Below are 219,934 nucleotides of genomic sequence, written 5' to 3' on the forward strand. Positions count from 1 at the left end.
TTTTTTCTTACAACCTATAAATAGCATAGTTGCAAGAAATAGGATTAATACATAATTAATTTTCGTGTGTGCCATTGGTTTTTAGTTTTAATTTTTAGGATATATACTCCATCATTCTCTAAGAACTCTATGGTGAAACTATTTGCGGATGGATTGTGATAAAGCTTTAATTTGTCTTGTAATGTGTGTATGTCATCCTTTTCATAACGAAACTTCTGAGAGGAAATATAATATGGCAGACAATGTATTGACATAGTGTAGTATTTTTGAATCAAAAGTTAAGGAAAATTAACCCAAATATTTCAAATCCCAAGATTTTCAACTTAGAATTGTAATTACTAAATATAGGTAAACATCAATTAATTCAAAAATCCTCATTGAAAACCTTTGTTATCGAATCGAAACAATTACTATTCACTCTAAATTTGTATCTTTGCATTTTTAAATATTGAATATTTTAATAATAGCGCAATGGAATTGAATACACTCACTGCAATTTCTCCAATTGATGGGAGATACCGTAAAAAAGTTGAAGAATTAAGTCCTTACTTTTCTGAGTTTGGATTGATAAAATACCGTGTTTTGGTAGAAATCGAATATTTTATCGCAATGGTAAATTCTGGAGTTGCTCCATTAGCTGAGTTTCCGAAAGACAAGTTCGAAGATTTGCGTGCTATTTATAAAAATTTCAAGGAGGAAGATGCACACGTTATTAAGAAAACGGAAAGAACAACCAACCATGATGTCAAAGCCGTTGAGTATTTCGTAAAAGAAAAGTTTGAGGGACTTGGTTTAGAAAAATATTTGGAGTTTGTTCATTTTGGTTTGACATCTCAAGACATTAACAACACTGCAGTTCCTTTATCAATGAAAGACGCAGTGGAAAATGTTTATCTTCCTGCGCTGAACGAGGTATTGGACATGTTGGCAAATTACGCTAAAGAATGGGCTGATATTCCAATGTTGGCAAAAACACATGGTCAGCCGGCTTCTCCTACTCGCTTAGGAAAAGAAATTTTGGTTTTCCATGAAAGACTTTCAATTCAAATTGCACAATTAAAAGCAGTTCCTTACTCAGCTAAGTTTGGTGGAGCAACAGGAAACTTAAACGCACATCATGTAGCATTTCCAAACGATGATTGGAAATCATTTGCAAACCATTTTGTGAGTGAACATTTAGGATTATCAAGAAGTCAAACTACAACACAAATTGAGCACTACGATAATTTAGCATCACTTTTCGATGCAATGAAACGCATCAACAACATTTTGATTGATTTAGACAGAGATATGTGGACTTACATTTCAATGGATTATTTCAAGCAAAAATTGAAAGAAGGAGAAGTTGGATCGAGTGCAATGCCACATAAAGTAAATCCAATTGATTTTGAAAATTCAGAAGGAAACTTAGGGATTTCAACTGCAATTTTGGAGCATTTGGCAAGTAAATTACCGATTTCTAGATTACAACGAGATTTAACAGATTCTACGGTATTGAGAAATGTTGGAGTTCCATTGAGTCATGCACTAATCGGATTCAAATCTACATTTGCTGGACTTGGAAAACTATTGATTAACGAAGCTGCAATTGATGCAGATTTGGAAAACAATTGGGCAGTTGTTGCAGAAGCAATTCAAACAATTTTAAGAAGAGAAGGTTTCCCAAAACCTTACGAAGCTTTGAAAGGATTGACACGTAAGAATGAGAAAGTAACTAAAGATACTGTTCATGCTTTTGTTGATACCTTGGATGTTTCGGATGAAATTAAGAATGAGTTGAAGGTTATTACACCTCAGAATTATACTGGAATATAGTTTTTTTCAGGTGCTTTCGACAGGCTCAATCACCGAAAAATAGCTTCGTTGACTGAGCCCGTCGAAGGCAACAATTTGAGAGATAAACGCCTTTAATTTAAAACTGCGCAAGCCTTGTCTTTGAAAAAAGACAATCAAAACTGAGAAAGATAAGATTGGGCTTAACCATCAAGAGAAGAAAAGTCTTTTCAGGTGCTTTCGACAAGCTCAATCACCGAAAAACTGCTTCGTTGACTGAGCCCGTCGAAGACAACGAAGCCAATCCAAAACTCAAAAATTTTAGAAAAGTGTCTGAACTAAGTTTGGACACTTTTTCGTTTTCTGTACTAAATCATCGCATAAAGTAATTTGAGAATTGTATATTCGTTAACGAGAATAAAATATAGCATCCTTATAATTGATAATGCAAAATTCATTAAAGTATCTCATCCTAATTTGTCTGCTGAGTTTAGTAGGAAAGTTTTCACTTGGACAAGTGATTGCTGATTTTAAAGATATTTCCATTTTTTTGGGTGATAAACAAAAGTCTAAATCCAACGTAGTGGATTTCATAAGAACTAATTCTGGGGAGTTACTTTGCATTCAAAATGAAAATTCAATATCTGGGATTTTCACCAGGTACAATTCAAAATATAAATTTGGTTTCATAAATGGATATAGCCTTCCGAAAACACAAAGCGTCACATTTTATGGCAACGGGAAAAAATCAAGCTTAACGCATTACACCGTTTTAGGAAACAACATTTTAGGATTGACAGCTCAGTCGAATATGTTAAATAAGGAATCTGAAATATTCTATCATTTCATTAATCCAAATGCGCAGGGAAATTCAAATCATGGCTATTCGCTGCATGAAAATTTCTTTTACAACCAAGAAATTGACATTTCTCAATTAACATTAATGAGTAGCGATGATAAAAAAGCGGCTTCATTGATATACGTAAAAGAATCTCTTCCTAATGATTATTCAAGTATAAAATATTTGAATTTTAAGGATGACACATCCCTCCCTCAAGGAGGTGAATTAATCTATCCATTCGTTACCAAAGATTATGAATTTCTAGATTTTTACACACAAAATGAAAATACTCAATTTATTGTTGCTGGACATTTCATTAATAACCAACCCCGCAACAACTTTATGATTCAAGAACCATTCTTCCATAGTTTATCCATTGGGAAAATAGAAAATCAAGAATTGACTTATGAATTAATTGATGGAAAAGGAAATTTCTTCACTGAGGTTGGCTTATATAAAGATGGAGAAGGAATAATTGTGAGTGGACTATATTCACCATTCGTAGATGGCGATATAACCGGAGTATTTACGATCAAAGTAAATAAGAAAGGAGAATTAATAAACGAGAAATTTTCCGCTTTTTCAGATGACTTGGCAACTTCAATTACAGGATTGAATACTTCTTTTATGGACGATCAATACACGATACGCAATGAATATAAAGGATTTGATATTCTACAGTTTGAACCTGCAGAAGACGGTTACATTGGAATAGCAGAGTTTAATGCTTTGGAATATAGGTACAGCGGCACAGATGTTCCTGGGGCAAGCAACTCAATTGATTCCTACTTTTGGAGTAATGATGTTTTAGTTTTCAAACTTGATACTCTAGGAGAGTTAAAATGGAATGTTTTGACTCCAAAGTACCAAAGATCAATTAACGATGGAGGTTACTATTTGTCTACGACGTATTATATTTCTAATGATAAAGTGCACTTATTTTTCAATGACAATCTTTTGAATTATGATGAATTCGGTAATTATAATAAAAATGGAGACGATCCCTTAGCCACTCAGTTCAGTTCAGGTAAAAACACCATTGGTCATGTGAGTATAAATAAGGAAAATGGAGCGTTCGCGAGAAAAAGTACTATTGGAAAAGAGGAATCCGACTTACTATTTACTCCTCAACTTTCAAGTCAGTTCACTGAAACAAAAAAATTAAAGATCTATGCCAGAAGTGGTAAAAGATACAGGCTTGGAAGTATAAATTTTAGGTAAGCAGAAGGGAATAGGGAGCAGGGAGTCACTACCGTCCAATTAAGATAATGTTTACTCCGAAATCAATGTTTTTGCTTTAAAAAATATTTCATTTATTCAGTTTATTTTATAGATTTTAATGCTCTTCATGAGCTCCCTTCGCTGCGGTTCTTGATAAAAAAACGAAGGTATACATTGGAACAATTCGCTAGAATCCATTTAAAGAAGTAGTTCCACAAATTCTGTAAAGTTTTTATCGGACGCCTGAGAGTAGAGTTTTGAGAGAGAGAGATAAGACAAGTTAAATCTTTGACTATTCCAGATCACAGTTAAATCTATTTAAAAAAAATTATGTTTGGCGATAATACAATAGACTCATTTATATATTAGGTTTAACTATAAATAAGACCAACAAAATAAACCTGTATATGATATTTAAAGATTAGCAGCATTACATACACTTATTACTTCTATCTTTATATTTTTGTAAAACAATTTTATGCTATGATTAATAAAATAATTTTTCTCTCGATAATATTTACATCCACCCTTCTATTTACAGATTTGAATCAAGCTCTTGCGCAAAGAGATGTATCTGAATCTATTGGAACACCTTATATCGGAATTCATTATGGAGGAAATTGGACCGGAGGAGATTTAGCCGATCGTTATGGATTCACAAATTCTTTAGGTTCCCACGCAGGTTATAAAACCAAGAAAAATTGGATATATGGAATCGATGGAAATTTCTTTTTTGGCGACAACATATTAATTGATGGATTAGCCCAAAACTTACAAGACAAAAATGGTCAAGTTTTTAACTCATCAGGATCTCCTGCAACTGTCCTTTTGTTTAATAGAGGTTTCAATATAAACGCATCTGTAAGTAAGATTTTCCCAGTATTAAGTCCAAATCCGAACTCTGGAATTATGTTACAGTTGAGTGCTGGGTATTTATGGCATAAGCTTAGAATTGAATCTCAAGAAGACGAAATACCGCAACTTCAAGGAGACTACTTACAAGGCTATGATCGCTTAACGACAGGGGCAAATACATCTCAATTTATAGGATACAACTTCATGGCCAACAGAGGTATTTTTAACTTTTACGCCGGAATCTATTTCCTTCAAGGATTTACAGTAAACCAAAGGGATGTTTTTTGGGACCATCCAGATGAAAAAGTGAGTAAAGACCTTAGAATTGAAAATATGACTGGTTTCCGATTTGGTTGGTTAATTCCAATTTACAAAAGAGAAACAAAAGACTACTATTTCAATTAAAACCTTATGTTCTATACTCTGGGTATATATTTTTATGGCTTTCTGATGCGTGTTGGAGCTTTGTTTCATACAAAAGCAAAAAAATGGAGAATTGGCCGTAAAAACTTTTGGACAAAAATTCCAGACCTCAGTAAAGAAAATGTGATTTGGTTTCACTGTGCTTCTCTAGGTGAATATGATCAAGGTAAGCCTATCATGGAAGCATGGAAAAAAGAAAATCCTTCCGATTACATATTGGTTACATTTTTTAGTCCTTCAGGATATGAAAACATTAAAGATAAGTCTCTAGGAGATTTCACGTGTTATCTTCCTCTTGATACAAAAAGAAATGCCCGAAAATTCATGAAATACTTTAATCCTTCTAAAGTATTTTTTATTAAATATGAAATTTGGGTTAACCATTTAAAAGCAGCTAAAAGACATGGAGCAAAACTCTATTCAATCAGTGCTTCATTCCGAAAAAATCACCGCTTTTTCAAATGGTATGGTGGAACATTTAGAAAAGCTCTATTTTTATTCGATCATATTTTTGTACAATACAAGTTAAGTAAGGAGCTTTTATCCACTATTGGGATAAACCAAGTTACGGTTTCTGGCGATACAAGATACGATCGTGTTGCCCAAAGAGCAGAAGAAGAAAAAGAAAATTCAACCATTTCTCCCTGGGCAAAGGACGAATCAATTTTTGTAATGGGCAGTTCTTGGCCAACAGATGAAGAAATGATTATTCCTTACATCAATGATTACAAAATTAATACGAAAGTTATCATCGCTCCTCATGAAGTAGACAGAGCACATATTCAGCAAATTGAAAACAGGTTAAAAGTCAACTATCAACTGTATACGAATATCCAAAAAGGAGAAGAATTAAAACAACATACACAAGTGCTTATTTTGGATTGTATTGGAGTATTGGCCGACGCCTATCGCTATGGCAACATTGCATACGTTGGTGGTGGATTCGGAACAGGATTGCACAACATCTTAGAACCAGCAGCATTTGGCTTACCAGTAATCTTTGGTCCAATTCACCACAAATTTCCAGAAGCACAAGCATTCATTGATGCAGGAATTGGTAAGAGCTGCGATGAAAATAAAGCATTTTTTGAAGCTTACTTAGCATTTACAAAGAATAACGATATTCAAAAGGAAGTTAAGCGATTTATTGAAGGTCAGCGTGGAGCCACAAGCATTGTAATGGAGGAATTACAATTACATTAAGGAGTAATTGGGTAAGGCAGTATTGAAGCCAATTATAATACCAAACCCAGGCTACCACGAACTACAAGCTTTCGGCAGCCTGGGTTTGTAGCTCTAAGGAGTTTTGAGAAGGGAATTAAGAGACGAGTTCAAAGGAGCGTCTCTTTAGAATTGAAATTACCATTACTTAACATAATTAGAAATTGACTAAAAAAACAAAACCCTCCAAAAATACTTAGCTAATTGCTATGTAATCTTGGAGGGTTTTGATTAAAAGATACCCTCTTTAAATATAATCTTTTAAATACTATTTTAAACTTCGAGATTTACGTTTAAATCTTTGCAGTAGTGCTTTCAATTGAAACGGAGATAATCAATTCTCTAAAAAATCAATTAATCTCTACCGCCTAACAAATGAAGTAAGGACATAAACAAGTTGATAAACAAAATGTAAAGTGTCAAACCACCCATTAAACTCGCTTTCCCTTTATCTTCTGATGAAATAGAAGTATCCATTGCAATTGCTTTTAGTCTTTGCATTTCCCAAGCTGTAAGTCCTGTGAAAACGAATACTCCAACAATTGAAATCAAATAAGCCAACCATTCGCTATTCATAAACATGTTTACGATAGCCGCGATAAAGATCCCGATAAAAGCCATATATAAAAGACTTCCCATTTTCGATAAATCTACAGAAGTTGTGAATCCAAGTATTGCCATAGCACCGAATGCTCCAGCTGTTACGAAGAAAGTGATTGCGATATCTCCCAAACTGTAATATAAGAAAACCGATGCCAAACTTGCTCCGATTAATGCTGAATAAAGAACAAAAAGTCCTACCAAGGCAGGCAAAGAAAAACTTCTAAGTTTTGCTTGAATTAAGAACACCAAACCTAATGGTGAAAAAGCTACAACATAAAACAACATCTTTGGAGACTGTGTCTCTTGGTTTAAAAACCATTCTGAGAATAATCCAGAACTTGCTAAATACCAAGACACAACACCTGATACTACTAGCGCCATAAACATATAGGTGTATACCGCTGTAAAAAATTCTTTAACCTGAGTTTTAGAAGCAGTTTGATTCATTTGAGAATCCATAGGTGAATCAATGTAATTTTCCATTTTTTCTTATAAATTAATTAAATGCAAATATACTAAATTTCGAGATTATTTTATCAAAGATTATAGCATTCTAAAACACTATTTTATACAAATTTAAGATTTTAAAATTTGTTTTACCAGTCTTCATTGAGGCTATCATCATGTAGGAAATTCCCTAATATTCGACGCTCTTTTTTGGTAGGCTTTCCTGTTCCGTGTCCACGGTATGCACTTTGGGCAGCTTGATATGTCTTATACTTTTCGATTTCTTCGATTGGAGTAATATCTATCAAATGATCTTCAACTAATTTAGCTCCTACTCTATTCTTCAATAACGATTTAACCTTGTAAGTGAAAAGTGAAGTATGTTTTACAATTCCAATAACATCACCTTCCTTAACCTCTCTAGAAGGCTTAATACCTTCACCATTCAGTTTTACTTTTCCTTTTTTAACTAGTTCTGTCGCTATTGAGCGTGTTTTGCATAAGCGGGTAAACCAAATAAATTTATCTATTCGAACACTCATTCACTTAACTCTTTTTGAATTTTCTTTGAAAACGATTGAAAAACGAGGTCATAAGAATGGTCAATTAACTCAAAAATTAATTGCTCTGGAACGTCCTCATTAAAAGAAACCGTATTCCAATGCTTTTTACTCATGTGATAACCTGGAATAATTCCTGAGAAATCGGCTCTAAGTTCTAATGCCCTTTCTGGGTCACACTTCAGATTACAAGCGTTTTTTCTTTCATCCTTTAAACTCAACAAGGCAAACATTTTGTTATTTACTTTAAAAACTAAAGTATATTCATCAAAGGGAAGCGTTTCCTCGACATGTTTCTTTTGAAGGCAATAGTCGCGAAATATTTCCAAATTCATAATGAATATTTTATAGTTCGTCTTGTCTACCCAATTTTTTCAACATCATCGCATGACTCTTAATTGCAGATCCGAAAGTCTTTTCTGAATTATAAGGCAAACCAAACTCTTCAGCAGTTTCACGCACGATTTTAGAAATTTTCTTGTAGTGTACGTGACAGATATTTGGAAATAAATGATGCTCAACTTGGAAATTCAAACCACCAACATACCAAGAAAGGATTTTACTATCTGGCGCAAAATTACAAGTATTAATCAATTGACTAACAGCCCAATCCGCTTTAATATTACCAGTTTCATCTGGCAAAGGATAATTCGATGAAGGAACAACATGAGCAGATTGAAAAATTAATCCTAAAATTACTCCGGTGATAAAATGCATTAAAAGGAATCCAATAACCACTATGTACCATGCAACAGGTGCAAATATTAAAGGAAGAACTAAGAATATTGCATGATAAAGAACTTTGTGCACTACAATTTTAGATAAGATTCTAGAAAAACTAGCTCCTTGTGTTTTTGTCAAACCTAATTTCTTATAGCGAATGGCTTGTTTAAAATCTTTAACCGTACACCATAAAATAGTCATCAAACCATAAAGGAACCAAGCATAATAGTGTTGATATTTATGGAAAGGTTTTCTTTCTTCATGAGGACTGAATCTCAGAACAGAACCTGGATCGATATCTTCATCCATCCCAGAAACGTTTGTATATGTGTGATGCAAAACGTTGTGTTGAATTCTCCACATTGAATCACTACCACCAACCACAGAGATTAGGTCTCCCATGAAATTGTTTACGTATTTGTTCTTAGAATAAGCACCATGGTTTGCATCGTGCATAATTGAAAGTCCGATTCCCGACATTCCTAAAGCCATTAAAATCCACATTACAAAAGACAGCCAAACTGAGTCAACAACTGTTAGAATAAGAATAAATGGAACAAGGTATAGTGCAATCATGAAAATCGATTTAAAAACCATCGATCCATTCCCATATTTGGAAGAATTCGTGTCTTTAAAATGCTTTCTAACTTTTTTTTGTAATGTTTTATAGAAATCTACATTTTTAGTATCTCTCTCAAACTTAATATTTGAATAATCCATATTTTTATTTTAAAAATTGCTTTAGCATAAGCGTGCGGCAAAGGTAAACAAATTAATTCTTTTTAACACAAAAAAACCTCACAGCCCGAGCAATAATGATTATAGTCATGCAACAATAAAGCCATTAATGACAAATACATCTTTATAGCAATTTAAATAGAAGTATCAACACTAACGATTAAAGTTCCTTTTTAGTATCAGGTAAACAAATTAAATACTTGCTAGAAATAATAAACGAACACGATCAGACATCAACAAATCTATTCATCCTCTTTTGGTGCATTCTAGATATTAAACGTTTGGCAGCCCAAAGTGTTTACAAGCAAATTGACTTATGTCACATTTGAATAGAAATGTTTCTTTTTAAACCTGAAAAATAGAATAAAACTCTAATTTTGGGGACCAAATAATGATTTATGGAAATTACAAGAGATAGAGTTTTAGAAGCGTTAGGAAATGTTATAGAACCAGACCTCAAAAAAGATATAGTATCACAAAATTTAGTTGAAGAATTAAAGATTGAGGGAAATAAAATTACATTATCAGTTAATGTTGTTAATCCAGCGATGCATGCTAGAAAAAGAATGCAAGAAGCAATTAGTTTTACTTTAAAGCGAATTTTGGGTGATGATATTGAAGTTGAAACAAGCGTTAAAGGGATGTCTACAGAAGCTAAAGGAGCCCGTAGAAAAGTATTACCTGATGTAAAACACATAGTTGCAATAGCTTCCGGAAAAGGAGGTGTTGGTAAATCCACGGTAACAGCAAATTTAGCTGGTGGATTAGCAAAAGCAGGATATAAAGTTGGTATCGTTGATGCAGACATTTATGGTCCTTCAATGCCAACAATGTTTGATGTTGTTGGAGAACGCCCAAATTCTATAGAAGTAAATGGCGAAACGAAAATGACACCTGTTATTTCCTATGGAATTTCAATTATGTCTATTGGTTTTTTCACTGAACAAGATGATGCTGTAGTTTGGAGAGGTCCAATGGCAGCCAAAGCTTTAACGCAAATGTTCACTGATACCCATTGGGGAGAATTAGATTATTTACTCATTGATTTACCACCTGGAACAGGAGACATCCACCTTTCATTGGTTCAAAACATACCATTAGATGGAGCGATTATCGTTTCAACCCCACAAGAGGTTGCATTAGCAGATGCAAGGAAAGGAGTGAATATGTTTCAATTAGATACAATCAAAGTACCGGTTTTAGGATTAATCGAAAACATGGCTTGGTTTACACCAGAAGAATTACCAGAATATAAATATTACATTTTTGGTAGAGATGGGGTAAAGAATTTAGCCAAAGGAATGAATCAACGTTTCTTAGGCCATATTCCATTGGTTCAAAGTGTTCGTGAGTCGGGAGACATAGGTCGTCCAGCAGTTATGCAACAAAACACAGTTGTTTCTGAGGCTTTTGATGAATTAGTTCGTAATTTTGTAGAGATAACCAAGTAATAAAAAAACATGCCAGAAGCATTTCAAACATTAACAGATACAGTGAATAAAGCGCTTGACCAACTGCGTCCATTTTTGGAGCAAGATGGTGGAAACATGGAATTGGTTGAAATCACCGAAGACAAAGTTGTTCGTGTTAGACTTTTAGGAGCATGCCGCGACTGTTCTATGAGTGCAATGACTATGAAAGCAGGATTAGAAGAAGCAATTAAGAAAGCTGCACCTGAAATCTTGAGAGTTGAAGCTGTTGATCCATCAGAGACTTTCGTGAATTAATTCCTTAAAACAGTAGAACATGTTCGGTTTTAAACATGCGATTCGTGGATTATTTTTGATGATAAAAACCGAACGTAATTTTAAAATCCATGTATTTGCCCTTGTATGTGTTCTTTCGCTCGGATTTCTTTTAGATATAACTACTCAAGATTGGATTTCAATTTTAATGGTAAGCGCGCTGGTAATCTCATTAGAGATCATAAACTCAGCAATTGAAAAAATTTGCAACCTTTACTCTACCGACAAAAACGAAAAAATCAAAAACATAAAAGATATAAGCGCTGGGGCAGTTTTAATGGCTGCCCTTGTTGCTTTTATAGTCGGGGTTTTAGTTTTCTATCCCTATATATGAGTTGCAATGCCAGAAAATGTTTTCAGATAAATATTGAAAAGCTGACATTTTCCCACATCCAGCTTTTTGGATAACTTTTAAACTTTCTTTATCTTGTTAAAAATATCAAGATATGAAAAAGATACTTGTTCCTACAGATTTTTCCGAGTTTGCACTAAATGCCGCTAAAATGGCTGCTAGCATAGCAAAAAAGTTCGATGCTCGAATTTATTTCTTGCATGTTGTTAATATGCCACAATATGAAACAGGAATAATGCCTGGTCAATCAAGCCAAGATATAGCAGAAGGGTTATTTATTCTGAAAAAAGTTAAAATGGATTTTGAAAAACTCGTGAGTCAAGACTTTCTTAAAGGAGTAAATTTTGCCACGGCCATTCAATATGATGGAGTTTACGAATCAGTTGTTAGTCAAGCTAAAAAGCATGAGATAGACTTGATTGTCATGGGTACACATGGTTCTTCAGGATATGTCAATGATTTCTTTATAGGAAGTAATACGGATAAAATTGTTCGGTTGTCTGAAACACCCGTTTTAACAATTAGAGATGAAGTAATCAATCCAAAATTTGACAAGATTGTTTTTGCTAGTGATTTTGGAGAAGGAGTTGGAAATTCATTTAGGCGAATAGCTTCTATTGCTGATCAACTTAAGTCAAATGTTGAACTCGTAAGGATAATTACAAGAGACGATTTTTATTTCTCAGGCCCAATGCTAGATGCGATGGATGTTTTTGCCAAAGAACACGGCTTATCAAACTACAATTGCCATGTTTATGCTGCAGAAAGCGTTCAAATAGGAATCAATGAATTCTCTCAACGCAAAAATGCAGATTTAGTAACTACAATTACACATGGTAGAAGAGGATTAGCACGTCTTTTTAATGGTTCAATTACTAGCGACATCATGAAATCTAGTCCACTTCCAGTATTATCTATCCGTGCGGACAAAAAATAATTATCTGATTACATGGGAGTTGCAAAAAAGATTAAAAAAAAGTGATTTTTTTTGAAATAATTTTTGCTTTAAAAGAAATAAAATCTGTATATTTGCACTCGCAGTTAAGGAAATGATTTTTTTATAAACGAATAAAGAAACCTCAACTAAAGATTTTAACCAGAATATAATTACAAAAAATATATTCCTCCTTAGCTCAGTTGGTTAGAGCATCTGACTGTTAATCAGAGGGTCCAAGGTTCGAGTCCTTGAGGAGGAGCAAAAATCCAGAGCACAATGTGTTCTGGATTTTTTGTTTTATAGAAGTTTACTTATGTGGTGTTGAAAGCCAACCTAGAAACTTTCATCGAAAGTGAATGCACTCGACAACTGTTTTGAATTCTAGCTAATACCAAGTTTAAAAATACAAATATTTTCAAATACCAATAACCACAATTCTATTTCAAACATCTTTTCAAGTAATTATCAAGAGCACTATAGTGTATAGAGACCCAAGGCCACGAGAAGCTGCGCTAAATCTCGCGGCAGCTTGAGGGAGTAACACCTCTATTTCTCAGCCCCCTCTAAAATAATAACAAATCTCTCTACCAATGTGGCGTTTACCTCCTCGATCCGCATCAGTACGTACTACAAGAAAACATATCACAGAGTTTTTAGGTATGGTTTTTAAGAATTCTACTTGCTCTTTGGTTAGTGTATCGTTTAAAATTTCTGGATATTCCTTAAGGATCTTTCCATCATGATCAAAAATAGTTAATTGGTAAGATTCTGTCTTAATCCAAGGCTCAGGTATCGCAAATCCAGCGTACATTATAAAGTATGGTTTTTCTATAAAAGCATTTAAATCGTCAATGATTGTGTCTTTAATGCCACCAAAATATGGCCTAATAGGTGGGTGATACTGAATTTTAAACGGTATAGTATTAACTAAATTATTTTGTACATCTTTAATTTGAAAGTAAACTATGAGGTCTGTAACATCATGATCAAAAAAACGAATAAAAAAATTACAGCTATTATCATTACGCACAATTTTCATCCTATCATTTAGTGAATCAGGAATATTAATAGAGTATTTTTTACAACTGCTGGCTAAAGAGTCGTCAGTTACTATTTTTAAGGTTGGACTTTCAAGTATCATTACCTTAATACTATCCTCAACTACATTTGTACTGATGATATCAACTTGAGAAATAGAATCATTGAATTTTATAATTACTGCAATTAAAACTAAGATTTTCCATTTTATAAACATCACCACATTTTTTAATGATTAGATTTTTGGTCTTTAGGGAGTACATTTTTCCTATATGGCTCATCTTTATGTAATGACACTCTTTTTACTATTCTTTCAATTTGATCTTGAGGAATGAACCAATCAGCTTTATAAAGGTCATCTCCACTACCACGAGATTATTCTCGTGGTCGTCTGAATCCTAATTATTCTTGCAGAAAAATACAAATATCCTCAAAAACCAACAACCGCAATACTATTTCAAATATTTTTTTTACGTAATAATCAAGGGCACTATAGTGTATGGAAACCCAAGGCCACGAGAAGCTGCGCTCAATCTCGCGACAGCTTGGGTGAATACGGCGCTGTCGTTTTAGGAATCTCTTTTTCAATCAAAGAGTATAAAAGTCTACTTCTATAAAGATTACCATCAATAAAAATAGCTCTGCTATAATTTAAACAAATTTCTCTTTTTAAATTATTTGAAATATAAAAATCTAATACCATTCTAATATCCGCTTTTTCTTTTTTCATAATCAGTGATATCTCCACTAATGACAATGCTTTTATAAACTTTTTTATAACAACCTTATTCGTTATAACATATTTTGCATTTCGACCTTCATTGAAGTCTTTCACGTCCTCACAAGATAATGCGGCTTGGGTCTTTAGGTTCCAATCAAGGTAGGAGACAACGATACTATCTATCTCATCATAATAAGTTATTTTTTCAAAATCTTTATTACGTGAGAGCATACTACTACATGATAATGATGCAATAATCACTAGTAGCGCTATTGCTAATAAACTTTTTTTATTCATTCTTTTATTTCAGATTCTGTAGGACCTTCTGTAGAAAATGGTGTTTTTGCTTTATATTTTTCTTTATAAGAATGAGCTTTTCTTTTAGCTCCTCCATTCCCTCCTTCAACCTCCTCAATAATCCATTTATCAGAGGGGCTATGATAATCACCCATCTTCTTCACCATATCATCTTCATATTTAATCCCCCCACTACTGCGAGAATATTCTCGTGGTCGTCTGAATCCTAATTATTCTTGCAGAAAAATACAAATATTCTCAAAAACCAACAAGCGCAATACTATTTCAAATATTTTTTTTACGTAATAATCAAGAGCACTATAGTGTATGGAAACCCAAGGCCACGAGAAGCTTCGCTAAATCTCGCGGCAGCTTGGGTCATTCACAAAAATGTCTCGCTCATTTACAGGATTCGTAAAAATTTGGTTGAACTTATTGTTTTTGTTGATAATAGGGATGAACATGGGTTTTAGTAAGGTTGCCTTTATTAATTCAATTTTATTGCCATTCTCTTAAACCACGTAACATCCTGTTTTTCAATAAACTTCGTTACAACGAAGGGTTCTTTTCGCTTTTATCTCGGGAGTAGCCTCCCCAAGGCCACGAGAAGGCTTCGCTTATTCTCGCGGCATCTTGGGGTGAATATAGGAATATTCATGACCGTAACAAATGGTTTGAAACCTCTAGTATATTGCAGAAGGAACCATGCATAAAAACCAGGGTAATGAGATATTATCCAAGTACCATTGTTAAGGTCTCCAGGGACTATCACACTTTTGACACACTACCAGTTTTTTGAATAAATTTAATTGAGATTTTACTTATTCCAACTTTATCATTATCCAAAGGATAATATATCAACGAAAAATTGTCTTTTCCCTTGGACATATTCAAATTTGTATATTCTAAGCCTTCAAAATTAAACAAATCACATTTTTCAAATATAATTTTCCCTCCTCCTTGAGATAATTTATAATTACAAATAGGTTCCAATTTATCATTCAATAATTTACCTTTCCTAAAGTAAACAGTTAATGAATCTTTGTATTCACTACAATCTACATTATCTTTACTAACACAAATTTCAATAATCTCCCAAGTACTACTCTCAAGAAAACTTTCAATTCTGAGTGTTCCTAATTCTAATTTCAATAATTTCTCTTCTATTAGAATAGAATCACTTTCACCTAATTTTACATCTTGATCCCTTCTGATATTATCATTTGTATTTTGTTTAATATCACTATCATTAAAATCACACGAATGTAAAACACAAATCAGTATAAAATAAATTTTTACAATCTTATTTCTTTTCATAAAACTTGAAATCACTTTTTGATAACGTTAACCCTGTCCTTTCTTTAACTTGTTGTTGAACTTTGTCGAAAGTACCAATTTCTACTTCTCCCTGTCTATAATTTGATTGATAAATAAAATTCCCCGATTCATCCTTTCCTATAATACTAATTGCATGTCCGTCTCCATTCCCATCAGACCAAAAGCCAATTGCTCCTACTTTCTCGTTATTTAACAGACGATAATCATCTTTCAATATGTTTTTCAAAAACTGTCCCTGTCATTATACCTTTCAATCCTAGAGCGTCAGCAAAGCAATTAGAATAAAAATCCAAAGATTCTTCAGAAAGCAAAGTCACAACATCTGAAAAAGACGTCATATATTGAGAATCGTATCCTAAAGATGCTAAAGGAAGTGAAAAAGAGTGTTTATTTCCTTTAGAAGATTTATATTCCAAATCTAAAACTATACCCAATTCCTCTGGATCATCTTTTCCACCACCTCCTATAAAATCTGTTGAAACTGGATATGAAGTATGATTTATTTCTCTTGTTTTATTACCTGGATCTAATACAGTTCTATTTTCTTTATGAGTTTTATGAATGTAAATATTCTTTGATTCTGGGCTCATCTTCGCATATCTCTCGTATCCAACCCCAGTAACTCTATATAACTTGTTAGTGAAGTTTTCATTTTCGTTTAAAAATTTAGGTAAATTGATATAATGAAAATTTTTACACTCAGGAGAGAACTCAGCTTGAGCATAAAGCATTGCGTTATAGGCCAACTTTGGCTCTTCTTTCGCTGGCCCTCCAATCAATCCAGTTGGGTCAACAAAATAAATCGGATTATTATTGAAAGCAACATAAGGACTATACCATGGCTGAATCTTCATCAACGGATCTAACGATTTCCATCTCCCTAACCTCGGGTCATACTGTCTAAACTGGGTAGTATAAGAATTCCCATCCCCTGATACTTCCACGTCTGCCTACATTCCGTTGAACAAGTGACGGTAAGAACCCAAATCATCATAAATTATTCTTACCCTCGTAGTAATCATATTTTCTTAACTCTATTACCTTTATAAATTCAGTTGAGATATATTGAAACAAAACATCATCAACTAACATTGTTTCTTCATCATAGAGAACTTGGTATTGAGAAACATACGTTCCGTTTTTAAACTCTTCCTTCTTTAATAGATTTCCTTTTCTATCGTAACCAAAAACAAATGACCTATCTTGGAATCCATAAATATTTGAACGCACAGTTATACTGTCTATTTCACTTTTATGATTATAGTGGAATTGTGTAATTTTAGAACCTGGCATTCTTTCGAATTTTTCAACTTCTTCCGTTACCAATCCTTTCCTGTTAAATTGAGTAAAAATGTTTTTATATGGTAATCCTTCACTATTATAAACTATTCTTTTCTGTCCATTTGCAAAATCCACATAAGATGACTTTTCAGCAGAGACCGTGAATTTTTCATTCAATTCAAAATCTTCATTGTTATTCACATTAGTGGAAAGACTCCTTCGGTACTCTTCATTTACAACCCTTCCTTTTTCGTCATAATCATATATATAAGCATAATTTCCAAATGCATCAAATAATCTAATTGCGGTAATATTCCCTATGGAATCATAGTCATAAAAAGTTACTAAAGTATCAGCTTCTTTAGTTAACTCCACACTTTCAAGCATCTGTACCAACTGACCTTCTTTATTAAAATTATAGGTTCTAAAATATTCAGTTTCTCTAGGTTTATCGCCTAACTTATAATGAATTTCTGTGCCTGAAATAGATTTTATACCTCTCTCACGAATCACCTCCTCATTGAAAAAAGGTTTATCTGTGAAAAACTCGCCGTGTGTGTTATCAATTAACTGAGCAGATGTTGTGAGGGGGTGAAACCCTATTAAAACAGTAGATAAAAACAATGCTAGTACTATCGAAGGAATTTTCATAATCTATTTATTTATTGCAAAAGACCCCTACTTTGAATAAGCAGAGGTCTTTTATATGATAACCGATTTTATATTAACAAGTAATTGGCTATTTATTTAACTCTTCTTTTACGATCGTAGAAATAAGTTTTCCATCCGCTTTCCCAGCTAAAGAACCAGATAATGGGCCCATCACTTTCCCCATGTCTTGAGGACCAGATGCGCCTGATTTGGCAATAGCTTCTTTCACAAGCACTCTTATTTCATCTTCATTCATCATTTTCGGCATATAGTTTTCGATGATTTTTGCTTCGAACATTTCTGCTTCAGCTAAATCCTCTCTTCCTTGATCAACATAAACTTGATGCGAATCCATACGTTGTTTATGCAATTTTATGATGATTTTATTCTCTTTTGCTTCATCCATTTCTCCTTGCCCAGAAGTAGCTTCATTCAAAAGTTTTGCCTTAATATCACGTAAAGCGCCCAATTTCTCTTTGTCTTTAGCGCGCATTGCGTCTTTGATATCTTGGTTTATTTGTTCTGTTAAAGTCATTTTTCTTATATTAATCTACGTTATCGTGTAGAAATGAATTCGTACCACGTAAAGTTGTATTGTTATCGCTGTTTTTTGGATCTGAGACTTCATATCTTGAAGTTGAATCATCAGAAGAATTTACGTTATCACTTAAGTTTATTTTTCTTCTTTTGAATGCTGGTTCACGCTCCAATTCACTTAATCCTTCAGCACTATTCAAGTGAGAAGTATAGTTACGAATACGTTCCAAACGTTCTTGGGTACGACTTTGTTGCTCTTCTTGTGTTAATTCTTGTGAACTCACATTTCCTTCAAATGAAGTCTCTTCATCCATCTCATCATCAAGGAAGTAACGTTTTACTTCTTTTTTCTCCGAAACCTCAGACTCAACAGGCTTTGAAAGCTCTTGAGAAACTTCTTGTTTAGGTTCAGTCTTTTCCGATTTTGGAGTTGGATTTGGAGTTGACTCTGATTCAGGAACAACCGTTTTCACTTCCCAATTCATCGTTGGTGATTTTGTTTCCTCAATTTTATCAACCACTTCATCCTCGTCCTTTGATTTCATGTATGGTTCTTCAACCTTAGGCTCTTTGTACTGATTTTGCGCAATAGCATTAGCCAACGGAGTTGAAATTTCTTTTTTATTCACCTCTTCTAGGATTTGTACTTTTTTTTCGGGAGCTTTTTCGAATCCTGTTACTGGAGTGTGATTAAAACCAGTAGCAATGATCGTTACACTTAAGCTTTCTCCTAAAGTTTCATCATAACCATGACCCCAAATCACATCTGCAGTTGAGCCAGCCTCATCCTGAATATAATCAGTGATTTCAGAAATCTCATCCATCAACACTTCTTTAGAACCATAAGTGATGTTTAGCAACACATATTCCGCTCCAGAAATATCATTATCATTCAACAATGGAGAAGATAAAGCTGCCTGAACAGCTTCTAAAGCCCTGTTGTCTCCTTCAGCAATTGCTGAACCCATAACAGCAACTCCACTGTCCTTCATTACAGTATTCACATCGTTAAAATCGACGTTGATTGCACCTGTTACAGAAATCACATCAGCGATTCCTTTTGCAGCCGTTGATAAAACGTCATCTGCTTGGGCAAATGCATTTCCTAAGGTTAAATTCCCAGAGATTTCACGTAACCTTTCGTTATTAATAACCAATAATGTATCAACCGATTGACGCATTGTTTCCAAACCTTCTTCTGCTTGTTGGCGACGTTTTCTTCCTTCAAAATTGAAAGGAACTGTAACGATACCTACAGTTAAGATTCCTAATTCTCTCGCTACTTTTGCAATCACAGGAGCTGCACCAGTACCGGTACCACCACCCATTCCAGCAGTAACAAAAACCATTTTAGTACTATTTGACAATAAATCTCTAATGTCATCAATATTTTCGATAGCTGCGTTCATTCCAATTTCAGGAATAGAACCTGCTCCACGACCTTCCGTTAAAGATGGTCCAAGCTGGATCTTATATGGTACAGGGGAAATATCGAGTGCCTGACGATCAGTGTTACAAACAATGAAGTCTACTCCATCAAAACCCTGGTTATACATGTGATTCACCGCGTTGCTACCTCCACCTCCAACACCAATTACTTTGATGATTGACGAGTGATCTTTTGGGATATCAAATTCCATATTATTTATTTTTATCGGTTGCTAATTAATTATTCTACATCTTCCTCAAACCAGCTTTTCCCTTTTTCAAGAAGCTTATCAAAGAATGATCCTTTTGTTTTTTTAGAATGGCCTTTTACTGCCGCAACTGAACGTTTATTGCGTTCATTTGACTCAAAACCTTTCAATACAAGACCAACACCAGTGGCATACATCGGACTTGTTAACTCTTCATCTGTCGCAGATTGACCTAAATGCTCATTAGGATAACCAATACGAGAATTCATTCCCGTAACGTATTCAAACAATTGATTGATATTGCTTAATTCTGCTCCACCACCTGTTACTACAATTCCACCAATGAGTTTTTTCTCATATCCAGAATTTTTAATTTCGTAATAAACGTGTTCAATAATTTCCTCCATTCTCGCCTGAATAATTCCAGACAATGCTTTAATAGAGATTTCTTTTGGCTCTCTTCCTCTCAATCCAGGAATACAAACCACTTCATTTATTTGCGTTTCACTTGCCAAAGCACTTCCGAATCTTATTTTCAAAGTTTCAGCTTGACGTTGTAAAATTGTACATCCTTCTTTGATGTCATCTGTAATCACATTTCCTCCAAAAGGAATAACCGCAGTGTGACGAATAATTCCACCATGGAAAATCGCTACATCTGTTGTTCCACCTCCAATGTCCACCAAAACAACACCTGCTTCTCTTTCTTCATCTGAAAGAACAGCTGCCGCACTAGCAAGAGGCTCCAAAATTGTCTCTTCAACTTCTAAATCAGCTTTTTGAATACATTTTTGAATATTCTTAGCAGCTGCAATTCGACCTGTAATGATGTGGAAATTTGCTTCCATTCTGACACCTGACATTCCGATTGGATCAATTATTCCTTGTTCACCATCCACAATGTACTCTTGTGGTAGTACGTGAATAATTTCCTCACCTGGCTCCATCACTAATTTGTACATATCATCAATCAAAGCATCAATATCAGCTTGTGAGATTTCTTCCTGCGTTGAATTTCGTGTATAAATACCACGGTGCTGTAAACTTTTTATGTGCTGACCAGCAATACCTACATTCACCAAACCAATAGTCAATTCACCTTCAACCTTTTCTTGAGCTTGATTTACAGCTTCCCTTATAGATCTAACCGTTTTTTCAATATTGGAAACCATTCCACGGGTTACCCCAAGAGATTCGGTTTTTCCCATAGAAAGAATTTCAATCTTTCCGTGTTCATTTTTACGCCCAACAAAACATGCTATTTTTGTTGTCCCAATATCGATTCCTACAATTATTTCTGACATCCTATTCTTTTTTCTTGGCTACAATTTGATCCTTAAACCTCAAATTGATCGATTCATATTTATCCCATCCTTCGTAAGGAATCACTTCGTCATAAAATGTTGTAAGCTTTTTAAACTTATCTACAACCATTTCATCTGATTCTGCATTTCCAAAAATAATTTTATGATCTCCTACCCTTGGAATCATCACAAAACCTTCTTCAATCGTATAATGAACTTGAACAATTTGTGCATTATAAAATGCATCATTACAAACATACTTCGAAATACGATAGATTTGATCCAACTTACAGATAGTTTTCAAACTATCATTGTTAATTATCTCGTCGTAACCCATCTTACTATTAATGAGTTGCTCTAAACCCGTGAAAGCAAGTATTTTCGGTTTCGCATATGGAGAAAGTCTCATTAGTTGGTAATCCTTATCAATATAAAAATCATCAACTAAGTTTGCTATCACTCTCGCTATTGGCCTTTTGGTTTCAACATCAATATGCCATTTATTATCCAACTGCATATAAACATCCGCATTCAAAACTTCATTCATGCCTTCCAAATAATCTTCAATTTCTTCAATTTTAATTTCAGACTTTGACAAACTATCTCGAAATAAATGCAGAACACGTAATTCATTTAATATTTCTTCTTCCGTTAACAAGGAAATGCCGTCTTGAACATTCAGTTCTATGATTGGACTCTCTAATCGCTGTTCTGATATTTTTTTATTCGCAGCAATCAATAAAAAGACCGTTCCCGCAAAGATCAAAACCAAAAGCGCTATTTTGAGGATTCTGATCATGACAGCATATTTGAAATTGGTTCAACAAGTAAATCAATATTTCCAGCTCCGACAGTTAAAATAACACCCTGATCAACATTCTGCAAGGCCAATAACGCATCATTTGGTGATAAAACTTGAGACTTCACTGATATCATTCCAGATAAGACTTCACTCGTCACGCCTTCAATTGGCTCTTCTCTAGCAGGATAAATTGGTAATAAAATCACATCATCTGCCTTACTTAACGAAGTTGCAAATTCAGCCATAAAATCTTGTGTTCTTGAAAATAAATGTGGCTGAAAAACAACATGAATTGGCAGGTCTTTATAAATTAATCGAACTGAATCAATCAATATTGTAATGGCAGTTGGATGGTGAGCATAATCATCGATATAAATTAATTTATCTTTTTGAGCCACCAATTCAAATCTACGCTTAACACCTTTAAAACTTTCTAAGGCAGGTTGAATTTCTTCCATACCAACACCTATAGACTCGCATAATGCGATAACTGAAAGTGCATTCTCTGCATTATGAATTCCAGGCAAACCAAGAACGACATTCTTAAACAATTGAGTTGGAGTTTCAACATCCATCAAAAATTGTCCATTTTCCATTCTTAAATTAGAACCTTTGTAATCTGTATTAATCTCTGCACTAACTCCATAAGTTAAACTTGGAATATTTTCACAAACTCCTACAGAATGATGCAAAATCAACTTTCCTAGAGGATCAATCAAATTACCATATTCTTCAAAAGCTTGCACCAAAGCTTCTTTACTTTTGTAAATATCCAAATGATCAGCGTCCGTTGAAGTTATGATGGACGAAAAAGGCCTTAACTGATGAAAACTTCTATCGTACTCGTCTGCCTCAACCACCATCCAAGGACTATTAGGAGTAACCAATAAATTAGAATTGAAGTTTGCGCTAATTCCGCCTAAGAATGCATTGCATTTTTCCGTTGTAGATGAGAGTACATGAGCTAACAAGGTAGAAGTTGTGGTTTTCCCATGAGTTCCAGCAACAGCTAGGGTTTTAAAATTTGCAGTAATTATTCCTAAAACCTCTGCTCGTTTCTTAATTGTGAATCCATTTTCTTTCAAAAATTGAAGTTCTTTCATATCTGCAGGAACCGCCGGTGTGATTACAACTAAAGTTGAAGATACATCATTAACAAATTGATTTACATCACTTCCAAAGTCAGAGTAATGAATATTAATTCCTTCGCGCACCAATTGTTTTGTAAGCAGAGTTTCCGTTTTATCGTAACCTGCAACCTGCATTCCTTTTAGATTAAAAAAGCGTGCAAGAGCAGACATTCCAATTCCTCCGATTCCAATAAAATAGATATTTGAATAATTCAATTTCATTATTTCATTATACTTTTTATCACGTTTACAATTCTCTCATCTGCATTATCGATAGCCTTCTTTTGAATATTGGCTGCTAATACTGATTGCTTCTCTTCATTTTTTATTAATTCCAATAATGTAGAAACTAATTTTTCTCTGGCTTCAACATCTTTAACCAATAATGCTGCATCATCTTTAACTAAAGCCATTGCATTTTTCGTTTGATGATCTTCGGCTACATTTGGAGATGGAACCAAAATAATAGGTTTTCCAATTATACATAATTCTGAAATTGCAATAGCTCCTGCTCTTGAAATAATGACATCTGCAGTGGCATAAGCCATTTCCATTTCATTGATGAATTTTGTCAAGACAATTCCTTTCATATCCAGATTGTCTGTTTTGGCTTTCATCTCATTGTATTGATAGCTTCCACATTGCCAGATTACTTGGACATCGTCCTTTTGTAGTAGTTTTAACTTATCTACAAAACTTTCATTTAGTGTTTTCGCACCAAGACTTCCTCCAACAACTAATACCGTTTTTTTATTAGGATCTAATTTATAATGAGCATAACCTTTATCCCTTAAACCATCTATTTTCACCACTTCTGACCTCACTGGATTTCCAGTAATTACAATGTTATCCTTTGGGAAAAATTCTTCCAAACCAGCATATGCTACACATACTTTTGAAGCTTTTTTAGATAGGAACTTATTCGTTTTACCAGGGTAAGAGTTTTGTTCTTGAATAATAGTTGGAATACCCAGCATACTAGCAATTTTCAAAGTTGGTGCGCTTGCATATCCTCCAACGCCAATGACAACATCGGGATTAAAATTCTTAATAATTTTTCTCGCCTTCATTAAAGATGCTAAAATCTTAAAAGGTAAAGATAAATTCTTGAATGTAATTCTGCGTTGAAAACCACTAATCCAAAGTCCCACAATTTTATATCCTGCAGCAGGAACCCTTGTCATTTCCATTCTGCCTTCCGCTCCAATAAATAGAATTTCAGCCTTAGGATATTCCTTCTTGATTCGGTTTGCAATAGCAATTGCTGGAAATATATGTCCACCAGTTCCACCACCCGATATAATCACCTTATTAATGCTCATATTATTCCGATTTAGTATTTGAATTCAAAGATTTACCTTTAGCATCAGTTTTACGAGAAATACTCAACACAATACCCAAAGAAACACAACTCATTACCATCGCCGAACCACCCATTGCGAGAAAGGGCATATTCTGACCTGTAACAGGCATTATTCCAGTACAAACAAACATATTAATCATTGCTTGAGATAATAGCAAAAGCCCTATCCCTACAGAAAGATAAGTTTCAAATAAATTTTTAGAATTCAAGCCCACTTTTAAGATACGGTAGAACAAAATAAGGTACATGAAAATCAATAAAATCGCACTTATGAGTCCAAACTCTTCAACGAATGAGGAATAATAAAAATCGGCATAAGCTTCTGGAGTGTAATGTTTCAAATCACCATCACCTACTCCGACGCCTGTATAACCACCATTGTGAATTGCCAACTTAGCATTGATGGCCTGCATATTTTCAACTGAAGCACCTTCTTCACCATAGGCTTTAAAAAATCGGTTAACCCATGTATCAAAACGAGGTAAAAGATTAGCAGCAGGCAGTGCAATATGAGTCAAAATGAGTCCTCCAGCCAAAACTGCACCACTCCCAATAACCGTAAATATTTTTGTCATAGGAAATTTCCCTACAAACAAAAGCAACAAACTCACCATAAAAATTATGGCAGAAGTAGAAAAATTATCCTTTGCGATCAATAAACAAATCAATAGAATTGGACCTACAATAGAGAGCAAACTGCTTTTCCAAGAGTCAAAACTATCTTGTTTTGTAACTAAGCGACGAGAAAGTAAAATAACCAAAGCCAGCCTCGCAAAATCTGAACTTTGGAAGGTAAGCCCAATAATAGGAACCCTTACCCAACGCGAAGCATCATTAACACGCACCCCAAAAAAGAAGGTGAAAATCAATAGTGCCACTGCAACAATAAAAATAAATTTAGATAATTTCTCAAAGTATTTTGGATCCTGTCGATGAACCCAAAACATAGCTAAAAAACCAATAACAATATAAATCGTATGCTTAAACAAATAGCTAAATGGCCTTCCCCCTTCTGTTTTAACCAAAATAGGCACAAAACTGTAGACACTAACCATCGACAACCCTAAAAATAGAATTGTGACGATCCAAATTACTTTGTCTCCTTTTAGATATTTGAATATATTTTGCACCTAGTAATAATTAAACCTTAAGTTGTTTTTCAAAATGACTTCTCCATTCATTAGAGGAAGGAAGCGTACCTTCATGATAACACAGAACTAAATCATCTTGGTCCGATTCAAACAATTTCATAGCTGTTTTAATATTGTTCTCTAACCAAGTTTTTATTTCGACATTTTCCATGGACTCAATTCCTTCATCGATCCAATCAAAAATCAAAAAATTATGTAGTTCTTTCTTTTCCCATATTTTATCTTCCAAATCTACTTCTTCAGAATTTGAAAAAAACCATATAGAAGGATGTTTTGTAATTAAAAGTTCATTTAATTCATTTGAAAGATTTATCTCTTTGTAATGAAAACAAGGTTTATTACCGTACCACTTTTGCATGAAACGAAGTTTAAAATCCTCCATTGCATTCCCACGAGCTACCCTAATTAAATCTTCTGTCGAACTTTTCATCTAAAAAAAATTAAAGTGAACGAACAGCGTTTTTAAATTGCTGACCACGGTCTTCATAGTTTTCAAACAAATCAAAACTAGCACAAGCTGGCGACAACAATACAGTTTCATCCTTTTTAGCAAATTGATATCCAAAACCAACTGCTTCAACTGGAGATTGTGTTTCGATAATTGTATCCACTATTCCTGAAAATGCTTCAATAATTTTTGAATTATCTTTTCCAAGACATACAATTGCTTTTACTTTTTCTTGAACCAAAGGAATTAATTCTTCGTAGTCATTTCCCTTATCCACACCACCAACTATCCAAACTGTTGGGTTGTGCATACTTTCCAAGGCATACCAAGTAGAATTGATATTTGTTGCTTTTGAATCGTTGATAAATTCAATTCCATTTACTTTTGCTACAAATTCTAAACGGTGTTCTACGTTAGTGAAGTCAGCTAAACTTTCACGGATATTCTCCTTACGTAATTCAACTAATCTTCCAGAAATTCCGGCTACTAAAGAATTTTGAACGTTGTGCTTGCCTTTTAAGGCTAAATCATGAATCGACATAGTTAATATATTATTTATTGTTATTGTTTGATCTTCGTCTCTATAAAACCCTCCTTCAACAGTTTCATCCTTTAATGAAAAAGGAAGGGTTTGCGCATTAATCTTATGCGTTTTTAATTGTTTCTTAATCTCTTTATCATCAGCATTATAGATAAAAACATCATTTGCTGTCTGATTTTGAATAATTCTCATTTTCGCTTTGCCATATTCTGTAATACTCTCATTATAGCGATCTAAATGATCTGGAGTAATATTCAATAGAATTGCGATATCAGCCTTAAATTCGTACATGTCTTCCAATTGGAAAGAACTTAATTCGATTACATAATAATCTGACTCATCTTTTATTACGCTTCTGGCCAAACTCACACCCACATTTCCAGCCATTTCAGATTTTAATCCCCCACCATTAAACACATGGTTAACCAAATATGTGGTTGTCGTTTTTCCGTTACTCCCAGTAATAGCAATTAACTTTGCTTTTGTGTATCTCGCTGCGAATTCAACATCACAAATTGGTCTTAAGCCCGCATCAAGAATCTCCTTTATTAATTTACTACTGTTTGGAATTCCAGGACTTTTGATCACCTCATCCGCAGCCAAAACCTTAGACATTGTATGACCTCCCTCTTCCCAAGCAATGGAATTTTCATTCAGCTCTGATTTAAATTTATCCTTGATTTTACCAGCATCACTAACGAATACATCATAGCCTTTAACTTGCGCCAATAACGCAGCTCCGACTCCACTTTCGCCAGCACCCAAAATCACGATATTTTGTTTATTCGTTTCCACTTATCTTAGTTTCAAGGTAACGATTGTAATTACGGCCAATAAAATTCCAACAATCCAGAAACGCGCTACGATTTTTGCTTCGTGCATTCCTTTTTTCTGGTAATGATGATGCAAAGGTGCCATCAAGAAAATCCTTCTTCCTTCTCCAAATTTTTTCTTTGTGATTTTAAACCATCCAACCTGAAGAATTACAGACAGGTTTTCAACCAAGAAAACTCCGCATAAAACAGGAATTAATAGTTCTTTACGAATCGCTATTGCAAAAACTGCGATAATCCCCCCAATTGCTAAACTTCCTGTATCTCCCATAAATACTTTCGCCGGATAAGCGTTGTACCACAAAAAACCTATACATGCACCTACGAATGCTGAAATAAAAATCACGAGTTCCTCCGCATACGGGATATACATTACGTCCAAATAGTCTGCGAATTGAACGTGAGCACTTACATAAGCTAAAACAGCTAAGGCAATTCCTATAATTGCCGAAGTCCCAGTCGCAAGTCCATCCAATCCATCGGTCATATTAGCTCCATTTGAAACGGCAATAACTATAAAGATTACGATTGGAATGAAAATTAACCAACCCCAAGACCTTGAATCTTCTCCTAAAAACCAATTGTAGTTGATTTCATTGTTTTTCACAAAAGGAATTGTCGTTGTCATATCACGTGTTTCAATCCATTGTGTGGTTTCTCCTGGCGCATTTCTGTGTGATTCTGTTACAAAAGTTTCACCTGTTTTCAACTCATATTGCGCTGAAACTTCTTTGTGAACTTTAACATCAGGATGAAAAAACAGCATAGCCCCCACGATGATTCCAACACCAATTTGACCTACAACCTTGAAACGTCCAGCCAGACCGTCTTTGTTTTTCTTCAGTACTTTCAAGTAGTCATCAAGAAAACCAATAATCCCTAACCAAACGGTTGCAATTATCATTGTTAAAACATAAACATTATGCAGTTTTGCGAAAAGTAAGGTTGGAATTAAAATCGCACCAATGATAATCAATCCACCCATTGTTGGCGTTCCTTCTTTCTCTTTCTGCCCTTTTAAACCTAAATCTCTAACATTTTCTCCCATTTGCATTTTGCGCAAAACGTTAATCAATTTGTTTCCAAAAAGAACAGAAATAATCAATGAAAAGATTAACGCCATTCCCGCTCTAAAGGAAATAAAGTTAAATAATCCAGCCCCTGGAATATCGAATGTATCTAAGTAATTAAATAAATAGTACAGCATTATTTCTCAAATTTGATTAGTAATTCTTTTAATATTTCTAAATCATCGAAGTCATGTTTTACTCCGTTAATTTCTTGATATGTTTCATGGCCTTTTCCAGCGATTAAAATAATATCACCTGATTCTGCCATACTACAAGCCGTTTTAATTGCTTCTTTCCTATTGGTTATGCTGATGGTTTTTTTGAAATGTTCACCACCAACACCCGTCATCATTTCCTCAATGATTGCTTCAGGATCTTCAGTTCTTGGATTGTCAGATGTTAAAATCAACTTATCACTCAATTCACAACCAATCGCAGCCATTGTTGGACGTTTTGTTCTATCACGATCACCGCCACAGCCTATCAAAGAAAAAACTGTTTCGTTTCCAGTACGGATATTTTTTATCGTTTTGAGTACATTCTCCAGGGCATCAGGTGTATGGGCATAATCTACAATTCCAATTACTCCTGTTTCACTTTTGAAGTATTCGAAACGACCTTCTACCGATTTTAGTTCCGACATTACACGCATCACTTCCAATGGATTCTCTACTAATTGATCTGCTATTGCATAAACCAAAAGAAGGTTGTAAGCGTTAAAATCGCCTATCAATTGCGTATATAATTCTGTTCCATTAATAGAAAGCACCAAACCAGAAAAGTTATTTTCCAAAACCTTGGCCTTATATTCTGCGACACCTTTCAAACCATAAGTAACCTTATGAGCCTTAGTATTTTGAAGCATCACATCTCCATTTTTATCGTCAGCATTTGTAATTGCAAAAGCTGAAGAAGGTAATTCATCAAAGAATTTCTTCTTAACGTTAATATATTCCTTAAATGTGTTGTGGTAATCTAAATGCTCATGTGTGATGTTTGTAAAAGCACCACCAGCAAACTGTAAATTACTTGTTCTGTGTTGGTGAATTGCATGAGAACTCACTTCCATAAAGCAATATTCACAACCTGCATTCACCATTTCATCAAGTAACTTATTTAAACTTACCGCATCAGGAGTCGTTCTTTCTGTTGGAATTGATATGTCGTTGATCTTATTTACAACCGTTGAAATCAAACCTACAGGAATACCCATTTTCATAAAAAGGTTATATAACAAAGTGGTTGTTGTTGTTTTCCCGTTCGTCCCAGTAATTCCAATTAGCTTAATCTTCTTAGACGGCTGGTCATAAAAGTTATTTGCTAAAACAGAAAGTGTTTTATGTGCATCGTCAACAACAACATAGTTGATTCCAGCTTTTAAATCGCTTGGCTTATCTTCACAAATTATAGTTGTAGCTCCTTTTTCAATAGCTTTATCAATAAATTTATGACCATCTACCGCAGCTCCTTTTATAGCCACAAACAAATCGTTATCATTGACTTCTCTTGAGTCAAAAACAATTTGTTCGATTTCAGTTGCAGTTGTTCCCACTACTTCTTTTATGGAACTTCCATATAATATGTCGCGTACACTTTTCACTTTCTAATAAGGTTTTAATTTCAATTCAATAACTCCACCTGGAGCCGATTTTGTACCAGCTGCCAAAGATTGCTTTACTACAGTTCCGTATCCTTCCGAATGGACAATCATGCCTTGTTTTTCCAATAAATACATCGCATCAATCAATCCCATTCCCTTAACATCAGGAATTCGATTCTTTTTTAGGGTATAATCAGTAAAGGAAACTGAATTACCTCCTCTCGATTTAGTTGTTACCCAACTTTGACTTCCTTTAAAATCTTTTTTAACCTGAAAACGATTCAAAACAGTATTTATATCATATCTACTCCCGTTTTGAACATAAGGAAGACTAGCTATAGAAGGGTTTTCATTAACGGCCTTATGGTAATTATAACTTGATGCATAAACCTTATTGGCAATTGCAGAAAATACTGTTCCCGACACAGAAGCACCATAAATATCATCTGTTGGAGCAGCTACAACTACTATACATGAGTATATTGGATCATCAGATGGGAAGAATCCTGCAAAAGATGCAATGTATTTCTTCTCCCCTTTAGCACCGTAACCTTGATTTCTATTTGCAATTTGAGCAGTTCCTGTTTTTCCTGAAATTCTGAAGAAATTAGACCCTAACTTCTTACCTGTCCCATTTACCACGACTCCTTCTAATGCTTCTTTCATTAAATCAATTGTCGCTTGGCTACTAATTCTTTCATGCACGACAACCGGTTCAAATTCTTCTATTACTTTTCTATTGTTGATAACCTGTGTCACAAACTGAGGCTTCATATATTTTCCGTCGTTTGCTACAGCGTTATAAAAAGCAAGCAATTCAAGAGGTGTTAATTGAAATTCATACCCTATAGATAACCAAGCCAAAGAACCACCCCACCATTGTGAACTTCCTGGAGTTGAATAAGTAGGGTCAACCTCCCCTTTAATATTAATACCTGTTCTGTCCGTTAAACCAAATTGCTTCATTCTATCGATGTAACGTTGAGGTTCGTTTCTGTAACTATCAAATATTACTTTGGAAATAACGTTTGAAGACTTCTCAAAAGCCTCCTTAATTGTGATTTTACCATAACCCCATGCACGAGAATCACGTAAACTTCTGTCGAAAAACTGGTATTTACCTACCGCATTAACAGTATCCGTCATTTTGATTTTTCCATCCTCCAGTGCAGCCATCAAAGAAGCCAACTTCATAGTTGAACCTGGAACTTCACGCGTTCCGATAGCATGATTATAAACTTCACCATATTGTCTATCTCCTATTTTCTCAAGGTTTACCATTGCTTTAACAAAGCCGGTTTTCACATCCATCACAACCACACAGCCATATCTACCTCCTAGGTTTTTCAATTGATTTTCTAGCTCTGTGTGCGCTACCTCTTGAATATCTTTGTCAATCGAAGTCACTACATCATAACCGTTAATTGCTTCTCGAACAACTGTTCCCGTTGGCTTCCATGAATGAGAAATTTTTTGCTCAACAATTACTCCGTTTTGACCAGATAAATATTTATTATAAGCCCCTTCTAGGCCAACAAGTAAAGTATCATTTTCATTATGCTTTACATAACCTAAAGTACGGGCTAGCAGATCATCATTTGGCCTTTTTCTAATTATTGTTGCGTTGTTATCTATAATCCCACCTTTAAATCTTCCTTTTTCAAAAATTGGTAATTCACGCAATTTTTTCCTCACTTCATTTGTTACTTTCTTTTGGATAAGGACATATCTTCTTTTTCTTGCACGGGCTTCTCGTAAATACTCTTCATATTCCCTAGCTGTTTTATCCTTAAACAACTTAGACAAGCCAACACTTAAACCTCCAATTCCTTTCGTCCATACTTCATCTTTCACAGTTAAAGGATCCATATAAATATCATAAAACGAAACTGAAGTAACCAACGGATTTAAATGAGCATCTAAAATCTCACCTCTTCTAGGCTCTACATTCGCTGAACGCTGCTGAAGTTTATCAGAAGTTGTTGTAAAAATATTGTCGCGACCATCTATAATAATAGAAAAAGTTTTTCCTATTACCACAAGCATAGCAATGACTACTAAAAAGTAGATCAAGTATGTTCTTATTATGACAGCTTTTGGCAATTTCATCTGACTATTAATTCTCTTTCTCGTTTTTAATTCTAATCACCTTTGTTGGATTTATAGTCTCCTTCAATCCTAAAGGCTTTAACTTTTCAATCATTTGGGTTCTTCTTGTCAATTCTTCCAATTTTGCCTTTGTCTCAACATAATCGGCAGTAATATCACCAACAGCCTTCTCCTCTTTGGCAATATCATTTGACAATTGATTCACATAATATCCCTTTGACACCATTAAAATCATTAGGAAAATCACAAAGAAGATGTAAATCAAATTATTCAACACAAAGTCCCTAGTCAAAAAATCGCCATTCATGATTTGCACCAATGATTGCGATTGTTTTCTGCTAGCAGTAGCAAAACGACTCTTTTTCTTTTTTGTCGTTTTTGCGTCCTTTTGCGAATCTGATATATAATTATTCCCCTTCATTTCTCTCTGCTACTCTCAACTTCGCACTTCTTGCTCTAGAATTACGCTCTAATTCCTCTTCATTCGCTATTAAAGGCTTTCTAGAAATTCCTTTGAATGGCTTCAAGATATTTCCAAAAAAGTCCTTTTCAACTTTTCCAGAAAAACTTCCACTTTTTATATAATTCTTAACCAATCGATCTTCTAAAGAATGATAAGACATTACGACCAACCTTCCTCCAGGCTTTAAAACCTCTGATGTTTGCTCTAGCATTCTCTCCAACACATTCATTTCGTCGTTTACCTCGATACGAATTGCTTGAAACACTTGAGCATAAAATTTATTTTCTTTGAACTTAGGAGCTATTGGCTCCAAAACAGCAATCAATTGACCAGTTGTCGCAATTGGTGAACTTTGGCGCTTTAAGCAAATGGCTTGAGCAATACGACGTGGGGACTTAACCTCACCATACTTCCCTACCATCGTCATAATTTGCTCCTCAGAATAATTATTGACAACATCATATGCTGAATCACCACTCCTTTGATTCATTCGCATATCTAACTTTTCGTCAGAACGAATACTAAACCCTCTTTCCGGTTCATTAAATTGATGAGAAGAAACCCCTAAATCAGCCAATATCCCATCAACTTTAGAAATTCCAAGCATGCGCAATTGGTTTTTCAAGAATGAAAAATTTGAAGCTACAAAATGAAAATTTGGAGCTGACCAAGCATTTTTCTTAGCATCAGCATCTTGGTCAAAGACAATTAACTTCCCTTTTTCAGAAAGTAATTTATACATTTCTCTTGCATGTCCACCACCTCCAAAAGTAAGGTCAATATAAATGCCATCTGGATTAATATCCAACCCATCAAGGCACTCTTGAAGCATTACCGGTACGTGATATTCGTATTGATCTTTATTCTCCTCCATCTTCCAAATTACCCATTACTTCATCTGCTAAATCAGCAAAATCGGACATGCTTCCTTCGATCATTTCGAAGTAAGTAGATTTATCCCAAATCTCTATTCGGTCGTTGTATGCAATTAACATTACATCCTTATTCAGACCGACACGCTCCATGTGTGACGTCGGAATCAAAACACGTCCTGTTTTATCAAGCGACACATCTTTTGCACCTTGATGAAACAATCGGTAAAACATTCGATTCTTCGGTTTAAACAAATTGATTTTGGAAAGTGATTCACTCAACTTCTCCCACTCATTCATTGGGTAAAGCGTCAAGCACTCTTCAAAACCTTTGTTCAACATAAAACTTTCTTGGGCAGCAGGAGAAAGTTGCCTTCTCAAATGAGACGGAAATAAGAAACGCCCTTTGGCATCCAATTTCACTTCATATTCTCCTACTAATCCTGCCATGTTCTTTAATAATGCGTAAAAATAATGGAAAATCTACCACTTTTTACCACTTTAAAACAAGTGTTGAAAACTATTTACGATAAAAGACACTAAAAAGTTACATATTCTTTACTCTATCGTTGTAATAGATGCAAACATAAGTAAAATTAAGCTTGTGGTAAAAAGTGGGAGATTTATTCCAATGTTGATAATTTCACTCTTTTAATTTAATTCAAACCAAAAATCAAAAGCGCTAAACATCACATCAAAAGGGTTGATTTATCTATCATTTAACAGAAAAAAATAAAATAAACACTGAGCACTCAACTAATTTTAAATAGCAAATCATGAAAGCAACATTTCGAAAAAACTTCATCAGATTTCGAAAAAATAAAACCGGATAAAAGTCCATATCCCCAATACAGGTTATCTCATTTCTCATTTTGGAGCTCATCCATTCTGTACCAAGAATTGATTGAATCACTTATGAAAATGGATTACTTGAATCTGTAGAGCTAGTAGTGGCAGCATGTAGAATCGTTTATTCTTCAAGTAAACTTGAAATAAATGTTGCTGACGTAAGTAGTGGAGTTTACTTTGTAAATGTTAGATCCGCAATTAGCGCCAAAACATTTAAGATCATTAAATAGTTTCAAATATTTCGAATGATTTAAGGAATTGAAGCTGTCTCAATCGAGGCAGTATTTTTTTTTAAAAAATAAGCTTTTAGAAAAACGCTCGAACTTCAACTCCGCCAGAATGAATTGTCTTACTGTCTTCTGACTGACGTCCATTATACTGAATACTGATCTGCAAATTAGTGGATATATTTCGTTGATAATTTAAGTTCCAGGTATAATTCCTACCAGGCTTTAAAGATTCCAACATTTCGTACGATAATGCACTGTTTTCTACTCCTGAATAATTAATAGAAACAATTTTTACTTCGGCATTAAGACTACCTTTCTCCAGTTGATTCCATTTCAACCCCAAGCCTAAATCACCAATAAAAGCTTTTTCTCCACCAAACTCAGGCTTATTACTCTTTTCTTCATAACGTCCTGATAAGGACAATCGAAAAGTTGTACTCGGTTGGTAAACGAATTCAGGTTTTACATTATGATAATCAATCGTATAATCTCTTCCAGAGGTATAATCCGCCGAAGAAGATTTAAATCCTTGCTCAGCCTCAAATTTCAGGGTAAATTTCCTCAATACATTCCACCTGAAAGAAACCGCATTAAAGCTAACATCTCGTGCATCAAACCCGTTGGCCAACAAAGTTTTTGAACCAATATTGGAGTAAGTATAATCTGCAGCAAATATTGGATTTGTTCTATTGAAGAATACAGTATTCCTTATCGTTGAATTAAAACTAATCAAATTCGTATCTGCTATTTCTTGGTCTAATGGATTATAAGTTCTTGCAGATTGGTTAGACATTTTTCTGTTTACTCGAAATCTCGTTTGGTTGGAAAACCTAGAAAGCGTTCTTAAAAAATTCCCTTTACCTTTCCATATTCGCTCTGGTCTCCAAAATAAAGTCTGGTTAAATTCATTAGAATAAGTCCTTACATATTCATTACTTGGCGTAAAAACACGAATATATTTTGCTTGATCTTGATATTGAGCAATTTCAAATTCATTCAAATCTTTAACGCCATCTCCATTATAATCAATCCAAGTATAAACACCCTGACCTGCATTAACTTCTATGTAAAGAAATTCTTTTTTCAATTCCAGTCCTGATCCCACTTCATAAAATGTACTGGCAGTCAATGCGTTTTTCCATAAATTCAATCTATAATCTATTCTTCCTAAAAATGTATTTTCAGGTTCTTGGTCAATCAATTGTTCATCCTTAATTTCCAACATACGATAACTCATGAGCGTTGTTAAAGTTGAAGTTTCGTTGGTCACCCAATTATAGTTTGCCCCAATACTCCTTCCTTTAGCGGCCTTCGATAAACGAGAAGAATCACTTTTCCAATCGTATCTTTCCTGATAAAAAACAGTAAATTTATTTTCTAAGCTATCTGCATTAGCGATGTAAACCTTCCAATCATACCATTGGTAGGAGTTGGTTTGAAGTAAGGTATCACCTAATTGAAATTGATTCAATTCATGGTCATCTTCGAAACCAATCTTAAACTTACCAATCTCTTTACTCACTTTTGCTTTATGCCTAAGAAAGGTATTTTTCCCTTCAGCATTTGCATTTAGATAACTCCCTTCAATTGATGATTTAAAACCATCCTTAGACCAATCTCCTAGAACTTGAGCTCGATTTCCCTGATAATCATTTCCTAATGTGTAGTTCTGAGCTTGTACTTCTACACCTCCGTAATCATCATGTTTTATTCCTCCTGAAAGGTTAGCTAAAACCTCTTGACCAGAATAATCTTGATTTCTAACATTCCAATCTCTGTCAAATTCGACACCACGATATCTTTCAATTTCGTTAAAATACTTCGTTCGAAATTCAAAATCTAACCCTGTTGACGCCGTCCATTTTGAGGTAGAATCATCTCTCAGTTTAAACAATCCATCTATCGTTGTTTTATTAGCAAAAGCTCTGTTGTCATCGTTATTAATTCTTGAAAAAGTATTCTTATCATTATTGGAGGTACTCAGCTCTGTCATCATTTCCCACTTCTTATTTAATCGATATTTAACTCCGGCTGTAACCATTGAAGTCTTTTTAGGAGTCACAATTAATCTGGAAGGCTCAAAATCTCCTTGCGGAACACCTCCTATTGGAGCTACCCATTGATAAACACGTCCAACTGCAGTAAATCGATCAAAAATATAATTCCCATTTCCAAACCCTACATTTGTAAAACTAGCCCTGTAAAAAGCTGAATCTGGACTAACCGAATAAACCAGAATAGAATCAATTCCCAAAGAATCGACCAACTTATAAGTTACCTGATTATCTACAAACCCTATACTGTCTAAAGAGCTCGTTCTTGCCAACTCGAGGCTGTCCCCAATTTCGGTTAACAAAAGCTTATCACTATTGCTTAATTTTTGTTGAAGCGATTGATTTTTAGCATCTTGCTCACTAAACATGTTCAACCAAAAATCAATATTCTCACTTTCATAATTTATACTGGTTTGAAATAAAGATCTTGCATAATTTTGATCCGTATATTGAAATTCAACTACAATTCTTGAATCCTTTGTGATTTGATTGCGTGGAGTAAAAATTAATTCAGCGCTATTGTAGTTAATGGTATAGTCAAATTCTTGACCTCTTTCCAATAGCCTACCATCTAGGTAAACACTTTCTGTTCCCGACAACACCATAATAAATGGTTCATTTTCGTTTCCCTGCAATCTATATGGCCCTTGGCTTCCCTCCAGCCCCTGAATCACATTTCTTGAAAACTTACCTTTAGAGAGTGCTCCAGCACCTTGTGCTGTCCATTTTGAGTTTTCATCTCCCCAAGAATACTGACCATATAAACCTTGAGCCCGTTTATTGTAATTCATAAAGTAACCTGTTGGTTTTTTTAGCCAGAAATCTCCTGCAATTATTTTATACTCTTTTCCATAAAGTTGAATAAAAACTTGATCAAATTCTTGGATTTGATTTGTGTTTCCGTCTGGTTGAATAGGTAAATTATCATCTGTAACAGTGGCTAAAATGTTTACGTTTTGGGCAATTTCTCCAGATAATTGAAGATTTAAGGTAGAATTTACAGATAAGTCTTGTGAATTACCAAAACTAATACCTCTAGAGATACTACCTGATTTTTTAATCCCTTCATCAGAGAAAAAATTAAGTGGTTTGCTTTCATTCTGATAAAAGAAATCGTTTACCTTCCCAACATTTTGATAAATCATAGAAGTATCTATTGTTTGGAAACGTTTTTGGAAATCAATTGAGAATACACGATATCTTAATTGTAAAGAATCACTACATTCACCTTTAAAGGAAAATTTTCTACTATTCCCATCGAAGAAATAGGTAGATGGACTGACTAGAGAATCACCACAAAACACATTGAAACTACCTTGATAAATGGTCAATGAATCAATAACTAAGGTATCATTTTGAGGCAGGATTTTTTTCCATCTAAAATTAGATGTCTGACTTCTCAACGGCAAAGCCAATACCGTGAAAAGCATAAAAAACAGTATTATTATTCTCAAGCTAGGATTCATTCCATTAGCATAACGTTTTCAAGGAGGGTTTGGTGTTCAAATTCTAAAAAACTTACAACCCTAGCGCTTTTTCTACATTATCGCAAAATTTCTCAGCGTCGTATTCCTTAGCCGCTTCTTTATTCCTATTGGTATCGAAATTTTCATCATTTATCGCTATCAGTATTTTGCTGGCTAAATCATCCGAATTACCAGACTCAAAAAGTTCACCCAATTCACCATGCTTCAAAATCTCAACAGTACCGCCTTTATTACTTCCCACTATTTTGCACCCCGATGCCATTGCTTCTATAGTAACCATTCCAAAAGTCTCAGAATTAGTAGCCATAACAAAAACATCTATTGCCGCATAAAAGGTTTCCACATCATTTCTAAATGGAACAAAGTGAACTCTTTTTTCCATGTTATTTTGACTTACGAAATCTTTCAATTTATTAAAATACGCATCTGATTCTCCATGTGTAGATTCTCCTAAAAAGACAAGATTATGTTCTATTTCACTCTTAATTTTACTAAAAGCTTCTAATAGTAAAAGTTGACGTTTTTGCTCATCAAAGCGTCCTACTAAACCAATGTATTTTTTATTTGCATCTAATGCTAACAACACCTTAGCTTCACTTGCAGAAGGAGCATTAAAAAATTTATTTAAAACTAAACCTGGGGGAATAACTTTAGTTTTTTCTTCTGGAAAACGTGTTAACTCATTAACTTGCTTTTTCAACCACGGAAGAAGACAGGACCAGAGATCTAACTTACTAAATCTCAAGGTATGCAAAAAATCTCGTTTAGCAATCCCTAATTGCATCCCTGTGAAATATGCTAAAAACAACTTGTTAAACATTAAAGTTTTAGCCAAAGCACAAATACTCATATCTTTAGGATCTCTAAAGACCAGATGTGTGATTTGATGTTGCCTTAGTATTTTAACCAGTCTAGAGGCTTTAATAAAATCATAGTACTTTCTATGTTGCTGTACGAAATCCACATCAATATCCAGTAATTCGGACTCTTGATGGATTCTACTGCCATGTTGAGCAATGATCATCACGTTATGACCTTTATTCCTCATCCAACTTGCATTTTTAAGCAGGGTCATTTCTAATCCTCCCCAACTTAATGAGGGGCAGAAATAAGCAATACGATTTCCTTGATTCTTCATAAATACATTATAAAAAATGCCTCAAGCTTGTCACTTGAGGCATTCAATTATTCAAAAATAAGCATTTTTTTACATATGAATTGATCGGTCACCTGTTGCATTCATTGCAGCTTCACGAATTGCTTCAGAATATGTAGGGTGAGGATGGGACATACGTACTAAATCTTCTGCAGAAGCACGATATTCCATTGCTACAACACCTTCCATAATTAAATCCGCTGCACGCGCGCCTATCATATGGAAACCTAGAATTTCATCTGTTTCTTTATTCGTTATGATTTTAACCAACCCTTGAATATCACCAGACGCTCTTGATCTTCCCAAAGCTTTCATAGGGAAAGAACCTGTAGAGTATTCCACTCCTGAATCCTTAACTTCTTGTTCTGTTTTACCCACAGATGCAACTTCTGGCCAAGTGTAAACAACACCAGGAATTAGATCATAATTAATATGAGGAATTTGCCCTGCCATTTTCTCAGCAACAAAAGTCCCTTCTTCTTCAGCTTTGTGTGCTAACATCGCTCCACGAACTACATCTCCAATTGCATAAATATTATCAACTGAAGTTTGTAGATTTTCGTTAACATCAATCTGTCCACGATCAGTAGTTTTAATATCTACATTATCTAATCCTAAACCTTCAGTATAAGGCTTTCTTCCTACTGCTACTAAACAATAATCGGCTTCGAAAGTAACTTCCTTATCTTTTTTATCGAGGGCAGTAACAATTACACCTTTACCAGTATTCTCAACCTTTTGAACCTTGTGCTTCATGTTGAATTTCATTTTCAACTTTTTCAACACACGTGTTAATTCTTTCCCCATAGTTTCATCCATGGTTGGGATAATTGAATCTGCGAATTCAACGACTTCAACTTCAGTACCTAAACGTGCATATACTGAACCTAATTCAAGACCAATTACTCCACCCCCAATAACAATCATTTTTTTAGGAATCTCCTTTAATGAAAGTGCTTCTGTTGAGGTAATAATTCTGTCCTTATCTGGCTCCATTCCTTTGAAGAAATTTGGTTTAGAACCTGTAGCTATAATTGCTTTATCAGTTTTCAATTCAGTTTCTTTACCTTCTGAATCAACCACCTTAATTGTATTTTTATCAACGAAAGATCCAACTCCATGATGAACATCAATTTTATTTTTGTCCATCAAGAAATCAATTCCACTACATGTTTGATCAACAACTTTATTTTTACGCTCAACCATTTTTAAGAAGTCAGGCTTTAAGTCATTCAACATTATCCCGTGATCTTCGAATGAATGCTTGGCATTATGAAAATGCTCACTTGAATCCAATAATGCTTTAGAAGGAATACAACCAACATTTAAACAAGTACCACCTAATGTGTCATACTTTTCAATTATTGCTGTTTTCATACCTAATTGAGCACATCTTATAGCTGCTACATATCCACCAGGTCCTGACCCAATGATTGTTACATCGTATTTACTCATGATAAATGTATATTATATTTTTAATGATTATCTAATTATGCTTCTGTGGGAGGAGTTCCAAAATTAATAGGAGGTAAGTTAGAACCACCAGTATTTATGTTCCCAACATTCTCTTCATACTTGCGTATATTATCTTGCAAAGCATTCAAAAGTCGTTTAGCATTTTCAGGTGTCATAATTACGCGTGATCTCACTTTTGCCTTCGGCATTCCTGGCATCATTTGTACAAAATCACATACAAATTCTGAAGGGGAATGTGTAATTAAAGCTAAGTTGCTGTACACTCCATCCGCAATATCTTCTGATAAATCTATATTGATTTTATTTTCTTTTTCGTTCTGATTTTCCATAATAATAAAGGTAATAAAAAAGGCTATCAATAAAAATTGATAGCCTATAAATTATTTATTTTTTAAAAGATAATTAATTCTCTTCATAATTAGCAGCGGAAGAAACCTTAACACCTTGGAACACTCTAACACCAGTTCCTGCAGGTATTTTATGTCCAACAATAACGTTTTCTTTCAACCCTAATAAGTGATCTTCTTTCCCTGCAATTGCAGCCTCGTTAAGCACCTTAGTTGTTTCTTGGAAAGAAGCAGCTGAGATAAACGATTGTGTTTGTAAAGAAGAACGAGTAATACCTTGTAACATCGGTTTAGATGTTGCAGCAATTGCTTCACGAGCGACCACCAAATTAGCGTCTTCACGTTTCAATTGAGTATTCTCATCACGTAATCTTCTAGAAGAAACGATTTGACCAGCTTTTAATTCTTGTGAATCTCCAGCATCCGTCACAACCATTTGTCCAAATATACGGTCATTTTCCTCCATGAAATCAGCTTTATGAATAGCTTGATTTTCCAAGAATTTAGTATCACCAGCATCAGAAATCTCAACTTTAAGCATCATCTGACGTACGATTACTTCAAAGTGCTTATCATTGATCTTTACACCTTGTAAACGGTATACCTCTTGTACTTCATTAACAATGTATTCTTGAACAGCTGTTGGTCCTTCAATATTCAAAATATCTTTTGGAGTAATCGCTCCATCTGATAAAGATTGACCAGCACGAACGAAATCGTTCTCTTGTACAAGTATGTGCTTAGACAAAGGAACTAAGTATTTCTTAGTTTCTCCAGTTTTAGCTTCAATGATTACCTCACGGTTACCACGTTTGATTTTACCATAACTAGCAATACCATCGATTTCAGAAACTACTGCTGGGTTAGAAGGGTTACGTGCTTCGAAAAGCTCAGTAATACGAGGTAGACCCCCTGTAATATCTCCCCCTTTTCCACCAACACGTGGAATCTTAACTAAACTATACCCTTGTTGCATTTCGTCACCTTCTTTTACAGAAACGTGAGCGTTTACTGGAATAGGGTATGATTTTAAGATTTCTCCTTTTTTATCCTTAATAAGGATAATTGGGTTTTTCTTTTTATCTCTAGTTTCAGTAATTACCTTTTCAGTAAATCCTGTTTGCTCATCGACCTCTTCACGGTAAGTAATACCTTCAATAACGTTATCAAATTCGATAGTACCGTTATATTCAGAAATAATTACTGCGTTGTATGGATCCCACTTACAAATCACATCACCTTTAGAAATTTCCGCACCATTTTCTGCAACCATCTCAGCACCATAAGGAACATTTGATGTCATTGCCGCAAGGCCAGTTTTCTTATCAATAATTTTCATTTCAGCTGAACGACCAACAACGATTTCTCTTTGTGTTCCGTCTTTATCAACTTTCGTGATTGTTCTTAACTCGTCGATTTCCAATCTACCTGTAGCCTTCGCTTTCAAGTCATTCTCATCCGCAATGTTAGAAGCTGTACCCCCAACGTGGAATGTACGAAGTGTTAACTGTGTACCTGGTTCACCAATTGATTGTGCAGCTACTACACCAATGGCATCACCAATTTGAGCTTCTCTGTTAGTTGCTAAGTTACGCCCGTAACATTTAGCACAAACTCCTCTTCTTAACTCACAAGTAAGTACAGAACGGATTTCTACTTCATCGATTCCTGCTTTGTCAATTGCAATAGCAATATCTTCAGTAATCAATTCTCCACCTTCAACAATTAGCTCATCATTGTCATCAAATACATCATGCACAGCACTACGCCCTACAATTCTGTCATATAATGGCTCAACGATATCGTCATTTTTCTTCAATGGAACGGCAACGATACCTCTTAAAGTACCACAATCAAATTCATTAACTACAACATCTTGAGCAACATCCACCAAACGACGAGTTAAATAACCCGCATCAGCTGTTTTCAATGCTGTATCGGCAAGACCTTTACGTGCACCGTGAGTTGAGATAAAGTATTCAAGAATAGATAAACCTTCCTTAAAGTTAGAAAGAATTGGATTTTCAATAATTTCTTGACTTGAAGCTCCAGATTTCTGAGGTTTTGCCATCAGACCACGCATTCCTGAAAGCTGACGAATCTGCTCTTTAGAACCACGTGCACCAGAGTCAAACATCATATAAATTGAGTTGAATCCTTGCTTATCCGTTTTTAACTGCTCCATTAACGTGTTTGTTAATCGAGAATTAGTACGTGTCCAGATATCAATAATCTGGTTGTATCTTTCATTATTAGTAATAAGACCCATGTTGTAGTTGTCCATAACTTCGGCAACACTAACATTCGCTTTATCAACTAAAATTTCTTTTTCTTTTGGTATAATAATATCATCCAAGTTGAAAGATAGTCCACCTTTAAAGGCCATATCGTAACCAACTGTTTTAATATCATCTAAGAATTGTACAGTACGTGAAGTTCCTGAGATTTTCAATACACCTCCAATAATATCTCGAAGCGCTTTTTTAGTCAATACATCATTGATGTAACCAACTTCTCTTGGAACCATTTCATTAAATATTACACGTCCAGCTGTAGATTCAATAATCTTAAGTACTGGTTCACCTTCTTCATTTAAAACTTCAGTTTTAACTTTGATGTGAGCGTGTAAATCTAAACGACCTTCATTCAATGCGATTCTTACCTCTTCAGGAGAATAGAATGTTAATCCTTCACCAAGCATTACTCTATCCTCATCTGTTTTTCTTCCTTTGGTCATGTAATATAGACCCAAGACCATATCCTGTGAAGGTACAGCAATTGGAGCTCCATTCGCAGGATTCAAAATATTATGAGAAGAAAGCATTAACAATTGAGCTTCAAGAATTGCAGCATTACCTAAAGGTAAGTGAACTGCCATCTGGTCACCATCAAAATCGGCGTTGAATGCCGTACATACTAATGGGTGAAGTCTAATCGCTTTTCCTTCAATTAATTTTGGTTGGAAAGATTGAATACCTAGACGGTGAAGCGTAGGAGCACGGTTAAGTAACACAGGATGCGACTTAATAATGTTCTCCAAAATATCCCATACTATTGCTTCTTTCTTATCAACTATTTTCTTTGCAGATTTTACAGTTTTAACAATCCCTCTTTCAATTAGTTTTCTAATGATAAATGGTTTGTATAGCTCTGCAGCCATATCTTTAGGAAGTCCACATTCGTGAAGTTTCAAAGAAGGTCCAACAACAATTACCGAACGTGCTGAATAATCCACACGTTTACCAAGTAAGTTTTGACGGAAACGACCTTGCTTTCCTTTTAATGAATCAGAAAGAGATTTTAAAGGTCTGTTTGATTCAGTTTTAACAGCACTAGATTTTCTAGAATTGTCAAATAATGAATCTACCGATTCTTGAAGCATACGTTTTTCATTACGTAAAATTACTTCAGGAGCTTTAATTTCAATTAATCGCTTCAAACGATTATTTCTGATAATTACTCTTCTATATAAATCATTTAAATCCGATGTTGCAAAACGACCTCCATCTAAAGGAACTAATGGTCTTAATTCTGGTGGAGTTACAGGAACAACTTTGATAATCATCCATTCTGGACGGTTTTCAATTCTATCCTGAGAATCACGCATTGCTTCAACAACTTGAAGACGTTTCAATGCTTCGTTTTTACGTTGCATTGAAGTTTCATGATTCGCTTTGTGTCTTAAATCGTAAGATAACTGGTGAAGATCTAAACCTTTCAGCAAGTCATAAAGTGCTTCCGCACCCATCTTAGCGATAAACTTATTAGGATCTGAGTCATCCAAATATTGGTTATCTTGAGGAATTTCATCAAGGATATCCAAATATTCCTCTTCAGTAATGAATTGCATTTGATCTAAAGGTTCCCCATCAGCATTTTTAGCAAGACCAGACTGAATAACTACATATCTTTCATAATAAATAATTTGATCAAGCTTTTTAGTCGGAAGACCTAAAAGATAACCAATCTTATTTGGCAATGATCTAAAGTACCAGATGTGTGCTACAGGAACAACCAATTGGATGTGCCCCATGCGCTCACGACGTACTTTCTTCTCTGTTACTTCTACACCACAACGGTCACAAACGATTCCTTTGTAACGAATACGTTTGTATTTACCACAGTGACATTCATAGTCCTTAACAGGTCCAAAAATACGTTCACAAAACAAACCATCTCTTTCTGGTTTATATGTTCTGTAGTTTATCGTTTCCGGCTTTAAAACCTCTCCACTTGACTGCTCCAGAATTAATTCTGGAGAAGCCAATGAAATGGTGATTTTATTAAAATCTTTCACCGTATTTTGAGTATCTTTTTTATACGCCATTTTAAACAAGTGTTTTCAATTAAACTTTGACTATTAATCCATCTTGATATTCAATCCTAGTCCTCTCAATTCATGAAGAAGAACGTTAAATGATTCAGGAATACCAGGCGTAGGGAGATTATCTCCTTTTACGATTGCTTCGTAAGCCTTAGCTCTTCCGTTCACATCATCAGATTTAACAGTCAAGATTTCTTGTAGGATGTTAGATGCACCAAATGCCTCAAGTGCCCACACCTCCATCTCTCCAAAACGCTGACCTCCGAAGAGTGCCTTACCACCTAATGGCTGTTGCGTAATTAAAGAGTATGGTCCGATTGAACGAGAATGCATTTTATCATCTACCATGTGAGATAATTTCAACATATAGATTACACCTACTGTTGCAGGTTGGTCAAAACGTACTCCTGTTCCACCATCATACAAGTATGTCTTACCTGCACGTGGAATTCCAGCTTTATCACAGTATTCAGCAACTTCTGAAGGCAAAGCACCATCAAAAATTGGTGTAGCAAACTTAACATTCAATTTCTGACCTGCCCATCCAAGAACAGTTTCATAAATTTGACCTAAGTTCATACGTGAAGGTACCCCTAATGGGTTCAACACGATATCTACCGGAGTACCATCGTCTAAGAAAGGCATATCTTCTTGACGAACAATGTTCGCTACAATACCCTTATTTCCGTGACGACCCGCCATCTTATCACCTACTTTCAATTTACGTTTCTTAGCTAAATAAACTTTTGCCAATTTAACGATTCCAGCAGGTAACTCATCTCCTACAGAGATATGGAATTTTTTACGCTTATAATTTCCTAATAAATCATTGGCCTTAATAGTGAAGTTATGAATAACTCGCTGAATCATTGAGTTAGTTTCTTCTTCTTCAGTCCATTTACTAGGGTTTACTATAACATAGTCAACAATACTTAAAGCTTTCTCAGAGAATTTAGACCCTTTTTTGATTATCTCTTCTCTAAAGTTATTTGTTACACCAGCAGATTTCTTACCTTCTAGAATAACCAATAATTTTTGAACAAGAATACCTTTTAGGTCAGCTAAATCTTTCTCATAATCAGTGTCAAGATTTTCTAAAATAGGTTTATCTTGAGCTTTAGTTTTACGATCTTTTACTGCTCTAGAGAATAGTTTCTTATTAATTACTACACCTCTTAATGAAGGTCCAGCTTTCAAAGAAGCATCTTTTACATCACCAGCTTTATCACCAAAGATTGCACGCAATAATTTTTCTTCTGGAGATGGGTCCGTTTCACCTTTTGGTGTAATCTTACCAATCAAAATATCTCCTTCTTTAACCTCTGCACCAATACGGATTAATCCATGTTCGTCAAGATCTTTAGTTGCTTCTTCACTAACGTTAGGAATATCAGCTGTTAGCTCTTCCATACCACGTTTAGTATCACGCACTTCTAAAGAATATTCATCAATGTGAACAGAAGTGAATACATCCTCGCGCACTACACGCTCAGAAATCACAATTGCATCCTCAAAGTTAAATCCTTTCCAAGGCATGAAGGCAACCTTCATATTTTGTCCTAAAGCAAGTTCACCTTGTTGTGTTGCATAACCTTCACAAAGTACTTGTCCTTCTTCAACGATATCACCTTTTTTAACAATAGGTTTCAAGTTCATTGTTGAACCTTGATTCGTTTTCTTGAATTTAGTTAAAACGTATGTTTTAGTATTTCCGTCGAATGATACAATCTCATCTTCTTCAGAAAGATCATATTTGATTACAATTTCGTTGGCATCAACATATTCAACAATACCATTTCCTTCAGCATTAATCAATACACGAGAGTCACGAGCTACTAAACGTTCGATTCCAGTTCCTACGATTGGAGATTCTGGTTTCAATAACGGAAGAGCTTGACGCTGCATGTTTGATCCCATCAATGCACGGTTGGCATCATCATGTTCCAAGAATGGAATAGAAGAAGCCGCAATCGAAGCAATTTGATTTGCTCCAACGTCCATCAAGTTAATTTGCTTTGGCTCAACTACTGGGAAGTCTCCCTCCTCACGAGCTTTAACAACATCTCCAAGGAATTCACCTTCATCATTTAGAGGAGCATTTGCTTGCGCAATCATCATTGAATCCTCTTCTTCTGCAGATAAATAAATTGGTTCTTCATTCAATTGAACTTTTCCATCGATAACTTTTCTATATGGAGTTTCGATGAAACCAAGCTTATTCACTTTAGCAAATACACATAAAGATGAAATCAAACCAATGTTTGGTCCCTCAGGAGTTTCAATTGTACAAAGACGACCATAGTGAGTGTAGTGAACATCACGTACCTCAAATCCAGCACGCTCTCTAGAAAGACCACCAGGCCCAAGTGCAGAGAAACGTCTTTTGTGTGTTACCTCAGAAAGTGGATTCGTTTGATCCATAAACTGAGACAATTGATTCGTTCCAAAAAATGAGTTAATCACAGACGAAAGTGTTTTCGCGTTGATTAAGTCAATTGGAGTAAATACTTCATTATCTCTAACGTTCATTCTTTCACGAATTGTACGAGCCATACGGGCAAGTCCAACACCAAACTGAGAGAATAATTGTTCACCAACAGTTCTGACACGACGATTAGAAAGGTGGTCAATATCATCAACTTCTGCTTTTGAGTTAATCAACTCAATCAGATACTTAATGATTTTAATTATATCACTTTTAGTTAAAACTCTTGACTCTTCATCGTCAGAAATTTTAAGTTTTTTATTGATTCTAAAACGACCTACCTCACCCAAGTCATAACGCGTATCTGAGAAGAACAATTTATCGAATACACTACGTGCAGTTTCGATATCTGGCGGCTCAGCATTACGTAATTGTCTATAGATTACTTCAACTGCTTCTTTTTCAGAATTTGCAGTATCTTTTTGTAGGGTATTATATATAATAGTAAAATCAGCAGAATTTACATCTTCCTTATGAAGGATGATAGTTTTAGTTCCTGCATCAATTATTTCTTCAATATTGTCCTTATCAAGAACAGTATCACGATCTAAGATTACTTCGTTACGTTCAATAGATACAACTTCTCCTGTATCCTCATCAACGAAATCTTCAATCCAAGATTTAAGAACTCTTGCAGCTAATTTACGACCAATAACCTTCTTAAGATTAGCTTTAGTCGCTTTAATTTCGTCTGCTAGATCAAAAATCTCTAAAATGTCTTTATCACTTTCGTAACCGATAGCTCTGAACAAAGTTGTAACAGGAAGCTTCTTTTTACGATCGATATATGCATACATAACATTATTAATGTCAGTTGCGAACTCTATCCAAGATCCTTTAAAAGGGATAATTCTTGCAGAGTATAATTTTGTACCATTTGCGTGTCTAGATTGACCAAAGAAAACACCAGGTGAACGGTGTAACTGAGAAACTATAACACGTTCAGCACCATTCACTACAAATGACCCTTTAGGTGTCATATAAGGAATTGTACCTAAATAAACATCTTGAACTATCGTTTCAAAATCTTCATGTTCAGGGTCAGTACAATAAAGTTTCAATTTTGCTTTAAGGGGAACACTATACGTTAATCCACGTTCGATACACTCTTCAATAGAGTAGCGAGGCGGATCAATGAAATAGTCCAGAAACTCAAGGACAAATTGATTTCTTGTATCAGTTATAGGAAAGTTTTCAGAAAAAACTTTAAAGAGACCTTCCTTTTCACGGTTCTCAGGAGTTGTTTCAAGTTGAAAAAACTGACGGAACGACTTTAGTTGAACATCCAAAAAGTCAGGATATTCAAAAACACTTTTGCTAGAAGCGAAATTAATTCTTGTAGCGATATTATTTGATGTTGCCAAGACTACGAAATTTTGTTAGAAAAAAGAACCAGATGCGTATAAATGCATAAAAACAGCACAAGGCATCCCGAAAATCGAGGATGCCTGTACTGTATAATAAGTATAGTTATTACTTAACTTCAACCTCAGCTCCTGCTTCTTCTAATGAAGATTTTAAGCTATCAGCTTCGTCTTTAGAAACTCCCTCCTTAACTGGAGCTGGAGCACCATCAACTAATGCTTTTGCTTCTTTCAAACCAAGACCAGTTAATTCTTTAACTAATTTTACGACAGCCAATTTACTACCTCCCGCAGCTTTAAGGATTACGTCAAACTCAGTTTTTTCTTCTGCAGCTTCTGCAGCAGCACCTCCTCCAGCAACTGCAACAGCAGCAGCAGCAGGTTCGATACCGTATTCATCCTTAAGGATAGTTGCTAATTCGTTAACTTCTTTTACTGTAAGGTTAACTAATGTTTCAGCGATGTCTTTTAATTCAGCCATTTTATTTTTGTTTAAAAAAGGTTCTAATAAATAATATTTAATCTATGCTCTTTCTGAGAGCGTTTTAAGAATTCCAACGATTTTACCACCTTGTCCTTTAAGTCCAGAAATAACATTTTTCGCTGGGCTTTGTAACAATGTAATAACTTCTCCGATAAGTTCATCCTTGCTTTTGATTTCAACTAATGCATCAAGATTCTCATCTCCAATGTAAATAGCTTCTTCAACGTAAGCTGCTTTTAAGATTGGTCTTTCGGCCTTCTTACGGAAATCCTTAATAATTTTTGCAGGCGCATTACCTACTTCAGCATACATAATTGCTGTTGGTCCTTTAAGAGCTTTTTTCAACTCACTAAGATCTCTGTCCTCGATACGATCGATAGCTTTAGAAAGAAGAGTATTTTTGATTACTCTTAAACTTACATTAGCCTTAAAACATCTTGCTCTTAAGTCGTTTATTTTCTCTACAGATAACTGCGATGTATCAGCAAGGTAAAAAATACCTGCGTCTTTTAATTCTGCTGTTAAATTGTCAATGTACTGCGCTTTTTCTTCTCTATTCATATTTAAAAATTTTAAGCGACAACAGATTTAGCGTCAATTTGAATACTTGGGCTCATTGTTGAACTCATGTAAATACTTTTGATGTACACTCCTTTAGCTGCAGATGGTTTCATCTTGATTAAAGTGCTTAACAATTCAGCTGCATTGTCCTTAATTTTACTACCATCGAAAGATGATTTTGCAATATTAGAGTGAACAATACCGAATTTATCAACACGGAAATCGATTTTACCAGCTTTAACTTCTTGAACTGCTTTCGCTACATCCATTGTTACAGTACCAGTTTTAGGGTTAGGCATTAAACCTCTAGGTCCTAATATACGACCTAAAGCACCTACTTTCCCCATTACAGATGGCATGGTGATTATCACATCGATATCAGTCCATCCTCCTTTTATTTTCTCAATGTACTCATCTAAACCAACGAAATCAGCACCTGCTTCTTTAGCCTCTTCTTCCTTGTCAGGTGTACAAAGTACAAGTACTTTAATATCCTTTCCAGTTCCGTGAGGTAGAGCAACAGTTCCTCTTACCATTTGATTAGCTTTTCTAGGATCAACTCCTAGACGAACACTGATGTCAACAGAAGCGTCGAATTTTGTATTAGTGATTTCCTTTACTAAATCACATGCTTCAGTCAACGAATACGTCTTGTCAAAGTCATACTTTGAAAGCGCTTCTTTTCTCTTTTTAGAAATACGTCCCATGATTAATGTTTTTTAGTTTTTAGGAAAAGCCCCTTTTACAGTGATTCCCATACTTCTTGCCGTTCCAGCAACCATTTTCATACCTGATTCAATTGTGAAACAGTTAAGGTCAGCCATTTTGTCTTCAGCAATTGCTTTAACTTGATCCCAAGAAACACTAGCCACTTTCAAGCGGTTAGGCTCTGAAGAACCTTTTTTAAGTTTTGCTGCATCCAATAATTGAACTGCTGCTGGTGGAGTTTTGATGATAAAATCGAATGATTTATCTCCATAAACAGTGATTACAACAGGTAATACTTTTCCAGCCTTATCTTGGGTTCTTGAGTTAAACTGCTTACAGAACTCCATGATGTTAACCCCTTTTGCACCAAGTGCGGGACCAACGGGCGGAGAAGGATTTGCTGCACCACCTTTGATCTGTAATTTGATCAAACCTGCTACTTCTTTAGCCATTTATTTATAGTTTGTGTAGTCCTAACGTGATCGTATAGATGGGAAGCTTTAATCATCACCACCACTCCTACTGGTTAAAAAAACTTATTAATTTTCTTTATCTACTTGCATATAGCTCAATTCGACCAAGTTTTTTCGACCGAATATTTTCACCATAACTTTCAATTTCTTTTTCTCTTCGTTAATTTCTTCAATAGTTCCATTAAAGTTATTAAAAGGTCCATCAACAACCTTAACCGACTCTCCGATAACAAATGGAATTTTCATTTCCTCTTCATTTTCAGACATCTCGTCAACTTTACCTAGAATACGATTAACTTCCGTTTTTCTCATTGGTAAAGGATCTCCATGCTTTTCAGCACCCAAGAATCCTATAACATTTGGCACTCCTTTTATAACGTGAGGAACTTCTCCCACAAGTGCAACTTCCACGAGAACATAACCAGGTAAAAAAGTTTTTTCTTTGGTAATTTTCTTACCGTTTCTAATTTGAAAAACTTTTTCTGTAGGAATAAGGATTTGACCAAAAAAATCATTCAATTTTTGACGATTGATTTCCATTTCTAGGTACTCCTTAACCATTCCTTCTTTCCCGCTAATTGCGCGAACAACGTACCATCTTTTTTTAACTTCTTCCACAGTAATTCCGATAAAACGTATTATTAATTATGGATAAATCAATCCAAGAACTCCTTTCCAGAAATATGTAGATGGATTTATTCCGAAAATAAAATCCATTACAAATATAAGTAAGGAAAATATAACAGATCCAACAACTACCATAATAGTATTGTTCTGTAACTCTGTCCATGTTGGCCAGCTCACTTTGTGAACTAGCTCATGATATGTATCCTGAAGATATTCTACAATATTTGCCAATTTCTTTCAATTTTGCACGGGCGGTAGGATTCGAACCCACGACCAATGGTTTTGGAGACCAGTACTCTACCAACTGAGCTACGCCCGTAGTTAAAAAAAGGGAGTCAAAAAACTCCCCTTTTTCAATTATATTTTATGTCTATACGATCTCAGTCACTTGACCAGCTCCTACAGTTCTACCACCCTCACGGATTGCAAAACGAAGACCTTTGTTCATAGCGATTGGAACGATCAATTCAACATTAATTGTAACGTTATCACCAGGCATAACCATGTCACGATCTTCTCCTAAAAGAATCTCTCCAGTTACATCCGTTGTACGGAAGTAGAACTGTGGACGGTAACGGTTATGGAATGGAGTGTGACGTCCACCTTCTTCTTTCTTAAGAACATATATCTCTGCCTTAAATTTAGCGTGTGGTGTTGTAGAACCAGGCTTACAAACAACCATACCTCTACGGATCACTGTTTTGTCAATACCTCTTAAAAGAAGTCCAACGTTATCACCAGCTTCACCTCTATCTAAGATCTTACGGAACATCTCTACCCCTGTAACAACAGATTTAAGTTTCTCATCACCCATACCTAAGATGTCAACCTCTTCTCCAGAGTTAATAACACCAGTTTCGATACGACCAGTTGCAACAGTACCACGACCAGTGATCGAGAATACATCTTCAACAGGCATCAAGAATGGTTTGTCTACTTCACGAGGAGGTAATTCAATCCATGTATCAACTGCTTCCATTAGCTCCATAACGATATCACTCCACTTCTCGTCTCCGTTAAGAGCACCTAAAGCAGAACCTTGAATCACTGGAGAGTTATCACCATCATAATCATAGAAAGATAAAAGCTCTCTAATTTCAAGTTCAACCAATTCTAATAATTCTTCGTCATCTACCAAATCCACTTTGTTCATGAAAACAACGATTCTTGGAATACCAACCTGGCGTCCTAAAAGAATGTGCTCACGTGTTTGAGGCATTGGTCCATCTGTTGCAGCAACAACTAAAATCGCACCATCCATTTGAGCAGCACCAGTTACCATGTTCTTAACATAGTCGGCGTGACCTGGACAATCTACGTGTGCGTAGTGACGATTTTCAGTTTCATACTCAATGTGAGATGTATTGATTGTAATACCACGTTCCTTCTCCTCAGGAGCGTTATCGATTGAGTCAAAACTACGAGCTTCAGATAAGCCTTTTGCAGACAAAACCGCAGCGATAGCAGCAGTTAAAGTTGTCTTTCCGTGATCGACGTGACCGATTGTTCCAATGTTCAAGTGTGGTTTGGAACGATTAAATGTTTCCTTAGCCATTTTTTATTTGTTACTTGTTAATATACTATTTATAAAACTTAATTGCTACATACGGAAAAATTCACTCATAATAATGAGTGACTCTCCATGTGTAATTCGAGCCAATGACGAGAATTGAACTCGTGACCTCTTCCTTACCAAGGAAGCACTCTACCCCTGAGCTACACCGGCAGCGAGCCATTAAAAAGTTATATTGAGCGGGAGACGAGACTCGAACTCGCGACCCTCAGCTTGGAAGGCTGACGCTCTACCAACTGAGCTACTCCCGCTTAAAATATAAAAGTTAAACTAAGTGTGGGGGGAGAAGGATTCGAACCTTCGAAGATAAAATCAGCAGATTTACAGTCTGCCCTCGTTGGCCGCTTGAGTATCCCCCCAACTAAAAAGTTTATGAGCCGATGGAGGGACTCGAACCCCCGACCTGCTGATTACAAATCAGCTGCTCTAGCCAGCTGAGCTACATCGGCACTTTTGTTGGTAAATTATAACCTTTTAAAGAACTCCCTAACATGATATACATCTCGTTCGGGGTTGCAAATGTAGTAAATAAATAAACTCCGACAAGCATTTTTTTAAAATATTTTTAAAATATTTTTGATTCTTTTTTCACCCTCTGTAAAAACCAACATCTAACACATTGTTTTACAATGGTTTTATTAAAAAGTCAAGACCTAAAAAATTTATAAAAAAAATTCGATTTTTTTTTAAATTTCAAAATAAACTTAAGGTTAACCCTGCTGATTATAGATTATAATAACGGAAAATCACTCCTCTTTTCCTCCTCTGGGATGAGATTGTTTATAGATTTTTGAAATCTGATCAAATGAATTATGCGTGTAAATTTGAGTTGCACTTAAATTTGCATGTCCCAATACCTCCTTTAAGGTTTCTAGTCCCGCCCCATTATTTAACATGTGTGTTGCAAAAGTATGCCGCAAAACATGCGGACTTCTTTTTGTAAGGCTAGTTACCATAGAAAGATAATAATTCACTTTTCTATAAACAAACTTAGGATATAACTTTTTCCCTTTATCAGTTATGAATAAATAATTAACATTAGCCTCTACGTAAACCGGAGATCTTAAATAATCCTTTAATTGATTTGATAAATCGGATGTAATAGGAACAATCCTTTCCTTATTACGTTTACCTAAAACTCTTAAACTGTCATTCTCGAAATTAACCTGTTTCAACTCTATAAGTTCGGAGAGACGGATGCCAGTTTGATAAAAAACCTCTAATATTAATCGATCTCGCAATCCCGAAAACCCTTCAGGAAACAATTGTTCAATATTATTTAATTCGATTTCCTCTTCCTTAACAAATTCAGGAAGTCTTTTCTCTTGCTTTGGGCCCCTAATTTTAGACATAGGGTTGATGTCGATTATTTGATTTTTCAAGGCCCATTTAAAAAACGTCCTTAATGAAGACAATTTCCGATTTACTGTCCTGTTAGAATGCTTATTATTAATTAAATCAACTATCCAAGCTCGAATGTTTTGATACGTTAATTCTTTTAAATCATCTTTACTTTCAATTTCAGCGAATTCTAAAAATGATTCAATATCTTTTTGATAAGCTATACTGGTATGATCAGATACTCTTTTCTCAGTATTTAAATATGTAATGAATTGGTCGAGCATATATAAACAAAAAAAGGAGTCCACAATAGACTCCTTAACGTATTCTTGAAAAGAATATTTTATATTTCTTTAGACTGTAAACGTTGTTTGTAAGCCGCTTTAATACGAGCTTGACGTCCTAATATTGAAGGTTTAACAAATTCTTTACGTCTACGGATCTCTCTCATACGTCCAGTTTTTTCAAACTTCTTCTTATATTTCTTGAGAGCTCTTTCTATGTTCTCTCCTTCTTTTACAGGTACTACTAACATATTCTATATTTAATTTCGTTTTCTAATTCTATAAATTGGTTTGCAAAGATAATAAGATAAATCTTATGAACAATACTTATTTCAAAATTTCTCTTGAAATAACTACTTTTTGAATTTCAGATGTTCCTTCACCAATAGTCATTAACTTTGCATCACGTAGAAACTTCTCTGCTGGATACTCCTTTGTATAACCATAACCTCCCATAATTTGTACGGCTTCATTCCCACACATAACAGCAGTTTCACTAGCGAAATATTTAGCATAAGCTCCTTCTTCAGTTAACTTTTTACCAGCATTTTTCAATGCAGCAGCGTTGAAAGTCAATAATTCGGCTGCTTTTACATTTGTAGCCATATCAGCTAACTTAAAGCTAATTCCTTGAAATTGTGCAATTGGTTTACCAAACTGTTCACGTTCTTTAGCATATTTTACTGATGCTTCATATGCTCCACGAGCGACTCCACAACTTAAGGCAGCGATAGAAATTCGACCACCATCAAGAATTTGCATAGCTTGGACAAAGCCCATACCTACTTCACCAATTAAATTAGCATTAGGAACACGAACATTGTCAAAAATTAGCTCTGCAGTTTCACTAGCTCTAACACCTAACTTCCCTTTAATTTGAACTGCAGAAAAACCAGGAGTACCTTTCTCAACGATAAACGCTGATATACCTTTACTATCTAACAATTCACCAGTTCTTACTAAAACTACAGAAACATCTCCTGAAAGCCCATGAGTAATCCAGTTTTTGGCACCATTAATAATCCAATCATCACCATCTTTAACTGCTGTTGTTTTCATTCTCATAGCATCAGAACCTGTATTAGGCTCTGTCAACCCCCATGCACCAATGAATTCTCCAGAAGCCAATTTTGGTAAAAATCTTTTCTTTTGTTCTTCAGAACCATGATAATAAATATGTCCAGTACATAATGAATTATGCGCAGCAACAGAAAGACCAACTCCTCCACAAACTTTACCTAATTCAATAAGTGCAGTTACATATTCATCGTAAGAAAAACCACTACCACCATATTCTTCTGGAATGTAAATACCTAAAAGACCTAAATCTCCTAGTTTTTTCATCACATCAACTGGAAAGTGTTCTTTTTCATCCCATTCTAATAAATTTGGCTTAATTTCCTTTTCAGCAAAGTCTCTTACCATTTGTTGAATCATTATTTGATTCTCGTTAAGATCGAAGTTCATTCTATTTTGTATTTTAAATTATCAAAATTTCAAAAGGCAAATATAGTATATTTTTATTCGTTCGTATAAGAATAAAATTAATCTACCTTCAAGTATGGCGTTAACGCCTTTAATTTATCTCTGTCAATATAAGGAGATAAAAGAATTTCATCTACTCTTTTATAAACCCTATAGTTTTCCCTAAAGTACACAATTGATTTTGCAATATCATAACTAATCAAAGGATGGTTTCTTAATTGCTGCTCCGACGCTTTGTTGATATCCAGCTTTCTTAATTCATTTAAATTGATTACTAAGAATGGTTTTAAAGAATCTAACTTTCCTTGTCTCATCCCATAGATTCCCGATAATTGATCATGTGAAACGAATCCTCCATAAGCCTTTCGTAATTGAATTATTTCTTTTGCGTAAAATTCACCAATTCCAGGTATACTTTTAAGTTCTTCGGCAGATGCCATATTTAAAGAAATCGGGGAAACAACCTTCGTTTTTTCAACACGGGGTTCAATTTCATTTTCTAGTTCTTGACTATTCATTTCTTTATACGAAACCTCAGTGCTATAAAGTTCTTCAATTTCCTCCGGCAAGTCTATTTTAGGTTCCAACAAATCATATAATTCTTGATCTACAACATAAAGTTTTTTAAGATCAGTTTTAACCTTCAATATTGCTCCGCTTGATAAATAATTTATAATAGATCCGGCTTGTTTCTCAGACAATCCAACATTCTTCCATTCCTCAACTGTATAATCATTTGGATCAAACATTGCTTTTGGCTGGGTATATCTACTATACTCTAGACTCTCGACCTTCAGTTTGTTCTTTTCTGCTTCAAATTTAGCTAATGGACGAATTTGAATTTCATATTCTTGCGGAACATGGATATAATTATAATACAACCTTGGACTTACTGCGACTATGACGAACGCAATAAGTAAAACGATTATACCTCGACGGGCTCTTTTTGAAAAATGAATCCAGTCACTATCCCAATTCTTTCTAACCAATATATTTATTTAAATCTTTTAATTGCACCTGATTTTATACGAGAAAAATAATCTTTTAAATCTGCTTTTACTTCTCCTGACATTATCAGAAGTCCTAGAATATTTGGAAAAGCCATACCTAAAATCATAAGATCTGAAAAATCAATTACGGCTCCAAGTCCTACAGAAGCTCCAATAACAATAAACACAAGGAATATAAATTTATAGATTAAATCTGACATTTTAGATTGTCCAAAAACAAAAGTCCAAGCCTTTAAGCCGTAATAAGACCAAGAAATCATTGTAGAGAATGCAAATAATACTACTGCGAATGAAAGAACATACAATGACCAATCACCTAATGAAGATGAAAGTGCCGCAGATGTTAGCGCAGCTCCTTCTAATCCTTCGGGATCTTGTGCATACCCCGTAAATATAATTACTAAAGCAGTCATCGTACATACAACTACAGTATCAATAAACGGCTCTAAAATAGCAACGATTCCTTCACTAACAGGCTCATCAGTCTTGGCAGCAGCGTGAGCAATTGGTGCAGAACCTACTCCTGCTTCATTCGAGAATGCAGCACGTTGGAACCCTAAAATCAGTACTCCAATAAATCCACCATACATTGCATCCGGATTAAAAGCACCAGTAATGATTGTACTGAAACCATGCCCTAAATTATCGTAATTAAAACCAATAATTACCAAAGCCGAAATGACATAAATTCCAACCATCGTTGGTACAATTTTATCTGTAACACTGGCAATTTTCTTAATTCCACCAACAATTACTATTCCTACGAGAATTGCCATTCCAATTCCGAAATACAAACCATAAGAGGAGAATCCTTCCCATCCAGGGATTTCTGAGAGTTGGTTAAACGCTTGATTAACTTGGAACATGTTTCCACCTCCAAGTGAACCACCAACACAAAGAATGGCAAAAAGTATAGCTAAAACCTTTCCTAATTGTTTGAAACCCGGTCCACGTTTCGCCAATCCACGACTTAAATAGTACATTGGACCACCAGAAACTTCACCATCCTCTTTTAAGATACGGTATTTTACACCAAGGGTACATTCAACAAATTTTGAAGCCATCCCTACTAAACCAGCAAGAATCATCCAGAAAGTTGCTCCCGGTCCTCCCATACTAATTGCAATTGCGACCCCTGCAATATTACCCAATCCAACTGTTGCTGAAAGTGCAGTAACTAGGGCTTGAAAATGAGTTACTTCCCCAGCTTCCTTAGACGGATTATCATATCTACCTTTAACTAAATCAATTGCGTGCCTAATACCTTTAAACTGGATGAACCCCATCTTAAATGTAAAGAAAAACGCACCCGCCACAAGCCAAAGTACAATTAATGGAATTCCTTGTGATTTATTAGTAAGATTTTTGAAGTAAAAGGGTTGCGGTGAAGAATAATCAATTTTCCCTAAAATCTTTTCTGATAAGTTACCACGCTTGTTGATGAACGATACCTCATCACCAGCTACTACTTTCTTTCCTTTGTGTTCACCATGCATCAGAGTTCCATCACCCATTGCATAAAACGGAAATTCATTATCACCTTCCTTAAGAATTGCTATTATTTCTAGATGTTTAACCTCTTCACCATCTTTCTTCACCCATTCTTTCAGCACATACTTAGGTGATGCTGTTGATAAAGCAAATGGAGCTTTCAAAACAAACTCCTTAACCTTCACAGTGTCAGACCAAACATTTGCAAATAATATATCTTGTAATAAAGACACTGCTGGTTTCATTCCATTGTTTACATGTTCAGAAAAGCTATTTGGTTTAACGTATCCCGTTACTTTTACAGTATCTAAATTCGCGTCGATTACAGTAACTTTTATTGAATCTCCTTCAGACCAACCGTTAAATTTCTTATTGTAAATCGATATATCCTCATTATTCCACACATATTTATAAGGCTTTTTCCCTCCTTTGACGTCTATTTGTACTGAAACATCGTCAATTGCTTGCGATTTATCTTTGGTTGATAAGTTTGCTGATAAAGGAACATCTTGTCCAAATGCAAAACTTGTAAGCAGAAATAGGGTAGCCAAAACCTTAGCTAATCTCATAAATATTATTTTTTGTGTTCAATTTAATAACCTTATTACTCTTGTAGATGAGCAGGTCGGATTTGCTAATTTATAAATATTATTTTAATTGTTAACGTCTATTAACGATAAGCTTTCTATAAAATCCGTTGACTTATAGGCCAATTCCGATTCTGCTTTGCCAATATCCAGACCAGATGAAAGCGGACGTTTAGCTTTTTGGTTCAATTTTTCAGATGTAATAGAATTCACTTTTTCAGTGCTAACATTGAGGTATTTAGCAACTAATTTAATGTATTCATTCATTGAGAGAAGCTCCTTACCTGCAATATTATACACGCCAAACTCACTTAATTCAATAACTTTAGCACAAGCTTGAACAAGGTCTTCTACATAAGTTGGTGTTCTGAATTGATCATTGACGATGTTCAATTCCTTACCTAACCTCAACTCTGCCAAGGCCCAACTAAAAATATTCCCTTTATTTAACGCTTCACCCACACCATAAAGCAAGGAGGTTCTCAAAATCGTAAAATTATGGTAACCGCTTTCGAAGAGCAATTCTTCGGCATTCCATTTAGATAATCCATAATTACTTATTGGATTTGCAGTGTCTTCTTCGGTGTAAAGTTTCTTTTTACCGTCAAAAATAAAATCCGTAGAAATTTGAATTAAATGAGTATCAGAACAATCAATTTCTTCTATAATATTTGCTACTCCCCTTGTATTAATATTAAAACATTCTGTTTCGAAATCTTCACAAGCATCAACATTTGTCATTGCTGCCGCATTAATTATATGAGTAGGCTTGAAGTTATTAATAACCTCTCCCACTTGAACCATATTTGTAATGTCCAAAATTTCGAAATTCGTTTTGGGAAGAAACGACAGCTTATTATCGGATTTAGCTGTAGCTAGAAATTGAATATTGTTTTTCTGAAAATAGCTAACTAATTTTTGCCCTAGCAAACCGTTACTACCTGTAATTAAAACCTTTGTGCTTGATTCGCTCATAATTCCCAAATTGACTTTCGTTTTTTTCGCAGTTTAAAAATGTGTTTATTCTCCAATACCCAACCCATTGCTAAGTACATGATCAAAGGTGACCCCAATGCTAAAAATGAACTATAGATAAAAAATAGGCGAACTTTAGTTGTTCTCACACCTAATTTCTTCGCCCACCATTCACTGACGCCGAAAGATCGCATCTCAAAAAAGAAAACAATTTTCTGAATAAACTTACGCATTAATACTTTTCTAAATTTTCCATCCCTACTTTACAGGATAAACATTTTTTAAATTTACAAAATTCATTGTTTAATTCTAACAATCCTTGACTTTCTAATGCGTTTTGTGGCAAAAAACCGATGTTTTTCCAATAATTTATAACATTATTGCTTTCTGAAGGCAAGTTTTCCATTATTTCAACAGCCTTATCACTGTATGAAAAGTCGTTATTCAAATGTTTCAAAGCGACAAAATAAGGCACCAAACCATTTATGATTAAATTAAGTTTAAACAATTTTGAAAAGCCTAATTTTCTTTCTTTAGTGATACTCCCAAAAAGATAATGGTCCCTCCAATATCCATGAATAAATGAACCAGCTAAGTTATTTACTTTTTCTATGATTTGTTTTGATTCCAAATGTAAAAAAGTTCTTAAATCAAATTGCAGCAGAAAACCGCAGACTTGTGCCAGTATATAACTAGGAAAACTTGTTGGACGAATCCCTCCAAATTTCCAAGCACTTTTTTTCATTTCCAATAAACCATGTTTGTGCTTTAACAACTTCCAGGAATGTGAGAGCTCTTTATAGTACTTCTCTTCATAATCATTATTTAAGAAACCCGCAGCCCCAAAAATCAACGCTTCTAATCGGGTTTTATCCCATTGTTCTTTCGCCAATAGCTGATATGGCAGAATACACGCTAATTCTTGCATAGGCAATTTATTTACCCTACCACCAACCGCTTTTAATATAGCAGTAAAAAAAATTGAATCTTTATCTATTTGCTCGCGGTTAACAAATTCTAAAAGTGCTAATCCTTTTCTTTCAATTCTATGCAAAAATGAAACATCAATTTGTTGAAGAAGAGATAATTTAAAGTCCATAACCACATTTGAACATGCTACTTTAAATGGATTAGAAAGGATTTTTTGATAGCTGTGATAATGATGAACATCAATTTGATTTTTTAACTCGATAGTTGGCAGCCTACTTCCGTTAACATATACATCCTTATCATGTTCATGAACAACATGGAGAACAACGTTATTGTAAGCTTCATCGAGATGATGTTTGTGAGCATACCAATCAGATGATTTGATATGTAGCTCAATATTTCCGGACCATTTTATTCCGTCAATGATCACAGTTCCATTAAAAAAATCTGGTCCAGCATCCAGATTATACCATCCAATTTCTTTAATTGTAACTGGAACGCCATTTGTGAGATTTAGCTGATTAAAATTTAGACGTTTCATACGCCAGATATAATGCAAATATTCTTCTTGCATAATTAAGTGATTTAAGGGTTGCTAAATTAAGTTAGTGAAATTTAGGAGAATTCACCAAATTAAAATAGACTTTTCTTAAAGTAGATTAGAACTTATTTCCACTCAAACCTATCATGGTAATATCATCAGTTTGTGAATATTCCCCTACCCAATTTGTTAATTGTTCATTTAGGATCTTATTCTGTTCTAGCATAGGAAGATGTGAAATCTCATTAATTAGATTTAGGAATTTTTTGATTGTAAGTTTTTTATTTCGTTCACCACCAAATTGATCTGGGTAACCATCGGAGAAGATGTACATATTTTGATTTTCTTCTAGGGATAATTTTTCTGTTTTATAGGAGAAATTTGCCACCCTAGGAAGATCACCAATATGCTTAGATTGACCTTTAATTACTTCCAGTCTATTTTCAGTTTTATCAATAATAACAAACCTACCACCAGCCAGGGCATATTCAAATTGATTACTCTTGTTATCAAATACACATACAACCACTTCCATTCCATCTTGAACATAATTTCGACCATCTCTTGGAAGTACTTCTGCCAAACGCTCATCAAGTTGGTTAAGGATCTCACCTGGATTAGTATTTTTGGCTTCAATAATTATTTGATTTAAAATATTTATTCCTAAAAGAGTCATAAACGAACCTGGAACACCATGACCAGTGCAATCAGAAAGAATAACAATCGTTTTACCATCAACTTCATGAAGCCAAAAGAAGTCTCCAGAAACAATATCTTTAGGTCTAAACAAGACTAAACTATCTTCAAACAATTCTTCAAAATCTTCGGAACTTGGAAGCATATTGAATTGAATTCTTTGTGCATAATTTATAGATGCTGTAATATCTTTATTTTGATCCTTAATTATAGCATTAGCTTTTCTAGTATCTGTAATATCCCTGGCTAGACCCAAGAAACCAGTCACCATGTTCTCAGATCCAATTCTTTTCATTGTGGTTAAATTCAATCCTAACCATTTCAGATCACTTTGAGGCGTATGAATTGGAAACTCCTTATAACCTCCTTTATTTCGAATTTTCAAACTCTCTTTAAAAAAATTGTTGACCTTTTCATTATAATTTGAATCAATTACATCTAATATAGAAAGTCCAAGTAACTCCTCTTTTGTTCTAGCAAATACTTCACAACATTTTTCATTTGCAAAAGTAAAGTTTCCGCTAGTATCTGTTTGGAAAATTAAATCATCAGCATTCCGAACAATTAATTCATAATAATTTTCAAGATTAATTTTTTCTGTAACATCTTGACCCAAAATTATGCGAACCTCATCAGAAAATTGTTTACACGACCATTGATAGTATACAACTTCACTTTTAATCGTAATTAGTGGTGTAACAAAAATTGCCCCTTCTTTGAATTCATTAATTAAATTATCATTGGTAAAACCTTTTAAACCATTAAACGTAGGTTGATAATCGTTTAAGGTGAGTACATTTTCTCCTTTTAAGGTTTTTTTCATTCCCAAAAGCAATTCTATATTTTCACTTGAATAGGAAACTTTACCTTTCTTATCAAATGCCACCACTAAAGCGTTTCCTTTATTTACAATTCCAGATGTAAAGATTAATTGTTCTAATGAATTGTTTCTTAAATAAGTTTTGTAAATCATTAAGAAACTAGCTAATGCGACTCCCATCAAAAATAAGTATTGATTGAATTGCGCTTGATCTACCAAAAATATAATAATCACACTAAAAATCCCCATAGCCAACCCCACTAAAACAGCTGAACGGAGTTTTTCCAGTGTATAGGGAGCAACAAAGGTCACCAGTAATGTAGCCACGAAATAGAATGGATGAATATCAGACAAATATGTAAAGGCTAAATTATAACCTAATAACAATAGGAAACCAAGGGCTAGGTAAATCCTCGTTTTCGTTAATGTACTATCAATAAATGTTATCATAAAATAAAGCACTAAGATAATTAACCCAAAGGCAATCGCACTTAAATCATGGTTAACAAGGGTAGGATCAATTCTAGGAGCAAATAAATGACCAAGGGTATTTGCAGCCGCACCAAAAACTAAAATACTTTTTGCCATCGATCTATCTGCCACAATATCTCTGGATAGAATAATATTTTTACGGTTAAAATTACTTGATCGATCTAGAATGAGGATGTTTATCAATACAACCAAACCAATGACTATAATAATAAACCATTTATTTTTATAGAATGGAATTTCGACATTAAACCTTAATGAACTCACATCACTCTCATTGTCTCCATCAATTGACGAAATGACCTCGAAAGTGTAAATTCCAGATTTTAAATTATTGTAGATTGCTTCTTGTTCAGCGTCCCAATCAGACCATTCAATATATTTTTTATCACCACCCAATAGTCTATATTTATAAACTACAAAATTCGACTTGGCGTTAACACTTTTGAAGTCTATCAACAAGTTATTGTCTTCCGAATTGAGATTAATGGTATCGCTCACATTTACAAGCTGCTCAATATTCTTGTTTTTAAAAGAATAGATTTTAGGTTTATTCAATCTATTTTTCTTTGTAAAAAGACTAGGCTTAACTAAAATCACTCCACTTAAAGTTCCTAGTAAGATAGAGCCGTCTTCGGTTTGAAATGATGATCGCATATGTGTTTCATGTCCATAAAACCCATTCTCCTTATTGTAGGTCCTGCTAGAAAGAACTTCCCCATTATTTGAAACTTTTATTACTGTAATTCCTTTGTGGCTTCCAACTATCAAATTTCCAAATCGATCAGCATTTAAAGTATAAATTAGCAATGAAGGTAAAATCTTAGCCTCAGTAATAGCAATCCTTTTTCCTTTTGCGGTAATCCCCATTAAACCATCGTCAAAACTAAACCAAATTGTCCCATGGACATCCATTATTGAGTTTCCTACATAAGACCCTAATGATTGTCCATCGACATCTCTTGAAATAGTTTCCAATTCATCCTCTATTCTATCGTATCTAATCACTCCAGAGTTGGTTCCAAAAAACAAAGAAGATGAATCCTTAGACACTATGCCATTATAAAAATAAGATGGAGTAGTAATAAATTCGTCAATTTCACCGGTTTTTAAATCTTTTCTTTTAAGACCTTTACCCTCTATTGAGTACCACAAATATCCAAAAGCATTTTTGACCAAACTTATTTTCTGCCCCTTAATTTGTTCGAGAAATGGATAATTCTTTAATTCATTCCCATCAATTTCGTATACCCCACTTCTTGTAGAAACAATTTGAGTATCACCAATAGTTGTCAATGATGTAACATATATTTCTTTATTGTTTTTAAAACTCTTCTCATTAAATTCTTTTCCAATAAATGTTCCTTTACCAGCAACAGACATTAAATAAGTACTATCAATAGTTTTGGCAACAAAAGTAATATGTGGCTCGTTAAACAATTCAGAATTATTAAGATTGGTAAAAGGCTCTAATGAAATTCTATATGCTCCATTAATGCTAGAAGTTACCCAAATATCATTGTTTCTATCAATTAAAATATCTGTTGCTCCTAGAATCAATTGATCTGCATTACCTGACAGCAATTTAAAATTACAACTTTTAATATCGTATTCAATTACCCTACCTTGATTTGTAATGAAAGCAATAACATTGTCTTTTCTGTCCCATTTTAATATATGTTCATTAGGCAAAAGAATTGTTTTATCGCTTCTAGATATCCTTAAGTTTTCTTTCTTTACATTGTTAAGAGGCATGGACAAAGTCTTGTAAAAGTACTTGTCCATCAAAAACAAAGTGTCTGACTTTTCATAAGCTATTTCATAATCACTTAACGTCTTTTCACTAACACCAAACCATTCATACAATCCTTGTATACTATCGTTTTTGATATGAAAATTCATATCTGAGCTTAAAACTAAAAGCTCATCATCGAGCAAACAATTTCCGAAATGCTGAAAATTTGGATTATAAGGAGAAATAGTTCTTTCTTGAATAAGTACGCTGTCCTTATAAATTCTCAAGCCTTGATCCTGCAGAACAACATAAGTCCCATTATGAAAGGATATTGCATGACTTCCAGAAACCTTATTAATAAATGACAGTTTATTGATTGACTTGTTTTCTAGTGAAAAAACACCTCTATACTTGGTTGAAAACAACACTCCATTATCAATGAAATTGATATCATTAACATGCCGATTGTTTCTTCCTTGCTCTTCTTCAAGTGAATTAAATTCTTTACCATCGTAACGCATCAAACCAGCACCATCAGTTCCAAACCAAATGTATCCATCATCAGACTCCTCTACTGCAAGAATAGATACTAGGTTTAAACCTTCTTGGTAGTCGAAGTTTTTAAACGTATAAATTTGAGCAACTAACCTAAAAGAGCTAGTAACTAGAAAAATAATAAGAATGAGCCAACTTTGAAGTTTCATATCAATTTGTCGAACTCATAAATCTACAAAAAATACTGTAAGATTTGCTATAAACCCATTAATTCGATATCACTTTAATGGATTCCTGAACATTACGTGCTTTCAATTTAACTTCGTCAAGGTGCTTTCCAGTAATTGTAATATGTCCCATCTTACGATTTGGTTTCGTAGTTGGTTTTCCATATAAATGAACATGAACTCCTTGCATACGCATCAAGTTCTCAACACCTTCATATTTTGCTGGTCCTTCATGATTTTCATCACCCAACAAATTAATCATTACCCCAGGCGACTTTATTTCTGTATCACCTAACGGAAGATTTAAAATAGCACGTAAATGCTGTTCAAACTGTGACACATAATTACACTCAATGGTATGATGTCCACTATTATGGGTCCTTGGAGCAACTTCATTAACCAATAATTCTCCTTCTTGAGTCAAAAATAACTCAACTGCTAAAAGTCCAACCATATCCAGTTTTTCTATTACTTCCTTTGCTAAATTTGTTGCTTTTAATTCAATTTCTTGAGAAATATTAGCTGGACTGAATAAAAACTCAACCAAATTTAATTTTTCACTGAATTCGCATTCAACAACAGGGAAAGTTTTCACTTCGCCATTTTCATTTCTTGCCACCAAGACGGATAGCTCCTTTGTAAAGTTAATCTTATCTTCAATTAAAGAAGGCACATCAAAAGCATTTTCAAGATCTGCACTTGATTTAATAATTGCTACTCCTTTACCGTCATAACCACCTTTTCTCATCTTCAAAATAAAGGGTATCTGATTACTGTAATCATGAAGCTCGGAGCGATCATTAATTAGATGAAAAGGTGCAGTAGGAATCCCATTTACTTTATAAAATTCTTTTTGCAATCCCTTATCCTGAATTAATCTTAAAACACGAGGTTGAGGAAAAACTTTAACACCATTTGCTTCTAATTCTTCCAAAGCATCAACATTTATATGCTCAATTTCTACGGTCAAAACATCTTTATCCTTTCCAAATGCCATAACATCAGCATAAGATTGGATGTTTCCTTCAGTAAATTCATAGGCTAATGTTCCACATGGCGCAGTTTTAGAATTGTCCATTGTATAAACATGAACATCATAGTTCATTGCAGACTGAATAAGCATTCTACCTAATTGACCACCTCCTAATACACCTAATTTAAATGCATCTCCGTACCACTGTTTTTCCATTATTTTTAAGTTTTCAAAATCTTTGCGAAGTTAATGAAGCCTTTCGGAGAATAATACTTGAATCATAAAAAAGTTTATGAACAATAAAAATGTTTTAAAAATATTATCTTTGTAGAAAGTACAAATCAAGAAATAAGTGCAAATACAAGATAAGAAATTCGAATTATACCTTTCTGAACAAGAAATTCTAAATTCTATAGAAGAAGTTGCTGAAAGAATAAACACCGATTACAAAGGTGAGGAAGTTGTTTTTGTTGGCGTTTTAAATGGTGCATTTATGTTCGCAGCAGACCTTATGAAAAGTATTAAATTAACATGTGAAATATCATTTGTTAAAGTTACTTCTTACAAAGGAACTTCAAGCACTGGAAAAGTTCACGAACTTATTGGATTGAGCACAGACATCAAAGACAAACATGTTGTTATTTTGGAAGACATCGTAGACACAGGACTCACTTTGAGTAAGCTTTATTCTATGGTTGACCACAATGCTCCTAAGTCCGTTGAAGTTGCTACACTTTTATACAAGCCAGAAGCATTCAAAGGAAAATATCCACCAAAATATTATGGAATAAAAATTCCTAATAAGTTTATTGTTGGATATGGTTTGGACTACTTAGAATTCGGAAGGAATTCAAGAGAAATTTATAAGATAATAGAATAAAAAGCAATATGTTAAATTTAGTATTCTTCGGACCACCTGGAGCTGGAAAAGGTACCCAATCAGCGCAAATCATTAACAGATATGGACTAGTTCATTTATCTACAGGTGATATTTTCAGATACAACATTGGAAATAAAACTGAGTTAGGTAAATTAGCTAAGTCATATATTGACAAAGGACAATTAGTGCCTGATGAAGTAACGATCAACATGCTAAAATCTGAAGTCAACAAAATTGAAAATCCAAAAGGTTTTATTTTTGATGGTTTTCCAAGAACTACATTTCAAGCTGAAGTTTTAGATTCATTTTTAGAAGAAAAAGGAACTAAAGTAGCCGGAATGATATCATTGGAGGTTCCAGAAGCTGAATTAAAAGAAAGATTGCGTAAGCGAGCGATTGATTCAGGAAGAGCGGATGATGCCAATCCAGAAATTATTGCAAACAGAATTTCGGTTTACAACAATGAAACTGCACCGGTGAAAGTTTTCTATGATAAACAAGAAAAACTTCATGCAATAAAAGGAGTTGGAAGTATAGATGAGATCACGAACGATATTATAAAAACAATAGAATCCCTTAAAGATTAATTGAATGGCTTCAGATAACTTTGTAGATTACGTTAAGGTTTACTGCCGATCAGGTAAAGGTGGGTCAGGTTCTCGTCATATGAGAAGAGAACGACATATTCCTAAAGGAGGTCCTGATGGTGGAGATGGTGGTCGTGGTGGACATGTTATCATTAGAGGAAACAAACAAATGTGGACTTTACTTCACTTGAAATTCCAAAAGCATACGAAAGCTGATCACGGTAAAAGTGGAGGTGCACAGCAAAGAACTGGTGCCGAAGGAGATGATGCCTACATTGACGTTCCAGTTGGAACAATAGTTCGAGATTCTGAAACCAACGAAATTCTTTTCGAGATAGATGAAGATGGACAAGAGGTAATCATCAAAAGAGGTGGTAAAGGTGGTAGAGGAAATACTCATTTCAAAAGTTCTACAAACCGCTCACCTGATTATGCGCAACCTGGAGAGGACGAACAAGAAGGATGGACAATTTTAGAATTAAAAATTCTTGCCGATGTTGGTTTAGTAGGTTTCCCAAATGCTGGAAAAAGTACACTTTTATCTGTACTTTCTGCAGCAAAGCCAGAAATTGCGGACTATGCATTTACAACCCTTCGTCCTAATCTAGGAATAGTGAGTTACAGAGGAAATCGTTCCTTTGTGATGGCAGACATTCCTGGAATAATTGAAGGAGCACATGAAGGAAAAGGACTTGGATTAAGATTCTTAAGACATATCGAGCGAAATTCAATCTTATTGTTCCTTATTCCTGCTGACAGTGATGATATCGCTAAGGAATTTGCAGTTCTTGTAAATGAATTGAGGCAATATAATCCACAGTTATTAGACAAGGAAAGAATTCTTGCCATTTCAAAATCAGATATGCTGGACGATGAATTGAAAGATGAAATCAGAGCGGAATTACCTGATAATATTAAATCATTGTTTATTTCTTCTGTTGCAAACCAGAATCTTAATGAATTAAAGGATTTAATCTGGAACACGTTGGATCATGATTGATTGGTTAAAGGAAATTGAACAAACTATTCTTATTTCAATAAATGGAGCGAACACTCCTTTATTGGATTTTTTAATGTGGTGGGTAAGTGACAAGTTTATTTGGTTTCCATTTTACATTTTTCTTTTTGTACTTGTTTATATAAAGTATTCACTTAAACATGCTTTATGGTTTACCGCCTTTGGTTTGGCAGCAGTTGGGCTAGCAGATTTCACGGCTAACTTTGGATTCAAGCATACAATTATGCGTTACAGGCCCTCCCATCATTTAACGCTTGGTGAGCAATTGCGTTATCATGAAATAAAAGCAGATGATTTTTACAGAGGAGGTAAATATGGTTTTATATCTGGACATGCGACCAATTCTTTCGCAATTGCAGTTATGTTTTTACAACAATTGAAAGGAAAAATAAAATTCATTGTTCCAATCCTACTATTTTGGGCGATACTCGTTAGCTATAGCAGAATGTACTTAGGTGTTCATTATCCAACAGACATAATTGGAGGAGCTATTTGGGGTTCTTTAATAGCGCTATTGTTTCACTGGATTTACAGAAAAACAATTTTAAAAGCAGTTTAAGATACAGGAATCAGTCTTTGGATTTCTTTTTCAATTGCATTTCTTTCCTCAACAATTTTAGAGACGTCTTTGTTAGAGACATAGTTCATCTTTTTATTTAAATTGTATGCCTCGAACCATTTATAAGCTATAACTCCAGAAATTGGAAGTACAACCATAAAATATAACACCCCTATAATTGAAGACCAATCGAGTAATTTTACCAGTAAAATTATAATTGGAATATTAAAAAGAGCTATCGCAACAAAGCCTAAGAGCATTTTTACACTTCCCCAAAAGACTTTTCGTTTGAAAGATTTTTCAATAAAATTCTTAATGAATTTATAAGGTAAATAGCAATGAATAACACCCAAAATCATTACAGGTGCCAAGCTGAATAAAAATAAATAATCTTTAAATTTATTTCTTAAATTATTTTCAACTTTATACAAAGGTGTTTCTTCTAATTCCTCTTTTTTTAAGCGCGTGAAATAATCCTCAAGTCTTTGCTTTAATACCATTAACTCTTTATTCTCTTCTACTTTATTCTCATTGAACCAAATCGCTAAATTCCGTGAATACTCCCACCTTTGTAATAAAGGAATTCTAAAGTTAGAATCCACAGCATTCATACCCTTTCTGGTAATGCGCATTACATTTTCATGGAAAGGAGCCATGGCTGCTTTTCTTACATCAGTTATCTGCTTTCGCATATCCTTTTCCATTAATAAGGTCAAATCCAAAATAGTTTTACTAGGATCCTTCTCATAGGCCTCTTTGTAATCATTTAAACATATAGGATCACCATTGGAAACAACACAATCGCTGCCCAGCGTATTGGGTTCAGAATAATTTGCACCAACTGCCTGCAGGTAGATTTTCTTTTTCCAATTAATTCTCTCAAGAGATAAAAATCCTATTCTAACAGCTCCTTTTTTAACAGATTTCAGTCGCCTTATAAAAACATCATCTGTAAAACCCTCCGCAAAAACTATAATACTTCTTCCACCTTTTAAAAGTCTGGCACATTCCTTAAAAACTTCTTCATTTTTCGCCTTGGTATCCTCTCCGTCATGTTTTCTGTATATAGGCAACATGTGAGACGCCCAGAGTATTGGTTTAAGGAAAGGCTTAAATATATCGGACCTTGTCATAAAGAAGACAATAGGACGTTGACTTCCAACCACCGCTAAAGGATCCATAAAAGACGCAGCATGATTACTCATATAAATAGTACGTGCATATCTTTTTTTAGGCTGATTTACATTTCTAAATCTAGGATAATAAACCCATAGAGTGATTTTCAAAATGAATTTCATAAGAAAGTACAATATCCTCATAATTTAATTTTTGCTGTATTTGGAGCTGCAAAATTAAACTTTTTAAAATATGAACAATTAAAAAAAGAGATTAGGAGAATTCCTTAAAATTTATTCTCAAAAAATTTCCGTTATCAAAACCTTGGAACAAATCTCCGTTTAACTGTTCTGTTAACGCAGAAATGAGGATTGAATTTACATCATCGGATTCTATGAAATCCATTTCTGATTCAAATTTCGTTAACTCATCATCTTGGATAACAAAGCTGTAAGCTCCTTTAACACTACCCTTCATGAGCTTAAAATCTAGGTTGACCAGCTTATCATCTTTTAATTGACCAGTCCAGTAAAAGATGATCTCAGTGATCAACAAGCCTAGAGGAACTAAAACATCAATTCCAAAATGTTCTATTTCCAACTTAGGCTGAAAACTAGTATTCAAACTATTAGAAGTACTTTTTAGGTAATTGATTAAATCATTCAAATAAGATATCGGGTTCACCAAATTCATCTCCATAGATTTGTAAATATTTTGATGAATGAAAGCCATTACATGTACCCTATCATGAATTTCCTGCAAAGAATTCTTGTTAATTGTTTTTTCTTTATTGATATATAAATGAAGAATACTTGAAATGATTTGTAAATTATTGGTTACACGGTGATGTACCTCTTGAATTAAAGTTTCTTGTTTTTGGTGTTGCGATTTAAGCGTAAAAAACTGATTAGATAAAGTATCGACAGCACTATCTAAATCGGTGCTTTTTCTCCCCAAAATAGTAACTAGTTCTTCCCTTACATCTTCTAATTCAGAAGCTTTATTAATTTTAACTAAATTACCAATTGCTATAGAAATGACAACTTCTATTATTTTTTGATGGTATTCTTTATAAAAATTTTTATGTGGATGTTTACTTGTTAAAACAGCACAGACTTCATTATCTAATTTAATAGGTACAACTAATTCTGAACGAAATTCTAAAACATTTTTAGGAAAAAAGTTATTGTTTAGTGAAATATCTTCAACCAACAATGATTCCCCTTTCTCTGCAACAATCCTCATATGAAATTGATCATATGAAACCAATGAAGAATCAGATTTTTTTTCCAAATCGAAAGAAGCTAATTTAGAAAACGAGTTGTTTTGTGTATCAATTTTGTAGATCTCACAATCTAGAAAATTAAACTCATTGGACACATCACAAACCAAAATATTAAAAACCTCTTCTACCGTTTTAGCAGATACAATATTCAGGCTAAATTTATTGATTAAATCTAAAAAATCAGAAAGTTTAAATTCATCAACTGAAGTCTTATCAATGATTTTATTTAGCAGAATGTCAGTCATGTCTTGGTAACGTTTGTACCAAATTAATTAAATTAATTATATAACCTTATTCAACAATGCTGAAATCATAATAAAATTCGACCAATTGACGAAAATCATCGTTATATCATAAAAAATCCTAAAATATAAAGAAAAATCGGATAAACAATGGAAAATAAGACAATTTTATCTGATTAAGAATAAATCCTTAAATTCGTAACCTGAAAATCTTTTATCGTTGCACTTTTCGCTTAGATCTCGACAACACAATAATTTCGATAAGTGGTGGAATGAGTAAAAATAATGAACCCCATCTAGTAACTGTAAAAACCCAGTCACCCTGAACTGAAAAAAGCGGCAATGGAATTACTACAGCAATAAGACCTAGATAATATAACCAATTGTACCAAGGCATTTTCTTTTGAAAGTAACGTTTTATTAGTTGTGTTAGAATATATACAATCACAGCAATTAAAAAACCTGTTGGCAAAGTTCTCAAATCTACAATTTGGTCTGCCAACATATAATAAATAAAAACATATAAAGCAGTAGCAATCAATATAATTAATAACAAATACGCAAGCCCTTTATTCAATTTATTCTTCACAATTCCTAAGTTTAAGTCCTTCACAAAGTTAATTGATTCTATGGATATTCAAAACGCTTAAATTCTTGAATATGGATGATGAATCCAAAACGTACGCTTCCACTTTTACCCAAAATCATCATTTTAATATTTATTAGTAATTTCAGCATTTTAACTTATTGTAAAATGCAATTGAGAAAGATCATACTATCACTTGTAATGTTGAGTGTTTACACTTTCCATTATGGACAAGAAAACAATTATACTGAAGACAGCCTGATGCTTAGAAACATCTATTCTGAGGCGCTCGAAAACGGAAAAGCCTATGAAGACTTACGAAGTTTATGTAAAGATGTAGGCGCTAGACTTTCTGGTTCCGTAAGTGCAGAAATGGCAGTTCAATGGGGATATCACAAATTGAAAGAATACGATTTTGACACCGTTTATTTTCAAGAAATCATGGTTCCACATTGGGAAAGAGGAACAAAGGAAAACGGTTATTTTCAATCAAAAGACGGGAAAATAACAAAAGTAAATATGTTAGCACTAGGTGGTTCTATACCTACAAACGGCATAATGTCTGGTGAAATTACAATGTTTAAAAACCGAGATGCATTATTAAAAGCAAAAAAAGAGGAAATCGAAGGAAAAATTGTGTTTATCGCTCAACCAATGGATCAAAAAATGATAACTACTTTTCAAGCTTACGGAGCTTGCTATCCGATTCGAGGTTATGGCGCAATTGACGCAGCAAGACTTGGTGCAAAAGCAGTTATTATTCGTTCGCTAAGCTTGAGTGAACACGAACATGCACACACTGGTACAATGCACTACGAAGAAGGAATAAAGAAAATTCCTGCAGCAGCAATATCCACCAAAGACGCCACCATTTTAGAAAAATTAATTACTGAAAGTAAAGACAAATTTACTTTTCACTTCGAAATGGACTGTAAGGTATTACCAGACATAAAATCTCACAATGTAATTGCAGAATTAAAAGGTTCTGAAAATCCGAACAACATTATTACAATTGGTGGACATATAGATTCATGGGATGTTGGTGAAGGTGCACACGATGATGGCGCTGGAATTGTTCATTCGATGGAAGCATTGAGAATTTTGAAAGAGATGGGATATAAACCAAACAATACTTTACGTGTAGTTTTCTTTATGAATGAAGAAAACGGAAATATGGGAGGGAAAACCTATGCTAAAAAAGTAAAAGCGAGTGGTGAGAATCATATTTTAGCAGTAGAAAGTGACCGTGGCGGATTTTCTCCTCGTGGGTTTTCTGTAGATGGAAATCAAGAACATTTAGATTTAGTGAAATCTTTTGAAAAATTATTTAAACCGTATTTACTTCACCATTTCGAATTTGGTTATGGCGGTGTAGATATCGGACCTTTGAAAGATGAATTTGAAAACATCGGTTTGATTGGCTTTGTTCCAGATAGTCAGCGTTATTTTGACTTCCATCACAATGCGAATGACATATTCGAAAATGTGAATAAAAGAGAATTAGAATTGGGCGCAGGGAGTTTGAGCGCTTTGCTTTATTTATTGGATAGGTACTGGTAGTGGCACCTACGCAAATCATCACCTGCGTAGCTCACCATTCTTGACCTCCAACAAACTCGGCGTATTATTCGTGTACAATGCACCTGTTCCTAATCCTTGAGGTAGTGTAATTTCATAAGTACTTGTAAATTGTGCAATCGCATCTAGTCCAACATTTGATTCTAAAGCACTTGTTATCCACCATGGAATATTTCTTTCTTCTGCAAGTTCAATCCATTCTTTTGTTCCTTTGAATCCGCCAATTAAACTTGGTTTTAGAATAATGTATTGTGGTTGAATGCTGTCTAAAAGTTGCTTTTTTTCGTCGTAATCATGAATTCCAATCAATTCTTCGTCCAACGCAATCGGTAGAATGTTTTTCTCACAAAGTGAATGCATTTCTTCAATCTGACCTTGTTTTATTGGCTGTTCGATTGAATGCAAATCAAATTCGGATAATCTTCTTAATTTTTCTGGGGCGTGTTCTGGAGAAAAAGCTCCGTTTGCATCCACTCTTAATGTAATTTCTTTTGCTGACACTTGTTTTCTTATTCCGGCTAAAATCTCTAATTCATTTTCAAAATCTATAGCACCAATTTTCATTTTAATACAAGAAAACCCTTCGGCTAATTTTTGTTTGATTTGAGATTGCATGAATTCTTCATCACCCATCCAAATGAGTCCATTTATCGGAATTGCTTGTTCTCCTTTTGTAAACGCAGTATCATAAAAAACGCCTTCTCCTCCATTTTTAAGATCTAAAAGCGCCATTTCTAATCCAAAGAAAATCGAAGGGAAATCTTTTAGTTCATCCGGGTTCATGGAGAAATAATCAACATCTTTGATTACCGAACTAACTTTTAATTCGTACTGTTCATCATTTTCATAATCTGGTGATAAGCCTGGAATTATGCTGCACTCTCCTACTCCTTTTACATCAGGATTATGTTTATTCCAAACGGTGATGAACCAAGCTTTTTTCTCTGTTAAAACTCCACGACTTGTTCCACTTGGACGTTTAAATTCGAATATTTTCTTTTCGAAACTGGCTTTTAAACTCATAATACTGTAGAAATTAAAAAGAGAATAGAAATTGCGAAAGTAGATAATGCGACTTTCTTTAATTCAGGATCTAAGGTTTGAGGAATTTTCGTTTTCCAAACTTTAGAAAGATGTTTTATTAGAATAATGTAAGGCAATAATGCGACTAAACTCAACCACCATTCATTCAACAGAATGAAAGTTAGAATGCCAACCAATGAACCGATAATTAATAAGGTGTGATAGATTTTAGCTTTTTCGAAGCCCATTGAGACAACAATCGTGATTTTATTCACTAATTTATCATTCTCGTGATCACGCATGTTATTTAGATTGAGAACTGCAATACTCAACATTCCAATTCCGACAGCCATTCCCAATAAACTCCAATCGAATTGCTTAGCGTACAAACTATAAACTCCTAAAACACTGACCAATCCAAAAAAGATAAAAACCATTACGTCACCCATCCCGTTGTAACCATAGGCTTTCTTTCCAACAGTATAGGTTATTGCAGCTAAGACACAGAGTAAAGCTAAAATCACATAAATCCACAAAACGGATGAAGGCATATCTGAAGTTCCAAAAATAATTAATGGAATTGCTGTAATCAAAGAGCACGCAGCCATAATTACTGTTCCAACAATCATTTGTTTTTGTGAAATCGCCCCAGATTGAATAGCTCTTTCTGGACCAACTCGACCTTCATTATCTGCACCTTTGTAGCTATCTCCTAAATCGTTCGCAAAATTCGATAAAATTTGGAGGAATAATGTAGTTAGCATGGCAAGAGTAAAAATTCGAGTATCCCAAAAACCTTGGTTATAAGCGACAAAACTACCTACGATAATTCCCGAAAGTGAGAGCGGCAATGTTCTTAAACGCGCTGCATGAATCCAACTTTTTAATTTCATGATACAAAAATCATAAAATATCTGGTATTAACACGGGGTTTGGGTTTAAAGTTATCAAGAGGAGTGGTGGTGATTCTTCACATGGAAAAAACAAAAGGGAGAGGGAGCAAAGGTGATAAAAAACGCACCTTACCAATTTATTCGTCGAAGTAAAATCCGATTATTGATTAACTTACGGCATCTCCCCAATGCCTTCGACAGGCTCAGTCATCGGTTTAAACTTCGATTACTGAGCCTGTCGAAGGCATCCATTGGTCGCTTCAAAAAATCATTCCCAATTCGTAATTAAAAATCAACAAACTTCTTCTACATTTGTTAAACAATTCAACAAACAGAATAAAATGACAGAAATTGTAAATAAAATTCAGAAAAGTGGTTTAATTCAGCTTGATTTGGCGGACTACAAACCAAAAGAATCGATCGTTACCATCGACTTGAAAGAGAATTTATGGCAAGGAATCGCTTTGAAAGAAAAAGATTTTCGTGAATTTATTAAAGAGAACGACTGGACACAATACGAAGGAAAGGTTGTTGGTGTTTTTTGTTCCGCGGATGCAATTATTCCTACTTGGGCTTTTATGTTGGTGATTTCAAAATTGCAAGAACACGGAGTTATTGGTTTCGTTGGCGATAAAGCCGAAGTTGAAAAACAATTGATCCTTTCGAATATTACTGCAATTGATTTAGAGAAATTCCAAGATGGAAGAATTATAATTAAAGGTTGTTCTGATGTTGCCCACCCTGCTTTCGCAATGTCGGAATTGGTGAAACATTTACAACCTGTTTCGAAAAGTATAATGTATGGGGAGCCTTGTTCAACGGTGCCAGTATACAAGAAAAAGAAAAAATAACACATTGTAGAGACTCACGGCCGTGAGTCTCTACAATGTGTTAACCAAACCCAAAACCCATTCTCATAAAAAACATATCTTTGTAAGGTGTCAGAAAGGTTAAATAAACTCAACGAGAAGATCAAAACATTGCCAGAAAAACCTGGTATATATCAGTATTTTGATGTTTCTGGAAAAATAATTTACGTTGGAAAGGCGAAAAACCTGAAGAAACGGGTTAATTCATATTTCACCAAGAACCATGATACGGCAAAAACAAGAATTTTAGTTCGCAAGATTCATGATATGCATTATATGGTTGTAGATACGGAACAAGATGCTTTGTTACTGGAAAACAACCTCATCAAAAAGTATCGTCCAAAATATAATATTGCGCTAAAAGACGACAAGACCTATCCTTGGATTTGCATCAAAAATGAAAGATTCCCAAGGGTTTTCTCAACTCGTCGCGTAATCAAAGATGGATCAAAATATTTCGGTCCTTATCCTTCTGTTTATGTTGTGAATACTTTGTTGGATTTAATGCGTGAACTTTATCCTTTGCGCAATTGCAATTACGATTTAAGTCAGGAGAAAATTGATGCTGGAAAATATAAAGTTTGCTTAGAATATCACATCGGAAATTGTAAAGCACCTTGTGTTGGCAAAGAAAAAGAAGCGACTTACAATGAATATATTGAACAAATAGAACACATTGTAAAAGGAAATATCGCTTCTGTGATTCGCATGTTGAAAGATAAAATGCAGGAAGCTGCCGAACGTTTTGCTTTTGAAGAAGCGGAAGAAACGAAGCAGAAAATCTTAGCCTTAGAAAAATATAGAGCAAAATCTACAGTTGTTTCTCCTACCATTCACCAAGTGGATGTGATTACGATTGAAAAAGCGGAGAACAAAGCATTCGTGAATTACTTGGTGATCAATAATGGAACTATTATTCATGGTTTTACGGTTGAAGTTAAAATGAAATTGGATGAATCTGATGAAGAAATCTTGACTTTCGCCCTATTGGAGATGAGAGAAAAATTCAATAGTCAATCCAAAGAAATATTGATCGAAAATGCCGAGAATTTTGAAGTCGAAGGGTTAACATTCTTCACTCCACAAAGAGGAGACAAAAAACATTTGTTAGATCTTTCTCAACGAAATGCGAAATATTTCAAACTTCAACAACAGAAACAAGAATCTTTAAAGAATCCAGAAGTAAAAACAGAACGTATTCTTAAAACTATTCAAAAAGATTTCCGTTTAAAAGAATTGCCTTATCACATGGAATGTTTTGACAACTCAAATATTCAAGGAACGAATCCAGTTTCGGCATGTGTAGTTTTTAGAAATGGTAAACCAAGCAAGAAAGATTATCGTCATTTCAACATTAAAACTGTTGAAGGTCCAGATGATTTCGAATCGATGCGTGAAGCGCTTTACCGTCGCTACAAAAGAATGGTGGAAGAAGGTCAAGATTTACCGCAACTGGTTATTGTCGATGGTGGAAAAGGTCAGTTGAGCGCAGGATTAGATGCTCTGGAGAAACTCGGTTTACGTGGAAAAGTTCCGATCGTGGGTATTGCCAAACGATTAGAAGAGATTTTCTTTCCAGGAGATAGTATTCCTTTATACATCGACAAAAAAAGTGAAAGTTTGAAGGTGATTCAGCACATGCGAAACGAAGCACACAGATTTGGAATTGAACACCACAGAAATCGCCGTAGTAAAGGAGCTTTGGTTTCAGAATTAATCCAAATCAAAGGAATTGGAGATAAAACCCAAGAAGATTTGATGAAACATTTTAAAACGGTTTCAAAGATTAAAGCGGCCAGTGAGAAAGAATTGGTTGAGGTTGTTGGCTTGGCGAAAGCGAAGATTTTACAGGAGCATTTTAAGGGGAATGATAAGAAGAATAACACTATTTAAATTTGATGGGAAGCTTCTACAATAATCCTCCCCCTTTATCCCCCTCCGAAGGGGGAATTGCTCCGAAATCGATATTGAAACTTTAATAAATAACTATTTAAGTCAATAATTAAAGGATTGATTTGATCTATATATGTAATGTTTTTCCCTCCTACTTTGGAGAGGGACCGAGGGAGAGGATTACATCAATGAAGAAAATAAATTTACAAAACACAAAAAATGCAAGTACTATTCATAGACACAGTTCATTCGATTTTAGAAGAACGTTTAACAGAAAAAGGGTTCAATTGTATTGACGGAACTTCATGGTCGCGTGAAAAATGTATTGCAGAAATCCCAAAAATGGATGGTGTGGTGATTCGTTCTCGATTTCCTATGAACGAAGATTTCCTAAAACACGGAACGCAATTAAAATTCATTGCACGAAGTGGAGCGGGAATGGAAAACATCGATTTGGACTACACCGAAAAACAAAACATCCAATGTTTTAATGCACCTGAAGGAAACAGAAATGCTGTTGGAGAACACGCCCTTGGAATGCTACTTTCTTTATTCAATAACTTAAAAAAAGGAGATAACGAAGTTCGTCAGGGAATTTGGGACAGAGAAGGAAACCGTGGAATTGAACTCGATGGAAAAACTGTTGGAATTATCGGTTATGGAAATAACGGTGGAGCATTCGCCAAGAAACTAGCGGGATTTGATGTAAAAGTTTTGGCTTACGATAAATACAAAGAGAATTACGGAAATCAATATGCACAAGCTGCCACAATGGAAAGTATTTTCATGGAAGCAGATGTAATTTCATTTCACATTCCACAAAACGAAGAAACAATGTTCTTGGCTGACGAGGAATTTTTTGATGCGTTTGAAAAGCCAATTTACGTCATCAATTTAGCCAGAGGGAAAATTGTACGCACTTCTGCCCTACTCAAAGGATTAAATTCTAGTAAAATCTTGGGAGCTTGCTTAGATGTTTTAGAATATGAAAGTGCTTCCTTCGAAAAGACAATTTCGGGAGACGAAAATCCTGAGTTCAATGCACTTTTGAAATCTGATAAGGTTTTGTTTTCCCCGCACGTTGGTGGTTGGAGTGTAGAAAGTTACTTTAAATTGAGTGATGTGTTGGCTGATAAAATATTTCAATTTTTCAAATTATAATATTTTATCAGCAGTATTGAGGGAGAGGTTTGAGTTTTGAGGCGATTACACTTGACTAATTCCACAATAATTTCGCCCCAATCTTCATTTATTATTAACCCTGAATAATTAAAATCTCTATATTTGTACTATTCCTAAAAGCACTAAGCTTTTGAAAACCAAATTATATGTTCAAAGCTACTATACTTATCATTTCAATTTTATTCTTATCATTTAACACATTTTCACAATTTTCTACTATTTCTCATAGCACTACAAACTCATTTGAATTCGCTGAAATCAGTGAACCAGATGGTGTAGCCTTAGTCGGAGGAATAAAAGCAATGAAATCTCTTGATGATGGTTTAACTTGGACTGAAATGAGTCTTGGCGGTTTTGGCTTACCCTACGCCTTATATAACTACAAAAAAGCAGCAATAATTTCTCCACAGACATATTGTTTGGTAGGAAAAGACGACAACAATTATAAAGGGATTATTATTCGTACAACAGATGGAGGACTAACTTGGACCAATGTTCTTGAATCTGCAAATTCAAGCTTTTCATTTTATGAGGATATAGCACAAAATGGAAACACTGTAATAGCAACATCCAAAGGTGGGATAAATCGCTCAACTGATGGAGGAGCGACATGGAGTTATATTTCAATTCCTCAAATTAATTACTCCACAACCCCTAATATAATAACATACAATGAATTAACTGGAGCATGGACTGTATCTTATAACGGTAATTTAACCTTAAAATCTTTAGATGGTGGGTTGACATGGAATTCTATAGCCAGTAGTAATTACATAAGTGGTTTACGTCATTTCAGCAATATTAATAATGATTTTTTGATAACTGCAAGCCAAGCACAAACTTCTACTTTAATGCACTTTGACCAAAATTTACAATTAACTAACTCAATTTACATTAATGCCATTAAAACATTTAATTCTCGCATAGATAGATCTCACTTTTTACCAAGCAATGATATTTTAAGTGCTAGTTCTACCGTTTTTATGAAAATTGATACGGCAACAAGTAATGTTTACTACTACAATCACAACTTGGTTGATCCGACAACTGGAGACCTCGTACAAACTACTGATTTTGATTTAGGACAAACCTATGGAATAGCTGTTGGGCAATATGGAGGTTTGAGCAGATTTGACATGAGTCAACCTGAGGATCTTTATATTCCTGCTGATTTTGATTTAGTTGGTAGTGTATGTCCTGGAGACACAATATATGCTACTCCAGCATTTAATTATGCCGATTCCGTTAAATGGTTTTTTGATGGTAATTTAGTATCCACAGACACTAACCTTATTTATGAAACTCCGAATCTATTTGGTACCTTCGATATTGTTCATGAGACATGGTACAAGGGAACTGTTAGAACCGATTCTCAAGAAGTATATTTTCAACCATTAAATCCCGCTCCAACATATTCATTCGGAAATATTGATACAATGCCATGTTTTCAAAGCCATACAGCAATTTCTATAACTCCTACTGGAAATTACATCTATAATTCTGCTTTAGAAATATGGTTAGATGATCAAATGCTTGATTCCCTTTCGCCTCCACCTTCATCAACATATGGTATTTATTCTCCAATAATAGATTCTCAAGATACTGTTTATTTAGTTTCTAAAAGACCTCAACAATGTGGTACAACTATTGACAGTACGCAACTTATACTGTATCCAGGCGACGATCTTAATGACGATTATCAATTGTTGCCTTTACCTGATTCTTTGTGTAGCGGAACGCCCTTAAATCTTCAACTGACCGGAACCAATTTAAACTATTCTTATCAATTTCTTTTTACCGGCAGTGCAAGTTATACTTCTGGTTCTGGTGCAACTTTTCAAGGAACAGGCATAGACACAATGAATCTTTTAAGCCCTTACGTCTCTTACTATGACGATGCAAAATATTATATTCAACTCTTAATAAAAGACAATCAAGAAAATTGTCAATCATCTGTTATATATTTTGATACAGTTACGGTTATTGATCCTAAGTCATTATTTCAAACAGATTCGTATGGATATTATAGAAGTGATACCGTCGGAATATTAAACTCATCAATTAAACCAAATCGAACATGGAGTGCGAACCCTAGTGGGCTAACAATACAAAACATAAGCGATACAGTTCCTATTATTTTTGGAGATACAACAGGTGTTTTTGCTATAGAATTAATCAACACTCCTTTACTTGGTTGCTCAGACACTTCAAAAATTCAAGTAACTTTTGCTGATACAATGCAAATCTTAGGAGATTCACTTTGCGCTGAAGAGTCTGGAGATTCAAGGTACACTATTATGAAACTTCAACTTGATAATCAGGGTAATATTTTTGAACTAGGTGTTTACCATATGAATAATGGCTACTCAGGAGGAACACCGGCTTTTCACCTAACCAAGAAAGATGAAAACGGAGTGTTTTTATGGGAACAAAAAGCTACACCTTACATTTCAGATGACATTAAAGGAGTGGTAATTGAAGATATTGATTTTGATGAAAATGGAGATGTCTATGCTGTATTATGGTTACAGTGTACAATGGCGGGGTATACACACGATGCTATTAATTTCCAGAGTCACTCCGGTCAAAATACTGGCACAGGCTATATTGTCAAATTTGATGGACAAACAGGCACAATGTTATGGGCAAAAGATCTAGCAGACTACCCAATATACACGAGTTATTCAATCTTGAGGGTAATTAGCATAGTTGTGACAGGTACTGAAATCCATATCAGTGCAGGAACTAATCACACCATTTTAATTATATCTGCTGATTTAAACGGAAACTACATTTCAAGATATGCTTTTTCACAAGTCTCAATTCCAGAACACTCTTTAATACACAATGTATATGGATATGCTCAAAAAGAGTCTATACATTCCCCGCAATTAATAGAAATGAGTAATGGAGAAATACTTGGAGTAGGTTATTACAGTAATAAAGTGATGCATGGTAACACTTGGTTAACACACATGGAGACAAATTATACATCTGTTATGATGTTCAAATACAACTCTCAAATTGGTTTGTATGATTTTAAAAAAATTATTACACCTGGCAGCAGCCAAATATTAAACAATCATTTAGATGGTATCCCTATGTTTGGCCTAGATAAAAACGATAATATAACAATGCTCCTAGCTAGCAAAGGATTTGGTGAAACGATATCAATTGCCGATTCCTTGCAAATAGGTTCAAATAGCACGATTGTCTTTCAAATTGATAAAAACTTTCAATTTAATTGGGTTACAACAGGTACTTTTTCAATTGCCAATAGCCTAAATGTCGCAAGCGAAACAGGCGAAATCTTCATATCTGGGACGACCGGAAAAAATATTGCATTTACTGATGCAGTTGGAAATAAAATAATGGGAGAGGACGGAAATTATACACCGAATTCCACTAGTAACATGGTTAGTCCTTTCATAATTCGAATGGATTCCAGCGGAATAATAAATGGAGGATATTTATTCCATCCTCAAAATTCAACACCATTTTGTCAATCCAAAATAAAAAACGAAATAGATGTAACTCCTTGCGGGGACATTGCAGCAGTATTAATTTCACCATGCACAACAAACACTCCTCAAACCTTCACAGAATACAAAACAGGCATGACCTTAAACGTTGACCAAAGTAAAACTTATGTTTTGCGTTCTGATTGTATAGGCGCTGTTTGCAATATATTGAACTTAGGTTACGATACCTTACAGTATTGTTCACTAAATGATTCATTATTTGTTCCTGTTGGCTCAAATAGTTTCAATGTCGACTCTGCGTCTTATGAATTAATAGAGAATGGTATTGTCATAAATACAGAAACTGTTCCCGTTAGTTATGCAGGTTTCAAAGTTCATATCCCGAACACCACTTCTGATTTTTCATTAAAAATATTAAGTCCTGGTCCTGTTTATGATTCGATAACTATTGAAATTTCAAATCAAGTTCAAGCTACTTATAACTTCAATGCTTCAATGTGTTGGGGAGAAAATCAATTGATTTCAGGTTTACCATCTTCAAACGATTTCCTTTGGCAAAATGATTTGACTATAGGGCAAAGTCAATTGTTAGATTCTTCATCATACAGTTTAGGAGTAAACTATATAGATGTAATTTCTACTGATGCTAACGGATGTAAACAATATGATACTTTACAGATCGATATCCATGAAAATACATCAAATTATTTATTTGATTCTACAATTTGTTGGGGCGACAGTCTAACCTTGTCCGGTACGCCAGCCATCAATAATTATGTTTGGAATAGCAATACGAGTTTAGGGCAAGATATTTTATTTGACGAAAATAATTACAGTTCAGGGTTAAACTATTTCGATGTCGTAAGTACAGATACAAATGGATGTCTAGCTTTTGACACTTTAGCAATAACAGTGCATGAATCTATGTCGAACTTCTCTTATAATCCTACAATGTGTTGGGGAGAAAACCAAACTTTAAGCGGCCTTACAAGCAACACCGATTATTTATGGTTGGATTCTATATCGCTTGGGCAATCATTATTGCTTGACACATCCCTTTATTCCAATGGTGAGAACTACTTTAATGTGTTAAGCACAAATTCGTTTGGATGTATAGCTCATGACACCTTGAATGTCACAGTTTTTGAGGAAATTAATCCAAATTTAGACACGTTATATAACATTCCTTGTTATTATGATTTATCTATCCCTATCCAATCTTCTAATTACATAAGTGAAGATTGGATTGCAAATGGGAATGTAACAAGTAATTATTTTTCATCGAACAATCTCAATATGGGAATCAACTATATAACAGTTAATTTGGTAGATACTAATTTCTGTGCGAAATCTTACAATACTATAATCCATCTATGTTACAATTTAGGAACTGAAGATTATGAAAAAAACAATATTCAAATAGTCCCAAATCCAAATAAAGGGAATTTTGAAGTTAGATTTAACGGCTTGAATGGTAAAGGTAAAATAAGTCTCTACTCCTCTGATGGAAGATTAATACATGAGAATAACACAATTTTGAAGGATAGTTTTAAACTTCAAATTGATACCGCTCCAGGAGTATATTGGTTATGGATAGAAACGAAAAATGATTTGATTCAACGGAAGGTGGTAATTCGTTAAGAAGTATTGAGTAAGGAGTTTTGAGGCGAATAATTATGAACGATACATGTTGATTTATGATTCTAAAGAATTCGTAATTTTTAATTCGCAATTCATAATCAACCCAAATTCCGCATCACAATCCTAACCGTCTGCCTCGTTTTTTGTTCCATCAAAATTTCACGACCTTTGGTTACACGATCAATTGTTGCTTGGTCATAATGGCGAATAGTTACCAATTCCAAATTATCGTTGTAGCGCACTTCGTATTCATCGCTCAACATTTCTACTAAATGATTCAATTCATCTTTGTTGATGTCCAAACACACAGAAAAACTTACTGCTGAATTTTGCATGACGTTAATGTGTCCACCTGATAAAGCTAGTTTTTTGAAAATATCGCTTAGATTTTCTTCAACAACAAAGGAAAAATCTTTTGGCGTAATAGAAAGTAAAACTTGGTCAATTTTAAATATGAAAGATGGAACTAAATCATCATTTTCTGTTGAAGCTTGAATAATTGTCCCAGGCGCTTCGGGATCTAAAAATGACTTTATATATAAAGGAATATTCTTATTCTGAAGTGGTTTTATTGTTTTCGGGTGAATTACCGATGCTCCATAATAAGAAAGTTCGATGGCCTCTTTGAAAGAAATCTTATCAAGTTTTACTGTGTTCTCGAACCATTTTGGATCAGCATTCAACATTCCAGGAACGTCCTTCCAGATGGTTACACTTTCCGCCTTCGTACAATAAGCGATAATTCCGGCGGTAAAATCTGATCCTTCTCTACCTAAAGTTGTGGTAAATCCTTCTTTGGTGTGACCAATGAACCCTTGGGTAACAGAAATTCTGCACTCTCCAGACTTCAATTCAGCACTCATTAATTTTTGAGTTCTCTCCCAGTCCACTTCTGCCTTTCTGTAGGCATTGTTTGTTCTGATGAAAGTTCTTGCATCTGTCCAACATACATCATTTTCAAAAAGAGACAAATATGCTGAGATAATTTTTGTTGAAAGCACTTCACCTAATGAAACAATTTGGTCGTATTGGTAATTGTAGTTTTCAACTAATCGCTCGTCTTTTTGAGCAATTAATTCCGTAAAAATCTCTTCTACTTCATCAAAAACAGGATGAGAACTGTCTTCGAAAAGTCCATTCATGATATCTAAATGAAATTCTCTTCGATCTTCTACTAAGGCACAAAAATCATCGGTGTTTTTTTCGTAAAGCGCCTTAACGATATTCTCCATCGCATTGGTCGTTTTTCCCATTGCGGAAACCACAACAAACAATTCGTCGTTTTTAAATTGATCTAAAATCGATTTAACATTCTTCACTGCGTTTGCTGTTTTCACAGAAGCACCACCAAATTTAAACACTTTCATTCTTACAGATTTTCAGTGCGAATTTAATGTTTTTAGTTTTCAATGCAAGAATGCGGTTTAATATGTCGTCCCTTCAGGACTTTGAACACTTCCTCATGATTTAACCCAGGAGGTACCTCCTAGGTTAAATCATTCCGTCCCTTCAGGACTCTAATCACTCAACCCTAAGGTTACTTTCAAGTCAAAATTAAGTGCCTAAAGTACGACATACGATAACCGAGGATGAAAGTCCTCGGCAACTTAATCAAGATCATTATAAAGTCCTGAAGGGACTACATATAGTTTTTTAATTCTCTTTAATTCTCTCGATTATTTTTATCAGAGCTGTAATTGCATAACTTGATAAAAAGTCGTAAATTCATAAAAACAAAAGACCATGCCACAATCATTACCAAATCATTACATACATATTGTATTTAGCACAAAAAATAGAGAGCCATTAATTCATCCCCCTTTTGAAAAAGAACTTCATGCATATATAGCTGGGATTTGCAATAGTTTGGAATGTAAGGTTTTAATAGTTGGTGGTTATACTGATCATATTCACATCCTATGCATGCATTCACCAAAAATAGCTTTTATGGTTTTAATGCAAAAAATCAAAGCCAATTCATCCAAATGGATGAAAACGAAGGATGAGAGTTTGAGAAATTTTTCTTGGCAGAGAGGGTATGGTTCGTTTTCAGTAAATCCATCGGAAACTGATATAGTGATAAAATATATTGAGAATCAACATGAACACCATCGAAAGAAATCTTTTCAAGAAGAATATCGTGCTTTCTTGAAAAAGTATAAGGTGGTTTATGACGAAAATTACGTTTGGGATTGAGATGGGGTGATTTTTTAGTATGTCGTCCCTTCAGGACTTTGAACACTTCCTCATGATTTAACCTAGGAGTTACCTCCTAGGTTAAATCATTTCGTCCCTTCAGGACTCAAATCATTCATTCCTAAGGTTACTTTCAAGTTAAAATTAAGTGCCAAAGGCACGACATACGATAACCGAAGATGAAAGTCCTCGGTTACTATATCAAGATCATTATAAAGTCCTGAAGGCACGACTTGCAATAAATACTCAGTTACCTCCTAGGTTGTATCATTCTATCCCTTCAAGATTCAAATCACTCATTCCTAAGGTTTCTTCCATGTCAAAATTAAGTACCAAAGGCACGACATAGGTTAACCGAGGATGAAAGTCAACAGTAACTATATCACTATAAAGTCCTGAAGGGACGATGTGCAATAAATAAACAATAACAATCTAGATTAACACATTCTGTCCTTTCAGAACTCAATTCACTCATTCCTAAGGTTTCTTCCATGTCAAAATTAAGTACCTATAGTACGACATAGGTTAACCGAGGATGAAAGTCAACAGTAACTATATCCAGATCACTATAAAGTCCTGAAGGGACGATGTGCAATAAATAAACAATAACAATCTAGATTAACACATTCTGTCCTTTCAGAACTCAATTCACTCATTCCTAAGGTTACTTCCATGTCAAAATCAAGTGCCAAAGGTATGACATACAATAACCGAGGATGAAAGTCATCGATAACTATATCCAGATCATTATAAAGTCCTGAAGGCACGACTTGCAATAAATACCCAGTTACCTCCTAGGTTGTATCATTCTGTCCCTTCAAGATTCAAATTACTCATTCTTAAGGCTACTTCCAAGTTAAAATTAAGTACCAAAGGCACGACATAGGTTAACCGAGGATGAAAGTCAACAGTAACTATATCAAGATCATTATAAAGTCCTGAAGGGACGACATTCAAAAGCCTAGGACTAAAGTCCCAGGCTTTTGAATCAAGGTTATAATTAAGTCCTGAAGGGACGACACATTAACTCCATTTCCGAACCAATCCTCAAGCAATTTTTTAGAATATGGAGTCAATAAGCATTTCTTATTATTACATTAGTCAATTCAATGAAATAGAGATAAATTTTGAAAAAGGATAATTTAAATCAAAGATGAAAAATTTAGATAAAGCAGACAATTCAGAATTAATAGAAGCATTTACTGAAAGTGATTTTGCATCGGAAGTATTTTCACAACTCTGCAAAGAATTTGCTAAAGTTGGAGTCCTAATCGAATTTTCTGAAGAAGATTTACTCACTTTTGAAAGATTTCAAAATAGATTATCGGAGGAAATTGAACTCATTATGAGATCATCTTCCAATCGAATTGACCAACTTCTGTATGTTTCTGACTTGCCCGAAGATAAGGTGAAAGCGGTTTTTAGAAATAATAATAATCCTGTAGCAGAATTATCAAAAATGCTTTTAATGCGTTCTGCACAAAAAGTGAAATTTAAAAGACAATATAAATTAGGTTTGATTTAAGTTCAATTCGTCGAAATAATGAACAATTTCGATGATTTTAGCGTTTAAAGTCTAATAATATTGTAAATTTGCTAATCCGGATAATGTTAAAAAATGACATGGACAAAGTATCATATATAGGTAACGCCGACGTTAATGCAATTGACGACTTGTACAACACGTACAAAAATGACCCAAGCAGCGTAGACGAAGGGTGGAGAAAATTTTTCGAAGGATTCGAATTTGGACAAACTAACTATGAAGATAGTGGTGAAGTTCCAGAAAATTTTCAAAAAGAATTTAAAGTTGTAAATCTAATAGAAGGTTATCGCAGAAGAGGTCATCTTTTCACTCACACAAATCCTGTGAGAGAACGAAGACACTATGCACCAAACCTTGGGATCGAAAATTTCGATCTTTCAGAAAGTGATTTAAACACAGTTTTTCAAGCTGGTAGCCAAATTGGATTAGGCCCAGCAACATTGAAAGATATTGTTGCTCACATGGAGAGTGCATACTGTGAAAGTATCGGTTTAGAATTTCATTACATTAGAAATCCAAAGCGCAGGCAATGGTTTTTAGATGAATTGGAATTGGATAAAAGACCGAAATTCACAAGTGATGACAAGAAGAACATATTCCGAAAACTAAGTGAAGCAACTCTTTTCGAACAGTTTTTACAGAAAAAATATGTTGGTCAAAAACGTTTTTCAGTTGAAGGTAGTGAGTCTTTGATTTCAGGACTTGACCAAATGGTGCGTCGAGGTGCAGACCTTAACGTGAAGGAATTCGTTGTTGGGATGGCACACAGAGGTCGTTTAAACACTTTGGTAAATATTTTCGATAAAGACCTTACAGAACTTTTCGGAGAAATCGAAGGAAAAGAATTCGATGATGACGACACTTTTGATGGTGATGTTAAGTATCACTTAGGATTGACCCGAAACATTGAAATTGGAGATAAAAAACTTCAATTGACTTTGGCTCCAAACCCTTCTCACTTAGAAGCTGTTGGACCAGTTGTGGAAGGAATCACAAGAGCAAAAATCGATGATTATTTAGAATCAGAAAAAGAAATAGTTCCAATTATCATTCATGGAGATGCTGCAATTGCTGCTCAAGGAGTAGTTTATGAAGTAATTCAAATGGCTGAATTAGATGGCTATAGAACTGGAGGAACAATTCATATTGTTGTAAATAACCAAGTTGGTTTTACAACGAATTATAAAGACGGTCGTTCAAGTACATACTGTACAGATATTGCGAAAACGACTTTAAGTCCAGTATTCCATGTAAATGGTGATGATGTAGAGGCAGTAGCTCAAACATTTATCATTGCTTTAGAATACAGACAGAAATTCAATAAAGACATTTTTATTGATTTACTTTCATACAGAAAATATGGACATAACGAAGGTGATGAGCCTAAGTTTACTCAACCACAATTGTATGAAAAAATCTCTAAGCACCCGAACCCAAGAGAGATTTATAAAACTCAATTGATCAATGAAGGTGTTATCGATGAAGCACATGACACTTCTATAAAAAATGAATTAGAAGGTAAATTAGACGCAAGATTTGAAGCTTCTAAAAAAGAAAACAAAGTCATTGTTACAAACTTCTTGGATGATATCTGGAAGGACTTCGACTATGCTGAGGAGGCAGATTTCGAAAAAGTAATTGACACTAAATTTCCAAAAGCTAAATTAATCGAACTCGGAAAGAAAATAGCAACTTTACCAGATGGAAAACAAATTTTCAGAAAAGTTTTAAAGCTGTTTAAAGACCGTTTAAAAATGATTGAAAGCGATAAATTGGATTGGGGAATGGCAGAAATGCTTGCTTATGCCACTTTATTGGTTGAAGGCCACCCTGTTCGTGTTTCTGGACAAGATGTTGAACGTGGAACTTTCTCTCACCGTCACGCAGTAGTGAAAACTGAAGATGAAGAAGAAGAGATTATCACTTTAAATTTACTTGAAGAGAATCAAGCTGAAATGACAATTTACAACTCTCTACTTTCAGAGTATGGAGTTTTAGGATATGAATATGGATATTCAATTGCACAACCTAATGGATTAACGATTTGGGAAGCGCAATTTGGAGACTTCATGAATGGTGCACAAATTATCATTGATCAGTTTATTTCAGCTGGAGAAGATAAATGGAATGTACAATCAGGATTGGTGATGTTATTACCTCATGGTTATGAAGGTCAAGGAGCTGAACATTCTTCAGCAAGAATGGAACGTTATTTACAAAGTTGTGCAGATTTGAACATGCAATTGGTCAACACAACAACTCCTGCCAATAACTACCATGCTTTACGTAGACAAATGAAGCGTAATTTCAGAAAACCCTTAATCGTGTTTTCACCTAAAATGTTATTGCGTTACCCTAAAGCTGTTTCAACAATGGAAGAATTGGCAACAGGTAGCTTCCAAGAAGTTATTGACGATCCAAGAAACATTCAAGAAACCGCAACAAACGTTGTTCTATGTTCTGGAAAGGTTTATTACGACTTTATTGCAGAAGCTGAAAAACGTGGAGTTGAAGACATGGCTTTTGTTCGTGTAGAGCAACTCTACCCTCTTCCGCAGAAACAAATTGATGCAATTTTAGCTAAATATAAAAATGCTGAAAACATAATTTGGGGACAAGAAGAACCAGAAAACATGGGGGCATGGGTTTATATGGCCATGAACATGAGACATATTAATTTAAAAGGTGTTTCGCGTAAAGCTTCTGCAGCACCAGCAGCTGGAGCAAAAGAAATCCATTTGAGAAGATTAAAAAGACTATACGACAACTTATTCCAATATGCGGCAGTAGCTGCTAAATAAAATTAGATAGAAAAGATGGCAATGCTAGAAATGAAAGTACCAAGCCCAGGAGAATCGATTTCAGAAGTTGAGATCGCTGAATGGCTTGTTGCAGATGGAGATTACGTTGAGAAAGACCAAACTATTGCAGAAGTTGATTCTGATAAAGCAACCTTGGAATTGCCAGCTGAAGCTGCGGGAATTATTACCCTAAAAGCAGAAGAAGGTGACACCGTAAACGTTGGACAAGTAGTTTGTTTAATTGACACCTCTGCCGAAGCTCCTGAGAAAAAGGAAGCTCCAAAAGAAGAGAAAAAAGAAGCTCCTGCTAAGGAGGTAAAAGAAGAAAAGAAAGAAACCAAGAAGGAAGAAGCTCCTGCTACTGAATCAAAAGATTCTTATGCGAAAGGAACTGCTTCGCCTGCTGCATCAAAAATTATGAAGGAGAACAATGTTTCTTCAAACAAAGTTTCTGGTACAGGTAAAGATGGTCGCATCACAAAACAAGATGTTGTTGACGCAATGGCTGCTGGTTTTAACGCTGAATCTACTTCTGGTTGGGGAGGAACTCGTGATAAGACACCGAAGAAAATGTCTATGTTACGTCGTAAAGTTGCAGAGCGTTTAGTAGCTGTAAAAAGCGAAACAGCAATGTTAACGACTTTCAACGAAGTGGACATGAAGCCAATCATGGACTTAAGAACGAAGTACAAAAAAGCATTTGCTGATCACCACGAAGTGAATTTAGGATTTATGTCGTTCTTCACAAAAGCGGTTACAGAAGCATTGAATTTGTTCCCTTCTGTGAATGCACAAATCGATGGTAAGGAAATGATTATGCACGATTATGCAGATATCGGAATTGCCGTTTCTTCTCCAAAAGGTTTAATGGTTCCTGTTGTGCGTAATGCAGAGCAAATGACCTTAGCTGAAATTGAAGCAGAAATCAAAAGATTAGCGATTAAAGCACGTGATGGTAAAATTACTCCAGACGAAATGACTGGTGGAACATTCACAATCACAAACGGAGGTGTTTTTGGTTCGATGATGTCGACACCAATTATCAACCCACCACAATCTGCAATTCTTGGAATGCACAACATTGTTGAGCGTCCAGTAGCAATTGATGGAAAAGTTGAAATTCGTCCAATGATGTATTTAGCGCTTTCTTATGATCACAGAATTATCGATGGAAAAGAATCTGTAAGTTTCTTAGTGAAAGTTAAGGAAATGTTGGAGAATCCGGAGAGAATGATTTTTGGTGGGAAAGATCCTATCCAAGTTTTGTTGGGGCTATAATTTCCGTTATCGGCGTTACTCAAAGTTTTATAAACAGACATTGACAAAAGTCAACTTACTATTATAAAAAACTATGAGTGCCTTGCTATCGAAAATTCTACTCCACAAAATCAGAATTTAGAATATATTTAATGAAAAGGAATGTCGAAAGGCGTTCCTTTTTTTTGTGGTTTGGTTTTATCAAACCGCCGGAATGGTTATTTGTTCCATGGGGACCCGTTTATATGAAATGCAGAGGCGTGCGTCCGTGCAACTCTACATTGCAAATAAACAATAAAAAAACTGAGCACTTCACTCCTATCAAACGACAATCAACTCTATCATTTTCATGAATAACTCTTTTTATTTTTAAAAAAAACCACACATAACTAAAATAATTCTCGGATTTCTAAAACATCGGCCTTCGATTTAATACAGGTTTAACATACAAATAAAGCAATGATAAATTAACTAGAACCATAAGTGAATTTTTACTGAATAGCTTTGCACAAAATTAATATCAGAAACTATTTACGATGATTTTCAAGAAGTTACTCATTATTTCACTGCTCTTATTTACAAGCTTAACACTAAGTGCACAAACGCACACATTAAGTGGGAAAATATTTGAAAAAGAAACAGAACAGCCTATTACAGGAGCCAAAATTATATTAACAGGGACGAATTACCGTGCAATTTCAGGCTTGGATGGTTCTTACATTATTAAGAATATTCCAAAGGGAGATTATGAATTAACTGCTTCCTTCATTAGCTATGAAAACTACAAGCAAACAATTGAAATTTCTTCAGATACAGAAATCAAAATCTTATTGACTTCTGAAGTCACAGAAATAGAAGGAGTATCAATTATTGCCAATCGATCGATTGATTCAGAAGCTAGTGCGAGAGCAACAGAGAAAAATGCAATGAATGTATTGAACGTGATTTCGGCAAAAGAAATTGAAGTTTCACCAGACATTACCGTTGCAAATGTCGTTCAGCGTGTTTCTGGAGTTTCTTTAGAAAGAAACAACAATGGTGATGGTCAGCACGCAATTGTTCGTGGTATGGACAAACGTTATAATTATACTTTAGTGAATGGTATAAAAATTCCTAGTCCAGATCCAAGAAACCGATATATTCCTTTAGATATTTTCCCTTCTGATTTATTAGATCGTTTGGAGGTAACGAAAGCATTAACTCCAAATATGGAAGGTGATGCTTTGGGAGGTGTGATTGACATGAAAATGAAAAATGCACCCAATCATTTTACAGTAAATGCAAACATTGGTACAGGATACAGCCAAATGTGGTTGAATAATGACTATCGTTCTTTCGACCGTTCAAACACCAACAAATTATCACCTAGAATGGACAACGGCAATGATTACATTGCAACCATTGATGATTTCCAGGTAAACAATGTTGATTTTGAAGATGTAAGACCAGCTTTAAACCAAGTTTACAACTTAACGATTGGAAACAGATTCTTCAATAACAAATTAGGAATTCTTGTGGCAGGAAGTTACCAAAACACATTTCGTGGATCTGAAAGCATGTTTATGGACATGTTTGTAAATCAAGAAGAAAACACACCTTACTATACACGAGTTCAAGTAAGACAATTCTCTTCCCAACAAATTCGAACAGGGGTTCACGCGAAATTAGATTATCAATTCAACAAGAACCATAAATTAGATTTATACATGGCTGCGGTAAATCTTGATGAATTCGAAACAAGAACTAGAACGGATACAATTTTAAGTATAGGAAGAGGTCAAGGTCCTGGAACAGGTAGAATAGAAATGAGAGAACGTTCTAGGCAAACCTATCAAGGAATTTATAATGCAACATTACAAGGGACGCATAAATTCGGATCAAAAATAAAAGCCGATTGGTCTGCAGTGGCATCATTAGCCACAAATGACGATCCTGACATGGCAGAACTACAATGGATAACGGCAATTGTAAAAGATAGTGATGGAAATTTCGTTCAAGACCCAATCATGTATGACACAGATTATACAAGAAGATGGATGAACAATACTGACCAAGATTATGCTGGATATGCCAATGTTTACTATTCACCTAAAATTTTCGGAAAAGATCTAGAGTTAAGTGCGGGAGGAATGTCAAGATTAAAAACAAGAACAAGTAATTTTGATGAATATCTTTTCAGAACGATTCCAATAATGCAAGAATGGTCTGGTAGTCCTTACGATGCCACTTGGGAATTATTTAATACACAAGGAACACCAACAGATCCACTAAACTACGATGTAACTGAAAATGTAATGGCAGGTTATGGAATGTTTAATCTTGATTTGAAGAAATTAAAAATTATGGGGGGAGCAAGAATCGAGTCTACATTCTTTCAATGGGAATCGCAAGCACCACCACAAGTTGAGGGAAGAACAGGGAGAATAGAATATTTTGATGTACTTCCAAGTTTACACTTTAAATATTTACCAAACGAGAAAACAAACGTTAGAGCTTCTTACTTCTCATCTATTAGTCGCCCAAACTTTTTTGAGATCATTCCTTATGAAATCAATGAGGAAAATTTCAGAGAAAGAGGAAATCCGAACTTAAAAAGAACAAAAGCAGACAATTTTGATGTGAGGTATGAACGTTTTTCAAACCGTTTAGACAAAATAATGGTTGGTGCATTTTACAAAAACATTCAAGATCCGATTGAGCGCTCTTTATTCATAGAGAATCAAGCGATATTCTTAAGATCAAACAACTTTGGTACAGCTACAAACTGGGGTGTTGAGTTTGATTACACAAAATATGTACGTGAGTTTGGAATCCGTTTCTTCTATACTTACACAAATTCTGAAATTACAACTTCAAAGATTGTTCGATTCAGAGATGATCAGGGAAATTTAACTTCACGTGAAGAAGACCAAACAAGACCATTACAAGGTCAAAGTGCACATGTTTCTAACTTATCACTGCTTTATAAGAATCAAAAATCGGGAACTGACATTCAACTTTCAACAGTTTATACAGGAAGAAGAATAATTGGAGTATCACCATATTTAGACAATGATATTTGGCAAAGAGGATTTGTACAGATGGACTTTTCTTTCGAACAAAGAATCACACCTGGAATAGTTGCTTATGTGAAAGTCAATAACTTGCTTAACACACCGATGCAAGCAGATATAATGCTCCCAAACACTTTTAACCCAGAGCAAGCACCATACATAGATTCCTCAAAAGATGTTTTGGTATGGGAAGATTATTATTTCCAAACCTATTTAGTAGGATTGAAATTCAGCCTGAACCAATACAGTAAAAGAGACAAGAAAAGAAACTCAAAAAACTAGTCAATAATAGTCACGTAACATTGTACTTTGAAACAAAATATACACTTAATATTTAGTTAAAAAACAAAATAAATTATACCCGCATATTTGCATTAAATAATAAAAAGAAGATGAAAAAATTTATTCAGTATTTAGGAGTTTTTGGTTTTAGCGCCCTAACTCTTATCGCATGTAAGAAAGATGAAATAGTTACAGTTGACGAAGGTGTTTTGGCAGACGTTGTTACAATCGATGAAAACACAACGAATTTAAGCGGTCCTATGAAAGGAGTTTTAAAATCTGGAACAACGTATATTTTAACTGGAGATTTAATTATTCCAGAAGGTGAAGAGATAGTAGCAGAAGAATGTGTTACGATCATTGCACAAGGTGATGGAGGTCCAATCGGTCCAGAAATTACAGTTCATGGTTCATTAATTAGTTTAGGTACTGAGCAATGTCCAAATTTATTTTCAGTTCCTGTTAACCAAAGAACAGAAGCAAACATTTTCGCAGGACTTTGGGGAGGAATTCAATGTTCTGAAGATGCTGATTTAGTATATTTAAAATGGACAAGAATGGAGTATTTAGGTGGTGAAGGTGGACCTGGTACACCAAGAGCTGGTAAGATCCGTTATGGTCTTTGGACATTAAGTTCAGATACGGAAATCGTTTTAGAAGACTGTCATTTCTATGGATCTAAAGATGATGTTTACCGTCCAGTTGGAGGAAAAATCAACTTAGTAAGAAACACTTTTGAATTCTGTGGAGAAACAGGTGGAGATGGACTAAACGTAAAAGCAGGAACAATTGGAAACATCGCATACAATGTATTCTACGGTTCTGCAACAAATGCTTTCAAACCTTCAAATGAAGGAGACGGAACAGTTCAAACAAACATCATGGTTTACAACAATACAATCATTAATGGAGGTTGGAGAAGACCAGGTATGTCAAGAGGTGCTAACATTAACTTTGAAGTTGGTGCACGTGGAGGAGCTTTCAATAACATCATCGTGAACTGTAAGAGAGGAATTAGAGTTCTTGAAGATGCAGATGTTCCAAACATTTCAGTTGATAACAACTTATACTACGCAACACACCAAGAAATGGTTGATGAATTTATTCCTACAGATGCTGAGACTTCTACGCTATCTACGTTGGGTTCAAACAACATCTATGGTCAAATTAACGAAAACAACCCAATGTTTGCTAATTATGATGTTGACCAATTCACATACGCTCAATACGAAGCAGGTGAAGCTCAACCTACAAACATGAATCAAAACTCCGGAGCTAACTTACGTCTACAAGCAGGTTCTCCAGCAGTAGGTGCAGGGACAACATCATTTACTCCAGTATCTGTTAACTGGGTACATGCTACAGGTGATAGAGCTCCTTCAGTAATCCAACCAAGCATGGATTTAGGTGCATACCCAATGAACGGAAGTGGAAACAATCACTACTAATACTATTTAACAACTTAATCAATCCGAGACTAATTTCTATTGGTCTCGGATTTTTCACATCATTATGAAAATATTCAATACATTTATTATCGTATTTCTCCTTATTATAAGTTGCACAAAGGAAGAAAGTCCCAATGCTGACACAAACATTGAAGAGAAAAGTGAATTCGTGGTTATTGATTACGATATGAATTCATTAACTATGAATCAGGAGTTTCAATTAGACGCTACACGTGGTGGAATATTAAACCATCCGACCTTAACAGAAGCGTCTGGACTGGCAGTGAGTAGATCTAATCCTTCTGCTTTATGGTCTCACAATGACAGCGGACATCCCAACCGACTTTATGCGGTTGGCGATAAAGGTCAAAATTTAGGTTACTTTTTTATCACTGGTGCGGGATCAAGAGATTACGAAGATATTTGTATCGGTGCAGGACCAGAAAATGGTACAAACTATATTTATTTAGCCGACATAGGTGACAATGATGCACAATATGGTTACATTGTAGTTTACAGAATCAAAGAACCAGATGCATCACAACTTGACTCTGCAGGTGTTCATTATTTGAACGTAAACGACATTGAAAGAATGGAATTTACTTATCCTGATGGCCCTCGGGACGCTGAAACAATAATGATTGATCCAACTACAAAAGATCTTTATTTTGTCTCAAAAAGAGATTATCGATCTATCGTTTATCGTGCAAGTTATCCTCAAGCAATTGGAGAAAGAACAGAGTTAGAAAAATTAGCACAACTTCCTTTCAATTGGGCCGTTGCAGGAGATATTTCGGCAGATGGTTCTCAAATTGGAATTAAGGTGAAAACTAAAATCTATTATTGGGAAAGAAACCCTCAAGAATCAATAATTGATGCTTTACAGAGACAACCCGAAACCTTACCTTACACTTTGGAGCCACAAGGTGAATCATTCGCTTGGACAGAAGATGGGTCAGGTTACTTCACCTTAAGTGAACAAAGTGGTACACCTCCTAATGTTTATTATTACAGTAAAAATTAAAATACCATGAGATTAAGCCAAGTGTTTGTTTTTATTCTTTCTTTGGTTTTTTGCGCTTGCAGTGAGCGTGAAATCAAAGAGAGTCGGACCACCTTAAAGCCGGTTGAAATTATCAAAGACAAGTCAATTGTTCTTCATTACACAAAAATACCCAGCTTTTCATCTGGTTCAGGAATGGCTTATCATAATGGTTCTTTTTATGCCGTTGGTGATGATGACCCTTATCTAATTCAAGTCAACCCTTTAGGCGAAATATTAAACAAATGGCAAGCTTGGGATGCTTCACAAGTTGAAAATGGTCGTATCAAAAAGAAAGTAAAACCAGATTTTGAATCTATTGCTTGTATTCCATTTGAGAAAGACACCTTATTACTCATTTTTGGATCAGGATCGAAATCGCCAAAACGAGATGTCATTATTTCTTTTTCTACAAGAACTGAAGAATTTAAAACCTTAGAAGGACAAAAATTCTTTCAATGGATAAGAACAAATGCTAATTTAACTGAAGATGAAATAAACCTCGAAGGGGCTGCATTTCACAATCAAGTTCTGTATTTAATGAATCGCCACAACAATGAAATGTATAGTTTACCATTTGATGGATTTAGACATTTTATTACCACGGGTGACACTTCTCAATTTTCAGTTACAATCAACCAATTTGAGTTGCCAACACATCAAAAAGATACCGCTCGTTTTTCTGGAGCTTCTATCTTAGCAGAACAAAATAAGTTATTATTTACTGCAACAATCGAATTAACAAGAGATTGGGTAGATGATGGAGATATTTTAGGGAGTTTTATGGGAGAAATTGACCTTGATAACCTGAACAACAAAAAACTTACCTGCTACCCTATTTACAACAATGATTCTATGAGATTTGAGGGGAAAATTGAAGCACTTCAAGGATTTTATTCTGAAGACGGAATAACAATCCAATTCATAACTGATGACGATAATGGAACAACAGGTTGGGGACAGGTTGAATATTAAGATATAAGAAACTTCTATTCTAGGGAAGAAATCTACATTTCATTCTTAAATTACCCCTTCATCTCATTATTCCCCGGTGAACAATTAAGATATTGAAGTAATTTGATGCCCGATAAGTATTTTAGCGCACATCCACCAATTGCCACAACCAACTAACAATCCAGCATTTAATTCTTTTTAATATTTGTAGAAAAATTGAATTTAGGATAATGAGATATAACTGGATTACCCCACAATTTTATACTAAACATTGGGATTAAGAAGTGAAAAAGTTTAAATATTTAACTATTTTTTTATAATTTTGAAATAAACAACTACTTATGAAAACTACTATTCTTACGCTTTTATTCTCTATTTCTTTATGTGGATTTACTCAAGACTTGGTTGGTGAAGCAGTCTATGGCGAGGTTCAAACGGAAAACTTTGGAGAATATGTTGCGATTTCAGGTGATGGAAAAACCTTTATAGCCAATGCCCCGGGTAACCAACAAAACGACCTCAACAGTGGTAGTGCAGCAGTTTATACAAACATTGGAAACGACTGGGTACAAGTAGGAGCTAGATTTTATGGAACTTCTTATATGGAACAATTAGGAAAACATGTTGACATCTCCAACGATGGTTCTATAATAGCTATTTCTGCGAGTAAATTGGATAATGGCTCCTCACAATCAGAAGGTGTAGTGTATGTATACCAGAATGTTTCAAACAATTGGGTTATGCTCGGTCAACCTATTTTAGGAAAAAGTATGGCCGACCTAGCGGGCACAAGAGTTTCATTATCCGGTGATGGTTCAACTATAGCAATAACATCTCCCGGAAGTGATGAAAATGGTTCAGCATCTGGACAAGTTAGGGTTTTCGAATTCGTTTCAAACGCATGGGTACAACTTGGACAAGATATAAATGGATATGGAATTGATGCAGCATTTGGATATGATGTCTCCATTTCCAACTCAGGGGACAGACTTGCTGCTAGTTCTATTAACAACACTACGGGTGCTACAATGATTGGCTATGTTATGGTGTATGAAAACATCAACGGTGTATGGACTCAAATTGGTCAGACGCTAAATGGAGCAGCAAATGAAGACAGGTTCGGCCGATCAATTGCCTTGTCCGGAAATGGAAATACACTAATTGTTGGTGCAGCTGGTTCTGACATAAATGGGAACAATTCTGGAACGACATCAATTTTTGATTATACTTCTAACAATTGGACCTTGGTTGGTCAGGAAATTCATGGACAACAAGGTGGTGCTAGCGAGGGTTGGCGTGTATCGATTTCAGATGATGGAAACACCATAGGAACAGGTGCTACAAGTATAAATTACTATACTGGCCAAGTTAGAGTGTTCTACAGAACCGGCAGTAATTGGACTCAATTAGGAAATGACATGGTTGGAGATAACACTTATGACAACTTCGCATCTAATATGATTTCCGCTGATGGTACTACAATTGTAACGGGTGCATTTTTTAATGATTCCATAGGCAACAATGCAGGACAAGTTAAGGTATTTGATTTTTCAAGACTTTTAAATACAGAAAACTTGAAAAATTCTCAATCTGTTCATTTATATCCAAATCCTGCTTCTAATGAAATAAACATAAAATTGAGTACTAATGCCAATTTAGAAGAAATTATAATTTACGATGTATTAGGGCAGAAAGTAAAATCATCCAAAGAACAAAAAATAATAGTTTCTGACTTAACAAAAGGATCCTATTTTATAGACATAATAACTGATATAGCTAAAACTTCCAAAAAATTAATTATCAATTAGTTTTTAGTCTTGAGCAATTGAAAATTCTTAGCGATTAAAAATTAAATTTCATACTTCGTTCATCCAAAATTGCGAAACTGATTTTAAAGGAACTTCGTGGTGATATTTGATTCCCATCTGAGAGTGCAACATAAGCTCCAATTCTCAATCTTCTTTTTGAATTTCGCAGGGACAATTTAAAAACACGCTCCAAGCCAGCATAAACTTCATAATGCGTCCAATCATGTTCTGGAACCCATAAATATCCTCCTCCAACCACAGTTGAAATTCTAGTTCTTTTCATTAAAGGTAATTTATTCATTAATGCACCGTTGAAATGGTGAATATAATGTGATTCAAAATACCAATTTGTTGTTGGTAATGTTGAGTCCAAATCTTGATAAGAGTACATTGGATTGGAGAACCAAATTGGATCCGAACGGCGGTGATATTGCATATCTTCCGCTCTAACTTTTTTGTCATTTAAGAATTTACCAGTCGTAATATGATATTTTGAAGTTCCTAAAGTTGAGATTTTAAAAGTTTGCAACACACCAAATCTTAGGTAATCATGATTTACTTCACTCCCAAATAAATCTGGAACTCCCTTTTCATAAAAAGCATATATTGTTGGCCATTTCGAACCTAGAATCACTTTTCTTTTCGGTTCTCTCATGTATTTCTGAAAAGGAGTATAACGCAAAGTAAAATCTGCAATTAAGGCGTTGTATATTTCAAATTTAGGAGGTTCAGTGTTCCCCAATTCTTCATCAAACCAACGAATAAATTTTGTGTCATCGGACAAAGGACGGCGATTGATATAACTGAAATTAGATTCTAAATATAATCCATTAACAATTTCAAAATCATGGTAAAGCGATCCAGAAGTACTTTCAATAAAATTATCACGTAAAAAAACTTGAGTTAGAGCATCATAAGATCTAATAAGGTCATAATTATGGGAAAAGTTGACTCCAACCCTAGCACGTTTAAACGGATTGTAGAGATATCTTATGTTACTAAATCCTTTTACATCAGAATTCAAAAGACCTATGTCTGCTCTTACAAATGCATCCAAAGTCTTTTCACTGTCCCACTTTTTGAAGAAATCAAAGTCGGGGCCTATTCTTGGACCTGCAATATAAATTGGACGCATTGTAGCTGCCAGCGAACTTATTGTCCATTGTGTTTTCTTGGCTCTATTTCTGTGGTCAATGCCGAACCAAAGCACCTTTAAAAAGGTCACCCTATTAAAAACTGAATCAACTGAATCTAAGTAGTTTGATTTTGAAAATAAATTCTCAATGCTATCCCTCTGACGAATGAAAATTTGTTCTTTTCTCGTTAAAGGTGTTAATCTACTACTGGACCAATAGCTTGAATCTCTTTCGTAAGCTTCTTCTGTAGTAACAGCTAATTCATTTCCAAAGAATCCCTTTTTGAACTGGGGATTAAAATCGTAATTCTTATAGTTTACAACTGTGGTTCCTTCAAATTTTTCCTTTTTGTATTCCACATTGTAACTCATGAATTGATTTTTCAATACACTCATAGAATCACCATAGGTTTCAAAATCCTGGAAGATTGAAAATTCATCATATATATAAAGGTTTCCCTTCACAATGGTAAAATCAATTCTTTCGACCAGCCAAGTACCGTCTTGGATATAAATAAAACCTTCTAATGTTGAAATAGAACTACTGCGAGATGAAATCTTGATCTTATTCAAAATGGGCAAAGAATCACGTTCAATCTTCTCAACGAGCTGGTATTTATAAGATAAAATTCCCGCTGTAGAAATAGGTGATTGAATCGGCGATTTACTTAAATCATTGAGATACAATGTATTCTGGAAAAAGTTAAAGTCTGATTTTGCAGTTGTCGTGAAATACAAATTTCTATCATCACCACGTTTGTTATAACCTGTTCTAACTTCCTTAATATTGTTTGGTGGAGCATAGCTTCTCTCCATCTCAACCTCAACCATATTAAGGTTAGTGAGCGATTCCATCTTCTTTCTTTTCAACTCTTCAATATCGTCAAAACCGGCATCCTCTTCATTCTTGTCCTGGTCTTTAAAATAAGACTCCCAACCTTTTAAGGTTAACGACTTTTCATCTTTTGCACGAATGTAAACTTCACTAGTATGCGGGTATTGATTGTAATCGAACTTACTTTTTCTCTCTACCGATTTCATCACTATTTCTCGACCAACATTTCTTCTCTTAGAAGTAAAATCAAACTCCTCAAGATCTTTTACTTCAACAGGAAAAAGTTGGATGTTAAGCATATTTTCCTCCTCTCTAATAATCATGTAATGCTCTCTGGTTTCATAACCTGTAGCGGAGAAAACCATATAGTATTCACCTACTTGGAGCCGCATTAAATAATTCCCTTTTTCATCTGCCCGCGTTCTAAGATCAGCATAATTTTTTACGTAAATATCTGCATAAGGAATACCTAAATTATTCTCATCTAATACCTTTCCCTTCAATACATATTGTCCAAACACATTATTTCCCAATAGAAAACAAGTGAAAATAAGGATGAATTTGATGTATTTAGTCATGTGATATGAAAGCTGCTATTTATTAAATAATGTAAATTCCTCGCCAAATATAAGTGGAAATGAAGGATTCAACAAAAGAAAATGTTCAAAGGGAAAGTTAAGGAATAATTAGTTGAATTTGAAGATGGTCGGTAGAGTATCAATTGACGATTGTAAGAAAATCATATTTAAAATGAAACCTCGATATAAAATCTCGTAGTCACTGAATTTTAATCGCTGTACGTTGAAGCAAGATCTAGGATAAACCCTTCTTCTAGAAAGTTACCTAGAAATACAATGGCAAGATAACCGTTTTAACAATTACTTTTTCTTATTCTGCTCATCTAAAAACTGCTGGTGTTTCACCATTCGTTTCATCATTATTCTTCGAACAAAAAACAATAGAATAGCAAAAACACCAAAGATGTAGTATCCTGACCACCTTTCGAAGCCTTCAGTAAAACCTAAGTAAGTCACGGCAACGATAGTTACAATTCCAACACCTAGCCAGAAAAATTGCATTATTTTATTGTAAGTTTCCATTTATTAATCTTTTAAAAATATTTTTGCTGTTGGTTTGTAAAACTGAGCCGTATCAAACATAGGTGTTGTCCATGCCCCTATTCCCGAAAGAATCATGTCAGGTGATGTAATCACAACGGCCTTATTGGTATAAATTGAATCTCCGCTTTTGTTCCAATAAAGCACTTCAGTTTCTAGCGTCTTTTCTTCAACCAAATTAACCAACTTCACACTATCTCTTACTGTGATATTTCCAGTTTTATCATCAATTTCACCGAACAAAGAAGTTAAAACGGAGCCAACAGTACCATCGTCCTTATAGAAATTAACTTTTAGTCCATCTTTAAACTTCGTTAATTTGCTTGGCTGGGAATAAGTTTCAGCAATAGTTGCAAAGATTTCAATTGTTGCATAACCCGAATCGGTAAAAATCACATGAAACATTTCACTGGTTTCATCGGGATTATTAGGGTGTGTGGTAATCTTCTTTACCTTATCTAAATCATTAACGCATGAAAAAAAGAATCCCGTCATGAAAATCATGACAGGAATCAAATACATATTACGCGTTATGTTACTCAATGTTTAGTATGTTTTAATGGTGAATGTTTTATTGCTCCAACATTCTAAAGTAACTGTTTCTCCTACAGCTTTATCTTCATTAAAGATATCACTTGAAGTTGGACACTGACTTTTCATTGAACTAATCAAAGCTCCATTTCCAGATTTTTCAGCCAATTCAACAGCATAATAATAGTTTGATTTACGCTCGAAAGTTGAAACTCCACAACTATTAGATAATGAACTTACACTTTTAGCAGCAATTTCATATCCTTTACCAGAATTCTTACCAGTCACAGCCAAACCTGCGCTGTGAGCAGCTTTATAACTACCAGATCTAAAATAAGCACTTGCTATTTCATATTCAATATCACTTTTCTGATCAGCACCTTCTGCCATATCTAAGGCATCTTTAAAAGTTGCTATAGCACCGCTAGAGTTTCCTCTACTAATTTGCAATTTAGCCTTTGCTAAAACTGCATCAACTGAAGGATCGATTGCTATAATTGTATCCACTAAAGATGCATAAACTTTAGAGCTAGTACATTCTTGTTTTTCTAACAGGGCCATGAAGTTCTTTACAGTAGATTTTTTTGATTCAATCTCTTGCGGTAATTCTTTCATGAAACTTTCGATTTCAGGAAGAATAGACTCACAATCTGTTACTGCTCTATTCATGTAAACAGAAACAAAGTCGATAATTTCAGCCCCCATATTTCCTTTGTTAGCATAATCAGAAAGTTTGAAGTATTCAGTGATGATTCTTTTCTTATACTTCGCTTTTTCCTTTTCATCTTGTTCTTGAACCCAAAGGTTATAAAGGTTTACATAATATTGTTGCAAAAATCCTTTATTTACTTTTTCAGCTTCATGGTGAATTCCGATTTGATATGCCTCATCAGCCTTTTTCATGTTATCAGGTGCACCTTGCATCATGTAATAATAACCAAGGTAAGATTGCCATGCTTTTTGAACTCCATGAGTTGCTTGAGCAGTTTCGTACACCGAGATTAATGTATCTAAATATGCCGCTTTAACTGTTTCATCTGTTGCATTATTCATTGATTGTTGCACAGAGTAAATAAAAGGATTATAAAAAACCATTTCCAAAGAACCACATTCTTTTTGTGCTCTTATGTATGATCTTGTAACTTTCTCGAATTCTTTTGCTTTATATGCGTTACCTGCAATTGCTTTGTATCTTGTACATTCATCAGCTTCAGTTCCGCCATCTTGTGCATAGTTAACAAGCCCAAGACTCAAAGTAAATAGAGCTCCTAATATTAATTTTCCAATTTTCATTTTTATATTTTATTAATCTAGTTTATATTTTCTAAACCATCTATCATAACCGGGAGCAATATTTATGCCGAAGTTAAATCCATAATAGCTTTCTTTTAACACTCCGGGTCCTGCGTTTCTACCCATCATACCGTAACTCCCTGATATATTAACGGTTGAAACAGCTCTAGCCATTACAACAGGAATTCCTATTCCAGCTGTAAACCCTTCATCCACTAATTGTTCTCCATTTACTTCATAAGGTGTGTTCACACTATAAGCTCCAACCCTGTATTTCAATTTATCGAAGAAATTGATGTATGCAGAACGGTCCACTGAAATTCTATGACGAACAAATTCTACTCCTACTCTTAATGAAGTTGAATTTACATATTGTCCTGAAAGGTTTTCACCATTGAAACTTTCTTTGTAATTTGACCAATCTTGCATAGCATATTCCATAGTCACCATTAAAGAAGGTAATTTAGAACTTCTAGAAGTTGAGTCATTTTTAGGAGTAAATGTATATGTTAGTCCTACACTAGTTTTAGCAGGGAGAAAAACATTTCCGCTTACATCTCCAGTATTAAGAAGGGTGTCATAAGTAGACTGGATTAAATAATTAGAATAATGAACGCGTGTTTGAGATTTTACAAAATTCAAATCCAATTCAGGTCTAAAAACACCAGCAACTCTGAAACTATGCACCGGATTTAAACGAAAGTCATAATTCAACCCGAACTCAAAACCAAAATCCTTAGCACGAAGAGATTGAACATCTAAACCTCCAGATTCAATTGTGTTTTCATTTCTATATGCTCTTCTTTCATTATTTAATTTCCCGAAATAATATTTACCATTAACACCAATAGATAAACTTTGTCTTCTTCCGTCGATTAGATTAGCTGAAAAACCCAATAAGAATTCTTGGATTTCTCCATCACCCGTGTAGTCATAAAAAATACTATCACTATCAATAACTTCAGCATCATTTATTTCATAACCTCTTCTACTGAAAGGCTTGAGACCTGCGGCAATTCCAAATCTTTTTGCAAAAGGTACAACAAGTGCAAAATGTGTTATTCCAGAATACCTAGCATCTGATTCTACTCCATTATTAGCCAATCGTTTTTCGAAATGAGTTACTCCCATCGAAAACAAAGGCAACTGTTTGGCTGTCAAAGAATATGTTGAAGGGTTAAACAAATTTGTTATGCTAGAATCTGATAAAGCAGTAGCTGCTCCTCCTAATCCTGAAGCATAAGCATCACCGTAGAAACTAGGATCTCCAATTCCTCTTGCTGAGTAAGGGCTATTGGTGCTAATTTGTACTAGTGCATTTCCACTTATTACAATAAACAGTGCAACTAATAAACTTTTAAACATTGTGCTTTAGTATTAAATACAAACCTTTAACGGTCAAATAATCATCGGCAAAGATGCTATTTTTTAATTCTTTATCAAATCTTTTAAGGTCTCCACCTGTTAAAAAAATTGTTAACGGTTGATATTGTTGATTATATTGATTGATAAAACCTTCTATCTCTGCCTTAATTCCATTCAAAACACCTGATAACATCGCATTTTTAGTTGAATCTCCCACTAAATTACTTTGTTCTTCTAATGCCAACAATGGTAAAGCACCAGTAAAATGATGCATAGCTTTTAGACGCATTAAATAACCTGGAGATATTGAACCACCAATAAATTGACCATTTTGAACAAAGTCAAACTTAATACATGTTCCAATATCAATCACTAAACTGTTAGGGGTTTTAGAATAGTGATTAGCGGCTACGGCATTCGCTATTCGATCTGCACCTAAGGTTTCTGGAGTTTTATATGTGTTTATTGAAATGGGCAAAGGCGTTTTATTTGTTAAGACAACGTTAGGTTTCAAGATATGTTCTATCCACAAGCGTAGTTTTTCATCTAAAACGGAAGATAAAATGCTAATTGCATCTTTTTTTGAAGAAATTATTAAATTTATTTTTTCGTAATCATTTACGTCGACAAAGGTTTCCTTCATCACTTCACCACCCTCAAAATCAACAACTTTTATCCGGGTATTCCCAGCATCAACAACACAATATTTCGTCTTTTTCTTCACCACTCGGCAAAGATAATAGAAGATTTTTAAAAAAATAATTCAAATTGATGCCATTGGAATAAAATTAGTTTATATCTTTGCACCCACCTAACCAAATATGCTGTTTGAAAAAACAATGGTGATGTAGCTCAGTTGGTAGAGCAAAGGACTGAAAATCCTTGTGTCGGGGGTTCGATTCCCTCCATCACCACCAAGAAAACCCAAAATATTGAATTCAATATTTTGGGTTTTTTGTTTTATTGCCATTTATGCAAAAAAAAAGACGAACATTCCGTTCGCCTTAATTCTATGGTTAAAGAAAGAAATTACATATTATCTATGTAACCTTTAATCGTCTCTTTGGCTTCACCAGTTTTCTGTTGAATTTTACCAATCAACTCATCTTCTTTACCCTCCTCATATTTTAAATCATCATCAGTTAGGTCGGCATACTTTTGTTTAAATTTACCTTTTAACTCATTCCAATTTCCTTTAATTTTGTCTTCTGTTGATCCCATGATTTCTAAATTTTAATTAATAATTGTTTGTTGGAACCAAATTACAAAGAAATCAAAGTCACCCCTATTTTTAGATGTTAAAAAGATTAAAAAAAAAAGCGTCTTAACACCTATTAACACTAGGCTTTGCTCAAACCCACTATTTCTTGACTCATATAAAATCTCAGTATTTGTATTCATTCGAAAAACAAGAAACTTAAGAGAATTAAAAACTATTTCAACTTTGAAAGTTACATTTAAACACCTAACTTAGATTTAAAATCAGGACCGGAAATACGTTGAATAATTCTCTGATGTTTTCGATTTGAATTATTACTAAAATTATCAAAATGAACTTTGTAGATTACTATAAAATTTTAGGCGTAGATAAAAAGGCTACAGAAAAGGAAATTAAGAAAGCTTTCAGGAAATTAGCCCGAAAATATCATCCAGACTTAAATCCGGACGACAAAGAGGCCGAAAAAAAATTTAAAGAGATTAACGAAGCCAACGAAGTGCTGAGTCACCCCGAAAATCGTAAGAAATACGACAAATACGGAAAGGATTGGATGCATGGAGAAGAATTTGAGAAAGCAAGACAACAAGCTTGTCAACGACAACATCAAGGCCAACAAGGATTTTCTGAAAGTGAGTTTTCTGACTTTTTCGAAGCAATGTTTGGAGGAGCAAGTGGGTCATCAAGACAATACAGTACGCAATACAAAGGAAAAAATTTGCATGCAGACTTAGAAATAGATATCCGTGAAATTTATGAAACACATAAAAAAGTTGTTTCACTAAATGGTAAAAAAATAAGACTTACTATTCCGGCAGGAATAGAAAATGGTCAAGTAATCAAAATCAAAGGAAAAGGCGAACCTGGAGTTAACGGTGGTCCGAACGGTGACTTACTTATAAAATTTGTGGTGATCAACAACACTTCATTTAAAAGAGACAAGGAAAACTTGTATTCCACAGTAAATCTTGATTTGTACACCGCTCTTTTAGGTGGTGAAATAACTGTTGAAACCTTTGATGGGAAAATGAAACTAAAAATCAAACCTGAAACAGCGAACGAAACCAAAGTAAAATTAAAAGGAAAAGGATTTCCAATGTATAAAAAAGAAGGACATTTTGGAGATTTAATAATCACTTATCAAATTAGCATTCCCTCAAATCTTTCTCCTAAAGAAAAGGAATTATTTAAAGAACTTCAAAAATTAAGGTAACATGGAAAAGCAAAAATATATTTTGATTAAAACGCTTTGTGTTCAATATAAAGTGGAGATTTCATTCATTAAAGAACTAGATAATATTGGATTAATTGAAATTGAACAAATCGAAGAAGATGAATTTATTCATGAAGAAAGAATTGACGATTTAGAGAAAATGATTCGCCTTTATCATGAACTCAACGTAAACATAGAAGGAATTGACATAGTTTTCAATTTATTACAGAAAGAAATTCAATTAAAAGCGGAAATCAAAGAGTTGCAGAATAGACTGGATTTTTACGAATCTAGATAACTCATCAACCTGAAAAAGAAGGGAGAAACAGAAGTTCAATGATGAAACCTTGTTAAATAATATTTAAATCCAAAGTTCCGAAACGAACAATCCTTAAATTCATCATTTAAAAAATGAAAACCATTCTTAATTACGAGAACTTATGGTTTTCTTTTGATTATTTAAACAATTAATCTCTATGGCTAAACAATTATTGCTGTTACTTCTACTTCTACCCATTTTATCTATCGGTCAAAAAAGCAACTTCGGAAACTGGTATAATTACTTTGGAAACAAGTTGCTTAATAATAATTTCAACTGGCATCACGAGGTTCAATTCAGAAATTATAATGCAATTGGTGATTTAGAGCAACTTCTAATAAGAACAGGTTTAGGTTACAACTTAAGTGAAAGCAACAACAATTTACTTTTAGGTTATGGGTTTATTAAAAGTGAAAACTACATTAATGATTCAGAAATAAAAGAGAACCTTAATGAACATAGAATATTTCAGCAATTTATAACACGTCAGAATTTTGGCAGGGTATCATTTCAACATAGATATCGCTTTGAGCAACGAATTTTGGAAGAAGAGTTCAAATTGCGTTTTAGGTATTTCTTGTCCACAAATATTGCATTGAGTAATAAAACACTTATTGATAATACGATTTATTTAACTGCATACAATGAAATTTTCATTAATACTAAAGAAATTCTCTTCGATAGGAACAGGCTATATGGAGGACTAGGGTACAAACTGGACAGTAATTTAAAATTTGAAGTAGCTTACATGAATCAGTTTTTAAACGCATACAATAGAGATCAATTAAACCTGATGATGTTTCTAACTTTTTAAGTTGTTTTTTTTATAGAAACCTGCGATAATTTAGGATTACCTCAAAACCTTTACAATTCCTTCTTCTACTAACGATTAAGTTAGGGTTTCTAAATAATTTCATAATTAAATACAATTCCTATTGTATGCCATAAAAAGCCACTATCTTTGCAGACTTTTTAAGAAATTACACATTAAAACAGTTGATTATGAACGAGTTTTTTAGTTCTATAAATTTAAACGAAATTTTTAAAGCAACGATGGTTTTGTTCGCGGTTATTGACATAGTCGGGTCCATTCCTATCATTATAAAAATTAAGGAAACTTCTGGAGATATTCATGCCAATCGCATTACCTTAGTTTCTTTGGTGATAATGATTGCATTTCTGATTACCGGTGAGAGCATACTGATGCTCTTTGGGGTAAATGTAGAATCCTTTGCAGTTGCCGGTGCTTTCGTACTATTTGCTATGGCTTTAGAAATGATAATGGGAATTGAATTGTTTAAGGAAACACCAATAAAAGGGAAAAGTGTGGGTATTGTACCTTTGGCTTTCCCTATAATTGCCGGTGCTGGATCTATGACTACATTAATTTCACTACGTGCAGAATATGAAATGATTAATATATTAATTGCAATACTTATCAATATGCTTATAGTATTCGCTACCTTGAAATTAACAAGAAGGATAGAACGTATACTAGGTCCAGGGGGTGTAGCGATATTAAAGAAGGTATTTGGGATTATTCTTTTAGCTATTGCTGTAAAACTCTTCGCATCGAATGTGACACAGTTGTTTCAGTAATTGCGATTTATAACCCCTTCGCAACGGATTGGGGGTGATTTACAAATCGCCCATACCAGTGTTTGGGAAAATTACACAAGCGAAATTTTGATGTAAAAAAAACCCCCAATGGAAAAATCCATTGGGGGTTTAATTTTGTTATGGTTTTTTGACTGTAGGCTTGCCCTAATAGGGCATACCTACGGACAAAAAAACAAAACAACCATTAACCTAAACTATTTCGCTGCGTTGAATCTAGCGTTTACTTCATCCCAGTTAATTACATTAAAGAAGGCATTGATATAATCTGGTCTTCTGTTTTGGTAGTTCAAGTAATATGCATGTTCCCACACATCAATTCCTAAAACAGGTGTTCCTCCACAACCTTCTCCCATTACAGGGTTATCTTGATTAGGTGTAGAACAAACCTCTAATTTTCCGTTAGTCACGCAAAGCCATGCCCAACCTGAACCGAATTGTGTTGCAGCAGCCTTTGAAAATTCATCTTTAAATGAATCAAATGATCCAAAAGCAGAATCAATAGCTTCCTTGATATCTCCCGTTGGATTTCCACCACCATTTGGTGACATTACTTTCCAAAATAAATCGTGATTATAATATCCACCTCCGTTATTTCTAACTGCCGCTTTATCTTTTCCTTGCTTTAAAATCTCTTCGATAGATTTACCTTCTAAATCTGTTCCTTCGATCGCAGCGTTTAACTTATCTGTATATCCTTGATGGTGTTTACCATGATGGATTTCCATTGTTTTCTTATCTATATGCGGTTCTAATGCATCGTAAGCATAAGGTAAATTTGGTAATTCAAATGCCATTGTCTTTTGTTTTATTTTGTTAATAAATCTGTTTACTCAAATATAGAGATTTAAAGCTGATTTAACCAATTTTCAATTTCAAAAAAACATTAAATCTTTAAAATTTCCAACCAAAATCATTCAAGAACAATTCATCAATATTTGTTCGCAATGCTTCGTTTTCAACTTTATCTAAAACATCTCCAATAAATCCTGCAACTAACAATTGTTTTGCACTTGCTGCAGAGATTCCTCTTGCGCGCAAATAGAAAATTGCATCTTCATCTAATTCTCCAATTGTAGAACCATGCGAACAACGAACGTCATCGGCATAAATTTCTAATTCTGGCTTAGAATTAACACTCGCCGTTTTTGAAAGCAAGATGTTTTTATTCGATTGATAAGCTGCGATTTTTTGAGCATCTTGGCGAACAATAACTTTCCCGTTGAAAACACCAACAGATTTACCATCCATCACTCCTTTATACGACTCACTAGAAGTACAATTAGAATACAATTGATCGATAAGCGTATGGTTATCCATGTGTTGTTTCTCTGTTCCAAGGTAAGCTCCATTCATTTCTGTATGGCAATTCTCACCCTCAACAATTACTTCCAATCCATTTCTTGTCATCAAAGCACCTGTTGTAATTGTGTTGATTAAAAAATTACTGGACTCATCCTGAACGAATAATTCATTTGAAATATGAAATACATTCTTTGCTTCAGACTGTAATTTATTAATTGTCAAACTTGCATTAGACTCAACATGCCCTTCCAAAACAACATTCGTAAAACTATTTTCTGAGTTATTTGAATGATAAGTTGCAACAACTTCAGCTTTCGAACCTGTTTCCATGTGAACAAAATGACGTGCGTTTGCAATCACTTCCTCACCTTCTAAAACATGCAAAAAATGAATTGGGAAATTTGCTTTTTTGTTCTTTTTCACTTGAATAAAAACACCTCCCGTTTGATATGCTTTGTTGATCAATGAAAACACATTCTCTGAAGTACCATCTACGATATCAGAATAATATTCTTCATCCAATTCTTCAATTTTATGCACTGAAATAGCGTCGTCCTCCTTAATAGTTGACAAGCTTTCATCATAATATCCATTTACGAACACCAATTGATGTGCATTCAAATCAGCAATAGTATAATCTTCTACATTGGCTGTAGCTTGAACTTGCTTATATTTTTTCTTTACGTATTTTCCAACACGTGTATATTTCCAATCCTCTACTCTTGTCGTTGGGAAATCCATCCCATTTAAAGCATCCAAAGCTTGTTTTCTGACTTTAGAAATCGTTTCCGGTTTCTTAAAATCCGAGACAAACTCGAGTACTTTATTATCCAAAACTAATTCCATATTTACTGTGCAATTTCTTCATTAATCCAATCGTAACCTTTTTCCTCTAACTCTAAGGCCAATTCTTTACCTCCAGTTTTTATGATTTTTCCGGCACTTAAAACATGAACGAAATCAGGCTTGATGTATTCTAATAAACGTTGGTAATGCGTAATTAAAATCACTGCATTATCTTTAGAACGTAATTTATTTACTCCTTCAGAAACGATACGCAATGCATCGATATCCAAACCAGAATCCGTTTCATCAAGAATCGCTAATTTTGGTTCAAGCATCGCCATTTGGAAAATTTCATTTCTTTTCTTTTCCCCTCCTGAGAAGCCTACATTTACTGCTCTACTTGCTAATTTGTTGTCTAATTCAACCAAATTAGAAGCTTCTTTCACCTTCGCTAAGAAATCTTTTGCAGACATTTTATCCTCATTTCGGTATTCACGAATCTCATTCATTGCAGTACGCAAGAAGTTTACATTCGAAACACCTGGAATTTCTACAGGATATTGAAAAGCCAAGAACATTCCTTCTTTAGCTCTATCTTCTGCTTCAAGATCTAATAAATCAACTCCATCAAAATCTACAGAACCTTCAGTTACTTCATAACCATCTTTACCAGCCAAAACAGATGCTAAAGTTGACTTTCCAGAACCGTTTGGTCCCATAATCGCATGAACTTCTCCTGCCTTAACTTCAAGATTTAATCCTTTTAAAATTTCTTGTCCTTCTTCAACTGAAGCGTGAAGATTTTTTATTGTTAACATATACTGTAATTTTCTTTATTAAACTTTTATAAATTGTATTATCCTACTGAATTTTCTAATGAAATTTCCAATAGTTTTTGTGCTTCAACAGCAAATTCCATTGGCATGTGATTCAATACTTCTTTACAGTATCCATTCACGATTAGCCCGATTGCTTTTTCAGAATCGATACCCCTCTGTTGACAGTAAAATATTTGGTCTTCACCAATTTTAGAAGTTGTTGCTTCGTGTTCTATTTTAGCGGTACTATTTTTACATTCTATATATGGGAATGTGTGCGCTCCTGAACGATCAGACAATAACAGTGAATCACATTCAGAACGATTTCTTGCATTATCTGCACTCGCGTGAATCTGAACCAAACCTCTGTATGCATTTTGAGATTGACCAGCAGAAATTCCTTTCGAAATAATTGTACTGCTTGTGTTTTTCCCTAAATGAATCATTTTTGACCCTGTATCTGCTTGTTGGAAATGGTTTGTAACAGCAACTGAATAAAATTCTCCAATTGAGTTATCTCCTTTTAATATACAAGATGGGTATTTCCAAGTTACCGCGGAACCAGTTTCAACTTGTGTCCAAGAAATCTTTGCATTCTTCTCACACAAACCACGCTTAGTTACGAAGTTAAAAACTCCTCCAACTCCATTCTTATCTCCAGGGTACCAGTTTTGAACTGTTGAATATTTAATTTCTGCATTATCTAATGAAACCAACTCAACAACTGCTGCGTGCAATTGATTTTCATCACGCATTGGCGCAGTACAACCTTCCAAGTAAGAAACATAAGAGCCTTCATCAGCAACAACTAACGTACGCTCGAATTGACCAGTTCCACCTTCATTAATTCTAAAATATGTAGAAAGTTCCATTGGACAACGCACTCCTTTTGGAATGTAACAGAATGAACCGTCTGTAAACACAGCACTATTCAAAGCTGCGTAAAAGTTATCTGTATGTGGAACAACTGTCCCCATATATTTCTTCACCAATTCTGGATGATTCTCAACAGCCTCAGAGAATGAACAGAAAATAATTCCTAATTCACCCAATTTCTTCTTAAATGAAGTGGCAACAGAAACAGAATCGACAACGAAATCAACTGCTGTTCCAGTCAAACGCTGTTGCTCTTCCATTGAAATCCCCAATTTTTTCATGGTTTCTTTCATTTCAGGATCAACATCATCCCAACTTTCGTATTTCTTGGTTTGCCCTGGAGCAGAATAATAAGAAATCGCTTGGAAATCTGGCTTTGGATAATTAACATGCGCCCAATCTGGTTCAACCATTGTTGTCCAAGCACGATAAGCCTGCAATCTTTTTTCAAGCAACCAAAGCGGCTCCTCTTTTTTCGATGAAATCAAACGAATAACGTCTTCATTCAATCCTACTGGAATAGTATCTGATTTAAAATCAGAAGTAAATCCATATTTATATTCTTGCTCTTGTAAATTCTTTGCTAAATCTTCTTCTGTATAAGTATTACTCATTACTGAAATTTTTAATTGTTATATAGAGAAACTTTCTCCACAACCACATGTCCTGTCTGCGTTAGGATTAACGAAAATAAAACCTTTACCATTCAAACCACCTGAAAAATCCAATGTTGTTCCTACGAGGTATAAAAAGCTCTTTTTATTCACTACGATTTTCACACCATTGTCCTCAAAAGACTTGTCATCTTCATGCTCTACAGTATCAAAATTAAGTTCATACATTAATCCAGAGCAACCTCCACCTTGCACACCAACACGAATGAAGCTATTCGGTTCTCCCGAATCCTCCATCAACCTAATAGCTTGTTTTTTAGCAGATTCTGTTACTTTTATCATATTTCAAATTTCCTTAAAAAGTTATTTATATTAAATCTAAATAACCCTATTTCTTTTGCAAAAATACCCAATTAATGGTATTTCAACAACTAAAAGGATGTTTATTTTATTGGTTTTTGGAAATGTTACCTTTTAATAAATGACGCAGAGCTTTATCTCTTGCCGAATAGAGAAGAAAAAACTTAACAGAAGAATTAATATAGAATGAAAATTAAGCAAAGTTTTATGTAGGCATAACATCTTGCGGAGTAAACATCCACTCTGTTGCTCACTCATTAACCCATTCTTTCAAAACCAAAATTCGATTTTAACAACTCAGTTGGAATACTTAAAGACCAAACTAATTCCCATCAATAAACTCAATTTATCAAACCCATTTTAATCACTAAGAAAGTTGTAAGTCTTTTCTTATTTATAATCTTTCTAAAAAACCACACCGTTTTACCGAGAATATGTAAAACATGTAATATCTTTGTGAAAAATAATTGAGATGGGAAACGTTGCTTTAGAGAATTCAATAATTGATGTAATTAAGACTATTTATGATCCAGAGATACCTGTGGACGTATATGAATTAGGCCTAATTTATGAGGTGAAAATCAATAGCGACCAATCTGTTGAAGTTGAAATGACATTAACTTCTCCAAATTGCCCAGTTGCAGAATCATTACCTAAAGAAGTTGAAGATAAAATTGCATCAGTTGAAGGTGTGAAATCAGCTAAGGTTAATATTGTTTTTGAACCAACATGGGATCAAACCATGATGAGTGAAGAAGCGAAGTTGGAGTTGGGTTTTTTGTAGGGGAGTTTTTTAATTGGGTGTAGCGACGTTTTGCAAAACGTCCCTACCATTACAAATAAAAAAACTACTACATCCCAAACTGTTTTCTTTCGAAAGCATAAATATCTTTCCAGAAATCACCTATCGTAATATCAGCGCATTTTAGCATTTTTGGAACCAAAGATTCGGAAGAAAACCCTGGTGTTGTGTTTACTTCAATCACATATGGCTGATCTTCTACAATCATAAAATCTACTCTCGCCAATGAACGCATTTGCAACAATTGGTATATTTCAACAGTTAAATCCTGAACTTTTTTTGTTAACTCATCACTAATTCTTGCTGGAGTAATTTCTTGAGATTTCCCTAAGTATTTTGCATCATAATCAAAGAAATCTGACTCTGAAACAATCTCCGTACAAGGCAAAGGAATAACGCCAGTATCATTGCGGTAAACCCCACAAGTAACTTCAGTTCCTTTCAGAAAAGCTTCACAAACAACAGTATTTCCTTCGGCAAAAGCTTCATCAATTGCTTTTTGTAAATCTTCCAATTCGTAAACTTTAGAAATTCCATAACTTGAACCGGAATCTGCTGGCTTTACGAATAAAGGAAAACCTAAACGTTCGCCAATATCTTTTGTAGAGTATGTAGTATTTTTCAATAACAATTTGGAAGCAGCAACTTTAATGTCAAACCCTTTTAAAAACTGATTGCAAAACCATTTATCAAATGAAAGTTCAGAAGAAAGTGCGCTACTGTTAATGAAAGGCATATTTTTCATTTCGAAATAAGCCTGAAGCTTACCATTTTCTCCTGGATCTCCATGAATATAAACGTGCGCCAAATCAATTTTTATCTGCTCTCCGTTTATTAAAGTGAAAGTAAAATCAACAGGAGAAACTTCTGCTGATTCATCGTGATAATCCGCAAACCAGCCTTCTTCAGTTACCCGCACCAAAAATGCGTTATATTCATCTTTCGGAAGGTTATCCAAAATTGTACTTGCGCTTTTTATGGATATTTCAAACTCAGATGAATATCCACCACAAAAGATCCCTACGTTTATCATTTTCAAAAGTTTTCACGAAGAAAGGAAAAACGGCACCAAGATTTACCTTTTAGAATAAGAAGTTATCAGCAATAACATGTTCAATAAAGCATGGCTGGTTTGCTGGTTATAAGCTTGAAGAATTAAGAAATGGAAATCGTTAATACATATATGGTAATTCAAACACAAATTTAAAAAAGCTCAAAAGCCTTAAGGCTTTATTCTACTAACTACAAACGACCAAAAATTTAATAATTCACACTCAAACCCAAAAGGTTAAAAACGGTTAAAATACGGATATAGATAAGCATTTTATCCTATATTAATCGCAACATTAATAAGCAAGGCGTGGAGTTTTGTTTATTAATTAATCTGATCACGAACAATTTTATAACACTAAAAATTTATTCGTCATGAAATTCAAAGTTTACCCGAATGAAAAGTCCCCTAAATTATTTAATAATAGAATGGTTGAAATTTTAACCAAATCGAACATCTACGTTATCAATTCGATGTACATTTTGGTAGCTGTTGCACTGATTTCGACTTACTACTATAAATTAAACCCAAGTTTACTAGCAATTTTGAAATGGTTTACGATAGGTTTTTTCTCATGGACATTGGCAGAATACTTAATGCATCGCTTTTTGTATCATAAAATTAAAGACTCTTCTTACGATAAAGGCATTCAATATTTATTTCATGGAATACATCATCGCTATCCAACAGACAACGATAGAATGATACTTCCCGTAGTACCAAGCTTATTCATTGCCGCACTGTTTTTAGGATTATTTTACTTGATTTTCCATGCTGAGGCATTGGTTTTCGGCGCAGGCTTCCTCATTGGATACCTCGTCTACATGACCATTCATTGGACAATTCATAGCTATTCACCACCGAAAAATAAATTCTTGAGCTGGTGGTGGCTTCATCACAATATTCATCATTATCAACAACACGACAGAGCTTTTGGGGTTTCAACACCTATATGGGACATTATTTTCAGAACGATGCCCAAAAAAAACAGAAGAACTGTTACCATCTTAGTAGACAAAAATGAAGATTAATATAATTAGAGGGTAGCAACAATCGTATTTAAACCATTGCATCTAAACTGAACCACTATGAACCAATTCTCCTAGTTCTAACGCTAACGGAGACCAATAAAAGGAGTTTAGACACTTGATCCAACTCCTTCTTTTATCATAAATAAATGTGTTAACCAAAATGATTCCAGCCTTGCGCTTTCAATTGAATTGCCGCCCCTTGTTTGTCAACCAAATATAATCCTGAATCTTTGGCCGTATAATGACCAATAACTGTCATGTGTGGGTTTCCTTTGATTTTGTCGAAATCCTCTTGTTTGATTGAGAATAGCAATTCGTAATCTTCTCCTCCGTTCAACACACAAGTTGTTGGTGAAATATCAAAATCAATTGCAGTTGTTGAAACAGAAGTGTCGATAGGTAATTTTTCATCATAAATAACCACACCGAGATCAGATTGGTTACATAAATGAAATAATTCAGAAGCTAATCCATCAGAAATATCAATCATTGAAGTTGGGATTACATCCAGTTCTTTTAAGAATTTAATGATGTCTTTTCTTGCTTCTGGTTTCAATTGTCTTTCTAAAATATAATCATAGCCATCTAAATCTGGTTGAATATCTGGATTCGCTTTATAAACTGACTTTTCACGTTCCAAAATCTGAAGTCCCATGTAAGCAGCTCCCAAATCTCCTGTAACAACGATTAATTCATTTTCTTTCCCTCCATTTCTATAAACAACATCTTCTTTCTTGGCAGTTCCAATTGCTGTAACTGAAATCATTAATCCAGAAACCGAAGAAGTTGTATCTCCACCTATTAAATCAACTCCATAAAAGTCACATGCCTTTTCGATTCCTTTATATAACTCTTCTAAAGCTTCTTTAGGAAAACGACTTGATGCAGCGATTGTCACAGTGATCTGCTCAGCCGTTCCGTTCATTGCATAAATATCAGAAAGATTAACTACGACAGCTTTATATCCTAAATGCATAAGCGGTGTGTACATCAAATTAAAGTGAATACCTTCGATAAGCGCATCCGTAGAAACGAGCATAACATTATCACCATCTTTGTCAATCACTGCGGCATCATCTCCTACTCCATAAATTGTAGATGCATTTTTATTTTTAAAGTTCTTCGTTAGGGCTTCAATCAACCCAAATTCTCCAATTGACTCTAATGATGTTTTTTTCTCTTCGCTCATAATTCTATCGTTTCTTTTCTACCAGTGCAAAATTAAACCCTTTCTCGTGAATAATTTGAATAATGGCAGGTATAATTTCTTTTAATCTGTGAATTGATTTTTCATTTTCATGAAATACCAAAATATCACGATCCTTAATCTGTTTTTCTGCTTTTTGAAGTATTTCAGTTGTTGAAATAGCTGAATCAAAATCATAACTCATCCAACTCCACATGACCACCTCTCCGTTTTGCAAAGCATATTTAGCTTGCTTTTGACTCAAATCACCATAAGGAGGCCTATAAATTTTTGAATTAACCAATCCATTTGATCGTTCAAAATTCATTTTAAACTCATTTAATGTGAGTTCTTTCCCTGATTTATGATTATTCCCATGATGACCCACAATATGACCTTCTTTAATTGCTCTTTTCAAAAGCTCAGGATATTTCTGCATATTATTGCCGAGCCAAAAAAATGTTGCTTTGATGTTATTTGACTTCAATTCATCCAACAACCAAGGCGTTATTTCAGGATGTGGACCATCATCGAATGTCAAACACACATTCCCCTTAGTCCCAAACCAAATGCGGCGTGGAAAAATCCACGCCACAATTTTGGGTATTTTATGTAATCTTTTATTGACCTTCTGCGTTTTCACCTTGGAAACCGTTTTCAGTTAGCAAAGCATTATACAGTTTTGCAAATTCCAATGCTTCTTTCTCCATTGTTCTTACACGTGTATTTCCACCACGAATAACTTCTTTGATTTCTCTATTTCTTAGGTCTTCCACTATTCCACCAACAACATCTCTTGTCATTTTTTGATCTAAAGCATTACCCAAAGTTGTTGCCTCACTGTTTGGAGAACCGACATAAACTTGAGCATAAACACGTAAGAAGTTCATAGAGAAAGCAATAAATTCTTGCTTGTTTTGATAAGCTATTAAAGCATCACTATTTTGGAAATAATTCATCATTGTTTCCAATTGTAACATATATTCAATCGCTAATTTTTCAGCAGTTTCAGTTTTATCAACTTGATATAAAATCTGAATAAACTCTGGCATAATACCATCTGTAGAAACTTCATCTCCATTTGAAAGTTGACGTCCAGTAGCTCTTGGCTCACCAAAATCGTAAACTTTATGAAGCGGTAATTTTTCTAGTGAGAAAGTAATTACTTCATCTATTTTATCAGCGTAATATTCTGGAGTTTTCAATCCTGAATCATTTGATGGTGCACGTTTAGCCTTATTGTACTCATCTAAATATTTAGACGATAAATCATAAAAGCTATTTCTATACTGTGAAGTATGGCGACGTGTGTAATAATCAACCAGTACACCTTCACCCGAAAGATTTGCATAATCGTACTTGTTAATAATGTTATCATACATAAGTTCTCTTGCAAAATCTTTGGCAACCTCACCTTTTAACGGAGTTAAACCATGAACCTGACCAAAATTCTGAACCCATCCTTGTCCATAAAGTGCTTTTGAAACATCTGAACCTGCTGGACTAGAGAAGTAAATTCCTCTTTTCCAATCGAAGTTAGCCAAGATATCCAGCATCATTACCTCTTCACGGCTCAGTCCTCTCACATCAGATCTAAACATTCCTCCCCTTCTAAAGTTGAAACGAATTTCAGACTCTGCTTGATCGGCATACTCAGCACTAATGATTTCCGCATTTACTGCATTTTCAATATTAACTGGTAATACAAAACCAGAAGCCGGGAAATAACGCAACTTCCTACCTGGTTGATCCATCATGTTTTTATCGTCTCTTACAAATTCCATTGCATAATCAAGCGGTAAATAATCCCAAGATTGTGTCCAAGTGATCGCCGCTTGTTCTAATTGTTTAAGTAAATTTTCATCAGCTGAAATTTGATTATTCCCAACATCACTAAAGATTTTACGGATGATCAAATTCACTTTTTCATAATCCTCAAAACCAGGATTTTCAATTGGCGTATCTAACTCTTCTTTTACTTTTTGAAGTATATCAGCTGCTTTAGCATTATTAGGAGTCATTCCTTGTGTAGATCCTGACAATCCTCTTCTAATCTGAGTGATTGCAGCTTTGAAAAGTTCAGGATTTCCTTCAATTTTCTTCGTAATAATTTCATTTGCTTTTTCCGTAGAAATACCTGACCTATATCTTTCGAAATCAACAAACAGAACGTAATCTGTATTTCCTGCACCCATTAGAATTTGATCTTCTCTAAATTCAATTGGTAAAGGATCAGACTCATAAGCACGCATTTTCATTTGGTTAGAATACCAATCTGTTTGCATTAAAGATAAATTGGCAACACGCACATCTGTACGAATTCCTTCAACTTCTTGCAAATACCATAATGGGAAGGTATCATTATCACCATTCGTATAAACAATTGCATTTGGTGACAATCCAATTAAATAGTTGTAAGCCAAAGAACGAGCTGGAGATCTATCTCCTCTATCATGTCCTTCCCAACCTTGAACACCTAATAATATTGGAGCTGACAATCCTAACAGAATTGCTATTCCAGCAGCCCCTACTTTAGGCGCTTTAACCTTTCGAAGGGCCGTCATAGCCAACATAGATCCACCGCCAATTGCTCCAATAATCAAAATAGAAACAGTAGTAGGCATTCCTCGGTTTGCCCCCATATCTATTATTAAACCAAGAACCAACAATCCACTAAACGCGACTCCTAATTTCTTATAATCTTCTTTCATGAAAGACCTGAAGGCTTCGTATAATCCATAGACTCCGAGCCCTATCCATATTGCAAAAACATAGAAGGAGGCGGCGTAAGCATAATCACGCTCACGTGGCTCAAATGTTCTTTGATTTAAGTAAACTACAATTGCTAAACCTGTCAACACAAATAAAACACCCACTACAATTGCGTCCTTTGGAGCTTTTAGGAAATGGAAGAACATTCCAATCAAACCTAAAATAAGTGGAATGTAGTAGAACTTTGTATGACTAGGATTATCTTTTGTATAATAAGGAGCATTCTCACCTTGAGCACCTAGCCTTACATCATCCACCATGCTGAAACCTGAAATCCAATTTCCACGGAATTCATCACCGTGACCTTGAATATCATTTTGGCGACCTGAGAAATTCCACATGAAATATCTCCAATACATCCAATCAACCTGATAGTTAACAAAGTAAGAAATGTTATCTCCAAAAGTAGGAATTGGACGCCCATCACTACCTATTTGACCATGAGGGACTTTTCTTGAAGCATCATAGCCCGACCAACTCTTGTATCCATTGACTTTTTGAGCGTTACCACCATCATACATCCTTGGGAAAATTGTGTTTTGAGTGTAAACAGGCACAACGTTTTTAATTTGACCAGTATTAATAATGAAATATTTTTCATTCATTTCATAATTCTGTCCACTATTCTTGATGTAGTTTTCAGCCAGTTCTTTGTCTTTGAAAGAAATAATATCAGCACCTGATCTTGAAGACACAACCCATCTGCGGTCATAGCTAGGGGAACGATCTTCAAATTTATCACCTGTTGCTTGCTTAGAATTAAAATACTGACCATAAAGAATTGGCCAAGAACCATATTGTTCACGTTTCAAGAAAGCATGAAGAGTTACTAAATTCTCTGGATTATTTTCATCCAAAGGCGGGTTTGCATTCGAACGAATCACGATAGTTGCGAAAGAACCATAGCCAATAAACAACATTATCAACCCTAGAATTACTGAATTTCCAATTTTGTACCCTTTTTTTCTTGTGAAATAAAGACCACCCACTAAGATTCCAATTAATAAAATAAAGAAGAATGCAGCACCAAATCCGAAAGGAAGTCCCATTGAATTAACGAAGAAAATCTCCATTTTGGCTGCCAAAGCGATTGTTCCAGGGATGATTCCTGCTTGAACAAACCCAAGAACCATTACTCCAATTATTCCAGTAATAAAGAATGTTTTAACATTGTGTTTTGTTTGCATTTGATGCGAGATAACGTAAGCTATCGCAGGCAAAACAAGTAATCCTAAAAGGTGAACCCCAATTGCTAATCCAAATAAGAACATAATCAAAATCATCCATCTTAATGGACGAACTTCAGGGCTTAATTCACCGCGTTTAATCATGGTCATTTCTTCGTCCCATTTCAATACCGCCCAGAATATTACTGCTGTGAACAGTGAAGACATTGCATAAACCTCTCCCTCAACAGCTGAGAACCAAAAAGATTCAGTAAAAGTATAAGCCATTGCCCCAACGAACCCAGAACCTAAAATGGCAATTTTCTGACCATTGGTCATTATAGCACCGTCGTTTTCGGCAATTTTCTTACCCAGTTTCGTAATAGACCAAAACAAGAAAAGAATAGTTAAGGAACTACTCAACGCTGACATTCTATTGATCCATAAAGCAACATCGGTAACATCTCCTCCTGCAAACAATGAGAATAAACGACCTACGAGCATAAAGAATGGAGCACCTGGTGGGTGACCAACCTCCAATTTATAGGCTGCTGTAATATACTCCCCACAATCCCATAAAGATGCTGTATCTTCAATAGTAAGGAAAAACACGATTGTCGCAATTAAAAACGACAACCATCCGATAGAAATGTCTAACTTTTTATAGTTCATAGTGATAATTTGAATCGCACGAAGTTAATAATTTCAACTTGTCCGCGAAAATATAAATCTAAAAATTACAATTAAATGGAAGTCAAAAAGATTTAATAACTAAAATTTCACAATAAAATTTACTCAACCAATCAGTTAACACAGCATAACATTAAAAACAAAGTAAGTCAAAAGCTAACATAGAGCTGAAATTAATTACAAATGATCAAAAATTACCGCACATATCTAATTGATATTCAATTCAAAAAAATTTTTTTAATTTTTTTTCATCAAAACTCCTTGCTGTTAAACAAAAAGTTTATAAATTTGCACTCGCAGAACGAAAAACACTTTTTTAGATATCGTTCGATATTGTCCCATGGTGTAACTGGCAACACGTCTGTTTTTGGTACAGAAGAGTCTAGGTTCGAGCCCTAGTGGGACAACAAAAAGACCTCCAAATGGAGGTCTTTTTTTGTTATATACCACCAAATAAAATCAAAAAGAGAACATAATACACATTCTCAAACCACCACAAACACAAACAAACATAAGGGAATACATAAATCTCGTGTCCTATGTGGTGACCTATAATAATATTTTTAGGTCACCGGAATCAAAGCTAGAATTGATATTTTACTAGATTTTTTTTAGTCTAACTTTCCCGAAAGCTGTTTCAGAAGAAGATGGTCAAATAGATGGTCAGATGACAAACATTAAACCAGGGGAACAACTGATAAATTTAACCACAAGACAAAAAGAAGTACTAAACTATATTTTAACAGATCAGAAAACAACTCAGAAAGAACTTACTAAGATTCTAAATATCAACGAATCAGTTATCAAAAAACCAACCTAAAAACTTAACTATCAAAAACTTAAAGAAAAACAAGTACTAAGGTTAGCTATTAAGAAATACTTCTAAACTTTTGATGGTCTAATTGCTCAACAAGACTGAATTCTCATTTACGCCACAGCAGTTGAATTGGTTCGAAGGATTTTCAAATAAGCGTTTCAAACAATCCTAATCCACCGCCTTCACAGAATAAATAACCGCACGAATTCGATTAAAATCAAAGCTCGCTGACATTGTAGGTGGAGCATCTAAATAACCGCTAATAGCGACAATTGTCTCTCTTGTTGGATGCTTAAAGTGATAACTCCAAAAACGACCTCCTGAAGGCTCAGATTTCCCGGTGAATTTAAACAATCCTCTAAATTGATACCCAGTTATATCACCGATTTTTAATTTTTCGAATTTTGGAAGAACTGCAGGATGATTTTGAGTCCCCATATAAACTCCCTCCATTTCATGACTCGTGTAATATTTCAATATAGTATCACGCATCATCATTAAATTGTAAGGATTTAACTGCCTTTCATCCGTGTACGGATATTGCCAAACCATAACTCCACTTTGAATAAAATTTGCTCTTGAAGTACTGTAAGCACCAGAAGTTTCCATTTCCATTTGACGTGTTCTATCAGGAAACATAATAATAGCATATTCGTCATCAATTGATTCGTAGCTAAATTTAGATGGCAATGTTAAATCTATTCCAAATTTAGATTTCAATTTATTTCGTGTGGTTGCATTCTTTTTTGAAGGATGTCTGTAATATTCTCTTTTCCATTCTTGTCGATCATAAACTTGAAAAAGGTAATCAACTTCTTTTAATAACAAATCATACAAATCACTTATGTCATGCGCTTGAAGCTTGGTGTAAATTTGCGTTTTAGCATAATAGTTTTCATACACATGCATTGTTGGAGCTCCTTTTTCAATCTTCTCATCAATTTTTAGTTCAACAACATTTCTTAAGCGCGTTGACAAACGTTTAAAATCTTGTGGAGAACGTTGATAGACTTCAAAATATGGAGTTTTTGGATAAAATGGTCGAATTGGCGCTGCAAATATTGAGTCAAAGAGAAAAGCAATTTCGTCAATATATTCTGTTGGCTCAGCAACAACAATCAATCTTCCTGGCTTACCAGTATATTGAGAAACAGAACCTGCATTAATAATTTTCCTACCTCCTTTTTGGGTAGAATCCTGAGCAATTTCAGCTTGAGTAGAAGTTTCATTTTTAGGCTGATTTTCATCTAAACATGAAGAGCAAACGAGTAGTAATGATAGAAAAGCAAAGCAATATTTCATATTCTAAATGTTTTTTTGAATAAAATCAATTACAAAAACTGTGCTAAAACATCACGAATAAAGTAATTGTCGCCTATTTCACACGGATTTTTTGTCCCACTTTTAAATCCCTATGATTTAGTCCAGGATTTAATTTTTCTAATTGTTCAACAGAAATTCCAGTACGATTGGCAATTGCCCATAAGCTTTCACCTTGTTTTATTGTATGCATTTGAGCACCTGAAGGTGGTGTTTTTGTTGAAGTAGAATTACTCGCTTGTTGAACTTGTGGTTTCGGTGCTGCACCTTTACCATAAATCTTTAATTTCTGTCCAATTGCCAAACGCGTAGATCGCAAATTATTCCAATCCATAATTTCTCGAACCTTAACACCATATTGATCAGCTATAACTCCTAAGGATTGCCCTCTTCTTACAGAATGAACCGTCATTTCATTACTTAGCTTCTCTTCTTCTGGAACGCTTTCATAAATTAAGGAGTCCAAGGTGTAAATACTGTCCTCCATACTCACCCATTTCCCTACATATTGAATTGGAATAGAAATACATTGTGGTGGTGTAGTTTTAGGAATGTATGTTGTTTTATAAATAGGGTTTAGCGCTTGAATCTCTTCAACTGGCCACTTAATTAATGAATCAATAACATTCATATGCATCCCTTTATTTAAGCAAACTGTATCAGTTTCGAAGTCAAAAACTTTGGCTTCCCTCGCAACAACGTTATGTTCCGCATGATAAGTTAGCATATATGACATGGCTATAAAATTAGGGACATATCCTTGTGTTTCTCTTGGTAAAAAAGGACGAATTTCCCAATAGGTCATTTTACCTCCAGAACGACGGATAGCTTTATTGACATTTCCTGGGCCAGCATTGTAAGCTGCCAATGCCATATTCCAATCACCATACAAACTATGCAACTTTTTTAAATACAAACATGCTGCTTCAGTGGCTAATTCTGGATCCATTCTTTCATCAATGTAAGAATTTTGATCCAAGCCATAGTATTTTCCTGTACGATACATGAATTGCCAAAGACCTAACGCCCCTGCTCTTGACTTTATTTGTGGACGTAAACCACTTTCAATAACTGATAAATATTTTAACTCAATAGGAAGATTATGCATTGCTAGTTTTTCTTCAAACATTGTAAAATACAATTTCGAACGACCTAAAACAACACTTGTAAACCCTCTTCTATTTTTGGTAAAGAATTTTAAAACGCTTAAAACATCAGAATTACAATCCAGTTGAAATGGACTCATCTCATTCATTTCATTAAGACGCTGGCAATAAACAGAATCTGGAAATTCCGGAACATCTTCTTCATCGTAACCCAAAGATTTGATAATTGAATCTGTTTGGCGATCTGTAGATGAATAATCTCTATAATATCCTTCTAAAGTACTTTCTACAACTCTTAAAAACTGTTCATATTCTACAACTTCAGCAGTATCTTTTGCTATAATAGTATCCGTTTGAGAATAAACAGAAAAGCCAATAAATAGCATTGAAATTTGAACTGTTATATACTTTAAGTGTCTTATCATTTAGCAAAAATCCATTAAGTAAGCTGAAGTATCTAATAATTCCTTTTCACCGAAGTGCTTACCAATTAACTGTAATCCAAATGGCATTCCGTTACTGTGCTTACCAATTGGCAAAGATATAGCAGGATTTCCGGCCAAATTAGCTTGAACAGTATATATATCTTGCAAGTACATTTGAATTGGATCTTTCACAGAATTTAATTCAAATGCTGTTGTAGGCGTAGTAGGAAGTAAAATCACATCATTTTGCTCCAAAATTTCATTTGTACGGTCTTGAATTAATCTTCTAACCTTTTGAGCTTTCGCATAATATGCTTCAAAATAACCTTGTGACAGTACAAACGTTCCTGCCATAATTCTTCGTTTTACTTCATCGCCAAAACCTTCAGTACGAGATTTTACATAAGTTTCTTCAACCCCTTTTGCCTCGTTACTTCTGTAACCAAAGTGAACTCCATCAAAACGAGAAAGATTAGAAGAAGCCTCTGCTGTTGTTAAAACGTAATATGTTGGCACCATTTGCTCTACATAAGCAAAAGAAACAGGAATTAACTCGTGTCCGTCTGCTCGTAAACAGTTTATCAACTGTTCAATTCTTTCTTTTATTTCAGTGTCGATTCCATCACTATCTAACGTCTCTTTGATGTATGCAATCTTAAGCTTATTTTTCAGTGGGTTTGGAGCCAATGCAGGAACTTCCTTTGAAGAAGCTGTTCCGTCATACTCATCTTCTCCAGCCATAATTTCAGTCACCAATGCAATATCGGCAACATCATTTCCAATTGGTCCAATTTGATCAAATGAAGAGGCATAGGCAATTAAACCGTAGCGACTAATTCTACCATAAGTTGGCTTAAGTCCGATTGTACCAGTAAAAGATGCAGGCTGGCGGATTGAACCTCCTGTATCACTACCTAAAGCGACAGTACATAAGTCTCCAGCCACTGCTGATGCTGAACCACCAGAAGATCCTCCAGGAACGTAATCTTCGTTTAATGCATTTCGAACTACTCCATAAGCCGAGTTTTCATTAGAACTTCCCATTGCGAATTCATCACAATTAAGTCGACCAATGATTACAGCGTCTTCAGCCAATAACCTTTCAACAGCAGTTGCCGTATAAATTGACTCAAATCCTTCTAAAATTTTGGATGCAGCGGAAACCTTATGTCCTTTGTAGCATAAATTATCTTTAATTCCGATAACCATTCCTGCTAATCGACCTGCGGTTCCATTTTTGATTTTTTCATCAACAGCTAAAGCTTGTTCTTTTGCTGAAGTTTCAAAAACTTCTAAAAACGCATTTAAATCTTTTCGTTCTTCGATATTATTCAAATAGCATTGAAGAATATCTTGAACAGTCCGTCCTTTTTCAAGGGCAGACTTTATATCTGTAAAAGTTTTATACATGAATAAGGGATTTTATCCTATTTCTTGTTGCTTTCATTTTCTCTACCTGGCTCTTCGTCCTCTTTGGTAGCTTCCTTGAAATCTTTCATTCCTTTTCCTAAACCTTTCATCAGTTCAGGAATTTTTTTACCTCCAAAAAGAAGTAAAATAACTACTACAACTAGAACAATTTGCCAAGTACCAAACATTCCTAAAATCATATCGTTTCAAATTTATTTTCAGCAAAGTTACGCAATACTTTATAAATCTACGACCATAGCGAATAAAGTTTGTGAAGAAATTAAAATGGGAAATTTTGGAGAATGTTGGAGAATGTTGGAGAATGAAAAGTTAAAAGTGAAAAATGTTGGCGAATGGTAAATGAAGAAATAGAAATCCAAAATGATGAATAGTTCGGGAAATAAAGATTAGACAAATTTGACAATTGTGATTGAATTTCGATTACTAACTTTGCGACCAAATAAGTAGAAAATGAAAATTGGAATAATTGGAGGTGGTGCAGCAGGTTTTTTTGCTGCCATTCAAGCAAAAACGAATCATCCTGACAGCACAGTAATTATTCTTGAGAAATCCAAGAAACTTTTAGCGAAGGTTAAAATCTCTGGTGGTGGAAGATGTAATGTTACCAATGCAACTACTTCAATTTCTGAATTAAGTAAAGCTTATCCGCGTGGTGGAAAGCAACTTAAAAAACTATTCCAAGCATTCAACACTTTACATACCCATGAATGGTTTACCTCACGTGGTGTGGAACTTTACGCCCAAGAAGATGGACGCGTATTTCCTGTTTCGGACAACTCCCAATCTATTATTGATTGTTTGATGGATGAAGTGAATAAATTAGGAATTACCATAAAAACGGAAACTTCTGTAAAGAAACTAGAAACCACAGTAGAAGGAATCAACGTCTTTTTGGATGAAAAAAACAGCTTATTTTTCAATAAAGTGATTGTGGCCGCTGGTGGAAGTCCTAAGAAAAGCGGTTTGCAATGGCTAGAGGATTTAGGTCATGAAATTAAGAACCCGGTTCCTAGTTTGTTCACATTTAATATGCCGAAAGAAAAAGTTAATACTTTGATGGGCGTAGCGGTTGAAAATGCTACAACTCGAATTCAAGGTGAGAAATTGGTTGGAAATGGGCCTTTATTGATTACGCATTGGGGAATGAGTGGCCCAGCGGTTTTGGTTCTTTCATCTTTTGGCGCAAGACTATTAGCTGATAAAAACTATCAATTTAATCTTCAAGTGAATTGGACAAATGAGCAAAATCAAGAAATTGTAAGAGAAGAAATTCAAAAAATAATCTCGGAACACGGTCAAAAGCAAGTACAAAATATTCGTCCTTACAATTTACCCTCTAGATTATGGCATTTCTTACTTGAAAAAGCTGAACTTCCACTTGTTCAAAAATGGGATGAGATTGGGAAAAAAGGAGTCCATAAATTAATTGAAGTTCTTGCAAATGATGTTTACGATGTTAGAGGAAAAACAACTTTCAAAGAAGAATTTGTGACTTGTGGTGGCGTGAGCTTGAATAGCGTAAATATGAAAACACTAGAAAGTAAACACATGTCTGGATTATATTTCGCAGGAGAAATTTTAGATATTGATGCGATAACCGGAGGATATAATTTTCAAGCGGCTTGGACTACTGGTTTTGTGGCTGGGAAACTTAAATAGTTAATTACGAATTGTAGGGTGTAGATAAAAAGTAAGATAGACGCAATTCACAATGAACTAATTGGAATAAAAAAATCCAACCTAAAATAGATTGGACTTTGTGATCTTTTAAAAATGTAAGGATTAGAATCTAATCTTTCAGAATCAACCTGCAATGCACAATTCCTTGGTTCAATTCGATGTTAGTGCTTGAGAAATTCTTGTTTGAATTTAATGAAATGATTTTCTGCTTGTCCAAACCTTGAGCAATCAAATAATTTTTCACTACGATAGAACGTTGGTTGATTAGAGCTAAATCTGTTTCAGTTGTATCGCTTTTATCAACTCTGCTAGACAAATGAAGAATGTAATTGCTTTTCTTTGCTTCTTTTACTAATTCAGTTAAGCTTTCCTTGTTGCTTTCATTTAACTCGACAATTGTTGAATCGAAAAATACAGCGTAAAACAAAGTGTCTGATTCAGAAATATTTGCATTTGAATCGACAGCTGCCTCATCTAAAATAATTGGAGAAGTGCTTGCTTTATTTTGCTTAACATCCTCTCTTGATATTGAATCAGAAATCATTTCTAAACTATCGCTTAATGAAATTCCAATTTGTTTATCTTCCTCAATAACAACTTCCGTTGTGTCGATTTGATTAGCATCAAGAGGAGTGGCCTTTAAATTTGATTCACTTGTATTGATAATTATTGGAGTTTTCGATTTAACTCTTCTTTTATTCGTGTCTGTTACAACGATATTGGTCTTGTTTAAGCTATCATTTTGTGCTTTTAATTGAAGAATCTGTTCATTTTGAGTCAAAATCCTTGTAGTATCTGCTTTTTTAGAAATAAGAATAGAATTGGTTTCAACTAAATCATTTTCCTTAATATTCGCTCGATTTATACTATCGTTTCGTTCATTCAACAAGTTAATCTGCTCTTCTTGCGTTAAAATTTTAGTCGTATCCACCATTTTTACGGAAGAAGAATCTAAACTCTCTAAATATTCTTTTTCTTGGGTGGTTTTAATCCTTGGTAAAGTAGGTTTTTCACTAACCACGATTCTCTGTGTAATTGTAGTATCCACAGAAATTCTTTCAATCAAATACAAAGTATCTAAATTGCTTTTCGGAAATCCTATTTCGTTCTTTTTACCTATTGAATTTAGAGTATCTAGAGTGTCCAGAGTATCCAAATTATCATCATTTAGTTTCTCTTCTTTAAAGCGGTCATCATGCTCATCTAAATAATCATCAACATTTGACAAAGACAAATAATCATCAACTGTCAATTCTTTATTCGAACTTGTATCACTTAATGCTTCACTCCCTGAAAAATAGAGAGAACCGTAGCTCCCTTTATTTGAGCACGAAGCTAAAATCAACGTTGCTATAAATATTATTCCTATTTTCTTACTCCAATCCATGCGTCTAATTCTAATGCTACACCAAACGTTGGTATAAACTTTAATTTATTTGTTGAATTACTTAAATTACTCACCATTAAGGTCCCTGCATTAACTCTAATTACCTTAAAAACATTAACTCCTAAAGCTGCATAAACCGGTAACTTTATCGTTGGCGCACCATAACGATCGCCATCAGCATCCTCAATTTTAGAGGTCAACACACCCAAAGAAATACCTAAAGAAGTTATCGATTTCCCTTTGACATTAAATGATCTTTTAAAGGGAATTGTTATTCCAACCCCTGGAGTTAACCCTGTGCTTGATAAATTTACGTTATTAATATTTGAGTTAAGATTCCAAGCATATAGACCTCCATTAATCGGAAGAGTGAATCTAGCTTTTTTAGTTTTCACACTCGAAATATCATACCTTCTATATTGTTCCACTAATTCAGAAGAAACAAATGGCTTTACCTCTGTTAAAATCAACTCTAATAAATAATCGATTTTTTCATTCAACATTGCTGTAGAAATTGAATCTTTTTCAATTCCTTTTTTCTTACGTAGAATTTTCTTCACCTTAAAATTATCCAGTTTATTGATTTCGTTTTCGACTAGTCCAGACAGTTCTTTAAATTCAATTCCGTTTCTAGATCTTTGAAGAACTATTCCTTGATGAACAATTTCATTTAACCCTTTAATTAAATCTTTAGCATTATCCACTTCAATATCTTTCCCATCAACTGTGATTTCGCTTCTAAGTAAATGTTGACTTCTCGTTAATATATTTCCGATAATTCGTTTTTTAGATTCTGTGTCTAAGGATTTAAAAGTTGTCACTGTAAAATCATAAGTTTCACCAGCTTCTAAAGGTTGGGTCACCAAGACTTCGAAATTCCCTGAGTTATTATGCAATGATCGATTCCAGCTGTAAACCACAGGGTCATTTCCTGAATTTTCTTCTTTAATGGTAACTTCCACAAGCTTAATTGAGATATCAACTTCTCCTTCAATCGAAAAAACTTCATTGTCGGGAAGAACAGGAAAGTTTTTAAACGATCCATTCTCACTATCGAGTTTAATGATTTGTGATTGTGCATTTGCGTATGCAATTGAAAAGACCGATAAGGTCACAATAAGTAATTGTTTTAATTTCATTTTCGTATTTATTTATTAGAGTGAAATTACACCTAAAATATAGTATAATTAATGTTTTCCTTTTTCGACAAAAAATAAATGCTAATACTGAAAGATTCACTTAATCATTTCAAAAAAGTCTTTTCCGCATTTATTCGCCGCTCATTAAAAAGTACTCATTATTAAGCTAGGAAGCACCATTGTTGAGGAAGTTTTATATTTTTTTCTGAAATAAATAACAATACGCTCACCCTTTCAGATAACATGACTTAATTTGAAAAAAGAGTCCACGATGGTTATCGGAACCTCAGTTGCTGAAATCATAGATTTTCTCAACTATCGGAATGACAATCGATTGGTTTGAAAGTCAAAAAAGGGAGGAAAAATGAAGCTGCGTGTCATTTTTCCTCCCTTTTTTGATAAGTCCCTCCCTTAGACTGTCATCCTATGTTTGCAAGACGGATCAATTTAATTGATAATTAGACTTAGTTTGGTAACCTAATTTAAGAAATAGTAGGGTCTCATTATTTAATGGTCAATCAAACCTTGATTTAAGTGTGAAAAGTACTGAGATTTAAATGGGTTATCCTAATAATAAACACTAAAAAAAAGCGAACTTGAAAACTCAATTCCGCCCTTTAAACTCTTAAATTAAACCACTTAGCGTTCAAACAACACCAATTTCTTTCCGTCCTTATCCAACATTACTAATTGATTACTTTGAATCTTATAGCTTACGACTTGATCCAAAGCCAATAAAAACTGATTAGACGTCTCCATATCTGGGCACATCATTTTCGTTGAAGCCACTTGACCAATTTCTAAATCAGCGTTTGATAAAGTCTCGATTTGAGCGTTAAAATTGTTGCAACCATCTTTCCCTGAAACCGTCATTTTATCCAAATCGAAAGTTATACTTGGTTTTGATTTCACTTCTAACAAAGCGTTATCGTTAATTTTCATAATATTCCAAACGCCACTCAAATCCGAACTTGCTTTGGACACTTCAACTTTCAAATATGTTAAAACTGTGTTCCCGTCTTGGTCATAGAACTCTAATTTATTATCAGAAATTTCATATTTTTCAACTTTTGAAAGCGCTTTGTGATATTCACTTTCTATATTTTTATTATTGCAGGCCTTCAAAGTACCTAAACCTTGTTTTATTTCTATTTTCTGAGTTGTTAATTCTCCAATTTGAGCAGAATATAAATTACAACCACCATTTCCAGAAATTTTCATTCCTTCAAGATCAAACATCAAAGTTGGAAGAACTACCATTTTATTGATAACACCTTCATTAATTGAAGTTAACACCCAATTTCCTTTCAATTGTGCTCGAGGATCCTCTTTTCTCTCTATTTCATTAATTAAAGTATACTTAATTGTTGAGGCATCGGCTGGAGTATTCTTGGCTTTTCTCTCTTCCTTTTTCACCTCTATTTTCTTCATAACTCCTTCTTCGAATTCGAAACCTTGAATGCCAGCATACATGTTCTTCCAGTTTTCATCTTTAAGGTCCTCCCCTTCAAAAACGTTTAAACATTTTCTCATTCCACTACCGGCATCACATTGAGTTTTGATTCCTCCAACCCACATAATTTCATTTTTAGGCGTTGAGCATGATTGTAAGATTATTAATCCTGCAACAAATGGTAATACACTTTTAAATTTCATATTTACTTTTTTAAATTTTTTCAAAATATGTTAATTGGTTTTGTTAAGCATTTGCAAAGAACGCACCAATTTCCGTAAGGAATTGTTACAAAATGTTAAGCATGCATAATTAAGTTGACTTTAAAAATTAGGCGTGAGCGAATGCGTTTTAAAAAATTCGTCGATATATTTCACTGCTTCCACTTCGTCATCACAAACTTTAAATAAATCTAAATCTCCTTCAGAAATATTCCCTTCCTCTAACATTGTATTTTTGATCCAATCAATCAGTCCTTGCCAATATTTCACGCCAATAAAAACAACTGGTTTACGAGCGATCTTTTTGGTTTGAATTAATGTCAATGCTTCAAAAAGTTCATCCATCGTTCCAAACCCACCAGGTAAAACCACAAATGCTTGAGAATATTTCACGAAAACTACTTTTCTAACAAAAAAGTAATCGAATTTAAGATTAGAATCTAAATCGATATATTTATTTCCGGTCTGTTCGAATGGCAAATCAATATTTAAACCGATAGACTGTCCACCACCTTCTTGGGCTCCTCTATTTCCAGCTTCCATAATACCAGGTCCACCACCAGTGATCACTCCATAGCCTCTTTCGGCAAGCATTCTTGAAATATTTACTGCTTTTTTATAATAATCGTGGTCATTGATTGTTCTAGCAGACCCAAAAACAGATACACTTGGTCCAATTCGCGCCATGCTTTCATATCCTTGAACAAATTCTGCCATAATTTTAAAAATAGCCCAACTGTCGTTTGACTTAATTTCGTTCCAATCTTTTCCAGGTTTGTGACTCATATACTCCATTTATTATCTTTCTAATTCAATTTTCAAATATTTTGCTGTGATAGAATCTTTGGCTTTCTTCACCAATTGTTCTGGTGTTCCTTCTCCGACAATTCTACCCCCTTCTTTTCCTCCTTCTGGTCCAACATCAACAATGTAATCTGCTACTTTTACAATATCCAAATTGTGTTCAATTACTAAGACAGTATTGCCATCATCCACTAAGCGATTCAAAACATCCAACAACATGCGAATATCCTCAAAATGTAAACCTGTTGAAGGTTCATCCAAAATATAAATTGTTTTCCCTGTACTTTTCTTCGATAATTCAGTAGACAATTTTATACGCTGTGCTTCTCCTCCTGAAACTGTAGTTGACGGTTGACCCAATTTTATATAACCTAGCCCAACAGAAAGCAAAGTAGACAATATACGATGAATCTTTGGAATTGGCTCGAAAAAGACCGTTGCCTTTTCGATGGTCATATCTAAAACATCAAAAATTGACTTTCCTTTATAGCGAACTTCTAAAGTTTCTCTATTGTATCTTTTTCCACCACATGTTTCACATTCTACATAAACATCTGGTAAGAAATTCATTTCAATTTGTCTTAAACCTCCTCCTTTACATGTTTCACATCTTCCTCCTTTCACATTAAATGAGAAACGACCTGGTTTGTAACCACGAATTTGCGCTTCTGGAATTGTAGAAAACAAAGTTCTAATTTCATCAAAAACCTTGGTATAAGTTGCAGGGTTGGAACGCGGCGTTCTTCCGATAGGATCTTGATTTATTTCAATCACTTTATCCAAATGCTCCATTCCTTCGATTTTCTTGTAAGCCAAAGGATCTTTAACTCCATTATATATGTGAGCATTCAAAATAGGATAAAGCGTATGATTCACCAATGAAGATTTACCACTTCCCGAAACTCCTGTTACGCACGTGAAAGTACCCAAAGGAATTTTCAAATCAACATTCTTTAAATTATGACCTGTAGCGCCTTTTAAAACCAATTTTTTACCGTTTCCTTTGCGTCGCTTTTTAGGGTTTTCAATTTTCTTTCTATCAGACAAATATTGAGCACTTAAAGAATCACTTTTCATGAGTTCATCCCACGTACAAGCATTGATAATTTCTCCTCCGTGTACACCTGCTCCTGGACCGATATCAACAATAAAATCGGCAGCTTCAATCATTTCTCTATCATGTTCTACCACGATTACCGAATTTCCAGAATCACGTAAATGTTTTAAAGACTCAATCAATCTCGTGTTGTCTCTTTGATGTAAACCGATACTTGGCTCATCTAAAACATACAAAACGTTCATTAATTCAGAACCAATTTGCGTTGCCAAACGAATACGTTGACCTTCTCCACCAGAAAGCGTTCTTGCCGAACGATTTAACGTTAGGTAATTTAAACCAACAGACAAAATAAATGAAAGTCTGTCGTTTATTTCCTTTAATATCTCCTTTCCAATAATCATTTCTGATTTACTCAACTTTTTAGGCAGTTTTTCAAAGAAATGGGCCAATTCATCGATGTCTTTTTCGACCAACTTTCCAATATGCTGACCGTCAATTTCGAAATAATGGGCTTCTTTTTTTAGTCTAGAACCTTCACAAGATGGACAGGTTTTCTTGTTCATAAATGATTGCGCCCAACGTGTAATTTTGGCTGATGTTTTTTCTTCGATGTGGCGCGTCAAAAAATCAATAATTCCTTCAAAAGAAGCTACGTTTTTACCTTGCTTATTTCTTGTCGCCTCACGACCATAAAGAATAGCAGTCATTAAATCATCAGGGATCTCTTCAAGGGAAGTATTCAGAGTAAATCCTTCATCCAATAGGAATTTTTCCAATTCTTCAAAAATCCAAGTTCTTTTGTATGGACCTAAAGGAGCTAAACCACCTTTTTTGATTGATAATTTCTTATCTGGAATAATTTTATCGAGGTCAATTACAGAAACTTCTCCTAACCCATTACAAGTTTGACAAGCACCGTAAGGAGAATTGAACGAAAATAAATTTGGTTCTGGGTCCGGATAACTAATTCCAGAAGAAGGACACATTAAAGTTCTACTAAAATGTCTAATATCAGCAGAATCATGATTTTTTAGCATCATTGATTTTTCACCAATATCCATACTAGTTTCAACGGCCTTTTTTAACCTTTTCCTGTCTTTTTCATCGACTTTTAGTCTATCAACAACCAATTCAATGTCATGAACTTTGTAACGGTCAACTTTCATTCCTGGTGTAATATCCACGATTGCACCATCGATTCTCATTTTCGTAAACCCTTTTTTGAGCATTCTTTCGAAGAGTTCACGGTAATGTCCTTTTCTACCTTTCACTAAAGGTGCTAAAAACAACACTTTTTCTCCAGAAAAATCATCAATAATCAGGGAAACAATTTGATCATCAGAATATTTCACCATTTCTTCACCAGAAACGAAAGAGTAAGCTGTTCCGATCCTAGCAAAAAGCAATCTCATGAAATCATACACTTCAGTAATTGTACCGACTGTAGAACGAGGATTTTTTGAAACCGTTTTTTGTTCGATGGAAATTACTGGAGAAAGACCATCAATTTTATCGACGTTTGGCCTATCCATTCCCGATAAAAACTGTCTTGCGTATGCAGAAAAAGTTTCTATGTATCGGCGCTGACCTTCAGCAAAAATTGTATCAAAAGCCAGGGAGGACTTTCCACTTCCACTGAGTCCTGTAAAAACAACAAGTTTATCCCGAGGTATAACCAAATCTATATTTTTAAGATTGTGTTCTTTCGCACCAAGAATTGTTATTTGATCTTTCATATTTTATGCTCTCTTATTATTGAAATCGCAACTAAAACTTGCGACAAAATCTCGTAGGTTTATCAAATAAAATAACGACAGTTATAGTTTAACCTTTAAACAGTCCAAGTTGTTCATTGTCTTTAGGAATTTTAAAAGTAAAAACTTCACCTTCTTCGACAATAAAATCTCTTCCTTTGATCCAAGGATTTAATTTTCGTAATATTTTGATTGTTATTCCATGTTCGATAGACCACTCATATAAATCTGGAATTGAAGAATCAATAATTACATCTTTGGTTTTATATTCAGGATATAAGCTTTCGTTATTGATATAAAAACCATAATTATTCGGATTTTCAAAGACTAATTTAATGGCCATTAACCTAAAAATATAGCGTGCTGTTTCGGTATTTAATGAAAGGTCGAAATAATTATCTACTTTTTGCCTTTTTAAATTATCTGCCATCCCAAACATACCTAAATTATAGGAAGCAGCGGCTAAAATCCAACTTCCAAATTTCCCATTTGCGGTTTTCAAATATTGACAAGCTGCCCTCGTGCTTTTTTCAACATTGTAGCGCTCATCCATCTGGGAGTTTATAATTAAACCATACTCATCGCCAGTTCCTTCCATGAATTGCCAAAATCCTTTTGCTCCTCTTGGACTCGTAACATTTTGGAGACCACTTTCAATAACAGCGATGTAAACTAGATCTTCAGGAACGTTTTCATCTTTAAAAATAGTTTTCATAACGGGAAGCCACCTGTTTGAACGCTTCATCATCATGATGGTGTTGGAATGCCAAAAATTATTGATCACCAATTCATTATCCATTCGTTCTTTTAAATCTAAATCTTTGAAGGAAATAACTTCTCCGGCAAAATTTATTTCGCTTGGAACTTCGGGAATAACAAAGTGGTTTTCAATGGACGCAACGGTTAACTCTTGTATTTCTTGAGGTTTTTCAACTTCTTGTTCACAAGAAATTAAGGTAAAAACCATCGCAATAAATAATACAAATCCTTTTCTCATTTACTTTAAACTTTTAGAAAAGTAAAAGTAATGAAAGTATAGGGATTTTTGTTTACTGGAGGATAACAAGCGAGCTATTAGCTCCCCACGAGCTAAAAGCTAGCGGTAGCTCGGCAGCTCGTTTAATAAAGTTTAAATGCCTATCGGGATCTTTGCCAGTAGTGAAATCAATTAAGCTCCTTTACCTAGCAAATGGTTTGCGCTGTAATGGAACGCGGATGACACGGATGCAAGCAACGCGGATAATCTCGGATTTTCACCTCAGGTGAGTTCGGATAATCTCGGATTGCTTGCGTCATGAATCCTAAATATTGTCATATCTTGAAATTAATAATATACCATATTTTATAAATCTCTGTTTTTATGGAGGATTGAAGTTTAATTCAAAATTTACTGGTAAAGTATAGGATACGGATTAAAGTTTATTCTGGAGCCTTATATTTTATCGTATTTCTGTACAAAAGAATGAAAACGATTAAAAAGAAAACCAATGCTATAACCGAAGGAAATATATACGTTTGACTTACTAAATAGCTTAATACAATCGCTATAATTGATGACAGCACACTAATCAAAAGAAATATTAACCACACTTTAAAATCTGAATTCCCTTTGTAGACCAAATGGTGTGTAGTGTGGTCTTTCCCTCCTAACATAACGGAAACCCCTCTTTTTGTTCTATTAATTACAACTGTTAAGGTATCTGCAATTGCAGGAGTAAAAGCAGCAAGAATTAACAAAACGCTTGTCCATGAAGGTAATTCATAGCTTGCAGGAAGATTCCAAAGCGCTTTTATACCGAAGAAACTTACGAAAAGTGCAAGAAACTGACTCCCTGTGTCACCCATAAACATTTTTGCAGGGTGAATATTATAGACTAAAAAACCAATCAACGCACCTATTTCAGCTGCAATCAGAATTGTCCAAAGTATATTTCCCGGGTCATTAAAGAATCCAAATACGACCAAACAAGTAAGTAAAATAAATAAGGAAACAGTTCCTGTGATTCCATCCATGTTATCCAACATATTGAGACTATTCATAACAGCCACAACCCACAAAATAGTGATTACTCCATCGATAAAGGGAATATGGAAAACATCCACAGCATTATCGGTAAAGACAAAAATAACACCACATAAAATCTGCCCGAACAATTTCAAAAGTGGATTGGTGTCGTAGGCGTCATCAGCCACTCCGATAGCAAAAGCAATTGTTGCGGCAAGGAGTAATCCTAAGAATTCAATTTGATTGAATATATCTTTGTCTGCAGAAAGTGAGGCATAAAAAAGTACAGCAACAACAAAAGTAAAATATAAACTAATTCCTCCTAAAGATGGTTTCGAGGTATTACTCCAACGCACTACAACGTCGTTCTTATTTCTTATCCCTAAGCTTTTTGCAAACCTTAATACCAGTTTATTAATTATTAAGGATAGCACAAAAGCTCCTAAAAGATAAATTATGTGTTCGATTATGAGGTTAGTCATCATTTTAGATCCTTTTTTTTAGTTAAAAAGGTGAAACAAAATTAATAAAATCTTGATAAAACCTATCTTTTTCTGAAAGAATAGGATGGTCTATACCCCAATCGATGTTTAATTTGGGATCATTCCACATCAAACCACCTTCACTTTCTTGATTATATAAATTAGTACATTTATAACTAAAAATTGTATTGTCTTCTAAGGTCAGAAAACCGTGAGCAAATCCTTCAGGAACATAAAACTGTTGCTTATTTTCACCAGAAAGTATCATTTTATAATGTTGTCCATATGTAGGAGAGTCTTTTCTCAAATCAACTGCAACATCTAAAACACTTCCTTGAATTACACGCACTAACTTTCCTTGTGAATGAGGAGTCTTTTGAAAATGTAATCCACGTAAAACACCTTTATGAGACATAGACTCATTGTCTTGAACAAAATTAGGTAAATCGCCTACGTTTTCTTTCCAAGTTTTCTCATTAAAAGATTCAAAGAAATAGCCTCTTTCATCTCCAAAAACTCTTGTTTCAATTCCTATTAAACCTTCAATTCCTGTTTCAATAATTTTCAAAATATTCCTTTTATTTGGTTGATTGTTATTTATTCTTCTGAGTAGTATGTGCCGTATCCATAACCATATAAACTCTTTTTTGCGTCTACACCATTTAGTATCACATTGACATTCTTTAAATCTTTAATCTCAGCTAATTCATGTAATTTTTCTAAATAATTTCGTTTAGAATAATTTGACCTAAAAACATAGATAGGAACATCAGCCTTTCTCAACATTTGCACACCGTCTGAAACTAATCCAACAGGTGGGTTATCGAATACAATAATGTCATAGGCGTCCTTGAATTCTTCAATTAACTCATCAAATCGTTTCCCCAGCATTAACTCCGAAGGATTTGGTGGAATTGGACCAGCTGGAATAAAGTCCAACCCTTGAATTCTTGTTTTTTGAATCACCTCTTCTTTATCACATAATCCTGCCAACAAATTACTCATCCCGATTGCATTAGAGGCTTCTAAACCAAGGTGAATAACAGGTCTGCGCATGTCTAAATCGACAACCAACACTGTTTTTCCAGACATCGCTAAAATTCCAGCCATATTAAGAACAATGAAAGTTTTTCCTTCACCAGAAACAGTTGAAGTTACTGTAATGGTTCGGGTTTCATTTTTCACAAATGATAAATTGGTACGAATGGTTCTAAAGGATTCACTAATCATAGAACGTGGATTTCTATCTACCACCAACATGGAATGAGAGGCCTTATTTTTAAAAAAAGGTATTGATCCAAGCACTCCAACATTATTTGGCAATAAGTTCTTTAAATCTGAGATTTGATTCACCTCATTAAATGTTAAATAACGCAATAATAAGAAGGCAATAGATAGACTAAAAGCAAAAAACAAGGTTACGCCATAAATCATTCCTTTTTTTGGAGACACCGGCACGCCAGATACGGAAGCATCATTCAATATTTTATTATCTGATGCGTACCCTGCATTTGAGATGGAGTAAACAACTCTTTTATCAGTTAGTAAGGAGAAATATTTCTCATTCAATTCTTTAATATTCATTAAACGAGATAATTCCATTTGCTTTTCTGGCAATTCAAAATACTCTTCTTGATATTGAATTAAATCTTTACCCATAGATTTAATTTTCTCTTTCAATCTTCTCGATAATAATTCAATAACCTCATCAATATTGTTTTTACGAATTTCAATGCGCATATTCAACTTCTTGATATTGTCATTTTCTGGAGTTACTTGATAAAGCAGGTCCTCTTTTTCGTCAATTAATTTATAAAGCTCTTCGATTTGCTGATTTAAACTGGATTCATAAGACCTTCCAATAATAATGGGTATTAATCTATAAACGTCCAAACTATTTGGGTTACTCGCTAATTTTTCTTCAATATTATTTAGGATGCGTAATTCTTCCAACGCTACCTTCTCTTCTTTCCTTAATAATTCAATTTTTTGAGCTGTTGAAGTCGAAAGGTATTCAGGATTAGTAATGTTTTCTTGTCGTTGATAAAACATAATACTGTCCTTAGAAGTAGAAAGTTCATTCGTTAAAGAATCCAATTGAGTGGAAATAAAATCTAATATATTATCAGCGCTTTCTTTCTTTATATTTTCATCGTATTTAAAGAAATTATTAACCAAGGATTGAATAATATCTTTTGCTAAACTTGGACTATGACTTTTAAAACTCACTTGAACTGTTCTTGCGTTCTGATCAATTGGAGTTATTGTAAGTCCAGACCTTAACTGCCTTGAAATTCTTGTAATTTCGTTTATTTCAAAATAAAGCTGATTATTTTTTGAATTCGTTTCAAATTGTTTCCAGTCGGTTACTTTAACCTGTGCATCAAAAAATGGGGTTTTTAATATAGTATTTGGTGAAAATTTATATACAAACGTATCATTTTTATGAGTAAAGCTGATTACAGCTTTTTGTCCACTAGAAGACAGGTAAATTGGAGTACCTCGCATCAAGTCATCCTTAACTTCAACAGGAATTATTTCAATAGGACCTTGTTTATATAATGTTTCAGTTAAGAATTCTCCTTTTGAGAAATATGAAATAGAAAGTGGCAAATCTGCAATTGCTTTTTCAAACAACATTTGAGATCTCAACAATTCAATTTCTTTTGCAATACTTCTATCTTGTCGTGCATCTTGAAAATCTAAGATATCAGCACCTTGATTTTCACTATTGAGTTGAATCAACATATTTGATTCATAAACTGGTTTGGTATAACGTAAGTACAGGAATGCTAATAAAAAAAGTAAAATTGAAATAAGTGCACACCAATACCAATTCCTTTTAATTACAATTTTTAGAACCTTGAGATCAAAGTTAGTATTTACAAATATTTTGCTTTTTTGACTACTCATTATTTTGAAGTTGTAAAGAGTGTTATAATCAATATAGCAGAAGAAAGTAAGGAAATTATCGGGGTTACTTCTTTTAAGAATTCTCTTGACAATTGTTTAGTTGGTTCAACATAAATATAATCATTAGATTGAACAATCATGTCAGCATATTTCAAACCATCCATAGTACTCAAATCAATTTGGTAAACCTTTCTTCCTTGATTTGATTGACGCATCAATTTTATCACTTTCGCTTTTCCTCTTTCAGTAATTCCACCAGCTAGAGCTATGGCTTCCATTAATGTGGTGTTATTGTTAACAATTGGAACCACTTTTGCTCCTCCACCTGAACCTGGAAAGACAATTACTCGACGGTTTGTTACCTCAACTTGTACAAAAGGATCTATATAATCTACTGAATAAAGCATTTTTAGCTTTTCCTGAACTTCAATAATTGATAACCCATCTACTTTTACTACTCCGACCATTGGCAATTCAACATTTCCGTTTGGTCTTACTAGGTAGGAAATATTTCCAACTCCTAACCTTTGGTTACCGGATTCCATTCCAACTCCAGTGGACATATCAATAATCCTCTTTCCATCTTCAACGAATAATGAAAATGAAATTTTATCATCTGGGGCCAAACGAAAATCATCTGTTGGTGAAATAGGTATATTTTCGGTGATCACCTCAGTATCTGTAGATTTAAACATTACATGGCTATTCACACCACAAGATGTAGAAACGATTAAAACGCCAACAAATATTATGAGTGATATAATTAACTTCATTTTTTCAATAGCGATTTATAATAGTTCCTCGTGTCATCTACTAATCTGTGATAACTATACTTATACTTAACATTTTCTTGACCAAAAATAGAAAATTTTTCGCGTAAGGTACGGTCTTCAACTAATAAACGAAGCTTTTCTGTGTAAGTTTCAATATCTTCCCTTTTTATCACAAAACCTGCTTTCCCTTCTTCAAGAATATCTCGAACCCCTCCAACGTCAGTCGAGATAACAGGAATACCAGAAGCCTGCGCTTCAATAATACTCACAGGAGTACCTTCATTTTTAGAGGTTAGACACATAATATCCATTCCTTGATTGAATGAAGCAATGTCTAAAATCCAAGAAGTCATTTCGATGGTATTGGGATATTTTTGATGAATTTCTGCAACTCTTTCTTCAATATGTAATTTTTCACTTCCGTCTCCCACAATGAAAATTCTAATTTTTTGTTTTGTTTGACTCAATAAATCCTCAACAACTTTTAAAAAGTAATCATGATCTTTAACCGGAGCAAGTCGGCCAACAATAGCAATGGCAACTTCATCTGGTTCTAATTTATATTCAAGTCTAATTAAAGCCCGATTGGTTACCTTATCTTGTGAGAATTTCTCTAAATCAAATCCCAAAGGAATAACCTTAAATTTTTCTGCTGGAGCAATTTTATGAACTTCACTTAATTCTTCTTTCTGAAGGTTACTGATTGCTATAATTCCAGTTGATTTCTTGGCTAAATAACGTTCTATTTGCTTAAACAATTGTGTTTTTGCATTTCCGAAATAAGAATGAAAAACATGGCCATGAAATGTGTGAAGAATTACGGGAATATTTAAAGAAATAGCAGCTGCTCTTCCAATAAAACCAGCTTTAGAAGCATGCGTATGCACAATATCTGGTTGAATTTCCTGTAATAATCTTTTGATTTTCTTGTAAGCTTTATAATCAATTTTAGGGTTCAGACTTCTTTGGATTTCAGGAATGATGATTGGGGTAATTCCATATTGTTCCAAAATATGATGTGAGTCTTTTTCACCTTCATCCGGAACTCCACCAATTAAGGTCGTTTCAAATTCATCGCCCAAAAACTTAGTCAAAAAAGTAGCATTGAAAGTTGGTCCTCCAATGTTGAAACGATTAATTATTCTTACAACTTTTATTTTTTTGTCCATCGTTCAAACCAATTTTGAAATACTATATACGCCCACATCGTTACCGTTGCTTCTTCCTCTTCTCCTTTATCAAAATCTACTTTCAATTGCTTTACTCCATTAAAAGAAAATACATTTTGATGTTCAATAAATTCTTTGAAAAACCATGATTTCTTAACCACATCTTTCCACACACTTTGAATCCAATCTTTTAAAGGAATTTCAAATCCTTTTTTGGATCGTGAGAAAACCTCATCAGGTAAGACATCTCTAAAAGCATCACGTAAGATTCTTTTCCCTACACCATTTAAATATTTATATTCATCCGGCAATCCATTCACGAAATCCACAACTTCCTTATCTAAAAAGGGTGTTCTTACTTCAACAGCATGATTCATACTCATCAAGTCTACTTTTTTGAGCATGTCATTTGGCAATACAAATTGCTGATCTGTCATTAAAAAACTCTGTAAACTTTCTTTACCAGGTCCAACTTTAGTTTTGTAAGGTTTACTTTCTAAAAGAAGATGATCACGTCTATTTTTAGAGATAAATTGAGCCAACATCCAATAAGAATTTGGCCATTTTTCCTGCAATAAAACTCCAAACTTTTTCATTTGACGAATGCGATTGGAAATTTTTCCTGTTCTGTTTCCTCCAGACATTTGACCAGCAAATTTTGAAGCTACTTTTAATAGAACACCTGGCTTCTTACTTCGTATATATGCTTTGTGCTTGTTGTAACCTGCAAAAAGTTCATCTGCACCGTCACCCGATAAACAAACAGTTACTTGTTTCTTTGCCTCGCGAGATAAAAAATACATGGCAACAGCGCTTGAATCAGCAAATGGTTCGTCATAGGCATCTAAAACCTTTTGAAAAGACTCTACAATGCTTTCCTTAGCTAATTGCACGGGGTGATGAATTGAACCTATATGTTCCGCAACATTTTTGGCATATTCTGATTCATCAAAAAAGTCATTTCCCACAAAACCTATTGAAAATGTATTCACCGAAGATTTAAAATCGGTGGTAATTTGAGAAACTATTGAGCTGTCTACTCCTCCACTTAAAAATGTACCAATTGGAACATCTGCATTTAACCTTTTGATTACAGCGTTTTCGATTCTCTTCTTTACCTCAAGAACAGCTTCTTCATATGGCATTTCAATTTTTGGAGCATTTCTAACCGAATAATATTCCAAAACATCCACATTTTTACCTTTGATTTTTAAATAGTGGCCCGGCAATAATTTATGTACACCTTCAATCATAGTGTCGGGTGCAGGAACATATGTAAACTGAAAATATGCGTTTAAAGCTGCATTATTTATTTTCGTTTCCTTCAACATATGTTTGAAAGGAGTTAATTCTGAAGCAAAAAGAATTTCATCTTCTTGAATTGAAAACAGCAGTGGGTTTATCCCTAGATGATCTCTAACCAAAAGCATTTCATCTTCTAATTGATCATAGAAAGCAAACGCAAAACAACCTTGTAAATTATTGATTCCAGCAGTTCCATTTTCAATAATATGGTATAAAAGAACCTCCGTATCTGAAGAAGTTTCAAACACATATTCTTTTTTTAACAAATCATTTTTTAATTCTGGATAATTATATATCTCTCCATTAAAAACAATAGAATATCGCTTTGACTTATCATAAAATGGCTGATTAGATCTTTCATTCAAATCAATAATTGCCAAACGGTTATGCCCTAAAATTGAATTCCCAACTACTTCTAAAGAAGTATTATCAGGTCCACGGTGATTTTGACTTAAAAGGGCCTTTTTCAAGCCATTTATATCGTTATCTTTAGGGGTTTCGGAAAATTTTTTCAATCCAACTATGCCACACATAATATTTTATCGATTTTTATAAAAATTTAAAATCTCGCCATGAAGATAATAGTTGTTAGTGTATTCTACTTGTTTTTTCTGAATTTATCATTTGTACAAGCGCAAAACAACGCTGTACAGCAAGCTATTAACAGTTTCAAATCTCTTGAAGCACTTGAAAACGCTGGGATTAGCTTTCTTGCTTATGATATTGACAACGATGAAATTATTGCTGAATACAATTCGAAAACTGCAATTATGCCTGCATCAACTGTAAAACTTTTTACTACAGCCGCAGCTTTTGAAATTTTAGGCAAGGATTATCGTCCGAAAACCACCATTTACAAAACTGGAACTATCGATTCTTCGGGTGTTTTGAATGGTGATATTATTATTAGAGGATTAGGTGACCCAAGTTTAGGAAGTCGCTATTTTAATAAAGATGAAGATGTAAATCTATTTCTCACAGAATGGGTTGATTTTATAAAAGAAAAAGGGATAAAAGAAATCAATGGTAAAGTTTTGGCCGACGGGTCCGCATTTGGATATCATGGTGCGCCTGATGGTTGGTCATGGTCCGACATGGGAAATTATTATGGAGCAGCTGCAAGTGGGTGTGCTGTTTTCGACAACATGACGTATTTACATTTTTCAACTAGTTCGAACTTAAATGGGCCAACCGCATTAGATTCAATGACACCGAGAGTTCCGGGCTATCATTTACACAATCAAGTAACAACTTACGCATCAAGTAGAGACAATGCATATATTTATGGAACACCGTTTTCTTATGAGCGTTTTGCAGTAGGAAATTTACCAATAAGCAAATCAAATTTCGAAGTTAAAGCAAGTGTTCCAGATCCAGAATTATTGTTGGCTCAAGTTTTTGAAGCTGCTTTGGTTCAATCCGGTATCAAGGTTAAAAACCCAGCATTTGGAATGCGATTATTGCTTCAAATTAATTCTGATTCAACAATTAATTACCAAAAACTTGAATCATTATTCACTTTCGAAGGAAAAACAGTTGAGGACATTGCTTATTGGACAAACATGAGAAGTGTGAATTTTTTCGCCGAGCAATTATTGTGTCTTGCCACATACGAAGCAACAGGATTTGGCGGAAGTCAAGAAAGCGAAAAATTTATCAATTCATACTGGGAACCAAAACTGGGAATCAAAATGATGCAAACTGACGGAAGTGGATTGTCGCGAACGAATGCATTTAGCGCTATGCATTATGTGCAGCTATTGAAATATATGCACAAGTCTGGAAATTTCACTGCTTTTGAAGAAACTTTACCCGTTGCAGGAATGAGTGGAACGCTAAGAAGTGTTTGTCGAGGTCAAGCCGCCCAAGGAAGACTAAAAGCGAAAAGTGGAACAATGAATCGCATCAAATCTTATGCTGGATACGTGGACAGTAGAAATGGTAAAAAAATTGCTTTTGCGCTGATGGTAAACAATGATACTTTGAGTAATTATCAGTTGGTACAGAAAATGGAGGTGGTTTTTAATGCTATTGCGAATTATTGAGAGATTGTGGATTTGTTTTTTGTTGATTCGTGAATTTGCTTAGAACGCACAAGCAGGATGAGCAGTTTTTAGATAAATCGTTCAATTGGGAGTGCGTTTTGATATTTCCTCCTATTTACGCTTGTTGGATCATCTCTTTGCTCTTTCACAGCACTCCTACTCAAACAAGGTTTATTACAGAAAGAGGGTCTCATCTTAAAACTTCAATTTTATCCGATACACACGTGATCATCAAGCTCCTTTCTGATGTTTCCGATTGAACTTATTTCACAACTCGTTTAACACTAATATTGTTGTTTATTGTATAGACTTTCAATATATAATTTCCTTTTGGGAGTCCTTTTAATGAAATCTCTGCTTCAGTTAATTTATCCAATTGCATCTGCAGAATTTGATTTCCCATAATATCTAACAGAATCAACAATTCAATTCGCTCACTACTACTGATGTTAATTCTATCTTCTGCTGGAATAGGCCAAACGCTAATTTCAACACCTTTGCTTGTATTCTCTTTTACATTCAAGTTTGACGCGCAATTTTCAGAGTATCTCGGTGAAATTAATCCATTTGCATTTGCCCAACCATCAAAAACAACATTCCCATCTATAGAAAAACACAGCGTTGCACTTGATTGCTCAAACGGAATTTGAATTGGTAAATTAAAACCCATCGTAGAACCTACACCTTCAAGAATAGATACGAATCCAGAATCATTCGAATTGGAACCCAAGGTCCATCTTTCATGATAAAGTCCATCATTCAGCATAACTGAATCGTAGGCCATAACTAAAATTTGGGGATAATTCATGTTGTTGAAAGTTTGAGGATAAGGTTGACCAACTACTAGATTTCCAAAATCATATAATATATGTTCTTGGTTTGTGATGGCGTCCCATTGATAAACAATTTTATTAGCAACATCTTGTCGGAAAACGACCCTCGTTTCATCCGAAATAAAATCAGTTCCTTCTTGATAATTTTGTTGACTTCCCCAACCATCAATCCAATCGGCATAGGCATGACCATGTAAAGTACGATAAACTTCCCCGTTGATCAAAGTATCATTTCCATAACTCAATGGCTGAGTTATAGTTGCATGTTCATGATTATTGTAGGCAGAATATAGAAATTGACCTTGTATCCAAACTGCGTTTGAAACTGGAATAGGAAGATATGACTGAGAATAAATAAAGTTACTCGTCATGAAAAGCGCAATCACATAAAGCAGTTTCATAATGTTATTTTTAACACGAATATAAGCACTTTAAATAAAATAATGATTGTTTGAGAAATTAATTAGAGATTCGCACAAACACCATAAACAACTGAATATAAAGCACTATTCTTCTTCACTTTCATTTAATTTATCTCCACAACATGAACAATAAGGTAAATGAGCAAAGTTTTCTTCACCACATTTATTACATTTTTTAAAAAGTTCGAGTCCACAGAAGCGACAAAAATCAGTTACAATTCCATACGTCGAAGTTTTGTCTTTTTTACCGGCAGATTTATCCCATTTTTTAACAATAAAATCTTTACCACAAGAAGGACACATGTGATCATCAAGCGCTTTTTCAGCTGTCTCAATTTGAACCTTTTTGGCTCTTTCTGTAGTTGAAACCTCAAGTTCTTTCTTTTTATTCTCAATAAATGCCTTAATTCGATTAATGGCATAAATCCCAAATAGGATACTTAAAATTATTCCGACAGTATAACGAATATAACCTCCGTAACTTGGAAGATAAGGAACTAACCCAACGAAGAATGCATAAAATGAGAAAAGTACAAACCCCAAAAACAAAGGCCAGTATTTGTGTTTTCTAAATTTAATTATGAATAGAATTCCCAGCAAAAGAATAGGTAAAATAAATAATAAACGGATTAGGAACACTTTTAAGTCATAGGCTCTGATGGCCTTTTCTCTCTCTTCATAAGCTCGCTCATTCTCTTTATTAATAGATTGTTGAATTGTTCGTCTCTGTTTCGACAATTCTTCTATTTCATTAGAGATTTGATTCAATTCTACTTTCCATTCTTGTTGCGTTTCATAAAACTCATCAAGTTCCTTGGCCCGCGACAGCACTTCTTTATCTTCTTTAGGAGAGCCAACTGTTTTTCTTGCTTCCAACCAATTATCATAGGACTTTTTGGCGTTTGTATAGTTACCATTAACAATCCTAATTGTGTTTTGAACACCTGAACGTTTTTCATCTTTTAGATCAATTAAAATCTCAATTTCTTTAATTTGAGCTTCCTTGGCATTCAGCAATTCGCGGTTTTGAAATTCCTCAACCAAAGGTTGTTCTTCCCACTCATCCACATCATCAATCAATTTTCCGGAGAGTGAAATCAAGAATCCACAAAGCACAATCGCAATGATGTAATTAATGAGTTTTGATGTTTTCTCTAACTTCTTGTTATTAAATTCCATAATATTATAGGCTGTACAAATTATTTTCAAAAGGTCTGATAGTAGCTAACTTCAGAGTTTATCCTTAAATATAGTTTACGAAGTTAAGAAAAGTTATATCATCAAAAAAAGGACAATTTTGCTTTAGAACTTTGATAGTCTAACTTTATTCGCAACACACCAGGTATCGGTTTTATGGCATCCTGGCAAAAACAAAACATAAGTTTTTCCTTCTGATTTAATTCTAATTGAAATATCAGATCGTTTTATTCCAATTTGACTCCTGGACTCTTCAAGTATTTTAACTATTTGAGCCTTTTCCCAATCCAAGTTTAATTCTTCAGAAATCGAGAGAACATGATTGAAATTTTCTTTTGATTGACTACGCAAATGAAATACAGCACCTTTACCCTGCTTTCTAAAAATCTGTTTCGTACTATCTTCTGCATCTAAGTTGTTTAGTATAAATTCGAATTTCGATTCAGACAACAAAAGAGATTCAAACAACTCCAAATCTGCAGTTTGGAAAGAGAAAAATACGGCCTCACCCAATTGATCAATATTTTGTAATTTTAAAGAATCTTGAGCAATCGAGCTTATAGTTGTTAAAACTAATAGGAATGTAAATAGTTGCTTTTTCATATTTTTAGCTTACTTTCTAGACATTTAGAACTCAACTTTCACTCTAAAATTGCACACATAATTTTCGATCCCAAAAGTAATATTTACTTTATAATTAAACCTAAGTTTAAGAGCTAAGTGTAATTGAACCACTATGGATTCAAAGTACCATAGGTTCAGGTGATAATAACAATTCTATAACTAATGAATAAAGTCTAAAATTAGTAATAAAGTTATTATAAAAGATAAAACAAACAGTACGAAAGTGAATAGATTTAACTCTATCTGAGTCCAATAAACAAGCACTATATTTCACGAATTAAAAAAGACTCCCATTCTAAAGCTTGTACTTTATTCAAAACCCTTGGAAACTTATGCTGAGCACCTAGCTTTCCTTTTCTATCCATGAATTCATAAAACCTTTCTACAGGGATCATTTTTACCCTTGGCGACTTCAATAAATACTTTCGAACAGATCTATAATCGTCATTTATTTCTTCAAGCATTTGATTGAGATAAACAGAATATTGTCGAGGGTCTACAATACTATTTGAACCGATATACCAATAATGTCTGTCGTCTTTTTTTGCGGGCAAAACACAATATTCTTCCGCTGTAATACCGAATCTTTCATTCGTCTTCTGAACTGCTTTATTCATATTTTCCAAAGAAAGATGTTCACCAACAACATTTAAAGTATGTTTTACACGACCAACTATTTTGATTTCCAAATTTTCAAGATCGGTGAATTTGATGACATCCCCCATAAAATACCTCCAGAGTCCGGATGATGTCGTGATCACCAAACCATAATTTGCATTTTCCTTTAATTCATTTAAGACATAAGTCGGAAATTGACTTAAATCACCATCAGTTCTCAAAAGATCAAAATACTTTTCGTCAATAAATTCATAATACACTCCGTGATTTGTTAAAAGTGTCATACTATTATTATTCGGATTTTTTTGATATGCGAAGAATCCCTCACTTGCTAAATATGTATTTTTAAAAAACACACTATTGGAACAAAGTGCTTTGATTTTATCTTCATAAGTTTCCAAAAATACTCCTCCGTGTAGAAAAATTCTAAAATTAGGCCATATCTGGTGAATACTATCCACTTTATAAGTTTTTACAATCCTTTCTAAAAGAATTAACACCCAAGAAGGTGCGCCTGCAATAACTCCAATATCCCATTTTTTAGCATTTTTGACTATCTCATCCAATTTAGAATTCCAATCGGTCATTTGAGAAATTTTACTTCCGGGTTTAGAAAACAAACGATACAGAAAACGCTTGTTCTTTTGTAAAATCCCGCTTAAATCTCCTTCAAAATAAGTGTTGATTTCTTTCAGTTTTGTAGAGCCCCCAACAGTTAAAACAGTGGATTGATAAAAACTTGAAGGCAAGTTTAACTCATGCAATTGAAGTAATTGTTCTAAGGTCGTTTTTTGAAATTGTTTAATCATTTGATCAGACACAGGAATTCTTTTCGAAGAATCTGTTGTGGTTCCTGACGAAAGCGCAAAATGATTGATTTTGTTTGGCCAGGCAATATTTGTTCCGCCCTCCAACTGCTCAACTATATATGGGTTGAAAAATGATTCATAGGTAAAAACTGGAACATTCTTTCGAAATGAATCACAAACATCTTCGTCTTGCAACAATCGGCTAAAGTCAAAATCGACACCAAATTTGGTTCTCTTTGCTTTGCTTAAAAGATCAATCAAAACCATAGATTGTTCAGTGTTATTTGCTTTTCTTTTAACACCATAACTATAGCCAACTCGTGTTGTGTTCTTCAAAAATGTTCCTACAAATGCCATATAATTGCTTTAGAATACAATTATAATTGCATAAAACGAAAATTAGATTATTGTAAGATTATCGAATAATTAATGATGTTTTTTTTGTTAAAACAGATTTAATCTATCGATAAAAAACATCAAATCATGTTCAAATTAATAGGAGAAAATTGCTTTAACTCATTTCGAAACTAATTGAAGATCTTAACCAAATGAAATCAATGCGGCTTCATTAGAAATAAAAAATGGAGAGCTAATGAATTATAATTTGCATATGTTGAGACATCGGTAAACAAAAGAAATTTCAAAAACCTGGAATGCAGAAGTTATTTGGAAATAAACTTGTAATAAACTTCACTCCTAACGTCATCATTACAAATCAATTCCGCAAATATAAATTTGAGTGTGCAATTTTTCATAACGGGATCGGGCTACGAAACGTGCAGCTCACTATCCAAGTTATTCTTTCGAAGTTAAGAATAGATTTTTAAACCAAAAACGATTTTCCGAAGCAAAATTCCACATGGTTTGTAGGACGTGTTATACACCTTATTTCAATCTTCGATTACTTAATCAATTCTTTCCATCTGGAAGGGTGATAAGAATTAAGCAGTGTTACTTTTGGTTCTGCATTAAATTTGTCTAAAGTAGGCTGAATTACTTCTGATAAGGGAGTTGTGCTTTCTAAAGGATCGAGACAGTAATCCTTTTCATTCTTTATTTGAAAATCAACAATCCGTTCTCTTTTTTTTGAAGGGCCACCAATTGTGCAAGCGTTAATGAAGTAGAAACTTTCACAGTTCGAATCTTCAAGTTTCGATTGAATTTTCGACTCGAATAAAACTTTACCGCCCAAATCCCACAAAAGCCGAAATAAGACTGTTCTATATTCATCAGTTGTGTGTCCTAAAGATGTTTGGAAGGAAACTGCATTGAGGATATATATTTCGTAAGTCCCATTTGAAAAGCACTTTTTGTTAAGATTAAACAAATCTAAAACGTCCAAAATAGATTTGTTGAAATTACCTCCCGCACTACCCGAAGATGTTCCATTCGCGGGTCTGATACCATTACCGGTCGAATCGTATTCATCCTTGTGCGGACTTTCCAATATGAAGAATATTTTCTTATTCTGTTTAGATTCTGGACTACTCTTAACCTTTGAAAATTTCGTACCGTCAAAAGTGACCAATAACCTTGGTTTTTTGTCGTCTGGACATCTCTTTGAACTGAACCTCTTAAAGGCTTTAAGTTTCTTTCGTTCTGCTAATTCCTTTGGTTCTTTTACTCCTTTTGTCTTATGAGATTTGTCTAGAGCAACTATCTCTTTTGAGAAGTTTTCTTTTTCGGCGCCCACAAAGGACGTTAAGAAACGGGATAAAACCGATTCAATGTTTGTGCTTTCTATCGTATTCAAACTCATCCTGTGTTTATCTTTGATGGCATACGTGTTTGTAAATGGTTTGTTGCGTGGTTTAAGCAACTAATTTAGTAAATAATTACCGACCAAGAAAGTCCGCGAGGACTTTCGTAAGTAGGCTAGAACTAGCAATAAATTATATACGGTGTTGCCAGTAGTGCTTTTTAAAATCCGTATTTTTCTTTTCGTAAAATGAACGCTTTTTCACCACCTTCCATAATAGTTGTTATTTCATTTTTGATTTCGGCATTATCTATTGAACCTTCAAATTTGATTTCTCCTTGAGTTTGCTGACTGGATTCTTTATAATCGCAACAAACAACTAATTCGGCATCTCCATTTACTACAAGGTTAGCATTATGACTAGTAAAAATTAATTGTCGCTTACTTTTAGCTTCCCAAATATTTTTAGTTATATCATTTATTGCTCTATTGTCAATATCATCTTCTGGTTGGTCTATAAGTAATGGAATTCCTTCTTGGTTAAGAAGAACAGATAATAATGCTGTTGCTTGTTGACCTGCTGAAGCCTCTGCAAAAGGAATTGTATCTTCCATTTCGTTTCCAGTTGAATAGAAGAAAGATGGCTCAAATTCTATTTCTTGTGTCATCATAGATAACCAATTTTCAGGCTTGAACAATTCTACTATTTTTTCTCGATTACCATCATTAAGCCCAGCTTCTGTCAAAATTTTTGTCTCTGGCAATTGAATTGGTTTGTCTTCAGTAATTTTATATTCAGCGAGTAACCTTAACTCTTCTAAAAGTGATTTCCAAGTTTCTAATGGATTTTCACTTTGAGTTATTCGCTCACATATCGCATCTATTTTATCTCTATTTATTCGAGAGCCTGTAAAGGAATTTACTAGTTGCTCTCTGATTACTTCTATGCTAATATTTTTAGTTACTTCTGCCTTAATGATACCATTTGATAGTTTGGTGAATTCTGTGGCTTGATTGTCTAATAAATCTACCTTATTTCTATGAAATTCATACCAATTTTCTTTCTGTTCAGAGAAATTAGTTTCTGGATTTCCAAGTTCTTTAATTTTAGTCAATCTTTCATTGACCGAATTAGTGATTTCACGAATTCGATTTTCAAGATTATTTATTTCTTTAATTGTGCTTTCGTTCGATGTAGCCTTTTCCTTTATCTGATTATAGCTAGCGTCATATGTCGTTTTAAGAGTTGTCCAATCCGAAACCAATTTGTTAAACTCAATTAATTTTTCATCTTTAAATTGTTCTAGTAATTCTGATAATTTAGACTTTATTGTGTCAAATTTCGCAATTTTCTCTTTTTCTATTTTGTCGATTAAATCTTTATTTTTAATAGCTGTTGCACTATCAAGTAAATTTGGATAATCCTCTAATGACGATTGGATTTCTTCAAACTTATTCTTGAATAAATTAATTTCGTTTTTAGATTCTTGAATGTATGTTTTTTCGTTTTCGTAAAGCTGTTTCGTTTGTATTACTTTTTTATCCTCCTCACTAATCCCTTTTAAAGACTTCCTTAGGTTCTCAACTTGTTCAGTTATTGATTTTGATTGTAGATTTAATTCCACATTCTCGGTCTGAATCTCTTTTTTTCTAATTAAGTTATTGTAAGCTAATTTGATGTTTTTAGATACCTCTCGCAGATTAAAACGAATATCATTTAGTTCATTAGAAATCGGTTGTTGAATAAACCTTTTGAGTTCATCTGTTCTTACACCAACGCTACTCAATTGTTTTTGACTGTAAGCCTGAATTGGAATCAATCTGCGAATTTCATCTTCTGATACCTTAGAGAATTCACTTGTACCCATTTTTAATTGAATCTCTTTAGTAACTGAATTTCTTTTTACGATGTGCTCAATACCATTTATTATACAACTAATACGAACTTCTCCCGAAAATGGAATTAATGTTTTGTCTATTAAAACTTGTCTTCTTTTTAATATTTCCGACTGATTTTCTAAATTTTGTGAACCAATAATTTGGTCACAAAGTCCCCAACGAATATATTCTAAAACTGTCGATTTTCCAGTTCCTCTACCACCAATGAAGGCATTGTATTGCTGATTTAATTCTAATTCTATTCTTCCTAAAAATTTTGAATTTGTTACGCTTATTTTATTAATGAATACTTGAGGAAGTTCAGGTTCATTAATAGACATTCTTGATTCTTTTGCAAGACTAGCTTGTCTTAAAGCTTCTGCTGTTGGTGTTGCCCATTTTACCCATGTAGTACTTGTTCCTAGGTCTTCAAAAGTTTCTTTTCTGTTATCAGATGTTTGAAATACAGCAACAGATTTAAAACCATAATTTCTATCCTTTCCATTGATTATATTTAAATAACCTTGGTCATTTTCTGGTATTGAACCATCCTTATATCCACTAACACAAGGCATTTTTTTATAATGTTCATAAAAATCACGTCTTAATAGACCTTTATGTCCTTTTGATATATGTGGTAGTACAATGTACTTTCCTTTCAGTATGTCAATTGTATTAAGCTTTATGTGTAAATCAGGAATTCCATTTATAACATCTGATGGAATTGGAATTGTGGGTTGCGTTGAAGGTTCTTCGACTGGGCTTGGTTCTAGAGCAAGTTTAAATAAGATTCTAGTAAATTGGTCTTCTGGAAAATCTGCATCTAAAATTAAGAGTGCTTGACAAGGTGGATTACTCAAAGTCAATTCTATTCCAGGAAAAACAACTAATTTCTTCGCTTCAGGAACAGGTGTTCCACTTGAATCAACTTCATTGTTCGAAGCATTTTTAATATATGTAAAAAAAGTTAAGTCGTGATGGTCTGTTATAGCAACTGCATTAACATTTTTATCTCGGCAAGCTAATACAAATCTTTCTGCATATGCATTTCGGTCTTCATCAGAACTTGGTTTTACTCCAGACCAATTTATATCTCTTGGCGAGTGTACTTGAAAATCACAATTATAGAATTTAGTTCCTTTGTTCATTGGTTAGTTTTTGCATTACTGGCAACAATTGGCTATACGCATTGCGCATAGCCAACATATATTCTTCACCCAAATTTAACATTTCAATTCAACTTTCGCAAGCTATAATGATTTTACCCTACTCCTTTATAAATTTCAACACTTTTACCTCACACCATCGCTCTAAAAGGAAAATTCGCAAACATCCGCCTGCTCCCCCACCCAACATTCTAAAAATAACCCTATTTTCGCTTTAAGAAATGACAGCAATACGAAAGCAAATAGAAGAATGGAGGGATGGTCTTTTGACACCTAATAAAAACGACGTTTTGTTGAATCTTCTTCCTGATGTCAATGCTTTTGCCATTGATGAAGTTTATCAAGAAGAAAAGACTTTTAGCCTGGAAGAGAATCCGTTTCTAAGAAAAATCTATAAACAACATCAAACTTCGATAAAAGAAAGTGGCTCTCCAATTTTTGGAATTGCAAAAGGTAAAATTGCTTTTGAATTTGAAAGTCAGAATTATGAAATGCCGTTTTTACTTGCGGATGCATTCATTCAACGCAATAGATTTAATGGCAACTTTGAAATTAAACAAACCGAAGATTTTTATATCAATCCTTTATTGCTCCACAATTTAGGAATTCAGGAATTACCAGATGAAATTGAAGCAGCCGCAAAAAAATTAGACGAACTAGGATTAAAATCGACTTTTGAAAATGGAATTTGGATTGCTAATTTTCATCCCCATCGTTTTGTTCTTCAGAAAGAATTTGATGCCATTTTAAACGCTCCTAAAATCAGTGAATCTCTAAAAAGTCTATTTGGTGAAAGCAGTGAAAATGTAGAATTGGCAATGGCAAACTACTGTTTATTCCCGTCTGATGTGACTCAACAAGCAGCAATTGAAAAAGTAAAAACCAACAATACGGTTATTCAAGGACCTCCTGGAACAGGAAAATCTCAAGTCATTACCAATTTGATTGGAAAATCTTTGGGTGAAAACAAAAGTACTTTGTTGGTTGCTGAGAAATCCGTAGCCTTACAGGTGATTTATGACAAGATGAAAGAAAAAAAACTTCATCATTATTCCATTTTTTATCACCACGAATTGAAAGCCAAGCAATTTGTTCGCTCTATTCAAAGTACTTGGAATTATATAGAAAGTTTGCAATCCAAACTAATTGTAGTTGGTGAACAATCTAATTTATTGGAAAAAGGTCTTGATTTAACTTTAGACCGATTACGTCAAAAAGATTTAATTGGAGGAATTTCTTTTAGTGCATTTAAATCGGAATATAATGCTCAAAACGTATCGATTTACGTTTACAAAAAGCCAACTATTTCAACATGGAAAAAGGATAGAATTGTGCTTGGAAAATTAGAGAAAGATGGATTTCCTGTTTTTGGAAGTTGGTTAAACATCAATTTTTTGCAGATTTCATTTCCTGACATACAACAGGCCGTTAAAAGAACAATTCAGCAACTAAAATCAATAAAAAATAAAGAAATCTCGATTTCCGATATTGAGCATAAAATCAAATTAAACGGATTGGTTTCTTTGTTTTATCACAACGATCAGGTTTTACCTGTTTCGGTATTCGAAAGTGAAAGCAGACTCCAAAAACAGTTTCTAAAACTTTTCAATTCTTTCATAACATTAACTGAAAAAGAAACCGAGTTAAAAGCCGAAGAAGGTTTATGGGACAAAGCTTTTAGTTTAACAGAGCTGAATGAATATATTTTAGCATTGTCCAACACAAAAAAGTACAGTATTAAATCTTGGATGACGAGAAACAAGCTTTCTAAGTTCACACATTTGAACATGTTGGATACCAAAAAGGCTTTGGAAAACCTCGTAGAATTAAACTCCGTTAAACGAGACCTTATTTCAACAAAAGAAAAGCTACGGAAGCTAAAACTTCCTGATGAAATTGCTGTTTTAAATCATATTAATTATGCGATTAACAGAATCAATTCAGTCGATAAAAATGACTTTCAGAACCTTCTTGAAATGTCAGAGAACGAAAGATTGATATTAAAAAATTCAGGTCAGGATTTAAGTGATATTCAATATTCATTGCGACATTATTTTTCACTAAATGATGGTCCAATTCTAGATCAATTAGAGGCGATCGAAAGTGAAATTCCATTAATGATTGAAAACCTTTCAGAGCTAAAAGAGATTTCAATTGAAACTAAAAGTGTTTTACAAGAAACACAATCAATAGCAGAAGCTAATTCTGCCATTTACAATTCCCATTGGAAAGATTTTAAAGGTCAATTTCCAACATTAGCTGAAATTTCAGGTAAAGAAATAAAGCAAAAAATTGAGAATATTATTGAATCTTTCATTCAAGAATCAATAGATTTTGGGGAATCAATCACACAAGAAATCAAAAGGAAATTTGAGCAATCCCATACCTTATTGCAAACTCCGGCTTCAAAATTATCAGATGAAGAAAAACAATTAAAAAAAGATTTACGAAAAGGGAAATCCATTTTGGTTAAAGCATTTGATAAAAAACGCGTTTTCCCAAGTGTTAGAGAATTATTGAAAAGCGAAGCAAGACTTTGGATCCAGCTTTTACATCCTGTTTTCTTGTGTAGTCCATATAGCGTAGCCAAAAGTTTACCTATTGATTATCAATTTGATTTGGCCATTTTTGATGAAGCAAGTCAAATTCCTTTGAGTCATATTGTGGGAACAGTACAACGCTCAAAACGAATTGTCATTTCGGGAGACCAGCAACAAATGGCACCACAGTTTTATTTTCAAAAGAAAGCGCTTCATCAATCTGACGCATTGCATCATGCAAGCTTCTATTGGCAAAATGTGATTTTAACCCATCATTACCGATCTGTTCACCCCAATTTAATTGAATATAGCAATCAATATTTTTATGAAAATCAATTAAAAACCTTTCCTACTCCATTTTCAAAAAAACCAATTGATTTAATTACCACAGATGGAATTTTCAACGAAAGAACGAATGAAAAAGAAGCGGAAATAGTTTCTAAAATCATTATTGATAAAATCAAAAATGAAGCATTTAATTTTGGACTGGTGGCTTTTAGTCAAACCCAATTGAAAGCTATTTTAGAAAAAATTCCAACGAAATATTTAGAGCAATTGGAAAACAAAGATTCTATTTTTGTTCAATCGCTAGAAAATGTTCAGGGAGATCAATGCGAACATTTGATTATTAGTTTGGGTTACGCCAAAAACGAAAATGGTGATTTTCATAAACGTTTTGGACCTCTGAATCAAGAACAAGGTCACAGAAGGCTGAATGTTTTAATGTCTCGAGCAATTTCAAAAATCACATTTGTTCGAAGTGTGACTTCAGCAGATTTTTCAATTTCTAGTAACGAAGGAGTTGAGAGCTTAAGAAAACTAATGATGTTTTTAGAGCAAGAGGAAAATACAGAAATAGTAACACATTTCAAAAATGGAATTGAGCGTAAAGAGGATATTTTAATAATAAAAGATATTGCTTCAAGTTTTAAAAGTGGAAATGAGGTGGTAGACTTTTATCGGACATCGGTGAGTAGAGGTTGGAAAGTGGAGATTGCTCTGTAATGGAACGCGGTCCCGAAAACTTTCGGGAACACGGATGCATCGACAAGCTCAACAGAACTGCAAGCAGCTTGGATAAACGCGGATTTTTTTTTAATCTTTCACTCTATCATAACTCTCCCAAAAAAGTTTCAAAAACTCTTCCATTTCCTCGAAATTCCAATGCGCAAAGCCTAAGCGAAGTGCTGTTTGTTTTTTGTTTTGATACATGCAAATTCTTGGGAGAAAAATGTCTCTAGATTTCATTTCCTTAGCGAGTTGAGTTAAAGAAATTTGTTCCTTAAATTCAATCCAAAATGCAAACCCATTCACTGGTCTTTCAAATCGGATAGATTTCCCAAAAAAATGCCGTAGCAATTCTTCAAAGTGCAACATTCTTTCTCGGTAGATTTTGATTGCTTTCTTCTGATAACGAAATAAATCTCCCTCTGCAATCATTTCTCCCAAGACTTGTTCCAAAACAAAATTTCCTTGCGGATTGAGCACTGAAACATGCTTTTTAGATTCCGCAATAAAATCTTGTGGAGCCATCATAAAACTCAATTGAAATGTTGGATGAAGATGTTTTCCGATCGATCCCATATGAATAATTCTACCATTCGAATTATTGGTTGCCATTGGTAAACCAACTTGTTTTTGGTAGTTAAATTCGAAATCTTCACTGTCTTCGATAATCACAAAATCATATTCTTCTGCTAAATTGCTCAATTCCCTTCTTTTCTCTTTTGACAAAACTGTAGTCGTTGGATAACTTTGTTGAGGATTCAAATAAATACAACGAATGTCTCCTTTTTTGTAATTGTTTCTGATGTACGAAATATCCATTCCATCTTCTTCTAATGGAACTGGTTTTACCTTCACTTTTTCTTGAGTAAATACCATATTCATCTTGAAGAAACTTAATTCACCAACCAATACAATGTCATTTTCATTGAACAACATTTTTGCAAGTGTATAAAAAATCATTTCTCTGCTTTTAGCAACAAGCAATTGATTTTTTGAAATATGAAATCCACGGGTCAAATTCAAGTAATAACTCAATTGCTCTTTGAAAAACTCATTTTCTTGAACAGCATAATTTCCAATTTTACTTTGGATATTCCTGCGCTTTAAAGCTCCTGTATAAAATCGAGATAATTCTTGTGTTTTTATTATCCTAAAATCCGGTTGACCATCATTACATACCAAACGATTGTTTTCTTTTTCAAATGGAGAAGTCAGGATAAATGACTTGTTAAATGAAAAATTTGCTTTTTCACCTGTTTTTTCAAGATTTAAAGAAAGATCAGCATCTTTTTTAGCCCTTAAATCGGGGTTTTCAACAAAAGCCCCCACTTTAGCGTGAATCCTTATCCAACTTTGCGCTTCCAATTCTTCAAAAGCAGCAACAATTGTTTTTCTATGAACACCCAATTCTTCACTCCAAACTCTTGTTCCAGGCAACTTAACACCAACAGGAATCAGCCCTCTCTGAACAGCATTTATAAATTGGTAAGCTATCTGAAGATAAAGCGAATCTGACTTTCTTCTGTCTATCCTGATAAATTGAGCTATTGAAATCAAATCTGGACTATTTAATATTTAAAAACTGGACTACTTAATAAAATACGAATGTAGCACCTTTGCACCGAAAAATATAGTTCAGAAATAAAAATATGAAAAAGTTTATTGCATTTACATTACTTTCGATAACACAATCTATCTCGTTTTCACAAGAAGATACCACCGTTTTTAAAGAAGTAATTATTCAACAAAATCGATTAGATATTCCAGTGAATCAAGCTACTCGGAATATTGAAATTCTTTCAGCAGAAGAAATTAAGAAACTGCCTGCAAGAACAGTTAATGAATTATTAGCTTATGTTGGTGGAGTCGACATTCGTCAACGTGGACCTTTTGGAAATCAAGCTGACATTAGTATTGACGGGGGTTCATTCGAACAAACACTTGTCTTACTCAATGGTGTAAAATTATTGGATGCGCAAACAGCGCACAACATGATGAATATTCCAATTCCATTAGACGCAATTGAGCGTATCGAAGTTTTGAGAGGTCCTGCTGCTCGGGTTTATGGAATTAATGCATTAACAGGGGCTATTAACATTGTAACTAAGAGTTCTAAGGAATCTTTTGTGGCCCTGAATACTTTCGCAGGATCTTCTTTTGAAGAAAAAGCAGACGGAGATGGCGATGGAATTTATGGTGGTGGTGGAGTTCAAGTTACTGGTAATTTCAACACTAAAAAACAGAATCATCTAATTACAATGAGTCAAGATTCGTACAATGGTCAGCGATTCAATACAGCCCAAAATAACACGCGCTTATTCTATGCTGGAAAGCATAATATAAACAACAAAAACAGCATCCAATGGATGGGTGGTCACACCTACAATGACTTTGGGGCGAATAGTTTTTATGCTGCTCCTGGAGATATAAATTCACATGAAACTGTAAAAACAACACTTTTTAGTCTTTCGTCAACTCATGAAATTGGTCGACTTAAAATTTCACCAAGAATTAGTAATCGCTACAATGAAGATGATTACAGATATTTAGGAAAAGACATCGACGTTGCCCGATCAAAACATTATGCGAACGCTTTGATGGCTGAATTAAACACAAGTGTTGAAACATCAATTGGTGATTTCGGTTTAGGATTTGAATCTAGATTTGATGAAATCAATAGTTCAAATATTGGTCAGCACAAACGAGACAATTATGGAATTTCTTTAGAATACCGCAAAGTATTTTGGAGAAAATTAATTCTTACCGCTGGAACTTACGTGAATTACAATACAGATTATGACTGGCAAGTTTATCCAGGAATAGATTTTGCATATCGTTTTTCTCCAAATTGGAAAATTTATGCGAGTGCTGGGTCAGGACAAAGAATTCCATCTTTCACAGATTTATATCTGAATCAATTACCGGGAAATGTTGGAAATCCGAATATTCAACCGGAAGATGCTTGGGCGTATGAGGCTAACTTTCAATATACGAGGAAAACATTAAAAATTAAAGGTGGATACTTCTATCGTTCTATCAGTAATTACATAGATTGGGTTCGAGATATGCCTTCTCTTCCTTATTCGCCTATTAATATTGGAGAGAATTTAGTTCATGGAATTCATGCGGATATTTCACAACAATTCGAGATTAAGCAAAAACATAAAATCGGATACAAAGTGAATTACACCTTTTTAAATCCAAGCTATAATTCAGAGGAAGAAATTCAATCTAAATATGTTTTAGAGTCTCTAAGAAATCAATTAATTGTCGGGGTAAACTATGCCTATGCCAACTTCTCTATTCAAATCAACAACAGATTTATTGAAAGAGAATTAAATGACCCTTATCATTTATTGAGTGTTCGTGCAAATTATGATATCAACAATTTCTCAATTTACACTGACGTTAGTAACATTTTTAATTCCGAATACATAGAGGCCGGAGCAGTTCCTATGCCACCTCGATGGTTTACATTGGGAGTTAGATATGTCTGGAAGAAAGGAAAATAGTTATTTGCTGTTGTTTTAGAACAAGTTTTAAAACAACTAAAACAGATTGGGCAAAATCAATTTAATATAGCAGGATGGAGACGTCCTGCTATTGATATATAATTTCAACCTAAACGAAACAAAAAGGCTTGATTCTAACAAATTCGTATCTACAATTCTTCTTAATTTCCTTATCTTCACCCCAAAATTTTGAATATGGCAAGTGCAGAATGGAAAACAGTAAAAGAATACGAAGATATAACATATAAGAAGTCAAATGGTGTAGCAAGGATCGCTTTCAACAGACCAGATGTTAGAAACGCTTTTAGACCAAAAACAACATCAGAATTATACGAAGCTTTTTATGACGCTCAAGAAGACACTTCAATTGGAGTTGTATTATTGTCAGCTGAAGGACCAAGTAGTAAAGATGGAGTTTATTCTTTCTGTTCTGGTGGAGATCAAAAAGCAAGAGGACACAAAGGATATGTGGGAGAAGATGGAATGCACCGTTTAAATATTCTTGAAGTTCAAAGATTGATCCGTTTCATGCCAAAAGTTGTTATCGCTGTTGTTCCAGGTTGGGCTGTGGGTGGAGGTCACTCTCTTCATGTTGTTTGTGATATGACTTTAGCGAGTAAAGAGCACGCAATTTTCAAACAGACAGATGCTGATGTTACAAGTTTTGATGGTGGATACGGTTCTGCTTACTTAGCAAAAATGGTTGGTCAGAAAAAAGCACGTGAAATTTTCTTTTTAGGAAGAAACTACTCGGCTCAAGATGCAGTTGATATGGGCATGGTAAATGCAGCAGTTCCTCACGCAGAATTGGAGGACACAGCTTTCGAATGGGCGCAAGAAATTTTGGCTAAATCTCCAACCTCTATTAAAATGTTGAAATTTGCAATGAATTTAACAGATGATGGAATGGTTGGTCAACAAGTATTCGCTGGCGAAGCTACTCGTTTGGCTTACATGACAGATGAAGCAAAAGAAGGGCGTAATGCATTTTTAGAAAAACGCAAACCTGACTTCAAAGACATCAAGTGGATTCCTTAATCAACTTATAGAATAATGATTCCTCCCGAAGTTTTACACTTCGGGATTTTAAATACATCCGAATTTCAGACGGTTAACAAGATAGAATGAGCGATTTAAAAACAGCATTAGAACAACGATTTGGCTCACACCGAGTAAGTGATTACCCGATTAGCGAAGAGGATTATATCGATTTATTAAAAATCGAAGTTGAAAAGAAATTTCCGCTTACCATTATTTGCACGAATGGACTTTCATCTTACGAAATGCCGGTTATAGACAGATATAAAGACAGAAAACATACAGAATTATTTTTCTGTCTACCTGGGTATTGGGATTTAAATGATGTTGAAAATGAAAGCATGATGTGGCCATTGAAAGTTATTCAAAAACTAACAAAAAACGTCATTGAAGGTGAAACTTGGTATGGTCCTGGTCATACAATTTCCAACGGAAACCCTTCCACCAATATTTCAAAAACAATGATGCAAGATAATTTCCTACTTTCAGAACCCATAGAATTGGAAGATTTTTTCTCGCCAATAACCGTAAACAGTACAACAGTTAATTTTTTAGCAATAATTCCAATATTCCACAAAGAATACGAACAAAAAGTACATCAAGGTTACCCTAAATGGATTAAGAAATTTCGCAGTAAAAACGGAAATGAAATTTTGGACGATTACAGACGTTCAATCTATAAGAGTAGATGGTTTAAATAATTTATTTTTAAATGTAGAAGTACAAAGCATAGCGCCTCTAGATAAAAAAAATTACATCGGTTCAAATGCTTCGTTTATTTCAGAAATATAATCCATAACTTCATCTCTTCCTTTTGCAGAAACACTTGAGGTTACAAAATGCGGTGGCATAACCTCCCATTTTTTCAACATTTCTCTTTTATACTTTGCCAGTTTTTTGTCTAGTTCAACCGCAGACAATTTATCCGTTTTAGTGAATACCATAGAAAAAGGCAAACCTTCAGTAGCGCACCACTCCATAAATTCAACATCAATTTTTTGAGGTTCTAAACGACTATCAATCAAAACGAAAGTATTTAACAAATTCTCTCTCGTAAGTAAATATTCTTCAATAAAAGTTTGCCATTTTTCCCTATTGGTTTTGGATGTTTTAGCATATCCATAACCCGGTAAATCAACTAAATACCACTCCTTATTAATAACAAAATGATTAATCAATTGAGTTTTTCCAGGTCTTCCTGAAGTTTTAGCCAACTTTTTATGGTTGGTTAACATATTGATTAAAGAGGACTTACCTACATTTGAACGGCCTATAAAAGCATATTCAGCAAGTTTGGGAGCTGGACACTTTTCCACCTCAGTATTACTAATTACGAACTCCGCAGAATGAATCACCATGACATCAAATTTTCCACAAAGTTATTTTTTTAAAATCAGCAAACATAAATTTGATGTCTAAAATCATTTTTTTTTCTATCTTTAACGCATTACTAAATGTTTTAGTAATAAAAATTATGCCCTAGAAGGCAACCATATTAAGTAAACCTTGGGTAAAAAAAGTTTTGCAAAGTATTATTTCATGTTTTAATTTTGAATTTAAGAACATAACTTATTTCTTTGCAGGCTGAAAATAACCCTTTAAAATAGAAAAAAATGTCTGATATCAAATCAAGAGTTGTATCAATTATCATTGATAAGTTAGGAGTAGAAGAAGCAGAAGTAACTATCGAAGCTTCATTCACAAATGATCTAGGAGCAGATTCTCTAGATACAGTAGAGTTAATTATGGAATTCGAAAAAGAATTTAACATTGCTATTCCTGATGACCAAGCAGAAAACATTCAAACAGTTGGTCAAGCAGTTACTTACATTGAAGAACACGCAAAGTAATCTATAAAGATTATTAAGCAAATTGTTATTATAAATTTAGATTTTATTCATGGAACTTAAACGAGTTGTTGTAACAGGATTAGGTGCATTAACACCTATTGGTAATACAGTAGAAGAGTATTGGAACGGATTAATTTCCGGGAAAAGTGGTGCTGCCCCTATCAAACAATTTGATGCTTCTAAGTTTAAAACCCAATTTGCCTGTGAAATTAAAGACTTCAATGTAGAAGACTTTATTGATAGAAAAGAAGCTAGAAAATTAGATCAATTTTCTCAATATGCCATGGTTTCCTCTTCGGAAGCCATGGCTGATTCTAAACTTATGGAATCAGATCCGAATAAAGACCGCATTGGGGTTATTTGGGGGTCAGGAATTGGTGGTTTAAAATCATTGCAGGATGAACATGAAAACTTTCTAGATGGCGATGGAACTCCTAAATTTAATCCATTCTTTATCCCTAAAATGATTGTTGATATCGCCGCTGGCCACATCGCAATTAAATATGGATTACGCGGACCTAATTTCGCTACAGTTTCAGCTTGCGCTTCTTCTTCTAATGCAATTATAGATGCTTACAATCTAATTCGATTAGGAAAAGCAGATGCAATTGTATCTGGTGGTTCAGAAGCTGCCGTGACAATAATGGGAGTTGGTGGATTTAATGGATTGCGTGCCCTTTCTATGCGTAACGACTCTCCAGAAACTGCTTCTCGCCCATTTGATAAAGACAGAGATGGATTTGTTCTAGGTGAAGGAGCTGGAGCATTGATCCTTGAAGAATATGAACATGCTGTTGCACGTGGTGCAAAAATTTATGCAGAAGTAGCCGGTGGAGGAATGTCATGCGACGCTCACCACATTACAGCACCTCACCCTGAAGGACTTGGAGCAAGAAACGTAATGATAGAAGCATTGAAAGATGCAGAATTAACCCCAGAGGATGTAGATTACATTAATGTACATGGAACTTCAACTCCATTGGGAGACATCTCAGAAACAAAAGCAATTAAAGATGTTTTTGGAGAAAATGCTTACAACTTAAACATATCATCTACTAAATCAATGACAGGTCACCTTTTAGGAGCCGCAGGTGTTATTGAAGCAATCGCTTGTATTCTTTCAATAAAAAATGATATCGTACCTCCTACTATTAATCACTTTACAGATGATCCCGAATTTGATAGCAAGTTAAACTTTACGTTTAACAAGGCTCAAGAGCGCAAAGTCAATGTAGCATTATCTAATACTTTTGGCTTTGGTGGTCATAATACTTCTACCATTTTCAAAAAGTTAAAGTAATAGGATTTGAAACCTTTGTTTTCATTTAGAAGAAGCCCTAAAAGCAAAAATGATCTTAAATTAATACGATTCATAATTAAGCAATTTGGTTATAGACCAAAAAAGTTATTACTTTTTAAAATTGCATTGACCCATAAATCGATTTCTAATTCTTCAGATAAACTCATCTCAAATGAGCGACTTGAATTTCTTGGTGACACCATAATTGATGCTATTGTAGCCGATTTCCTTTACCATAAATTCCCTGAAGAGGACGAAGGGCATTTAACCAAGGTAAAATCCAAAATGGTGAGTCGTAAAACTTTGACAAGTATTGCTCAATCGATGCAAATCTCCGACCACATCGTCTACCAAACAGGAAGAAGTATTAGATTAGCCACTCTCGAAGGGAATGCATTTGAAGCTTTGATTGGTGCTATTTATCTTGATTCAGGCTATGATGCCGCTAAAAAATCAATTAACCATTCTGTTTTAAGAACACATTTAGATTTACCTACGCTTTTAGAAAAAGAAATCGATTTCAAAAGTAGGTTATATATTTGGGCTCAGAAAAACCGTTTAGAAATTGAATTCAAATTATTCAATGAAAAGTTTGCTGACGGAAAATGGAACTATGGCATTGAAGTATTTATTAATTCTAATCCCTACGGAAGAGGTTCGGGAGATTCTAAAAAAAGTGCAGAACAAGCAGCTTCAAGAGAAACTTTACAATTGATGGGTATGATCTAAAACCCAATGCACCATTTCTATAATGGCTTGATTTGATGTAACTTTCCTACCGAACTAGCTTTTATTGTACTTATTAAAACACTTCCAGCATCATCTATTCTAAATATTTGTTAATTTTACAAATTGATAATTTCCAACCCTACTATGATGATTCAAAATCTTAGAAAAATTTTCACTTTGTTATTGCTTACTCCTTATTTGCTGGTAGCACAAGATAGTACATTCAACAACTTTAAGACTACCTTATCCTCAGGAGAACCACCAGCGATATTTGTAACATCTTTTAAAGATAAAATAGCTGCTAAAATTGAAAGCAAGTCCAACTTAGGAGAAGACGATATAGAAAATTTCGCACTCTATACCAATTACGCATTAAATAATTTACTTCAATCTGGCTCTGTTTTATATGGAGATCCAATGACACAATTTGTCCAAAAAATTGCCGACAAGCTTTTAGAGAATGATGCTAAATTGAAAAGCGAGTTACAGTTTTATGTAATAAAAACGAATATCACAAACGCACTTTGTACAGACCCTGGGGTAATATTTATCACTACAGGGTTAATTTCTCAAATTGAGAATGAAGCCCAATTGGCTTACATAATTGCCCATGAGATTGTACATTATCAGGAAAAACACCTTGAAGAATCTTATTCTAAATCTAAGGAGAATGATTTAGATCCAAACTCCTCCTATGAGGATTTGGTTTTACTTTCTAAAGACCATGAATTTGAAGCTGATAAAAATGCTTTAAAAATTTATCATTCAGCGGGTTATTCTCACAAGGAAATCAACACCGTTTTTGATGTACTAATGTATTCCTATTTATCTTTTGATGAAATAAATATTGATCAAAGTTTTTTCGGAAATCCAAACATTTATGTCCCAGAGTCGCTTTTCCCTGAAAACGCAAATCCAATATTGGCTTTTGAAGATTACGATGACAGGAAAAGTACACATCCAAATATTAGAAAAAGGAAAGACGCCATTGCTAAGGAAATAGACAAATATCAAGATTGGAAAAACAACACAAATTACATTTCTTTAGAGGAATTTAATCATGTGCAAAACATTTCTAGACTTGAGTCTGTTCGTGGTAATTTGATTACAGCCAACTATGTTAAAGCATTATATGAAATATATATTTTAGAAAAGATAATTCCAAATAATGAATATCTTCAAACTTCAAAAGCTTTTGCATGGAACGCGATGAGTCAAACGTCCATTTCAGGTAAAAAAAGAACATTCCTTAATAACTTAGACGAAAAAGAAGGAGCTATTTCAATGCTATATGGCTTTTTAAATAACTTGAGCAGGGAGGAAATGGCTTTAATGGCTGTTAGGCAAGCGGAAGATGCTTATCTAAAATTCCCTTCATCTACACAATTAAAATCCATCAGAAATCAAACAATCTCGAACTTAGCACATTTAAGAAATTTTGAAATCAAAACACTTGAAAAAATAAGTTTTAATGCTGCAATTGATTTAAGAGAAAATAATGATAAGGATTCAATCATTTCTGACACTTTAGAAATAGAAGAAGAAACAAAATATGATAGAATCAGAAGAATTCGTGAACAACAAAGTTCTTCGGGAAGCACAGCTGAACTAATAGATGAAAACTTCTCTACTTTTTTACTCTTCGACTTGGCGTCAAACCGCGAATTTTATGAACTATATGAAAAAGAACAAGAAGATTTAAAGCTTCAAAAAGAAAATAAATTAAGCAGTAAGTCAAAAAAAGAACGTAAGGAGATTGTCAAAATCGAAGAACAAAAATTAAAGGAAAGTGATATAATTTTAATTACACCTCATTTAGAGGCTTCCAAAAAGGGTAGATTTGATTTAGAACAAACTTTGACATTTTATGAAATAATGACAGAGGAAGTTTTAAAATACGCTCCAAAAGACAGACTCCATAATAAAGATATTGCGCTAGGAGAAAATTTCACTACTAAAAAGCATAATGAATCTAGTCTTATCAATTCGTTTTTAATTCAAATATCCAACCTTGAAAACAGCAAATTTGGAACATTAATTTTCGATTATGAAGAGTTTGATCAATTATTCGCAAATTATAAAAATCCTTATCTTCTATTAATAACAGGTAAAGCCAACAAATCATCGTCTCTCAGTAATAGTCTTTCAGGACAAGCACAATACATTGAAGTTTCAACAGGTGAGGTGTCAGGGTCTGGTTACTATTCTGTTCCAATGAAAATTAGAAAAGAATCAGTTGGTGGATTAGCATTTGAAATATTCTCTAAATTTAATTTGAAATAAAATGAAAATAACTTGTTTACTTAGCTTTGTATTTATTTCTACTGTATTTAGCCTTTCTGTAACGGGACAAGATTCATATTTTTTTAATCAAAAAAATATGTTTTCTGTTCGTGCTAGCTTTAATCCAAGGTTAATACCTATGCGACAAGACAATAACAGTTATTCGCAGGATGGGATAGGACGTGGAACGTACTATCAGTATTACGATGAAAGCAATAAACTTTATGAAAATAATCAGAGATATAACTTAATGTTGAATACTTCTTATGCTAGATTATATGATGGAAACAAAATAATCGGTGTTGAATTCAATTATCAAAAACACAATCTCACCATGAATGAGAATGCAAATTGGTACAGTTATCAAGAAATAGATGGTTCTTATATCACAGAGCCATTCTTAATTTCTACTCCAGTTTTTAACGTTTTTGATATTCAAATACTTTCTGGAAGATTTAATGGTAATTTCATTTCTCCCAATAAACACTTATGGACTTATGGTCTTGGCGTGAGAATATTTTCACTTGACCAAAATCAGAATTATCGCATGGATGTCGAGACCCCAATTACTGATTTGGAAAACTTAATAGAAGATTTTGATAGGGTCTACGTCTTCACTAGATTATCCATTAATTACACCTACCGTATTCTAATTACTAAAAGTTTAAGTTTAGATCTTGGTATTAATGCAAACTTTGGTCTGTACCAAGAAATGGATCCTGTTTATGGAAACCCGGGGCAATCATTCTATGATGGAGGAAATTCACCTATTTATTCAAGGTATTTTGTAAAGAACAAATTAGGACATGAAACTTTCTTCAATATCCTTTATTTCAGAAGTGGATTGTCTTTTGCATTATAAGAAGAAGCTATGTTAAAAAAGCTATTTACATTCCTTGCGGTCGTCTTAATTTCATTATCGGCTATATCACAAACTGTTATTTCAAGTGAAAAAACCGTTAAAAATAAACCATCAAAAAGGAGTTTATTGCATTTCCATAATGATTTAAGCATCTTTTCGAAACGTTCCCTTGTCGCAAATCCAGGAGCTACCGGATATATGCTTCAAGTGTTTAAAGGAAAGAAAAAAGAAATAAAACGCTTCAATGCAAGTACTAAATTCAATGGTGATTTTTCTAATGTTACAGATTATATTTTTAGAGAAGAGTCCTTCCTAACAATTAACGAGTCGAAAATTGAAAATGTAATTACTTTTCATTTACAAGAGTTTGACTACAATTTTAAAAAGATAGGTGAGCCAATAAAACTGGTAGAGATAGAAAATGAAACGAATAAACCTTTCGCAGCAGGAAATTATAATACTATTGGTATTTTTCAAGGTAAAACTTATGCTAAAAAATCTATACAATTCCAATACAACAAGGAGTCTAACCGTTATGTTTTGATTGTGGAAGTGGACATTTCTAATAGAATGGGATATTTGGAAATATTCGTATTTGATAGCGATTTTTCATTAATTACTTCCCACAATATTAAAGCAGAAAATGAGAAAGATAATATTACTGTTAGCGAGATAACGACATTACCACATGGCGAGATTTTGGCAATAGTTAAAAACATCAATGGAAGCCAAATTAATGAGTTTTATCTCCTTCATCTATTTGATGATGGTAACTATCAAGTTAATGATTTAAGACCTAACGAATCAACTTTAATCGATACTCAATTTAGCAATTATGGTACAAATGATAAAATCATAATTTCTATACTTTCTCAAAATTCAAATGGAAATTTAAGTGAAGGAACAATTCAAAATTACACCTATGACTGCATTTCATCTGAATTGACAGAAAAATCTATTGAAATCGACATTGAAGAAATAATCACAAGCGAATACAATAGTCTCACGACCATGGAAATTCAAAGGATTCATTATTTAAAAGATCAGTCTGTAGTGGCGCAATTATGTGAAACAAATTATAGTTACGGAAATGATGTAGCATCATCTCTTTCCAGCAAAAATATGGTAATTTTTAAAATTGAAAACGGGAATGATTTGGCATGGATAAGACCAATAGAGAGGTATGGCTTTTTTAATTGGACTGAGACTTTCGGTGCTAATTTAGATTATCTTACCGATGATAACGATCTTGAAATTATTTTTAATGGCTCAGAAAGAGACTTTAGAGATGGATATTATTCAGCCAATAATTACGGTGTATTCAATAAAACAGGTACGAACTATAGGGCAATTCCTGTAAAAGCAAAAATCAATTTAGCAAATGGTGAGGTTGAAATAAAACGCATTCTCCCTGATGAATATCTAAGTAACTTCTCTTTAGGGGACGCACAAAAAATGGATGGAATAGGAGTTTATAAGCTGTTTGTTAAAAACGCCGGAAAATATAATGTTTCAGTAATAGATTTTAAGAAATAAAGTGAACGCAATAAAAAATAACAAAATGAAAAAAACAATATCAGTTTTAACGATTTTGATGTTGTCCTTGTCAATTAATGCTCAAGATATCATATCTTCTAACAAGGCCAAAAGAGTAAAAACCCTCAAAGGAGAAGGCTTGATTTATGCCAATGAAAACATTTATCTACAAAAGGTAAAAAGTAATAAAATAAGCATTTATAAAGATGGAAATAAGGTTGGAAGTCAGAACTTCAATAAAAAAATTGATGGAGAACACACTAAGACTGTAGAAACCATTTATAGCAAAGAAGGAATTACGAGAATATACAGTGTAGAACAAGATCAATCTATTGAACTGTACACTCAGAAATATACTCTGGAATACAATCCGGTTGGCAGTCCGATGAAATTTGCTAATATTGAAATGGATCAAAACAACTTATCCACAACACAATACTATGCTGAAAACAATGAGCAAACTGGAAACACATTAATTTCTATTCATCTAAAATATCGAAATACCCCGAACCAATTACAACTTTTCCTCTTCAATCAAGATTTCCAAGAATTAAATGCTTTGCATGCAACTGGTTCAACAAATTTCAGTCAATTTGAAATTATCACCTCTAAAGTATTAACCAATGATAAGGCAGTATTTCTAGTAAGAGAGTATGAACAAACTACCTCTGGATATACGACTACAAAAAACATTTTCGCTTCAAACATGATCACTTTTAGTCAGGAAGAAGACCCTAAAATCAACGAAATACTACCTGATCATAGTAAAATAATTAAATACATAATTAGTGAGAACATAGCCGACAGCAAGGTCTTGATTGCTATTCAATCTCAACTAATCAATGATGACGCTGGGGAGCAAAACAACGAAAGAGATAAAAATATACTAGGAGTCTACACTTATAATTTTAAAACTTCTGAATTATCCCGAAAAGCATACCCATTAGATCTCGAAATTAAAAAAACCAGAAGAGGTATTGGTTCTATCGCAAAGGTCATCTATGATAAGGAGGCCTCAAGTTATTTTGTATTTACATTACCCGGTTCTATTGGAGGAGTAGAATATGGAGCGCTAACCCTTAAATTGGATGAAGATGGTAAATACCTTTGGGGAAAACCTCTCACTAGAAAAGATGTTGCTAGCGTCACCTACAATCTAAATGGATATTTGATGTACATTAATGATCAAAATGAGTTAGAAATGATTTTCAACAGTAAGAAAAATGTCTTTAAAAAAGGAGAATATGAACCCAATGATAGCAATGGAATATGGTTTTTTCATAAAATGGACGTAGGAAAAAAAATCGTTCCTATCAAAGCTACATTCAATTCTGAATCTGGAGAAATAGAGATTAATAGAATTTTCGAAAATGCAAATGTAAATTCAATTTCTTATAAAAATGCAATTGAAACTAATGAACAAGGCGTTTATTATACTATTCATAATATAGGAGGTAAAACATTTGTTTCAAAAATCAACTTTAAGAATTAAAAATATGAATAAAATAATATCAGTGGTTACAATAGTGTTGGTGTCAATATCAATCAATGCGCAAGAGATTAGTTCATCTCAAAAAACAAAGAGACAAAATGAAGTAAAAGTTCAATTCCGTCACTTCCACGACGATTTAATTATTAACGACTTATCAAATACTTTTATAGGAGGGGTTACAGATTTTAAAACATGGGGAACAACTCTTGGTAAGATAAATATAGTAAAAGGTGAAGAGGTAATAGTAAAAAAATTCGACCCTCTTTTTTTAACCAGTAAAGGAGATAAATATGCCCGAGGCTTAATATTTAAAGACGACCGATTTGGCATTTTAAATACAGCCATAAAGAGTGGAAGAATATCAATTGTAATGCAGGATTTTGATTACAAATTGAATAAAGCGGGAAGCCAAAGAGAAATTCTTGAAACCAATTTAACTATCGACGAGAAAACATTAGGTTTTGGTAGAAATATATCAACTCAAAACACTCACATTCACCACGATAAAAAAACAAATTCTGTTTTTTTAGAGTTAGAAGTAAAAAACTCTGAAAAAAGATCATTCTTAACATTGATGGTGTTAAATGAGGAATATGAAGAAATAAGCAGAATTACGATCCCTGCACAGGATCACAAAAAGGGTGTACAATTAGTAACCCATAAAGTGCTAGAAAATGGTGAGGCCTTTGCTATTGTTGAAGAAACTGATGGTTACGGTGACATTCATGCATATAATTTCATACATTTTGCAAATGACGGAAGTAATAACCACGTAATAAAAGAGATTCTACCTGCCAAAAAAAGTATAATTAATAGTCAAATCAGTGAGAATTCATTCGATGACAATGTAATCATTAGCATATTGTCTAGTGGTACTTTAAAGGATAAAGAAAGAGATAGTGGTGCATTAACAGCTTACAAATACAACCTAAAAACTGGTGATATGGATTATATCACTTACGCTCTAAACAAGAACCAAGTATTAACTGGAAATGATAATAACTTACAAAATTTGAGGGATATGAAAACTGAATTCCTTCCAGATGGTTCTGTTTTATTCTACATGTTTGGAGCTTACAAATCAGTAGCTTTATACCATGACAGAAGTATAATCGTAATAAAAGTTGATAAAAACGGAGAATTTCAATGGTTAAACACTATTGGCAGAAATTCTAAGAGTGTTGTGAAAAACAATACAGTAGGATATCTAACTTACCTTAATGGAGAAGGCGATTTAGAAGTTATCTTTAATACTTCAAAATCAGCATTAAAAGGAGATTCATACTCACCTAATCTAGACGGCAATCCAGATTATTTAAATTTGGGAGGAACAGTTAAACCAGCAAAAGCAAAAATTAATCTGGAAACTGGAGAAATGGAAATTAAAGCAATCAATTTTGCTTCAAATATTAATTCGTTTTCTTTTCCATCTGCAAGAGAAATGGAAGAAGTGGGTGTTTATAAAATAATGCACAGTAAAGGAAAAGATACATATATTTCAACAGTTGATTTTAAAGATCAATAAAACTATCATAGGAATGAATTACAATTTTTTAAAAACACTTTGCATAATTACGATTTTTATTCCATCGTTCTTAACTGCACAAAAGGATTCCTTTTCCAACTTTAAGACAACTCAATCTGTTGGAGAACCTCCTACTATTTTCACAACTTCATTTAAGGATAAAGTTGCAGAACGTGTTGAATCATCTAAGGATATTGAGAAAAATGACAGAGAACAATATGCATTATATACAAACTACTCTGTTAATTCTTTATTAAATTCTGGGCATATTCTATATGGCGACCCAATGACTAAATTCGTAAATAAAGTAGCGGATAAATTGTTGGAAAACGAACCGGGTTTAAAAAGAAAACTGCAGTTTTATGTAATCAAAACTAATACCACAAATGCTTTATGTACTGATCCAGGTATTATTTTTATTACAACTGGTTTACTTTCTCAAATTGAAAACGAGGCACAATTGGCTTATGTAATTTCTCATGAAATTGTTCACTATCAAGAAAAACACCTTCAAAAATCTTTTAAAAAATCTAAAGAACAAGAATTAGAACCAACTTCATCTTATGAGGACATGGTTTTACTTTCAAAAGATCATGAGTTTGAAGCTGATGCAAATGCTTTAAAATTTTATCATGCAGCCGGTTATTCAGACAAAGAAGTAAACGTCGTTTTTGATGTTTTAATGTATTCCTACTTGTCGTTTGACGAAATCAATATTGATAGCACTTTCTTTGCTAAAAATGATGCTTTTATACCTCAATCTTATTTCCCTGAAGCAGCGAATCCAATTTTAGCTTTTGAAGACTATGATGACAGTAAAAGTAGCCATCCAAATATTCGAAAGAGAAGAGATGCCATATCAGAAGAAATCAAGAAATATGACAATTGGAAAGCCAATTCTAACTTCATTGCTTTAGAAGAATTTAAGCACGTTCAAAATATTGCCCGATTCGAGTCTATTAGAGAAAATATATTGGTAGGCAATTATTTAAAAGCTCTTTATGAAATTTATATCTTAGAAAAAACATTTCCTAACAATGAATATTTGCAAACAAGTAAAGCACTTACTTGGGCAACAATGAATCAAATTTCTGTTGGCAGAAGCTTAAGAAGTGTTGTTAAAGATGATGATGAAATAGAAGGCCAATTATCACTTCTTTATGGCTTTTTCAAAAAGTTGAATAAAGAAGAAATGGCTCTATTGACTATCAGAATCGTTCAAGATGTTTGTCTAGAATTTCCAGCATCAGAAAGGTTAAAAGAAATTAAAAAAGAAAGCATTGAAAATTTAGCTCATGTTAGAAATTTCAAATTTGAAGAATTAAAAAGTAAATCTTATACACAAGCTAATTTAGATTTTGAACTTAGTTTGAATGATACAATTGCTGATATTGATACGATTGTTCCAGAAAATGAATCCAAATATGATAGAATTAAACGAATTAGGGAAGAGCAAGTAATTTCTGTAAACGAAAGCCATTTAGAAGAACAATTTTTCTCTCTTTTTCTTTTGCACGATCTTGTGAATGATGAGGAATTCAAAAAAACAATCGAGGAAGAAAAAGAAAAGCTCGTACTTTCAAGAACTTCTAGTTACAAAAAGTCTAATTCAGATGATGATAACAAATTGATAGGAGATATTATCTTAATTACCCCAAAATTGAAAGCTAAAAAAAATGGAGATTTTGATTTGGAATCTACTTTGTTGTTCTATGAATATTTAAAAGGAGGCGTAGATAGACATGCTCCTAAAGAACGATTAAAATTAAGAGATAATCTGGAAGTTGAAGATTTCACTACAGAAAAACACAATGAAGTAAGTATACTCATATCTTACATAATTCAATTTTCAAATTCGAAAAATAAAGATTTTAAAAATTTATTGGTGGATTATGAAGAAATGAAATCAATTATTGCCAAATATGACAATCCACAACTCTTATTGATTTCTGGAGATTATTATTACAATAAATTAACCGACAAAGCTATTTCGGGAAATGCCAGTTATATTGAACTCAAAACAGGTAATATTTATAGTACCCGAAATTACATTTCCAAATACAAACTAAATAAGATCTCTGTTGAAGGATTTACACACCTTATTTTCAACCAACTAAAATAAATATTGTGACTCTAAAAAAAATATTTATAGTATTTAGTCTAATAATATGTTCTTCACTTCAATTGTGGTCTCAATATGACTACTTTTTTGGTAACAGGAATATATTTGCTATCCATCTCAATGGAAACCCTCGTTTAAAAGCAACTATTATGGATAACAAAATCCCTTCATTTGTTAGCGATTCAGAATATGGAACATATTATTATGAACGTGATAATAACGATGAGCTAGTTGTTAAACAACAAAAAGTAAATTTGATGTTAAATTTATTTTATGGTCGACTCGTAAGAAATAGAATTTTATTGGGAGTAGATTTCAGTTATCAAAAACATCATATCACTGCTTTCGAACATGAACTTAACCCAGAATACGATATAGTTAACCCTGTATATAACATTATTGAAATTCAAGGTTCTTTCGGGATTTTTTTAGGACAATCTATTGCTCCAAACAAGCATTTGCTGCAATTCCAATATGGTCCAAGATTGTTTTTTATTAAAAATAATTATAACTCCGATGATGGAAATAGTGAAACAGAACTAGATCAACTTTACACCACAGTTGATTATAAAATACCCATGCACTTCATGCGTTTTTCAGTAAACTATACCTATCGTCAAATGCTAACAGAAAATCTTAATTTAGACCTCGGTGTAACAACCAACTTTGGAATATATAGTACATTTTTAGACCCATACTCCCCTTTTTATTATGATTATTATACAGGATCTATCAATTTTTTAACTTATAGCCCTTCTTATATGAAAAGTAGATTAGCCAGAGAAACCATGAGAAACATTCTATATTTCAAGGTTGGACTTTCTTATAATTTTTAAATCCCAGAAACAGAAAATAGAACTTTTTGACAATATTAACACCACGTTAAGATGGCAAGTAAAAAAATAATATTGGAATTCGAAATAATTTAATTACATTTGCACTGTTTTATATGTAAAATTAATAGAACGAGGGGACATTTTGTCCCCTCTTTTTGTAGGTATGCTGAAGAAAAAAGTAATAGAAGAGTTGGCCATAGAAAGAATAAACGAGCTTGATAAAGGCTTGTTCATTGTTGAGATTTCGATCTCTTCAAAGAATGTTATTCATGTAGAGCTAGACACCGAAGAAGGGCATGTAGCCATTAATGATTGCGTTTCCGTTTCAAGAAACATTGAGCACAATTTAGACAGAGAAGAACAGGATTTTGAACTTTCTGTATCCTCTGCAGGTTTAGATAAGCCATTTCGTGTTTTACAACAATACACTAAAAACATCGGAAACGAAGTTAAGGTACAGCTGAAAGAAAAAAACAATACTGTTGAAGGCGTGTTAAAACATGTTGATGAAAACGGAATTAAACTAGAGACTACTTCGAAAGAACGTGTTGAAGGTAAAAAGAAAAAGGAAATTGTTGTTCGTGAATACGACTTCACTTTCGAAGAGATTAAGGAAACAAAAATTGTAATATCATTTAAAAAATGAACTCATGAATAGTATGAACTTAATAGAAGTTTTCACTGAATTCAAAGAATTTAAAAGTATAGATAGACAAACAATGATGCGTGTTCTAGAAGACGTATTTCGTACTATCTTGAAGAAAAAATACGGTACTGACGAGCATTGTGACGTTATTATCAATATTGATAAAGGTGATTTCGAAATTTGGGTAAACAAGGAAATTGTTCCAGATGGAGAGGTTGAAGATCCTAATATCGAGATTGCATATTCTCAAGCTGTAAAAATCGAACCAGATTTTGAAGTTGGAGAGGATGTTTCTGAGGAGATTAAATTTGAAGATTTTGGAAGAAGAAATATTCTTTCTTTGCGTCAAAACTTGATTTCTAGAATTCTTGAATTAGAGAAAGATCAATTATACAAAATTTACAAAGACCGTATTGGAGACATCATCACTGGTGAAGTTTACCAAGTATGGAAAAAAGAAATCCTTATTTTGGATGACGAAGGAAACGAGTTGATTTTACCAAAATCAGAGCAAATTCCTTCAGATTATTTCAAAAAAGGAGAACCTGTTCGCGCAGTTGTGTCGAAGGTAGATATGAGAAACAGTACTCCTGTTATTATCCTATCTCGTTCAGCTCCGGAATTTTTAGAGCGTTTATTTGAATTGGAAGTACCAGAAGTTTTTGATGGTTTAATTACTATTAAGAAAATCGTACGTGTTCCTGGTGAGCGTGCTAAAGTAGCGGTTGAATCTTATGATGATAGAATCGACCCTGTTGGTGCTTGTGTTGGAATGAAAGGATCTCGTATCCATGGTATTGTTCGTGAATTACGTAATGAAAACATTGATGTAATTAACTACACCAACAATATGCAATTGTATATTCAACGTGCGCTTTCACCAGCAAAAATTACATCGGTAGAATTACTTGAAGAAGAAGAACGCGCAAACGTTTATCTTAAAAATGATCAAGTTTCTTTAGCGATTGGTAAAGGAGGATTTAATATCAAGTTGGCAAGCCGCCTAACGGGATACGAAATAGATGTTTATAGAGAAGGTGCTGAGGACGTTGAAGATGTTGACTTAGAAGAGTTTGCAGATGAGATTGACAGCTGGATTATTGATGAGTTGAAAGCAATAGGTTGCGATTCAGCGAAGTCTGTACTTGAGTTGGATGTGGCAGAATTGATAAAAAGAACTGATTTAGAAGAGGAAACAATTCGCGAAGTCTTTAAGATTTTGGAGTCAGAGTTTGAATAGATTCAATACAAACCTTAACTTAGGCGTTTTATAAAGAATAATAGATTAATAGGAAGGACGTAATATATGGCCGGTAAAGTAAAAAGATTAAGCAAAGTTGCACGAGAATTAAACGTAGGAATATCTACGTTAGTAGAATTCTTGAAAACCAAAGAGATTTCAATAGACTCAAGCCCTAACACCAAGTTGGAGCCTGAGCACTATGAGATTTTGAGTGAACAATTTGCTGATGATCAATCGCTTAAACAAGAAGCGGAGAAAACAACAGTAAAACGCGAAAAAAGGAAAACTGTTTCTTTGAAAACAAAAGAAGAGGAAAGTTCTAAACAAGAGGAAGAAGACGATGAAGAAATCGTAATTCCTAAAAAAGAAACTGCACCTCCTAAAGCGCCTGAACCTAAACCTGAAGTAACTGAAGCTCCCGTAGCAGAGGTTAAAGAAGAAGTGAAGGAAGAGCCTGTTGAAGAAGAAAAGAAAGAAGAACCTGTAGCTGAAAAACCTGTTGAAAAAGAGGATAAAGCACCAAAATTAATTAAGGAAGACCCTAAGTCTAATGACGAAAGAAGCGGTGGACTTAATGTAATTGGTAAAATAGATCTTTCTAACATCGACACACGCACGCGTCCTGATAAGAAGAAAAAGGAGAAGAAAAAAGACGATAAACCAACTGCCAAGAAGCATGAAAATGTGAAAAAGCATAATCCGAAACCTACTCCTGCTCCCGAAAAGAAAGTTGAAAAGAAAGTTGAAGAAAAACCAGCTGCTGAAACTCCTGAACCTAAAAAAGAGGAGAAGAAAGTTGATTTGATTTCCGTTTCAAGAACAAAATTAGCTGGACCTACTGTTGTTGGTAAAATTGTTTTACCTGAGAAAAAAGAGCCTAAGAAAAAGGAACACGACAATAAAAGAAAGCGTAAGCGTATCAAAAAAGTTGATCCAAAGAAACCTGGAACAGCTTCAACTCCGAACAAAGGTCCAAGAAGAGACGTAGTACCTGCTAAAGGAAGAGGTAAGAAAAAACCTGAACCAAGAAAAGAGGTTACTGCTAAGGATATTGAAAAAGAAATTAAGGATACACTAGCACGTTTATCTGGTGGTGGAAAATCTAAAGGGTCTAAAAACAGACGTGCCAAAAGAGATTCTTATGCTGAAAAACGTGAGAAAGAATTAGAACAAGAAGAAAAAGAACAATCAATTTTAAAGCTTACTGAATTCGTTTCGGTTTCAGAATTAGCTTCAATGATGGATGTCGGACCAACTCAGGTTATTTCTGCTTGTATGTCACTAGGAATATTTGCTTCTATCAATCAACGTTTAGATGCTGAAACAATTCAAATTGTTGCAGAAGAATTCGGATTTGAAGCAGAATTTGTTTCGGCAGACGTTCAAGATGCAATTAAAGTTGAAGAGGATAATCCAGAAGATTTAGTTGATCGTCCACCAATTATTACGGTAATGGGACACGTTGACCACGGTAAGACATCTTTATTGGATTATATCCGTAAAGCAAAAATTGCTGATGGTGAAGCGGGTGGTATTACACAGCACATTGGTGCATACTCAGTAAAATTAAAAGGAAAACAATTAACTTTCCTTGATACTCCAGGTCACGAAGCCTTTACAGCAATGAGAGCCCGTGGTGCTCAAGTGACGGATGTCGCAATTATTATTGTAGCCGCAGATGATGACGTGATGCCACAAACAAAAGAGGCAATATCTCACGCTCAAGCTGCAAACGTACCTATGGTTTTTGCAATCAACAAGATTGACAAACCAGGAGCAAATCCAGATAAAATTAAAGAACAACTTTCTCAAATGAACATTCTTGTTGAAGAATGGGGTGGGAAATATCAATGTCAGGAAATTTCAGCTAAACATGGTAAAAACATCGAAGAATTACTTGAAAAGGTAATCCTTGAAGCAGATTTACTTGAATTGAAAGCGAATCCAAACAAAAACGCAATCGGTACAGTATTGGAATCATCTCTTGATAAAGGAAAAGGTTACATTACTAACATGCTTGTTGAAGCTGGTACTTTGAGAATTGGAGACATTATTTTAGCTGGTAAACATACAGGTAGAGTTCGTGCAATGTTGAATGAGAAAGGTAAAAACCTTGATGTTGCACCTCCATCAACTCCAATATCTATTTTAGGTATCAATGGAGCGCCAAGTGCAGGTGACAAGTTCTATATCATGAATGATGAGCGTGAGGCAAGAAATATTGCATCTCGAAGAGAACAACTTTATAGAGAGCAAGGTTTACGTACTCAAAAACACATTACTCTTGATGAGATTGGACGTCGTTTAGCAATTGGTGACTTTAAAGAATTAAACATCATCGTAAAAGGTGATGTGGATGGTTCTATCGAGGCATTATCTGACTCATTATTGAAGTTATCAACTGAAGAGATTCAAGTAAACATCGTTCACAAAGCCGTAGGTGCAATTACTGAAGCCGATGTGAATTTAGCTTCTGCGTCTGATGCAATAATTATTGGTTTCCAAGTTAGACCGACCGTTTCAGCTAAGAAATTGGCAGATGATGAGCAAATCGATATCAGATTGTATTCTATTATCTACAAAGCCATCGAAGAACTGAAATCTGCAATGGAAGGAATGTTATCTCCAGACATCAAAGAAGAAATTGTTGGTACTGCAGAGGTAAGAGAAACCTTCGACATTACAAAAGTTGGAACAATCGCAGGTTGTTATGTAACTTCAGGTATTATTCAACGTAATTCAAAAATACGTTTGATCAGAGATGGAATTGTAACCCACGAAGGTAAACTTGGTTCTTTAAAACGATTCAAAGACGACGTAAAAGAGGTGAAAAACAACTACGAATGTGGATTGAATATTGAAAAATTCAATGACATTAAAGAAGGTGATATCATCGAAGCTTACGAAGAAAAAGAAGTAGCTAGAAAGCTTAAATAACCAAAGTTTTCAAACAAATATTATAAGCTGTTCCATTTGGAGCAGCTTTTTTTTTGGAAATAATTTACACTTGTCAATAGCAATGTTTTTTCGTAAGTTTGGATAAATAAAAATTGAATTAATATGAAATGGTATTTTGTTGCAATTATGGGGCTTTCATTGACAGTTACAAGCTGTAAAAATGAGAACAAAAAAGAGCTATTGTCGGAAATTGACAAAATGGAAAACACATTAGATAGTCTTGAAACGGTTGCCAATGACACCACTAGATATGGATCAAAAGATATTGTGACCTCTGTGCGTGAAACCATTCTAAAAGTGAAAAATAATTACATGCCTGACACCATAGATTACGTTTTGGCAGACCAAATGAATTCTTATAAAGAGATAAGAAAAGCAATTTCAAAAAATTCTGGAAATTTAGCTAAAGCAAAGCAAACGATTCCTGAAGTTAAAATTAAACTTGACGATTTAAAACATGATATTGAAAATGGTGTAAATGATAGAGACAAATATGAAGAGTTTATTAATTATGAAAAGTCAAAAATTAGTGAAATAAAGCAGGTTCTCTCCTACTACATCGAAACAACTGCCTTGTATTATGACAGATATGACTCTTTACACCCTATAATCGAAAACATAGGTGATTCTTTACAGAACCTTCCAAATGATTAAACTATTCTTAAATATCGCTTTTGTTTTTTCACTTTCGATTGTTCTTAGTCAAAACACCGACGAACAATTAGCTAATTATTACTTTAATGAAGGTGACTGTGAAAAAGCAATACCATATTTTGAAAAAATATACAGTAACAACCCCAACGAATTCATTTACAAACGATATTTATCTTGCTTGAAAGAATCGGAACAAGACAAGGAAGTAATTCAATTAATAGAAAAACAGATCTCTTATCATCCCCACATACATAGTTATCAAGTTGAATTAGGTGATGAATATGAAATTCAAGGGAACTTAAAAAAAGCTGAGAAAACTTATCAGGATTTAATCAACAACTTAAATGCTAATCCGCGTGTGATTATCGATTTACAGAAAGCTTTTTCAAATTTAGGCAAGAATGATTTGGCTTTGCAAACTTTAGAAAAAGGGAATCAAGTACTAAATGGAAACTATCCATTGAATATTCAATTTGCTGAAGTTTATGGTGCATTAAATGAAACAGAAAAAATGATTCAACAATATATTGATTTGTTGGATTATAATCCTGGAATGATTTCTTCACTAAAAATCCTCATCCCTCGCATGATTGACTTTGATGATGAAAATAATGAAAGATTCAAAATGTTTCAAAATGAATTAATCCGAAAGATTCAGAAAAATCCAAATGACGCCATATACTCGGAACTATTGGTTTGGGCATTTGTTCAAAAACGTAATTTTCCTGCTGCTTTAGTTCAATCCAAAGCTTTAGATAAACGAACAGCCAATGATGGAAGAGAAGTTTTTAAAATTGGAAACCAAGCGAGTCAAAACAACGATTTTTCAACAGCAAGAGCTGCATTCAAGTATATAATTGACCTAGGAATAGATAAGCCATATTATTATGCTGCTGAGCAATTGCTTTTGAATACGCGTTACATGGAAATAACCACATTGAGAAATTATTCCTCACAAGAAGTTAGCGAAACAATTCAAGAGTATCAAACAACGCTTGAGCGCATGCCAGAAAACGGAAAAGCCCTTCCAATAATTAGAGAATTGGCATTTATTCAAGCATATTATGGTGAACAACCGGATTCTGCAATTTTAACTTTAGAAAAAGCTTTAGAATTGCCTAAATACAATGATGTAGAAGAAGCAAAGATCAAGTTATTGATGGCTGATGTTATGGTATTGATCAATAACGTTTGGGATGCTTCATTGCTCTATATGCAAGTTGAAAAACAATTCAAATTTGAACCAATTGGACAAGAAGCTAAATTTAAAAATGCAAGAATATTCTATTATGATGGTGATTTTATATTTGCTCAATCCCAACTGGATGTTTTAAAAGAAGCCACTACCCGACTCATTGCTAATGACGCAATGAATTTGTCTATTTTAATAACCGATAATCTGGGTTTGGATTCAAATTATGTTGCAATGTCTCAATTTGCTAAAGCTGACTTATTGTTGGAGCAACATAAATATGATGAGGCCTTTAAAATGTATGACTCCATCACAGATATTTTTCCAGATCACAATTTAAAAGATGAAATTTTAATGAGAAAATCTCAGGCATTTCGCTTTAAAGGGGAATGGAATACAGCCATTACTTTATTGCAAGAAATTGTTGAAAAACACGGAGATGACATTTTAGCTGACGATGCATTATACCAAATTGCACAGATATATGAAAATCATATTTTTGATAACAAAAAAGCAGCAGAATTCTACTTTCAATTGATGAGGGACTATCCTGGTAGTTTGTTTGTAACGGAAGCTAGAAAAGCATACCGGAAAATCAATTAATGCTAATTAAAACCTTTTAACCGCCCAATTATTACCTTAACTCTAATTACTTATTCTTTTTGGATTCAGAAATAAGCACAACTAATTATTGTTCATTTTAGTTCAACAAATGTAAAAGTAAATTGTGATATAAATAAAATTAAACATTGATCCTATCTGCTAATTCTGCAGGAACATATTATACAATTTATTTTGCTTCTAGAATGAGAATAATACAATTAAATTATGATAACTTAGCCTATGTTATAAATTTGGTTTCATAAAGTTGAACTGGTATTTACAGAAGCTTACGAAGTAAAAAATATTAGGAAGTAAATTAAAAATACACTTAACTTATAAAAGATCCATTCTTGTAAAAAATAGAATAGACAGTTGTAAATTACATAATTACAGATTAATTAAGTGTAATTATAGAATTATATAGATTAGAATCATAAAATTGAGCTTATGTCAAATTTAGAATTAATTATTGAAGAAAGGGCTGCAGATATTGGTAATTTCATGGTTGGCAGACTACTACCTTTTAAACGTAAACGAGCAATTGGACCATTCGTATTTATCGATCATATGGGACCAGAGCATTTAGGAAAGGACGAACACCTAGATGTGCCACCGCATCCACATATTGGACTTTCAACTTTGACATACTTATTTGAAGGATCAATCATGCATAAAGACAGCTTGGGTTCATCTATTGAAATTACTCCAGGCGCTGTAAACTGGATGACAGCAGGAAAAGGTGTCGTACATTCTGAACGAACTCCTAATCATTTAAGAACTGTAGAAAAAACAATTCATGGGTTCCAAATTTGGGTTGCTTTACCTAAAAATTTAGAGCAAACTGAACCTACTTTTGAACATATTGAAAAGGAAAATATACCGAACTGGACAGAAGATGGAGTCGACTATAAATTAATTGCAGGAAAAGCGTTTGGTAAAACTTCTCCAATTTCTGTTCACAGTGAATTGTATTTTATAGAAATCAAAAGTAAAGAAAAAAAGACCATAAATATAGGAGATGATCTGTATGGAGAAAGTGGACTTTATATTCTTGAAGGTAGTATTAATGCTGATGGTTATAATTATGAACCTAAGCAAATACTCATCGCCAAAGACAGCACGCTCTGTTCATTTGAGTTGGAACCCAGCTCAACAGTTTATATTTTCGGAGGACATCCATTCGAAGAGGAAAGATATATTCATTGGAACTTCGTTAATTCCGACAAAGCAATAATAGAAAAAGCAAAAGAAGATTGGAAAAATCAAAATTTATCTGCTTTTCCAAAAGTTAAAGGAGATGAAAATGAGTATGTACCTCTTCCCAAACCTACAGGATTTTAAGGGGATAGTTATTGGTATCACTGATTTTATCGATATGATCACTCTGTAATTAAACATTCAAGTTCAACAATTGAAATGTCAAACAATGAAATATAGACTTATTCTGCTTTTGCTTTATTCATTCAACTTGTATTCGCAAATCCTTGTGGAAAACTTTGACTTAAGTATTGAAACAAATCTATCTAGTGAACTTCAAGATGTTTATGGTAAATTTCTAAATGAAGATGTTTCAAAAATTTCAATAGTTCAAATTAAAAAGAAATACTTTCAAGGTGATTATTATAGGTTTTTGAAAAACAAAAAATTCTATCAGAGTAGAAAGAAATGGTTGAAAAAAAATTCAATCCATAGAGAGTCTATTATCATTGATGGTAGAATTGAAAATAAATCAAGTTCAGCATATAAAATTTTCCAAAGCCGCTTTTATAGAGTAGACATTGAATTCATTCAAAACGAGGTGTTTTTGGACAGTACTGAAACTAAAATAGCAATGAAAGAAATGTTCAATGGTGATGACAGTGATATCGTAAACATGTGTTATATTCCCCGACATGCAGTTATTTTCTACAACCCTAATGGAAAAGCTATTGGAGTTTATGAAATTTGTTTTGAATGTTCCAATGTAAAAATAGGAATTGTTGGAACTAAAATGTTTTCCAGGAATTCTCCTTATATTAGAAGTTTATTCTCAAAATATAAAATCTTGTTTGACTAAACGATTTCGAGAAATCAATTTAATTCAAGGAATTAACAAATTCAATTAGAATGTTTTATATATTAGAGGGTCTTAAACCTAGTCAACAAATATTTCTCAAAATTCTCTAATTTTTATTGTGCGTGCGTAATATTTTTCGTAGATTTAACATCAATGAAATATACGAAAGCAGAAGATTACGTGGATTTCCATCTACGACATGCGTGGCATAAGGTTTCGCGCATGTACAATCAAAAGGCGAAAGCCCATGACTTAACAATGTCAATAGGATTTATCTTATTGATAGTTGATAAAGAAGGTACACCAAGTACCCAACTTGGCCCAAGAATGGGAATGGAGCCCACTAGTTTATCACGTACCCTTAAAACAATGGAAACCAAAGGGTATATATATCGAGAAATTGATCAAGAGGACAAGAGAAAAGTGCTTATCTTTCTTACACCACAAGGTGTAGCATTAAGAAAAGAAGTGAAATCTAAAGTTGTAGATTTCAACGAAAAGCTCTTAAAATCTATTCCCGACAAAAAATTACAGGCATTTTTTGATGTTATGGAAATTTTAGATGAGCATGTTGAAGACGAATTAAAATCATTAACAATATAATTTAAATCTCAGTTTAATGGAAAGAAAAATAAATAAAGTAGCCGTATTGGGTTCAGGTGTAATGGGATCTCAGATTGCATGTCACTTTGCCAATATTGGCGTTGAAGTACTACTTTTGGATATTGTTCCTAGAGAACTTGATCCAAAAGAAGAGAAAAAAGGATTAAAATTAACAGATAAAGTTGTTCGCAACAGAATTGTAGATTCTGCCCTTGCTGCTGCCTTAAAAATGAGCCCTTCCCCTATTTACAAAAAGGAATTCGCTAGTCGAATTGCGACAGGAAATATGGAGGATGATATGGAAAAAATCAAAGATGTTGATTGGATCATTGAAGTGGTTATTGAAAGATTAGATATTAAGAAAACAGTTTTTGAAAATGTTGAAAAATTTAGAAAACCGGGAACTTTAATCACATCAAATACTTCTGGAATTCCGATTAACATGATGCTGGATGGTCGTTCTGAAGATTTCAAAAAACATTTCTGTGGAACGCATTTCTTTAATCCACCACGTTATCTACAATTGTTAGAGATCATTCCAACAAAAGAAACAGACCAAGATGTTGTTGATTTCTTTATGGAATATGGTAGTCAATACTTAGGGAAGAAAACGGTTTTGGCCAAAGACACTCCAGCATTTATTGCGAACCGAGTTGGTGTTTACTCAATTATGTCTTTATTCCACAGTGTTAAAGAATTAGGTTTAACGGTTGAAGAAATTGACAAATTAACTGGAACTGTTCTAGGTCGTCAAAAATCTGCAACTTTCAGAACAGCAGATGTGGTTGGTTTAGACACTTTGGTTTTAGTTTCTAATGGTGTAAAGGACAATTGCCCAGATGACGAAGAAAGCGAACTATTTGGCTTGCCAGATTTCATCAGTAAAATGGTTGAGAATAAATGGCTAGGTTCGAAAACAGGACAAGGATTCTACAAGAAAACTAAGGACGAAAACGGAAAGACAGAGATTCTTTCTTTGGACCTAGAAACTTTAGAATATAAATCTCAAAAACGTGTAAAGTTCCCAACTTTGGACATGGCTAAGCCAATTGATGATCTAGAGAAAAGAACAGCAATGTTGATTCAAGGACAAGATAAAGCCGCTGAATTCTACAAAATGATGTTCGGTGGATTGTTTGCATATGCTACGAATCGTGTTCCAGAAATTGCTGATGATTTGTACAAAATCGATGACGCAATTAAAGCTGGGTTCGGTTGGGCATTAGGTCCATTTGAAACTTGGGACATTCTAGGATTCGAAAAAGGATTGGAGTTAATTGAAAAGCAAGGTAAAAAAGCTGCTCAATGGATTCACGACATGAAAGAAAGCGGAGCAACTACTTTCTATAAAAAAGAAAACGGGCAAAAATTATATTACGATCTTTCAAGCAAAGCATATAAAGTTATTCCAGGAACGGAAGACTTGGTGCTGTTGGATGCACTTCGCGACGACAATACTGTTTGGAAAAATACGGACACAACTATAGTAGATTTAGGTGATGGAATTTTGAATTTAGAATTCCACACAAAAATGAACACAATTGGAGGTGGAGTTATTGAAGGAATTAATAAAGCATTGGATTTAGCTGAAACCAAATACAAAGGTTTAGTAATTTCTAATACAGGACAAAACTTTAGTGCAGGTGCCAATGTTGGAATGATTTTCATGATGGCAGTTGAACAAGATTTCGATGAGTTAAATTTCGCCGTAAAGTCCTTCCAAGATACAATGATGCGTGTTCGTTATGCTAATGCTCCAGTAATTGTTGCACCACATAACTTAGCTATTGGAGGAGGTTGTGAATTATCAATGCATGCCGATAAAGTCGTAGCACACGCAGAAACATACATTGGATTGGTTGAATTCGGTGTTGGACTAATCCCTGGAGGTGGTGGTTCAAAAGAGTTTGCTAAGCGTTTTTCTGACGAATTGAAAGCAGGTGATATTAGAATCAATACTTTAAGAGAAAGATTCTTAACGATTGGTCAAGCAAAAGTATCAACATCAGCTTACGAAGGATTTGATTTGGGTTATTTACGCAAAGGAACTGACGAAGTAGTTGTGAGTCGCGAAAGACAATTGACAAGAGCAAAAGCAGCTTGTTTAGAATTATCTAACAAAGGATATACCGCACCTTTAAGAGAGAAAAATATTACAATTTCTGGTCAAGAAGGATTAGGAATCGTTTACGTTGGAGCGAACTCAATGATGTCAGGAAACTACATGTCGGAACACGATAAAGTGATTTCAGAAAAATTAGGATACGTACTATGTGGTGGAGACATCTCGGAGCGAGTTCAGGTTTCTGAGCAATATTTATTGGATTTAGAAAGAAAAGCATTCCTCGAATTATGTGCAGAACGCAAAACATTAGAGCGTTTGGAAAGCATGGTGAAGAAAGGGAAAGTTTTGAGAAACTAGTTTTTGGACATTAGAGGTTGACAGAGGAGAGTAGAATAATAAAAAATTGAGAAAATGAGAAATGGACATCATAACTGTAGGGAATTGAACATTTGGAAGAATGGGATGGAGATTGTAAAATCAACATACCAAATTTCTGAGGGACTTCCTAAAGATGAAAGATTTGGTCCTGTCCCTCAAATTCAACGTTGTTCTGTTTCCATACCGTCTAACATTGCGGAAGGGTCTGGTAGAAGTACCACTAAAGACTTTATCAGATTTATTGATATCGGTCTCTCGTCTTCCTACGAACTAGAAACACAATTAATTCTCGTAAACGATTTATATAACTTAGAAACGAAGGTATTAATAACAGATATAAATGAACTTCAAAGAATGATTATTGGATTTAAAAGAAGTATTTCATCTGAAAGTTAATACGAATAAAATGAATTTTTTAAAAACAATCATAGACTCAGATTTTGACAATAGATTAGGCGTAGAACGTTTAAAATCTATTGTCTAATAATCTAAAATCTTAAAAAACTCGAAAAAATGAATAACAACAACGCATATATAGTTACAGGTTACCGCACAGCAGTTGGGAAATCCGGTCGTGGTGGTTTCCGTTTTTATCGACCAGATGATTTGGCTGCAAATGTCATCAAACGCATCATGGAAGATGTTCCTAACTTAGATCCAAAACGCATCGATGATGTGATTGTGGGAAATGCAAATCCAGAGGCTGAACAAGGATTAAATGTTGGACGTTTGATTTCACTAATGGGATTAGACACGGACAAAGTTCCAGGAATGACAGTTAACCGTTATTGTTCATCAGGATTAGAAACTATTGCTTTGGCAACCGCGAAAATCAACAATGGAATGGCGGATTGTATTATTGCTGGTGGTGTTGAATCAATGTCTGCAATTCCTATGGGAGGTTGGAGAATTGTTCCAAATCCTAAAGTAGGAAAAGAAAATCCAACTTGGTATTGGGGAATGGGATTAACTGCAGAAGCGGTTGCTCAACAATTCAAAGTATCTCGTGAAGACCAAGATAGATTTGCATTACAATCGCATGAAAGAGCTTTAAAAGCAATTGAAACTGGTCGATTTGTAGATGATATTGTTCCAATTGATGTTGAACACATATACTTGGATGAAAATGAAAAACGTCAAGTTAAGAAATATACTGTTGATACAGATGAAGGGCCAAGAAAAGGATCTACTTATGAAGCTTTGGCTAGATTAAGACCTGTTTTTGATGCACGAGGTTCTGTAACTGCAGGTAATTCTTCACAAACAAGTGATGGAGCTGCATTTACATTAGTAATGTCTGAAAAAATGGTGAAAGAACTAGGTTTAGAACCAGTTGCAAGATTAGCTTCTTACAATGTTGTAGGTGTTGAGCCTAGAATTATGGGGATCGGGCCAGTTGATGCTATTCCATTAGCGATTAAATCTGCAGGATTAAAATTGAACGACATTAGCTTATTCGAATTGAACGAGGCATTTGCTTCACAATCATTAGCGGTTATTCGTGAAACAGGATTAAATCCAGACATCGTGAACGTGAATGGAGGAGCAATTTCTTTAGGTCACCCTCTTGGATGTACAGGGGCAAAATTAACTGTTCAAATGATGAATGAATTGAAAAAACGTAACGAACGCTACGGTGTTGTAACAATGTGTGTTGGTACAGGACAGGGAGCAGCAGGAGTAATTGAGAGATTGTAAGCTTCAATAATGAAACAAAACTAAAATCCAAGCTTATGAGTTGAATCTCATTTGCTTGGATTTTTGCATTAAAGTCTGCAATGATTACTTTTGTACTACTGTGAACCCAACAATATGGTATTTAAATTTAAGCCAATCAAAACGACATCTGATACAAATCGTCTTATTTGGACTTATAAGTTTTAAACTATTTAAATTAGGTTTATTCGTTAAACAATCAAAGGGAGATTTCTCAATTTTAAAATCATCTAATGGGAAGTGTTTCAATTCATCTAATAAATCAGGACCGACAAAAACAACACCTTTAATTAGGTCATTTTCATTTTTAAAGACGTCAACATCACTACCTAAATCAATAATATGAAACTGTTCCCCAATATCTGACAATCCATAATAAGAGTAGATTTTACCAAGTAAAAGAACTCCAATTGTAATTGAGAGAATTACTATTACTGATTTTTTCATTCGGATAAAAGGGATATAATTCCTTCATTAATATCACCTAAGGTATAAACAATCTGTAAGAAATAATTGGGCTACCAAAATAGGTCATTAATTACTAATTCAGCTTTGTTCTTTCTCCAATTTTTTAACTTTTGAGTTAAGGTAAGTAAGTTGAAAAACAAAAGCTGATATTCCAATGGCCAATCCAATTAGACTTATTGTTGCACCATATTCATTATCATTAAATTTTAAATATGATCCAACTAATAAGAGTACCGCCCCTATTGCATACGCTATATTTATTAATTTCATTTTCGATATTTTAGTTTCTAATTCCTATTTATTATTCCGTTCAATTGAAAGTCCGATAGATTTCAACGAGCTTAATATAGTAAATTATTTTTGATTTCCATTAATGAATCACCAACTTCCTCACCTCACTCCCAACATTCACAAAGTAAACACCCGAAGAAAGTCCATTAAGATTAATTATCTTTTCCCCTTTTATTGAATTCTCGCCATTCAAAGGAATAACTTTTACAACTCGGCCATTGTAGGAAGTGATTTTGATTACATCCATCCTTACCTCATTCCAAACAATTGTGATTTGGTTTGTTGCTGGGTTTGGGAAGATGTTTATTGTTCCAATTTTAGGTTCATCACTTATAGACAACCAAATTTCATCATAAGGCACAGCATCCCAAGAAAACATTGGACGACCTTCATTCTGGTTAGATAGAATCTTTGTTTTAAATTCTTTATTGATGCGAATCCTCATTCTTGCTTCCGAAGAATTTAATTGTTCTCCTGATTTTAGCAGCGGTTGCATAACCCAAGATAAATTGGCATAAACATTTTTGTAGCCATCTGATGTTTGGGCTGAAAGCTCTTGGTGAATAAACGCTCCTTCATCGTAATTTGGCATTCCCATTTCTTCACCTCCAAAAATATAAATAACATGTTGACCTCCTAAAACATGGTTCCCGTTGTGATCATAAAGTCGCTCTGTTGGATTCCAAATCATATCGTTTCCGTTATCGCTTGTGAGAGTAGAATTTTCACAAAATGCGATATTCAATCTGCGTCCGGTTTCTACATCAATGGCATATCCAGGAAACCATCCCATCCCCACTCCTGAACCATCTGGAACACCTAATTTATTCACTGAAGAACTTTGACGTAAAAGACCTGCTTTACCTCCGTTTATCGAAGTAGACTCATCTTTATTTAGTTCAATTACTGGACTTCGTGTCCATTTAGAAGTGTCATCTGTAAAAACAACATCAATACTTGGATGATAAATTGGGGGCATATTTAAAACAGCTATTGAATTATAACTGTTCATCATTCCATTTGGCGCTGCCAGTGGGGAAAACAGACAATCGTTAAATCTCGCGAGTTTACTTGGTGCTACAATTCCATTCAATAAATTCGAATAAATATTATATGGATCATAACCGTTAGAATTGTAACAATGAACACCAAAAATACTGTCTAAAGGAGGATTTGAAGTCGAATTAGTATTGGGTCCAGACATTATCCAGTTGAGCGGTGTATTTTGATTTAGATTTTTAACTCCCGTAAGCCATTCGTTATTAGCATTTTCAAAAGTTAACGTGGTTTCCAATGGTTGGGCTATTCTATCTCTAAATGCGCATTGATTTCCAAGACTACCACATATATAATTCTCTTGTTTTATTCGAATAGCCATTCCCCATTGCGGAATTAACTGCTCATTTCCTATTTCAATAGTTGAAGTTGAATTAACCGAATCTATTAGCATCCCTCCGATGGAATCGTAATGAAACACGGTCCAATTCGCAGTATTTACATCAACATATTCATTGAATTTTAACACAAAATGTCCAACAGCATGGTTTATCGTATCGGTTAATCGTGCTTCAATTGGTCCTTTACCTCTAGCATAACGCACTTTATCCAAAGAATTATGAATTAAAATGTTTTCTTCAGTCCACTTATGAAATGTTACTGCACGAGACATATTTCCTTCACCGTCCAATCTTGTAATTTCGAAATTCAGATTTAAATTTTTCTCTTCCTCTTCAAAAATATCAGCTATTCCTGTACCTTGTTCAATACAAGAATAAGTGGCATTGTCGAAATAATTTTGAACCGAATCGGCAATATCGATAACACCTTGTACATTCTCTAAAGTATCACCACGACGATTTACAATAATCGCATAATTATAGACTAGTGTATCTCCAGGCGTGAATGACTCACTAACAGTAGACATTAAAATATTCCTATCTGTAGGCTGATTAGCGGTTCCGTTTCCATCCGTGTCTAATTCCGTCCAACCAGTTCCTAAATAAGGGTTTCCGTCATACAAATGTTGAGTTGGAACTGTTCCTCCAAAACCATCTCCTCCATAGGTCCATTCATCACCATTCATCCATTTTCCATTCATATAATTCCAATAATCAGCTGGTAGAGTTGGAGTTGATGGGATTGGACTGAAATCAGGCCTTACTATCGTTCCAGAATATTGAATAGATTTATTCAAACTCATTATACCAATCGCAGGAGGATTAATTCCATAGGTTGCCAAAACAGGTTGTTGACCTTGAGAATCATCTCCACCTTTATATGAATACATTAAATTTTTGGAAGGATCAGAACCAATATAATCGTGCGTATGGGTTCCGATATCTGTATCCAAATAAAATGTTGATTTAAAATCATTGAATGAATTTTGGCCTCTATTTATTACCGAAATTTCTATAAAAGTTGTTGAGTCAATATAATTATTTGATTGAAATTGATAAATCATCATGTGAATTTCAGCGCCAATTTTTTCACCACCACTCGCATAATGCATCCCGTCATCATGCATAATTTGATAAGATGCAACATCTCCCTTGATACACGGATAGTCTCCCAGATGCGGTTCGTAAACTTCATTGTTATTCACATCAACATAAGGTGCCAATTGCTCTGAAACTCCTAGAGTTGGATCTCCATTACCAGGCCAATTCAAAATAGCATTAGGGGCAACATAACCTTGTTGATTAAAATTATCAATATGATAAATAATTTCTGATTTCCTTACTGTCCAAATACCGCTTTGGTAACCATACATATATGCTGTGTCTAGGTAATTTCCAGTGGTAGAATATGGTCCGCGATAGAAATCTTTATTCACTGTATAGTATTGAGCAGCTAATTTCAAATCTCCATTTTGATTCGTTCCTCCAAACCAAAAACCGGCATTAAAGATAAGTTTTAATTGACTACCCGCCGGAAATTCATAGCCAGGTGAATTATTAATAAAATCTTGAAACAATCTACCTTCATCATTAATTAATGCTGAAATTCTATTTCCGCTGATCGTATCAAGCGTACTCTGACTTTTAATAGTTTGATTAAAACCAAAAAGCAACATCAATAAAAATAGGCCTACTTGTTTCATCTTATAAATTATTGGATTATTTAAAGTTAAGAAAAATAAAGAGTTCAATCAGCGATATAATGACTTATAATTTGACATTCTTAGTTTTTCATTTTTGAATTTTATTACTCTAAGTTTCCATTAATTAATCACCAACTTCCTCACCTCACTCCCAACATTCACATAGTAAACACCCGAAGAAAGTCCATTAATATCAATTACTTCCTCTCCTTTTAATGCATTGGCTCCATTTACAGGAATAATTTTCACTAGCCTACCATTGTAAGAATTGATTTTAATCATATCCACTTTTACCTCATCCCAAGTGATTGTAATTTTGTTTGATGCTGGATTTGGGTAGATGTTGATTTTTCCAATTTTAGGTTCAGCAATTGTTGACAACCAGATTTCATCATAAGGCACAGCATCCCAAGAAAACATTGGACGACCTTCATTCTGGTTAGATAGAATCTTCGTTTTAAATTCTTTATTGATGCGAATTCTCATTCTTGCTTCCGAGGAATTTAACTGTTCTCCTGATTTTAGAAGCGGTTGCATAACCCAAGATAAATTGGCATATACATTTTGAAACCCATTTATTGTTTCTATTGAAAGTTCTTGGTGAATGAAAGCTCCTTGGTCATAAATCGGCATACCAAATTCTTCCCTTCCAAAAACATAAATAACATGTTGCCCTCCTAACACATATTCTCCATTATTATCGAAAATTCGCTCCGTTGGATTCCAAATCATGTCGTCTCCATTGTCATTTGTTAATGTGGAATTTTCACCAAAAGCAATATTCAATCTTCTTCCTGTTTCAACATCTATGGCATAGCCCGGGAACCATCCCATTCCAGTTCCAGAGCCATCTGGATTTCCTAATTTATCCACCGAAGAACTTTGGCGTAAAAAACCTGCTTTCCCTCCTCCTATTGAACCTTGGTCAAAAGTATTGAGTTCAATTACTGGAGCTCTTGTCCATCTTGTGGTGTCATCAGTAAAAACTATATCAATACTTGGCTGATAGATAATTGCCTGGACAAGAGGTGTAATAGAATTGAAAACAGAGTTATTCCCTACAGACTCTGAAATAACCATTGGTGCTAAATAACATTCATTCGCTCTGGCTAACCAAGAAGGTGAAACAATCCCATCTGCTAGTTTACTATAAACATTAAAAGGATCGTATCCATTAGATGGATAGCAGTTTGGATCAAATATGCTATCATTTGGCGAGGTATTTCCTTGTGGGAAAAAGTTTCCTGATCTTATCCAATTTAATGGTGTTATTGCATTGGTATTCTTTACACCAGTCAACCATTCTATATTATTCTCAAAAGATAATTTTACTTCAAGAGGTAAAGCATGTTTTTCTCTTTCTGGACAAATTGACGGAGGTGATGCACAAACATAATTCTCTTGTTTTATTCTAATTGCCATTCCCCATTGTGGAATTAATTGTTCGTTCCCGACATCAATTGACGAAGTGGAATTCACGGTTTCTAATAAATTACCCCCCATAGAATCGTAGTGATAAATTGTCCAATTAGCTGTATCTACAACATCATACTCATTAAACTTAATTACAAAATGGCCAATAGCATGACTAATAGTGTCTGTAAGGCGAGCTTCAATTGGACCTTTACCTCTTTCGTAGCGTATTTTATCAAATGAATTGTGAAACAAGATATCGTTTTCAGTTACTGTATGAAGTGTAACTGCACGAGACATATTTCCTTCACCGTCCAATCTTGTAATTTCGAAATTCAGATTTAAATTTTTCTCTTCCTCTTCAAAAATATCAGCTATTCCTGTACCTTGTTGAATACAAGAATGAATGATATTGTCGAAATAATTTTGAACGGAGTCCGCATATTCTATTAATCCTTGGACATTTTCAAGATTTTCACCCTGGCGATTTACAATCACCGCATAATTAAAAGTCATAATGTCTCCCGGGTTAAATGTCTCCCCAATTGTCGTGGCAAAAAACCTTCGGTCACCTATAGGAGCTGAGTTTCCGTTTCCATCTACATTCAACTCTGTCCAACCAGTTCCTAAATATGGGTTTCCATTTTTAAAATGATTTGCAGAAATAGTTCCACCGTATCCATTTCCACCGTAAGTCCAATCTGTTCCGTCTTTCCATTTTCCATTCATGTAATTCCAAAAATCGGCAGGAGAACTAGGGTCATCGGTTGCTGGTGTTCCTAAATCACTTCGGTTAAATGTCCATGAATATTCAAAGTCTTTATTTAAACTCATCAACCCTATGGCTGGTGCATTTAGACCATATCCTGAAGCTCCAGATTGACCCTCATCAAAATTATCACCGTTATACGCGTAAACTAAATTTTTAGAAGGGGCTGAACCAATATAATCGTCTTCCGAAAAACCAATATCGGGATCCATGAAAATAGTTGCCTTAAAATCATTGAAAGAATTTTGACCTCTATTAATTACTTTAACTTCAATAAAAGTTGTTGAATCAATAAAATCAGTAGATTGAACATGGTAGAGCATCAAGTGAATTTCAGCGCCAATTTTCTCATTTGGACCAACTACATGATCGAGGTCTTCGTGCATAATTTGGTATGACGCCATGTCACCTTTTATACATGGATAATCTCCTAAATGCGGTTCATAAATTCCATTATTATTGATATCAACATAAGGAGCCAATTGCGTTGCAACACCGATAGAAGAATTTCCATTCCCAGGCCAATCTTTGATTACATCTGGAGCGATATACCCTTGTTGGTCAAAATTATCTATATGATAAATAATTTGTGATTTTCTAACCGTCCAAATTGCATTTTCGTAATTATAAATGAAAGCTGTATCAAGATATTGACCAGTAGAAGAAATTGGACCACGAGCAAAATTTTCTTTTGAATCGAATAAACGGGTTACCAGTTTGACCTCCCCATTTTGATTAGTTCCTCCAAACCATAATGCGCCCATAAAAATGAGATTATTTCCACTTCCTGAGGGAAATTCATAACCAGCAGAAGTGGTATATTCATTAAAAAATAGTCCTCCTTCATCATTAATTAATGCCGAAATACTATTTCCGTTAAGCGTATCCATTAGCTGTTGAGCATTCAGATATTGGAATGAGGATAAAAATATTGTCGCTAAAATAAATCCTAGTTTCTTCATGATTGTAGTTTTAAAGTAGAAGTGCATAATAAAATAACTCCTACTACAATTACGTATTTTCTTGAGAATGGGTTGAAAAAAATAGGAATTATAAAAATTGATATTTCATAATTCCTATATAGAACTACATTTAATGAGGTATTAATAACCTAGTTTTGCGTTAGTCCAACAATTAAAAAGATTAAGCCTATAACCAATAGAACCAATCCAATTAAAATAGAAACGAGCAAAAATAAAAGGAATCCAAGAATTAGTATTACTAAACCTGCCACAGCTAATGGACTCATCGAATTAGATTCAGCTGGTTGCTCAACTTTACTGGATTCAACAGTTTCTATTTTTACAACTTTAGTCTCAGCTTGAGTTTCCTTTTTAGCGTTAAAAACATCCTTTGTCCCATTGACATATTTAACCATGAATACTTCTGAAACACTTAAGCTGTATGTAGGACCATCTAAATTATCACATTTTTTATATTTGATTTTTGTTTCTTCAATCTCTAAAACTTTAGCGCTTATTTCGTCACCATTAACTTTAGTGATCACATCACACTTTTCGCTTTCTTGATCCACTCTAATGTTTAAATCTAAAGTTTCATTCGGAGTAAAAGTTAAAGTTTCATTAGAATTAATCTGATCAACATGATCTCTTGAACCAGTTTCATTAAGTTCATCCAAAGCTAAATTCGACATGGATTTTTCTTCATTTATAGAACTATTTCTATTGAATTGTTCATTACTTTCAATCAGGCTATATTTAGATTTAGCTGATGACTTCTCCTTGATGTTAGCGATATTCGATTTGGTGTTCTTATTTAATTTCACATGGTAACCACCAGTATGAAGTCGTTTTTCAATTGAACATGAGTTCATAAATGATACCATAAAAATAATAGCAAAACAAGTAGTAAGTTTGAATTTTTTCATAAGTGTAATTTAGTTATTTTCTTAAATATAGGAAATATTTCATTTTACACTCTAGAAAAAAATAGACTTTATGGGATGGTCTTGGATTCAAATTTGTTTTCTCCAACTTTCTTTAAAAATAATATCTTAATGCAAGACCTCCTCCAAAACTTGGATTTCTTCTCTCTAAGAATTCCCAGTTGAAATGAGATTTTAAATTTTGATTTACTTGCCCAAATGCCATTAGAGAGTATTTTCCAATTTTATATGCTATAGCAGGTCGAACAAACAAAGTAATTCCATAAGTTGAAATTTCAGGTGTTTCTAATTGTGAACTTTCATCTAATTCACTGAATTTTCCTACACTGAAATTACTCCCAGCGGTTAAATCAAGATTCCAATTTTGAAGCAGCACTCGATTATAGGTTAATCCAATGCCTACATTAATTTGCTGAAATTTATACTTAATATCTTCAGATAAAAAAGTTGGTACGAAAATAAAAGTATCTGGCATTGAAACTCCAATATCTTTTGGAATACTATCCCAGGTTGTCAACTCACCTCTTTGAAGAATGTTATGATGTGCAAATCCCAAACCTAAATTGATAGAAAATGAACTTGAAATATTCCTTTGATATTCTAATCTAAATTCGGAAGTATGGATGTGAATAGTTCCATTTTCTAGGTTCTCGAATCCTTCTTGAGATCTATTTGACCTACTGGATTCAAAAGCATAATTAACAAAACCGGTTAAGCTTCCATGACTTTGTTTTTTGCCTTCTAAACCAAGACTTGAAGTCTTATTTACGTGAACTAAAACTTGTCTTAAAGGACTTACCTCAATTGAATTGGTTAGTCCTTTCTTGGATAGAAAATTAACATTGAGTTTTGGTGTTATAAACAAATTACTTAAATTTTTTATCTCAACCGCTTTAAAACTGTTTTGTTGTTTATTAAATAAAATTGAAGGATTTATGACTGCTTCTTTTTCAATATTAACAGGTTTTGCATCAACATTCATCAGGTTATTTTGTGTCTTTTGAATAGCTTTCAAATCGATATCCAATTCAGTTTCAGTTTCATCCTTCTTGTCATTATTTACATTAATTTTCGAAAGATAAACTGGAGCATTTGAAACTTTTTGTGAGGAAGAAGGAGTAAAACAAATTCCAATTAGTAAAGCGAATAATCCCAAAAAAGAAGCAGCAAAAAATAGCCAAAAACCAATTTTTCGTTCTTTCTTATTTGAAAATAGACTTTCATCTATTGCCGATTTCAATGACGCATCAGGGGTAGCCAAAAACCCTTCGAATTCATCTTTAAAAAGGTCGTCTATATTTTCAAGCTCTTTCATCTTTTTTTCTTTCTTGAATTAATTTTTGAATCATCGATCTTGCTTTTGACAATTGAGATTTAGAGGTACCAACGGAAATCCCTAAATGTTCAGCAATTTCAATATGACTTAAATTGTCTAAAACAAACAAGTTAAAAACTGTTCGATATCCATCCGGCAATTGTTGTAACACAAGCATTAATCGTCCTTTCAAATCATCTTTTTGTATTTCAGGATAAGTCCATTCCACGTTGTTTGAGAAATCATTTTCATTACTACTGAGTACCATTTTCCTCTGTTTTTTTAAGAAATTTATAGCTGAATTGATAACGATGCTCTTTATCCATGGCGCAAGTGGCCGTTCTTCATTAAATGAATTCCTTGCTTCGTAAATTTTAATAAAACTGATTTGTAGAACTTCCTGTGCATCATCTTTGCAATGTGTGTAACGAATACAAACGGCAAACATAGCAGGAGCAAATTGCTCATAAATGCAATCAAAAGCTTTTTTATCTCCGTTTATAAAATCAGAAATCTGCTTGTTTGTCATTGAATTTCACTTAAATCTTTAGACTATTTCTCAGCCTTATGATTACATTAAAAAATGTTTGAGGCTATTTGATTTTTAGCGTTGCAGTTTCATATAAAATCCGCAAGCTCCTACTCCAAAAGATTGAGAATTTTCATCAATATTCATTGTATCTCCAACAATTACAAATTCCCCCAATTCGGATTGATCTATGGAAAGATAAGTATTGCCATTTGCCTGTATTACATCATATTGATAAGTACCAGTAGGTAATGAATAATAAACTGAGCTCGAACCATTGTTTTCTACAATCAAATCGTTGGCGCCAAACAACCAAGTTACATCACCCAATGCATATTGTTCATTTGCACCAACAATACCACCAAATATCTGCACTAAATTCCACTTTCCATGAAATTCTGACTTAGTTCTATTGATATTATTTTCACTAATTGAAGGCTTCTCTTTTGTGCATCCAACACAGATCCCAATAAATGCGATTAAGAAAAATTGAATAATAAAATTTGTATTTTTCATAACATTTAAAATTAATTAAAAATAACTTGTTTATTCGTCTTGTCTATTTTCACAACAATGTAAGGTTGTGTGATAACTGTAGTAGCATTTCCACCAGGAAAAGACTTGTCAATAGTGACAGCGATGTTATTGTTATTTTCAACAATATTTGTATAATTAATCGCGTGCCCACCAGACATTTTAATTTCATCGATAGAAACTAAAACCGTCCATTGAGAAAAATCTACATGTTGTTCGTTGAATCTATAGGTCACATCATTCTTGGAATCCATCTGTGCTTTAAGTGCATTCCAAGTAATGGAATCATTTATAACATAATTCTCCTCTATAAACCCTTCACTAGACCCTCCATATAAATTATCTTGACCAATTAAATGCATACTGATTTGGTTAGATTCTGGAGAAGTATTTTTCTTCTCACAGCTGAATAATCCAAAACCTAAAATTAAAGTTCCTAATATAAATTGTTTTGCTTTCATCTTGAATTGTTTTAATGAGTATATTTATTCTACACTAAATACAATTGAGATATTGAAGGGTTGTCTGAACTATTGTTGAATTAAGAAATTATTTTTCATACGTGAAATTTTGATTTAAACTTTAGGTTAAAATCTTGAGGAATTAAATTGCTGAATCAATGGCCTTTTTCAATATTTCAATTCTTAAATACTTAGAACCAAAACCTATTCTTCAATCTCAGGTTTTTTATTCTGGCCGTAATCTGGTCTATCCTCTTTAGACATGTGAATAGTTCTTTGAGGGAATGGAATTTTGATTCCGTTTTGTTTGAATAAGCGGTCTATTTCAAAACGAATTTCTGATTTATAATACTCAGCAAACCATTTCTGATTTGCCCAAAAAAGCAATTCCATCTCTAAAGCATATTCTCCGAAATCCAAAATCCTAACCATTACAGGTCGTTTTTTACTGACCTCTGGATGGCTTAATGCAGCTTGTTTCAAAAGCTTTTTCACCAATTCTGTATCTGTTCCGTAGGCAACCCTTAAGGTGATATTAAAACGTGTATGTCCAGTACTAAAAGTCCAGTTTTCAACTTGATCTTGAGTCAATAAAGAGTTGGGAATAATTAAAGTATTTCCATCACGGGTTTCGACTTTGGTTGTTCTCACATTGATTTTCAATACCCTTCCGATAATTTCTTCTCCAGTTACAGGACTAAAGAGCCTTACGATATCACTAACCTTAATTGTTCCTTCAAATAAAAGAACGATTCCAGAAATCATATCTCGAAACATTCCTTGCAATCCTAGGGCTAAAGCGGCAAAAATTGCTGCAGAACCTACAACCAATCCACTGAGGTCTGTAAATACAATCTGAAGTGAAAAAACAACAGCAAAAACATAAATAATATATTTAGCAAATTGTAAATAAACAAATCGTGTTCCTTCATCAAAGTCATCATTATCTTTAAATCTTCGGTCTATATAAAGTCTGAAAATATTAATAATAAAACGAGAAATTACAAAGATTAGAATGATAGTAATGACATCCATCATGCTGATATGGAATCTACCATCAGCTTTTTTTGGAATAATATCATAGCTTAAAAATTCACGAATGGAAATTACATCATTTTCGATTCTAAAAGCTTGAAAACCGACAACTAATGCTCCTAAAATCAACAATTGATTTAAAACCTTTAAAATGGTAATTCGAGTACCTTTTATTTTAATGTTAGGTTTTTTCAAATATCTTTTCAGCATCCTTTTGATGAACTTATTCAAAATAACTGTAAGAATTATTGTTGCAATCCAGATCAGAATAATCCAAAAAGAAGCGATATATGGCCCAACTTTAAATTCGAAAAACATTAACATAGTTTAAAATTAAATGATTATTCGGCCTAATTGATGTGCAAAAGCACTTTTTATTTTCTCAAGTAACATTTGTTCCTTAATTAAAACAGTTAACTTTTCAACGTCATTAGGATCGAGATTTTGCAATTCTTCTTGAATATCCTGAATTCTTCGCATTATCACTGAGTTCTTAAAAGCATATAAAGATTCCTTTACTGCTTGGGCCATTTTATGTACCTCTTCAGTGGTTTCAATTTTATAGGATAGTAACCACTGCCTGCTCAATTCATGACGAGGAGATAATATATCTGTTACGAATTTTACTATTTCATTGTCCTCATTTCTCAAAAAACGAGCTGGTTCATAAAAAACATCTTCTTTTAATCCTTGCTGACATAAAGAATAAATCTTTTGAAAAAGTGGATTATGGAATTGCAATTCATCTCTGTCTAATTCAAATATTATAAGCTCTGCAACACTCACATCGTAAGGTGCTTCTTCTTTGTTTTCAAGCGAACTTTCAATTTCTATTGCACGACTTCCGTATAAAACTAGAATTCTAATTAAGTCGAATTCTTGATCATAAAAATCTCGCTTATTTGAATCAATTTTTTTTACAACTTCATTCGGAATTTCTCCGAAAGCTTCAATAGGAATTTCTCCTTCGTCTTCGTAATTGGGAGGTCCTGTAAGTGAAGACGTGGAAGATGAGGTGGAAGATGGAGAGGAAGGAGGCTGAGTTGTTCTCTTCCTAGGATTATTCAATGCTTTCCGTCGAATAACATTGAGCTCATTCAGTAAAGTTTGTTCTTTAAAATCAAACTGAGCCGCCGTTTGTTTAAGGTATACCGATCGTGTTATGCTATCCGGAATAAGCGCAATAGAACCAACAATTTCCTTAATTAAACCTGCACGTTGAATTGGATCGTTTTCAGTTCCCTTTAAGAGTACATCTGTTTTGAATCCAACAAAATCTTTTTGATTTTCTTCTAAATATTTTTTTAACTCTTCGGTACTGTGACTTTTTGCGAAAGAATCTGGATCTTCACCTTCTGGAAAAAGACAAACTTTTACAGAGAGACCTTCTTCTAACAATAAATCAATTCCTCGAAAAGAAGCTTTTATCCCCGCAGGATCGCTGTCATAAAGTACAGTGATGTTTTGGGTGTATCTCTGAATTAACTTTATCTGGCCTTTCGTAAGCGAAGTTCCACTACTTGAAACTACGTTTTCCACTCCCGATTGGGCCATGCTAATTACATCCGTATATCCTTCAACCAAAAAACAATTGTCTTGCTTAATGATTTCACTCTTAGCAAAATAAATTCCATAAAGAACTTTACTCTTATCGTAAAGTATACTTTCAGGTGAATTGAAATATTTTGCAATTTTCTTATCTGTCTGAAGTGTTCTCCCTCCAAAACCAAGCACTTTACCTGACACAGAATGAATTGGAAACATCACCCTTCCACTAAAGAAATCAAATCTTCTTCCGTTACTTGTCTTGGTTAATCCAAGTTGTTCTAAATATTTTTGTTTATACCCATTTTCAACTGCAGTCTCGGTAAATGACTTTTCATTTCTAGGACAATATCCTAATTGAAACTTATCAATTGTTTGCTCGGTAAAACCACGTTCTTTAAAATATGAAAAACCAATTGTTTTACCTTCAGAAGAATTCTTAATACTGTTTGCAAAAAAATCTCTAGCATAGGAATTTATAATTTGCAAACTCTCTCTTTCCGAAAGTTCTGCTTGTTCTTCAGGCGTTAAAGGCTTTTCCTCAGGCAACTGAATATTGTAGCGCTCCGCCAACCATCGTAGGGCTTCAGGATAGCTAAATTGTTCTAATTCCATCAAAAAAGTTACTGCCGTCCCTCCTTTCCCAGTTGAAAAACATTTAAAAATCTGCTTGGCAGGACTTACCATAAAAGATGGTGTTCTCTCTTCGGTAAAAGGACTTAATCCTTTGAAGTTTGATCCCGATTTTTTTAGTTGAACATATTCACCGAGCACCTCCTCAATTCGAGCGGTGTTCATGATTTCATCGATAATATGTGAAGGAATTCTAGACATTAAAATTTATAACTTCGAGTAATCTTTAGTTTCAGTAAGTTGACCTTCTTCATTGTAAAATTTCCAAACACCAATCGCTTCATCATTTAAATATTCTCCAGAATAATGAACTGCACCATTTGGATATTTCACTACAGTATGTCCGTTTTTTATGCCATCACTATAAATTACGATTGACAACTCTACTCCTTGTTCTGAAAAATACCTCCAAATCCCTGTTCTTTTTCCATCTTTATTTTTTCTTCCAGAAATCTTTATTTGTTGATGTCCTTCATACCATTCTGTATATTTCCCATTATCATCTTCAACAATTAATGGCCTATATTCCATTTTTACTTCAGGTCTTTTAGGCTTTTCCTCTTCAGTGCATCCTGACCAAATCAATAAAGACAACACTATGAAAAAATATTTATTCATCATTTTTTAGTTTCAAATTAATATTTACAAAAATACGTTATTTATTGAATGAAATTGACCTAAATCACATCTTTCAAACTATGTCGTCCCGTCAGGACTTTTTAGTTTGCTATAATAATTAATCTAAGTTTTATTTCCCTGTGACTACATTTAGTGTATCCAAATACTATTAAAGGCAATTCACATTATTTCTTTGATTTGACTTTTCAGAATGAGAGAATCTCAATCTTCAAACAACAACTCTTTCATCCTCTTTTTCTCTTTTTGAAGTTCATGAAGCGTTTCTTTTTGGTCGAACATCAAAAACATATAACGCCATTTGTAGCTAATGTGTTTGAGGTATTTGAAAAACCAATAAGTAAATATCCCCATTAGAGGCATTAGAATTAGATATGCCATGATTCCTAGCCAGGAAAGATTAAACACATAATGAGCTGTAACTGCAAATCCACTATAGGTTAATGGATACAAAACAATTCCTACAAGGATGGCTAACGGAGCATAATATTCAATATCTTTAGATAGTTTTGGCACCAACCAATCGGTAAAAAGATATTGAAAAATGTTGTGAATCACTCCAAAAACAGCCATTGGAAGTGCAACTAAAATAAAAATTAACGAAGTTAAAATCTGTCTTAGAAACAATCGAGATCTAAATTTTCTATCCAGAAAATCTGCTCGCACTCTCATTTTCTCTAACTTCCAATCCATTGATTTGATGCTTTGTTTGATTTCATCAATTCGCCAAGGTTGAACAAGTTTTAATTCATCAATTTTACTTTTTATATCTTTCAGTTCATTCACTTGCCGTTGCACACCTTTGTCATGTGAAGCAATATATTTTGTATTCAAAACCTTATAGATCTCATCTAGCAACTCTTCTTCTTCTTTGGTTTCTGTTGTTACCAAAACTTTTTCAAGTCTATTTCTAAATTGATCTGTCAAATTACGAACAGCTTTTCTTTTATCAGTGATATAAAGTTCGTAATAGCTCATTACTCCCCTTGGTTGATCGATATCAATCAAAATATTACTTCTGAATTTTTCAGGTTGAGAATAATTAATTCCTACAGCTACAATTTGTAAATCTAACTTTCCCCCGTTCAACTTTTCTGTTTCTAAAGCTATTCTAGCAGTTCCAGTTTTTAATTCTCGAAGAATTTTCTCCTTGTACGAGGTACCTTCTGGAAAAATAACCAATGTTTTACCTTCCGCTAAAACCTTATAACATTCACTTAAAGAATCATTATTATCTACTCCTTCCGTAATGCCCTCTCCTTTACGATTTATTGGAATCATGTTTAAACTGCGCAATAATTTGAGTTTAAATTTCGAATCAAACAGCGTCGCTTTGGCCATATAATAAATGGGCTGCTTACAAACCATACCAATTACCCATGCATCCATCAATGTATTCGGGTGATTAGCAATAATTATCATAGGTTTGTTTCCATTGGCTAGATTATCTCTATTATTCACCCGTATTTCTTTATAATACAGTCGAATTCCAACACCAATTATGAATTTTAAAATGCGGTACAGCATGCAGTTGTTTTTGACAAGTTAATAAAAAATAATTACGGTCGGGAGAATTACGAAATATACGAAGGATAATCTAGAAACGTTTTGCAAAACGTTGGCTTCAATCGAAATTATAATTCGTAAAAATTCAATTGATTCAACCAAACCTAGATTGCCCAAAAATGGAAATCGCTAAAATTTGAACAAACAAAGTCAATCATAAAAAAACCTCCAAAAGTATAAACTCTCAGAGGTTTCTATTGTCTAAAATATATAAATCTAGCTTATAATATTAATCAGGTTTAAACAAATCCTTTAGAATTACCACTAATGCTTACTGCTTTTTTTCAATGAAAACGTAAATGTACTTCCTTCACCAATTCTACTTTTCACTGAAATTCTTTCATTGTGAGATTCGATAATGTGCTTACAAATCGCGAGACCTAAACCAGAACCACCTTCATTTCTATTTCTACTTTGTTCAACACGGTAAAATCTTTCAAATAAACGTGGAATATTTTTCTCTTCAATCCCAATTCCATTATCTGATATCTCTGTCATTAGGTTATTCTTCAAGGAGTAGAAACGGATTGTAGTATATCCTTTTTCAGTTGAGTAATTTAATGAATTGGCTATTAAATTGGTTAAAACTTGAGCTATTTTAGCTTTATCTGCATTAACGAAAATCGGTTGATATCTCTCAGCTAATTTAAGGGTAATTTCATTTTCTAGGCATTTTTCTTCAAATGAAAAAATGAGATCTTTCGTCAATTGTACAATATCAAATGCTTCTTTACGAATCTCAACTTTATTCACCTCAAGTTTCATAATCTGATCCAAATCTTCAAGAATATCAGCCATTCTTTCTGTGGAAAAAGCAGCACGCTCTAGAAATTTTCGATTTACTTTCTCATCTTCTAAACCACCTTCTAACAAAGTTAGAATATATCCTTGAATACTAAAGACTGGTGTTTTTAGCTCATGAGCTAAATTCCCTAAGAATTCACGTCTAAAATCCGCTTGCTCCCTAAGTTTGGTTATTTCAACTTTTCGGGCAGTAGCCCAAGCTACAGAAGCTGTAGAAGCATCTCCAATTGAGTCATTGTTCATGTCAATTTTAGGACCTTCACCCTTCATACTTGATCCATGATTTATAATACGGAAGATTAACTCCAATCGGTCTTGAATGAATTTTTTCAACAATACATAACTCACCAACATTGAAACGAGACCACCGATAGCCGCAATGATTAGAATATCTAGAACAGGAATTAAATCAATGAGACTTCTATAAAGAAATAAAAGAACAACAACCAAAATAAATTGTGTTATTGCTCCAATAAATACAACATGAATCGGTTTTATATTCTTCATTATGCTTTAAAAGTGTATCCCACTCCTTTTATAGTTTTGATATAATTCCCTCCTATTTTCTCTCTTAACTTTCTGATGTGAACATCAACTGTTCTTTCTCCAACAATCGTATCGTCTCCCCACACCTCAGCTAATATCTGATCTCTGTTAGCAACGATTCCTGGTTTTCTCATTAAGAAAGATAATAGTTCGAATTCTTTCTTCGGCAAATATAATTCTTCTCCCTTGAAAAGTAAAAGATAACGATCAGTATCTAAAACCAAATCTTGATTGACTTCTTGAACTGAATCTGTTGGGGTATTATTACCACCAGATCTTCTTAAAAGTGCTTCAATTCTACTTAATAAAACTTTTGGTCGAATTGGTTTATTGATGTAATCATCACCACCAGCATTAAATCCAGCAATTTGTGAATAATCCTCCGCTCTGGAAGTCAAAAATGCAATTAAAGGTTGACAATCTAATTCTTTTGAACGAATTGCCTCACACACTTGCACTCCATCCATCTTTGGCATCATAACATCAAGTAGAATTAAATCTGGCTTAACTTTTTCAGACAACGCTACCGCCTCCTCACCATTCACAGCTTTATGCACCGTATATCCATCTTTTTCCAAGTTGTAAGAAATCATTTCCAAGATGTCTGGATCATCATCTGCAAATAGTATTGTTGCTTTATTGTTCATATTTTCTTATTTTTCTAATAACAAAGTTACTCGAGTTAAGCAGAACAAGTATAAAGTAAACTTTACTCTTAGGTTAACAAATAGATACCAATGTTAAGTCATTGTTAAATCATATACCGAAAACCAACCTAATCATACTCCAAACACTATATTTGCCATCGAAAAGAACTTTAAAACTAACTTAAAACCTTATTAACAAAGGGATTAACAGAATAATATATTTTTAATAATAATTTATCATATGCTTAAAATAAAAAGGTTTCTACTCATTATTTGTGTTTGTTTTATCGCTTCTTCATCATTTAGTCAAATAGAAGACTATAGTTTTGGTGAAGGAATTCGTTACCAAGCAAAAGATTCTTCTTTTAGCATCAAAGCTTCTTTTCGCTTCCAAAATTTATTTATTGCAGATTGGAATGTAAATAATGATGACTTCAGTGATATTGGGAATCTCTCTACCAGCTTTATGGTCAGAAGAAGCCGTTTAAAATTTAGTGGATTTGCACATTCTCCAAAGTTGAAATATAAATTAGAAATTGGACTTTCAAATCGTGATATTAATCATCAAGGAGCAGAGTATTACGGAGAAGGTGGAAACATGATCTATGATGCTTATTTAAAATGGAATTTTTACAAAGCTTTTTCTCTTAAAGTTGGGCAATATAAAATGGCTGGAAACCGAGAACGTGTGATTTCCTCTGCTAATTTACAGTTTGTTGATCGTTCTGCCCTAAATGCAAGATTTAATCTAGACAGGGACATTGGCGCGAGTTTACATTTCGAAAAAACGTATGGGAAGCAATTCGGGGTACATTTTTTAGCTGGTTTTTTTCAAGGAGAAGGCAGGAATATTATTTCTGGAAATAGAGGGGGGTATGAAACCACGTTAAAATTAGAGGTGTTCCCATTTGGAAAATTCAGTGATAAAGGGGCTTACTTTGGAGCAGATTTGGCACGTGAACAAACTCCTAAACTTGCTATTGCAGTTGCATATGATCAAAATAATGGAGTGGCTAGAACAAGAGCCAACCTCGGGAGTTTTTTACCGGACAATGCCCTAACTAAAAACATAAGCTCAATTTTCGCAGATTTCATATTTAAGTATAAAGGTTTTTCAATGATGGGAGAATATGCTTACAAAAGTACAAATGACAATGACCCAAGAATAAATGATATCGGTAATAATTTTACAGGCTTTTCTTACTATACTGGTTCAGCTGTCAACCTTCAAGCAGGATTATTGTTCAAGAATGATTACGAGTTAGCAGCAAGATATACATTGATGAGACCACAAAATAATTTTGTTTCACCTACTTCCAACCATTATACTATAGGTGCTTCTAAGTATTTCAAGGGACATAGTTTAAAAGTTCAAACAGATGTGGGCTATATTCAAAACGACTTAGCAGATGATGGTTTAGTTTGGAGAATGCAATTGGAAATTGGTTTCTAGAGGACTACTAAACCACGATGGTTTAAAAGTAACATAGGTTTACGTGAGAATAAAATTCTATAACTATCAAAAAAATTAGATATTGGATGTAGAGTTTTATTTAGAAGCTAAATAGAGATGCAATAAAGTGCATCGTTTTAACACTATCTGAGACCAATAAAAAGTCTGAATTGATTAAAAGTTTTTTGACCTATATTGTCATCTGCATTAAAGTAATTCGTAAAATGTTTGATTGACCTTATACAAAGCCGTGTGACTTGTAGAATAGAAGGTCTTGTCAAGTTTTAGTTTTCAAAATAACTAACTTAGATCTCATTTCTAATGATTTAAAACTAGACTGAATCCATTTTATGATTTTCTGATAGCTCTTATTCTGATAGACCTTCTTATTGGGATATTATAACTTTCTTGATATTCCATTAAATAAGCAATCGTTTCATTTCTCGTTGGAAATTCGCTTTCCGAACTGAGCATTACCTAATTTGGCAATGACCTATCATGGATCACTTCTTTATTTATGGTAAATATGTCTCATACTTCAAAATTAAAAGAATTTCCACCGAGAATTAAATTTCAAGATTTGAATTAAGTCTATTTTGAAAGTTAATGCACAGTTGTCTCAAAAACATTATTCCAATAAAAAAGCGCCACTCAATTGAGTGACGCTTATCTTTTTTAAACTTAAAGCTATTTAAATTACAGAACGTAAGAATTACGTTTTAACAATTTATTGTTTCACAATTTTAAAGGATTTTTGACCTTCATTATTGTAAACACGTAGCGTATAAATTCCTCTTTCAAGGTTATCAATTGCTATTGTAGCTTCAGTTGCATTGAATAATGCTTTATTTTCAACAAGCACAATTCTACCATTCATGTCTAACATTTCAACTTTTAAAGATGAAGTATTTGAAGGATTCAGAATAGTTAAAACACTTGTAGCTGGGTTAGGGTAAACAGTGATGTCTACCATAACTTCTGTATCAACTGATAAATAATCACATCCTCCATCTGCGGTTATCGTAATATATGCAGTATCGGCTTGACAAGCACCTGTTGCTGCCGTGACATAAGAATAAACATAAACTCCAGGTTGATTTGAAACTGTAGTCATCGAACTAGCTAAAGGTGAATTTACTGGATTCAACCATGTTCCTCCCACATCAGCACCTGCACTTAAATATGTAGCTAAATCAACTGGTTCGTTTAAACATTTTGTATCTGCGTTATCCATTCCAGCATCGCTTCCTTGTTCAATTGTTAAATCTAATGTTACGATAGAATCACAACCGTTTGCAGCACCACCAACAATTGTAAATGTTGCTGTGTTATTATCAGCTGTGTAAGTCATTCCATCTATCCAAGTATATGTTTCACATGCAACCTGCATATCTGTTCCAGTAGAAGCATTATTGATTGTTAAATCTAAAGTTACAATTGAATCATTACCACAAACACTAGAACCACCACCTACGATTGTAAATGTTGCCGTGTTGTTTGAAGTCGTGTATGTCATACCATCAATCCAAGTGAATGTTTCACAAGCAACTTGGGTGTCTGTACCAGTAGCCGGAGCTGCCGCAGTAGTGAAAGCAAATGGACCAACAAAGGCACTCAAATTTCCACCTCCACAATCAGCTTGTACATAATACTCATAGTTAGTACATGGCGTCAACATAGTCAAAGTGTAAGGATTTGTATTGATACCTTGAATAGCAGTACCTGTACCTTGAGTAAATCCAGCAAGACCGTACTCAATATTCCATAAAGTTGCTGTTC

Annotated in this window: 174 protein-coding genes and 8 tRNA genes (1 of these 182 running past the window's edge); 65 read left to right on the forward strand and 117 right to left on the reverse strand. The window is 34.0% G+C overall.

All coding sequences use genetic code 11. The annotated features are described in order from the left end of the window. A protein-coding gene (locus C6368_RS06270; RefSeq protein WP_159038471.1) for a hypothetical protein crosses the window boundary here: on the reverse strand, positions 1–75 show its 5' end (the start). Its footprint begins 633 nt before the window's first position; 75 of the gene's 708 nt are visible here — the first part of the coding sequence; the start codon lies at positions 73–75; its stop codon lies off the left edge, out of view. Further along, complete coding sequence (locus C6368_RS17620; protein WP_107038341.1) at positions 45–254, reverse strand: T9SS type A sorting domain-containing protein; 210 nt, start codon at positions 252–254, stop codon at positions 45–47. The genes C6368_RS06270 and C6368_RS17620 overlap by 31 nt, the downstream gene beginning before the upstream one ends. A 217-nt stretch (positions 255–471) precedes the next feature. Here C6368_RS17620 and purB point away from each other — a divergent pair, with 217 nt between their 5' ends. The 4 genes from purB to C6368_RS06295 all read left to right on the forward strand — a co-directional run bounded on the left by purB (position 472) and on the right by C6368_RS06295 (position 6,316). After that, on the forward strand, positions 472–1,815 hold the full coding sequence (purB, locus tag C6368_RS06280) for an adenylosuccinate lyase (RefSeq protein WP_107038342.1): 1,344 nt from the start codon (positions 472–474) through the stop codon (positions 1,813–1,815). 403 nt (positions 1,816–2,218) lie between these two features. Next, a complete protein-coding gene (locus tag C6368_RS06285; RefSeq protein ID WP_107038343.1) occupies positions 2,219–3,835 on the forward strand; it encodes a hypothetical protein in 1,617 nt (538 codons plus the stop codon). Positions 3,836–4,318: 483 nt separating this feature from the next. Then, complete coding sequence (locus C6368_RS06290) at positions 4,319–5,095, forward strand: hypothetical protein (protein ID WP_107038344.1); 777 nt, start codon at positions 4,319–4,321, stop codon at positions 5,093–5,095. 6 nt (positions 5,096–5,101) lie between these two features. Beyond that, positions 5,102–6,316: a 3-deoxy-D-manno-octulosonic acid transferase gene (locus C6368_RS06295; RefSeq protein WP_107038345.1), complete on the forward strand. Its 1,215-nt coding sequence runs from the start codon at positions 5,102–5,104 to the stop codon at positions 6,314–6,316. 372 nt (positions 6,317–6,688) lie between these two features. On the opposite strand, the gene C6368_RS06300 is transcribed toward C6368_RS06295, so the two are convergent. The 4 genes from C6368_RS06300 to C6368_RS06315 form a co-directional block, all read right to left on the reverse strand. Next, positions 6,689–7,420, reverse strand: a complete 732-nt coding sequence (locus tag C6368_RS06300) for a Bax inhibitor-1/YccA family protein (RefSeq protein ID WP_107038346.1) — start codon at positions 7,418–7,420, stop codon at positions 6,689–6,691. Between the two features lie 113 nt (positions 7,421–7,533). Beyond that, complete coding sequence (locus tag C6368_RS06305) at positions 7,534–7,926, reverse strand: RNA-binding S4 domain-containing protein (RefSeq protein WP_107038347.1); 393 nt, start codon at positions 7,924–7,926, stop codon at positions 7,534–7,536. Continuing rightward, positions 7,923–8,279, reverse strand: a complete 357-nt coding sequence (locus C6368_RS06310) for an MmcQ/YjbR family DNA-binding protein (protein ID WP_107038348.1) — start codon at positions 8,277–8,279, stop codon at positions 7,923–7,925. The genes C6368_RS06305 and C6368_RS06310 overlap by 4 nt, the downstream gene beginning before the upstream one ends. A gap of 10 nt (positions 8,280–8,289) precedes the next feature. Then, positions 8,290–9,387, reverse strand: a complete 1,098-nt coding sequence (locus tag C6368_RS06315) for a fatty acid desaturase family protein (protein WP_107038349.1) — start codon at positions 9,385–9,387, stop codon at positions 8,290–8,292. Between the two features lie 422 nt (positions 9,388–9,809). Between C6368_RS06315 and C6368_RS06320 the strand changes: the two genes are divergently transcribed. The 5 genes from C6368_RS06320 to C6368_RS06340 all read left to right on the forward strand — a co-directional run bounded on the left by C6368_RS06320 (position 9,810) and on the right by C6368_RS06340 (position 12,698). Then, entirely contained in the window at positions 9,810–10,856 is a 1,047-nt protein-coding gene (locus C6368_RS06320) for an Mrp/NBP35 family ATP-binding protein (RefSeq protein WP_107038514.1), read from the forward strand. Between the two features lie 9 nt (positions 10,857–10,865). Beyond that, positions 10,866–11,132 (forward strand): NifU family protein, encoded by a 267-nt coding sequence (locus C6368_RS06325; RefSeq protein ID WP_107038350.1) that lies wholly within the window; start codon positions 10,866–10,868, stop codon positions 11,130–11,132. A 19-nt stretch (positions 11,133–11,151) separates the two neighbouring features. Continuing rightward, the gene (locus C6368_RS06330) at positions 11,152–11,484 is read left to right on the forward strand and encodes a diacylglycerol kinase family protein (RefSeq protein ID WP_107038351.1); all 333 of its coding nucleotides are present in this window, start codon (positions 11,152–11,154) and stop codon (positions 11,482–11,484) included. 112 nt (positions 11,485–11,596) lie between these two features. Further along, entirely contained in the window at positions 11,597–12,439 is an 843-nt protein-coding gene (locus C6368_RS06335) for a universal stress protein (protein ID WP_107038352.1), read from the forward strand. 185 nt (positions 12,440–12,624) lie between these two features. Further along, positions 12,625–12,698 (forward strand) — tRNA-Asn (locus tag C6368_RS06340). 294 nt (positions 12,699–12,992) lie between these two features. On the opposite strand, the gene C6368_RS06345 is transcribed toward C6368_RS06340, so the two are convergent. The 22 genes from C6368_RS06345 to mraZ form a co-directional block, all read right to left on the reverse strand. Next, complete coding sequence (locus C6368_RS06345; RefSeq protein ID WP_107038353.1) at positions 12,993–13,694, reverse strand: hypothetical protein; 702 nt, start codon at positions 13,692–13,694, stop codon at positions 12,993–12,995. Between the two features lie 312 nt (positions 13,695–14,006). After that, entirely contained in the window at positions 14,007–14,495 is a 489-nt protein-coding gene (locus C6368_RS06350) for a hypothetical protein (RefSeq protein ID WP_107038354.1), read from the reverse strand. Next, a complete protein-coding gene (locus C6368_RS17265; RefSeq protein ID WP_159038472.1) occupies positions 14,492–14,662 on the reverse strand; it encodes a hypothetical protein in 171 nt (56 codons plus the stop codon). Before C6368_RS17265 ends, C6368_RS06350 begins: the two co-directional genes overlap by 4 nt. A 601-nt stretch (positions 14,663–15,263) precedes the next feature. Beyond that, on the reverse strand, positions 15,264–15,812 hold the full coding sequence (locus tag C6368_RS06360) for a hypothetical protein (RefSeq protein WP_107038356.1): 549 nt from the start codon (positions 15,810–15,812) through the stop codon (positions 15,264–15,266). Beyond that, positions 15,799–16,059, reverse strand: coding sequence for a hypothetical protein (locus tag C6368_RS06365; RefSeq protein ID WP_159038473.1), 261 nt, complete (start codon positions 16,057–16,059; stop codon positions 15,799–15,801). The genes C6368_RS06360 and C6368_RS06365 overlap by 14 nt, the downstream gene beginning before the upstream one ends. Then, positions 16,037–16,777: an RHS repeat-associated core domain-containing protein gene (locus C6368_RS06370; protein WP_107038358.1), complete on the reverse strand. Its 741-nt coding sequence runs from the start codon at positions 16,775–16,777 to the stop codon at positions 16,037–16,039. The genes C6368_RS06365 and C6368_RS06370 overlap by 23 nt, the downstream gene beginning before the upstream one ends. Before the next feature lie 46 nt (positions 16,778–16,823). Then, positions 16,824–17,765: a hypothetical protein gene (locus C6368_RS06375; RefSeq protein ID WP_107038359.1), complete on the reverse strand. Its 942-nt coding sequence runs from the start codon at positions 17,763–17,765 to the stop codon at positions 16,824–16,826. An 88-nt stretch (positions 17,766–17,853) separates the two neighbouring features. Beyond that, on the reverse strand, positions 17,854–18,300 hold the full coding sequence (locus tag C6368_RS06380; RefSeq protein WP_107038360.1) for a GatB/YqeY domain-containing protein: 447 nt from the start codon (positions 18,298–18,300) through the stop codon (positions 17,854–17,856). A gap of 10 nt (positions 18,301–18,310) precedes the next feature. Continuing rightward, positions 18,311–19,942 carry a cell division protein FtsZ gene (ftsZ, locus tag C6368_RS06385; protein ID WP_107038361.1) on the reverse strand — a complete coding sequence of 544 codons (1,632 nt, stop codon included), beginning with the start codon at positions 19,940–19,942 and terminating at the stop codon, positions 18,311–18,313. 29 nt (positions 19,943–19,971) lie between these two features. After that, on the reverse strand, positions 19,972–21,243 hold the full coding sequence (ftsA, locus tag C6368_RS06390; RefSeq protein WP_107038362.1) for a cell division protein FtsA: 1,272 nt from the start codon (positions 21,241–21,243) through the stop codon (positions 19,972–19,974). 1 nt (position 21,244) lies between these two features. After that, complete coding sequence (locus C6368_RS06395; RefSeq protein ID WP_107038363.1) at positions 21,245–22,042, reverse strand: cell division protein FtsQ/DivIB; 798 nt, start codon at positions 22,040–22,042, stop codon at positions 21,245–21,247. Then, entirely contained in the window at positions 22,039–23,397 is a 1,359-nt protein-coding gene (gene murC, locus C6368_RS06400; protein ID WP_107038364.1) for a UDP-N-acetylmuramate--L-alanine ligase, read from the reverse strand. Before murC ends, C6368_RS06395 begins: the two co-directional genes overlap by 4 nt. Continuing rightward, positions 23,397–24,497, reverse strand: coding sequence for an undecaprenyldiphospho-muramoylpentapeptide beta-N-acetylglucosaminyltransferase (gene murG / locus C6368_RS06405; RefSeq protein WP_107038365.1), 1,101 nt, complete (start codon positions 24,495–24,497; stop codon positions 23,397–23,399). The genes murC and murG overlap by 1 nt, the downstream gene beginning before the upstream one ends. A gap of 1 nt (position 24,498) precedes the next feature. Beyond that, a complete protein-coding gene (locus tag C6368_RS06410) occupies positions 24,499–25,668 on the reverse strand; it encodes an FtsW/RodA/SpoVE family cell cycle protein (RefSeq protein ID WP_159038474.1) in 1,170 nt (389 codons plus the stop codon). A gap of 10 nt (positions 25,669–25,678) precedes the next feature. After that, positions 25,679–26,119: a hypothetical protein gene (locus C6368_RS06415; RefSeq protein ID WP_107038367.1), complete on the reverse strand. Its 441-nt coding sequence runs from the start codon at positions 26,117–26,119 to the stop codon at positions 25,679–25,681. 10 nt (positions 26,120–26,129) lie between these two features. After that, positions 26,130–27,473 (reverse strand): UDP-N-acetylmuramoyl-L-alanine--D-glutamate ligase, encoded by a 1,344-nt coding sequence (murD, locus tag C6368_RS06420; protein ID WP_107038368.1) that lies wholly within the window; start codon positions 27,471–27,473, stop codon positions 26,130–26,132. Next, on the reverse strand, positions 27,474–28,718 hold the full coding sequence (gene mraY, locus C6368_RS06425; RefSeq protein WP_107038369.1) for a phospho-N-acetylmuramoyl-pentapeptide-transferase: 1,245 nt from the start codon (positions 28,716–28,718) through the stop codon (positions 27,474–27,476). Continuing rightward, positions 28,718–30,181, reverse strand: a complete 1,464-nt coding sequence (locus C6368_RS06430) for a UDP-N-acetylmuramoyl-L-alanyl-D-glutamate--2,6-diaminopimelate ligase (protein WP_107038370.1) — start codon at positions 30,179–30,181, stop codon at positions 28,718–28,720. Before C6368_RS06430 ends, mraY begins: the two co-directional genes overlap by 1 nt. A 3-nt stretch (positions 30,182–30,184) precedes the next feature. Beyond that, positions 30,185–32,290, reverse strand: a complete 2,106-nt coding sequence (locus C6368_RS06435; RefSeq protein ID WP_107038371.1) for a penicillin-binding protein — start codon at positions 32,288–32,290, stop codon at positions 30,185–30,187. Positions 32,291–32,297: 7 nt separating this feature from the next. Then, positions 32,298–32,711, reverse strand: a complete 414-nt coding sequence (locus C6368_RS06440; protein WP_107038372.1) for an FtsL-like putative cell division protein — start codon at positions 32,709–32,711, stop codon at positions 32,298–32,300. Further along, complete coding sequence (gene rsmH, locus C6368_RS06445; RefSeq protein ID WP_107038373.1) at positions 32,698–33,627, reverse strand: 16S rRNA (cytosine(1402)-N(4))-methyltransferase RsmH; 930 nt, start codon at positions 33,625–33,627, stop codon at positions 32,698–32,700. Before rsmH ends, C6368_RS06440 begins: the two co-directional genes overlap by 14 nt. Beyond that, complete coding sequence (mraZ, locus tag C6368_RS06450; RefSeq protein WP_107038374.1) at positions 33,614–34,075, reverse strand: division/cell wall cluster transcriptional repressor MraZ; 462 nt, start codon at positions 34,073–34,075, stop codon at positions 33,614–33,616. The genes rsmH and mraZ overlap by 14 nt, the downstream gene beginning before the upstream one ends. A 500-nt stretch (positions 34,076–34,575) precedes the next feature. Here mraZ and C6368_RS17625 point away from each other — a divergent pair, with 500 nt between their 5' ends. Next, positions 34,576–34,704: a T9SS type A sorting domain-containing protein gene (locus C6368_RS17625; protein WP_159038475.1), complete on the forward strand. Its 129-nt coding sequence runs from the start codon at positions 34,576–34,578 to the stop codon at positions 34,702–34,704. A 76-nt stretch (positions 34,705–34,780) separates the two neighbouring features. Here the strand turns inward: C6368_RS17625 and C6368_RS06460 are convergent, their stop codons facing one another. The 27 genes from C6368_RS06460 to C6368_RS06595 all read right to left on the reverse strand — a co-directional run bounded on the left by C6368_RS06460 (position 34,781) and on the right by C6368_RS06595 (position 68,118). Beyond that, entirely contained in the window at positions 34,781–38,188 is a 3,408-nt protein-coding gene (locus tag C6368_RS06460) for a hypothetical protein (RefSeq protein WP_107038376.1), read from the reverse strand. 88 nt (positions 38,189–38,276) lie between these two features. Further along, positions 38,277–39,383 carry a glycosyltransferase family 4 protein gene (locus tag C6368_RS06465; protein ID WP_107038377.1) on the reverse strand — a complete coding sequence of 369 codons (1,107 nt, stop codon included), beginning with the start codon at positions 39,381–39,383 and terminating at the stop codon, positions 38,277–38,279. A 69-nt stretch (positions 39,384–39,452) separates the two neighbouring features. Next, positions 39,453–40,856 carry a dihydrolipoyl dehydrogenase gene (gene lpdA / locus C6368_RS06470; RefSeq protein WP_107038378.1) on the reverse strand — a complete coding sequence of 468 codons (1,404 nt, stop codon included), beginning with the start codon at positions 40,854–40,856 and terminating at the stop codon, positions 39,453–39,455. Positions 40,857–40,891: 35 nt separating this feature from the next. Beyond that, positions 40,892–41,206, reverse strand: a complete 315-nt coding sequence (locus C6368_RS06475) for a DUF3467 domain-containing protein (protein ID WP_107038379.1) — start codon at positions 41,204–41,206, stop codon at positions 40,892–40,894. Positions 41,207–41,279: 73 nt separating this feature from the next. Continuing rightward, positions 41,280–45,551 (reverse strand): DNA-directed RNA polymerase subunit beta', encoded by a 4,272-nt coding sequence (gene rpoC / locus C6368_RS06480; protein WP_107038380.1) that lies wholly within the window; start codon positions 45,549–45,551, stop codon positions 41,280–41,282. Positions 45,552–45,584: 33 nt separating this feature from the next. Continuing rightward, complete coding sequence (gene rpoB / locus C6368_RS06485; RefSeq protein ID WP_107038381.1) at positions 45,585–49,397, reverse strand: DNA-directed RNA polymerase subunit beta; 3,813 nt, start codon at positions 49,395–49,397, stop codon at positions 45,585–45,587. Positions 49,398–49,506: 109 nt separating this feature from the next. Then, positions 49,507–49,878, reverse strand: a complete 372-nt coding sequence (rplL, locus tag C6368_RS06490) for a 50S ribosomal protein L7/L12 (protein ID WP_107038382.1) — start codon at positions 49,876–49,878, stop codon at positions 49,507–49,509. Positions 49,879–49,920: 42 nt separating this feature from the next. Further along, positions 49,921–50,442, reverse strand: coding sequence for a 50S ribosomal protein L10 (rplJ, locus tag C6368_RS06495; RefSeq protein ID WP_107038383.1), 522 nt, complete (start codon positions 50,440–50,442; stop codon positions 49,921–49,923). Between the two features lie 11 nt (positions 50,443–50,453). Further along, positions 50,454–51,149, reverse strand: a complete 696-nt coding sequence (rplA, locus tag C6368_RS06500; RefSeq protein ID WP_107038384.1) for a 50S ribosomal protein L1 — start codon at positions 51,147–51,149, stop codon at positions 50,454–50,456. Between the two features lie 12 nt (positions 51,150–51,161). Next, entirely contained in the window at positions 51,162–51,602 is a 441-nt protein-coding gene (gene rplK / locus C6368_RS06505) for a 50S ribosomal protein L11 (RefSeq protein ID WP_107038385.1), read from the reverse strand. Between the two features lie 87 nt (positions 51,603–51,689). After that, on the reverse strand, positions 51,690–52,241 hold the full coding sequence (gene nusG / locus C6368_RS06510) for a transcription termination/antitermination protein NusG (protein WP_107038386.1): 552 nt from the start codon (positions 52,239–52,241) through the stop codon (positions 51,690–51,692). 27 nt (positions 52,242–52,268) lie between these two features. Continuing rightward, entirely contained in the window at positions 52,269–52,481 is a 213-nt protein-coding gene (gene secE / locus C6368_RS06515; protein ID WP_107038387.1) for a preprotein translocase subunit SecE, read from the reverse strand. A 15-nt stretch (positions 52,482–52,496) separates the two neighbouring features. Further along, a tRNA-Trp gene (locus tag C6368_RS06520) sits at positions 52,497–52,569 on the reverse strand. Positions 52,570–52,620: 51 nt separating this feature from the next. Further along, complete coding sequence (tuf, locus tag C6368_RS06525) at positions 52,621–53,805, reverse strand: elongation factor Tu (RefSeq protein WP_107038388.1); 1,185 nt, start codon at positions 53,803–53,805, stop codon at positions 52,621–52,623. 99 nt (positions 53,806–53,904) lie between these two features. Continuing rightward, positions 53,905–53,976, reverse strand: a tRNA-Thr gene (locus C6368_RS06530). A 25-nt stretch (positions 53,977–54,001) separates the two neighbouring features. Beyond that, a tRNA-Gly gene (locus tag C6368_RS06535) sits at positions 54,002–54,074 on the reverse strand. A gap of 26 nt (positions 54,075–54,100) precedes the next feature. Next, positions 54,101–54,182: transfer RNA gene (locus tag C6368_RS06540), tRNA-Tyr, on the reverse strand. 16 nt (positions 54,183–54,198) lie between these two features. Further along, positions 54,199–54,272: transfer RNA gene (locus C6368_RS06545), tRNA-Thr, on the reverse strand. Between the two features lie 297 nt (positions 54,273–54,569). After that, positions 54,570–55,448 (reverse strand): tyrosine-type recombinase/integrase, encoded by an 879-nt coding sequence (locus C6368_RS06550; protein WP_107038389.1) that lies wholly within the window; start codon positions 55,446–55,448, stop codon positions 54,570–54,572. Positions 55,449–55,507: 59 nt separating this feature from the next. Further along, a complete protein-coding gene (gene rpsU / locus C6368_RS06555) occupies positions 55,508–55,699 on the reverse strand; it encodes a 30S ribosomal protein S21 (protein WP_107038390.1) in 192 nt (63 codons plus the stop codon). A gap of 76 nt (positions 55,700–55,775) precedes the next feature. Beyond that, a complete protein-coding gene (locus tag C6368_RS06560) occupies positions 55,776–56,915 on the reverse strand; it encodes an acyl-CoA dehydrogenase family protein (protein ID WP_107038391.1) in 1,140 nt (379 codons plus the stop codon). Between the two features lie 77 nt (positions 56,916–56,992). Continuing rightward, a complete protein-coding gene (locus C6368_RS06565; RefSeq protein ID WP_159038476.1) occupies positions 56,993–57,922 on the reverse strand; it encodes a ComEA family DNA-binding protein in 930 nt (309 codons plus the stop codon). 5 nt (positions 57,923–57,927) lie between these two features. Continuing rightward, positions 57,928–60,003, reverse strand: coding sequence for an alanine/glycine:cation symporter family protein (locus C6368_RS06570; protein WP_107038393.1), 2,076 nt, complete (start codon positions 60,001–60,003; stop codon positions 57,928–57,930). Positions 60,004–60,087: 84 nt separating this feature from the next. Further along, positions 60,088–60,996 carry an SDR family oxidoreductase gene (locus C6368_RS06575; protein WP_107038394.1) on the reverse strand — a complete coding sequence of 303 codons (909 nt, stop codon included), beginning with the start codon at positions 60,994–60,996 and terminating at the stop codon, positions 60,088–60,090. 232 nt (positions 60,997–61,228) lie between these two features. Further along, the gene (locus tag C6368_RS06585) at positions 61,229–62,500 is read right to left on the reverse strand and encodes a DUF2851 family protein (protein WP_107038396.1); all 1,272 of its coding nucleotides are present in this window, start codon (positions 62,498–62,500) and stop codon (positions 61,229–61,231) included. Between the two features lie 85 nt (positions 62,501–62,585). Then, the gene (locus C6368_RS06590) at positions 62,586–66,911 is read right to left on the reverse strand and encodes a SpoIIE family protein phosphatase (protein ID WP_107038397.1); all 4,326 of its coding nucleotides are present in this window, start codon (positions 66,909–66,911) and stop codon (positions 62,586–62,588) included. Between the two features lie 58 nt (positions 66,912–66,969). After that, positions 66,970–68,118: a 5-(carboxyamino)imidazole ribonucleotide synthase gene (locus C6368_RS06595; protein WP_107038398.1), complete on the reverse strand. Its 1,149-nt coding sequence runs from the start codon at positions 68,116–68,118 to the stop codon at positions 66,970–66,972. Between the two features lie 136 nt (positions 68,119–68,254). Here C6368_RS06595 and hpt point away from each other — a divergent pair, with 136 nt between their 5' ends. Genes hpt through C6368_RS06615 form a run of 4 tightly spaced genes read left to right on the forward strand, consistent with a single transcriptional unit; the run spans position 68,255 to position 70,946 of the window. Beyond that, the gene (hpt, locus tag C6368_RS17580; protein WP_107038399.1) at positions 68,255–68,782 is read left to right on the forward strand and encodes a hypoxanthine phosphoribosyltransferase; all 528 of its coding nucleotides are present in this window, start codon (positions 68,255–68,257) and stop codon (positions 68,780–68,782) included. An 8-nt stretch (positions 68,783–68,790) separates the two neighbouring features. Beyond that, positions 68,791–69,369: an adenylate kinase gene (locus C6368_RS17585; RefSeq protein ID WP_107038400.1), complete on the forward strand. Its 579-nt coding sequence runs from the start codon at positions 68,791–68,793 to the stop codon at positions 69,367–69,369. A gap of 4 nt (positions 69,370–69,373) precedes the next feature. Then, the gene (gene obgE, locus C6368_RS06610) at positions 69,374–70,369 is read left to right on the forward strand and encodes a GTPase ObgE (protein WP_107038401.1); all 996 of its coding nucleotides are present in this window, start codon (positions 69,374–69,376) and stop codon (positions 70,367–70,369) included. Continuing rightward, positions 70,362–70,946 carry a phosphatase PAP2 family protein gene (locus tag C6368_RS06615; protein ID WP_107038402.1) on the forward strand — a complete coding sequence of 195 codons (585 nt, stop codon included), beginning with the start codon at positions 70,362–70,364 and terminating at the stop codon, positions 70,944–70,946. Before obgE ends, C6368_RS06615 begins: the two co-directional genes overlap by 8 nt. On the opposite strand, the gene C6368_RS06620 is transcribed toward C6368_RS06615, so the two are convergent. The 3 genes from C6368_RS06620 to C6368_RS06630 all read right to left on the reverse strand — a co-directional run bounded on the left by C6368_RS06620 (position 70,943) and on the right by C6368_RS06630 (position 74,178). Beyond that, on the reverse strand, positions 70,943–72,265 hold the full coding sequence (locus tag C6368_RS06620) for a 1-acyl-sn-glycerol-3-phosphate acyltransferase (protein ID WP_107038403.1): 1,323 nt from the start codon (positions 72,263–72,265) through the stop codon (positions 70,943–70,945). The genes C6368_RS06615 and C6368_RS06620 overlap by 4 nt on opposite strands. Positions 72,266–72,335: 70 nt before the next feature. Next, on the reverse strand, positions 72,336–73,592 hold the full coding sequence (locus C6368_RS06625; protein WP_107038404.1) for a histidine kinase dimerization/phosphoacceptor domain -containing protein: 1,257 nt from the start codon (positions 73,590–73,592) through the stop codon (positions 72,336–72,338). A gap of 211 nt (positions 73,593–73,803) precedes the next feature. Next, positions 73,804–74,178: a hypothetical protein gene (locus tag C6368_RS06630; RefSeq protein ID WP_159038477.1), complete on the reverse strand. Its 375-nt coding sequence runs from the start codon at positions 74,176–74,178 to the stop codon at positions 73,804–73,806. 165 nt (positions 74,179–74,343) lie between these two features. Here C6368_RS06630 and C6368_RS06635 point away from each other — a divergent pair, with 165 nt between their 5' ends. After that, complete coding sequence (locus C6368_RS06635) at positions 74,344–75,735, forward strand: M20/M25/M40 family metallo-hydrolase (protein WP_107038406.1); 1,392 nt, start codon at positions 74,344–74,346, stop codon at positions 75,733–75,735. An 18-nt stretch (positions 75,736–75,753) separates the two neighbouring features. On the opposite strand, the gene C6368_RS06640 is transcribed toward C6368_RS06635, so the two are convergent. Further along, a complete protein-coding gene (locus C6368_RS06640) occupies positions 75,754–76,776 on the reverse strand; it encodes an o-succinylbenzoate synthase (protein WP_107038407.1) in 1,023 nt (340 codons plus the stop codon). Continuing rightward, the gene (menA, locus tag C6368_RS06645; RefSeq protein WP_107038408.1) at positions 76,773–77,669 is read right to left on the reverse strand and encodes a 1,4-dihydroxy-2-naphthoate octaprenyltransferase; all 897 of its coding nucleotides are present in this window, start codon (positions 77,667–77,669) and stop codon (positions 76,773–76,775) included. The genes C6368_RS06640 and menA overlap by 4 nt, the downstream gene beginning before the upstream one ends. A 341-nt stretch (positions 77,670–78,010) precedes the next feature. Between menA and C6368_RS06650 the strand changes: the two genes are divergently transcribed. The 4 genes from C6368_RS06650 (at position 78,011) to C6368_RS06665 (ending at position 86,736) form a co-directional block, all read left to right on the forward strand. Then, positions 78,011–78,520 carry a DUF2480 family protein gene (locus C6368_RS06650; RefSeq protein ID WP_107038409.1) on the forward strand — a complete coding sequence of 170 codons (510 nt, stop codon included), beginning with the start codon at positions 78,011–78,013 and terminating at the stop codon, positions 78,518–78,520. Positions 78,521–78,607: 87 nt separating this feature from the next. Further along, the gene (gene uvrC, locus C6368_RS06655; protein ID WP_107038410.1) at positions 78,608–80,431 is read left to right on the forward strand and encodes an excinuclease ABC subunit UvrC; all 1,824 of its coding nucleotides are present in this window, start codon (positions 78,608–78,610) and stop codon (positions 80,429–80,431) included. Between the two features lie 219 nt (positions 80,432–80,650). Beyond that, positions 80,651–81,592: an NAD(P)-dependent oxidoreductase gene (locus tag C6368_RS06660; RefSeq protein WP_107038411.1), complete on the forward strand. Its 942-nt coding sequence runs from the start codon at positions 80,651–80,653 to the stop codon at positions 81,590–81,592. Between the two features lie 167 nt (positions 81,593–81,759). After that, positions 81,760–86,736 (forward strand): T9SS type A sorting domain-containing protein, encoded by a 4,977-nt coding sequence (locus C6368_RS06665; RefSeq protein ID WP_107038412.1) that lies wholly within the window; start codon positions 81,760–81,762, stop codon positions 86,734–86,736. A 98-nt stretch (positions 86,737–86,834) separates the two neighbouring features. On the opposite strand, the gene C6368_RS06670 is transcribed toward C6368_RS06665, so the two are convergent. After that, the gene (locus tag C6368_RS06670; RefSeq protein WP_107038413.1) at positions 86,835–88,103 is read right to left on the reverse strand and encodes an aspartate kinase; all 1,269 of its coding nucleotides are present in this window, start codon (positions 88,101–88,103) and stop codon (positions 86,835–86,837) included. Between the two features lie 376 nt (positions 88,104–88,479). Here C6368_RS06670 and tnpA point away from each other — a divergent pair, with 376 nt between their 5' ends. The 9 genes from tnpA (at position 88,480) to C6368_RS06715 (ending at position 103,123) form a co-directional block, all read left to right on the forward strand. Next, positions 88,480–88,932, forward strand: a complete 453-nt coding sequence (gene tnpA, locus C6368_RS06675) for an IS200/IS605 family transposase (protein WP_107038414.1) — start codon at positions 88,480–88,482, stop codon at positions 88,930–88,932. A gap of 1,153 nt (positions 88,933–90,085) precedes the next feature. Then, on the forward strand, positions 90,086–90,457 hold the full coding sequence (locus C6368_RS06680; protein ID WP_107038415.1) for a hypothetical protein: 372 nt from the start codon (positions 90,086–90,088) through the stop codon (positions 90,455–90,457). Positions 90,458–90,555: 98 nt separating this feature from the next. Continuing rightward, entirely contained in the window at positions 90,556–93,279 is a 2,724-nt protein-coding gene (locus C6368_RS06685; RefSeq protein ID WP_107038515.1) for a 2-oxoglutarate dehydrogenase E1 component, read from the forward strand. A gap of 21 nt (positions 93,280–93,300) precedes the next feature. Then, positions 93,301–94,557 (forward strand): 2-oxoglutarate dehydrogenase complex dihydrolipoyllysine-residue succinyltransferase, encoded by a 1,257-nt coding sequence (odhB, locus tag C6368_RS06690; protein ID WP_234369095.1) that lies wholly within the window; start codon positions 93,301–93,303, stop codon positions 94,555–94,557. 515 nt (positions 94,558–95,072) lie between these two features. Next, positions 95,073–97,871 (forward strand): TonB-dependent receptor, encoded by a 2,799-nt coding sequence (locus C6368_RS06695; protein ID WP_107038417.1) that lies wholly within the window; start codon positions 95,073–95,075, stop codon positions 97,869–97,871. 110 nt (positions 97,872–97,981) lie between these two features. Further along, positions 97,982–99,319, forward strand: coding sequence for a hypothetical protein (locus C6368_RS06700; RefSeq protein WP_107038418.1), 1,338 nt, complete (start codon positions 97,982–97,984; stop codon positions 99,317–99,319). Positions 99,320–99,383: 64 nt separating this feature from the next. Further along, positions 99,384–100,343, forward strand: a complete 960-nt coding sequence (locus tag C6368_RS06705) for a hypothetical protein (protein WP_107038419.1) — start codon at positions 99,384–99,386, stop codon at positions 100,341–100,343. A 6-nt stretch (positions 100,344–100,349) separates the two neighbouring features. Next, positions 100,350–101,336: a DUF6929 family protein gene (locus C6368_RS06710; RefSeq protein ID WP_107038420.1), complete on the forward strand. Its 987-nt coding sequence runs from the start codon at positions 100,350–100,352 to the stop codon at positions 101,334–101,336. A 320-nt stretch (positions 101,337–101,656) separates the two neighbouring features. Then, a complete protein-coding gene (locus C6368_RS06715; RefSeq protein ID WP_107038421.1) occupies positions 101,657–103,123 on the forward strand; it encodes a T9SS type A sorting domain-containing protein in 1,467 nt (488 codons plus the stop codon). A gap of 34 nt (positions 103,124–103,157) precedes the next feature. Here C6368_RS06715 and C6368_RS06720 read toward each other — a convergent pair whose 3' ends face one another. The 6 genes from C6368_RS06720 to C6368_RS06745 form a co-directional block, all read right to left on the reverse strand. Then, positions 103,158–105,671 carry a DUF5686 family protein gene (locus tag C6368_RS06720; protein WP_107038422.1) on the reverse strand — a complete coding sequence of 838 codons (2,514 nt, stop codon included), beginning with the start codon at positions 105,669–105,671 and terminating at the stop codon, positions 103,158–103,160. Positions 105,672–105,971: 300 nt separating this feature from the next. After that, a complete protein-coding gene (locus C6368_RS06725) occupies positions 105,972–106,193 on the reverse strand; it encodes a hypothetical protein (protein ID WP_107038423.1) in 222 nt (73 codons plus the stop codon). Positions 106,194–106,196: 3 nt separating this feature from the next. Further along, a complete protein-coding gene (lptC, locus tag C6368_RS06730; protein ID WP_159038478.1) occupies positions 106,197–106,754 on the reverse strand; it encodes an LPS export ABC transporter periplasmic protein LptC in 558 nt (185 codons plus the stop codon). Between the two features lie 3 nt (positions 106,755–106,757). Further along, positions 106,758–108,035, reverse strand: coding sequence for a hypothetical protein (locus C6368_RS06735; RefSeq protein ID WP_107038425.1), 1,278 nt, complete (start codon positions 108,033–108,035; stop codon positions 106,758–106,760). A 12-nt stretch (positions 108,036–108,047) separates the two neighbouring features. Further along, positions 108,048–109,400 carry an LPS-assembly protein LptD gene (locus C6368_RS06740; protein WP_107038426.1) on the reverse strand — a complete coding sequence of 451 codons (1,353 nt, stop codon included), beginning with the start codon at positions 109,398–109,400 and terminating at the stop codon, positions 108,048–108,050. After that, a complete protein-coding gene (locus tag C6368_RS06745; RefSeq protein ID WP_159038479.1) occupies positions 109,393–110,127 on the reverse strand; it encodes a type III pantothenate kinase in 735 nt (244 codons plus the stop codon). The genes C6368_RS06740 and C6368_RS06745 overlap by 8 nt, the downstream gene beginning before the upstream one ends. A gap of 114 nt (positions 110,128–110,241) precedes the next feature. On the opposite strand from C6368_RS06745, the gene C6368_RS06750 reads away from it, so the two are divergent. Continuing rightward, a tRNA-Phe gene (locus C6368_RS06750) sits at positions 110,242–110,317 on the forward strand. A 112-nt stretch (positions 110,318–110,429) separates the two neighbouring features. On the opposite strand, the gene C6368_RS06755 is transcribed toward C6368_RS06750, so the two are convergent. Further along, a complete protein-coding gene (locus C6368_RS06755) occupies positions 110,430–110,621 on the reverse strand; it encodes a CsbD family protein (protein ID WP_107038428.1) in 192 nt (63 codons plus the stop codon). Positions 110,622–110,950: 329 nt separating this feature from the next. Between C6368_RS06755 and C6368_RS06760 the strand changes: the two genes are divergently transcribed. From C6368_RS06760 to C6368_RS06775, 4 genes are all read left to right on the forward strand, one after another. Next, positions 110,951–111,829, forward strand: a complete 879-nt coding sequence (locus C6368_RS06760; RefSeq protein WP_107038429.1) for a DnaJ C-terminal domain-containing protein — start codon at positions 110,951–110,953, stop codon at positions 111,827–111,829. A gap of 1 nt (position 111,830) precedes the next feature. Beyond that, entirely contained in the window at positions 111,831–112,127 is a 297-nt protein-coding gene (locus C6368_RS06765) for a chaperone modulator CbpM (protein ID WP_107038430.1), read from the forward strand. A 178-nt stretch (positions 112,128–112,305) separates the two neighbouring features. After that, positions 112,306–112,962, forward strand: coding sequence for a DUF2490 domain-containing protein (locus C6368_RS06770; protein ID WP_107038431.1), 657 nt, complete (start codon positions 112,306–112,308; stop codon positions 112,960–112,962). A gap of 188 nt (positions 112,963–113,150) precedes the next feature. After that, positions 113,151–113,747, forward strand: a complete 597-nt coding sequence (locus C6368_RS06775) for a MarC family protein (protein WP_107038432.1) — start codon at positions 113,151–113,153, stop codon at positions 113,745–113,747. A gap of 215 nt (positions 113,748–113,962) precedes the next feature. On the opposite strand, the gene C6368_RS06780 is transcribed toward C6368_RS06775, so the two are convergent. From C6368_RS06780 to C6368_RS06800, 5 genes are all read right to left on the reverse strand, one after another. Next, a complete protein-coding gene (locus tag C6368_RS06780) occupies positions 113,963–114,562 on the reverse strand; it encodes a superoxide dismutase (RefSeq protein WP_107038433.1) in 600 nt (199 codons plus the stop codon). 97 nt (positions 114,563–114,659) lie between these two features. Then, complete coding sequence (gene sufD, locus C6368_RS06785) at positions 114,660–115,916, reverse strand: Fe-S cluster assembly protein SufD (protein ID WP_107038434.1); 1,257 nt, start codon at positions 115,914–115,916, stop codon at positions 114,660–114,662. A 2-nt stretch (positions 115,917–115,918) separates the two neighbouring features. Continuing rightward, positions 115,919–116,674, reverse strand: a complete 756-nt coding sequence (sufC, locus tag C6368_RS06790) for a Fe-S cluster assembly ATPase SufC (RefSeq protein WP_107038435.1) — start codon at positions 116,672–116,674, stop codon at positions 115,919–115,921. A gap of 38 nt (positions 116,675–116,712) precedes the next feature. Further along, complete coding sequence (sufB, locus tag C6368_RS06795; protein ID WP_107038436.1) at positions 116,713–118,164, reverse strand: Fe-S cluster assembly protein SufB; 1,452 nt, start codon at positions 118,162–118,164, stop codon at positions 116,713–116,715. Between the two features lie 18 nt (positions 118,165–118,182). Continuing rightward, positions 118,183–118,506, reverse strand: coding sequence for a HesB/IscA family protein (locus C6368_RS06800; RefSeq protein ID WP_107038437.1), 324 nt, complete (start codon positions 118,504–118,506; stop codon positions 118,183–118,185). A gap of 490 nt (positions 118,507–118,996) precedes the next feature. On the opposite strand from C6368_RS06800, the gene C6368_RS06805 reads away from it, so the two are divergent. Next, positions 118,997–119,308: an SUF system Fe-S cluster assembly protein gene (locus tag C6368_RS06805; RefSeq protein WP_107038438.1), complete on the forward strand. Its 312-nt coding sequence runs from the start codon at positions 118,997–118,999 to the stop codon at positions 119,306–119,308. 67 nt (positions 119,309–119,375) lie between these two features. Here C6368_RS06805 and C6368_RS06810 read toward each other — a convergent pair whose 3' ends face one another. Then, on the reverse strand, positions 119,376–120,359 hold the full coding sequence (locus C6368_RS06810; RefSeq protein WP_107038439.1) for a D-alanine--D-alanine ligase: 984 nt from the start codon (positions 120,357–120,359) through the stop codon (positions 119,376–119,378). Positions 120,360–120,751: 392 nt separating this feature from the next. On the opposite strand from C6368_RS06810, the gene C6368_RS06815 reads away from it, so the two are divergent. After that, complete coding sequence (locus tag C6368_RS06815; RefSeq protein ID WP_107038440.1) at positions 120,752–121,408, forward strand: sterol desaturase family protein; 657 nt, start codon at positions 120,752–120,754, stop codon at positions 121,406–121,408. 151 nt (positions 121,409–121,559) lie between these two features. On the opposite strand, the gene thiL is transcribed toward C6368_RS06815, so the two are convergent. The 3 genes from thiL to C6368_RS06830 are packed head-to-tail and all read right to left on the reverse strand — an operon-like array spanning position 121,560 to position 127,204. Next, positions 121,560–122,597 carry a thiamine-phosphate kinase gene (gene thiL / locus C6368_RS06820; protein WP_107038441.1) on the reverse strand — a complete coding sequence of 346 codons (1,038 nt, stop codon included), beginning with the start codon at positions 122,595–122,597 and terminating at the stop codon, positions 121,560–121,562. Between the two features lie 4 nt (positions 122,598–122,601). Beyond that, entirely contained in the window at positions 122,602–123,189 is a 588-nt protein-coding gene (locus C6368_RS06825; RefSeq protein WP_159038480.1) for a polysaccharide deacetylase family protein, read from the reverse strand. A gap of 25 nt (positions 123,190–123,214) precedes the next feature. Continuing rightward, the gene (locus C6368_RS06830; protein ID WP_107038443.1) at positions 123,215–127,204 is read right to left on the reverse strand and encodes a glycosyltransferase family 117 protein; all 3,990 of its coding nucleotides are present in this window, start codon (positions 127,202–127,204) and stop codon (positions 123,215–123,217) included. A 352-nt stretch (positions 127,205–127,556) separates the two neighbouring features. On the opposite strand from C6368_RS06830, the gene C6368_RS06835 reads away from it, so the two are divergent. After that, positions 127,557–127,629, forward strand: a tRNA-Gln gene (locus C6368_RS06835). Between the two features lie 260 nt (positions 127,630–127,889). Then, a complete protein-coding gene (locus C6368_RS17270; protein WP_159038481.1) occupies positions 127,890–128,042 on the forward strand; it encodes a hypothetical protein in 153 nt (50 codons plus the stop codon). 165 nt (positions 128,043–128,207) lie between these two features. Here the strand turns inward: C6368_RS17270 and C6368_RS06840 are convergent, their stop codons facing one another. The 4 genes from C6368_RS06840 to tatA all read right to left on the reverse strand — a co-directional run bounded on the left by C6368_RS06840 (position 128,208) and on the right by tatA (position 132,500). Then, a complete protein-coding gene (locus C6368_RS06840) occupies positions 128,208–129,341 on the reverse strand; it encodes a DUF4837 family protein (RefSeq protein ID WP_107038444.1) in 1,134 nt (377 codons plus the stop codon). A 73-nt stretch (positions 129,342–129,414) separates the two neighbouring features. Further along, positions 129,415–130,890 (reverse strand): lytic transglycosylase domain-containing protein, encoded by a 1,476-nt coding sequence (locus tag C6368_RS06845; RefSeq protein ID WP_107038445.1) that lies wholly within the window; start codon positions 130,888–130,890, stop codon positions 129,415–129,417. Continuing rightward, positions 130,891–132,300 carry an Asp-tRNA(Asn)/Glu-tRNA(Gln) amidotransferase subunit GatA gene (gene gatA, locus C6368_RS06850; protein ID WP_107038446.1) on the reverse strand — a complete coding sequence of 470 codons (1,410 nt, stop codon included), beginning with the start codon at positions 132,298–132,300 and terminating at the stop codon, positions 130,891–130,893. A 17-nt stretch (positions 132,301–132,317) separates the two neighbouring features. Further along, a complete protein-coding gene (tatA, locus tag C6368_RS06855) occupies positions 132,318–132,500 on the reverse strand; it encodes a twin-arginine translocase TatA/TatE family subunit (RefSeq protein WP_107038447.1) in 183 nt (60 codons plus the stop codon). Between the two features lie 271 nt (positions 132,501–132,771). Between tatA and C6368_RS06860 the strand changes: the two genes are divergently transcribed. Beyond that, entirely contained in the window at positions 132,772–133,980 is a 1,209-nt protein-coding gene (locus C6368_RS06860) for a BaiN/RdsA family NAD(P)/FAD-dependent oxidoreductase (protein WP_107038448.1), read from the forward strand. Between the two features lie 130 nt (positions 133,981–134,110). Here C6368_RS06860 and C6368_RS06865 read toward each other — a convergent pair whose 3' ends face one another. The 12 genes from C6368_RS06865 to asnB all read right to left on the reverse strand — a co-directional run bounded on the left by C6368_RS06865 (position 134,111) and on the right by asnB (position 150,999). Continuing rightward, positions 134,111–135,388, reverse strand: a complete 1,278-nt coding sequence (locus C6368_RS06865; protein ID WP_107038449.1) for an OmpA family protein — start codon at positions 135,386–135,388, stop codon at positions 134,111–134,113. Next, the gene (locus C6368_RS06870; protein WP_107038450.1) at positions 135,367–136,527 is read right to left on the reverse strand and encodes a hypothetical protein; all 1,161 of its coding nucleotides are present in this window, start codon (positions 136,525–136,527) and stop codon (positions 135,367–135,369) included. Before C6368_RS06870 ends, C6368_RS06865 begins: the two co-directional genes overlap by 22 nt. A gap of 639 nt (positions 136,528–137,166) precedes the next feature. Further along, positions 137,167–138,183 (reverse strand): META domain-containing protein, encoded by a 1,017-nt coding sequence (locus C6368_RS06875; RefSeq protein ID WP_107038451.1) that lies wholly within the window; start codon positions 138,181–138,183, stop codon positions 137,167–137,169. Positions 138,184–138,303: 120 nt separating this feature from the next. After that, positions 138,304–138,987 carry an LOG family protein gene (locus tag C6368_RS06880; protein ID WP_199851600.1) on the reverse strand — a complete coding sequence of 228 codons (684 nt, stop codon included), beginning with the start codon at positions 138,985–138,987 and terminating at the stop codon, positions 138,304–138,306. Positions 138,988–138,999: 12 nt separating this feature from the next. Then, positions 139,000–141,801: an excinuclease ABC subunit UvrA gene (gene uvrA, locus C6368_RS06885; RefSeq protein WP_107038453.1), complete on the reverse strand. Its 2,802-nt coding sequence runs from the start codon at positions 141,799–141,801 to the stop codon at positions 139,000–139,002. Between the two features lie 88 nt (positions 141,802–141,889). After that, on the reverse strand, positions 141,890–142,816 hold the full coding sequence (locus C6368_RS06890; protein WP_107038454.1) for a lytic transglycosylase domain-containing protein: 927 nt from the start codon (positions 142,814–142,816) through the stop codon (positions 141,890–141,892). Between the two features lie 422 nt (positions 142,817–143,238). Continuing rightward, entirely contained in the window at positions 143,239–144,309 is a 1,071-nt protein-coding gene (locus C6368_RS06895; protein ID WP_107038455.1) for a glycosyltransferase family 4 protein, read from the reverse strand. A 19-nt stretch (positions 144,310–144,328) separates the two neighbouring features. Beyond that, positions 144,329–144,874: a dTDP-4-dehydrorhamnose 3,5-epimerase gene (gene rfbC / locus C6368_RS06900; protein WP_107038456.1), complete on the reverse strand. Its 546-nt coding sequence runs from the start codon at positions 144,872–144,874 to the stop codon at positions 144,329–144,331. 29 nt (positions 144,875–144,903) lie between these two features. Continuing rightward, positions 144,904–147,219 carry an exopolysaccharide transport family protein gene (locus C6368_RS06905; protein WP_107038457.1) on the reverse strand — a complete coding sequence of 772 codons (2,316 nt, stop codon included), beginning with the start codon at positions 147,217–147,219 and terminating at the stop codon, positions 144,904–144,906. Then, positions 147,219–147,992 (reverse strand): polysaccharide biosynthesis/export family protein, encoded by a 774-nt coding sequence (locus C6368_RS06910; RefSeq protein ID WP_107038458.1) that lies wholly within the window; start codon positions 147,990–147,992, stop codon positions 147,219–147,221. The genes C6368_RS06905 and C6368_RS06910 overlap by 1 nt, the downstream gene beginning before the upstream one ends. Further along, positions 147,989–149,161 (reverse strand): glycosyltransferase, encoded by a 1,173-nt coding sequence (locus C6368_RS06915; protein WP_107038459.1) that lies wholly within the window; start codon positions 149,159–149,161, stop codon positions 147,989–147,991. The genes C6368_RS06910 and C6368_RS06915 overlap by 4 nt, the downstream gene beginning before the upstream one ends. Then, positions 149,146–150,999 (reverse strand): asparagine synthase (glutamine-hydrolyzing), encoded by a 1,854-nt coding sequence (asnB, locus tag C6368_RS06920; RefSeq protein WP_107038460.1) that lies wholly within the window; start codon positions 150,997–150,999, stop codon positions 149,146–149,148. The genes C6368_RS06915 and asnB overlap by 16 nt, the downstream gene beginning before the upstream one ends. A 39-nt stretch (positions 151,000–151,038) precedes the next feature. Here asnB and dacB point away from each other — a divergent pair, with 39 nt between their 5' ends. Further along, positions 151,039–152,511 (forward strand): D-alanyl-D-alanine carboxypeptidase/D-alanyl-D-alanine endopeptidase, encoded by a 1,473-nt coding sequence (gene dacB, locus C6368_RS06925; protein WP_107038461.1) that lies wholly within the window; start codon positions 151,039–151,041, stop codon positions 152,509–152,511. Between the two features lie 262 nt (positions 152,512–152,773). Here dacB and C6368_RS06930 read toward each other — a convergent pair whose 3' ends face one another. The 6 genes from C6368_RS06930 to C6368_RS06955 form a co-directional block, all read right to left on the reverse strand. After that, positions 152,774–153,745 carry a T9SS type A sorting domain-containing protein gene (locus tag C6368_RS06930; RefSeq protein WP_107038462.1) on the reverse strand — a complete coding sequence of 324 codons (972 nt, stop codon included), beginning with the start codon at positions 153,743–153,745 and terminating at the stop codon, positions 152,774–152,776. Positions 153,746–153,850: 105 nt separating this feature from the next. Beyond that, positions 153,851–154,945 carry a hypothetical protein gene (locus C6368_RS06935; RefSeq protein ID WP_107038463.1) on the reverse strand — a complete coding sequence of 365 codons (1,095 nt, stop codon included), beginning with the start codon at positions 154,943–154,945 and terminating at the stop codon, positions 153,851–153,853. 123 nt (positions 154,946–155,068) lie between these two features. Then, entirely contained in the window at positions 155,069–155,566 is a 498-nt protein-coding gene (locus C6368_RS06940; RefSeq protein ID WP_107038464.1) for a hypothetical protein, read from the reverse strand. A 284-nt stretch (positions 155,567–155,850) separates the two neighbouring features. Beyond that, the gene (locus C6368_RS06945; RefSeq protein ID WP_107038465.1) at positions 155,851–157,371 is read right to left on the reverse strand and encodes a GH3 family domain-containing protein; all 1,521 of its coding nucleotides are present in this window, start codon (positions 157,369–157,371) and stop codon (positions 155,851–155,853) included. A 544-nt stretch (positions 157,372–157,915) separates the two neighbouring features. After that, a complete protein-coding gene (locus C6368_RS06950; RefSeq protein ID WP_107038466.1) occupies positions 157,916–158,773 on the reverse strand; it encodes a hypothetical protein in 858 nt (285 codons plus the stop codon). A 161-nt stretch (positions 158,774–158,934) separates the two neighbouring features. Then, complete coding sequence (locus tag C6368_RS06955) at positions 158,935–161,739, reverse strand: TrlF family AAA-like ATPase (protein WP_107038467.1); 2,805 nt, start codon at positions 161,737–161,739, stop codon at positions 158,935–158,937. 239 nt (positions 161,740–161,978) lie between these two features. Here C6368_RS06955 and C6368_RS06960 point away from each other — a divergent pair, with 239 nt between their 5' ends. Beyond that, positions 161,979–165,302: a DEAD/DEAH box helicase gene (locus C6368_RS06960; RefSeq protein ID WP_107038468.1), complete on the forward strand. Its 3,324-nt coding sequence runs from the start codon at positions 161,979–161,981 to the stop codon at positions 165,300–165,302. Between the two features lie 90 nt (positions 165,303–165,392). Here C6368_RS06960 and C6368_RS06965 read toward each other — a convergent pair whose 3' ends face one another. Continuing rightward, positions 165,393–166,862, reverse strand: coding sequence for an aminotransferase-like domain-containing protein (locus C6368_RS06965; protein ID WP_107038469.1), 1,470 nt, complete (start codon positions 166,860–166,862; stop codon positions 165,393–165,395). Between the two features lie 92 nt (positions 166,863–166,954). Here C6368_RS06965 and C6368_RS06970 point away from each other — a divergent pair, with 92 nt between their 5' ends. The 3 genes from C6368_RS06970 (at position 166,955) to C6368_RS06980 (ending at position 170,556) form a co-directional block, all read left to right on the forward strand. Beyond that, positions 166,955–168,817, forward strand: a complete 1,863-nt coding sequence (locus C6368_RS06970) for a TonB-dependent receptor plug domain-containing protein (protein ID WP_107038470.1) — start codon at positions 166,955–166,957, stop codon at positions 168,815–168,817. 195 nt (positions 168,818–169,012) lie between these two features. Next, the gene (locus C6368_RS06975; RefSeq protein ID WP_107038471.1) at positions 169,013–169,855 is read left to right on the forward strand and encodes a 1,4-dihydroxy-2-naphthoyl-CoA synthase; all 843 of its coding nucleotides are present in this window, start codon (positions 169,013–169,015) and stop codon (positions 169,853–169,855) included. A gap of 86 nt (positions 169,856–169,941) precedes the next feature. Next, positions 169,942–170,556: a suppressor of fused domain protein gene (locus C6368_RS06980; RefSeq protein WP_107038472.1), complete on the forward strand. Its 615-nt coding sequence runs from the start codon at positions 169,942–169,944 to the stop codon at positions 170,554–170,556. A 51-nt stretch (positions 170,557–170,607) separates the two neighbouring features. On the opposite strand, the gene yihA is transcribed toward C6368_RS06980, so the two are convergent. Next, positions 170,608–171,213 carry a ribosome biogenesis GTP-binding protein YihA/YsxC gene (gene yihA / locus C6368_RS06985; protein WP_107038473.1) on the reverse strand — a complete coding sequence of 202 codons (606 nt, stop codon included), beginning with the start codon at positions 171,211–171,213 and terminating at the stop codon, positions 170,608–170,610. A gap of 255 nt (positions 171,214–171,468) precedes the next feature. On the opposite strand from yihA, the gene C6368_RS06990 reads away from it, so the two are divergent. The 21 genes from C6368_RS06990 (at position 171,469) to C6368_RS07090 (ending at position 198,486) form a co-directional block, all read left to right on the forward strand. After that, positions 171,469–171,705, forward strand: coding sequence for an acyl carrier protein (locus tag C6368_RS06990; RefSeq protein ID WP_107038474.1), 237 nt, complete (start codon positions 171,469–171,471; stop codon positions 171,703–171,705). A 49-nt stretch (positions 171,706–171,754) separates the two neighbouring features. Next, the gene (fabF, locus tag C6368_RS06995; protein ID WP_107038475.1) at positions 171,755–173,005 is read left to right on the forward strand and encodes a beta-ketoacyl-ACP synthase II; all 1,251 of its coding nucleotides are present in this window, start codon (positions 171,755–171,757) and stop codon (positions 173,003–173,005) included. Positions 173,006–173,020: 15 nt separating this feature from the next. After that, complete coding sequence (gene rnc / locus C6368_RS07000; protein WP_262494860.1) at positions 173,021–173,734, forward strand: ribonuclease III; 714 nt, start codon at positions 173,021–173,023, stop codon at positions 173,732–173,734. A gap of 147 nt (positions 173,735–173,881) precedes the next feature. Then, positions 173,882–176,017 (forward strand): M48 family metallopeptidase, encoded by a 2,136-nt coding sequence (locus C6368_RS07005; protein ID WP_234369097.1) that lies wholly within the window; start codon positions 173,882–173,884, stop codon positions 176,015–176,017. A gap of 1 nt (position 176,018) precedes the next feature. Continuing rightward, positions 176,019–176,879: a hypothetical protein gene (locus C6368_RS07010; protein WP_107038478.1), complete on the forward strand. Its 861-nt coding sequence runs from the start codon at positions 176,019–176,021 to the stop codon at positions 176,877–176,879. A 9-nt stretch (positions 176,880–176,888) separates the two neighbouring features. Continuing rightward, positions 176,889–178,415, forward strand: a complete 1,527-nt coding sequence (locus tag C6368_RS07015; RefSeq protein ID WP_107038479.1) for a hypothetical protein — start codon at positions 176,889–176,891, stop codon at positions 178,413–178,415. A gap of 25 nt (positions 178,416–178,440) precedes the next feature. Continuing rightward, a complete protein-coding gene (locus C6368_RS07020; protein WP_107038480.1) occupies positions 178,441–179,907 on the forward strand; it encodes a hypothetical protein in 1,467 nt (488 codons plus the stop codon). A gap of 4 nt (positions 179,908–179,911) precedes the next feature. Continuing rightward, the gene (locus C6368_RS07025) at positions 179,912–181,432 is read left to right on the forward strand and encodes a hypothetical protein (protein WP_159038482.1); all 1,521 of its coding nucleotides are present in this window, start codon (positions 179,912–179,914) and stop codon (positions 181,430–181,432) included. A gap of 13 nt (positions 181,433–181,445) precedes the next feature. Continuing rightward, on the forward strand, positions 181,446–183,554 hold the full coding sequence (locus C6368_RS07030; RefSeq protein WP_159038483.1) for a M48 family metallopeptidase: 2,109 nt from the start codon (positions 181,446–181,448) through the stop codon (positions 183,552–183,554). Between the two features lie 149 nt (positions 183,555–183,703). Next, complete coding sequence (locus C6368_RS07035) at positions 183,704–184,390, forward strand: hypothetical protein (RefSeq protein WP_107038483.1); 687 nt, start codon at positions 183,704–183,706, stop codon at positions 184,388–184,390. Between the two features lie 163 nt (positions 184,391–184,553). After that, positions 184,554–185,036, forward strand: a complete 483-nt coding sequence (gene rimP, locus C6368_RS07040; protein WP_107038484.1) for a ribosome assembly cofactor RimP — start codon at positions 184,554–184,556, stop codon at positions 185,034–185,036. A gap of 4 nt (positions 185,037–185,040) precedes the next feature. Further along, on the forward strand, positions 185,041–186,276 hold the full coding sequence (gene nusA / locus C6368_RS07045) for a transcription termination factor NusA (protein ID WP_107038485.1): 1,236 nt from the start codon (positions 185,041–185,043) through the stop codon (positions 186,274–186,276). A gap of 66 nt (positions 186,277–186,342) precedes the next feature. Further along, a complete protein-coding gene (gene infB / locus C6368_RS07050) occupies positions 186,343–189,216 on the forward strand; it encodes a translation initiation factor IF-2 (protein ID WP_107038486.1) in 2,874 nt (957 codons plus the stop codon). 123 nt (positions 189,217–189,339) lie between these two features. Then, on the forward strand, positions 189,340–189,891 hold the full coding sequence (locus tag C6368_RS07055; protein WP_107038487.1) for a hypothetical protein: 552 nt from the start codon (positions 189,340–189,342) through the stop codon (positions 189,889–189,891). Next, positions 189,884–191,686, forward strand: a complete 1,803-nt coding sequence (locus C6368_RS07060) for a tetratricopeptide repeat protein (RefSeq protein ID WP_107038488.1) — start codon at positions 189,884–189,886, stop codon at positions 191,684–191,686. Before C6368_RS07055 ends, C6368_RS07060 begins: the two co-directional genes overlap by 8 nt. Before the next feature lie 447 nt (positions 191,687–192,133). Continuing rightward, positions 192,134–193,027 (forward strand): pirin family protein, encoded by an 894-nt coding sequence (locus tag C6368_RS07065; protein ID WP_107038489.1) that lies wholly within the window; start codon positions 192,134–192,136, stop codon positions 193,025–193,027. A gap of 85 nt (positions 193,028–193,112) precedes the next feature. Continuing rightward, positions 193,113–193,742: a hypothetical protein gene (locus C6368_RS07070; protein ID WP_159038484.1), complete on the forward strand. Its 630-nt coding sequence runs from the start codon at positions 193,113–193,115 to the stop codon at positions 193,740–193,742. Between the two features lie 153 nt (positions 193,743–193,895). Next, positions 193,896–194,345: a MarR family winged helix-turn-helix transcriptional regulator gene (locus C6368_RS07075; RefSeq protein WP_107038491.1), complete on the forward strand. Its 450-nt coding sequence runs from the start codon at positions 193,896–193,898 to the stop codon at positions 194,343–194,345. Between the two features lie 16 nt (positions 194,346–194,361). Continuing rightward, complete coding sequence (locus tag C6368_RS07080) at positions 194,362–196,767, forward strand: 3-hydroxyacyl-CoA dehydrogenase/enoyl-CoA hydratase family protein (protein ID WP_107038492.1); 2,406 nt, start codon at positions 194,362–194,364, stop codon at positions 196,765–196,767. Positions 196,768–196,821: 54 nt separating this feature from the next. Continuing rightward, positions 196,822–197,184 carry a four helix bundle protein gene (locus tag C6368_RS07085; protein WP_107038493.1) on the forward strand — a complete coding sequence of 121 codons (363 nt, stop codon included), beginning with the start codon at positions 196,822–196,824 and terminating at the stop codon, positions 197,182–197,184. 117 nt (positions 197,185–197,301) lie between these two features. Then, positions 197,302–198,486: an acetyl-CoA C-acyltransferase gene (locus C6368_RS07090; RefSeq protein ID WP_107038494.1), complete on the forward strand. Its 1,185-nt coding sequence runs from the start codon at positions 197,302–197,304 to the stop codon at positions 198,484–198,486. A gap of 84 nt (positions 198,487–198,570) precedes the next feature. Here the strand turns inward: C6368_RS07090 and C6368_RS07095 are convergent, their stop codons facing one another. The 15 genes from C6368_RS07095 to C6368_RS07165 form a co-directional block, all read right to left on the reverse strand. Continuing rightward, positions 198,571–198,951 carry a hypothetical protein gene (locus C6368_RS07095; protein ID WP_107038495.1) on the reverse strand — a complete coding sequence of 127 codons (381 nt, stop codon included), beginning with the start codon at positions 198,949–198,951 and terminating at the stop codon, positions 198,571–198,573. Between the two features lie 99 nt (positions 198,952–199,050). Beyond that, entirely contained in the window at positions 199,051–199,242 is a 192-nt protein-coding gene (locus tag C6368_RS07100; RefSeq protein ID WP_107038496.1) for a hypothetical protein, read from the reverse strand. A 100-nt stretch (positions 199,243–199,342) separates the two neighbouring features. Then, positions 199,343–202,363, reverse strand: coding sequence for a T9SS type A sorting domain-containing protein (locus tag C6368_RS07105; protein WP_107038497.1), 3,021 nt, complete (start codon positions 202,361–202,363; stop codon positions 199,343–199,345). 120 nt (positions 202,364–202,483) lie between these two features. Further along, positions 202,484–205,507: a T9SS type A sorting domain-containing protein gene (locus tag C6368_RS07110; protein ID WP_159038485.1), complete on the reverse strand. Its 3,024-nt coding sequence runs from the start codon at positions 205,505–205,507 to the stop codon at positions 202,484–202,486. A gap of 149 nt (positions 205,508–205,656) precedes the next feature. Further along, positions 205,657–206,433, reverse strand: coding sequence for a hypothetical protein (locus C6368_RS07115; protein WP_159038486.1), 777 nt, complete (start codon positions 206,431–206,433; stop codon positions 205,657–205,659). 112 nt (positions 206,434–206,545) lie between these two features. Then, a complete protein-coding gene (locus C6368_RS07120; RefSeq protein WP_107038500.1) occupies positions 206,546–207,766 on the reverse strand; it encodes a hypothetical protein in 1,221 nt (406 codons plus the stop codon). Next, complete coding sequence (locus tag C6368_RS07125; protein ID WP_107038501.1) at positions 207,753–208,295, reverse strand: RNA polymerase sigma factor; 543 nt, start codon at positions 208,293–208,295, stop codon at positions 207,753–207,755. Before C6368_RS07125 ends, C6368_RS07120 begins: the two co-directional genes overlap by 14 nt. Before the next feature lie 75 nt (positions 208,296–208,370). Continuing rightward, positions 208,371–208,811: a hypothetical protein gene (locus C6368_RS07130; protein ID WP_107038502.1), complete on the reverse strand. Its 441-nt coding sequence runs from the start codon at positions 208,809–208,811 to the stop codon at positions 208,371–208,373. Between the two features lie 11 nt (positions 208,812–208,822). After that, complete coding sequence (locus C6368_RS07135) at positions 208,823–209,290, reverse strand: protease complex subunit PrcB family protein (RefSeq protein ID WP_107038503.1); 468 nt, start codon at positions 209,288–209,290, stop codon at positions 208,823–208,825. A 204-nt stretch (positions 209,291–209,494) separates the two neighbouring features. Further along, positions 209,495–210,643 carry a mechanosensitive ion channel family protein gene (locus C6368_RS07140; RefSeq protein WP_159038487.1) on the reverse strand — a complete coding sequence of 383 codons (1,149 nt, stop codon included), beginning with the start codon at positions 210,641–210,643 and terminating at the stop codon, positions 209,495–209,497. 15 nt (positions 210,644–210,658) lie between these two features. Then, the gene (dnaG, locus tag C6368_RS07145; RefSeq protein ID WP_107038505.1) at positions 210,659–212,704 is read right to left on the reverse strand and encodes a DNA primase; all 2,046 of its coding nucleotides are present in this window, start codon (positions 212,702–212,704) and stop codon (positions 210,659–210,661) included. A gap of 6 nt (positions 212,705–212,710) precedes the next feature. Then, positions 212,711–213,124, reverse strand: a complete 414-nt coding sequence (locus C6368_RS07150; RefSeq protein ID WP_107038506.1) for a toxin-antitoxin system YwqK family antitoxin — start codon at positions 213,122–213,124, stop codon at positions 212,711–212,713. A 219-nt stretch (positions 213,125–213,343) separates the two neighbouring features. Then, entirely contained in the window at positions 213,344–214,666 is a 1,323-nt protein-coding gene (locus C6368_RS07155) for a 1-acyl-sn-glycerol-3-phosphate acyltransferase (protein WP_107038507.1), read from the reverse strand. 303 nt (positions 214,667–214,969) lie between these two features. Continuing rightward, positions 214,970–216,016: a sensor histidine kinase gene (locus C6368_RS07160; RefSeq protein WP_107038508.1), complete on the reverse strand. Its 1,047-nt coding sequence runs from the start codon at positions 216,014–216,016 to the stop codon at positions 214,970–214,972. Then, positions 216,016–216,702 carry a response regulator transcription factor gene (locus C6368_RS07165; RefSeq protein WP_107038509.1) on the reverse strand — a complete coding sequence of 229 codons (687 nt, stop codon included), beginning with the start codon at positions 216,700–216,702 and terminating at the stop codon, positions 216,016–216,018. The genes C6368_RS07160 and C6368_RS07165 overlap by 1 nt, the downstream gene beginning before the upstream one ends. Before the next feature lie 241 nt (positions 216,703–216,943). Here C6368_RS07165 and C6368_RS07170 point away from each other — a divergent pair, with 241 nt between their 5' ends. Next, the gene (locus tag C6368_RS07170; protein WP_107038510.1) at positions 216,944–218,155 is read left to right on the forward strand and encodes a porin; all 1,212 of its coding nucleotides are present in this window, start codon (positions 216,944–216,946) and stop codon (positions 218,153–218,155) included. A gap of 727 nt (positions 218,156–218,882) precedes the next feature. Here the strand turns inward: C6368_RS07170 and C6368_RS07175 are convergent. After that, positions 218,883–219,934 (reverse strand): T9SS type A sorting domain-containing protein (locus tag C6368_RS07175; protein ID WP_159038488.1); only part of this gene is annotated, 1,052 nt, incomplete at its 5' end.

It is taken from the genome of Brumimicrobium mesophilum (assembly GCF_003025005.1).
Lineage (GTDB): Bacteria > Bacteroidota > Bacteroidia > Flavobacteriales_D > Crocinitomicaceae > Brumimicrobium > Brumimicrobium mesophilum.

Bases quoted from the DNA above. Each gene is read 5' to 3' on its own strand.
- C6368_RS07130 (WP_107038502.1), bottom strand. From the start codon at position 208,811: ATGAAAAATACAAATTTTATTATTCAATTTTTCTTAATCGCATTTATT.
- C6368_RS06350 (WP_107038354.1), bottom strand. From the start codon at position 14,495: ATGAATAAAAAAAGTTTATTAGCAATAGCGCTACTAGTGATTATTGCA.
- C6368_RS07065 (WP_107038489.1), top strand. From the start codon at position 192,134: ATGTCAAATTTAGAATTAATTATTGAAGAAAGGGCTGCAGATATTGGT.
- dacB (WP_107038461.1), top strand. From the start codon at position 151,039: ATGAAGATAATAGTTGTTAGTGTATTCTACTTGTTTTTTCTGAATTTA.
- C6368_RS06620 (WP_107038403.1), bottom strand. From the start codon at position 72,265: ATGAGGATATTGTACTTTCTTATGAAATTCATTTTGAAAATCACTCTA.
- C6368_RS06765 (WP_107038430.1), top strand. From the start codon at position 111,831: ATGGAAAAGCAAAAATATATTTTGATTAAAACGCTTTGTGTTCAATAT.
- C6368_RS06460 (WP_107038376.1), bottom strand. From the start codon at position 38,188: ATGCTTTTCACGGTATTGGCTTTGCCGTTGAGAAGTCAGACATCTAAT.
- C6368_RS06945 (WP_107038465.1), bottom strand. From the start codon at position 157,371: ATGGCATTTGTAGGAACATTTTTGAAGAACACAACACGAGTTGGCTAT.
- C6368_RS06440 (WP_107038372.1), bottom strand. From the start codon at position 32,711: ATGAAGGGGAATAATTATATATCAGATTCGCAAAAGGACGCAAAAACG.
- C6368_RS06810 (WP_107038439.1), bottom strand. From the start codon at position 120,359: ATGATAAACGTAGGGATCTTTTGTGGTGGATATTCATCTGAGTTTGAA.
- ftsZ (WP_107038361.1), bottom strand. From the start codon at position 19,942: ATGGAATTTGATATCCCAAAAGATCACTCGTCAATCATCAAAGTAATT.
- lpdA (WP_107038378.1), bottom strand. From the start codon at position 40,856: ATGAGTAAATACGATGTAACAATCATTGGGTCAGGACCTGGTGGATAT.
- C6368_RS06415 (WP_107038367.1), bottom strand. From the start codon at position 26,119: ATGAAAAGTTCGACAGAAGATTTAATTAGGGTAGCTCGTGGGAATGCA.
- C6368_RS06875 (WP_107038451.1), bottom strand. From the start codon at position 138,183: ATGAAATTTAAAAGTGTATTACCATTTGTTGCAGGATTAATAATCTTA.
- thiL (WP_107038441.1), bottom strand. From the start codon at position 122,597: ATGAGCGAAGAGAAAAAAACATCATTAGAGTCAATTGGAGAATTTGGG.
- tuf (WP_107038388.1), bottom strand. From the start codon at position 53,805: ATGGCTAAGGAAACATTTAATCGTTCCAAACCACACTTGAACATTGGA.
- C6368_RS06705 (WP_107038419.1), top strand. From the start codon at position 99,384: ATGAAAATATTCAATACATTTATTATCGTATTTCTCCTTATTATAAGT.
- C6368_RS07085 (WP_107038493.1), top strand. From the start codon at position 196,822: ATGAGAAATGGACATCATAACTGTAGGGAATTGAACATTTGGAAGAAT.
- C6368_RS17585 (WP_107038400.1), top strand. From the start codon at position 68,791: ATGTTAAATTTAGTATTCTTCGGACCACCTGGAGCTGGAAAAGGTACC.
- ftsA (WP_107038362.1), bottom strand. From the start codon at position 21,243: ATGTCAGAAATAATTGTAGGAATCGATATTGGGACAACAAAAATAGCA.
- C6368_RS07125 (WP_107038501.1), bottom strand. From the start codon at position 208,295: ATGACAAACAAGCAGATTTCTGATTTTATAAACGGAGATAAAAAAGCT.
- C6368_RS06570 (WP_107038393.1), bottom strand. From the start codon at position 60,003: ATGAGATTAGCTAAGGTTTTGGCTACCCTATTTCTGCTTACAAGTTTT.
- C6368_RS06755 (WP_107038428.1), bottom strand. From the start codon at position 110,621: ATGGGATCAACAGAAGACAAAATTAAAGGAAATTGGAATGAGTTAAAA.
- infB (WP_107038486.1), top strand. From the start codon at position 186,343: ATGGCCGGTAAAGTAAAAAGATTAAGCAAAGTTGCACGAGAATTAAAC.
- C6368_RS06935 (WP_107038463.1), bottom strand. From the start codon at position 154,945: ATGGAATTTAATAACAAGAAGTTAGAGAAAACATCAAAACTCATTAAT.
- yihA (WP_107038473.1), bottom strand. From the start codon at position 171,213: ATGGTGATTCATTCTGCGGAGTTCGTAATTAGTAATACTGAGGTGGAA.
- C6368_RS06830 (WP_107038443.1), bottom strand. From the start codon at position 127,204: ATGAACTATAAAAAGTTAGACATTTCTATCGGATGGTTGTCGTTTTTA.
- C6368_RS06375 (WP_107038359.1), bottom strand. From the start codon at position 17,765: ATGAAAATTCCTTCGATAGTACTAGCATTGTTTTTATCTACTGTTTTA.
- murC (WP_107038364.1), bottom strand. From the start codon at position 23,397: ATGAAATTGAATTATTCAAATATCTATTTTATTGGAATCGGAGGAATT.
- C6368_RS06560 (WP_107038391.1), bottom strand. From the start codon at position 56,915: ATGAACTTCGATCTTAACGAGAATCAAATAATGATTCAACAAATGGTA.
- C6368_RS06735 (WP_107038425.1), bottom strand. From the start codon at position 108,035: ATGAAAATTGGAAAATTAATATTAGGAGCTCTATTTACTTTGAGTCTT.
- C6368_RS06685 (WP_107038515.1), top strand. From the start codon at position 90,556: ATGGACAAAGTATCATATATAGGTAACGCCGACGTTAATGCAATTGAC.
- C6368_RS06335 (WP_107038352.1), top strand. From the start codon at position 11,597: ATGAAAAAGATACTTGTTCCTACAGATTTTTCCGAGTTTGCACTAAAT.
- C6368_RS06710 (WP_107038420.1), top strand. From the start codon at position 100,350: ATGAGATTAAGCCAAGTGTTTGTTTTTATTCTTTCTTTGGTTTTTTGC.
- C6368_RS06310 (WP_107038348.1), bottom strand. From the start codon at position 8,279: ATGAATTTGGAAATATTTCGCGACTATTGCCTTCAAAAGAAACATGTC.
- C6368_RS07110 (WP_159038485.1), bottom strand. From the start codon at position 205,507: ATGAAGAAACTAGGATTTATTTTAGCGACAATATTTTTATCCTCATTC.
- C6368_RS06550 (WP_107038389.1), bottom strand. From the start codon at position 55,448: ATGCTCGACCAATTCATTACATATTTAAATACTGAGAAAAGAGTATCT.
- C6368_RS07140 (WP_159038487.1), bottom strand. From the start codon at position 210,643: ATGTTTTTCGAATTTAAAGTTGGGCCATATATCGCTTCTTTTTGGATT.
- C6368_RS06840 (WP_107038444.1), bottom strand. From the start codon at position 129,341: ATGAAATATTGCTTTGCTTTTCTATCATTACTACTCGTTTGCTCTTCA.
- rimP (WP_107038484.1), top strand. From the start codon at position 184,554: ATGCTGAAGAAAAAAGTAATAGAAGAGTTGGCCATAGAAAGAATAAAC.
- C6368_RS06975 (WP_107038471.1), top strand. From the start codon at position 169,013: ATGGCAAGTGCAGAATGGAAAACAGTAAAAGAATACGAAGATATAACA.
- C6368_RS06815 (WP_107038440.1), top strand. From the start codon at position 120,752: ATGAAATTCAAAGTTTACCCGAATGAAAAGTCCCCTAAATTATTTAAT.
- C6368_RS07090 (WP_107038494.1), top strand. From the start codon at position 197,302: ATGAATAACAACAACGCATATATAGTTACAGGTTACCGCACAGCAGTT.
- C6368_RS06435 (WP_107038371.1), bottom strand. From the start codon at position 32,290: ATGAAATTGCCAAAAGCTGTCATAATAAGAACATACTTGATCTACTTT.
- C6368_RS07010 (WP_107038478.1), top strand. From the start codon at position 176,019: ATGAAAATAACTTGTTTACTTAGCTTTGTATTTATTTCTACTGTATTT.
- rplL (WP_107038382.1), bottom strand. From the start codon at position 49,878: ATGGCTGAATTAAAAGACATCGCTGAAACATTAGTTAACCTTACAGTA.
- C6368_RS06345 (WP_107038353.1), bottom strand. From the start codon at position 13,694: ATGTTTATAAAATGGAAAATCTTAGTTTTAATTGCAGTAATTATAAAA.
- fabF (WP_107038475.1), top strand. From the start codon at position 171,755: ATGGAACTTAAACGAGTTGTTGTAACAGGATTAGGTGCATTAACACCT.
- C6368_RS06715 (WP_107038421.1), top strand. From the start codon at position 101,657: ATGAAAACTACTATTCTTACGCTTTTATTCTCTATTTCTTTATGTGGA.
- C6368_RS06940 (WP_107038464.1), bottom strand. From the start codon at position 155,566: ATGAAAAAGCAACTATTTACATTCCTATTAGTTTTAACAACTATAAGC.
- C6368_RS07080 (WP_107038492.1), top strand. From the start codon at position 194,362: ATGGAAAGAAAAATAAATAAAGTAGCCGTATTGGGTTCAGGTGTAATG.
- menA (WP_107038408.1), bottom strand. From the start codon at position 77,669: ATGAAATTAAAAAGTTGGATTCATGCAGCGCGTTTAAGAACATTGCCG.
- C6368_RS06475 (WP_107038379.1), bottom strand. From the start codon at position 41,206: ATGGAAAATCAGAACGAAAAAGAAAATAAAATCAATATAGATTTATCA.
- C6368_RS06760 (WP_107038429.1), top strand. From the start codon at position 110,951: ATGAACTTTGTAGATTACTATAAAATTTTAGGCGTAGATAAAAAGGCT.
- C6368_RS06660 (WP_107038411.1), top strand. From the start codon at position 80,651: ATGCAAGTACTATTCATAGACACAGTTCATTCGATTTTAGAAGAACGT.
- C6368_RS06325 (WP_107038350.1), top strand. From the start codon at position 10,866: ATGCCAGAAGCATTTCAAACATTAACAGATACAGTGAATAAAGCGCTT.
- C6368_RS06725 (WP_107038423.1), bottom strand. From the start codon at position 106,193: ATGGAAACTTACAATAAAATAATGCAATTTTTCTGGCTAGGTGTTGGA.
- C6368_RS06680 (WP_107038415.1), top strand. From the start codon at position 90,086: ATGAAAAATTTAGATAAAGCAGACAATTCAGAATTAATAGAAGCATTT.
- C6368_RS07170 (WP_107038510.1), top strand. From the start codon at position 216,944: ATGCTTAAAATAAAAAGGTTTCTACTCATTATTTGTGTTTGTTTTATC.
- C6368_RS07075 (WP_107038491.1), top strand. From the start codon at position 193,896: ATGAAATATACGAAAGCAGAAGATTACGTGGATTTCCATCTACGACAT.
- C6368_RS07135 (WP_107038503.1), bottom strand. From the start codon at position 209,290: ATGAAAGCAAAACAATTTATATTAGGAACTTTAATTTTAGGTTTTGGA.
- C6368_RS06905 (WP_107038457.1), bottom strand. From the start codon at position 147,219: ATGAGTAGTCAAAAAAGCAAAATATTTGTAAATACTAACTTTGATCTC.
- C6368_RS06290 (WP_107038344.1), top strand. From the start codon at position 4,319: ATGATTAATAAAATAATTTTTCTCTCGATAATATTTACATCCACCCTT.
- C6368_RS06575 (WP_107038394.1), bottom strand. From the start codon at position 60,996: ATGAGCGAATCAAGCACAAAGGTTTTAATTACAGGTAGTAACGGTTTG.
- C6368_RS06465 (WP_107038377.1), bottom strand. From the start codon at position 39,383: ATGAAGAATCAAGGAAATCGTATTGCTTATTTCTGCCCCTCATTAAGT.
- C6368_RS07055 (WP_107038487.1), top strand. From the start codon at position 189,340: ATGAAATGGTATTTTGTTGCAATTATGGGGCTTTCATTGACAGTTACA.
- nusA (WP_107038485.1), top strand. From the start codon at position 185,041: ATGAATAGTATGAACTTAATAGAAGTTTTCACTGAATTCAAAGAATTT.
- C6368_RS17620 (WP_107038341.1), bottom strand. From the start codon at position 254: ATGTCAATACATTGTCTGCCATATTATATTTCCTCTCAGAAGTTTCGT.
- rplJ (WP_107038383.1), bottom strand. From the start codon at position 50,442: ATGAATAGAGAAGAAAAAGCGCAGTACATTGACAATTTAACAGCAGAA.
- C6368_RS06915 (WP_107038459.1), bottom strand. From the start codon at position 149,161: ATGGACAAAAAAATAAAAGTTGTAAGAATAATTAATCGTTTCAACATT.
- C6368_RS06865 (WP_107038449.1), bottom strand. From the start codon at position 135,388: ATGGATTGGAGTAAGAAAATAGGAATAATATTTATAGCAACGTTGATT.
- odhB (WP_234369095.1), top strand. From the start codon at position 93,301: ATGCTAGAAATGAAAGTACCAAGCCCAGGAGAATCGATTTCAGAAGTT.
- C6368_RS06775 (WP_107038432.1), top strand. From the start codon at position 113,151: ATGAACGAGTTTTTTAGTTCTATAAATTTAAACGAAATTTTTAAAGCA.
- asnB (WP_107038460.1), bottom strand. From the start codon at position 150,999: ATGTGTGGCATAGTTGGATTGAAAAAATTTTCCGAAACCCCTAAAGAT.
- C6368_RS17265 (WP_159038472.1), bottom strand. From the start codon at position 14,662: ATGGTGAAGAAGATGGGTGATTATCATAGCCCCTCTGATAAATGGATT.
- C6368_RS06330 (WP_107038351.1), top strand. From the start codon at position 11,152: ATGTTCGGTTTTAAACATGCGATTCGTGGATTATTTTTGATGATAAAA.
- C6368_RS06315 (WP_107038349.1), bottom strand. From the start codon at position 9,387: ATGGATTATTCAAATATTAAGTTTGAGAGAGATACTAAAAATGTAGAT.
- C6368_RS06595 (WP_107038398.1), bottom strand. From the start codon at position 68,118: ATGGAAAAACAGTGGTACGGAGATGCATTTAAATTAGGTGTATTAGGA.
- C6368_RS06800 (WP_107038437.1), bottom strand. From the start codon at position 118,506: ATGATAAAAGTAACAGAATCTGCTAAAAAACAAGCTATTAGGTTGATG.
- C6368_RS06625 (WP_107038404.1), bottom strand. From the start codon at position 73,592: ATGACTGACATTCTGCTAAATAAAATCATTGATAAGACTTCAGTTGAT.
- C6368_RS07015 (WP_107038479.1), top strand. From the start codon at position 176,889: ATGTTAAAAAAGCTATTTACATTCCTTGCGGTCGTCTTAATTTCATTA.
- C6368_RS06635 (WP_107038406.1), top strand. From the start codon at position 74,344: ATGCAATTGAGAAAGATCATACTATCACTTGTAATGTTGAGTGTTTAC.
- C6368_RS07025 (WP_159038482.1), top strand. From the start codon at position 179,912: ATGAATAAAATAATATCAGTGGTTACAATAGTGTTGGTGTCAATATCA.
- sufC (WP_107038435.1), bottom strand. From the start codon at position 116,674: ATGTTAACAATAAAAAATCTTCACGCTTCAGTTGAAGAAGGACAAGAA.
- C6368_RS06380 (WP_107038360.1), bottom strand. From the start codon at position 18,300: ATGACTTTAACAGAACAAATAAACCAAGATATCAAAGACGCAATGCGC.
- sufD (WP_107038434.1), bottom strand. From the start codon at position 115,916: ATGGAATTAGTTTTGGATAATAAAGTACTCGAGTTTGTCTCGGATTTT.
- C6368_RS06305 (WP_107038347.1), bottom strand. From the start codon at position 7,926: ATGAGTGTTCGAATAGATAAATTTATTTGGTTTACCCGCTTATGCAAA.
- C6368_RS06640 (WP_107038407.1), bottom strand. From the start codon at position 76,776: ATGAGTTTAAAAGCCAGTTTCGAAAAGAAAATATTCGAATTTAAACGT.
- C6368_RS06890 (WP_107038454.1), bottom strand. From the start codon at position 142,816: ATGAGAAAAGGATTTGTATTATTTATTGCGATGGTTTTTACCTTAATT.
- C6368_RS06990 (WP_107038474.1), top strand. From the start codon at position 171,469: ATGTCTGATATCAAATCAAGAGTTGTATCAATTATCATTGATAAGTTA.
- C6368_RS06930 (WP_107038462.1), bottom strand. From the start codon at position 153,745: ATGAAACTGCTTTATGTGATTGCGCTTTTCATGACGAGTAACTTTATT.
- C6368_RS06360 (WP_107038356.1), bottom strand. From the start codon at position 15,812: ATGAAAAGAAATAAGATTGTAAAAATTTATTTTATACTGATTTGTGTT.
- C6368_RS06740 (WP_107038426.1), bottom strand. From the start codon at position 109,400: ATGTTTAAAAGTTTATTAGTTGCACTGTTTATTGTAATAAGTGGAAAT.
- C6368_RS06845 (WP_107038445.1), bottom strand. From the start codon at position 130,890: ATGATAAGACACTTAAAGTATATAACAGTTCAAATTTCAATGCTATTT.
- C6368_RS06805 (WP_107038438.1), top strand. From the start codon at position 118,997: ATGGGAAACGTTGCTTTAGAGAATTCAATAATTGATGTAATTAAGACT.
- C6368_RS06950 (WP_107038466.1), bottom strand. From the start codon at position 158,773: ATGAGTTTGAATACGATAGAAAGCACAAACATTGAATCGGTTTTATCC.
- C6368_RS06670 (WP_107038413.1), bottom strand. From the start codon at position 88,103: ATGAAAGTGTTTAAATTTGGTGGTGCTTCTGTGAAAACAGCAAACGCA.
- C6368_RS07120 (WP_107038500.1), bottom strand. From the start codon at position 207,766: ATGAAAGAGCTTGAAAATATAGACGACCTTTTTAAAGATGAATTCGAA.
- C6368_RS07115 (WP_159038486.1), bottom strand. From the start codon at position 206,433: ATGAAAAAATTCAAACTTACTACTTGTTTTGCTATTATTTTTATGGTA.
- sufB (WP_107038436.1), bottom strand. From the start codon at position 118,164: ATGAGTAATACTTATACAGAAGAAGATTTAGCAAAGAATTTACAAGAG.
- C6368_RS06770 (WP_107038431.1), top strand. From the start codon at position 112,306: ATGGCTAAACAATTATTGCTGTTACTTCTACTTCTACCCATTTTATCT.
- obgE (WP_107038401.1), top strand. From the start codon at position 69,374: ATGGCTTCAGATAACTTTGTAGATTACGTTAAGGTTTACTGCCGATCA.
- rplA (WP_107038384.1), bottom strand. From the start codon at position 51,149: ATGGGACGTATTTCTAAAAAGAGAAAAGAAGCGCTTTCAAAGTATGAC.
- mraZ (WP_107038374.1), bottom strand. From the start codon at position 34,075: ATGGCAGGATTAGTAGGAGAATATGAAGTGAAATTGGATGCCAAAGGG.
- C6368_RS06295 (WP_107038345.1), top strand. From the start codon at position 5,102: ATGTTCTATACTCTGGGTATATATTTTTATGGCTTTCTGATGCGTGTT.
- C6368_RS06590 (WP_107038397.1), bottom strand. From the start codon at position 66,911: ATGAAACTTCAAAGTTGGCTCATTCTTATTATTTTTCTAGTTACTAGC.
- C6368_RS06780 (WP_107038433.1), bottom strand. From the start codon at position 114,562: ATGGCATTTGAATTACCAAATTTACCTTATGCTTACGATGCATTAGAA.
- C6368_RS06955 (WP_107038467.1), bottom strand. From the start codon at position 161,739: ATGAACAAAGGAACTAAATTCTATAATTGTGATTTTCAAGTACACTCG.
- C6368_RS07005 (WP_234369097.1), top strand. From the start codon at position 173,882: ATGATTCAAAATCTTAGAAAAATTTTCACTTTGTTATTGCTTACTCCT.
- C6368_RS06970 (WP_107038470.1), top strand. From the start codon at position 166,955: ATGAAAAAGTTTATTGCATTTACATTACTTTCGATAACACAATCTATC.
- gatA (WP_107038446.1), bottom strand. From the start codon at position 132,300: ATGTATAAAACTTTTACAGATATAAAGTCTGCCCTTGAAAAAGGACGG.
- C6368_RS06665 (WP_107038412.1), top strand. From the start codon at position 81,760: ATGTTCAAAGCTACTATACTTATCATTTCAATTTTATTCTTATCATTT.
- rsmH (WP_107038373.1), bottom strand. From the start codon at position 33,627: ATGGAGGAGAATAAAGATCAATACGAATATCACGTACCGGTAATGCTT.
- tnpA (WP_107038414.1), top strand. From the start codon at position 88,480: ATGCCACAATCATTACCAAATCATTACATACATATTGTATTTAGCACA.
- C6368_RS07160 (WP_107038508.1), bottom strand. From the start codon at position 216,016: ATGAAGAATATAAAACCGATTCATGTTGTATTTATTGGAGCAATAACA.
- C6368_RS06395 (WP_107038363.1), bottom strand. From the start codon at position 22,042: ATGATCAGAATCCTCAAAATAGCGCTTTTGGTTTTGATCTTTGCGGGA.
- C6368_RS06285 (WP_107038343.1), top strand. From the start codon at position 2,219: ATGCAAAATTCATTAAAGTATCTCATCCTAATTTGTCTGCTGAGTTTA.
- rpsU (WP_107038390.1), bottom strand. From the start codon at position 55,699: ATGTTAGTAGTACCTGTAAAAGAAGGAGAGAACATAGAAAGAGCTCTC.
- C6368_RS06870 (WP_107038450.1), bottom strand. From the start codon at position 136,527: ATGAAATTAAAACAATTACTTATTGTGACCTTATCGGTCTTTTCAATT.
- murG (WP_107038365.1), bottom strand. From the start codon at position 24,497: ATGAGCATTAATAAGGTGATTATATCGGGTGGTGGAACTGGTGGACAT.
- C6368_RS07030 (WP_159038483.1), top strand. From the start codon at position 181,446: ATGAATTACAATTTTTTAAAAACACTTTGCATAATTACGATTTTTATT.
- C6368_RS06650 (WP_107038409.1), top strand. From the start codon at position 78,011: ATGACAGAAATTGTAAATAAAATTCAGAAAAGTGGTTTAATTCAGCTT.
- C6368_RS07060 (WP_107038488.1), top strand. From the start codon at position 189,884: ATGATTAAACTATTCTTAAATATCGCTTTTGTTTTTTCACTTTCGATT.
- rplK (WP_107038385.1), bottom strand. From the start codon at position 51,602: ATGGCTAAAGAAGTAGCAGGTTTGATCAAATTACAGATCAAAGGTGGT.
- C6368_RS06720 (WP_107038422.1), bottom strand. From the start codon at position 105,671: ATGACTAAATACATCAAATTCATCCTTATTTTCACTTGTTTTCTATTG.
- C6368_RS06860 (WP_107038448.1), top strand. From the start codon at position 132,772: ATGAAAATTGGAATAATTGGAGGTGGTGCAGCAGGTTTTTTTGCTGCC.
- uvrA (WP_107038453.1), bottom strand. From the start codon at position 141,801: ATGAAAGATCAAATAACAATTCTTGGTGCGAAAGAACACAATCTTAAA.
- C6368_RS07020 (WP_107038480.1), top strand. From the start codon at position 178,441: ATGAAAAAAACAATATCAGTTTTAACGATTTTGATGTTGTCCTTGTCA.
- rpoC (WP_107038380.1), bottom strand. From the start codon at position 45,551: ATGGCGTATAAAAAAGATACTCAAAATACGGTGAAAGATTTTAATAAA.
- C6368_RS06910 (WP_107038458.1), bottom strand. From the start codon at position 147,992: ATGAAGTTAATTATATCACTCATAATATTTGTTGGCGTTTTAATCGTT.
- C6368_RS07035 (WP_107038483.1), top strand. From the start codon at position 183,704: ATGGATAACAAAATCCCTTCATTTGTTAGCGATTCAGAATATGGAACA.
- C6368_RS07165 (WP_107038509.1), bottom strand. From the start codon at position 216,702: ATGAACAATAAAGCAACAATACTATTTGCAGATGATGATCCAGACATC.
- C6368_RS06895 (WP_107038455.1), bottom strand. From the start codon at position 144,309: ATGATGACTAACCTCATAATCGAACACATAATTTATCTTTTAGGAGCT.
- C6368_RS06695 (WP_107038417.1), top strand. From the start codon at position 95,073: ATGATTTTCAAGAAGTTACTCATTATTTCACTGCTCTTATTTACAAGC.
- C6368_RS06300 (WP_107038346.1), bottom strand. From the start codon at position 7,420: ATGGAAAATTACATTGATTCACCTATGGATTCTCAAATGAATCAAACT.
- C6368_RS07155 (WP_107038507.1), bottom strand. From the start codon at position 214,666: ATGCTGTACCGCATTTTAAAATTCATAATTGGTGTTGGAATTCGACTG.
- C6368_RS07150 (WP_107038506.1), bottom strand. From the start codon at position 213,124: ATGATGAATAAATATTTTTTCATAGTGTTGTCTTTATTGATTTGGTCA.
- C6368_RS06615 (WP_107038402.1), top strand. From the start codon at position 70,362: ATGATTGATTGGTTAAAGGAAATTGAACAAACTATTCTTATTTCAATA.
- dnaG (WP_107038505.1), bottom strand. From the start codon at position 212,704: ATGTCTAGAATTCCTTCACATATTATCGATGAAATCATGAACACCGCT.
- C6368_RS07105 (WP_107038497.1), bottom strand. From the start codon at position 202,363: ATGAAACAAGTAGGCCTATTTTTATTGATGTTGCTTTTTGGTTTTAAT.
- C6368_RS07070 (WP_159038484.1), top strand. From the start codon at position 193,113: ATGAAATATAGACTTATTCTGCTTTTGCTTTATTCATTCAACTTGTAT.
- C6368_RS06585 (WP_107038396.1), bottom strand. From the start codon at position 62,500: ATGCAAGAAGAATATTTGCATTATATCTGGCGTATGAAACGTCTAAAT.
- C6368_RS06700 (WP_107038418.1), top strand. From the start codon at position 97,982: ATGAAAAAATTTATTCAGTATTTAGGAGTTTTTGGTTTTAGCGCCCTA.
- C6368_RS06980 (WP_107038472.1), top strand. From the start codon at position 169,942: ATGAGCGATTTAAAAACAGCATTAGAACAACGATTTGGCTCACACCGA.
- C6368_RS17270 (WP_159038481.1), top strand. From the start codon at position 127,890: ATGACAAACATTAAACCAGGGGAACAACTGATAAATTTAACCACAAGA.
- mraY (WP_107038369.1), bottom strand. From the start codon at position 28,718: ATGCTGTACTATTTATTTAATTACTTAGATACATTCGATATTCCAGGG.
- C6368_RS06960 (WP_107038468.1), top strand. From the start codon at position 161,979: ATGACAGCAATACGAAAGCAAATAGAAGAATGGAGGGATGGTCTTTTG.
- tatA (WP_107038447.1), bottom strand. From the start codon at position 132,500: ATGATTTTAGGAATGTTTGGTACTTGGCAAATTGTTCTAGTTGTAGTA.
- C6368_RS07095 (WP_107038495.1), bottom strand. From the start codon at position 198,951: ATGAAAAAATCAGTAATAGTAATTCTCTCAATTACAATTGGAGTTCTT.
- purB (WP_107038342.1), top strand. From the start codon at position 472: ATGGAATTGAATACACTCACTGCAATTTCTCCAATTGATGGGAGATAC.
- C6368_RS07100 (WP_107038496.1), bottom strand. From the start codon at position 199,242: ATGAAATTAATAAATATAGCGTATGCAATAGGGGCGGTACTCTTATTA.
- C6368_RS06880 (WP_199851600.1), bottom strand. From the start codon at position 138,987: ATGAGTCACAAACCTGGAAAAGATTGGAACGAAATTAAGTCAAACGAC.